Source organism: Lentzea xerophila, from assembly GCF_051094245.1.
Lineage (GTDB): Bacteria > Actinomycetota > Actinomycetes > Mycobacteriales > Pseudonocardiaceae > Lentzea > Lentzea xerophila.
The window spans coordinates 5,395,302-5,625,295 of record NZ_CP194934.1; the positions used below are offsets into that span (position 1 = coordinate 5,395,302).

Annotated in this window: 201 protein-coding genes and 6 pseudogenes (2 of these 207 cut by a window edge); 85 read left to right on the forward strand and 122 right to left on the reverse strand. The window is 69.1% G+C overall.

The features are described 5' to 3' along the window. A protein-coding gene (locus ACRSBM_RS25815) for an FAD-dependent monooxygenase (protein WP_434446863.1) crosses the window boundary here: on the forward strand, positions 1 to 588 show its 3' portion. 645 nt of this gene lie to the left of the window's left edge; only the last 588 of its 1,233 coding nucleotides appear in the window; its start codon lies beyond the left edge, outside the window; its stop codon occupies positions 586 to 588. Between the two features lie 389 nt (positions 589 to 977). Here ACRSBM_RS25815 and ACRSBM_RS25820 read toward each other — a convergent pair whose 3' ends face one another. Then, entirely contained in the window at positions 978 to 2,567 is a 1,590-nt protein-coding gene (locus ACRSBM_RS25820) for an MFS transporter (RefSeq protein WP_434446865.1), read from the reverse strand. A gap of 77 nt (positions 2,568 to 2,644) precedes the next feature. Next, complete coding sequence (locus tag ACRSBM_RS25825; RefSeq protein ID WP_434446867.1) at positions 2,645 to 3,646, reverse strand: NAD(P)/FAD-dependent oxidoreductase; 1,002 nt, start codon at positions 3,644 to 3,646, stop codon at positions 2,645 to 2,647. A gap of 99 nt (positions 3,647 to 3,745) precedes the next feature. Between ACRSBM_RS25825 and ACRSBM_RS25830 the strand changes: the two genes are divergently transcribed. Next, on the forward strand, positions 3,746 to 4,327 hold the full coding sequence (locus ACRSBM_RS25830) for a helix-turn-helix domain-containing protein (protein ID WP_434446869.1): 582 nt from the start codon (positions 3,746 to 3,748) through the stop codon (positions 4,325 to 4,327). A 143-nt stretch (positions 4,328 to 4,470) separates the two neighbouring features. Here ACRSBM_RS25830 and ACRSBM_RS25835 read toward each other — a convergent pair whose 3' ends face one another. From ACRSBM_RS25835 to ACRSBM_RS25860, 6 genes and pseudogenes are all read right to left on the reverse strand, one after another. Further along, a complete protein-coding gene (locus ACRSBM_RS25835; RefSeq protein ID WP_434446871.1) occupies positions 4,471 to 7,236 on the reverse strand; it encodes a WD40 repeat domain-containing protein in 2,766 nt (921 codons plus the stop codon). Between the two features lie 222 nt (positions 7,237 to 7,458). Further along, positions 7,459 to 8,063 (reverse strand): annotated as a pseudogene (locus ACRSBM_RS25840) (cytochrome P450); the annotation flags it as partial. 67 nt (positions 8,064 to 8,130) lie between these two features. Then, a pseudogene (locus tag ACRSBM_RS25845) lies at positions 8,131 to 8,442 on the reverse strand (hypothetical protein); the annotation flags it as partial. A gap of 247 nt (positions 8,443 to 8,689) precedes the next feature. After that, positions 8,690 to 10,864: a xanthine dehydrogenase family protein molybdopterin-binding subunit gene (locus ACRSBM_RS25850; protein ID WP_434446873.1), complete on the reverse strand. Its 2,175-nt coding sequence runs from the start codon at positions 10,862 to 10,864 to the stop codon at positions 8,690 to 8,692. Next, positions 10,861 to 11,844, reverse strand: a complete 984-nt coding sequence (locus ACRSBM_RS25855; RefSeq protein ID WP_434446875.1) for an FAD binding domain-containing protein — start codon at positions 11,842 to 11,844, stop codon at positions 10,861 to 10,863. The genes ACRSBM_RS25850 and ACRSBM_RS25855 overlap by 4 nt, the downstream gene beginning before the upstream one ends. After that, entirely contained in the window at positions 11,841 to 12,449 is a 609-nt protein-coding gene (locus tag ACRSBM_RS25860; RefSeq protein WP_434446877.1) for a (2Fe-2S)-binding protein, read from the reverse strand. The genes ACRSBM_RS25855 and ACRSBM_RS25860 overlap by 4 nt, the downstream gene beginning before the upstream one ends. 108 nt (positions 12,450 to 12,557) lie before the next feature. Here ACRSBM_RS25860 and ACRSBM_RS25865 point away from each other — a divergent pair, with 108 nt between their 5' ends. Further along, entirely contained in the window at positions 12,558 to 13,247 is a 690-nt protein-coding gene (locus tag ACRSBM_RS25865) for a TetR/AcrR family transcriptional regulator (RefSeq protein WP_434446879.1), read from the forward strand. Between the two features lie 170 nt (positions 13,248 to 13,417). Here ACRSBM_RS25865 and ACRSBM_RS25870 read toward each other — a convergent pair whose 3' ends face one another. Genes ACRSBM_RS25870 through ACRSBM_RS25930 form a run of 13 tightly spaced genes read right to left on the reverse strand, consistent with a single transcriptional unit; the run spans position 13,418 to position 24,634 of the window. Then, positions 13,418 to 14,257 (reverse strand): enoyl-CoA hydratase, encoded by an 840-nt coding sequence (locus ACRSBM_RS25870; RefSeq protein ID WP_434446881.1) that lies wholly within the window; start codon positions 14,255 to 14,257, stop codon positions 13,418 to 13,420. 14 nt (positions 14,258 to 14,271) lie between these two features. Next, positions 14,272 to 15,303, reverse strand: coding sequence for an acyl-CoA dehydrogenase family protein (locus tag ACRSBM_RS25875; RefSeq protein ID WP_434446883.1), 1,032 nt, complete (start codon positions 15,301 to 15,303; stop codon positions 14,272 to 14,274). 4 nt (positions 15,304 to 15,307) lie between these two features. After that, positions 15,308 to 16,438, reverse strand: coding sequence for an acyl-CoA dehydrogenase family protein (locus ACRSBM_RS25880; RefSeq protein ID WP_434446885.1), 1,131 nt, complete (start codon positions 16,436 to 16,438; stop codon positions 15,308 to 15,310). Further along, positions 16,438 to 17,649 carry an acyl-CoA dehydrogenase family protein gene (locus ACRSBM_RS25885; protein WP_434453219.1) on the reverse strand — a complete coding sequence of 404 codons (1,212 nt, stop codon included), beginning with the start codon at positions 17,647 to 17,649 and terminating at the stop codon, positions 16,438 to 16,440. The genes ACRSBM_RS25880 and ACRSBM_RS25885 overlap by 1 nt, the downstream gene beginning before the upstream one ends. Then, positions 17,649 to 18,629 (reverse strand): NADPH:quinone oxidoreductase family protein, encoded by a 981-nt coding sequence (locus ACRSBM_RS25890; protein ID WP_434446886.1) that lies wholly within the window; start codon positions 18,627 to 18,629, stop codon positions 17,649 to 17,651. The genes ACRSBM_RS25885 and ACRSBM_RS25890 overlap by 1 nt, the downstream gene beginning before the upstream one ends. Continuing rightward, a complete protein-coding gene (locus ACRSBM_RS25895) occupies positions 18,626 to 19,408 on the reverse strand; it encodes an enoyl-CoA hydratase family protein (protein ID WP_434446887.1) in 783 nt (260 codons plus the stop codon). The genes ACRSBM_RS25890 and ACRSBM_RS25895 overlap by 4 nt, the downstream gene beginning before the upstream one ends. Beyond that, on the reverse strand, positions 19,398 to 19,820 hold the full coding sequence (locus ACRSBM_RS25900; protein ID WP_434446888.1) for a MaoC/PaaZ C-terminal domain-containing protein: 423 nt from the start codon (positions 19,818 to 19,820) through the stop codon (positions 19,398 to 19,400). The genes ACRSBM_RS25895 and ACRSBM_RS25900 overlap by 11 nt, the downstream gene beginning before the upstream one ends. Beyond that, complete coding sequence (locus tag ACRSBM_RS25905) at positions 19,817 to 20,266, reverse strand: FAS1-like dehydratase domain-containing protein (RefSeq protein ID WP_434446890.1); 450 nt, start codon at positions 20,264 to 20,266, stop codon at positions 19,817 to 19,819. The genes ACRSBM_RS25900 and ACRSBM_RS25905 overlap by 4 nt, the downstream gene beginning before the upstream one ends. A gap of 17 nt (positions 20,267 to 20,283) precedes the next feature. After that, positions 20,284 to 21,063 (reverse strand): SDR family oxidoreductase, encoded by a 780-nt coding sequence (locus ACRSBM_RS25910; protein ID WP_434446892.1) that lies wholly within the window; start codon positions 21,061 to 21,063, stop codon positions 20,284 to 20,286. After that, positions 21,056 to 21,931 carry an SDR family NAD(P)-dependent oxidoreductase gene (locus ACRSBM_RS25915; protein ID WP_434446894.1) on the reverse strand — a complete coding sequence of 292 codons (876 nt, stop codon included), beginning with the start codon at positions 21,929 to 21,931 and terminating at the stop codon, positions 21,056 to 21,058. The genes ACRSBM_RS25910 and ACRSBM_RS25915 overlap by 8 nt, the downstream gene beginning before the upstream one ends. Next, complete coding sequence (locus ACRSBM_RS25920; RefSeq protein WP_434453221.1) at positions 21,928 to 22,983, reverse strand: NAD(P)H-dependent flavin oxidoreductase; 1,056 nt, start codon at positions 22,981 to 22,983, stop codon at positions 21,928 to 21,930. The genes ACRSBM_RS25915 and ACRSBM_RS25920 overlap by 4 nt, the downstream gene beginning before the upstream one ends. 14 nt (positions 22,984 to 22,997) lie before the next feature. After that, complete coding sequence (locus ACRSBM_RS25925) at positions 22,998 to 23,774, reverse strand: CoA-transferase subunit beta (protein WP_434446896.1); 777 nt, start codon at positions 23,772 to 23,774, stop codon at positions 22,998 to 23,000. Further along, positions 23,771 to 24,634, reverse strand: coding sequence for a CoA transferase subunit A (locus ACRSBM_RS25930; RefSeq protein ID WP_434446898.1), 864 nt, complete (start codon positions 24,632 to 24,634; stop codon positions 23,771 to 23,773). The genes ACRSBM_RS25925 and ACRSBM_RS25930 overlap by 4 nt, the downstream gene beginning before the upstream one ends. Before the next feature lie 114 nt (positions 24,635 to 24,748). Between ACRSBM_RS25930 and ACRSBM_RS25935 the strand changes: the two genes are divergently transcribed. Then, positions 24,749 to 25,507, forward strand: coding sequence for an enoyl-CoA hydratase/isomerase family protein (locus tag ACRSBM_RS25935; RefSeq protein ID WP_434446900.1), 759 nt, complete (start codon positions 24,749 to 24,751; stop codon positions 25,505 to 25,507). Between the two features lie 230 nt (positions 25,508 to 25,737). On the opposite strand, the gene ACRSBM_RS25940 is transcribed toward ACRSBM_RS25935, so the two are convergent. Genes ACRSBM_RS25940 through ACRSBM_RS25950 form a run of 3 tightly spaced genes read right to left on the reverse strand, consistent with a single transcriptional unit; the run spans position 25,738 to position 27,879 of the window. Then, a complete protein-coding gene (locus tag ACRSBM_RS25940) occupies positions 25,738 to 26,541 on the reverse strand; it encodes a sugar phosphate isomerase/epimerase family protein (RefSeq protein WP_434446902.1) in 804 nt (267 codons plus the stop codon). Next, a complete protein-coding gene (locus ACRSBM_RS25945) occupies positions 26,541 to 26,675 on the reverse strand; it encodes a hypothetical protein (protein WP_434446904.1) in 135 nt (44 codons plus the stop codon). Before ACRSBM_RS25945 ends, ACRSBM_RS25940 begins: the two co-directional genes overlap by 1 nt. Next, positions 26,668 to 27,879: an ABC transporter substrate-binding protein gene (locus ACRSBM_RS25950; protein WP_434446906.1), complete on the reverse strand. Its 1,212-nt coding sequence runs from the start codon at positions 27,877 to 27,879 to the stop codon at positions 26,668 to 26,670. The genes ACRSBM_RS25945 and ACRSBM_RS25950 overlap by 8 nt, the downstream gene beginning before the upstream one ends. 239 nt (positions 27,880 to 28,118) lie before the next feature. On the opposite strand from ACRSBM_RS25950, the gene ACRSBM_RS25955 reads away from it, so the two are divergent. Next, positions 28,119 to 28,703 carry a TetR/AcrR family transcriptional regulator gene (locus ACRSBM_RS25955; protein WP_434446908.1) on the forward strand — a complete coding sequence of 195 codons (585 nt, stop codon included), beginning with the start codon at positions 28,119 to 28,121 and terminating at the stop codon, positions 28,701 to 28,703. Positions 28,704 to 28,852: 149 nt separating this feature from the next. Here the strand turns inward: ACRSBM_RS25955 and ACRSBM_RS25960 are convergent, their stop codons facing one another. Genes ACRSBM_RS25960 through ACRSBM_RS25970 form a run of 3 tightly spaced genes read right to left on the reverse strand, consistent with a single transcriptional unit; the run spans position 28,853 to position 32,227 of the window. After that, positions 28,853 to 29,575 carry an ABC transporter ATP-binding protein gene (locus tag ACRSBM_RS25960; RefSeq protein ID WP_434446911.1) on the reverse strand — a complete coding sequence of 241 codons (723 nt, stop codon included), beginning with the start codon at positions 29,573 to 29,575 and terminating at the stop codon, positions 28,853 to 28,855. Further along, on the reverse strand, positions 29,572 to 31,365 hold the full coding sequence (locus ACRSBM_RS25965) for a branched-chain amino acid ABC transporter ATP-binding protein/permease (protein ID WP_434446913.1): 1,794 nt from the start codon (positions 31,363 to 31,365) through the stop codon (positions 29,572 to 29,574). Before ACRSBM_RS25965 ends, ACRSBM_RS25960 begins: the two co-directional genes overlap by 4 nt. 4 nt (positions 31,366 to 31,369) lie before the next feature. After that, entirely contained in the window at positions 31,370 to 32,227 is an 858-nt protein-coding gene (locus ACRSBM_RS25970) for a branched-chain amino acid ABC transporter permease (protein WP_434446915.1), read from the reverse strand. Positions 32,228 to 32,347: 120 nt separating this feature from the next. Here ACRSBM_RS25970 and ACRSBM_RS25975 point away from each other — a divergent pair, with 120 nt between their 5' ends. Then, positions 32,348 to 33,385 carry a phosphotransferase family protein gene (locus ACRSBM_RS25975; protein ID WP_434446917.1) on the forward strand — a complete coding sequence of 346 codons (1,038 nt, stop codon included), beginning with the start codon at positions 32,348 to 32,350 and terminating at the stop codon, positions 33,383 to 33,385. A 152-nt stretch (positions 33,386 to 33,537) separates the two neighbouring features. Here the strand turns inward: ACRSBM_RS25975 and ACRSBM_RS25980 are convergent, their stop codons facing one another. Continuing rightward, a complete protein-coding gene (locus ACRSBM_RS25980; protein ID WP_434446919.1) occupies positions 33,538 to 34,758 on the reverse strand; it encodes an acetyl-CoA C-acetyltransferase in 1,221 nt (406 codons plus the stop codon). A 55-nt stretch (positions 34,759 to 34,813) separates the two neighbouring features. Next, complete coding sequence (locus ACRSBM_RS25985) at positions 34,814 to 36,439, reverse strand: FadD3 family acyl-CoA ligase (protein ID WP_434446921.1); 1,626 nt, start codon at positions 36,437 to 36,439, stop codon at positions 34,814 to 34,816. Positions 36,440 to 36,541: 102 nt separating this feature from the next. Between ACRSBM_RS25985 and ACRSBM_RS25990 the strand changes: the two genes are divergently transcribed. The 3 genes from ACRSBM_RS25990 to ACRSBM_RS26000 are packed head-to-tail and all read left to right on the forward strand — an operon-like array spanning position 36,542 to position 38,884. Continuing rightward, positions 36,542 to 37,696, forward strand: a complete 1,155-nt coding sequence (locus tag ACRSBM_RS25990; RefSeq protein ID WP_434446922.1) for an acetyl-CoA C-acetyltransferase — start codon at positions 36,542 to 36,544, stop codon at positions 37,694 to 37,696. Next, positions 37,693 to 38,463 carry an SDR family oxidoreductase gene (locus ACRSBM_RS25995; protein WP_434446924.1) on the forward strand — a complete coding sequence of 257 codons (771 nt, stop codon included), beginning with the start codon at positions 37,693 to 37,695 and terminating at the stop codon, positions 38,461 to 38,463. Before ACRSBM_RS25990 ends, ACRSBM_RS25995 begins: the two co-directional genes overlap by 4 nt. Beyond that, the gene (locus tag ACRSBM_RS26000) at positions 38,453 to 38,884 is read left to right on the forward strand and encodes an acyl-CoA thioesterase (protein ID WP_434446926.1); all 432 of its coding nucleotides are present in this window, start codon (positions 38,453 to 38,455) and stop codon (positions 38,882 to 38,884) included. The genes ACRSBM_RS25995 and ACRSBM_RS26000 overlap by 11 nt, the downstream gene beginning before the upstream one ends. 85 nt (positions 38,885 to 38,969) lie before the next feature. Here the strand turns inward: ACRSBM_RS26000 and ACRSBM_RS26005 are convergent, their stop codons facing one another. The 3 genes from ACRSBM_RS26005 to ACRSBM_RS26015 are packed head-to-tail and all read right to left on the reverse strand — an operon-like array spanning position 38,970 to position 42,065. Beyond that, positions 38,970 to 40,004, reverse strand: a complete 1,035-nt coding sequence (locus ACRSBM_RS26005) for an acyl-CoA dehydrogenase family protein (protein ID WP_434446928.1) — start codon at positions 40,002 to 40,004, stop codon at positions 38,970 to 38,972. Positions 40,005 to 40,013: 9 nt separating this feature from the next. Next, positions 40,014 to 41,189: an acyl-CoA dehydrogenase family protein gene (locus ACRSBM_RS26010; protein ID WP_434446930.1), complete on the reverse strand. Its 1,176-nt coding sequence runs from the start codon at positions 41,187 to 41,189 to the stop codon at positions 40,014 to 40,016. Between the two features lie 3 nt (positions 41,190 to 41,192). Further along, on the reverse strand, positions 41,193 to 42,065 hold the full coding sequence (locus tag ACRSBM_RS26015; RefSeq protein ID WP_434446932.1) for an SDR family oxidoreductase: 873 nt from the start codon (positions 42,063 to 42,065) through the stop codon (positions 41,193 to 41,195). Positions 42,066 to 42,184: 119 nt separating this feature from the next. Here ACRSBM_RS26015 and ACRSBM_RS26020 point away from each other — a divergent pair, with 119 nt between their 5' ends. From ACRSBM_RS26020 to ACRSBM_RS26040, 5 genes are read left to right on the forward strand one after another with little or no spacing between them, the layout of a single operon-like run. After that, positions 42,185 to 43,384 (forward strand): MFS transporter, encoded by a 1,200-nt coding sequence (locus ACRSBM_RS26020; protein WP_434446933.1) that lies wholly within the window; start codon positions 42,185 to 42,187, stop codon positions 43,382 to 43,384. Positions 43,385 to 43,440: 56 nt separating this feature from the next. Then, complete coding sequence (locus tag ACRSBM_RS26025) at positions 43,441 to 44,196, forward strand: SDR family NAD(P)-dependent oxidoreductase (RefSeq protein WP_434446935.1); 756 nt, start codon at positions 43,441 to 43,443, stop codon at positions 44,194 to 44,196. After that, positions 44,186 to 44,671 (forward strand): nuclear transport factor 2 family protein, encoded by a 486-nt coding sequence (locus ACRSBM_RS26030; RefSeq protein ID WP_434446937.1) that lies wholly within the window; start codon positions 44,186 to 44,188, stop codon positions 44,669 to 44,671. Before ACRSBM_RS26025 ends, ACRSBM_RS26030 begins: the two co-directional genes overlap by 11 nt. Next, positions 44,668 to 45,408, forward strand: coding sequence for an SDR family NAD(P)-dependent oxidoreductase (locus ACRSBM_RS26035; protein WP_434446939.1), 741 nt, complete (start codon positions 44,668 to 44,670; stop codon positions 45,406 to 45,408). The genes ACRSBM_RS26030 and ACRSBM_RS26035 overlap by 4 nt, the downstream gene beginning before the upstream one ends. Then, the gene (locus ACRSBM_RS26040) at positions 45,405 to 45,908 is read left to right on the forward strand and encodes a nuclear transport factor 2 family protein (RefSeq protein ID WP_434446941.1); all 504 of its coding nucleotides are present in this window, start codon (positions 45,405 to 45,407) and stop codon (positions 45,906 to 45,908) included. Before ACRSBM_RS26035 ends, ACRSBM_RS26040 begins: the two co-directional genes overlap by 4 nt. Before the next feature lie 84 nt (positions 45,909 to 45,992). Here the strand turns inward: ACRSBM_RS26040 and ACRSBM_RS26045 are convergent, their stop codons facing one another. After that, entirely contained in the window at positions 45,993 to 46,226 is a 234-nt protein-coding gene (locus tag ACRSBM_RS26045; RefSeq protein ID WP_434446943.1) for a hypothetical protein, read from the reverse strand. 3 nt (positions 46,227 to 46,229) lie between these two features. On the opposite strand from ACRSBM_RS26045, the gene ACRSBM_RS26050 reads away from it, so the two are divergent. The 5 genes from ACRSBM_RS26050 to ACRSBM_RS26070 are packed head-to-tail and all read left to right on the forward strand — an operon-like array spanning position 46,230 to position 49,716. After that, positions 46,230 to 46,460 carry a hypothetical protein gene (locus tag ACRSBM_RS26050; protein WP_434446944.1) on the forward strand — a complete coding sequence of 77 codons (231 nt, stop codon included), beginning with the start codon at positions 46,230 to 46,232 and terminating at the stop codon, positions 46,458 to 46,460. Then, on the forward strand, positions 46,457 to 47,302 hold the full coding sequence (locus tag ACRSBM_RS26055) for an SDR family NAD(P)-dependent oxidoreductase (protein WP_434446946.1): 846 nt from the start codon (positions 46,457 to 46,459) through the stop codon (positions 47,300 to 47,302). Before ACRSBM_RS26050 ends, ACRSBM_RS26055 begins: the two co-directional genes overlap by 4 nt. 3 nt (positions 47,303 to 47,305) lie before the next feature. Continuing rightward, positions 47,306 to 48,331 (forward strand): LLM class flavin-dependent oxidoreductase, encoded by a 1,026-nt coding sequence (locus ACRSBM_RS26060; RefSeq protein ID WP_434446948.1) that lies wholly within the window; start codon positions 47,306 to 47,308, stop codon positions 48,329 to 48,331. Positions 48,332 to 48,352: 21 nt separating this feature from the next. Further along, positions 48,353 to 49,222 carry an LLM class F420-dependent oxidoreductase gene (locus ACRSBM_RS26065; RefSeq protein WP_434446950.1) on the forward strand — a complete coding sequence of 290 codons (870 nt, stop codon included), beginning with the start codon at positions 48,353 to 48,355 and terminating at the stop codon, positions 49,220 to 49,222. 59 nt (positions 49,223 to 49,281) lie between these two features. Beyond that, positions 49,282 to 49,716, forward strand: a complete 435-nt coding sequence (locus ACRSBM_RS26070; RefSeq protein ID WP_434446952.1) for a nuclear transport factor 2 family protein — start codon at positions 49,282 to 49,284, stop codon at positions 49,714 to 49,716. A 14-nt stretch (positions 49,717 to 49,730) separates the two neighbouring features. Here ACRSBM_RS26070 and ACRSBM_RS26075 read toward each other — a convergent pair whose 3' ends face one another. Genes ACRSBM_RS26075 through ACRSBM_RS26085 form a run of 3 tightly spaced genes read right to left on the reverse strand, consistent with a single transcriptional unit; the run spans position 49,731 to position 51,873 of the window. Further along, positions 49,731 to 50,561 carry an SDR family NAD(P)-dependent oxidoreductase gene (locus ACRSBM_RS26075; RefSeq protein ID WP_434446954.1) on the reverse strand — a complete coding sequence of 277 codons (831 nt, stop codon included), beginning with the start codon at positions 50,559 to 50,561 and terminating at the stop codon, positions 49,731 to 49,733. After that, positions 50,558 to 50,992, reverse strand: coding sequence for a nuclear transport factor 2 family protein (locus tag ACRSBM_RS26080; RefSeq protein WP_434446956.1), 435 nt, complete (start codon positions 50,990 to 50,992; stop codon positions 50,558 to 50,560). The genes ACRSBM_RS26075 and ACRSBM_RS26080 overlap by 4 nt, the downstream gene beginning before the upstream one ends. Further along, a complete protein-coding gene (locus tag ACRSBM_RS26085) occupies positions 50,989 to 51,873 on the reverse strand; it encodes an LLM class F420-dependent oxidoreductase (RefSeq protein ID WP_434446958.1) in 885 nt (294 codons plus the stop codon). Before ACRSBM_RS26085 ends, ACRSBM_RS26080 begins: the two co-directional genes overlap by 4 nt. 396 nt (positions 51,874 to 52,269) lie before the next feature. Here ACRSBM_RS26085 and ACRSBM_RS26090 point away from each other — a divergent pair, with 396 nt between their 5' ends. The 4 genes from ACRSBM_RS26090 (at position 52,270) to ACRSBM_RS26105 (ending at position 60,036) form a co-directional block, all read left to right on the forward strand. Beyond that, positions 52,270 to 52,875: a YiiX/YebB-like N1pC/P60 family cysteine hydrolase gene (locus ACRSBM_RS26090; RefSeq protein ID WP_434446960.1), complete on the forward strand. Its 606-nt coding sequence runs from the start codon at positions 52,270 to 52,272 to the stop codon at positions 52,873 to 52,875. Between the two features lie 155 nt (positions 52,876 to 53,030). After that, entirely contained in the window at positions 53,031 to 54,173 is a 1,143-nt protein-coding gene (locus ACRSBM_RS26095) for a hypothetical protein (protein ID WP_434446962.1), read from the forward strand. A gap of 572 nt (positions 54,174 to 54,745) precedes the next feature. After that, positions 54,746 to 57,997 (forward strand): S8 family serine peptidase, encoded by a 3,252-nt coding sequence (locus ACRSBM_RS26100; protein ID WP_434446964.1) that lies wholly within the window; start codon positions 54,746 to 54,748, stop codon positions 57,995 to 57,997. A 239-nt stretch (positions 57,998 to 58,236) separates the two neighbouring features. Then, positions 58,237 to 60,036: a LamG-like jellyroll fold domain-containing protein gene (locus ACRSBM_RS26105; protein ID WP_434446966.1), complete on the forward strand. Its 1,800-nt coding sequence runs from the start codon at positions 58,237 to 58,239 to the stop codon at positions 60,034 to 60,036. A gap of 222 nt (positions 60,037 to 60,258) precedes the next feature. Here the strand turns inward: ACRSBM_RS26105 and ACRSBM_RS26110 are convergent, their stop codons facing one another. Together ACRSBM_RS26110 and ACRSBM_RS26115 are read right to left on the reverse strand one after the other, a co-directional pair. Next, positions 60,259 to 61,464 carry a cytochrome P450 gene (locus ACRSBM_RS26110; RefSeq protein WP_434446968.1) on the reverse strand — a complete coding sequence of 402 codons (1,206 nt, stop codon included), beginning with the start codon at positions 61,462 to 61,464 and terminating at the stop codon, positions 60,259 to 60,261. Beyond that, positions 61,461 to 62,429: a ketopantoate reductase family protein gene (locus ACRSBM_RS26115; RefSeq protein ID WP_434446970.1), complete on the reverse strand. Its 969-nt coding sequence runs from the start codon at positions 62,427 to 62,429 to the stop codon at positions 61,461 to 61,463. The genes ACRSBM_RS26110 and ACRSBM_RS26115 overlap by 4 nt, the downstream gene beginning before the upstream one ends. Positions 62,430 to 62,519: 90 nt before the next feature. On the opposite strand from ACRSBM_RS26115, the gene ACRSBM_RS26120 reads away from it, so the two are divergent. Then, a complete protein-coding gene (locus ACRSBM_RS26120) occupies positions 62,520 to 63,089 on the forward strand; it encodes a TetR/AcrR family transcriptional regulator (protein ID WP_434446972.1) in 570 nt (189 codons plus the stop codon). A gap of 563 nt (positions 63,090 to 63,652) precedes the next feature. On the opposite strand, the gene ACRSBM_RS26125 is transcribed toward ACRSBM_RS26120, so the two are convergent. The 6 genes from ACRSBM_RS26125 to ACRSBM_RS26150 all read right to left on the reverse strand — a co-directional run bounded on the left by ACRSBM_RS26125 (position 63,653) and on the right by ACRSBM_RS26150 (position 69,148). Then, positions 63,653 to 64,186 (reverse strand): TIGR02611 family protein, encoded by a 534-nt coding sequence (locus tag ACRSBM_RS26125; protein WP_434446974.1) that lies wholly within the window; start codon positions 64,184 to 64,186, stop codon positions 63,653 to 63,655. A gap of 89 nt (positions 64,187 to 64,275) precedes the next feature. Beyond that, on the reverse strand, positions 64,276 to 65,739 hold the full coding sequence (locus ACRSBM_RS26130) for an MFS transporter (protein ID WP_434446976.1): 1,464 nt from the start codon (positions 65,737 to 65,739) through the stop codon (positions 64,276 to 64,278). A gap of 4 nt (positions 65,740 to 65,743) precedes the next feature. Beyond that, positions 65,744 to 66,463: a DUF3159 domain-containing protein gene (locus ACRSBM_RS26135; RefSeq protein ID WP_434446978.1), complete on the reverse strand. Its 720-nt coding sequence runs from the start codon at positions 66,461 to 66,463 to the stop codon at positions 65,744 to 65,746. A gap of 44 nt (positions 66,464 to 66,507) precedes the next feature. Next, positions 66,508 to 67,761: an NAD(P)/FAD-dependent oxidoreductase gene (locus ACRSBM_RS26140; protein ID WP_434446980.1), complete on the reverse strand. Its 1,254-nt coding sequence runs from the start codon at positions 67,759 to 67,761 to the stop codon at positions 66,508 to 66,510. Beyond that, a complete protein-coding gene (locus ACRSBM_RS26145) occupies positions 67,758 to 67,949 on the reverse strand; it encodes a ferredoxin (RefSeq protein ID WP_434446981.1) in 192 nt (63 codons plus the stop codon). The genes ACRSBM_RS26140 and ACRSBM_RS26145 overlap by 4 nt, the downstream gene beginning before the upstream one ends. Beyond that, positions 67,946 to 69,148: a cytochrome P450 gene (locus tag ACRSBM_RS26150; protein ID WP_434446983.1), complete on the reverse strand. Its 1,203-nt coding sequence runs from the start codon at positions 69,146 to 69,148 to the stop codon at positions 67,946 to 67,948. Before ACRSBM_RS26150 ends, ACRSBM_RS26145 begins: the two co-directional genes overlap by 4 nt. 353 nt (positions 69,149 to 69,501) lie before the next feature. Between ACRSBM_RS26150 and ACRSBM_RS26155 the strand changes: the two genes are divergently transcribed. From ACRSBM_RS26155 to ACRSBM_RS26165, 3 genes are all read left to right on the forward strand, one after another. Further along, positions 69,502 to 70,023, forward strand: coding sequence for a MarR family winged helix-turn-helix transcriptional regulator (locus ACRSBM_RS26155; protein ID WP_434446985.1), 522 nt, complete (start codon positions 69,502 to 69,504; stop codon positions 70,021 to 70,023). Between the two features lie 730 nt (positions 70,024 to 70,753). Continuing rightward, a complete protein-coding gene (locus ACRSBM_RS26160; RefSeq protein ID WP_434446987.1) occupies positions 70,754 to 71,704 on the forward strand; it encodes an arabinan endo-1,5-alpha-L-arabinosidase in 951 nt (316 codons plus the stop codon). A 44-nt stretch (positions 71,705 to 71,748) separates the two neighbouring features. Then, positions 71,749 to 73,245 (forward strand): family 43 glycosylhydrolase, encoded by a 1,497-nt coding sequence (locus ACRSBM_RS26165; RefSeq protein ID WP_434446989.1) that lies wholly within the window; start codon positions 71,749 to 71,751, stop codon positions 73,243 to 73,245. 125 nt (positions 73,246 to 73,370) lie between these two features. On the opposite strand, the gene ACRSBM_RS26170 is transcribed toward ACRSBM_RS26165, so the two are convergent. Beyond that, a complete protein-coding gene (locus ACRSBM_RS26170) occupies positions 73,371 to 74,756 on the reverse strand; it encodes a carbohydrate-binding protein (RefSeq protein WP_434446990.1) in 1,386 nt (461 codons plus the stop codon). A gap of 544 nt (positions 74,757 to 75,300) precedes the next feature. Between ACRSBM_RS26170 and ACRSBM_RS26175 the strand changes: the two genes are divergently transcribed. Next, positions 75,301 to 76,965 (forward strand): RICIN domain-containing protein, encoded by a 1,665-nt coding sequence (locus ACRSBM_RS26175; RefSeq protein WP_434446992.1) that lies wholly within the window; start codon positions 75,301 to 75,303, stop codon positions 76,963 to 76,965. Positions 76,966 to 77,504: 539 nt separating this feature from the next. Here the strand turns inward: ACRSBM_RS26175 and ACRSBM_RS26180 are convergent. Next, positions 77,505 to 78,710, reverse strand: a complete 1,206-nt coding sequence (locus ACRSBM_RS26180; protein WP_434446994.1) for a peptidoglycan DD-metalloendopeptidase family protein — start codon at positions 78,708 to 78,710, stop codon at positions 77,505 to 77,507. Positions 78,711 to 78,936: 226 nt separating this feature from the next. Here ACRSBM_RS26180 and ACRSBM_RS26185 point away from each other — a divergent pair, with 226 nt between their 5' ends. Together ACRSBM_RS26185 and ACRSBM_RS26190 are read left to right on the forward strand one after the other, a co-directional pair. After that, a complete protein-coding gene (locus ACRSBM_RS26185; protein ID WP_434446995.1) occupies positions 78,937 to 79,878 on the forward strand; it encodes a hypothetical protein in 942 nt (313 codons plus the stop codon). Positions 79,879 to 80,166: 288 nt separating this feature from the next. Next, positions 80,167 to 80,727, forward strand: coding sequence for a carboxymuconolactone decarboxylase family protein (locus ACRSBM_RS26190; protein ID WP_434446997.1), 561 nt, complete (start codon positions 80,167 to 80,169; stop codon positions 80,725 to 80,727). Between the two features lie 102 nt (positions 80,728 to 80,829). Here the strand turns inward: ACRSBM_RS26190 and ACRSBM_RS26195 are convergent, their stop codons facing one another. The 6 genes from ACRSBM_RS26195 to ACRSBM_RS26220 are packed head-to-tail and all read right to left on the reverse strand — an operon-like array spanning position 80,830 to position 86,549. Next, positions 80,830 to 82,212, reverse strand: a complete 1,383-nt coding sequence (locus ACRSBM_RS26195; RefSeq protein WP_434446999.1) for an aldehyde dehydrogenase family protein — start codon at positions 82,210 to 82,212, stop codon at positions 80,830 to 80,832. After that, positions 82,209 to 82,799: a thiamine pyrophosphate-dependent enzyme gene (locus tag ACRSBM_RS26200; protein ID WP_434447001.1), complete on the reverse strand. Its 591-nt coding sequence runs from the start codon at positions 82,797 to 82,799 to the stop codon at positions 82,209 to 82,211. Before ACRSBM_RS26200 ends, ACRSBM_RS26195 begins: the two co-directional genes overlap by 4 nt. Then, entirely contained in the window at positions 82,799 to 83,332 is a 534-nt protein-coding gene (locus tag ACRSBM_RS26205) for a thiamine pyrophosphate-binding protein (RefSeq protein ID WP_434447003.1), read from the reverse strand. Before ACRSBM_RS26205 ends, ACRSBM_RS26200 begins: the two co-directional genes overlap by 1 nt. A gap of 11 nt (positions 83,333 to 83,343) precedes the next feature. Continuing rightward, a complete protein-coding gene (locus ACRSBM_RS26210) occupies positions 83,344 to 83,724 on the reverse strand; it encodes a RidA family protein (protein ID WP_434447005.1) in 381 nt (126 codons plus the stop codon). 12 nt (positions 83,725 to 83,736) lie between these two features. Beyond that, on the reverse strand, positions 83,737 to 85,290 hold the full coding sequence (locus ACRSBM_RS26215; protein WP_434447007.1) for an MFS transporter: 1,554 nt from the start codon (positions 85,288 to 85,290) through the stop codon (positions 83,737 to 83,739). After that, a complete protein-coding gene (locus tag ACRSBM_RS26220) occupies positions 85,290 to 86,549 on the reverse strand; it encodes an amidohydrolase family protein (RefSeq protein WP_434447009.1) in 1,260 nt (419 codons plus the stop codon). Before ACRSBM_RS26220 ends, ACRSBM_RS26215 begins: the two co-directional genes overlap by 1 nt. Before the next feature lie 202 nt (positions 86,550 to 86,751). Between ACRSBM_RS26220 and ACRSBM_RS26225 the strand changes: the two genes are divergently transcribed. Beyond that, positions 86,752 to 87,606 (forward strand): enoyl-CoA hydratase/isomerase family protein, encoded by an 855-nt coding sequence (locus ACRSBM_RS26225; protein WP_434447011.1) that lies wholly within the window; start codon positions 86,752 to 86,754, stop codon positions 87,604 to 87,606. 6 nt (positions 87,607 to 87,612) lie between these two features. On the opposite strand, the gene ACRSBM_RS26230 is transcribed toward ACRSBM_RS26225, so the two are convergent. Next, positions 87,613 to 88,242, reverse strand: a complete 630-nt coding sequence (locus ACRSBM_RS26230; protein WP_434453223.1) for a TetR/AcrR family transcriptional regulator — start codon at positions 88,240 to 88,242, stop codon at positions 87,613 to 87,615. A gap of 46 nt (positions 88,243 to 88,288) precedes the next feature. Here ACRSBM_RS26230 and ACRSBM_RS26235 point away from each other — a divergent pair, with 46 nt between their 5' ends. Further along, positions 88,289 to 89,005, forward strand: a complete 717-nt coding sequence (locus tag ACRSBM_RS26235) for a hypothetical protein (RefSeq protein WP_434453520.1) — start codon at positions 88,289 to 88,291, stop codon at positions 89,003 to 89,005. A gap of 3 nt (positions 89,006 to 89,008) precedes the next feature. Here ACRSBM_RS26235 and ACRSBM_RS26240 read toward each other — a convergent pair whose 3' ends face one another. From ACRSBM_RS26240 to ACRSBM_RS26265, 6 genes are all read right to left on the reverse strand, one after another. Then, positions 89,009 to 90,028 (reverse strand): Lrp/AsnC family transcriptional regulator, encoded by a 1,020-nt coding sequence (locus ACRSBM_RS26240; RefSeq protein ID WP_434447013.1) that lies wholly within the window; start codon positions 90,026 to 90,028, stop codon positions 89,009 to 89,011. Positions 90,029 to 90,142: 114 nt separating this feature from the next. Further along, the gene (locus ACRSBM_RS26245) at positions 90,143 to 91,096 is read right to left on the reverse strand and encodes a pyridoxal-phosphate dependent enzyme (protein ID WP_434447015.1); all 954 of its coding nucleotides are present in this window, start codon (positions 91,094 to 91,096) and stop codon (positions 90,143 to 90,145) included. A gap of 237 nt (positions 91,097 to 91,333) precedes the next feature. Then, a complete protein-coding gene (locus ACRSBM_RS26250; RefSeq protein ID WP_434447017.1) occupies positions 91,334 to 92,956 on the reverse strand; it encodes an NAD-dependent epimerase/dehydratase family protein in 1,623 nt (540 codons plus the stop codon). Between the two features lie 55 nt (positions 92,957 to 93,011). Continuing rightward, entirely contained in the window at positions 93,012 to 93,239 is a 228-nt protein-coding gene (locus ACRSBM_RS26255; protein WP_434447018.1) for a hypothetical protein, read from the reverse strand. Between the two features lie 51 nt (positions 93,240 to 93,290). Further along, positions 93,291 to 93,914 (reverse strand): NADPH-dependent F420 reductase, encoded by a 624-nt coding sequence (locus ACRSBM_RS26260; protein WP_434447020.1) that lies wholly within the window; start codon positions 93,912 to 93,914, stop codon positions 93,291 to 93,293. Positions 93,915 to 93,983: 69 nt separating this feature from the next. After that, positions 93,984 to 94,718, reverse strand: coding sequence for an SDR family NAD(P)-dependent oxidoreductase (locus ACRSBM_RS26265; protein ID WP_434447022.1), 735 nt, complete (start codon positions 94,716 to 94,718; stop codon positions 93,984 to 93,986). A 220-nt stretch (positions 94,719 to 94,938) separates the two neighbouring features. Between ACRSBM_RS26265 and ACRSBM_RS26270 the strand changes: the two genes are divergently transcribed. Together ACRSBM_RS26270 and ACRSBM_RS26275 are read left to right on the forward strand one after the other, a co-directional pair. After that, positions 94,939 to 95,115, forward strand: coding sequence for a helix-turn-helix domain-containing protein (locus ACRSBM_RS26270; protein WP_434447024.1), 177 nt, complete (start codon positions 94,939 to 94,941; stop codon positions 95,113 to 95,115). Further along, positions 95,112 to 95,855 carry a LysR family substrate-binding domain-containing protein gene (locus ACRSBM_RS26275; protein WP_434447026.1) on the forward strand — a complete coding sequence of 248 codons (744 nt, stop codon included), beginning with the start codon at positions 95,112 to 95,114 and terminating at the stop codon, positions 95,853 to 95,855. Before ACRSBM_RS26270 ends, ACRSBM_RS26275 begins: the two co-directional genes overlap by 4 nt. Before the next feature lie 1,242 nt (positions 95,856 to 97,097). On the opposite strand, the gene ACRSBM_RS26280 is transcribed toward ACRSBM_RS26275, so the two are convergent. From ACRSBM_RS26280 to ACRSBM_RS26300, 5 genes are all read right to left on the reverse strand, one after another. Continuing rightward, the gene (locus ACRSBM_RS26280) at positions 97,098 to 97,742 is read right to left on the reverse strand and encodes a DUF1775 domain-containing protein (RefSeq protein ID WP_434447028.1); all 645 of its coding nucleotides are present in this window, start codon (positions 97,740 to 97,742) and stop codon (positions 97,098 to 97,100) included. 58 nt (positions 97,743 to 97,800) lie between these two features. After that, complete coding sequence (locus ACRSBM_RS26285) at positions 97,801 to 99,330, reverse strand: beta-propeller fold lactonase family protein (protein ID WP_434447030.1); 1,530 nt, start codon at positions 99,328 to 99,330, stop codon at positions 97,801 to 97,803. A 336-nt stretch (positions 99,331 to 99,666) separates the two neighbouring features. Further along, complete coding sequence (locus ACRSBM_RS26290; protein WP_434447032.1) at positions 99,667 to 100,284, reverse strand: hypothetical protein; 618 nt, start codon at positions 100,282 to 100,284, stop codon at positions 99,667 to 99,669. After that, entirely contained in the window at positions 100,281 to 100,826 is a 546-nt protein-coding gene (locus ACRSBM_RS26295; protein ID WP_434447034.1) for a sigma-70 family RNA polymerase sigma factor, read from the reverse strand. Before ACRSBM_RS26295 ends, ACRSBM_RS26290 begins: the two co-directional genes overlap by 4 nt. A 590-nt stretch (positions 100,827 to 101,416) precedes the next feature. After that, complete coding sequence (locus tag ACRSBM_RS26300) at positions 101,417 to 102,331, reverse strand: alpha/beta hydrolase (protein WP_434447036.1); 915 nt, start codon at positions 102,329 to 102,331, stop codon at positions 101,417 to 101,419. Positions 102,332 to 102,435: 104 nt separating this feature from the next. On the opposite strand from ACRSBM_RS26300, the gene ACRSBM_RS26305 reads away from it, so the two are divergent. The 6 genes from ACRSBM_RS26305 to ACRSBM_RS26330 all read left to right on the forward strand — a co-directional run bounded on the left by ACRSBM_RS26305 (position 102,436) and on the right by ACRSBM_RS26330 (position 107,343). Then, entirely contained in the window at positions 102,436 to 102,852 is a 417-nt protein-coding gene (locus ACRSBM_RS26305; protein ID WP_434447038.1) for a MarR family winged helix-turn-helix transcriptional regulator, read from the forward strand. Positions 102,853 to 103,399: 547 nt separating this feature from the next. Continuing rightward, positions 103,400 to 104,155 carry a hypothetical protein gene (locus tag ACRSBM_RS26310; protein ID WP_434447040.1) on the forward strand — a complete coding sequence of 252 codons (756 nt, stop codon included), beginning with the start codon at positions 103,400 to 103,402 and terminating at the stop codon, positions 104,153 to 104,155. A gap of 419 nt (positions 104,156 to 104,574) precedes the next feature. Beyond that, positions 104,575 to 104,781 (forward strand): hypothetical protein, encoded by a 207-nt coding sequence (locus ACRSBM_RS26315; RefSeq protein ID WP_434447042.1) that lies wholly within the window; start codon positions 104,575 to 104,577, stop codon positions 104,779 to 104,781. Positions 104,782 to 105,252: 471 nt separating this feature from the next. Then, positions 105,253 to 105,828 carry a hypothetical protein gene (locus tag ACRSBM_RS26320; RefSeq protein ID WP_434447044.1) on the forward strand — a complete coding sequence of 192 codons (576 nt, stop codon included), beginning with the start codon at positions 105,253 to 105,255 and terminating at the stop codon, positions 105,826 to 105,828. Between the two features lie 10 nt (positions 105,829 to 105,838). After that, the gene (locus ACRSBM_RS26325; RefSeq protein ID WP_434447046.1) at positions 105,839 to 106,543 is read left to right on the forward strand and encodes a hypothetical protein; all 705 of its coding nucleotides are present in this window, start codon (positions 105,839 to 105,841) and stop codon (positions 106,541 to 106,543) included. A gap of 311 nt (positions 106,544 to 106,854) precedes the next feature. Continuing rightward, on the forward strand, positions 106,855 to 107,343 hold the full coding sequence (locus ACRSBM_RS26330; RefSeq protein WP_434447048.1) for an allene oxide cyclase barrel-like domain-containing protein: 489 nt from the start codon (positions 106,855 to 106,857) through the stop codon (positions 107,341 to 107,343). Here the strand turns inward: ACRSBM_RS26330 and ACRSBM_RS26335 are convergent. Then, the gene (locus ACRSBM_RS26335; RefSeq protein WP_434447050.1) at positions 107,333 to 108,397 is read right to left on the reverse strand and encodes an ABC transporter substrate-binding protein; all 1,065 of its coding nucleotides are present in this window, start codon (positions 108,395 to 108,397) and stop codon (positions 107,333 to 107,335) included. The two genes, ACRSBM_RS26330 and ACRSBM_RS26335, sit on opposite strands and share 11 nt — an antisense overlap. A 1,002-nt stretch (positions 108,398 to 109,399) precedes the next feature. On the opposite strand from ACRSBM_RS26335, the gene ACRSBM_RS26340 reads away from it, so the two are divergent. Beyond that, a complete protein-coding gene (locus ACRSBM_RS26340; RefSeq protein WP_434447052.1) occupies positions 109,400 to 110,623 on the forward strand; it encodes a putative adhesin in 1,224 nt (407 codons plus the stop codon). 396 nt (positions 110,624 to 111,019) lie between these two features. Next, positions 111,020 to 111,412 carry a hypothetical protein gene (locus ACRSBM_RS26345; protein ID WP_434447054.1) on the forward strand — a complete coding sequence of 131 codons (393 nt, stop codon included), beginning with the start codon at positions 111,020 to 111,022 and terminating at the stop codon, positions 111,410 to 111,412. A 493-nt stretch (positions 111,413 to 111,905) separates the two neighbouring features. Here ACRSBM_RS26345 and ACRSBM_RS26350 read toward each other — a convergent pair whose 3' ends face one another. From ACRSBM_RS26350 to ACRSBM_RS26370, 5 genes are all read right to left on the reverse strand, one after another. Further along, positions 111,906 to 113,036 carry a hypothetical protein gene (locus ACRSBM_RS26350; protein ID WP_434447055.1) on the reverse strand — a complete coding sequence of 377 codons (1,131 nt, stop codon included), beginning with the start codon at positions 113,034 to 113,036 and terminating at the stop codon, positions 111,906 to 111,908. A gap of 468 nt (positions 113,037 to 113,504) precedes the next feature. Beyond that, the gene (locus ACRSBM_RS26355) at positions 113,505 to 114,395 is read right to left on the reverse strand and encodes a hypothetical protein (RefSeq protein ID WP_434447057.1); all 891 of its coding nucleotides are present in this window, start codon (positions 114,393 to 114,395) and stop codon (positions 113,505 to 113,507) included. Between the two features lie 192 nt (positions 114,396 to 114,587). Continuing rightward, complete coding sequence (locus tag ACRSBM_RS26360) at positions 114,588 to 115,043, reverse strand: hypothetical protein (RefSeq protein WP_434447059.1); 456 nt, start codon at positions 115,041 to 115,043, stop codon at positions 114,588 to 114,590. A gap of 453 nt (positions 115,044 to 115,496) precedes the next feature. Then, positions 115,497 to 116,723: an SGNH/GDSL hydrolase family protein gene (locus tag ACRSBM_RS26365; RefSeq protein ID WP_434447061.1), complete on the reverse strand. Its 1,227-nt coding sequence runs from the start codon at positions 116,721 to 116,723 to the stop codon at positions 115,497 to 115,499. 631 nt (positions 116,724 to 117,354) lie between these two features. Beyond that, positions 117,355 to 117,669, reverse strand: a complete 315-nt coding sequence (locus ACRSBM_RS26370; protein ID WP_434447063.1) for a hypothetical protein — start codon at positions 117,667 to 117,669, stop codon at positions 117,355 to 117,357. A gap of 10 nt (positions 117,670 to 117,679) precedes the next feature. On the opposite strand from ACRSBM_RS26370, the gene ACRSBM_RS26375 reads away from it, so the two are divergent. After that, entirely contained in the window at positions 117,680 to 118,759 is a 1,080-nt protein-coding gene (locus ACRSBM_RS26375) for a putative glycoside hydrolase (protein WP_434447065.1), read from the forward strand. A gap of 505 nt (positions 118,760 to 119,264) precedes the next feature. After that, on the forward strand, positions 119,265 to 119,552 hold the full coding sequence (locus tag ACRSBM_RS26380; RefSeq protein ID WP_434453225.1) for a hypothetical protein: 288 nt from the start codon (positions 119,265 to 119,267) through the stop codon (positions 119,550 to 119,552). A gap of 368 nt (positions 119,553 to 119,920) precedes the next feature. Here ACRSBM_RS26380 and ACRSBM_RS26385 read toward each other — a convergent pair whose 3' ends face one another. Beyond that, complete coding sequence (locus ACRSBM_RS26385; protein WP_434447067.1) at positions 119,921 to 120,766, reverse strand: hypothetical protein; 846 nt, start codon at positions 120,764 to 120,766, stop codon at positions 119,921 to 119,923. 90 nt (positions 120,767 to 120,856) lie between these two features. Then, complete coding sequence (locus ACRSBM_RS26390; RefSeq protein WP_434447069.1) at positions 120,857 to 121,972, reverse strand: hypothetical protein; 1,116 nt, start codon at positions 121,970 to 121,972, stop codon at positions 120,857 to 120,859. Between the two features lie 194 nt (positions 121,973 to 122,166). Here ACRSBM_RS26390 and ACRSBM_RS26395 point away from each other — a divergent pair, with 194 nt between their 5' ends. After that, positions 122,167 to 123,072, forward strand: a complete 906-nt coding sequence (locus tag ACRSBM_RS26395; RefSeq protein WP_434447070.1) for a hypothetical protein — start codon at positions 122,167 to 122,169, stop codon at positions 123,070 to 123,072. A gap of 435 nt (positions 123,073 to 123,507) precedes the next feature. On the opposite strand, the gene ACRSBM_RS26400 is transcribed toward ACRSBM_RS26395, so the two are convergent. Continuing rightward, positions 123,508 to 124,074 carry a hypothetical protein gene (locus tag ACRSBM_RS26400; protein ID WP_434447071.1) on the reverse strand — a complete coding sequence of 189 codons (567 nt, stop codon included), beginning with the start codon at positions 124,072 to 124,074 and terminating at the stop codon, positions 123,508 to 123,510. Between the two features lie 705 nt (positions 124,075 to 124,779). Next, positions 124,780 to 124,958: pseudogene (locus tag ACRSBM_RS26405) on the reverse strand (flavodoxin-dependent (E)-4-hydroxy-3-methylbut-2-enyl-diphosphate synthase); the annotation flags it as partial. A gap of 365 nt (positions 124,959 to 125,323) precedes the next feature. On the opposite strand from ACRSBM_RS26405, the gene ACRSBM_RS26410 reads away from it, so the two are divergent. Genes ACRSBM_RS26410 through ACRSBM_RS26420 form a run of 3 tightly spaced genes read left to right on the forward strand, consistent with a single transcriptional unit; the run spans position 125,324 to position 129,538 of the window. After that, on the forward strand, positions 125,324 to 126,694 hold the full coding sequence (locus ACRSBM_RS26410; RefSeq protein WP_434447073.1) for a cytochrome P450: 1,371 nt from the start codon (positions 125,324 to 125,326) through the stop codon (positions 126,692 to 126,694). Continuing rightward, complete coding sequence (locus tag ACRSBM_RS26415; protein ID WP_434447075.1) at positions 126,691 to 128,655, forward strand: hypothetical protein; 1,965 nt, start codon at positions 126,691 to 126,693, stop codon at positions 128,653 to 128,655. The genes ACRSBM_RS26410 and ACRSBM_RS26415 overlap by 4 nt, the downstream gene beginning before the upstream one ends. Before the next feature lies 1 nt (position 128,656). Further along, positions 128,657 to 129,538 carry a phytoene/squalene synthase family protein gene (locus ACRSBM_RS26420; RefSeq protein WP_434447077.1) on the forward strand — a complete coding sequence of 294 codons (882 nt, stop codon included), beginning with the start codon at positions 128,657 to 128,659 and terminating at the stop codon, positions 129,536 to 129,538. Here ACRSBM_RS26420 and ACRSBM_RS26425 read toward each other — a convergent pair. From ACRSBM_RS26425 to hpnE, 4 genes and pseudogenes are all read right to left on the reverse strand, one after another. Next, positions 129,515 to 129,721, reverse strand: a complete 207-nt coding sequence (locus tag ACRSBM_RS26425) for a hypothetical protein (RefSeq protein ID WP_434447079.1) — start codon at positions 129,719 to 129,721, stop codon at positions 129,515 to 129,517. The two genes, ACRSBM_RS26420 and ACRSBM_RS26425, sit on opposite strands and share 24 nt — an antisense overlap. 26 nt (positions 129,722 to 129,747) lie before the next feature. After that, positions 129,748 to 130,176, reverse strand: a pseudogene (locus ACRSBM_RS26430) (hypothetical protein); the annotation flags it as partial. Further along, the gene (locus ACRSBM_RS26435) at positions 130,092 to 131,117 is read right to left on the reverse strand and encodes a polyprenyl synthetase family protein (protein ID WP_434447080.1); all 1,026 of its coding nucleotides are present in this window, start codon (positions 131,115 to 131,117) and stop codon (positions 130,092 to 130,094) included. The gene ACRSBM_RS26435 and the pseudogene ACRSBM_RS26430, both read right to left, overlap by 85 nt. Continuing rightward, positions 131,114 to 132,463 carry a hydroxysqualene dehydroxylase HpnE gene (hpnE, locus tag ACRSBM_RS26440; RefSeq protein WP_434447082.1) on the reverse strand — a complete coding sequence of 450 codons (1,350 nt, stop codon included), beginning with the start codon at positions 132,461 to 132,463 and terminating at the stop codon, positions 131,114 to 131,116. Before hpnE ends, ACRSBM_RS26435 begins: the two co-directional genes overlap by 4 nt. Positions 132,464 to 132,860: 397 nt before the next feature. On the opposite strand from hpnE, the gene ACRSBM_RS26445 reads away from it, so the two are divergent. Next, positions 132,861 to 133,712, forward strand: a complete 852-nt coding sequence (locus ACRSBM_RS26445) for a carotenoid biosynthesis protein (protein ID WP_434447084.1) — start codon at positions 132,861 to 132,863, stop codon at positions 133,710 to 133,712. A 27-nt stretch (positions 133,713 to 133,739) separates the two neighbouring features. Here ACRSBM_RS26445 and ACRSBM_RS26450 read toward each other — a convergent pair whose 3' ends face one another. Next, positions 133,740 to 135,740 (reverse strand): putative adhesin, encoded by a 2,001-nt coding sequence (locus ACRSBM_RS26450; RefSeq protein WP_434447085.1) that lies wholly within the window; start codon positions 135,738 to 135,740, stop codon positions 133,740 to 133,742. Between the two features lie 315 nt (positions 135,741 to 136,055). Here ACRSBM_RS26450 and ACRSBM_RS26455 point away from each other — a divergent pair, with 315 nt between their 5' ends. The 5 genes from ACRSBM_RS26455 to ACRSBM_RS26475 all read left to right on the forward strand — a co-directional run bounded on the left by ACRSBM_RS26455 (position 136,056) and on the right by ACRSBM_RS26475 (position 140,051). Then, positions 136,056 to 137,120, forward strand: a complete 1,065-nt coding sequence (locus ACRSBM_RS26455) for a type III polyketide synthase (protein WP_434447087.1) — start codon at positions 136,056 to 136,058, stop codon at positions 137,118 to 137,120. Further along, complete coding sequence (locus ACRSBM_RS26460; protein WP_434447089.1) at positions 137,107 to 138,042, forward strand: aldo/keto reductase; 936 nt, start codon at positions 137,107 to 137,109, stop codon at positions 138,040 to 138,042. Before ACRSBM_RS26455 ends, ACRSBM_RS26460 begins: the two co-directional genes overlap by 14 nt. A 4-nt stretch (positions 138,043 to 138,046) precedes the next feature. Then, on the forward strand, positions 138,047 to 138,436 hold the full coding sequence (locus ACRSBM_RS26465; RefSeq protein ID WP_434447091.1) for a nuclear transport factor 2 family protein: 390 nt from the start codon (positions 138,047 to 138,049) through the stop codon (positions 138,434 to 138,436). 488 nt (positions 138,437 to 138,924) lie between these two features. Next, positions 138,925 to 139,227 (forward strand): hypothetical protein, encoded by a 303-nt coding sequence (locus ACRSBM_RS26470; protein WP_434447093.1) that lies wholly within the window; start codon positions 138,925 to 138,927, stop codon positions 139,225 to 139,227. A 284-nt stretch (positions 139,228 to 139,511) separates the two neighbouring features. Next, a complete protein-coding gene (locus tag ACRSBM_RS26475; protein WP_434447095.1) occupies positions 139,512 to 140,051 on the forward strand; it encodes a DUF4334 domain-containing protein in 540 nt (179 codons plus the stop codon). 18 nt (positions 140,052 to 140,069) lie between these two features. Here the strand turns inward: ACRSBM_RS26475 and ACRSBM_RS26480 are convergent, their stop codons facing one another. Continuing rightward, complete coding sequence (locus ACRSBM_RS26480) at positions 140,070 to 141,182, reverse strand: hypothetical protein (protein WP_434447097.1); 1,113 nt, start codon at positions 141,180 to 141,182, stop codon at positions 140,070 to 140,072. 289 nt (positions 141,183 to 141,471) lie between these two features. Here ACRSBM_RS26480 and ACRSBM_RS26485 point away from each other — a divergent pair, with 289 nt between their 5' ends. From ACRSBM_RS26485 to ACRSBM_RS26510, 6 genes are all read left to right on the forward strand, one after another. Next, on the forward strand, positions 141,472 to 143,469 hold the full coding sequence (locus tag ACRSBM_RS26485) for a hypothetical protein (RefSeq protein WP_434447099.1): 1,998 nt from the start codon (positions 141,472 to 141,474) through the stop codon (positions 143,467 to 143,469). Beyond that, positions 143,466 to 145,304 (forward strand): putative adhesin, encoded by a 1,839-nt coding sequence (locus ACRSBM_RS26490; protein ID WP_434447101.1) that lies wholly within the window; start codon positions 143,466 to 143,468, stop codon positions 145,302 to 145,304. Before ACRSBM_RS26485 ends, ACRSBM_RS26490 begins: the two co-directional genes overlap by 4 nt. Positions 145,305 to 145,365: 61 nt before the next feature. After that, on the forward strand, positions 145,366 to 145,740 hold the full coding sequence (locus ACRSBM_RS26495; protein WP_434447103.1) for a DUF6506 family protein: 375 nt from the start codon (positions 145,366 to 145,368) through the stop codon (positions 145,738 to 145,740). 89 nt (positions 145,741 to 145,829) lie between these two features. Further along, positions 145,830 to 146,021, forward strand: coding sequence for a hypothetical protein (locus tag ACRSBM_RS26500; protein ID WP_434447105.1), 192 nt, complete (start codon positions 145,830 to 145,832; stop codon positions 146,019 to 146,021). 176 nt (positions 146,022 to 146,197) lie between these two features. Then, positions 146,198 to 146,542: an SsgA family sporulation/cell division regulator gene (locus ACRSBM_RS26505; RefSeq protein ID WP_434447106.1), complete on the forward strand. Its 345-nt coding sequence runs from the start codon at positions 146,198 to 146,200 to the stop codon at positions 146,540 to 146,542. Between the two features lie 127 nt (positions 146,543 to 146,669). Next, positions 146,670 to 147,233 (forward strand): helix-turn-helix domain-containing protein, encoded by a 564-nt coding sequence (locus ACRSBM_RS26510; protein WP_434447108.1) that lies wholly within the window; start codon positions 146,670 to 146,672, stop codon positions 147,231 to 147,233. Positions 147,234 to 147,246: 13 nt separating this feature from the next. Here ACRSBM_RS26510 and hpnC read toward each other — a convergent pair whose 3' ends face one another. After that, complete coding sequence (hpnC, locus tag ACRSBM_RS26515) at positions 147,247 to 148,077, reverse strand: squalene synthase HpnC (protein ID WP_434447110.1); 831 nt, start codon at positions 148,075 to 148,077, stop codon at positions 147,247 to 147,249. Positions 148,078 to 148,278: 201 nt separating this feature from the next. Here hpnC and ACRSBM_RS26520 point away from each other — a divergent pair, with 201 nt between their 5' ends. Together ACRSBM_RS26520 and ACRSBM_RS26525 are read left to right on the forward strand one after the other, a co-directional pair. Then, on the forward strand, positions 148,279 to 149,490 hold the full coding sequence (locus ACRSBM_RS26520; RefSeq protein ID WP_434447112.1) for a PI-PLC domain-containing protein: 1,212 nt from the start codon (positions 148,279 to 148,281) through the stop codon (positions 149,488 to 149,490). Positions 149,491 to 149,794: 304 nt separating this feature from the next. Then, positions 149,795 to 151,048, forward strand: a complete 1,254-nt coding sequence (locus ACRSBM_RS26525; RefSeq protein WP_434447114.1) for an FAD-dependent monooxygenase — start codon at positions 149,795 to 149,797, stop codon at positions 151,046 to 151,048. Between the two features lie 454 nt (positions 151,049 to 151,502). Here ACRSBM_RS26525 and ACRSBM_RS26530 read toward each other — a convergent pair whose 3' ends face one another. The 4 genes from ACRSBM_RS26530 to ACRSBM_RS26545 form a co-directional block, all read right to left on the reverse strand. Then, on the reverse strand, positions 151,503 to 152,192 hold the full coding sequence (locus tag ACRSBM_RS26530; protein ID WP_434447116.1) for a hypothetical protein: 690 nt from the start codon (positions 152,190 to 152,192) through the stop codon (positions 151,503 to 151,505). Positions 152,193 to 152,391: 199 nt separating this feature from the next. Beyond that, the gene (locus tag ACRSBM_RS26535) at positions 152,392 to 152,856 is read right to left on the reverse strand and encodes a MaoC family dehydratase (protein ID WP_434447118.1); all 465 of its coding nucleotides are present in this window, start codon (positions 152,854 to 152,856) and stop codon (positions 152,392 to 152,394) included. Beyond that, a complete protein-coding gene (locus tag ACRSBM_RS26540; RefSeq protein ID WP_434447120.1) occupies positions 152,843 to 153,949 on the reverse strand; it encodes a type III polyketide synthase in 1,107 nt (368 codons plus the stop codon). The genes ACRSBM_RS26535 and ACRSBM_RS26540 overlap by 14 nt, the downstream gene beginning before the upstream one ends. A 377-nt stretch (positions 153,950 to 154,326) precedes the next feature. Beyond that, positions 154,327 to 155,490 (reverse strand): RING finger domain-containing protein, encoded by a 1,164-nt coding sequence (locus tag ACRSBM_RS26545; protein ID WP_434447122.1) that lies wholly within the window; start codon positions 155,488 to 155,490, stop codon positions 154,327 to 154,329. Positions 155,491 to 155,749: 259 nt separating this feature from the next. Between ACRSBM_RS26545 and ACRSBM_RS26550 the strand changes: the two genes are divergently transcribed. Next, positions 155,750 to 157,102 carry an MFS transporter gene (locus ACRSBM_RS26550; RefSeq protein WP_434447124.1) on the forward strand — a complete coding sequence of 451 codons (1,353 nt, stop codon included), beginning with the start codon at positions 155,750 to 155,752 and terminating at the stop codon, positions 157,100 to 157,102. A 1-nt stretch (position 157,103) separates the two neighbouring features. Here ACRSBM_RS26550 and ACRSBM_RS26555 read toward each other — a convergent pair whose 3' ends face one another. Further along, positions 157,104 to 157,232 carry a hypothetical protein gene (locus ACRSBM_RS26555; protein ID WP_434447126.1) on the reverse strand — a complete coding sequence of 43 codons (129 nt, stop codon included), beginning with the start codon at positions 157,230 to 157,232 and terminating at the stop codon, positions 157,104 to 157,106. Positions 157,233 to 157,477: 245 nt separating this feature from the next. Here ACRSBM_RS26555 and ACRSBM_RS26560 point away from each other — a divergent pair, with 245 nt between their 5' ends. The 3 genes from ACRSBM_RS26560 (at position 157,478) to ACRSBM_RS26570 (ending at position 160,533) form a co-directional block, all read left to right on the forward strand. Continuing rightward, the gene (locus ACRSBM_RS26560) at positions 157,478 to 158,176 is read left to right on the forward strand and encodes a hypothetical protein (protein WP_434447128.1); all 699 of its coding nucleotides are present in this window, start codon (positions 157,478 to 157,480) and stop codon (positions 158,174 to 158,176) included. Positions 158,177 to 158,220: 44 nt separating this feature from the next. Continuing rightward, positions 158,221 to 159,039: a hypothetical protein gene (locus tag ACRSBM_RS26565; protein WP_434447130.1), complete on the forward strand. Its 819-nt coding sequence runs from the start codon at positions 158,221 to 158,223 to the stop codon at positions 159,037 to 159,039. Positions 159,040 to 159,177: 138 nt separating this feature from the next. Next, on the forward strand, positions 159,178 to 160,533 hold the full coding sequence (locus ACRSBM_RS26570; protein ID WP_434447132.1) for a hypothetical protein: 1,356 nt from the start codon (positions 159,178 to 159,180) through the stop codon (positions 160,531 to 160,533). Here the strand turns inward: ACRSBM_RS26570 and ACRSBM_RS26575 are convergent. The 6 genes from ACRSBM_RS26575 to ACRSBM_RS26600 all read right to left on the reverse strand — a co-directional run bounded on the left by ACRSBM_RS26575 (position 160,514) and on the right by ACRSBM_RS26600 (position 167,460). Then, positions 160,514 to 161,851: a hypothetical protein gene (locus ACRSBM_RS26575; protein ID WP_434447134.1), complete on the reverse strand. Its 1,338-nt coding sequence runs from the start codon at positions 161,849 to 161,851 to the stop codon at positions 160,514 to 160,516. The genes ACRSBM_RS26570 and ACRSBM_RS26575 overlap by 20 nt on opposite strands. A gap of 125 nt (positions 161,852 to 161,976) precedes the next feature. Further along, positions 161,977 to 162,915, reverse strand: a complete 939-nt coding sequence (locus ACRSBM_RS26580; protein ID WP_434447136.1) for a hypothetical protein — start codon at positions 162,913 to 162,915, stop codon at positions 161,977 to 161,979. A 111-nt stretch (positions 162,916 to 163,026) separates the two neighbouring features. Then, entirely contained in the window at positions 163,027 to 163,836 is an 810-nt protein-coding gene (locus tag ACRSBM_RS26585) for a hypothetical protein (protein ID WP_434447138.1), read from the reverse strand. Between the two features lies 1 nt (position 163,837). Continuing rightward, positions 163,838 to 164,770 carry an ABC transporter ATP-binding protein gene (locus ACRSBM_RS26590; protein ID WP_434447139.1) on the reverse strand — a complete coding sequence of 311 codons (933 nt, stop codon included), beginning with the start codon at positions 164,768 to 164,770 and terminating at the stop codon, positions 163,838 to 163,840. A gap of 29 nt (positions 164,771 to 164,799) precedes the next feature. Further along, positions 164,800 to 166,335 (reverse strand): alpha/beta hydrolase, encoded by a 1,536-nt coding sequence (locus ACRSBM_RS26595; protein ID WP_434447141.1) that lies wholly within the window; start codon positions 166,333 to 166,335, stop codon positions 164,800 to 164,802. 111 nt (positions 166,336 to 166,446) lie between these two features. Continuing rightward, positions 166,447 to 167,460 (reverse strand): hypothetical protein, encoded by a 1,014-nt coding sequence (locus ACRSBM_RS26600; protein ID WP_434447143.1) that lies wholly within the window; start codon positions 167,458 to 167,460, stop codon positions 166,447 to 166,449. Between the two features lie 380 nt (positions 167,461 to 167,840). Between ACRSBM_RS26600 and ACRSBM_RS26605 the strand changes: the two genes are divergently transcribed. Continuing rightward, positions 167,841 to 168,218 (forward strand): DUF4232 domain-containing protein, encoded by a 378-nt coding sequence (locus ACRSBM_RS26605; RefSeq protein ID WP_434447145.1) that lies wholly within the window; start codon positions 167,841 to 167,843, stop codon positions 168,216 to 168,218. A gap of 150 nt (positions 168,219 to 168,368) precedes the next feature. Further along, the gene (locus ACRSBM_RS26610; protein WP_434447147.1) at positions 168,369 to 173,651 is read left to right on the forward strand and encodes a hypothetical protein; all 5,283 of its coding nucleotides are present in this window, start codon (positions 168,369 to 168,371) and stop codon (positions 173,649 to 173,651) included. A 297-nt stretch (positions 173,652 to 173,948) separates the two neighbouring features. Here the strand turns inward: ACRSBM_RS26610 and ACRSBM_RS26615 are convergent, their stop codons facing one another. Further along, on the reverse strand, positions 173,949 to 174,614 hold the full coding sequence (locus ACRSBM_RS26615) for a carbonic anhydrase (RefSeq protein ID WP_434447149.1): 666 nt from the start codon (positions 174,612 to 174,614) through the stop codon (positions 173,949 to 173,951). 318 nt (positions 174,615 to 174,932) lie between these two features. Here ACRSBM_RS26615 and ACRSBM_RS26620 point away from each other — a divergent pair, with 318 nt between their 5' ends. The 4 genes and pseudogenes from ACRSBM_RS26620 to ACRSBM_RS26635 all read left to right on the forward strand — a co-directional run bounded on the left by ACRSBM_RS26620 (position 174,933) and on the right by ACRSBM_RS26635 (position 177,416). Next, on the forward strand, positions 174,933 to 175,415 hold the full coding sequence (locus ACRSBM_RS26620; RefSeq protein ID WP_434447151.1) for a hypothetical protein: 483 nt from the start codon (positions 174,933 to 174,935) through the stop codon (positions 175,413 to 175,415). An 80-nt stretch (positions 175,416 to 175,495) separates the two neighbouring features. Further along, the gene (locus ACRSBM_RS26625; RefSeq protein WP_434447152.1) at positions 175,496 to 176,425 is read left to right on the forward strand and encodes a hypothetical protein; all 930 of its coding nucleotides are present in this window, start codon (positions 175,496 to 175,498) and stop codon (positions 176,423 to 176,425) included. A gap of 34 nt (positions 176,426 to 176,459) precedes the next feature. Continuing rightward, positions 176,460 to 176,627, forward strand: a pseudogene (locus ACRSBM_RS26630) (RING finger domain-containing protein); the annotation flags it as partial. 111 nt (positions 176,628 to 176,738) lie between these two features. Then, a complete protein-coding gene (locus ACRSBM_RS26635; RefSeq protein WP_434453522.1) occupies positions 176,739 to 177,416 on the forward strand; it encodes a hypothetical protein in 678 nt (225 codons plus the stop codon). 36 nt (positions 177,417 to 177,452) lie between these two features. Here ACRSBM_RS26635 and ACRSBM_RS26640 read toward each other — a convergent pair whose 3' ends face one another. The 20 genes from ACRSBM_RS26640 to ACRSBM_RS26735 all read right to left on the reverse strand — a co-directional run bounded on the left by ACRSBM_RS26640 (position 177,453) and on the right by ACRSBM_RS26735 (position 196,401). After that, a complete protein-coding gene (locus ACRSBM_RS26640; RefSeq protein WP_434447154.1) occupies positions 177,453 to 177,818 on the reverse strand; it encodes a hypothetical protein in 366 nt (121 codons plus the stop codon). Between the two features lie 92 nt (positions 177,819 to 177,910). Further along, positions 177,911 to 180,301 (reverse strand): NADase-type glycan-binding domain-containing protein, encoded by a 2,391-nt coding sequence (locus ACRSBM_RS26645; protein ID WP_434447156.1) that lies wholly within the window; start codon positions 180,299 to 180,301, stop codon positions 177,911 to 177,913. Next, positions 180,298 to 180,840, reverse strand: coding sequence for a phage tail protein (locus ACRSBM_RS26650; protein WP_434447158.1), 543 nt, complete (start codon positions 180,838 to 180,840; stop codon positions 180,298 to 180,300). The genes ACRSBM_RS26645 and ACRSBM_RS26650 overlap by 4 nt, the downstream gene beginning before the upstream one ends. Continuing rightward, complete coding sequence (locus ACRSBM_RS26655; protein ID WP_434447160.1) at positions 180,837 to 182,789, reverse strand: putative baseplate assembly protein; 1,953 nt, start codon at positions 182,787 to 182,789, stop codon at positions 180,837 to 180,839. The genes ACRSBM_RS26650 and ACRSBM_RS26655 overlap by 4 nt, the downstream gene beginning before the upstream one ends. A 16-nt stretch (positions 182,790 to 182,805) precedes the next feature. Next, a complete protein-coding gene (locus tag ACRSBM_RS26660; protein WP_434447162.1) occupies positions 182,806 to 183,225 on the reverse strand; it encodes a GPW/gp25 family protein in 420 nt (139 codons plus the stop codon). A gap of 9 nt (positions 183,226 to 183,234) precedes the next feature. Further along, positions 183,235 to 185,142, reverse strand: coding sequence for a phage baseplate assembly protein V (locus ACRSBM_RS26665; protein ID WP_434447164.1), 1,908 nt, complete (start codon positions 185,140 to 185,142; stop codon positions 183,235 to 183,237). A 1-nt stretch (position 185,143) separates the two neighbouring features. Further along, on the reverse strand, positions 185,144 to 185,986 hold the full coding sequence (locus tag ACRSBM_RS26670; RefSeq protein ID WP_434447166.1) for a hypothetical protein: 843 nt from the start codon (positions 185,984 to 185,986) through the stop codon (positions 185,144 to 185,146). Between the two features lie 8 nt (positions 185,987 to 185,994). After that, on the reverse strand, positions 185,995 to 186,459 hold the full coding sequence (locus tag ACRSBM_RS26675) for a phage tail protein (protein WP_434447168.1): 465 nt from the start codon (positions 186,457 to 186,459) through the stop codon (positions 185,995 to 185,997). Between the two features lie 23 nt (positions 186,460 to 186,482). Then, on the reverse strand, positions 186,483 to 186,962 hold the full coding sequence (locus ACRSBM_RS26680) for a phage tail protein (protein WP_434447170.1): 480 nt from the start codon (positions 186,960 to 186,962) through the stop codon (positions 186,483 to 186,485). A 7-nt stretch (positions 186,963 to 186,969) separates the two neighbouring features. Continuing rightward, positions 186,970 to 190,083 carry an eCIS core domain-containing protein gene (locus tag ACRSBM_RS26685; RefSeq protein WP_434447172.1) on the reverse strand — a complete coding sequence of 1,038 codons (3,114 nt, stop codon included), beginning with the start codon at positions 190,081 to 190,083 and terminating at the stop codon, positions 186,970 to 186,972. 3 nt (positions 190,084 to 190,086) lie between these two features. Further along, complete coding sequence (locus tag ACRSBM_RS26690) at positions 190,087 to 190,257, reverse strand: hypothetical protein (protein ID WP_434447174.1); 171 nt, start codon at positions 190,255 to 190,257, stop codon at positions 190,087 to 190,089. Continuing rightward, the gene (locus tag ACRSBM_RS26695; protein WP_434447176.1) at positions 190,254 to 190,655 is read right to left on the reverse strand and encodes a phage tail assembly protein; all 402 of its coding nucleotides are present in this window, start codon (positions 190,653 to 190,655) and stop codon (positions 190,254 to 190,256) included. Before ACRSBM_RS26695 ends, ACRSBM_RS26690 begins: the two co-directional genes overlap by 4 nt. Next, entirely contained in the window at positions 190,652 to 191,146 is a 495-nt protein-coding gene (locus ACRSBM_RS26700) for a phage tail protein (RefSeq protein WP_434447178.1), read from the reverse strand. The genes ACRSBM_RS26695 and ACRSBM_RS26700 overlap by 4 nt, the downstream gene beginning before the upstream one ends. Positions 191,147 to 191,180: 34 nt before the next feature. Continuing rightward, positions 191,181 to 192,728: a phage tail sheath family protein gene (locus ACRSBM_RS26705; protein ID WP_434447180.1), complete on the reverse strand. Its 1,548-nt coding sequence runs from the start codon at positions 192,726 to 192,728 to the stop codon at positions 191,181 to 191,183. A gap of 160 nt (positions 192,729 to 192,888) precedes the next feature. After that, on the reverse strand, positions 192,889 to 193,554 hold the full coding sequence (locus ACRSBM_RS26710) for a Pvc16 family protein (protein WP_434447182.1): 666 nt from the start codon (positions 193,552 to 193,554) through the stop codon (positions 192,889 to 192,891). A 67-nt stretch (positions 193,555 to 193,621) separates the two neighbouring features. Beyond that, positions 193,622 to 194,239, reverse strand: coding sequence for a helix-turn-helix transcriptional regulator (locus ACRSBM_RS26715; RefSeq protein ID WP_434447184.1), 618 nt, complete (start codon positions 194,237 to 194,239; stop codon positions 193,622 to 193,624). Positions 194,240 to 194,387: 148 nt separating this feature from the next. Beyond that, complete coding sequence (locus ACRSBM_RS26720; protein ID WP_434447186.1) at positions 194,388 to 194,780, reverse strand: PAAR domain-containing protein; 393 nt, start codon at positions 194,778 to 194,780, stop codon at positions 194,388 to 194,390. Between the two features lie 87 nt (positions 194,781 to 194,867). Beyond that, complete coding sequence (locus ACRSBM_RS26725) at positions 194,868 to 195,050, reverse strand: hypothetical protein (protein ID WP_434447188.1); 183 nt, start codon at positions 195,048 to 195,050, stop codon at positions 194,868 to 194,870. A gap of 75 nt (positions 195,051 to 195,125) precedes the next feature. Continuing rightward, positions 195,126 to 195,380: a hypothetical protein gene (locus tag ACRSBM_RS26730; RefSeq protein WP_434447190.1), complete on the reverse strand. Its 255-nt coding sequence runs from the start codon at positions 195,378 to 195,380 to the stop codon at positions 195,126 to 195,128. Between the two features lie 172 nt (positions 195,381 to 195,552). Next, the gene (locus ACRSBM_RS26735) at positions 195,553 to 196,401 is read right to left on the reverse strand and encodes a hypothetical protein (RefSeq protein ID WP_434447192.1); all 849 of its coding nucleotides are present in this window, start codon (positions 196,399 to 196,401) and stop codon (positions 195,553 to 195,555) included. A gap of 163 nt (positions 196,402 to 196,564) precedes the next feature. Here ACRSBM_RS26735 and ACRSBM_RS26740 point away from each other — a divergent pair, with 163 nt between their 5' ends. Both ACRSBM_RS26740 and ACRSBM_RS26745 read left to right on the forward strand, forming a co-directional pair. Beyond that, the gene (locus ACRSBM_RS26740) at positions 196,565 to 197,290 is read left to right on the forward strand and encodes a hypothetical protein (protein WP_434447194.1); all 726 of its coding nucleotides are present in this window, start codon (positions 196,565 to 196,567) and stop codon (positions 197,288 to 197,290) included. A 146-nt stretch (positions 197,291 to 197,436) separates the two neighbouring features. Then, a complete protein-coding gene (locus tag ACRSBM_RS26745) occupies positions 197,437 to 198,360 on the forward strand; it encodes a hypothetical protein (RefSeq protein WP_434447195.1) in 924 nt (307 codons plus the stop codon). Between the two features lie 17 nt (positions 198,361 to 198,377). Here ACRSBM_RS26745 and ACRSBM_RS26750 read toward each other — a convergent pair whose 3' ends face one another. The 3 genes from ACRSBM_RS26750 to ACRSBM_RS26760 form a co-directional block, all read right to left on the reverse strand. After that, on the reverse strand, positions 198,378 to 199,940 hold the full coding sequence (locus ACRSBM_RS26750) for a M4 family metallopeptidase (protein WP_434447197.1): 1,563 nt from the start codon (positions 199,938 to 199,940) through the stop codon (positions 198,378 to 198,380). A 148-nt stretch (positions 199,941 to 200,088) separates the two neighbouring features. Continuing rightward, positions 200,089 to 201,351, reverse strand: coding sequence for a COG1470 family protein (locus ACRSBM_RS26755; protein WP_434447199.1), 1,263 nt, complete (start codon positions 201,349 to 201,351; stop codon positions 200,089 to 200,091). 149 nt (positions 201,352 to 201,500) lie between these two features. Next, the gene (locus ACRSBM_RS26760; RefSeq protein WP_434447201.1) at positions 201,501 to 202,811 is read right to left on the reverse strand and encodes a hypothetical protein; all 1,311 of its coding nucleotides are present in this window, start codon (positions 202,809 to 202,811) and stop codon (positions 201,501 to 201,503) included. A gap of 273 nt (positions 202,812 to 203,084) precedes the next feature. Between ACRSBM_RS26760 and ACRSBM_RS26765 the strand changes: the two genes are divergently transcribed. From ACRSBM_RS26765 to ACRSBM_RS26775, 3 genes are all read left to right on the forward strand, one after another. Beyond that, complete coding sequence (locus ACRSBM_RS26765) at positions 203,085 to 203,732, forward strand: class E sortase (RefSeq protein ID WP_434447203.1); 648 nt, start codon at positions 203,085 to 203,087, stop codon at positions 203,730 to 203,732. 1 nt (position 203,733) lies between these two features. After that, positions 203,734 to 203,889, forward strand: a complete 156-nt coding sequence (locus ACRSBM_RS26770) for a hypothetical protein (RefSeq protein WP_434447205.1) — start codon at positions 203,734 to 203,736, stop codon at positions 203,887 to 203,889. A 201-nt stretch (positions 203,890 to 204,090) separates the two neighbouring features. Continuing rightward, a complete protein-coding gene (locus tag ACRSBM_RS26775) occupies positions 204,091 to 204,714 on the forward strand; it encodes a hypothetical protein (protein ID WP_434447207.1) in 624 nt (207 codons plus the stop codon). A gap of 47 nt (positions 204,715 to 204,761) precedes the next feature. Here ACRSBM_RS26775 and ACRSBM_RS26780 read toward each other — a convergent pair whose 3' ends face one another. Next, a complete protein-coding gene (locus tag ACRSBM_RS26780) occupies positions 204,762 to 206,297 on the reverse strand; it encodes an alpha/beta fold hydrolase (RefSeq protein WP_434447208.1) in 1,536 nt (511 codons plus the stop codon). Between the two features lie 525 nt (positions 206,298 to 206,822). Between ACRSBM_RS26780 and ACRSBM_RS26785 the strand changes: the two genes are divergently transcribed. The 4 genes from ACRSBM_RS26785 to ACRSBM_RS26800 all read left to right on the forward strand — a co-directional run bounded on the left by ACRSBM_RS26785 (position 206,823) and on the right by ACRSBM_RS26800 (position 210,554). After that, on the forward strand, positions 206,823 to 207,698 hold the full coding sequence (locus ACRSBM_RS26785; protein WP_434447211.1) for a glycosyltransferase family 8 protein: 876 nt from the start codon (positions 206,823 to 206,825) through the stop codon (positions 207,696 to 207,698). A 43-nt stretch (positions 207,699 to 207,741) separates the two neighbouring features. Then, complete coding sequence (locus tag ACRSBM_RS26790; protein WP_434447213.1) at positions 207,742 to 208,155, forward strand: SsgA family sporulation/cell division regulator; 414 nt, start codon at positions 207,742 to 207,744, stop codon at positions 208,153 to 208,155. 266 nt (positions 208,156 to 208,421) lie between these two features. Beyond that, positions 208,422 to 209,168 (forward strand): hypothetical protein, encoded by a 747-nt coding sequence (locus ACRSBM_RS26795; protein WP_434447214.1) that lies wholly within the window; start codon positions 208,422 to 208,424, stop codon positions 209,166 to 209,168. 99 nt (positions 209,169 to 209,267) lie between these two features. Beyond that, complete coding sequence (locus tag ACRSBM_RS26800; protein WP_434447216.1) at positions 209,268 to 210,554, forward strand: lytic murein transglycosylase; 1,287 nt, start codon at positions 209,268 to 209,270, stop codon at positions 210,552 to 210,554. A 178-nt stretch (positions 210,555 to 210,732) separates the two neighbouring features. Here the strand turns inward: ACRSBM_RS26800 and ACRSBM_RS26805 are convergent, their stop codons facing one another. Both ACRSBM_RS26805 and ACRSBM_RS26810 read right to left on the reverse strand, forming a co-directional pair. Then, positions 210,733 to 212,937 (reverse strand): MMPL family transporter, encoded by a 2,205-nt coding sequence (locus tag ACRSBM_RS26805; protein ID WP_434447218.1) that lies wholly within the window; start codon positions 212,935 to 212,937, stop codon positions 210,733 to 210,735. A gap of 271 nt (positions 212,938 to 213,208) precedes the next feature. Further along, complete coding sequence (locus ACRSBM_RS26810; RefSeq protein ID WP_434447220.1) at positions 213,209 to 213,925, reverse strand: S1 family peptidase; 717 nt, start codon at positions 213,923 to 213,925, stop codon at positions 213,209 to 213,211. 659 nt (positions 213,926 to 214,584) lie between these two features. Here ACRSBM_RS26810 and ACRSBM_RS26815 point away from each other — a divergent pair. Further along, entirely contained in the window at positions 214,585 to 224,493 is a 9,909-nt protein-coding gene (locus tag ACRSBM_RS26815; protein ID WP_434447222.1) for a DUF7507 domain-containing protein, read from the forward strand. Positions 224,494 to 224,683: 190 nt separating this feature from the next. After that, positions 224,684 to 226,615 carry a hypothetical protein gene (locus ACRSBM_RS26820; protein WP_434447224.1) on the forward strand — a complete coding sequence of 644 codons (1,932 nt, stop codon included), beginning with the start codon at positions 224,684 to 224,686 and terminating at the stop codon, positions 226,613 to 226,615. Positions 226,616 to 226,623: 8 nt separating this feature from the next. Here the strand turns inward: ACRSBM_RS26820 and ACRSBM_RS26825 are convergent, their stop codons facing one another. Continuing rightward, positions 226,624 to 227,064, reverse strand: coding sequence for a hypothetical protein (locus ACRSBM_RS26825; RefSeq protein WP_434447226.1), 441 nt, complete (start codon positions 227,062 to 227,064; stop codon positions 226,624 to 226,626). A gap of 104 nt (positions 227,065 to 227,168) precedes the next feature. Here ACRSBM_RS26825 and ACRSBM_RS26830 point away from each other — a divergent pair, with 104 nt between their 5' ends. Beyond that, positions 227,169 to 227,762 (forward strand): GNAT family N-acetyltransferase, encoded by a 594-nt coding sequence (locus tag ACRSBM_RS26830; RefSeq protein ID WP_434447228.1) that lies wholly within the window; start codon positions 227,169 to 227,171, stop codon positions 227,760 to 227,762. Positions 227,763 to 228,070: 308 nt separating this feature from the next. Here ACRSBM_RS26830 and ACRSBM_RS26835 read toward each other — a convergent pair whose 3' ends face one another. Continuing rightward, positions 228,071 to 228,745: a hypothetical protein gene (locus ACRSBM_RS26835; RefSeq protein WP_434453524.1), complete on the reverse strand. Its 675-nt coding sequence runs from the start codon at positions 228,743 to 228,745 to the stop codon at positions 228,071 to 228,073. A gap of 51 nt (positions 228,746 to 228,796) precedes the next feature. After that, a pseudogene (locus tag ACRSBM_RS26840) lies at positions 228,797 to 228,931 on the reverse strand (RING finger domain-containing protein); the annotation flags it as partial. A gap of 228 nt (positions 228,932 to 229,159) precedes the next feature. Between ACRSBM_RS26840 and ACRSBM_RS26845 the strand changes: the two are divergent. Next, on the forward strand, positions 229,160 to 229,994 hold the 5' portion of the coding sequence (locus tag ACRSBM_RS26845) for a putative adhesin (RefSeq protein WP_434447230.1). It continues 758 nt past the right edge of the window; the window shows 835 of its 1,593 coding nt (coding positions 1-835); it begins with the start codon at positions 229,160 to 229,162; its stop codon lies off the right edge, out of view.

The window sequence follows — 229,994 nt, forward strand, 5'->3', positions numbered from 1 at the left end:
GCCAAGCGTGCGGTGTGGGTGTTCGGCATGGCTGATCGCGCGCCCTGCGCGTGGGTCACCTACCGCACCAAAGACGTCAAGAACCAGTTCACCGGGTCGCCGGTCGAGCGGCTGCGTTCGGTCTTCGCCGGCATGGACGACCCCGTGGTGCGCCACGTCCTGGACTCCATGGAAGAGGCCCCCGAGTACGTGTTCGACTCGATCCACCAGGTGAAGATGCCGCGTTGGCGCACGCGGCGGATCGCACTGGTGGGCGACGCGGCGTGGTGCATGAACACCTACTCGGCCATGGGCTCCTCGTCGTCGCTGCGCGGCGGCGCCGCACTGGGCGCGGCTCTGCGGCAGCACCCCGACGACCTCGACGCCGGCCTGGACGCCTGGGAGACCGGCCTGCGTCCCTACATCACCAAGCAGCAGAACTCCGCACGGCAGAAGCAGCAGAGGTTCGTCCCGTCCAGCCGGCGGATGGAGGTGGTGCGCTGGGCCGTCCTCGGTCTGGCCCGCAGGATCGTCGACCGCATGCTGGCGGCGAAGGCGAAGGCCGCCATCGCGTCGCCCGCTTCGGCCTCGTCCGGCACGACGGGGTGACGAGCGGTGTCCACATCGGACGGTAGAGGCCCGCCATGACCAGGCGGGGCGCCGCGGACCTCGTCGTGGCGGCGAGACCCGCGCCCTCGTGCAGCACAGCTGCTGTCCCAGCCGCCCGACGGCCTCGGTGGTCTGCGCGTCCAGCGACTCGCAGACCACCGTGACGTCCATGTCGCGTTTGACCATCAATCCCAGGGCTGAACCGCCGACGCGGACCGGGTCACCAATTCAGCCAGTTCGGCCAATCTCAGATCGTGCGCCACCGCATCGGCCTCAGCCCGCAGAGCAGCCTGCCGCCGGAACAGTTCATCGGTATTCGCCACGCGGACAGGGCAGGACACCGTCCGTTCCGACAAATTGCCATCCACGGAGTTCGAGCGCGGCAGCTGTCACAGGACTGATTCGACCCGGCTCGAGCTGACAGCGGTCTCGGCGTCGTCCGCCGCGGAGCGCACCCGGTTCTTCGGGCCTCGCAGGGCGAGGTAGACGAACAGCACCACCATGACGGCCGCGCCGGCCCACATGGCCTGCTGCCATCCATCCACAAAGGACTCACGGGCGGCCTGGACGACCTGTGCCGCATGCGAACCCGCGCTGCCCGCGACCTCGACGGCGTTGGCGACGCCTTCCCTGGCGACATCCGCGGCCTCCTGGGGGACACCGGACAGCCTGCCGTCGATCGAGCCGCGGTAGCCGGCGGACAGGAGCGCGCCCAGCAGGGCGATACCCAGGGCGGTGCCGAACTCGCGGGTGATGTCGTTGAGCGCGGACGCGACACCCTGCTTGTCCCGCGGCAACGAGCCGGTGATGGCCTCGGTGGACGGCGTCATCGACAGGCCCATGCCGAGGCCCATGGCGACCAGGCCCGGCAGGATCGACAGGTAGCCGCCCTCGACCGAGACGAACAGCCCCATGAACGCCAGTCCCACGCCGGCCAGCGCGACGCCGGTGGTCATGGTCGCGTGGGAGCCGATGCGCTCGGCCAGTCTGGCCGCGAGGCCGGAGGTCAGCATCATCGAGATCGCCATGGGCATCAGTGCCGCCGTCGACGCCAGTCCCGACCACCCGAGCACGGCCTGGAAGAACGGGAACAGCACCACGCCGATGCCCGCCTGGACGCCGAACACCACGAGCAACGTGAGCGAGCCGCCCGCCAGGCCGCGCTCGCGGAACAGACGCACGTCCAGCAGGGAGGCGTCGCGGCGGCGCAGCTCCCAGACCACGAAACCGATGCCGGCGACGAGGCCGACGGCGAGGCTGATCAACGCCTCGGGGGCGGTCCAGCCGCGTTCGGGCCCCTCCTGCAGCGCGTAGATGAGGCCGACGACGGCGACGGTCGAGAGCAGCGCGCCGACGGTGTCGAAGGGGTGGGCCGAGCGCTCGCGGGAGTTGGGCACCGACTTCACCGTCGTCACGAACGCCACGACGATCAGCACGATCGGGAGCGCGAACAGCCAGCGCCAGTCGGCGATGTCGACCAGGACCGCGGAGAGGAACATGCCCAGGATGCCGCCGCCTCCCGCCACGGCCGTCCACACGCCGATGGCTTTGCCGCGCCGTTCCTCGGGGAAGGTGGAGGTGATGACGGCCAGGGTGATCGGCATGATGATCGCGGCGCCGACACCGCCGATCGCGCGGGCAGCGATCATGACCTCGGCGGTCGGCGCCAGTGCCGCCACCACGTTCGCGATGCCGAACAACGTGAGCCCGGCGGTCAGCATGGGCTTGCGGCCCAGGCGGTCACCGAGGGCGCCGAGCGGCAGCAGCAGCGCGGCCAGGGTCAGCGTGTAGACGTTGATGATCCAGAGAACCGTGCCGAGCGACGCCCCGAACTCGACGGCCATGTGGGTCTGCGCGACGTTGAGGCCCGAGACCGAGGCGATGACGGCCATCAACGAGATCGACACGGAGATGAGGATCGTGCGCAGCTGACGTGCGTCCGGTGTGGCAGCCCCCTGTGCGGACTGGGTGGTGGTCATCGGTTCCTCTCAGAAGGCATGGGAGATCACGGCGCCGGGCGGGGCCCGGCGCCGGAAGTGGTTGGGGGAAAAGAGGGTCAGCCGGTGGCGACGCGGTTCAGCGCCGCATCGGTGTCGGCCGTGGCGAGCAGTGAGTTGATGTGCGCGGCGGCCAGGGCACCGGCCGCGGCGGAGGCGCCGACCTGGGCGGACAGGTCGGCGGCGTTGCCGGCCACCCACACGCCGGGTACCTCGGTCGTGCCGGCCTGCGCGGAGACGAAGCAGCGGCCCATGTTGTTGGGCAGCTCCTCCATCGGCAGCTTCAGCCCGTCCAGTCCGTCGGTGCGGGCCTCCATCCGGGTGGCGACCGCGAGAACGCTCCTGGCGACGACCGAACCGTCGGCCAGGCGCAGGCCGGCGACGCTGCCGTCGTCGGTCGCCAGTACCTTTTCCACCGCGGTGTCGACGATGCGAATACCCCTGGCGGCGAAGCGTTCGCGGGTGTTCTCGTCGAGCTCGGTGCCGCGGGTGAAGTAGACGAGGTCGTCGCTCAACTGCCGGAACAGCAGGGCGTGGTGGACGGACGCGGGGCCGGTGGCGAGGACGCCGATGGCCTCGTCCCGCACCTCCCACCCGTGGCAGTACGGGCAGTGCACGACACCGTGGCCCCAGTGCCCGGCGAGCCCCGGCACGTCGGGCAGCACGTCCCGCAGACCGGTGGCCACCAGGAGCCTGCGCGCCGTGATGGTCCTGTCGTCGGCCAGGGTGACGGTGAAGCGCAGGTCGCCGTCGTCCGACGCCTCAGCGGGCTCCGCCGCGGTCACCTCACCGAAGACGACCTTGCTGCCGTAGTGGCGCACCTGCTCGCGGCCGCGGTCCAGGATCTCGGCGGGCGGCATACCGTCGAGCACGATGAAACCGTGCATGGCGTCGGCCGGTGCGTTGCGTGGTTGGCCGCTGTCGACCACGACGACGGAGCGGCGAGAGCGGGCGAGCATCAGCGCACCGTTCAGGCCGGCGGCTCCCCCGCCGATCACCACAACGTCCACGGTCTCACCGGTCAGTGCGTCGCTCGCGTACGCGGAGGTCTGTGCAGACATCTCGGCGCGTCCTTTCTGTCGTGCGTGGCCCGAGCCGTTCCGGGACCATCTGAGAACGATGGTAGGCAGGTTTTGCCGAGTTGGCATATCATCTTGCCTATGACGCAAGAAGAAGGTGCGCTGGACGGCCTCGTGCGCAAGCGGATCCGGGCGCTGCGGGTCGCACAGGGCCTGTCCCTGGAGGAACTGGCCAAGCGAGTCCACCTGGGACAGTCCTCGCTGAGCCGCATCGAGAACGGCCAGCGCCGCCTGGCACTGGACCAGCTCGTCGCACTGGCCCGCGCCCTGGACACCACCCTCGACCAGCTCGTCGAGAACGCGGCGGACGACGTCGTCATCAGCCCGATGAACCACGGCCCCGACAACCTGAGCTGGCCGATGAAGGGCGACCCGGCGATGAGCGTCATGCGCCGGCGGCTGACCGAGCCACCGCCGGACAACCCCGCCAAGATGCGCGCCCATCCCGGCAGGGAGTGGCTCGTCGTGCTGTCCGGCACCGCGACGCTGTTGCTCGGCGACCGCCGCTTCCGCGTCGAGACCAATCGTGCCGCCGAGTTCCCGACCATGATGCCGCATGCCATCGGCGCGGAGGGCCGCCCGTGCGACATCATGTTCATCTACGACCGGGACGCCCGTCGCGGACATCGCGAGAACGACGATCCCGAGGACAACGGCTCATAGCGGCACCACTGGCCTCGCGGAAACCGTTGGCGCACATGAACTGGCCGTCGGTGAAGCCGAAGTAGGCGGCGAGCTCTGCCGCCACCGACGAAATCCGAGTTCGACTCAAGTGGTTGCCCGGTGCGCAAACCGCCGGAGTGCGTTCAGTGAAGGCGTTCGTGGGTGTCCAAGTCCCAGAAATGCAGTCCGTTGCCGCTGTCACCCGAAGCGACGACGGTGCGTCCGGCGACAGCGGCGGTGGCCACGCAGGTCACGAACGCGTTGTGCCCGGCGAATTCCTCGCTGCCGGACCCGCCGGTGTCGAACGGGTTCATGACCGAGACCCAGTCCTCCGCCGCGACGAGCACGACAGTGCCACCGACGGAGCGGGCGACGGTTGCGTGCTGACTCCATCCACGTTTCTGCCGGTGCCGGGCGAGCACCGTGCGGGTGGCGATGTCGATCACCTGGACGTCGGCGGCCTCCTCCGGGAGGTAGCCCTGGCCGGCGTCGATGCCGTGGATGGCCGCGAGCCGGCCGTCCAGCATCGCGAGGGTGCCCACCGTGCACTCTTCGGGCACCGGCATGGGCTCGTACAACGGCGTGCCGGCGGCGACGTCCCACAGGGTCAGCACAGGACTGTCGTCGGCGGCGGCGATCGTCAGGGCAATCAGGCGCCCGTTCAGCACGCCGATGTCAGCGCGGCGGACCATGTCGGCGCCGGTGTGCAGTCCGGCATAGGGGCGGCCGGTCGCGGCATCCCAGCACCGGAAGACTCCGTCCCTGGTCGCGACTCCCACCACGATGCGGCCGTCCAGCTCGGCTGTGCCGATCCCGGCGATCCCGTTCCGCAGCCGCGCCAGCGGTTCGCTGCGAAGGGCGCCGGCGTGCCGGCGCAACACGACACCGCTCTCGTCGCCGGTGAGGAGCGTGTCGCCGGCGAACGCGACGTGCGTGACCGCCGCGGCGTGGTCGGTGAGCGCCGGGCCGAGTGGCCGCCCGGTGGCGGCATCCCACAGTCGCACGGTCCGGTCCGCGGCACCGGAAACGAACACCGGCCTGCCCTCCCACCGGCCGGCGGCGACGCTGTGGACGGCGGCGCTGTGCCCGTTGTCCGCCGGGGCCGCGCGCAGCCGCCACATGCGCGGCGGGCCGTTCTGCGCATGGGATACGACGACCGGTTCGCCGTTCCACTCGGTGACGTGCACGGCGGCGATGTAGTCGCCGTGGCCGCTCCACGGTCCGCCGACGCACTGCCCGGTGGCGGCGTCCCAGACCCGCACGGTGTGGTCCCAGCTGCCCGAGGCCACGACGGCACGGCCGTCCGCAGTACCGAGGGTCAGTGCCGTCAGCGCCCCGGTGTGACCGGCCAACGGCGGCACGACGGCCGCGCCGGTGGCGGGGTCGAACACGTGCACCAGCTCGTCCTTGCCGCCCGCGGCGGCGATCACCGGACGGTCGCCGATCCGGCCGGTGGCCATCTGCAGGACGGTCTGCTGGAGCCCCCGGTACGGCCGGCCCAGCGGCTCGCCGGTGGCGGCGTCCCAGAACCAGACCGCGCGGCCGATCGCCGCGGCCACCGCCGTGCGGCCGCCGATCTCGGTGAACGCCACGGTTTCCGGCTGGAGATCGCCGGCCGGCTCCAGCGAGATCTCGGCGACCGGCGCGCCGGCAGCGGGATCCCAGACACTGAGGCCGCCCCGGTCGGCGAGGAGGGCGACCACCATCCGGCCGTCCAGTTCGCCGGTCGCGAACCCGGTGATCCCGCCGGTGGACCGGTCCAGCCGGGCCACCGGAACGCCGGCCGCGACGTCCCACCAGCGCATGGGTCGCCCGCTCAGGAGGACGAGGGCGCGACCCGCGTCGTCCGTGCCGCCGATGACGCGACCCACCGGCCCGCCGTAGAACGGACTGCCGAACTCCTGTCCCGTCCGCACGTCGAACAGGCGGAGGTCTCCGTCAGAGCCGCCGATGGCGACCGTGGGACGACCGTCGACCATGCCGGTCGCTGTGCGCCACACCCCACCGCCGACCAGCGAAGTGCGCCGCATTCCCTCCGCTGACCACACCCACAGATCGGCCGCACTGCCGGAGACCGTGACCGCGAAGAACCCGTCGTCGAGGCTGCTCAGCTCCAGCCCCGCCCAGTCACCGCCGTACCCGGCGAAACAGTCCGGCAGCACCTCGCGCCCGGCGATCGGATCCCACAGCATCAACGAGCCGGACTTCCCCGATCGGCCGACGAGCAGCAGCGGCCGCCCGTCCACCAACGCCAAGCTGATCCCCCGGACGTCGTCGCCGGGCGGAACCGTCGGCAGCTCGACGCCAGCGGTCACGTCCCACAGCGAGACCTTGGTGTCGGCGTGGGAGTCGAGGAACGCGACGAGCAGCCGCCCGTCGTGTTCGACCGCCGACAGCCGGTAGACGCTCATGCAGAAGTCGCACGGCAGCGGATGCCCGAACGGTTCGCCGGTCAGCACGTCGTACAGCCGCAGCGAGCGGGCCGACTCCTCCGCCACCAGGAGCAGGCGGCCCTGGAAGGTCACCAGGTGCCGGCCGCGGAGGCGGGCGTGGCGTCCGACCAGCGCGCCGGTCTCCACGTCCCAGATCGCCAGCCCCGAACCCGTGGTGATCACCACCGGCCGGCCGCCGGCCATGGCGAGGGTCAGCGACCTGGTCTGCTGCTCCTCCCGGATCGGTACGCCGACCGGCGAGCCCGTGACCGCGTCGCGGACGACGACGGTTTTGCGCTGCGGGCCCAGCGTCGCCAGCAGGCGGCCGGCACCGAGCGCCAGCACCTCGTGCCGCTCGTAGCGCAGCAACGAGCGATCCGGCAGCACCGTGCCGGTGTCCAGGTCGACCGCTCTCACCAGACCGGAGTCGCGGCCCGAGGCCGGCAGCACCAGCACCGTGCGTCCCTCGACCGTCACCACCGCGGCGCCCGGTGTCCGGTCGATCGGACCTCGAAGGACGAGATGCGGTGCGGTGGCGGGATCTTCGGCCCACCCGGATTCCGTCGAGGGTGGCGTCAGGGCGTCCATTGGTCGTCAGGGGCGCGGTGTCCCGAAGGATCCCGGTTCCCCTCCCCCTTTCGATCCGTGCGGGCGGCTTACCGACGATCTTCCAACGAGTGACGGCCGGGAAGATTCCCATCACGTCTCGTCCCAGCTGACCGGCAGCTCGTACAGGCCGAAGATCCTGGCGTCGTTCTTGAACGGCAGCTCGTCGACGGGTGCGGCCAGGCGGGGCCCCGGCACTCGCCGGAACAGGGTGTCGAACACGATCCGCGACTCCAGCCGGGCGAGATTCTGCCCCAGGCACTGGTGGACACCGAAGCCGAACGCGATGTGCCGGCGGGCGTAGCGCTCGATGTCGAACCGGTCGCCGTCGGCGAAGACCGCCGGGTCACGGTTGGCTGCCTGGTTCAGCACGATGACCCCCTCCCCCGCGCGGATGAGCCTCCCGCCGATCTCGACATTGCTGGTCGCCTCCCTGGCCAGGGAGAAGTCGCGATCGTGAAGCACCGCAGCAGTTCCTCCACGGCCGGCAGGGTCTTGCCGGGATCGGCGCGGACGGCGGCGAGCTGGCCGGGATTCTCCAGCAGCGTCATCACGCCGAGGGAGATCATGTCGGCGGTCGTCTCGTGCCCGGCGATCAGGAGCAACATGGCGAGGGCGACCACGTCGTCCACATCGGACTGTTCGAGCTGACGGCTGATCAGGTCGTCGCCGGGGCCGGCGGCCTTGCGGGTGACGAGTGCGGTGCCACGCCGACCCCGGCGTGGCCCACGCGGTGGCCATCTGCGCCAGCCGGGTGTAGGTGGTCGTGACGCTCGCTTCGTTGTCGAACCCGAGGTCGGTGAACACGCTCGTCCGGGTGCCTGGCCCTGCCAGCTTCGCCCGGTTGCCGGTGACCGTGCGGTCCAGGGCCGCGAGCTTGCTCCTGAAGGCCGGGTCGGCGAGGTCGATGCTCCTCCTCCCGGTGAGGAGGTCGACCCACCGCCTGCGCAGCGCCGCGAAGTCCGTGGCGGCGGTCGCGGGCAAGATCCCGATCGTCTGACTGACGACCGCCGCCAGGCCGAGGATGCCCGCACCTCTCAGCACGGCGCGACGGGAATGAGCACTGTTGCCGGCCATCGACACTCCTTCCGGGTCGGAGGCGGTCAGCGAAGTGCGTCCGCACGCGATGAATCAAGCAGGATTGCCGGACGGACTGTCGCACCACGCCTGCTGAACGGCGTAGACGGCGCCTCACGCCGAGCGCCGCGGCCGGGAACCTCCACGGCCCCGCCGGTGGAGCAGTCGATCCAGCGGACCACGTCCGTGGCCCGGCAGGCGAGAACGGGTGTCGTCCAGCGCGGATCTTCGAGCGACACGCCCTCCTCTACAGCAGCTTGTCCTGCGTGATGGGCAGATCTCGGACGCGCCGGCCGGTGGCGTGGTAGATCGCGTTGCCGATGGCGGCGGGTACGCCCGTGATCGGCGTCTCGCCGAAGCCACGTGCGCCCAGCGCGGTGCTTCCGGGATCGGCTTCGTCGACGAACAGCGCTTCCAGCACGGGAGGCGCGTCCGCGCACACCGGCACCAGGTAGGTCGACAGGTTGGGGTTGACCACCCTGCCGGTGTTCCGGTCGTAGACGGTGTGCTCCATCAACGCGTGGCCGATTCCCCAGGTGACGCCGCCGAGCACCTGCCCGCGCGCGGTGCGGCGGTTCATCACCCTGCCGCAGTCGTGGGCAGTGACCACCCGCGTCACCCGGACCGATCCCAGTCGCGCGTGGACACGGACTTCCGCGAACACCACGCCGTAGGACAGGCCTGGGAGGTTCGGCCCGCTGCCCGTCGCCTCGACCGGCTCACCGGCCCTGCTCACCACAGCGCGGTAGCTGTCCCGGCGTTGCTGGTTGCGGGTGTGGATCAGGTGACCGTGCCTGGTTTCGACCTCGTCCGCCGGGACGCCGAACAACGGGGATCGCTCGTCGGCCACAGCGAGCCGCACCACCGCGTCCCGTGCGGCACTGGCTGCTCGGTCCACCGGGCCGCTGACGCTGGCGATCGTGGCCGAAGCGGCCGACAGACCGGCGGCGGGCAGCGCTGTGTCACCGATGTGCGCCTGGATGACCTCCAGTGGAACGCCCATGGCGTCGGCGACGATCTGGCTGATGATCGTGTAGGTGCCGGTGCCGATGTCCTGGGTGCCTATGCGTAGCACGACCTTGCCGTCGAGACCGACCGTGACCGAGGCAGTGGACGGCATGGCGCCGAAGGTGTGCATCTCGGTGGCCATCCCCCACCCGACGTACTCGTCGCCGTCCTTCGTCGCGCCCGGCCTGCGCTTGCGCTGCGACCAGCCGAACGCCTGGGAGGCCATGTCGTAGCACCTGAGCAGGTGTTTGCTACCGAACCGCTGACCGGTCTCCTGGTTGAACCCGGTGTGGTTGCGCCGGCGCAGTTCCAGTGGGTCCATGTCCAGTGCCCAGCTGAGTTCGTCAAGAACGGTCTCCAGTCCGAAGTGGGCTGTCATCTCCGGCGAGCGCATGTAGCTGGATGTGGCGACGTCGAGCCGCACACCCTCCTGCCTGATGTGCAGATTCGGGCAGTCGTAGAGGAAACGGGCCGTTTCGCTGGTGTTGAAGATCGACTCTTCGGTGTTGCTCAACTGAGCGGTCGTCGTGTCGAGGATGGCGGTCAGCTTCCCCTCGCGGGTGGCACCGAGCCGAAGGTGCTGACGGAACTCCGAACGGTGACCTGCCATCGTGTACATCTGGGCGCGACTGAGCACCAGCCGGACCGGGCGGCGCAGAATCCGCGCCGCCGCGGCGTTGACGATGGTGTGTGACCAGGTGGGTCCCTTCGCACCGAAGCCGCCGCCCAGATACGGGGCCACCACCCTGACGTTCTCGACCGGCAGCCCGAAGACGGTGGCGATCGTCGCCTTGGTGAAGTTCACGCCCTGCGTCGTCTCGTGCAGCGTCAACCGGTCGCCGTCCCACTGCGCCGTGGTGGCGTGCGGCTCGATCGGGTTGTGATGCCGGGTGGCGCTCGAGTAGCGCGCTTCCACGCGGACCTCCGCCCGTGCCAGCGCCGTTGTCGCGTCACCCCGCTTGAACTCGTTGGGACGGTTGCGGAACGGTGGTGGCAGGTACGGTGGCGCGGCCGCGTCGTCGATCACCACTCGTGGCCTCTCCGCGCGGTAGCGGACGGCTACCAGGGTGGCTGCCTCGTGCGCCTGCTCGACCGTGTGCGCGACCACGATCGCCACGGGCTGGCCGACGTGGTGGATCGCCGTGCCCTGCAACGGAATGAACGCCTTGGGATAGGGGAACGGCGGCACGGTCAGCCGCGGCATGTCGCGATGCGTCAGCACGGCGACCACACCCGGATGAGCCAGAGCGGCCGACGTGTCGATGTCCGTCACCTCGCCCTTCGCCACCTCGCTGGTGACCAGGAACCCGTGCAGGGCACCGGGAACCGGGTCGTCCGCCGGATACCGGGCGGCACCGGTCACCTTGGCCCTGCCGTCGACCCGCGCGACCGGGCGCCCCACCAGACCCGTCATCGAAGACCTCCCAGATCGAGCACCAACTCAGCCAGCGCACGCTGCACCAGTTCGACCTTGAACTCGTTGTCCTGTCTCGGCACGGCCTCACGCACGAGCACGCGACCGGCCTGTTCGACCCTCTCCACCGTCAGGTTCTTCCCCCGCAGTTCCGCTTCGGCCTCGGCGGAACGCCAGGGCTTGGTCGCGATCCCGCCGAACGCCAGCCTGATGTCGCGCACGAAGTGCCCGCGCAGATCCAGGGCGGCCGCGACCGAGACCACGGCGAACTCGAACGTGGCGCGGTCGCGCAACTTGAGATACCGCGACCTCGTCGCGGCCGGGTGCCGCGGCACCTCGACCGCGGTGATGAGCTCCGCCGGCCGCAGAGATGTCTCGATCTGAGGCGTGTCGCCGGGAAGGCGGTAGAACTCACCGACCGGAATCCGGCGCGCGCCACCTGGTCCGAGCACGTGGACCGACGCGTCCAGCGCCGTCAGAGCCACCGCGAGGTCGGACGGGTGGGTGGCGATGCAACTCTCGCTACCGCCCAGGACCGCGTGCCCTCGGTTCCACCCCTGCAAGGCGGAGCACCCGCTGCCGGGCACGCGCTTGTTGCACGCCGACCCGATGTCGCGGAAGTAGCCGCACCTCGTGCGCTGCAACAGGTTCCCGCCGATCGTGGCCATGTTGCGCACCTGCGGTGACGCGGATGCCAGCAGTGCCTCCGCGAGCACGGGGAAACGAGCGCGGACCGCGGGGTGTTCGGCCACCTGTCGCATCCTGGCCAGCCCGCCGATGCGCAGGCCGCTCGCGGACTCGGTGACGCGGGCCAGGTCGAGCTGGTTGACGTCGATCAGCTGCTGGTGGTGCTGCACCCCGTCCTTCATCAGGTTCAGCAGATCGGTGCCACCCGCGATGAACGCCGCTCCGGGCGTCCGGTCAGCGAGGCGGACAGCGTCGGCGGAGTCACGTGCCGAGGCATAGCCGAAGGACCTCACCGCCGCACCTCCCGTGCCGCGTCGGCCACGGCGGCGACGATGTTCTGGTAGCAGGCGCAACGACAGATGTTGCCGCTCATCCACTGCCGGATCTCTTCGTCCGACCCGGTGTGGCCTTCCCGGATGCACGCGACCGCGGACATGATCTGTCCGGACGTGCAACCACCGCACTGGAACGCGTCGCGGCGGATGAACGCCTCCTGCACGGGATGGAGGCGGTCGCCGTCGGCAAGTCCCTCGACAGTCGTGATGGCGCTGCCCTGACGCATCACCGCGAGCGTCAGGCAGGACTTGATTCGCTCCCCGTCGACGAGAACCGTGCACGCGCCGCACTCCCCGCGGTCGCAGCCCTTCTTCGTACCGGTCAGCCCCAGACGCTCACGGAGCGCGTCCAGCAGCGTGACCCTCGGCTCGACCGTGACGGCGTGCTTGCGCCCGTTGACCGACAGCGTGATCTCCATGGCCTCCGCCACGTCCCCGGCCGCCGTCGGCGCGGCCGCGACTGCGGGCGCGGGCACGAGTGTGGCGCCGGCGGCTGCCACAGCCGTGGACTTCAACACGGTCCGGCGGGTGTGGGTCGTCGCGGGGTGAGGTGACTCGGGCACCGCTCCTCCTCGATCAGATCGATGTAACACCGATACAGAAATTCGGATAACGGCACTACCCTAGCCCGCCGCTCTAACGCCGACAAGCCCGAGATGTAACATCGCTATATGGCGACTTCGACGCGAGAGCACATCCTCGAGGTGACGGCAACGCTGCTCAGCGACGTCGGGGCCGCAGCGGTGTCCGTTCGTGACGTGTGCCAGGCCGCCGGCGTCACGGCACCAACGCTGTACCACCACTTCGGAGACAAACAGGGCCTACTGGAAGCGGTTGCCGCACAAGGCTTCAAGCGCTACCTCGCCACCAAACAGAGCCACGGGCCGTCGGCTGATCCGCTGGCCGACCTCCGGGCAGGATGGGACCGGCACGTCGAGTTCGGCCTGACGCACCCGGCGTTCTACCAGCTCATGTACGGCGCCACCGGCAGCCGCTCGCACGCCGCCGAGCAACAGGGACTGCGGATCCTGCACGCCATGCTGGTTCGCCTCGCGGAGCAGGGACGCCTGTCCATGACACCCGACGAAGCGGTTCCGGTCATTCACGCCGCGTGCGTCGGAACGACGTTGACGCTGCTGTCCGACCCCGACAGCCCCGCACACCGAGGACTGTCGGAACGAGTGCGTGAAGCCATCTTCGCCGCGGTCATCACGCACCAGCACTCCGACGACGATCCGGCCACGACGCTGTCGGCGCAGGCAGGCACCTTGCTCGCGACGCTCGCCGGTCAGCACGACCTGGCCCTGTCACCGGGCGAGCGGCTTCTGCTCACGGAGTTGCTCGCCCGGTGGACCCGATGACCCCCACGCCACCGGCGAGTCGCACCCGCAGCAGTTGATCGGGCCGCGCGGCGGGATGGGATGATGTTGTCGCCGGCGTAAGCCGCAGGCGATCAGTGATCGCCTGCGGCTTCCACCTGTCCTTCGGCGCGGTGCAGCACGCAGGAACGAAGGATCTACGAGCACGGGTTTCAGCGTGCGGAATCCCTCATCGACCTGGCGGTGTGACCGGCCAGCGAGTCCGCGCCCACCTCCGCGTTGTGCGCGTGCGCCGCGTGGTGCAGGCCGAACACCGAGTCCATCCCGGCACGCAAGCCCATCAGGTCCTCGGACTGGTTGACCGCCTTCTTGGTCAGCGCCAGCCCCAGTCTGGGCATCCGGGCGATGGACTCGGCCAGAGCGTTCGTCGCCGTCACCAGGTCGGCCCTCGGCACGACCCGGTTCACCATGCCCAGCGCCAGGGCCCGGTCGGCGTCGAAGCGCTCGCCCGTGAACAGGAACTCCTTGGCGAACCTGGCGCCCATCACCCACGGGTGGGCGAAGTACTCGACGCCGGGGATGCCCATGCGCACCACCGGGTCGGCGAAGAACGCGTCGTCGGCGGCCACGATCAGGTCGCAGCACCACGCCAGCATCAGGCCACCCGCCACGCACGCGCCCTGAACCATCGCGATCGTCGGCTTCGGCAGTTCGCGCCATCGCCTGCACATGCCGAGGTACACCTCGGACTCCCGCGCGAACCGGCTGTCCACGCCCTGCTTGTCCACGTGGTCCCACCAGAGTCCGGCCCGGCGGTCGAACGTGGTGTCCACGTCCCGGCCCGGACTGCCGATGTCGTGCCCCGCGGAGAAATGATCACCCGCTCCCGCCAGCACGATCACCTTCACGGCGTCGTCGGCCGCGGCCCGGTAGAACGCGTCGTCGAGCGCGTAGGTCATCGCCGAGTTCTGGGCGTTGCGGTACTGCGGCCGGTTCATCGTGACGATGGCGATCGCGTCACGGACCTCGTAGGTCACGACTTCGGTGCTCACCCTGGCTCCTCGTCTCAACTCGCGGGTGTTCCGGTGAGGGGCAGGCCGAGGTCTCGCGCGACGACGGCGCGATGCCACGCCGCCGAGCCCCAGTCGGCGGCCAGCGCCCACGCCCGCTTCACGTACAGGTGGAGGTCGTACTCGGTGGTGTAGGCGATCGCACCGTGGCACTGGATCGTCGCCCGTGTCACCTCGCGTGCGGCGTCGGAGGCCAGCGCCTTCGCCATCGACACGTCCCGCACCCGGTCCGGGTCTCTCGACGCGAGCGAGAAACCCGCCTGTGCCACGGCGGGCGCGGCGAACTCGATGCGCAGCAGGGCGTCCGCCAGCTGGTGCTTGACCGCCTGGAAGCTGCCGATGGGTGCGCCGAACTGCCTGCGCTGGCCGACGTACTCGACAGTCATCTCCAGCATCCGCCGGGACAGCCCGATCAGCTGCGCGGACGCGCCCAGCACGCCGCGCAGCCAGGCCAGTTCGACGACGGCCGGGTCGTCCACGACGAACAGCTCGGTTTCGCCGGCGATCCGCCGGAGGTCCGCCGCCGGGTCCACCGCGTCGACGGGCTCTCGGGACGCACCCGCCAGGTCGAGCACGCGGATCGGCCCTGCACCGCCGAAACCACCGTGCAGCAGCAGGTTCGGTCGTGAGCCGAACCGGACGACGCCGTCGAACGTCACCGCACACGTCGTCTTCCCGGCCACGACGTCGGCCACCAGGTCCGAACCCAACGGCCCCGAGTGCGTCCGCCCGGCGGACTCCAGCACCGCGGGCGCGAACGCGACCGTGTCCACCAACGGCAGCGGGACCGCCGCCCACCCGCACTCCGTCATCAGCGCCACCAGGTGGTTCTCGTCCAGCCCCAGTCCCCCGGTGTCCTCGGACACCAGCAGGCCGGTGGTGCCGAGGTCGACCAGACCGCGGTGCAGGGCAGCCAGGGGGTCGGAGCCGGGCGCGGACCGGACCACCGCGGGCGAGCACAGCTCCGCCAGCAGATCGTGGACGACGGTACGCAGGTCGGACTGGTCGGCGGTCATCGCGAAGCGCACAGGGTCACCTCCTCGGCAGGCCGAGCACCCGCTCAGCGATGATGTTGCGCTGGATCTCGTTGGTGCCCGCGTAGATCGGGCCGGCCAGCGCGAACTGGAAGCCCCGGCTCCACGGGTTGTCGGTCTGTGCCGCAGGTCCCAGGAGGTCGAGGGCCGTCTCGTGCAGCATGATGTCCAACTCGGACCAGAACACCTTGTTCAGGCTCGACCGTGCCCCTGGTGCGCGACCCTCCACGAGGTCCGTGACCTGCGCGAGGGTGAACAACCGATACGCCTGCGCCTTCATCCACACGTCGGCGACCCGGTCCGACACCACGTCGGTCGCGCCTGCCCTGGCCAGGTCCACCAGCCGGTCCGCCGCCTGGAGGAACCGGCCGGGCGAGCGGAGCGTCAGACCGCGTTCCGACCCTGTGGTGGCCATCGCCACCTGCCACCCCTCGCCCACGGCACCGAGAACGGCACTGTCGGGCACGAACACGTCGTCGAAGAACACCTCGGCGAAGCCCTCGTCGCCGTCGAGCCTCTCGAAGCCGCGCACGGTCACGCCCGGCGCGTCCAGCGGCACCAGGAAGTACGTCAGCCCGCGATGCCGTTCGGCGGCCGGGTCGGAGCGGAACAGGCCGAACAGGTGGGTGCAGAACGCGCCGCGGGTCGTCCAGGTCTTCTGACCGCTCAGCCGCCACCCGCCTGCCTCGTCATCCCGCTTGGCGCGGCTGCGGATGGCCGCCAGGTCGCTGCCGGCGCCCGGTTCCGACCAGCCCTGGCACCACAGGTCCTCGGCGGCGGCCATGCGGGGCAGCAGGGTGTCGCGCTGCTCCGGGGTACCGAACTCGAACAGGGTCGGCGCGAGCAGGAAGATCCCGTTCTGGGTGACCCGCTGGGGAGCGCCCGCCCGGTAGTACTCCTCCTCGAAGATCAGCCACTCCCACAGCGACGCGTCACGGCCGCCGTACGCCTCCGGCCAGGACACCACCGACCAACGGGCGGCGAACAGCGCGCGTTCCCACTCCAGATGTGCCGCGAACCCCTCCCGGGTATCGCCCGACGGCAACGGCCGGGCGGGCACGTGCGCCGCGAGCCACTCGCGGGCCTCCGCGCGGAAAGCCTGTTCGGAGTCGGTCCACGTCAGATCCATCACGCGCTCCTGTTCCGGTGCCTGCGCAGTTCCTGACGGGCGACGGTCCGGATGTGCACCTCGTCCGGTCCGTCCGCTATGCCCAGGATCCTGGCGCTGGCCCACATGCGGGCGATCGGGAAGTCCTCGGTGACACCGCCGCCGCCGTGCGCCTGGATCGCCCTGTCCAGCACGAAGCGGGCCACCCGCGGCGCGACGACCTTGATCGCGGCGATCTCGGTGGCCGCGTCCTTCGCGCCGACCTCGTCGACCAGCCACGCGGTCTTGAGCACCAGCAGGCGCGCCTGCTCGATCGCCATGCGCGACTCGGCGATCCACGTCCGGATCACGCCCTGGTCGGACAACGGCCCCCCGAACGCCGTCCGTGCCGTCGTGCGCCGCGTCATCGACTCCAGACCGCGCTCGGCCATGCCGAGAGTGCGCATCGCGTGGTGCACCCGGCCCGGCCCGAGTCTGGCCTGGGCGATGGCGAACCCGTCGCCCTCGCCGCCGAGCAGGTTGGCGACCGGCACCCGCACGCCGGTGAACGTGATCTCGCAGTGCCCGTGCTGGTCGTGGTAGCCGAAGATGGGCAACGACCGGACGATCCGCACGCCCGGCGCGTCCGCGGGCACCAACACCATCGACTGCTGACGGTGCGCCGGCGCCGACGGGTCGACCCGGCCCATCACGACCAGCAGTGCGCACCGCGGATCGGCGGCGCCGGTCGTCCACCACTTGTGGCCGTCGATGACGTACTCGTCACCGTCGCGGACGATGGTGGTGGCGATGTTGCGAGCGTCAGATGACGCCACGGCGGGTTCCGTCATCGAGAAACCGGAGCGGATTCGCCCGTCCAGCAGTGGTTCCAGCCACTGCTCGCGCTGCTCGGCGGTCCCGAACAGGTGCAACAGCTCCATGTTCCCGGTGTCCGGCGCGGAGCAGTTCAACGCCTCCGGCGCGATGTACGGCGACCGGCCGGTGACCTCGGCCAGGTAGGCGTACTCCAAAGTGGACAGACCGGAGACGGCGGGCAGGAACAGGTTCCACAGCCCCAGTTCCCGGGCCTTCGTCTTCAGCTTTTCCACCACCGGCGGCAGCACGTGGCTGCGCGGCCCGGTGGCCTCCAGCTGGGCGGCGTAGACCGGTTCGGCCGGGTACACGTGCTCGTCCATGAAAGCACCGAGCACCTCGAGCAGCTCCCGCACTCGCGAGCTCGGACCGAGATCCATCATCGGGCTTCCCCCGTCCGCAGGACGATCTTGCCGAGCGCGCCCCGGTTCATCACCACGTCGAGCGCGGTGGCGGCGTCGGACAGCGCGTAGGCCAGGCCGACGTGGGGCCGCAGCAGCCCGGCGGAGTACCACTCCAGCAGCCGGGCCATGTTCGCCGCGTTGTCCCGCGGGTGGCGCTCCGCCCACTTGCCCCACAGCACGCCGAGCAGCGAGCCTTCCTTGAGCAGCAGGCGGTTCATCCCGACTTTCGGGATCTCGCCGGAGGCGTAGCCGACGGTCAGGTAGCGCCCGCCCCAGGCCAGCGCGCGGACCGCCGCTTCGGCCGGTGCGCCGCCGACCGGGTCGTACACGACGTCGACGCCACCGGTGATCTCCGCCAGCCGTCCGGCGAGGTCACCCGTCGAGTAGTCGATCAGCTCGTGGGCACCGTGCTCGGCGCACAGGTCCAGCTTCGCCGGACTGGACGCCGCCGCGATCACCCTGGCGCCGAGCGCCGCACCGATCTGCACGGCGGTCAGCCCCACCCCGCCCGCCGCGCCCAGCACCAGCAGGGTTTCCCCCGCGCGGAGCCCGGCCCGGTCCACCAGTCCGTGGTACGAGGTGCCGTAGACCACGGGGAAGGCGGCGGCGTGTGCGAAGTCCATGTCGTCCGGGATGGGGTGCGCCCGCTCCGCGGCGACCACGACCTGCTCGGCGTAGCCGCCCAGGCCGCAGAACACCGCGACCCGCGTGCCCGGCGTGATGCCCGTGACGCCCGCACCGGCTTCCCGCACGACACCCGCCGCCTCACAGCCAGGGGTGAACGGGAGCTCCGGCTTGCTTTGGTAGGTGCCCGCGACGATCAGGCCGTCGGGGAAGTTCACCCCGGCCGCGTGCACGTCCACCAGCACCTGGCCCGGCCCGGCGGTCAGGTCGGGCACGTCGGCCACGACCAGGTTCTCCGGGCCGCCCAGGGCGCGGCACAGCATCGTCCTCATCGCGCGTCCGGCTGGCCGAACTGGTCCCGGACGCGGTCAGCGACCCCGGACAGGTTCAGCTCGAAGGTGAAACCCTGCTCGAACCGGTAGCTCCGGTTGACGTCCCACGGATCGATCCCGTTGAGCGACTCCTTCGCCATCCGGATCACCGCGGGGTCCTTCGCGGCGATCGACCGGGCGAGCTCGAACGCGGTTTCCCGGAGCGCGGCGCGTGGCACGACCGAGTGCACCGACCCGTGGGCGTGCAGCTCGGCGGCGGTCGCGGTGGCCGACGTGTAGACCATCGCCCGCATCTTGTGCTGCGGCACGAGCCGGGACAGGTGCGTGGCCGCACCGAGCGCGCCCCGGTCCACCTCGGGCAGGCCGAAGGTGGCGTCGTCGGCCGCGACGATCACGTCCGCGTTGCCGACCAGGCCGATCCCGCCGCCCAGGCAGAACCCGTGCACCGCCGCGATCACCGGCACCGGGCACTCGTACACGGCCTTGAAAGCCGCGTGGCAGCCCCGATTCGCGCCGATCAACGCGCTGAACCCCTCGTCGCGCTGCATCTCCTTGATGTCGACGCCCGCGTTGAAGCCGCGCCCTTGCGCCCGGAGGACGACGACACGCACCGCGGGGTTCGCACCGGCGGTCACCAGCGCCTCGGCCAGAGCGAACCAGCCCTCCACCGGCAGCGCGTTCACCGGCGGGTTGTCCATCACGATCTCGGCCACGCCGTCGTCGTGCGTGGTGAGCGTGACGATGTCCGGCTCCAGCGGCGGGAACTGCTCAATCGGCATGGGGCTCTTCCTCCTGGTCCGGCACGACGAAGGTCGACCACGCGGTGACCACCGGGTCACCGTTCTGGCGTGAGCAGGTCAGTTCGACGTCGACCCGGCGTTCGCCGTCCTCGGCGTACTCGCGCACCACGTGGCCGGTGCAGGAGAGCACGTCGCCCGGCCACACCTGCGCGCGGAACCGGATGCGGAAACCGCGTACGTTCTCCGGGCCCAGCCAGGCCGTCGCGTAGGAGCCGAGCAGCCCCGCCTGCCACATGCCGACCGAGAACGGTGCCGGGAACCCGGCCGCTTTGGCGAACTCCTCGTCGTGGTGGATCGGGTTCATGTCGCCGGAGGCGCCCTGGTAACGCACGAAGTCGGTGCGGGTGACCGGGCCGACCAGCCACGGCTCCGGCGCGACGGGAACGGTCATGACTCCTCCGCCGGCGGCCGGGCGGTCTCGACCCCGGTCATCGTGGCTCGCGCGACCAGGCGGCCGGACTCGTCGCGGAAATCGGTGTGCATCACCGCGAAGGTCATCTCGCCGCCGCGCCTGCCCTGCTTGGTGAAGACCTCGCCGATGCGGGACAGACAGGTCAGCCTGGTGCCCGCGCGCGGGGGCGGCCCGAAGAAGACGTACTCCTGCTCGGCGTGCAGACCGCGCTGCTGGTCGAGCTCCACCGCCGGCCACGGGTTCGATTCGCCGGTCTGCCAGAAGAACGTCGTGGTGAGGAACGTCGGCTGGACCACCGGGTCCTCACGCTCGAGGTAGTATGGGTCGGTGCTGCCGGTGGCGATGGCGAACTCGCGGATCTTGCCCCGTTCCACGTCCATCCGGAACGGTTCGCCCTCGGTACCGGCGGCGGCTGGGTTGGCCATCCTCGGCTCTCCTCGGATCAGGGGTGCTGGCTGCTGACGGACACGACCTCGCCCGTCATGTAGGACGAGTACTCACTGGCGAGGAAGACGATGACGTTGGCGACCTCCCACGGTTGCGCGGCCCGCCCGAACGCCTCGCGGGCGGCCAGCGTGGCCAGCAGATCGTCGCTCGTCACCTTGGCCAGGTGGGGATGGACGGCGATGCTCGGCGACACCGCGTTGATGCGGACCCCGTGCGGTGCCACGTCCATGGCCGCGCACCGGGTCAGGGCCATCACGCCCGCCTTCGCCGCCGCGTAGTGCGCCTGGCCGGCCTGCGCCCTCCACCCGATGACCGACGCGTTGTTGACGATGACGCCACTTCCGGCAGGCACCATGTGCCGCAACGCCGACCGAGTCGCCTTGAACGTGGCGGTCAGGGTCACCCCCAGCACCGAGTCCCACTGCTCGTCGGTCATGTCGACGACACTGGCCGTGCCACCCAGTCCCGCGTTGTTCACCAGGACGTCCAGCGAGCCGTGCTCGGCGACCACGGCGTCCATCAGGTCGTCCAGCTGCCGCTGGTCGGTGACGTCGCACGGCACCGCCAGCGGCCGGACGCCGGTCAGCTCACCGAGCTTGTCGGCCGCTTCGCCGAGGCGTCGCTCATGCCGATCGCTGATCACGACCTTGGCACCCTCCTCGGCGGCCCGCCGTGCCGTGGCATAGCCGATGCCGGTGCCCGCCGCCGCCGTCACCAGGACCGATTTGCCTGCCAGGAGGTCGTGTGCGGGACCGGCCCAGTTCTCGTCAGACACGGGTGCGCAGCTCCTCGTCCAGTTCGGCGACCGTCCAGCGGTCGCGCTTGTCCACGGTCCAGCCGTAGCTCCACCCGGTGAACTGCCGGATCTCGCCGCCCTTGACGTAGAAGACCTGGCCATTGGCCGGGCAGGCCTCGGTGAGCAGCCACGCGACCAGCGGCGGGACGTTGCCGGGGTGGTAGACGTCGAAGGCGCCGGGGTCCTCGGGCGCGGCGAGCAACTCGCCGATGCCCGGCACGTCCTGGGTCATCCGGGTGCGGGCGACCGGTGTCAGAGCGTTGATCCGCACCCCGTAGCGGGCCAGTTCCTGCGCCAGAATCAGGGTCAGCGCGGCGATGCCCGCCTTGGCCGCGCCGTAGTTGGTCTGGCCGACGGCACCGACCAGGCCGGAAGTCGACGACACGTTGACCACCGAGGCAGCGGGCTGCCTGCCTGCCTTCGACTCGTCGCGCCAGTACCGCGCGAACACCTGGCTGGGGGCGAAGGTGGCCCCGAGCTGGCCACGGACCACCACGTTCCAGTCATCCTCGGACATGTTCACGAACATCCGGTCGCGCAGGATGCCCGCGTTGTTGACCAGCCCGTGCACGGCGCCGAACGTGGAGCGCGCCAGCTCCAGCAGCTCCACCGCGCCGGCGACGGTCGCGATGTCGGCGGTGTGGGCCACGGCCGTGCCGCCGGACGCGGTGATCTCGTCCGCCACGGCCTGGGCGACCGACGGGTCGCCGTTGCGCCCATCCGCGTCCACACCGGTGTCGTTGACGACGACGCTGGCGCCTTCGCGGGCGGCGAGCAGCGCGTATTCGCGGCCGATGCCCCGGCCCGCGCCGGTGATCACCACGACTCGATCGGCTAGTGAGGTCACCTTGGCTCCTCGTCTTTCAGGAGACGCAGGACATCGGCCGCCTGCGTCATGATCCGGTCGATCAGCTCGGCGCACGCCGGCAGGTCGTCGATCAGGCCGACCACCTGACCCGTGGCCATCACGCCGACGTCGACCTGGCCTTCCAGCAACGCGGCCCGGTAGAGCATCGGCGCGTTGGCCGCCATGACGACCTGGCTCCAGCTGAGGTCGCGGCTCTTCCGCATCGTCAGCCCCTCGCGCACCAGGTCGGCCCACGAGGTGCCGGAGACCTTGCGGAACGCGACGGCGTTGCGGGCGGCACGCAGCAGCCTGCCGGGCGCCGAGGCGCGTTCCAGCCGGTCGACGGTGCCTGCCCGGAGCACGCGTTGCGGCACGCCGTCGACCTCGTTGGTCAGCACGGTGTCGGTGACCGACTTGGACAGGTAGAACTCCTTGACCCGCTGGGCCACCGGGGACTCCGCGGTGAGCATGAACCGGGTCCCCATCGCGATGCCCGCCGCGCCATAAGCCAGCGCCGCCACCAGCCCGCGGCCGTCGAAGAACCCGCCCGCGCCGATCACCGGGATGTCCACCGCGTCCACCACCTGCGGCAGCAGCAGGCTGGTCGGCACCCCGCCGGTGTGCCCACCCCCCTCACCGCCCTGCACGATGACCGCGTCGGCGCCCCAGCCGGCGACCTTCTCCGCGTGCCGGCGCGCACCGATCGAGGACACCACCACCAGGCCCGCGTCCTTGCACTTCGCGATCAGGTCCTGGCGCGGGGCGAGGGCGAACGAGACGACCTTGACCCCCGCGCTGATCAGCAGGTCCAGCCGGCGGTCCACGTCCGGCTGGTCCGCACGGACGTTCACCCCGAACGGCTGGTCCGTGCCCGCCCGCACGGCGTCGACGGCGGTGACCAACTCGTCGTAGGACAGCAGGCCCGCCGACAGGATGCCCAGCCCGCCCGCGTTGGCGGTGGCCGTGGTCAGCGCGGCGTCCGACACGTAGCCCATCCCGGTCTGCACGATCGGGTAGCGCACGCCGAACAGGTCGCAGGCCTTGGTGTGCAGCGCGGACATCGAGCTCACCCCGCCACTTCGCGGTTCCGCGACCCGGTGGGGTCGATGAGCTCACGGATCAGCCGCAGCTCCGCCGCATCAGGTTCCCGGCTGGTCGGCACGTCGGCGTCCACGGTGAGGTGGCAGCCGGTGGCGGCGACGACCTGGTCCACCGTCACGCCGGGGTGCACCGAGACCAGCCGCAGCCTCCCGTCCTGGCCGAAGTCCAGTACCGCGAGGTCGGTGACGATCCGGCGCAGGTCGTGGAACCGCTGGGCGCCGTGTCCCGCCCGCGCCGCCCGGTCGTTGCCGACGCCCGCGACCATGTCCACCTCGGGCACGAAGACCCGGGTCGAGTGCCGGGGCACCCAGTAGCTGGTCGGGTGGCTGACCGAGTTGCCTGGCGCGCCGCGCACGCCCAGCAGCTGCACCTTGGGCTTGCGGTAGTCGCCGATCGCGGAGATGTTGGTGTTGCCGTAGCCGTCGACCTGCGACGGGATCATCATCACGTGCCGTTTGCCGTGCCAGACCAGGTCGAAGATCGTCCGGAACGGCACCCACGCCTCGACCTCGCCGCCCGCAGGCGAACCGACCGGCCAGGTGCCGCGCACCAGCTGCGACTCACCGTCGGAGATCAGCAGGTCGGGCGAGAAGGTGTGCCGGGCCAGCCGGACACCGATCTGCGGGATCGTGCCGAACGCGCTGGCGAGCAGCTCGCCGTTGTCGCGAAACACGTCCGCGCAGGCCGCGACGCACACTTCGGCGCGGGTCACGACCGTCGGGTCGATCTGTGCGGTGGTCATGCCGGCACCTCCTGGCGACGGGCCTCGACCGCCGACTGCCAATCCGATTCGCTTCCGTCGAGGTAGCGCTCGGAGAACTGCCGCCAGCTCTCCGGATCGGCCGCGGCGGCCACGTACTCCCGCTGGAAGCCCTCGTCGCGCTCGTAGTCGGGGACGCAGGAGGTGAACCGCGCGCCGCCCGGCGCCTCGACCACGCCGGTCACCAGCAGCCTGCTGATCCGGAGCGTGGCCGGGTGCGCGGTGGCGGTCAGCTCCGCCGTCGGCACGATCTTCTCGCAGGACACGAACGCCTGCTCCGCCGCCATGCAGTACAGGTCGTCGAAGTACGGGTCGGGCCCGAGGAACTGGGCGTTGCCGTGCATGTCCGCGCGGTTCATGTGCACCAGCGCCGCGTCGAGGTGCAGCGCGGGCATCGCCAGGGTCTCGTCACCGCCGTACGGGTCGGCGACCGTGCGCAGGTCCGGGTTGTGCGTCATCACGTCCGATCCCAGGCCGGCCCTGGTGGGAAGGAACGGGAGGTTGAGGCCCGCGGCGTACAGCCCCCACTGCAACATGCCCTCGTCGTACTCGGCGACCTCGATGCGGCCGGCCTGCCGCGCGGCCCGAAAGTGCGGGTCGAGCGCGATCGAGTCCAGTGAGACGAACCCGAACACCACCTTGCGCACCTTGCCCGCCGCGCACAGCAGCCCCACGTCCGGGCCGCCGTAGCTGACCACGGTCAGGTCGCGCAGGTCCGACCGGAGAATCTCGCGAACCAAGGACATCGGCTTGCGTCGCGAGCCCCACCCGCCGATCCCGATGGTCATCCCGGACCTCAGCCGGGCCACCACCTCGGCCCCTGTCATCCGTTTGTCGGCCATTTGCACCCCCGCGTTCTCATCCGCTTGGTAGCAAGCGCTTGGTTGGTTACCGTACCAGGCACGGCAACCCCGTCAAGGTCGTCGTTTGGGGCGCGGATCACAGGAGGACACCGAATGACGGTGCAGGAGCAACGCAGTGGCGCGGTCGCCGTGCTGACCATCGATCGCCCGGAGGTGCGCAACGCGCTGGACCAGCGGACTCTGCTCGATCTGCACGCCCGGCTCCTCGCGTGCGGCGAGGACCGCACGGTGCGGGCCGTCGTGCTCACCGCGACCGGCGACCGGGCGTTCAGCGCCGGGCTCGACCTCAAAGACCTGGTGCGCAACGGCGTCCCGGACGCGTCACGAAGCCCGGTCAACCTGCTGCGGGACGGATACGCCAAGCCGGTGGTCGGGGCCGTCAACGGCGCGGCGGTCGGTGGCGGCTTCGAACTCGCGCTGGCCTGCGACCTGCTGGTGGCCGCCGAGCACGCGGTGTTCGCGCTGCCCGAGGTCAGCCGCGGCATCGTGGCCTCGGAGGGCGGCACCGACCTGCCGCTACGGCTGCCGGTGGCGGTCGCCCTGGAACTCGGCCTGACCGGCGAACCGCTGACCGCGGCGGACGCGCTCCGGCTGGGCCTGGTCAACCGGGTGACGGCGGGCGCCGACGTACTGCCGGCCGCACTGGCGCTGGCCGAACGCATCGCCTGCCACTCCCCCGCCGCCGTCGCGGCGACCAAGCGGCTGATGCGCCGGGCATCATGCCCCGATCCCGCGGTGCTGCGCGCGGAGAACCTCCGGGCCACCGCCGAACTGCTGAACGGTCCGGACGCCGCCGAGGGCGCGGCGGCGTTCCTGGAGAAACGCCCGCCACGCTGGACCGATCCCGCCTGACGGACCAGTGCGACGGCGGGCGACCATGCCTGCGCCCCGGCGCTCACCTCGTGTCGGGAACGGGGTGATGGCCGGGGCGGGAACACTCGGGCTCGGGTCTACGCGGCACGCGGGTCCACGTGTGCGACCCGATCAGCCCACCCGGCTCAGCGGCCCAGCCGCGCGGCGGCCCAGGTCGGGCAGCGGCCCAGGTCGGGCAGCGACCCACCCCGCTCAGCAGCCCACCCGGCTCAGCGGCCCAGCCGGGCGGCGGTCCACGCGACGGCGCGGGTCAGGGCGCCCTCGGCTCCCTCCGCCTCGATCGCCGGGCCGGTGAGCTCGATGTCGACCGTGCCGCGGTAGCCCGCCGCCAGCACGTCGGCCAGCAGATCCGCCATCGGCAGGTCGCCGTCACCCGGCACCCAGCGGTTCGGGAAGGTCAGGGTGCCGACGCGGAAGTCGCTCACCTGGACCAGCCGGATGCGGTCCACCTCGGCCCTCAACGTCTGCGGCAGGCCCCCTTCCTGCCAGCAGCAGTACAGGTCGACGCACAGCCCCACGTCGAGCCGCCGGGCCAGCTCGGCCGCGTCCCGGACGGTGTGCGCGAAACTCAGGTCGCACCGCACCGGCAGCGTGTTCTCCAGCGCCAGCGCGACACCCGCCGCGCCCGCTCGCTCCGCCACCGGCGTCATCCGGCCCACGAACCGGTCGGCAGCCTCCTCCCACGTCAGGTCACCGGACGGGCCGACGGTGAGGTAGACCGTCGGTACGCCGAGCCGGGCCGCGAAGTCGACCGCGGCGGTCAGCCGCTCCACCTGGCTCGCCCAGCCGGACTCGTCGCGGGGATCCGCGGTGAACGCGTGCACCAGGTACTCGACGCCGACACCGGCACGCGCGATCTCGTCGGCCGCCGCCTGCCGGCCGAGGGCGGCGACCTTCGCGGCCGCCAGCCCGGCCGCGTCCGTCCCGGTGCGCGCGTACATCGCCAGTTCCTCGGGCAGGGACCAGGTCGTCGCGGCCATCCCGCTCACGCAGATCCGGTTGTCGTGCCGCATCACGCCGCGCCCTCCGATCGGACGCGGCACGAACCCGCGAGCCGCCGACCGGCAACGCCCGGCTCGAACGACAACGCCGTGCGCACCACCTGACCGGCGCCGGCCGCACCGCGGTCCGGCAGGGCGTCACGCACCGTACCGACCGTCCCGCAGCACGGACACCGGCACGATCGCCACCGCCGTCGGGTCGGCCGCCGGGCCGTGCGACTTCGCGGTGAAGGTGTAGCTCGACAGCGCCCACAGCCCTGTCGTCGCCGGCGTCAGCGTCTCCAGGTAGGCGGACTGCGCCTTGACGTCGGTGACCGTGCCCGTCTCCTCGGCCGCCTTGGCGGCCAGCATGATCGCGTCGTACGCGAAGTACGCGTTGAGCGGGAGCGTGATCTCCTGCTCCGCCTTCAGCGCCGCCAGCATGGTTTCCAACGCCTCGGGATTCGCGTGCCGTGCGCCTTGGACCGCACCGGCGAGGACGTGCAGGTGGACGTTGGTCGTCGCCGGGGTGCCCACCAGGCCGTCCGGCGCGGCTCGGTTGAGCAACGAGGTGACGGCGGCGGTCGAGTCGGCGACCAGCGGCACGTCGGTCCAGCCGATCTTGTTCCGGCTTTCCAGGACGTAGCCCACCGACGCGCCCGCGCCCTGCATGAACAGGATGTCGGGAGCGCCCGCGCGCAGCCGTTCCAGCTGCGCCGTCACGTCCAGGTCCTCGGGCGTGTAGGTCTCCTCACCGGACAGCGTCAGCCCGGCGGCGGCGAGAGCCTCGCGGGTCGCCTCGACGGTTGCCTGGGCGAAGGCGTCCTTGCCCGCGATGATCGCGACCTTCCGCGCGCCCTTCCCCTTGGCGTAGTCCGCGAACGACGTCGCCCAGGAGGCAGGGATCGGCGGGGTCTTGAACAGGTACGGGAACTTCTCCGGGTCGTCCAGCGCGGACGCGCTGGCCTGCTGGACCGAGAACACCTCGGCCTCGGTGATGACGGGGGCCATCGGCAGCGCTTCGGCGCTGGTGTTGCCCGGCAGCACCAGGTTCGGCTTGGGACCCGAGTTCAGCCGGGCCTGCAGCTTGGTCACCGCGGTGGTCGGGTCACCGCCGTCGTCGATGACCTCCAGCTCGACGGTTCGCCCGAGGATGCCGCCGCGCTCGTTGAGCACCGCGACCGCCGCCTTCGCGGCGTGCGCCGCCGCCTGGGCGTTGACCGCGGCAGGCCCGGCCTGGTTCAGGCCGACCAGCTGAACGATGCGGTAGACGTCGTCGCCTGCCGCGTTGCCACCCTCACCGGTGTCCGGGCTGCAGGCGGTCGCCAACACCGCGGCAGCCGCCAGAAGTCCACCCACTCGCTTCCGCACGGCGTGTCTCCCTCGCTCCGGCTCGCCACTCCACGTAGCAAGCGCTTGGTCGGCACCGTAGGCGGGCGTCCTTGACAGGTCAAGCATCCGATGCGCACCCGTGACCCAACCGGCAGACTTCGGGGTGACCCAACCGGCGCAAAGTTGTCCGGACCACGGACGGGCTCCTCGCCGCCGTGATATAACAAGCGCTTGATTGGCGTAGCCGGCCTACGCGACTGGCCCCGGAAAGGGACGACATGACAGCGACACCGGATCGTCGCGCAATCATCCTCCAGCACGCGGCAGACCTCTTCGCCACCAAGGGGATCGTGGCAACGACGGTGCGTGAGATCGCCGACGCGGTCGGGATCCTCTCCGGGAGCCTCTACCACCACTTCAAGTCCAAGGACGAGATGGTGATCGCCATCGTCACCGGCTACGTGGACGATCTGAACGTCCGGTACGAGGAGATCATGGCCGCGGGCATCGACCCGCGCGCCCAGTTGGCAGAGCTCATCCGCGGTTCGCTGGCGGTCATCGAGGAACACCCGCACGCCACCGAGATCTACCAGAACAGCGGCGCGTACCTGGCCTCGCTGGAGGGCTACGACCACATCAGGGGTACCGCGAGCACCATCCAGAAGACGTGGATCGAGGTGCTCGAGGCGGGCGCCGAGTCCGGCGCCTTCCGCTCGGACATCCCGCCACGGGTCCTGTACCGCCTGCTGCGCGACTCGCTCTGGTTGTCGGTCCGCTGGTTCAAGCCGACCGACCAGTACTCGATGAAGCGGTTCGCGGACGATTTCGTCTCCCTGTTCCTGAGCGGCCTCGTCCCGCGCTGAGACCGCCCGGAACCGATCACGGGTCGCAGAGGACAGCCGAGGCTCGGCCGGAACATCCGGCCGAGCCTCGGCTCATCTCCCCACCCGGTCAGCTGGTCACCCGTGGTCCGGCGGCTCCGGAACCCACCCGCCGGCCACGGTCACCACGGTCAGACGCCGACCCGGCCGAAGTAGGCCGAGATGAGCGCGTCGGCCTCCACCTCGCTCGCCGGGCGGTCCATGACCACCCGGCCGACCTCGAGGACCGTCACCCGGTCGGCGACCTCCAGCGCCGCGGCGACCGCCTGTTCGACGAGCAGGACGCCGATGCCGGTCTCCTTCAGCTTGACCACGGCGGCCATCACCTCGGCGACGATCGACGGCGCCAGCCCGCCGGACGGCTCGTCCAGCATGAGCAGCGAGGGTTTGGCCATCAGCGCCTGGCCGATCGCCAGCATCTGCTGCTGACCACCGGACAGCTGGCCCGAGGCGGCGTGCCTGCGGTCGGCCAGGATCGGGAACATCTCGTACACCGGGTCCAGCTCGGCACGGAGCTTCCGCTTGCCGAGCCCGCGGGTGTAGCCGCCGAGGAGCAGGTTCTCCTCGATCGTGCGGCGGCGGAAGATCCGCTTGCCCTCCTGGACGAAGGCGATCCCGGCGGCGACCCGCCTGTGCGCGGCGACGCCGGTGATGTCGCGGCCCTGGAAGGCGACGGAGCCCGAGTCGGCCCTGTTCACCCCGGCGATCGCCCGCAACGTGGTGGTCTTGCCCGCCCCGTTGCGCCCGAGCAGGACGGTGACCTCTCCGGCTCGCACGCGCAGCGACACGTCCCACACAGCGCGGATGTCGCCGTATCCGGTGGCCAGCCCACCGACCTCCAGCAAGGTGCTCACTGTTCGGCCTCCTGCATGACACCCAGGTACTCCGACAGCACCCTGGGGTGGTTCTCGATCTCCTCCGGTGTGCCGGACGCGACCAGTTCACCGCGGGCCAGCACCTGGATGGTGTCGGCCAGGTCCAGCACCAGCCGGAAGTTGTGCTCGACCAGGATCACCGTCGCCCCGGCCGCTCGAACCGCCCGGATCAGCTCGGCCAGCCGGGCCACTTCGTCCTCGTCCAGCCCGGACGCGATCTCGTCCAGCAGGAGCACCCGCGGCCGGGAGACCAGGGAGCGCGCCACCTCGAGCAGTCGCCGCGTGCCCAGCGGCAGCGAGGCCGCCTCCACGTCGGCCAGGTGATTTAGCCCGACCGTCCGCAGTACTGCGGTCACCTCCGCCTGGTCTTCCGCCGCCGCCCTCCGGTACCGGGGCAGCCGCAGGATCGACGTCGACATCCCGACGTACCGGTGCGTGTACGCGCCGGCCGCCACCGCGTCCCGGACGGAGATGTGCGCGGGGAACAAGGGCGTCTGGAACGTGCGCGCCACACCTGCCCTGGCCACCCGGTGTGTCGGCCAGCCGGTGATGTCCTGGTCCCCGGCCCGGATGACCCCGACGTCGGTCCGGTAGTAGCCGCAGATCATGTTCAGCAGAGTGGTCTTGCCCGATCCGTTGGGGCCGATCAGGGCGGTGATCCGCCCCGGTTCGGCGGTCAGGCTGACCCCGCCGAGCGCCTGGACTCCGCCGAACCGCTTGCCCAGGCCCTCCACCGACAGGCGCGCGCCGGGCAGTTCGGCCACCCGCACGTCCGCTTGCGCGCGGTCCGGCACGACGGCGGGCGGCGCGGTGAACCTGGCGACCGCCCATCGGATCGCCCGGTTGGCCAGCCCGGCGAGCCCGTTCGCCACCAGTGTGCCCGCGATGATCAGGAAAACGCCGTACACGATCTGCGCGTACTGCTCGAAATCGGTCGAGCGCAACGGTCCGTACTGCATCACCGCCGCACCGACCAATGGCCCGTAGATGCTCTTCGCACCGCCGAGGATCGACGCCGCCAGCACCGTGACCGCCATCGTGAAGCCGAACGTGTGCGGCGAGAGGTACTTGTCGGCGAAGGCGAACAGCACGCCCGCGATTCCGGCCGGGATCGCGCTGACCGCGTACGCCGTCAGCTTGAGGCGGTAGACGGGGATGCCCAGCGAGGCCGCGAGCACCGGGCTCTCCCTCAGCACCTGGAAGGCGACGCCGTGCCGCGACGTGATCAGGTTCCGCATCACCGCGAACCAGCCGACGGTGATCACCGCGACGACCACGTAGAGGTCGACGTTGTCCAGTTCCACCCCGAACAGCCGGGGCTTGGGGATGCCGACCATGCCGACCGCGCCCCCGGTGTAGTGCTCGAGGAGGTCGATGAACTGCGGCACCAGCAACACCAGGAAGAACGACGTCATGGCCAGCGACCAGCCCCCGAGCCGCAGGCCCGGCACACCCGAGACCAGGCCGACCACGAGCGCGGCCACGGCACCGATCACGAGCAGCACGGCGAGGTCGTTGACGAGGTTGATGGCCAGGTACCCGGCGAGGTAGGCGCCGGTCGCGTACATCGCGGTCTGTCCCAGTGCCAGTTCGCCCGCGTAGCCGAAACTCAGGTTCAGCCCGCTGGCCACCAGCGCCAGGATGCAGGTCAGCAGCAACAGTCGCCGGGTGTCGGCGTCGATGCCCAGCCAGGGCGCGACGATCAGCAGTGCGCCGAACACCAGTGGCAGCAGCCACGACGGAGTCGTGCGCAGGATTCGCAGCGGCATCGCGCTAGACCGCCCTTTCCCTGGTCGTGCCGAACAGCCCGGCCGGTTTGAGCATCAGGATCGAGATCAGCACCACGAACACCGCGATGGTCGGGAACTCACTGCCGAGCCAGCGCCCCGACAGCGACTCCACCAGCCCGACCACGAACCCCCCGACCACCGCACCGGACAGGCTGCCGAACCCGCCGATGGCGACCGCGACGAAACCCTTGAGGGCCAGGGCCGCACCGAGCGTGGCCACCGCGAAGGTCTTGGGGCCGACCAGCGGCCCGGTGAGACCGGCCAGCACGCCGGTGAAGACGAACGCGCCGAGGGCCAGCTTCCGCACATCGATGCCACGCAACAGGGCGGCCTCCCGGTCCTCGGCCATGGCGAGCATCGCCAGGCCGACGAGCGATCGCCTGCTGTAGAGGATCAGCGCGCCGGCGACCAGGAGGACGACGACGATGAGGGCCAGTTCCACCACGCTCACCCGGCCGCCGAACACCGTCCACGTCGCGTCCGAGAGCACGGACGGCACCTTCAGCACCTGGTCGCCCCAGATGAGCCGGGTGACGCCGTCGAGCAGGGTGGCCATGCCGAGGGTGGTGACCAGGTGCGCGTGGGTGCCCTTGACCGGGCGGATCGCGATCAGCTCCTCGACCAGTGCGACGAGCCCGACCACGACCACCGCGATCAGGACGATCAGCCACACCGGCAGCTCGGCGACGACCAGGCCCCAGTAGGTCACGAAGATCGCGGACATCATCAGCTGCGCATGCGCGAAGTTGAACGTCGTGTAGGCGATGAAGACCAGGTTGTATCCGATGGCCACCAAGGCGTAGACCGCCCCGATCGACAGACCCGACCAGACCGATGTCACCGCGGCCCTCCCTCCTCGCGCTGCGTTGCCTTGCGTGGGTGGCACTGTAGCCGACCAACCAAGCGCTTGGTAGCGTAACTTTGTGCGAGGTTTCGACCACGACCATCCCTGGAGTCACCGATGGGCCTGACCGACCAGACCGCGCTGGGCATCACCGCAGCTGTGGCAGAGCGGCTGGCCGCCGCGCTGCCGGAGCTGCGCCTGCCCGTCAGTTACACCCGGCTCACCGGCGGGCGTTCCAACCTGACGTTCCTGGTCACGGACGCCCACGGTAATCGATGGGTGCTGCGCAGGCCCCCGCTCGGCGACTTCCCGGCGACCGCGCACGACGTGCTGCGCGAGGCCCGGCTGCTCCAGGCCGTCGCGTCGGGCGTACCGGTCCCGGCCGTGCTCGCGGTGTGTGACGACCTGTCGGTGACCGGGGCGCCGTTCATCGTGCTGGAGTACCTGGACGGCTTGGTGCTGCGCGACCCGGACGGAGCGCGGACGGCGCTGCCGGAGGCGGACCGGGCCGCGGTCGGCCCCGCGTTGATCGACGCGATGGCGGGCCTGCACTCGATCGACCCGGCCGGGCTCGGCCTGGGTGCGCTGGCCGGGCGACGCGACCACCTGGCCCGCCAGCTGCGCCGCTGGCACGAGAACTGGCGCCGCACGGCCACCCGGCCGCTGCCCGACCTGGAACGCGCGCACGCCCGGCTGGCCGGCCGGGTGCCCGAGCAGACGCGCACCGCGATCGTGCACGGCGACTTCCGCCTGGACAACTGCGTTCTCGGCCGGGACGGGCGCGTGCTCGGCATCCTGGACTGGGAGCTCACCACCGTCGGCGACCCGCTGACCGACCTCGGCCAGTTCCTGGTCTACTGGGCCGAACCGGATGACGAGCACACCGCGCTGCACGCGCCGCCGACGTCGGTTCCCGGTTTCGGCACGCGCGACGAACTGTGCGCGCGCTACTTCGACCGGCTCGGCGTCAAGCCGGTGCCGATGGACTACCACCTGGCGTTCAACTGGTGGAAGACCGCGTGCATCGTGGAGAACGTCCACACGAGGATGGCCGCCGGGGCGATGGGCTCGACCGACCGGACCCCGGAGTCGTTCGCCGAACAGGCGGCGGGCCTGGCGGCGCGGGCGTGGCAGGCTGCCGCACGCCTGCGATGACGACAGCGCCTCGGAACCGCGACCGGTTCCGAGGCACACCGCGGAGCGTAGGAAAGACCGGCACGTGTGCCGGCACCGCGCTGGGAAGCGGTAACCCGCGCGATCCGCGCGCGGCGTGGAGGGAATCTCCGCCCTGGAGGCCGGAGAGGAGGTCAAGACAGCCGCTCGACCACCATGGCCATCCCCTGACCACCCGCCGTGCACATGGCCACCAACCCGAACTGGCCGTCCCGGAACCGCAGCCCGTTGAGCAGTGTCGTGGTCAGCCGGGCCCCGGTCTGCCCGAACGGGTGCCCCAGCGCGATCGCCCCGCCGTGCACGTTGACCCGCTCGATGTCGAGCTTGAGGTCCTCCACGGTGGGCAGCACCTGCGCGGCGAACGCCTCGTTGATCTCCACCAGGTCCAGGTCGCCCACCGTCATCCCCGCCGCGGCCAAGGCCCGCCGGGATGCCTCGACCGGTCCGAGGCCCATGATCTCCGGAGAGATCGCCGAAACTCCGGTGGACACGATGCGTCCCAACGGTGTGACGCCCAGTTCCGCGGCTTTCCCGTCGGACAGCACGACCAGGGCCGCCGCGCCGTCGTTGAGTCCGCAGCAGTTGCCCGCCGTCACGGTGCCGTCCGGCCGGAACGCGGGCTTCAGGCCGGCCAGGGACGCCGCGGTGACCCCGGCCCGCGGCCCGTCGTCGGCCGCCACGACCGTCCCGTCCGGGGTGGTCACCGGGGTGATGTCCAGCGCAAAGAACCCGTCCGCGATGGCCTGCTGCGCGCGCTGCTGGCTCAACGCGGCGAACTCGTCCTGCGCCCGCCTGCTCACTCCGCGCACCTGGGCCACGTTCTCCGCGGTCTGCCCCATGGCGAGGTACACGTCCGGCACCTGACCGGTGGAACGCGGGTCGGTCCACGCCGGCACGCCGTCACCGGTCCGGCTCTCGCTGCGCGCTGCCGCCGCGTCGAACATCGGGTTGCGTGTTCCGGGCATGCCGTCCGCCTTGCCCTGGGCGAACCGCGACACCGCCTCGGCGCCGGCCGAGATCAACGCGTCCGCCTCACCGGCCCTGATCGCGTGCAACGCCATCCGGCTGGTCTGGAGGCTGGACGCGCAGTAGCGCTGGACGGTGGTGCCCGGCACGTCGTCGAGTCCGAGCGCCACGGCGACGACCCGCGCCATCCCGTAGCCCTGCTCGCCGGCGGGCTGCGCGACACCGATCATCAGGTCGTCCACGGTGTGCGGGTCGAGTTGCGGCACCTGGTCGAGCGCGGCGCGGACCATCGCGGCCGCGAGGTCGTCGGCGCGCATCCCGGTCAGAGTTCCCTTGAAGGCGCGTCCGATCGGCGAACGGACGGCGGCGGCGATCACGGCTTCGGGCATCGAAGCTCCTCGGTGCTGGGGAGTGGGGTGGAACCGGCTCGGCGACGACGCGCGCTCAGCGGCGGCCGCCGAGCCGGAATTTCTGGACCTTGCCGCTGGCCGTCCGCGGCAGCTCGCCGACGAACGTGATCTGGCGTGGCACCTTGAAGTTGGCCATCGTCCGCCGGCAGTGCGCGATGAGTTCCTCCGCCGTGGGCGCGGCGTCCGCGCGGGGCACGACGAACGCGTGCCCCACTTCGCCCAGCCGGGCGTCGGGGATGCCCACCACGGCGACCTCGGCCACGTCGGGGTGTTCACCGAGCAGCCGCTCGATCTCGGCCGGGTACGCGTTGAACCCGCCGACCACGAACATGTCCTTGAGCCGGTCGGTGATCCGCAGGTAGCCGTCGGCGTCCAGCCAGCCGATGTCGCCCGTGTGCAGCCAGCCGTCCGCGTCGATGGCGGCGGCGGTGGCCTCCGGGTCCTCGAAGTAGCCGAGCATCACGTTGTGGCCGCGGACGACGACCTCGCCCTCCTCGCCGGGCGGCAACGGCACGCCCCCGCTGTCGACCACGGCGACCTCGGAGCCCGGAATGGCCTTGCCGCAACTGGTCGACAGTCGCTCCAGGTCCGCGTCCGGCGGGCACACGGTGGCCGTGCCGCAGGTCTCGGTGAGCCCGTAGGCGGTGATCACCTCCCGGAAGCCCAGCGTCTCGCGCATGCTCCTCAGCAACGGCACCGGGACGACGGTCGCGCCCGTGACCGCCAGCCGCACCGAGGTGAGGTCGTAGTCGGCGAGCCGGGGGTGCGCCAGGATCGACGAGTAGACGGTCGGTGCCCCGGGGAAGACGGTGATCCGCTCGCGCTGCACCAGGGTCAGGGCGGCGTCCACGTCGAACACCGCCAGCGGCACCATGGTGGCCCGGCGGATCAGACAGGCCAGGATGCCGGCCCGGTACCCGAAGCTGTGGAAGAACGGGTTGATCAGCAGGTAGCGGTCGCCCGGTCGCAGACCGCACATGTCGCTCCACGCCTCGTCCACGAGGAGGTCGCTCTGGTGGGTCACCATGGCGCCCTTCGGGTAACCGGTGGTGCCCGAGGTGAAGAGGATGTCGGCCACGTCGCCGGGCCGGATCGCGGCGATCCGGCGGTCGACCTCGGACTCCGGCACCTGCCCGGCGCCGGCCAGGAACGCGTCGAGGGTCAACGCGGTCCCGTCGTCGGTGTCGTCCAGGGTGACCACGGTGTGCAGGTGTGGCAGCGCGGGCACGGGCCGCCGGCCGGTGGGCTCCTCCGGGCTGCTGTCACGCAGCATCGCCAGGTAGTCGTGCCCGAGGAAGCCGTCGGCGACGACCAGCACGCTCGCCCGCACCTTCGCCAGGGCGAACCGGGCCTCCTCGCCTCGGAAGCGCGTGTTGACCGGGACCAGGACGCCGCCGGCCGCCAGGATGCCCAGAGCGGCGACGACCCAGTTCGCCGAGTTCGGCGCCCAGACCGCCGCGCGGTCGCCCGGTTGGAGCCCGCGGGCGATCACGGCCCGCGCGAACCGGGTGACGGAAGCGTCCAGGCCGGCGAAGCTCAGCCGCACGCTGCCGTCGACCACGGCGTCCACGTCCGGTGCCTCCGCCGCCGCCGAACGCAGGCACGCCGGGATGGTGGTCAGGTGGCCGGTGTCCGTGCCCCCGGTGTTCGCTTGCGACACGCACGCCTCCCAAGGCTTCGGCAGATGGTTCTGCCAATCCTAGCGACCCAACCAAGCGCTTGCTAGACTGAGTTGATCCCGTCGTTCAGGAGGATGCTCCCCATGGCCGAGGCCTATCTCGTCGAGGCGGTACGCACACCCGTGACCAGACGTGGCGGCGCGCTCGCCCACGTACACCCCGCAGACCTGGGCGCACACGTGCTCGCCGGCCTGATGCAGCGGTCGGGCGTCGACCCCGCCGCGGTGGACGACGTGGTGATGGGCTGCGTCGACACCATCGGCCCGCAGGCGGGCTGCATCGCACGTACCTCGTGGCTCGCCGCCGGGCTGCCCGACCACGTGCCCGGCGTGACGGTCGACCGGCAGTGCGGTTCGTCCCAGCAGGCGGTGCACTTCGCCGCGCAGGCCGTGCTGAGCGGCACGGCGGACGTCGTGGTGGCGGCAGGCGCGCAGAACATGAGCGCCATCCCGATCTCGGCGGCGATGACCGCCGGACAGCAGTTCGGCTTCCCCGACCCGTTCACCGGGTCAGCGGGCTGGCAGCGGCGGTACGGCAACGCCGAGATCTCCCAGTTCCGTTCGGCGGAGATGATCGCGAGCAAGTGGCACACCTCCCGCGAGGCCATGGAGGCGTTCGCGCTGCGCAGCCACCAGCGCGCCGTCGAGGCCGTCGGCGCCGGGTGGTTCGACCAGGAGATCCTGCCGCTGGGTGAGGCCACCGCCGACAGCTGCCCGCGGCCGGACACCTCGGCCGAGAAGATGGCCGCGCTGGCGCCACTGGAGGAGGGCGGCAGCATCACCGCGGCCATGGCCAGTCAGATCAGCGACGGCGCGGCGGCGTTGCTGGTGATGTCCGAGCAGGCCGTGCGCGACCACGGTGTGACGCCGCGGGCACGTATCCACCACCTGTCGGTGTCGGCGGCGGACCCGGTGTGGATGCTCACCGCGCCGATCCCGGCGACCGCCCGCGCACTGGCCAGGACCGGGCTCACCATCGACGACATCGACCTCGTGGAGATCAACGAGGCGTTCGCGCCGGTGGTCATGGCGTGGCTGGCCGAGACCGGGGCCGATCCGGCTCGGGTCAACGCCGGCGGCGGCGCGATCGCGCTCGGGCACCCGCTCGGCGCGACCGGGGCCCGGCTGATGACGACGCTCCTGCACTCGCTGGAGCGGACCGGCGGCCGGTTCGGGTTGCAGACGATGTGCGAAGGCGGCGGGCAGGCCAACGTGACGATCATCGAGCGCCTCGGATGACCGGGACGCAGCAGGGCCGGGTCGTCATCGTCACCGGCGGCACCCGTGGCATCGGCGCGGTGATCGCGCGGCGGTTCCTGGAAGAGGGCGCGGACGTGGTGGTGTGCGGACGGTCCGAGACGGCGGAGCCACCCACCGGGGGCGGTCGTTCCGCGGTCTTCGTCCAGGCGGACATCCGCCGGCCGGAGGAGGCGGAACGGGTGGTGCGGACGGCGGTCGACCGGTTCGGGCGCCTGGACGTGCTGGTGAACAACGCGGGCGGCGCGCCGCCCGCGGACAGCGCGACCGTCTCGCCCCGGTTCGTCGCCGCGGTCGTCACCCTGAACCTGCTCGCGCCGTTCTACCTGGCCCAGCCCGCCAACGCGGTGATGAAGGAGCAACCGGACGGCGGGCTGATCATCAACATCGGCAGCGTGGCCGGGCGCAACCCCTCGCCCGAGGCCGCCGCCTACTCGGCGGCCAAGGCCGGACTGACCGTGCTGACCCGCGCACTCGCCATGGACTTCGCGCCGCGGGTACGGGTGAACCAGGTGACCGTCGGGCTCGTGCAGACCGAGCTGTCGCACCTGAGCTACGGCGACGAGGCCGGCCAGGAACGGGTCGCCGCCACCGTTCCGCTGGGACGGATGGCGACCCCCGCCGACATCGCCGCCGCGTGCCTGCTGCTCGCCTCGCCCGGCGCCGGGTACGTCAACGGCGCCGAGCTGCTGGTCGACGGCGGGGGCGAGTTCCCGTCGCGCTACCTGGCGGCCCGGCGTGACGACTGAGCGGTTCCGGGAGGTCCACCACCTCGAACTGCGACTGAGCTACGCGGACTGCGACCCGGCGCGAATCCTGTACTTCGCGGCATGGTTCCCGTGGATGGAACGCGTGCACACGGAGTGGCTGTACCTCAACGACCTGCGCCAGGACACCCTGGACGAGCGGTACGGGTTCCGGACGATCACCCGTGCCGCCGAGTGCGAGTACCTGGCTCCGGCGAGCCTGTTCCAGCGCGTCCGGATCGGGCTGGGCGTGGCCCACCTGGGCCGTACCTCGTTCCGCTGGGACCTGCGCATGACGCGCCTCGACGACGGGGGGCTGGTGGCGCGCGGCTCGATGACCCTGGTGACCATCGGCACCGGCGGCTCACCGGTGCCGGTGCCCGAGCCGCTGCGATCGCTGGTGGCACAAGCCCTGCCGCGGTAGTGCGTTCGCCGGGGAACGAGACCGATGAAGGGCGCTTTCCTCCACCTGATGACGTGGAGGAAAGCGCCCTTCATCGCAACCTCTTTCAGAGGCCGATCAGCGTGGCGACCCGCGCGCGGAGCTCGGCACCGGAGCCCAGCAGCAGCTGGTTCGCCTTGCCGCGCTTGAGATAGAGGTGCGCGTCGTGTTCGAAGGTGAAGCCGATGCCGCCGTGCAGTTGCACCGACTCGGCCGCGACCGCCATCAACGCGTCGGCGCAGACCGCCTTGGCCAGCGGTGCCACGACGGTCAGCTCGCCAGAGCCCGCGGCCGCGGCGCGGACCGCGTACCAGGCCGTCGAGGTCGCGCCCGCCACGGTCACGGACAGGTCGGCGCAGCGGTGCTTCAGCGCCTGGAACGTGCCCAGCGGCTTCCCGAACTGGGTTCGGATCTTGAGGTAGTCCACGGTCAGGTCGAGGCAGGCCGAGGCCGCCGCGGCGGATTCGGCTGCCAGCGCGGTGAGGACGAGGTCGGTGAGGAGGTCCACGACCGGCCGGCCGGCGCCGAGAAGTGTGCCCGGGGTCCGGTCGAGGACGACCGTGGCGAGGGCCCGGGTGTGGTCCAGCGCGGTGCGGCGGTGACCGGTGGGCTGGTCGACCGCGTAGAGGCGCTGATCCTCGGTGACCACCAGCAGCACGTCGGTGTCCACGCCGTGGATGACGTGGTCGACGGTGCCGGTGAGATGGTCGCGGCCGGCGGCCACGGGGTGGGCGGCGATCGAGACCGACGTGCCGTCCGCGGCGATCCGCGTCAGCAGGCGGTCGGCTTCGGGCGTTCGGCAGGTGTCCAGGACGGCGGCGGCGACCAGCGTGGTGAGGAGTGGCCCTGGCACCAGCCGGCGGCCGAACTCCTCCAGCACCACGGCGGCGTCGGTGAAGTCCAGTCCCATGCCGCCGCACCGCTCCGGGACCAGGAGCGCGGTCAGGCCCAGCTCTCCCGTGACACGGCGCCACAGCGCCGGGTCGAACCCCGGTTCCGAGTGGATGGCCGCACGGACGTCGGAGTGCTTGTCCAGGAAGCCGGCCACGGTACGACGCATCTCGCGCTGTTCGGTGTCGCGCATGGTGGTGACGTTGCTCATCGCGGTTCCCTACCGGGGCAGGCCGAGGACGCGCTCGGCGATGATGTTGCGCTGCACCTCGTTGGTGCCGCCGTAGATGGTGTCCGCACGGGTGTAGAGGAACAGGCGCTGCGCGTCGGTCAGCTCGTAGGGCCCGCCCTCGGCGACGAGGGCGGACTGGCCGGCCGCGTCCACCGCGAGCTCACCCAGGTCGCGGTGCCAGTTCGACCACTGCAGCTTGGAGATCGAGGCCTCGGGGCCGGAGATGCCGTCACCCGCCGAGGTCAGGGTGCGCAGGGCGGTGAAGCGCATCACCTGGAGCCCGATCCACGCGTCGGCGACGCGGGCACGGAGGATGGGATCCGCCAGGGCCCCGTTCGCGCGGGCGGCCTCGACGACGGCGTCCAGCTCACGCTCGAACCCGATCTGCTGACCGAGGGTCGCGACGCCCCGTTCGAACCCGAGGGTCGCCATCGCCACCCGCCAGCCGTCGCCTTCCGCGCCGACCAGGTTCTCCACCCCGGTCACGGCACCGTCGAAGAACACCTCGTTGAACTCGGCGGTGCCGGTCAACTGGGTGATCGGCCGGACCTTGACCCCCGGCTGGTCCATGGGCACCAGCAGGTACGACAGGCCGCTGTGGCGAGTCGACTCCGGATCGGTGCGAACGACCGCGAAACACCAGTCGGCGATGTGCGCGAGGGACGTCCAGACCTTCTGGCCGGTGATCTCGTACTGGTCGCCGCGCCGCACCGCGCGGGCGCGGACGCCGGCCAGGTCGGAGCCGGCGCCGGGTTCCGAGTAGCCCTGGCACCACAGGACCTCGCCGCTGAGAATGCCGGGCAGGAAGCGGCGCCGCTGGTCCGGGGTACCGAACGCGAGCAACGTCGGCCCGACGAGCTGCTCGCTCATGTGGCCGAGCCTGCCGGGAGCGCCCGCCCTGGCGCACTCCTCGTGGAAGATGACCTGGCGGATCAGTGACAGCGCCCGGCCGCCCTCGCTCACCGGCCACCCGAGGCCGATCCAGCCGCCCGCGCCCAGCCGCCGCTCCCACTCCCTGCGCCGGTCGATCGCCTCGTGTTCGCTGCCAGGGCCACCGGTGCCCACGACGTCCGCGAACTCGCCGGTGAGGTGCTCTGTCAGCCAGCAGCGCACCTCGGCGCGGAACGCCTCGTCCTCCGGGGTCAAGCCCAGGTCGAAGGTCATCCGTCACGCACCGTAGACCGGCGCGGGCGGTTCGGCTTCGGCGACTAGGCCGGCGATCACGGGCCCGAGCTCCGCGGCGTCCCAGCGACGGTCGCGCACTTCGGCTCGGCCGTGCCGCCACCCGTCGGCCAGCGACACCTCGCCGCCCGCGATCTCGAACACCCGGCCGCTGACGTCGGCCTGATCGCTGCCGAGCCACGCGACGAGCGGCGAGACGTTGGCCGGGTCCATGGCATCGAACCCCTCGGCCGGTTTGGCCATCGCGTCGGCGAACACCACCTCGGTCATCGGCGTGCGTGCCGACGGCGCGATGGCGTTGACCAGGACGCCGTAGCGGGCGAACTCCACCGCGGCGATCTGGGTCAGCACGGCGATCCCGGCCTTGGCCGCCGCGTAGTTGCCCTGGCCGACGCTGCCCATCAGGCCCGCGCCCGACGAGGTGTTGACCACCCGCGCGGCGATCGGCTCGCCCGCCTTGGCCCGGTCGCGCCAGTAGGCCGCGGCGTGCCGCATGGGCGCGAAGTGGCCCTTGAGATCGACCCGCAGGACCTGGTCCCACTCCTCTTCCGACATGGTCACGAGCATCCGGTCACGGTTGATCCCGGCGTTGTTGACCAGGGTGTCCAGCCGTCCATAAGTCCGCACGGCCGTGCGGACGAGCTCCTCCGCGTACGTCCAGTCCGCCACGTCGCCGACGTGGGCCAGCGCCTCGTGCCCGGCCTCCCGCAACTCGGCCGCCAGCTGTTCCACCGCCGGGCCCACGTCGTTGAGCACCAGCCTGGCGCCCTGGCGGGCGAACTCCAGCGCGTGGGCGCGGCCGAGCCCCTGTCCCGCGCCGGTGACGATCACCGACCGTCCGGCGCACATCCCGGTCATTCCCAGCCACCTCACAACGTCGTCGTCGATCTCAGACAACCACACGCCACATTGCCACGCAAGCAAGCGCTTGGTAGAGATGGTCACCTTGATCGCACCGACGGAAGACCGGGCACCGGATGGACATGTTCCGCGCGATGCAGCACCCGCCGTTCCGCTTGCTGTGGAGTTCCGTGCTCCTGGTCCAGATGGGCTACTGGTTCACCACGATCGCGTTCCAGTGGGAGGTCGCTCACCGCACCGGCAACGACTCGACCGCACTGGGCGTGCTCTACTTCGCCGCTTTCGCGCCCTACCTGCTGTTCTCACTGCCCGCCGGCGCCCTCGCGGACAGCCGGGACCGGCGCACCCTGTTGCTGACCGCGCTGAGCTGCTCGATCGCCCTCGCCGCGGTGTGCGTCGTCCTGTCGTTCCTCGACGCGATGTCGATGTGGACCGTGCTGCCCCTGACGTTCCTGGCGGGCTGCGTGGTCACCGTGGTGTCGCCCGCCAACCAGGCACTGCCCGCGAACGCGGTGCCGGCCGCCGACCTGGGCAGCGCCGTGCCCCTGCAGTCGATGGGCCTGAACCTCGCCCGGATCGCCGGACCGGCGCTGGCCGGACCGGTGCTGCTGCTCTCCGGGTCGACGGCGGCCTTCGGCGTGTACGCGCTGACCTGCGTCGGTGCCACCCTGCTGGCGTCAAGGCTGCGCGTGCGGCGCGTTCCGCTGCCCGACCTGCGGGAGAGCACCCTGCGGCGAGTCATGGCGGGCATCACACACGCCCGAGCCCGGCCGCCCGCGATGATCGCCCTGGCCGTGGTCGCGGTGACCTCGGTGTTCGGGTCGGCGTTCCAGTCCCAGCTTCCGGTGCTGGGCGCACGGGTCGCCGCGGACGGCGACGCGGCGTTCCTGGCACTGGTGGTGACCGGCGGAGTCGGCTCACTGCTCGGCGTCATCACCGTGGCACGCCGCCGCCGGCCGATCACCCTCGCGTCCTCCGCGAGGCAGTTGGCGGTGCTCGGCATCACCGTGGGGACGCTGGGCACGGTGCACTGGTTCCCGTTGATGATGCTGCTTCTCGGCCTGGCGGGCGGGCTGACGTTCTCGATCATGACGTCGATCAACACGATGCTCCAGCACGTGGTGGAGGACGGCCAGCGGGGACGCGTGCTCAGCCTGTACTTCCTGTGCTGGGGCGGTCTGCTGCCGTTCGGCGGCCTCGGCATCGGCTCGCTGATCGACGCGGTGGGGGCCGGGTTCGCGTTCGCCGCCGCGGGCGCGGTGGCCGCGGTGGCGGGCGTCGCGATCGCGTGGCGCGACGGGAGGCGCGACCTTTGACGCAGGCGTATCAGGCCCCTAACATCCAACCAAGCGCTTGTTCAACTGGAGGTGGCGTGGACTTCGCGACACGGACGGGCATGGCCGTCGTGACCGGCGGAACCGGCGGGTTGGGCGCGGCGATCTGCCGCCTGTTCGCGGAGCGGGGCTCGGCGGTCGCGCTCACCTACCGCGCCAACCGCGCGGCAGCGGACGCACTGGTCGCCGATCTGACCAGACTGGGCGTGGACGCCCGAGCCGAGCAGGCCGACCTCTCCGACGCGGCGCGGACCGCGGCCGTCCTGCAGGGGTTCGGTGAGATCCACACCGTCGTGCACGCGGCTGGTCCCCACATCCCGATGGTGCACCTGTCCACAGTGTCGCCCGACAGGTACGCGGCCCAGCTCGACCAGGAAGCCGCCGCCTTCTTCAACGTCGTCCACGCGACACTGCCCGCGTTGCGCCGGTCCGGCGGCAACGTGGTCGCGGTGACGACGGCGGCCACCACCCGTTACCCGGTCCGCGACGGGCTCTCCAGCGGCACCAAGGCCGCGGTCGAGGCCCTGGTACGCGCGTTCGCCGCCGAGGAGGGCCGGTACGGCGTGCGGTTCAACAGCGTCGGCCCGGGCATGCTCACCGACGGCATGGCCGAACGGCTGATCAGCTCCGGCGAACTGGACGAGCGGGCGCTGGCCATCACCCGGGCCAACATCCCGTTGCGCCGGTTCGGCGCCGCGGCCGACATCGCCGAGGCGGTCGCCTTCCTGGCCTCGGACCGGGCCGGGTTCATCACCGGGCAGAAGCTCGACGTGGACGGCGGCTATGGAGTCTGACGTGCGCCGGCTGCTGGTCGAACACGAGATCAGCAGAACGTTGCTGCGCTACTGCCGTGGCGTCGACGGGATGGACGAAGCCCTGGTGCGCAGCGCGTTTCACCCGGACGCGTCGATCCGCATGGGCGGCTTCGACGGCGGCGTGGACGAGTTCGTCGCCTTCCTGTGGAAGGTGATCAGCCGCCGCACCATGACCATGCACTACCTGACCAACACCTCGGTCGGCTTCGGCCCGGCCGGCGCGGACGTGGAGTCCTACGGCATCGCTGTTCAGGGTGGCGTGGGAACGCCGCCCAAGGGAAACGTGCTCACCGGGTTCCGCCACCTCGACCGGTTCACCGAGCGCGACGGCCGGTGGCTGGTCACCGAGCGCACCGCCCGCACGGAGTGGAACAGGGCCGACCACCTGTCGGGGCCATGGTCCCTGCCGGACGGTGTCCAGCCGAGCATCAGGCACCAAGAAGGAGCGCGATGAACGCCAGTCCACAGTTCGGTTTCAGCCCCGGCGACGTCGTGGTGGTCACCGGCGCGGCCAGCGGGATCGGGCGGGCCACCGCACGCCAGGCAGCCGGGGCAGGCCTGACCGTCGCGGCCTGGGACCTCGACGGGGAAGGCGCCGCCGCCACCGTCACGGAGATCACCGAGGCCGGCGGGACGGCGCTGGCCGTGACCGCCGACGTCAGCGTGGCCGACCAGGTGGACGAGGGGTTCGCGCGCAGCCGTGAGCTGGGGACCGTCCGCTACCTGGTCAACAACGCGGGTCCGTCGTCGGCCGTCGAGCTGGACTTCGACGAGGCGCTGCGGATCTCGGTCGGCAGCATGCGGCGGATGGTCGGGACGTTCCTCTCCCCCGCGCCCGCCGGCGCGGCGGTGGTGAACATCGCCTCGGTGGCGGGCAACGTGATCGGCACCGCGTCCGACTGGTACTGCGCGAGCAAGTCCGCCGTCGCCGGGTACACGAGGCACCTCGCCGCGTACCGGAGCCACGAGGTACGGGCCAACTCGGTCGCGCCGGGCATGACCGACACGCCCCGGCTGGCCGGTTTCGCGGCGAGCGAGGTCGGGCAGCGGGCGCTGGAGCGCGTTCCCCTGCACCGGATGGGCACGCCGGAGGAGATCGGCTGGGCGGTGCTGTTCCTGTTGTCCCCCTTGGCTTCCTACGTGAACGGCGTGTTCCTGCCGGTCGACGGCGGCTGGACGGTCACCCAGTGACGCGGCCGGACCACGACCTGATTCGTGAAGTGGTGTCGCGGTACTGCCGCGGCGTCGACCGGCTGGACCTCGATCTGGTGCGGTCGGCGTACCACTCCGGCGCGATCGACCACCACACCGGGTTCGACGGGACCGTGGACGAGTACCTGACGTGGGTCGGCGCGGCGTTGCGCCGGCTCTCGGGAACCATGCACACCATCGGCAACCACCTGGCCGAGGTGTCCGGCGACGTCGCGGTCAGCGAGACCTACGGCACCGCCGCGCACTGGGGTGAGCCCGCCGACGATCCCCGCCGCAACTTCACCACCGGGTTCCGGTACGTCGACCTGATGACGCGGGAGGCAGGCCGGTGGGCGATCCGCGAGCGCTGGGCCGTGCGCGAGTGGACCCGGTCGGACGCCGGACGGCTGATCGCCAAGGAGGGCGCCGGGCCGTCCGGAGCCCGTGACCGCACCGATCCGCTGTACCTGGCGCAGGACATCGCCCGCCGCCTCGAGTAGGACGCGCCGGGCGGCCGCGCGCGGCACCGCGTCAGGCTTGCCGCGCGCAGCACCGCGCCAACCCGGCCCGCACCCGGCACCACGTCAGGTCCGGAATCGACGGCCCGCGTTGTCCCGCACCACAACCGCACGGTCGAGCCCGCTACGGGCCGCCGCGGCAGCGAGGTTGCCGGCGGTCACCCGGACCGGCCCCGCGCCCAGGTGCGCCAGTCCCTCCTCGGCCACGGCGTCGGCGTCGTCGGCGTCCGCCAGGCTGAGTCCCGCGCGCCGCATCGCCGGGGTGTCGGTCAGGCCGAGCACGAGCTCGAGCACGTCCACGCCGTGGGGCTGGAGCTCGAGCCACAACCCTTCCGCGAAGATGCGGCCGAACGCCTTGGCGGCGGCATAGACACCGATCCCAGCGTGCTGTTCGACGAACTGTCCGTGACCGGACGGCAGGAGTCCGTGGACGGTCGCAAGATCTACTCGGCCGGGACCATCAGCGCGGGCGGCAGCCTGGCCGTGTCCGCCGAAGGACTGTTCGTCCGGCCGCGCGAGGAGTCCGGCCGATGAGCACGCTGGCCGGCCAGGGCGCGTTGGTCACCGGCGGTGCGGGCGGCTTCGGCGCTGCGTGCGCCCGAGCCTTGGCCGCCGATGGTGCGGCGGTGGTGTTGTTCGGACGCACGGAGTCCGCGCTGCGTGCGACGGCCGAACGGATCACCGGCGAACTGCCGGACGCGCCCGAGGTGCGCTGGGTCGCGGGCGATGCCGAGTCCGAAGAGGACGTCCGGGAGGCCGTGGCCGTCGCCGACGGGACCCCGTTGCGCATCGCGGTCGCCACGGTCGGTGGCAGCACGGTCGCACCGGTCATGGCGCTCGACCAGCGGACCCTCGAACACGACCTCCGGCGGAACGTGGTGAGCGCGCTGCACGTGATCCGGCACGGCGCGGCCGCGATGGCGCGGCACGGTGGCGGGTCGATCGTGTGCACCTCCTCCAGCGCGGGCGGCTGCTCGTTCCCCTTCCTGCCGTCCTACTCGGTCGCCAAGGCGGCGCTGGAAGCACTGGTCCGGGTGTCCGCCGACGAGTTGGGCGCGCTCGGTGTCCGGGTCAACGCGGTCCGCCCCGGACTGGTGCCGACCACCGCGGCGAAGCCCGGACTGCTGGTCGCCGACGCGGAGCAGCGAGCCGTCGTGCTGCGGGAGAAGCCGCTGGCGCGGGTCGGCACGGTGGAGGACATCGCGGCGGCGGTGCGCCACCTGGCCGGGCCGGAGTCCGCCTGGACGACCGGCGTGGCGTTGCCGGTGGAGGGTGGCTCGCACCTGCGGCGCGCGCCGAGCCTGGAGAAGCTGGCCCGTTCCGTCCTCGGTGACGAGGCCGTCGACCGGGCCCTCACCGGCCTGCTGCCGGGGTGAGCCGTGGAACTCGTCACCACGCTGCCCGCGGACACGAACCTGGCCGACGTGCGGCAGGCCGTCCACCGCATAGAACGTCTCGGCTTCGACACCGTGCACATCCCGGAAACGGTGCACGACTCGCTGGCGGTCGCGCTGCTGGCGGTGGAGCACAGCAGCCGGTTGACCGTGCGCACCAGCATGACCCTGGCGTTCCCCCGCAGTCCGATGATCACCGCCTACGCGGCCTGGGACCTCACCCGGTTCTCCGGCGGCCGGTTCCAGCTCGGCCTGGCCACCCAGGTGCGGGGCAACATCGTCGGGCGGTTCTCGGTGCCGTGGTCCGCGCCCGCGGAGCGGCTCGCCGACTACGTCCGTGCGCTGCGCGCGATCTTCCACTCCTTCGAACACTCGACGCCGTTGTCCCACGACGGCAGCCACTACCGGTTCGACCGGCTGCAGCCGTACTTCAACCCCGGCCCGTCCGGGGTGACGGCGCCCGAGATCTGGACCGGTGGGGTGAACCGGCGGGTGTGCGAGGTGGCGGGCGCCGTGGCGGACGGGTTCGTCACCCATGCCACCAACTCGCACCCGGCCTACCTCGACGCGGAGATCCTGCCCGCCCTGACCGCCGGGGCAGCCGGGCGGGACCGTGCGCCGAAGGTCGTCGTGGTCTCCAAGTGCGTGCTCGGCGTGGACGAGGCGGCACTGGTGGCGGCCCGTGACGTGGCCCGTGCGGAGATGGCGTTCCTCTACTCCACGCCCGCCTACCGGCCGACGCTGGCGTTGCTCGGACACGAGCAGTTCGGTGAGCGACTGAGCGCATTGGTGCGCGATAGCCGCTGGACCGACCTGCCCGCGGTGCTCACCGACCGTGCGCTGACCGATCTGGTGCCTCACGGCTCCTATGCCGAACTGCCGGGCGTCCTCGCCGACTGGTACGGCGGCCGGTGCCACGGCCTGGCGATCGGACTGCCGCCCGACCAGCGGCACGACGACGCGTTCGCCCGGATGCTCGGCGACGTGCGCGAGATACCGACGGCCGGCTGACCCGGCACGAAAGGACACCTCATGCGGTTCGGACTGCTCAGCCCGATCGTCATCCGCCTGCCCGGCGCGCACTCACCGTGGGAGGCCGATGGCGGTCCGGAGGACCTCGTCGCGATCGCCGAGCACGCTGACGCGCTCGGATACCACCACATGACGTGCAGCGAGCACGTCGGCGTGCCGCGCGAGGTCGCTGAGACCCGCGGCGGTACGTACTGGAACCCGTTGGCCACACTGGCTTTCCTGGCCGCACGGACCCGGCGGTTGCGGCTGGCGACCAACGTGCTGGTGCTGGGTTACCACCATCCGCTGGAGATCGCCAAGGCGTCCGGGACGCTGGACCGGCTCAGCGGCGGCCGGGTCGTCCTCGGGATGGGCGTCGGCACGCTGGAGGAGGAGTTCGCCCTGCTCGGTGCGAACTTCGAGGACCGCGGATCGCGTGCCGACGACGCCCTGCGCGCACTGCGCGCGGCGTGGGCCACGCCGGTCCCCGACTACGACGGACCGCACTTCTCGTTCCACGACTTCGTGGTCGACCCGCATGCCGTCCAGCCGCACGTCCCGGTGTGGATCGGCGGGCGCACCCGGCGGTCGCTGCGCCGCGCCGTGGAACTGGGCGACGGCTGGATGCCGTTCGGACTGAGCGGCGACGAGATGGCGTCCCTGCTGAGCGGGTTCGACCTGCCCGACGACTTCCAGGTGGTGCTGCAGCCTGCCGCGCTGGACCCGCTCGGCGATCCGGACGGCACCAGGCGCCGAGTCGACGCGGCCGCGAAAGCGGGCGCGACCCTGGTGAACGCCAAGTTCGAAGCGCGCGACCGGAACCACTACCTGGACCAGATGACCGCGTTCACGCGGCTCTACCCCGACGCTTGGCCGAAGGAGTCCCATTGACCGACATCAACGACCGTCTCGCAATCCTTGAACAGCGACTCAACGACGCGGAGGATCGGTTGGCACTGCTCCAGATCGTCGCCGCCTACGGTCCCGCGGTCGACAGCGGCTCGGCCGGGGTCACCGCCGGGATGTGGACGGAGGACGGCGTCTACGACACGTTCCCGGTGGTGCTGAAGGGTCGTGCGGCGATCTCGGACATGGTCACGGGCGAACGCCATCAGGGCCTGATCCACTCCGGGGCCGCGCACCTGGTCGGCATCCCGCACATCCGGCTGGACGGCGACCGAGCGGTGGTGACGACCTATTCGCAACTGGTGCTGCGCAACGCCGACACGGACGGCTACCGGATCTGGCGCACCGGCGTGAACCGCTGGGAGTTCACCCGGACCGCCGACGGCTGGCAGGTGGTGAACCGGGTCAACCGGCAGCTGGACGGGACGCCGGAAGGCCGTGACCTGATCGCGGCGGCGGTCGATCCCGCCCAGCGCTGACCCGGTCGGCCGGGTCAGGCCTCGTTGGGCAGGTTCGTCCAGCCCTTGCGGTCGGCCCGGCCGTACCAACCGGACGCGGCCAGCGTGCCGCCGTCGACCGGGATGGTGTGGCCGGTGACGAACCGCGCGTCGTCGGAGGCGAGGAACTCCACGACGGCCGCGTAGTCGTCCGGCCGACCGAACCGGCCGAGCGGCACCCAGCTGCGGACCAGCTCCGGGTCACGGCCCTTGAGCATGAGCTCCGCCGGGGTCTGCGGGGTGTCGGCCAGGTCGGGCGCGATCGCGTTGACCCGGACGCCGTGCTGCGCCACGTCCACCGCGAGGCTCTTCGTGAACGCGATCACGCCGGCGTTGAAGGCGGCGTACGCGGCCGCGTACGGGATGCCGCGGAACGCCTCGACGGTCGAGTTGTTGATCACCACGCCGGATTTCCTCGCCACCATCGACGGCAGCAGCGCGTGGCACATGCGCAACACGTGCAGCAGGTTCAGCTCGTAGAGCAGCTGCCACTGGTCCTCGGTGCTGTGCAGGAAGGTGCGGGCCGCCGGGCGGAAGTCGCCGACGTTGTTGACCAGCACGTCCACCCGGCCGTCCGCCACCGCCAGCGCCGTGTCGCGGACGTTGGTGACGACGTCGGGATGGCGAATGTCGCCGACCACGGTGACGCACCCACCACCTGCCGCGACGATGTCGGCGTGGGTCGCCCGGGCCGCCTCGGCGTCGATGTCGTTGAGCACGACGTGCGCGCCCGCCCTGGCCAGCCGCCTGCTGATGCCTCCGCCGATCCCCAGCGCACCGCCGGTGACCACCGCGACCTGGCCGGACAACTTTCCGCCGCCGTTCACCGCTCCCTCATTCCGCGCACCGGGCGCGTCTCGATCCACTGGACGTCCACCGAGCGCCGGCCGAACAGCCAGCGCCCGGACTCGCGGCGGTAACTGTCCTGGTAGCGCAGGTGCCAGACGAGGTTCCCGCGTTCACCGACGTGGTTGGCCACGCAGGTGACGGTGCCGGTGGCGTCCGGCTCGATCACGTGGCCGACGATCGCGTGCAGGGTGATGGGGAACGTGATCAGCACGTCCAACGCCGCTCGGATCTCCTCGCGCCCGGTGAGCACCCGCACCGGGGCGAGGTCGCCGGGCGGGTCCGGCAGGCACAACCGGCCGTCCTCGGTGAACAGGCCGGCCACGTCACCGAACCGCCGCTGGTCGACGTACAGGGCGTACCGCGCGACCAGGTCGGCGATGCCCAGCCGATCACGTTCGCCGACCGTCACGGCACCAGCCCGAGCCGGTCGGCGCAGGCGGACAGCTCGTCCTTGACCCGCGCCAGATCCGCTGTAGGGCTCGCGGTCAACAGGACGCGGTTCGCGCCGAGCTCTCCGAGCCGCCCGGCCTTCTCGGTGGTCACCTTGCCCAGTGAATGGCCGAGGGTGAGCTCCAGCCGCCCGGGGTCGCGCCCCGCCTTCTCGGCTTCCTCCCGCATCAGGTCGACCAGCGCACGGAGGTCGGCTCCAGCCACACCGAGGGGCTGGAGCCCGTCACCGCGCCGCCCCGCACGCCGGGCCGCGGCCCGCGAGTGCCCGCCGATGTGGATCGGAACACCACGCGGAGCGACGGGTTTCGGGTAGCTCATGGCGTGGTCGAACTGGAAGAACTCACCGTGGTACGCGGCGCCGGACGGTCCGGTGTCCGCCCACAGGGCGCGCATGACGTCGATCTGCTCGTCGGCACGGCGGCCCCTGCTCGCGAAGTCCACCCCGCACGCCTCGATCTCCTCCTTCATCCAGCCCATCCCGACGCAGAGCCGCAACCGCCCACCGGACAGGGCGTCCACGGTCGCCGCCCGCTTCGCCAGCACGACCGGGTGGTGGTTGGGCAGCACGAGCACGCCGGTCGCCAGGCCGATCCGCGTCGTCCGCCCGGCCAGGAACGCGAGCAGATCGAGCGGGTCGGGGATCGGGCAGTCGTCGTCCAGGTCCATCCGCCCCGAGCCGGCGTACGGGTAGGTGCTCGAGTACGCGCTGATCACCACGGCGTGCTCGACCACGACGATGGACTCGAACCCGCAGTCCTCGGCGTGCCGGGCGAACTCGCCCATCCATTCCGGTTCGGCGGTGACCCTCGCGCCGACCGGCGCTAGCACGGCGAACTCCATACCCACCCCTCCACCATCAAGCAAGCATTTGCTTGGTCAGTGACCGTAACACCCGCTCGCTCGGTGCGGCAATCCCCGCTCCCACTGGACGCCCCGCTGCCACGCCGGCAGGTTCGCCGCCACACGTCCAGGCGTTCATTCCAGACCGGCAGTACGAACGTTCGCGAGAAATCGTGCGATGACTGCCCTCGGCGCCAGACGGGGCCCATGTCAGGTGAACGCCCGACATTGGAGGGTGACCGGGCGGCTTAATGTCACCGTCGTAAACGGACTGGGGGTTCCAGGACGAGAGGGGTCTGATCGCGACCATCCATGTGGTCACGATCAGAGGATTTGTGCGCTGCGCGCCTTTTCCTTGGGTTCACTGTCCGCCGGTTACGAAGTGGAGTAACACACATGCCCAGAATCGGGCGAATTCTCGCCTCGTCCATGGCGGCCACCGTGGTGGCAGGAACGGCAATGGCGAGCCTGCTCGTCGCGCCCGCCCAGGCCGCGGAGACGGACCCGTCGAGCACGGTCGGTATCGCTTCCTCCGACGACGGCGCCTGCACGACGAAGAAGACGGTCGGGAACGGGAGGAACAAGGGGGACATCTTCCACTCCTACGCCAAGACCACCGTGTTCAAGCACAACCACGTCGGCATCTACTACACGACGAAGACGATCGTGGAAGCACCTGGCTCGGGCCAGAAGAGCAGGTCCGTCACGGCGTCCACGCTCAAAAAGTGCGGCCCCATCTACAAGATGTACGTCGACACCAAGCAGGCCAACCGCGACAAGGCAGCCAACCACGCCTACAACAACTTCCGCGGCCTGCCGTACGACTCGAACTTCGTCGACAACAAGGACAACAGCAACGGGAAGCTGAACTGCTCCGAGCTGGTGTGGAAGGCGTACAAGCACGGCGCCAAGATCGACCTGGACAGCAACGGCGGCGAAGGCGTCTACCCCGACAACATCAAGGACCACAAGAGCACCGTGGTCTACGCGACCATCAAGTAACGACGTTCGACGAGCGGTGCGGCCTGCCGGGTGCGGGCCGCACCGCCCGCCGCCTGAGAGGATCCGGCCCGGTGCGCCTTCACGGACTCGTTGCGCTCGCTGCCTGCGCAATCATGGCCGTGACGGCCTGCACGGCGCCAGACGGCGCAGCGGAGGTGAACATCGCCGATCCCGCTGTGGTGAAGCTCGGCGACACCGCCGTCGCGTTCTACCTCAGCCCGGACACCTCCGTCGACAAACCGACGGAAGAGCGGCCCGCCTATCTGGTTCTGGTGCGGGCGGACGGCAGCACCCGGCTGATCGAGACCAGCGGCATGACCGAGCCGCACATCGCGTGGTCGGACGCAGGGCTGTTCTTCAGCGACGACACCCGCGACTACATCCTCGGCAAGGACGGCCTGGCCCGCTTCGAGAACAAGAAGGCAGGGCATCAGCAGTCGGCTTTCGCGCTGCCTGACGACAAGGGTTTCATCGCGGTCTACAACGAAGGCTTCTCCGAATCCGGCTACACCAACCAGGTAGCCGTCACCACTTCGGCCGGTTCCCAGCTCCACCAGGTCGAAGGAAACTACTTCATGAACGCGCTGTGCGGCGGCGTCCTCAACGGAATCGCCACTGATGGCGGAGCTCATTTCGCGGGCTCGGCCAAGATTCCCGGCATGCGCTCGAAGGTCGATCCCGGTGCACAGCCGGAACTGCTTTCCCAGCTGTACCCGGCAACCGGAGGACGCGAAAAGGTCCTCGCCTGGCGGGGAGTCTTCAACGCGGGAGACCACAACCGCCACGTGCCATGCCACGACGGTGTGGTCGCGTTCCTCTCCGACTACGCCGACGCCGACGGCAAGCCCCACATGACCATCGTGTCGTGGGACACCAGCAACGGCGAATACACCGAACAGCGCCTCGTCGACGTCCAGAAAAGGCCCATCGCCGAGGAACTGATCGACCCCGAGACGTTCTCCCAGAAGTCCTACGACGCACGGGCGGTCCGAGGTGGTCACCTCGAATGGCTCGCCGCCGACGGCCGGATCATGAGCACCGAAATCGCCTCCGGAATCACCGAACCGCGGTTCGACACCGGGTTCGTCTCGGGCAGCGACTCGTCCAGCCAGGCGATCTTCACGGACCGGTCGATACACCTGATCCAGGAGACGTTCGACGGCAGGACACCCATCAGGATCAAGAAGTTCGACCGCGCCACCGGAAACCTCGTCACCGAGATCGCCGTGCCCGGCCTGGCGGAACAGCTCGGCATCGAGTTCAACGTGCGGGGCACGGCCGTTCCGCCCACCGCCTGACCCGGCAGCGCGCTACACCCGGCGCCTCGGCGATGCCGAGGCCTTGGTTGGGCGCAAGCCCCGCTACGAAAAAAGGGACGGCCCACCACGGGAAGCACGCCTGGTCCCATTATTCTGCGATCGAATCAGACGGCTCTGGGTAACCGTTTCGGCCGCACGCATCCGACATCAGCACAGCCTCGGTCTCAGTCCGCGATCTCGCCAACCTCCGCCACGAGCCCGTCAAAGACGGGAAGCTTTCCACGTCGGATCGGCTTCACGCAAGGGGCCAGGCCAAAGACTGTGGTAGTACCGCAATGACGACCAGCTTTTACTGCGGGCGTACCGGAAAAAGAAGAGTGACCATCGACGCGGGTGTCGACTACCCGTTACTCTACCGCTGCGACTCCTCACCGAAAGTAATCACCGTCGTGTCCCCACTTCCCCGAAACTGGCGCTGACCATCTTCACGTTGTCCCCTTTCGCCGCCACCCCGCGCCGGGATGAACGAAGCGCTGCACGACGGCGCCCGGGCCAATTCCAGCGGTACCGCCTATCGAGAGGCAGGGTGAACGATGCCGAGCGGGAAACGAATGAGAATTCCGGTCATCGCGGGGATCGTCGGCGTACTCGCGGCGACTGTCGTCCCGGTTGGCCATGCCACCGATCCGGCGGCCGCTTCCGGCGCGGCTCACGCGGTCACCCTCATCACGGGCGACCGGGTGGTCGTCGACGCGAACGGGTTGCCGTCGGTGCGGCCGGGGCCAGGCCGGGAGGGGATGGCGTTCTCCACCACCCGCCATGACGGCCACTTGACGGTCATGCCTGCCGACGCGATTCAGCTGGTGGCCAGTGGCCGAGTGGATCCCCGGCTGTTCGACGTGACCGCGTTGCTCGGCTTCAGCTACGACGACGCGCATCGGGACACCCTTCCGCTGATCATCACCCAGCCCGACGACGAAGCCCTACCTCGTGTGGCGGGCACGTCGGTGGTCCGCGACCTGCCGAGCATCAACGGGACGGCGATGCTCGGCGGCAAAAGCGACGCGACCGCGCTGTGGGAAGCCCTGACCGACGGCTCCGGCACGCGGACGACCGCAGCGGGCGTCGACAAGATCTGGCTGGACGGCCTCCGCAGAACAACGCTCGACCGCAGCACGGCTCAGATCGGCGCGCCCGCCGCCTGGAATGCCGGCCATACCGGCAAGGGCGTCAAGATCGCGATCCTGGACACCGGCGTCGACCAGACCCACCCCGACCTCGCCGACCGGGAAATCGCCGAGAAGAACTTCTCCGACGCCCCGGACAACATCGACCGGTACGGCCACGGCACGCACGTGGCGTCGATCGCCGCCGGGACCGGAGCCAGGTCCGGCGGCAAGTATCGCGGTGTGGCCCACGAGGGATCCCTGCTCGACGGCAAAGTACTCAACGACAACGGCTCCGGTCAGGAGTCCTGGATCGTCGCCGGCATGCAGTGGGCCGCCGAACAGGGTGCCGCCATCGTGAACCTGAGCCTGGGCGCCCAGGACACTCCGGGAACGGATCCCCTGGAACAAGCGGTCGACACGCTGTCTCGGCAGCACGGGACGCTGTTCGTCATCGCCGCCGGAAACACCGGCACCGACGGGTCGATCAGCTCGCCGGGCAGCGCGGACGCGGCGCTGACCGTCGGCGCCGTCGACCGCTCCGACGGCCTGGCGCCGTTCTCCAGCCGCGGACCTCGCCTGAGCGACGGCGCCATCAAGCCGGACATCACCGCGCCCGGCGTCGGAATCGCGGCTGCGCTGCACTCGGCCGGCACCATTGGTCAACCCGTCGAGCCCGGCTACGTCGCGTTGTCCGGCACGTCCATGGCGACTCCCCACGTCGCCGGGGCCGCTGCTCTGCTCGCCCAGCAGCATCCCGACTGGACCGGCGCACGGCTCAAGGCCGCTCTCACCGGATCCGCGAAACCCGGCCCCGGACTGACTCCGTTCGCGCAGGGTTCCGGCCGCGTCGAACTGCCCGCGGCGATCACCGGCACCGTGTACACCGAGCCCACCGGTCTCGGCTATGGGATCGTGCCCTGGCCGCACGACGATGACCGGCCGATAACGAAGTCCCTTACCTACCACAACAGTGGCGACGCCGCCGCCACTCTGGACTTGACCGTCGAGGGCATCGGACCCGACGGCAAGCCCGCCGACGGCGTGTTCTCCGTCAGCGAGAAGCAGATCACCGTGCCCGCCGGCGGGACCGCGAAGGTCAACGTCGTCGCCGACACGTCCGCCGGCACCCTGGACGGCATCTACAGCGGCGCTGTCCTCGCCACCGCGGGTGCGTCCTCGACCAGGGTCCCGGTCGCCGTCGACCGGGAGAAGGAGACCTACGACCTGAAGATCACCTTCCTGGACGAGGGCGGCAAGCCCACTTCGGCCTACGTCGCGAAACTACTCGGTCTGGATGACAACTCGCTCGTCAAGTTGCCCTACGCGGAAGACGGCAGCATCGAGCTCCGCCTGCCCAAGGGGCGCTACGCGCTGGACAACCTCGTCGCCGGACAGGGCCGACTGCACCTGGTGGCGTATCCGAACCTGGAGTTGACGAAGAACACCACGATCACCGTCGACACGCGGACCACGAAGCCCATCAGCGTCACCCCGCCTGGTCCGGCGACATTTCTCATGGCCGACGTCGGGTACTCACTGCGGACGGCGACCGGTCGCTTGAGCTCGACGATCCTGGTCCTGGCCGGGGGAAATCCGAGCCAGGCGTCGCTCGGCCATCTCGGCCCGCCCTCGCCGCCGGAAACCCTGACAGGTATCGCGAACACGGCGTGGACCGCCCCTGAGGACGCGTTCTACGGGCTCGCCTGGTTCCCTGAGAGCGTGGTACCCGCCGGCTTCACGAGAAAGGTGGCCAAGAAGGAACTGGCCACGGTCCACGCGCGGTTCGGCGCACCCGTGCCGGGCCGGTTCGGCTGGCGATCACAGATCCCGATGACCACCGACGGTACGTTCCTCTCGCCCGGCTCGGGACGGGAGGTGCCGCTGCCCGGCGCCGCGACCGAGTACGTCAACACCGACGGGGTTCGCTGGGCAGGAGTTCTGACACAGTGGAGCAGCAAACCCCATACCTACCCCTCCGACATGACGTTCAACGGCCCGCTGAGGACTTATCGTGCCGGGCGCGAGTACTCGGAGCGGTTCAACCACGGCGTGTTCGGGCCGGCGTTTCCGCCGTTGGGCAAGAACACCTGGGCGGACCGGCGGGGCAACGTCCTGGAAGTGTTCCTCCCGCTCTTCGGCGACTCGGCCGGCAACGGCGGGCTCCCCGGCGTCGGCGCAGGGAGCATCAAGCTGTATCGCGGTGAGAAACTGATCGGTGAATCGTCGGAACAGCTCGGATACGGTTTGTTCCGGCTGCCTCCGGAGAAGAGCGAGTACCGGATGACGACGTCCGTGTCCCGTCCGGCGGTGCTCGACGTGTCCACTGTGGTCACTGCGGAGTGGACGTTCCGCTCCGGTCACGTGGCCGGAGCCGAGTCGAAGGAGATCCCCCTGTGTGCCATCCGGTTCACACCCGAACTGGACGACACCACCAGCGCTCCCGCCGGCAGGCCGTTCCGCATCCCCGTCGCACTCCAGTGCAGCGACGGCAGCCGGCAAAGAGCACGCGATCTGACCGTCGACGTCTCCTACGACGAAGGTAAGACGTGGCGGCCTGCCGACGTCCGGGCGAACAGGACAGTCAAGGTCGACCACCCCGCCGACGCCACCTCCGTGTCACTGCGCGCTTCGGCCGCCGACGGACGTGGCAACACCATCCGCCACACCATCATTCGCGCCTACAAGCTCGCCTGACGGGTCGTGCGTGGCGATTCTTCTGCTGACCCGGTTCTACCGAACGCCACGTCGTTGATCATGCTGCGCGGTGCGTCCGCGCAGCATGATCGCGGGTAGGCCGGGCGCTGTCCGCGTAGCGGAGAGAGCGCTCCCGCAACGTTCAACTGGAATGCGGACGTTGTTCCCGTGGCCGTCAACGTCCCGTCCCGCCTGGCTCGGCATGCTGCCCCCAATCGAGGACCGAAGGGCAGGACGACATGGCCGAGCAGTCGGAGATCGGACGTCGAACGTTGCTGCAGGCCGCCTTCGCGGCACCGGCCGCGGGCGCGCTGCTCGGCCAGGGGACGGCCTCCGCCGCACCGGCCGACAGCGGTGCGCGGTTCACGATCGCCGTCCTGCCCGACACGCAGTACCTGCTCGACGAAGGCGGCTCGGACCCGGAGCCGGTGCGGGAGGCGTTGCGCAGCCTGGTGCGGAAGCGGCGTGAGGCGAACATCGTGTTCATGGCGCACCTGGGTGACGTCACGGAGCACGGCACCGAGGCGGAGATGCGGATCGCCGATGCGGTCTTCGACTCGGTCGGCGGCCGGCTGGACTACAGCGTGCTCGCCGGCAACCATGACGTGCGAGGCGACGACCAGCGCGGGCCCACGCCGTACTCGCGGACGTTCGGGGCGGAGCGGTTCGCGAGGATGAAGACGTTCGGCGGCCTCGCACCCGGCGGCTACAACAGCTTCCACGTCATCGACGCGGGCGGGCGGAAGTGGTTGCTGCTCGCGCTGGACTGGCGGGTGTCGGCCCAGGGAATCCAGTGGGCGCAAGGGATCCTGGACCAGCACCGGACCCTGCCCACCATCCTCACCACGCACGACCTCGTGGCGGGCAGCCCGCACGCGGAGCTGTCGGCGCACGGACAACACCTGTGGGACAACCTGATCCGGCGCAATGACCAGATCTTCCTCACGCTGAACGGGCACTACTGGCCGTCGGGACGCGTGACGCTCACCAACGACCACGGCAATCCCGTGCACCTGCACATCACCAACTACCAGGAGCGCTACTACGGCGGCGCCGGAATGGTGCGGTTCTACTCGTTCGACCTGGCACGAAACGTGATCGACGTCGAGACGTTCTCGCCGTGGCTGCTGAACCGGCGCGGCACCGTGCCGGAAGCCGAGACGGCGGAGCTCAGCGGTGCGATCGACAGGTTCACCGTCGAGATCGACTTCCGCAACCGGTTCGCCGGTTTCGCACCGCCGGTCGTGCCCCCGCCACGCCCCGCACGCGCGGTGCTGGTGAGGAACACGTTGGCGTACTGGAGGTTCGACGCCGAAGGCCTGCCGAACGCGCGCGAGGGCGCCCTCCCCGCCGGCACGGTCGCCCGTGACCTCACGGGCAACGGCAACGACCTCACCGCGCACCACCTGAACGGCACCGATGTGCTGACGTGGTCGCGCGACCACCACGACGCCCAGCCCGCGCACGCCAGCCTGTCCTTCGCCGGCGGCAAGAACCCCGACCGCTGCGCGATCCTGCGCACCTCGACCAGCGCGCCCCTCAACAGCGCGAAGTTCGAGTCCGGTTACACCATCGAGACGTTCCTCAAGCTCCCCAACCCCTTCGAGGGCGACCACGCGTTCATGGGCGTCCTGAGCTGGGAGGGCCGCGCCGGTGACGCGGGCAAGCACAGCGGCTGGTCGGACGACGAACCGACGTGCAGCCTGAACGTGTCCGGTGAACGGTTCCTGCAGTTCGTCGTCTACCCCGTACCCGGCGACGCCGACCCCACGTCGTGGAGCCACGCCATCCCAATCGGACGGTGGACCCACGTCGCGGTGGTCAACGACGGCCGCCGCACCACCATGTACGTCGACGGCGCCAAGATCGCCCGCAACGCGGCCGAGGAGTCCAGGGGCATCACGACGCAGGGCAAGCCGTTCGTCATCGGCGCGACCCAGTTCGCCCTGCGGTACGGGCACGGTTTCTACGGTTCGATCGGCGACACCCGCATCGTGGGCCGCGCACTGCGCCCGAGCGAGTTCCTGACCGGGCGGTAGCGCTGGGACGGCGTACACCTCGCCGGCCGTCAGCCGTCCGGGTCGCGCACCACACTGATGTCGTCCCGGCTGGCGAACGTGCCGGTGCCCGGCGTGCACCAGCGAGCGGCCCGGTTGACGCGACCGGTCCACCTGGGCTCATAGCCGCGTGCGTGGCACCGGTCCGCTGTCCGCGACGATCTTCCTGACCCCCTCCTCTGAGGCGGGATGGCAGTACGTCCGCTACCAGGTCACCGGAAGCTGGTACAGGCCATAGACGTTCGCGTCATCCTTGAACGGCAGCTCGTCGATGTCCATCGCCAGCTCCAGCGTGGGGACGCGGCGGAACAGCGTGTCGAACACGATCTGCAGCTCCATCCGAGCCAGGTTCTGGCCCAGGCACTGGTGCGGCCCGAAGCCGAACGCGACGTGGTTGCGTGCGCCGCGCGCGATGTCGAGCTCGTCCGGGTTCTCGAACGCCCGTGGGTCCCGGTTGGCCGAATAACCGAGCGCCAGCACTCCTTCGCCGGCGCGGATCAGCTGCCCGCCGACCTCGATGTCCTCGACGCACAGCCGGGCCGTCGCCACGTCGACGATCGTGAAGTACCGCAGCATCTCCTCGACCGCGTTGCGCGTGGTGCCCGGGTCTGCCTTGATCATCGCGAGCTGCGCCGGGTTGCGCAGGAACGCCACGGTCGACAGCGAGATCATGTTCGCCGTCGTCTCGTGGCCGGCCACGAGCAGCAGGAAACCCATGCCGGCCAGTGCAGTCCGCCGGTAGGTGCCGTCCGCGCGCAGCTTGACGATCTGCCGCCCGAGCAGGTCGTCCGGCGGGTTCTCTTCCTTCTCCGCGATGAGGTCGGCCATGTAGCCCTGGATGGCCCTCATGGCCGCCCACCGCTCCTCGGGCGGCGTCGACTGCTTGATCACCTTCACCGTGTGTTCCTGGAAGAACTCATGGTCGGCGTACGGCACACCCAGCATCTCGCAGATCACCAGTGACGGGACCGGCAGCGACAGCGCGTCCACCAGGTCACCGGGCCGCGGCCCGGCCAGCAGCGCGTCGATCCGCCCGTCGACGATCTCCTGGATCCGCGGCCGCAGCGCCTCCAACCGCCGCACCGTGAACTCGCCGAGCACGGCCCTGCGCGCCGGCCCGTGCTCGGGTGCGTCCATCTCGATCAGCGTGCGCTCGTCGTCCGGCCGCCGGGACGCCGCCTCGCCCCTGACCAGCTGCGGGAAGTCCGGGTGCTGCCGGTCGGCGCTGAACCGCCGGTCGCTCAGCACGGTTCGCACGTCTTCGTGGCGGCTGACCGCCCAGGCCCACCCGCCGCCGGGCAGACGAACCCGCGAGACCGGCTCCTCCTCGCGGATCTCTTCGTACGCCGGCGGCGGCGCGAACGGGCACGTACGGGCCATCGGGAACTCGTGCTTCTCAGTGGTAGTCATGACTTTCCTTCCACGACGTCACGGGCGAAGTTCGGTTCCGCCGCTGCCAGTCGCGGTACCGAGACGCCCAACCGTCGTGCTTCGGCCAGGACGTCCCGGCAGACCGCACGCGGCTCCTCGGCGTCGGGGTCGGAGTGCGCCGCGAAATTCACGCGCGCGGGCGCGACATGAGCAGTGAGCCAGGCGAGCACGGGGGCCATCAGCCAGGCGGGCACCCGGAACAGCAGCAGACCTCCCTGGTGCCGTCGCAGGTCGAGGCCGCGTGCCTGCAGGAGCGGCAGCAGCTCGCGGCCAGCCAGCAGCCCCTCGCGCAGGTCGCCCGTCGCCCCGGCCAGCTCTGACAGGGAACCCAGCCGCAGGGCCTGCGAGAACAGGCCGGCATCCGACACGAAATGGACCCACAGCCAGCCGCGGAAGTCAGGCTGCTCCCTGATCCGGAGCCCGGCCTCGCGAAACACCTGGCGCACGGCCCGCTCCCGGTCGGTCAGAGGCTGGCCGAGGGTGCCGAAGATGACCGACGGAAACAGCGCCCCACGGAGCACGCCGTCCGCGCCGAAACCCCCACCGGCGTGGGGAAAGCCCCAGGCGACCTGCTCGACGGGGAGTGCGCCGATCGCGTCCAGCGGCTCGGTCCAGATGTTGCCGAAGACCAGCACCGTGGCCTGGCCGACACGCGGCGCCAGGAAGGCCGTCGCCTCCGCGAGGCGGTGGTGCGGCACGCTGAGCACGATCAGGTCGAAGTCGTGGTCCGGCTCCAGCGCCTCGCGGTAGCGCACCGGCCACGTCTCGACGACGCGCTGCCTCCACACCCGGCGCCGCGTGTCGAACACGTCGAGGTCCACCGCGTCTCCGTACGTCGCCGCGCGACCCGGCCGGACGTAGAACTCGACTTCATGCCCCGCCGATTGCAGGACCCAGCCGTAGAAGGTGGCGATCACGCCTCGGCCGAACATCAGGATCTTCACGCTGCACCTCGTGGGGTACGATCGATCTGGAGATCATCTCCACTTTCAAAATATGGAGGTTATCTCCATTTGTCAACGCGAGGTACGTGCATGACCGCCGACAAGCCGCTGCGGGCCGACGCCCAACGCAACCGCGATCTCCTGATCGCCAAGGCACGAGAGGTCTTCGACGCCGGCGACTTCTTCGACCTGCGCTTCGATGACTTCGCCCGCCTGGCCGGCGTGGGCACCGGCACGCTGTACCGCCACTTCCCCACCCGGGAGGCACTGGCCGCGGCGGTCTACCACGACGAAGTAGCCGCGCTGTGCGACCGCGCCCGCCAGCTACAGGGCACGCTGCCCGCGGCGGAGGCTTTGGCGACCTTCCTGCGCGGCATGGTCGACCACATAGATGCCCACCAGGGCCTGGCCCGGACGCTGGCCACGCTCATGGCCGATCACTCGGGCACCCTCGCCGAGGACAGCCAGGCGCTGGAGCAGGCTGTCGCCGACCTGGTGGCCGCCGCCGCGCGGGACGGCGCCGTTCGCGACGACGTGGATTCCGGTGCCGTGATGATGGCGCTGCACGGCATCGGCGCGGCCCATGACCGCCCCCGCTGGCGGGCCGAGGCCGACGATCTCATCACCCTCGTGCTGGACGGGCTGCGCCGCCCGCTATGACGAGGTGCACCACGAGCTCGCCTGCCGCGAGCGAAGGATCCGGTCAGGGGTACGGCGGCGACGATGTGGTCCGGGGTGGTCACCCTTGAGCTGGTTCGCCTCGCGGACAAGTCCGTTGCGCAGCACTGCTTCGGGAACGCCGTCCGTCATGGGCTGCGCCCCAGAAGCGTCGCTGACAGCGGCAGGTCGCGGCCACATTGCCGCTGACCTCGTCGACGTGCCGCAGCACGGCCAGGCGCCGGCGAGCACGCCTGGCCAGGTCCTTCTCACGCCATATCCGCTCAGCCATTGGGCTTCCTCCACCCCTGGGGCCTGCCGCGCCCCGGAGAATGAGCGGGCCGCTGCGTCGCGAAGTGCTCGGCGAGAGGCATGCCATGTGAGAGCCACACCCAACCGCGCGGTGGGCAGCCGATGAGAGAGCGCCCCGCCGAACACCTCGACCGGGGCCTGGCCGGGCACCGATCGTGCCACCAGTAAACAAGTAGCCGACGAGCGGACGACTGCACAGCGTCATTCGGCGCGTGAGAGTCCGCGGCGGAAGGCACCATGCTCGGGTCGGAGCGTCAACCGAACAGCGGGCTCTGCAACCAGGCCCAGTCGGTCAGCCCGACCTGGCCGGCCACGAGCCACAGGCCACCCATCAGCCACAGAGTCACCCCGAGGACGATGGCGGTGACGACGAGCACCACGAACTGGACCAGGCGGTTCTGCCGACGGACCCAGGCGGTCCAGCCGTCGTAGTGCCGGCGCGCGTAGCGCAGGAGCCGGTGGGCCCAGACGAATTCGGTGGCGAGGATTACCAGGCCGGCGAACACGATGAGCCAGCCGGGGCCGGGGTAGGGAATGGCGAGTACTCCGAGCCCGAGAACGGCGAACCCGACCACGGTGACGCAGACCTGCCAGGCTCGGCGCAGCGTGGGACGGTCCTCGATCCGGATGCGGATCGCACGCAGATGACCTTTGACGAGGGCAAGGTGGGTTCGGGCGCCGCCAAGGGGCCGGCGTCTGCGGGGCCGGCTCGCGGCGCCGTCGTCGATCGCCTCCGGGGCGGTGGGCCGAGTCGGAGACGAGGTCGGGGAAGTGGGGGCCTGCTCCATGGAGGTCCTGTCCGATGCTGGTGGAGAGGAAGCCCGTCCGGGCCGGGGCGCCGGCTGCTGCCTCACCGACGGCGGGCGGGATCCGCCGGCTAGGGAGTGGGGCTCGGCTCGTGCCGCAGCACGGCAGTCGGTGTGGCGAGCGGGAGGTCGGCCGTCGTGGCCGGGCGGCGACGAGGGATGAAGGCGGCAACGGCAAGGGCGAGCAGCGCCGCCGACGCGCCGGCCAGCAGGACGGTGGTGAACGCGGCCGGGTCCGGGACGGCACGCCCGTTCACCGTCGTGGTCCCGGCGGCCAGGAGCAGCCCGGTCACCGCGCCGGCGGTGGAGGTGCCCAACGACCGGCAGAGGTTGTTCAGGCCGTTGGCCGCCGCGGTCTGACCGGCGGGGACCGCGTCCATGACCAGCGAGGGCATTGCCCCGTAGGCGAGTCCGATGCCGGATCCGACAAGGGCGGTGCAGACGAGCAACTGCCAGAGCTGGGCGTGCCACAGCGCCGCGAAGCCGTAGCTGCACGCGAGGACCAGGGCACCGGACATGAGCGTCACCTTCGGTCCGAAGTGGACGGTCATCCTGGCCGACACCGGCGACATGGCGATCATGCACACTCCGCCCGGCGCCTGCAGGAGGCCGGCGACGAGCATCGACTCGCCGAACCCGTACCCCGTCGTCGTGGGCGCCTGCAGGAGCTGGGTGAACACCAGCGAGTTGGTCAGCATGGCGAAGCCGAAGACCAGCGAAGCGGTGTTGGTGAGCAGGACCTGCGGCCGGCGGCTCACCCGCAGGTCGATGAGCGGCTGCGGTGTGCGCAGCTCCCACACGCCGAACAGCACCAGCAGCGTGGCCGCGCCCGCGAACGACCCGAGGGTGAGGCCGCCGGTCCATCCCCAGGTACCGCCCTGGGAGACAGCCAGGAAGAGGCAGACCAGCGCGCCCGAGAGCAGCAGCGCCCCCAGCGGGTCGAACCGGCCGCCCCGCGACCGCGACGCACGGGGCACGACGAGCAGGACGAGAACACCCGCCGCGGTGGCCAGTCCGCCCGCGGCCCAGAACAGGACCCGCCAGTCGGTGTACTGCGCGAGCAACGCCGACAGCGGGATTCCCAGCGAGGCACCGACGCCGAGTGACGTGCTCATCACCGATGTCGCGGAGGCCAGCCGGCGCGGCGGCAGGTGGTCGCGGAGCAGGCTGATGCCCAGGGACACCACACCCGCGGCGGTGCCCTGCAGAGCGCGACCGGCGACGAACCAGCCCCATGAGGCGCTGAGCGCCGTCACCGCGGAACCCATGACCAGCAACGAGAGGCACCACAGCAGAACGCGCCGCTTGCCCCACATGTCGGCGAGCCGGCCGGCGATCGGGATGGACACCGCCCCCACGATCAACGTGGTCGTCACGGCCCACGAGGCGTTGCCGGGGGTCGTGTGCAGCAGCGCCGGTAGGTGCGGGAGCAAGGGGATGACGAAGGTCTGCTGCAACGACACCGTGATCCCCGCGAAGGCGAGCACGGCGATGAGCGTCCTCGGTGGCGGAGTCATGGGTTCCGGCTGGTTCACGGGGTCACTCCGCCGGCTTGTGGCTGGTGTTCCCCACGCCTCCGCCGGCGTCCGCGTGCTTCGGGAGGAACCGCTTGGTGCTGCGGCGGAAGGCCCACACGATGACGATCACGACGAGCGCCGACAGCGGCGTGCCCATCGCGATGCGGGCGACACCGAGCGCGCTGGTGTTGTCGTTGAGGTAGAGCCACTGCTGGAGGGCGAACCGGGCACCCAGCACGGTGGCGGCGGCGAGAGTGGCGATGGTGTGCGCACGAAGGACCGCCCGATCGGTCCGCCACCGGTGTTTGCGGCCGTGCACGAAGTTCCAGATGACGCCGGTGACCGGCCGGCGGAGCAGCACCGAGCCGAGGGTGATCACGAAACCCGCCAGGTAGGCCCAGATCCCCACCGCGAAGTAGTTCTTCGCCGACCCGGTCAGTGCCACGATCCCGGCGGCGATCGCGACGCCGGCCAGGCTGCCGGCGGCCGAGATCCAGCGCTCACCGCGCACGAGCCGGAACACCATCAGTCCCGCCCCCGTCAGCAGGGCGACGGTGAGCGTCACCGGTAAGGGGAGGAAGAGGTTCGCCGTCACGAACACGACCACGGGGACAGCGGAGTAGATGAAGCCCATCCGCGTGCCCATGCGGGCGAGCATCGCCTCTTCTCGGGTGGGACCCGCGTCGGAGGGTGAGGTCGTGTGGTCGTCGTCCATCGTGTCGTGTTGCCGCAGCTTGGTCATGGCTGTCTCGTCCTTTCCAGCGGTAGGCCGGAGTTGGCGGGAGTTCAGGAAGTGGTGGTGGCGGCGCGCGTGGGCGCCGACGTCCGGGCGAACGCGATGGCTTCGTCGAAGCGGGCGCGTTGGGCGATGAGCCGGCGGTACTTCATGACGTGGCGGTGCCCGTTCAGGGTCAGCACCCCGGTCAGCCGGTCACCCTCGCGGTACAGCGCGACGAAGTGGTCGCCGGCCGGGTCGCCCGAGACGATCTCGAGACCGTCTTCTGTCGGGACACCGGCGAACTGGATGCGCGAGCCGTACCAGTCCGACCAGAAGTACGGGACCGTCGAGTAGGGCTGGAGGTCTTCCGGTGACACCGCGTTGCGCGCGGCGCGCGCCCCCTGCTCGGCGGCGGCGGACCAGTGCTCCACCCGCATCGAGCGGTCGAACAGGAGGTTGTGCCAGCGGGCGACGTCCCCCGCGGCGTAGATGCCGGGGGCGCCGGCACGGAGGAACTCGTCGCAGACCACGCCGTCGTCGACGAGCAGTCCGCCGCCGGCGAGCCAGTCCGTGCGGGGAACCGCCCCGATCCCGACGACGACCAGATCGGCGCCGATCACGGTGCCGTCGGTGAGGCGGACGCCCTCGACCCGGTCGGTGCCCTCCACCGCGGCCACGGCCTCTCCGCAGAGCAGCACGGTGCCGTTGCGAGTGTGCAGCGACGACAGCGCGGTACCGAGGTCGGGGCCGACGGAGCGGACCAGCGGGGTCGGGAGCGCCTCCACGATCGTCGCCGGCGAACCACGCTGCCGGGCGGCCGAGGCGACCTCGGACCCGATGAACCCGGCCCCCACGACAACGGTGCGAGCACCCTCGTCCAGAGCATGGCGAACCGCGCGTGCGTCGTCGAGCGTCCGCAGGACGTGCACACCTGCCAAGCCTTCTGTGCCGGGCAGGCCACGGGCCGCGGCGCCGGTGGCGATGACCAGCGCGTCGTAGGCCACCTCCGCACCGCCGGCGTGCACGACCTGGGCGTCCGGATCGAGTCCGGTGGCCGGGGTGCCGAGCAGGAGTTCCACGTTCAGCTCGTCGACGAGCTCCGCACGGGTGCGGAAGGTCACCGGATCGGTCGGGCCCGCCGGGGCCAGCAACTGCTTCGACAGCGGCGGCCGGTCGTAAGGGAGGTGCGACTCGTCGCCGATCAGGGTGACGCGGCCGGCGAATCCGGCTTTGCGCGCGGCCTCGACCGCACGCAGACCCGCGAGCGAGGCGCCGACGACCACGAGCGAGCGGGGTTCCGTGTGGCCCGTCGGGGCGTTCACGGTTCCAGCCTCAGCGCCAGGGCCGGGCAGCCCTCGACGGCCTCGGTCACCTCGTCCAGGGCGCCTTCGGGCACCTCGGCCGACAACACGACCAGTTCACCGTTGTCGTCCACCTCGAACACGGTGGGCGCGAAGGACTCGCAGATTCCGATGCCGGTGCACCTGGCCCGGTCCAGGACGATCCTCATCGGACACCGGCCTTCTCGTTCACGGCACCCAGGCGGACGTGCATGGTCCGGACGCCGGGCACCATGGTCGAGCGCATCCGCAGCACCTCACCGGTGAGCTCGACGCGGTCGAAGCGGGCGAGGAACTCCTCGAAGAACACGCGGGCCTCGAGCCGGGCCAGTGACAGGCCCAGGCACGCGTGCTCGCCGGTGCCGAAGGCCAGGTGCGGGTTGGGCCGGCGGGTGATGTCGAACCGCTCGGCGGTGTCGCCGAAGACGTCCTCGTCGCGGTTGGCGGCGCCGTAGAGCAGCACGACCGCCTGTCCCTTCTTGATGGTCTTGCCGCGCAGTTCGACGTCCTCGGTGGCCCAGCGGGTCATGTGCGTGACCGGGGAGACGTAGCGCAGCATCTCCTCGACCGCGGAGGAGATCAGGCTCGGGTCGCCGACGAGCATCCGCAGCTGCCCGGGGTGGTTGATCAGCGCGATGGTGCCCAACGCGATCAGGTTGCGCGTGGTCTCGTTGCCGGCGACGAGCAGCAGGTGCAGGAACGACATGAGCTCGTCGTGGGACAGGCTCTCGCCGTCGACCTCGGCATCCATGAGGATCGAGATGAGGTCGTTGGTGCGGCGCTGCTCCCGCAGTTCGATCAGCTGGCGGAAGTAGGTGGTCAGTGCCCCGAACGCCTCCTGCGAGCTCAACGTGATGCCGGGGTCGGCAGAGCCGACGGAGGCGTCGGACCAGGCGCGGAACTGCTCCCAGTCCTCGGCCGGTGCCCCGAGCAGGTCGGCGATGATGCGGACGGGGACCTTCGCGACGAGCCCCTCGGCGTACTCCAGTTCGACGCCCGCCTCCGCGGAGTCGAGCACACCGCGCACGATCGCGCGGACGTCGGGCTCCATCGCGTTGATGTGCCTCGGGGTGAAGCCCTTCGAGATCAGCTTGCGCAAAGCGTTGTGCCGCGGTGGATCGGTCGTGATCAGCATCGGGCGCGGGTCGGCCGCCCGAGGCTTGCCGTCGGGCATCAGCACCCCCTTCGCCGACGAGAACAGGTGCGGCCGCGAGCCGATGAACTTGATGTCCTCGTAGCGGGTGATCCCCCAGAACCCGCCGTTGGCGCTGGTCCAGTGCACCGGCGAGTTGTGGCGCAGGTCCCGGTAGGCCGGTGCCGGATCACCGATGTAGAAGTCCGGCAGGTGCAGCGGGTAGTTCGGTTCCACGCGCGGTTCCCTTCAGAGGTGATGTGGAGTGGCGACGCGCTCCGGCATGGTCGTCAGGAGCTTCGGCCGCCGTTCAGATAGGATGCACAGTACACATATACTATGCGGTCGTCTACACGTATCTCGGCAGTGGTTCCGGTGCTACCGCTCAAGTCGGCCAAGTGCCAGGACAGGCGCTCGCGTACATTGCTTTAGGCAGCGGTGTACACGTGAATCCGCATCGGGCGGTGCAGCGTGGACCGCGCGACCTCTCCGCCAGCTCGACGATTGGACGCGGTGACGCCGGCATGACGACCCACGGTGACGCAGGTGCTTCGACCCCTCCTTCGACGGGCCGGGAAGGACGCGGGCCGATGACGCGCCAGACGCTCGAGAACCGGGTCTTCGACGCGATGGCGTTGCTCACGCGGACGACGGAGGACTTCTTCGAGCGGACCGCCGGCGGCATCTCGGCCGGGCTGCGCCGCGGCACCGCCTCGCCGCTGTTCGTACTGCACCGCACCGGACCGCTGCGGGTGTCGCAGCTGGCCGAGGAGCTCGGCCTCGACCGCACGACGGTGACACGCCACCTCGACGACCTGGAGTCCCGCGGCCTGGTGACCCGGCAGCCCGACGAGCGGGACCGGCGCGCGATGGTGGCGAGCCTGACCCCGGCGGCCCAGGACTTCCTCGACGACATGAGGGTGCGCAACAGGGCGCTGATCCGGCGCATCTGCGCCGACTGGACGCGCGAGGAGCGGGCGGTGTTCGGGCGGCTGCTGCCGCGCTTCGCCACCGAGGGCGAGAAGGTGTTCGGCAGCGCGGCGATGCCGGGAACCGGGGCGCCTCAAGGCCGTTCGCGTGGGACCGACCGGGGTCCGGTCGAACGGGCGTGAAGCGCGAGGCCGAGACCAAGCTGGTCTGAGTTGGGCTGGACGAACCGTCGTGGTCGCGCCGGCCGTCCAGGTAGCCGGTGGCGCAGTCGACGAGCTGGGGTTCGGGTCGATCACCCCCAGGTGAGGAGATGCGCGACAAGCGGATCAGGGGTGCAGGCACGGTCTGGACCGTGCTCGTTTCGCTGTGATGACACTGTCCGCTCAGTCGTCGGAGCATCTGAACACCTCACTCGCGGCATGAGCGGGTATGGGCTGTCGGCCTGCGAGGGCTCGCCCCGGATCACTGTTAGCGCTAACGTAATCCGTGTCGCCAGATTCGCGTCACCTCGGATTGATCACAAAGAACAGCAGCTCAACGCGTTTTCGAAGCGACCATGGTCGAACACATCGATAGCACACTTCCTGTTAGCGATAACAGAAAGCCTTGTCGGCTGCGCCTGTCGTCGTTATCGTGCGGAGAGCGCTTTCGGTGATGTAGCCCGGAACACGACCGGTGGTCCACTCCGATTCCCGCTCGCGAGGAGGCGAGGCATGGGCTCACGCACGCAGACGCCCTTCCGGGCGGCCGACGTCCTGGCACCGCACAGATCACCACTCCGGCACCGGACGTTCTGCCACTCGCGCTGACACTGCTCCACACCCCACCAGCCGACGCGTCCACCGCGGATCGGCAACACACCCGCGCCGCCGCAACCACTCGCCAGAAGTCGAGGACATCGTGGTCTCATCGATGAAACGCGTTTTGACACCGCTGCTGGCCTTAGTCGTCACCATCGCGGTGGCACCGTCCGCGTCGGCGGCCTACCCCGCCCCGGGCCGAGTCACCGGTGACATCGGCGTGCACGACCCGAGCGCCGTCAAGCGCTCGGACGGCAGCTACCTGATCGCGCACACCGGCAACGGAATCGCGCTCAAGACCTCCACCGACCGCATCGCGTTCCGCAACGCCGGCGCCGCCTTCCCCGGCGGCACGCCGTGGGCCAACACCTACACGGCGAACAGCCGCAACCTCTGGGCGCCGGACATCTCCTACCGCAACGGCCAGTACTGGATGTACTACTCGGCCTCGACGTTCGGCTCCAACCGCTCGGCCATCTTCCTGGCCACCAGCCCCAGCGGCAACTCCGGCACGTGGGCCAACCGCGGCCTGGTCATCGAGTCGCGCACCAGCGACAACTACAACGCCATCGACCCCGACCTCGTCGTCGACGACCAGGGCCGCTGGTGGCTGAGCTTCGGCTCCTTCTGGTCCGGCATCAAGATGATCGCGCTCAACCCGTCGAGCGGCCTGCGCTCCGACTCCACGATCCGCGCCATCGCCGGCCGCAACGGCGGCGCCATCGAGGCACCGAACATCGTCAAGCGCGGCAACCATTACTACCTCTTCGTCTCGTTCGACCGCTGCTGCCAGGGCGCCGCCAGCACCTACCGCGTCATGGTCGGCCGCTCCACCAGCGTCGCCGGCCCCTACGTCGACCGCAACGGCACAACGCTGACCTCCGGCGGCGGCACCGAGATCCTCGCCGGCCAGGGCGGCATCCACGGCACCGGGCACCAGGACGTGCTGGCGGACAGCGACAGCGACGTGCTGATCTACCACTACTACGCGGACAACGGCGCGTCCCTGCTCGGCATCAACCTGCTGGCGATCGACTCCGCCGGCTGGCCCTACGTCCACTGACGCATGTGCCTGACACCCATGCAGCGCCTCGCAGGGAGAAGAGCATGATCTCGATCGCCAGCCGTCGTGGACGACGGCGGACCACCCTCGTCCTGGCCACCACCACCGCGTTGCTCGGCGGGATCACCTCCGCCCTGCCACCGGCGGTGTCGGCGGCCACAGTGGACACCAACGCGTCGTACGTACTGGTCAACCGCAACAGTGGCAAAGCTTTGGACGTCTACGAACTCGCCACCAACGATGGCGCCCGGATCTCGCAGTACGCGCGCAACGACGGGGCGTGGCAGCAGTGGCAGTTCATCGACTCCGGCGGCGGCTACTACCGGCTCAAGTCCAAGCACAGCAACAAAGTCCTCCAGATCTCGGGCAGCTCGACAGCCGACGCCGCCGACCTGGTGCAGTGGACCGACAGCAACGCGACCAGTCAGCAGTTCCGGCTCGCGGACTCGTCCGGCGGGTACGTGCGGCTGCTCAACCGCAACAGCGGCAAGGCCGTCGAGACCTACGAGTGGTCCATCGCCGACGGCGCGCGGGTCGTGCAGTGGCCCGACACCGGCGGCGCGAACCAGCAGTGGCAACTGGTGAAGCTGGGCGCGCCGGCGGCGGGAACGTTCACCAACCCGATCAAGCGCAACGGCCCGGACCCCTGGCTGCAGTACCACAACGGGTACTACTACCTGGCTACGACGACGTGGAACTCCACGATCACCATGCGCCGATCTCGCATCCTCGCCGGGCTGTCGAGCGCAACCGACCAGGTGATCTTCAACCTGTCCGGCCGCCCGAACGGATGCTGCAACATGTGGGCGCCGGAGTTCCACCTCCTCAACGGCCGCTGGTACCTCTACTACGTCGCCGGACAGAACGTGCCGGACTACAACCCCACCCAACGGCTGCACGTGCTGGAGTCCTCCGGCACCGATCCCATGGGGCCCTACAGCTTCAAGGCCGACCTGGGCAACACCTGGGAGCTGGACCCGAGCATCCTCCAGCACGGCGGCAAGCTGTACCTGATGGGCAGCGCGATGGACGGCACCCAGTCGTTGACCATCACCCCGATGTCGAACCCCTACACGCTCAGCGGCGCGCGGCGCACGATCAGCCAGCCGACGCTGTCCTGGGAGCGGCAGACCGGTGCCGTCAACGAGGGCGCTGAGCCGTTGTACCGCAACGGGAAGGCGATGATCGTGTACTCGGCCAGTGCGTGCTGGGGTCCGGACTACAAGCTGGGACTGCTCACGCTCACCGGGTCCGACCCGCTCAACCGGTCGCACTGGACGAAGTCGCCGAACCCGGTGTTCCAGCGCAACGATGGCAACGGCGTGTTCGCCCCTGGCCACAACGGGTTCTTCAAGTCACCCGACGGCACCGAGGACTGGATCGTCTACCACGCCAACGACAGCGCCGCCGGCGGCTGCGACATGAACCGTTCGACGCGTGCTCAGAAGTTCACCTGGAACTCCGACGGCACGCCGAACTTCGGCACCCCGGTCCGCCTCGGCACGCGGCTCGCCGCCCCGTCCGGCGAACCCGCGGCCTGACCGACCACCCCTCCGATGGCCGGCGGCCCTCGCCGCCGGCCATCCCGTTCGCTCCCGATCGATGGCGTTCGTGCTGAGCGCGGTGAACCCGTTCTTCTCGATCTCCGCGCTGATGGGGTGACCCTTCAGAGCTTGCCGACGCCCGCGCCGGCCGTGACGGACGACTTGACGCTGCCGACGTTCTCCGCGGTGTAGCTGTACGGGATGGGCGCGACGGTGCCGTTCGTCTCGCACGGACCAGAGTTCGTGAGCGAGTTGTTGCGTGCCACCAGCCGGCCGGGATCGGAGTCGGCGTACCCGCTCGCGGACCAGCACGCCTGCTGCACGTTCTCGAAGACGTTGCCTTCGACGAGCAGACCGGCGTCCATCAGGGACGCGATCGCGTACGAGGCGGAGTTGTTGTTGACGTTGGTGTAGTAGTTGTTGAAGACGTGGACCGTTTCGCCGAAGCGCACTCGCGGGCTTCGCTCGAAGGTCCGGTCGAACCAGTTGTGGTGGTAGGTGACCCGCAGATGGCCGCGGTCCTCACCGGCGTTGCTGTCGGAGTGGCCGACCAGCGAGGTCTTCCAGTGGTTGCGGACGACGTTCCACGACACGGTGATGTAGTCGGCGCCGTGGGTGATGTCGAGCATGCCGTCGTAGTAGTCGGGGTCGTTCTCGATGGTGCTGGACATCGTGTTGTGGTCGATCCAGATGTGCGTGGCGTTCTCGATCTGGATCGCGTCGTTGCCGCGCACGCCGCGGATGTTCATGTTCTGGATGATCACGTTGGCGGGCTTCATGTCCTCGATGTTGAGGGTGGTGCCGGAGATGCCGGAGCTCGCGCCGACGCCGCGGATCGTCTTGCCGGCGGTGATCTCGACGGTGCCCGAGCCGCTCAGCATGCCGTTGACCAGGATCGTCTTGGCGCCGCTGGACTGCGCCTGGGTCCGGAAGTCGGCGAACGTGCTCACGGTGACCGTGGTGCCGCCCGCGCCACCGGTCGTGCCACCGGCCTCGGCGGCCCAGCCGACGAGCCCGCCAGGTGGTTGCGGAGTGGTGCCACCGGCCTCGAAGTCGAGGTGGTCGACGTTGGGCAGGCCGTTCGCCGTGGTCGGGTTCAACCGGATGGTGTTGGTACCCGCGTTCACCTGGACAGTCAGAGTCTTGGTCACCCAGCTCGACCACGCCCCGGTGCCCTCGAACGACGGCGTCTGCACCGTGGAACCGTTCACGACGAGGTCGGCCGGTCGGGCGGTGGTGGTGCCGTTGGCGAACCGGACGCCCAGCGTCGCCGTGCCGGATGTCGCCGCGTTCACCGTGAACTGGGCGTAGCCGCTGGTGGAGTTGGACCCGTTGCAGAATCCCGTGCCCGAGAAACCGGACCAGTTGGAATCGATCGTGCCGGAGCAGACCGCCGGTGAGGCCTCCGCCTCATATCGCGCAGGCGCGGCCTGCGCGGTCGACGACGCCGCCGCGACCAGTGCGCCTCCCAGCAGGCCAACACACGCAATCAGGGTTTTCACGCGCATGGTAAGTCTCCGTGATCTACTCGTCGCGAAACAGGTTGGGACGCGATCCGGGAGCGCTCACCGGCACATTAACGCGACGTTTCTGAAAACCGCAACGCTCAACTCGCGGAAACCTCAAAGATTCACGCTGGTGAACCGGTGGGAATAGCTGGATCAAGCAGCTCGCAGGCCAGCGCTTCCGCAGACCAAAGGCCCACGAGACAGGCTGAGGTTCACAAGCGTGACCAGGCGGTGCCAGACTCTGTTCACAAGTATGACCCTCCAGCCTTTATCGAACGACACCGGTGATCAATTCGAATGGCGATGACCTGGACATTCGACTTGTTCGACCTGGAGCACGGTGGCGCGACACAAATTCATCGTTGACCTGGCTGCGGAAAACCTCATAGCATCCGCCAGGAAATCGGTTTCAACCGCCCGGATTTCGACAGCTTCCGCCGCCACGGAAGAGGTCCGGCCGGACCTCTTTTCCCTTGAGGCGTTGAGGAGTGAAGTCGTCATGGGCACACCGGAGCATTCTGCGCGCTCGGCGAGAAAGCGGGGCGTGCGCAGTGGACTCGTCTCGGGAGGCGCGGTCGTCGCGTTGGTCACCACGCTCGCGGTGTGGCCCAGCATCGCCGCGCCCGCGAACGCCGCGATCGGCGCGGGCACGTACTCGGTGAGGAACGGCGGCAGCGGGCAGTGCCTCGACGCGGGCGCGAGTCCGTCCAGTGGCACGCAGCTCCGGCAGGAAGCGTGCGCCGGCCAGGAGTGGGTGCTGGCAGAGGTCGGCGGCGGGTTCCGGATCAGCGCGGGTGGACTGTGCGTCGGCGTGCGGGACGCGTCGACCAGTGCGGGCAAGCCGATCCAGCTGGAGGCGTGCAGCGGCGCCGCGAGCCAGGTGTGGGCGCTGACCGCGAGCGGCGGCAACTACCGCCTGGTCAACGCCAACGGCGGCAAGTGCATGAACGTCAAGGACAACGCCACGACGGCAGGAGCGTTGGTGCAGACCAACTCCTGCGACGGCGCGGCCACCAAGCAGTGGACGCTCGCGCCGGCCGGCGGTGGACCGACGAGCACGACGACTTCTACCACCACCACGACCACCACCGGCCCAACCACGACCACCACCGGCATGCCGCCCGCCGACGCGCTGTACGTCTCGCCGACCGGCCGTGACGGCGCGAGCGGGTCGATCTCGGATCCGACGACACTGACGTCCGCCCTCCCCCGCGTAGCCGCGGGCGGCACGATCTTCCTGCGTGGCGGCACCTACAGCTTCTCGCAGACGGTGACGATCCCGCAGACCAACAACGGCACGTCCAGCGCCCGCAAGAAGCTGATGGCCTACCAGGGCGAGAAGCCTGTGCTGAACTTCTCGGCGCAGTCCGAGGACCCGGCCAACCGCGGTCTGGCCGTGAACGGCTCGTACTGGCACGTCTACGGCGTCACCGTAGAACGGGCCGGTGACAACGGCATCTTCGTCGGCGGCAGCAACAACATCTTCGAACGAACCATCACCCGCTTCAACCGCGACACCGGCCTGCAGCTCTCCCGGATGCTGTCCAGTACGCCGAAGGACCAGTGGCCGGCCAACAACCTGATCCTCAGCGCGGAGTCACACGACAACGCCGACTCCGACGGTGAAGACGCCGACGGCTTCGCCGCGAAGCTGACCTCGGGGCCGGGCAATGTGTTCCGCTATTCGGTGGCGCACAACAACATCGACGACGGCTGGGACCTCTACACCAAGTCCGGCACGGGCGCCATCGGCGCGGTCACGATCGAGGACTCCCTGGCGTACGAGAACGGCACGCTGAGCAACGGCGGCCAGGCGGGAGCCGGTGACCGCAACGGCTTCAAGCTCGGCGGCGAGGACATCGCCGTACCGCACGTCATCCGCCGCACCATCGCGTTCGACAACGGCAAGCACGGCTTCACCTACAACCGCAACCCCGGCACCATGACCGTGTCGAACAACCTCAGCATCGACAACGATCAGCGCAACTTCTCCTTCGACGCCGGCACCTCCGTATTCCGGAGCAACACCTCCTGCCGCAGCAGTAGCGGCACCAACGACAAGACCGTGGGCAACGCCGACAGCACCAACCAGTTCTGGACGGGTACCAACGGTTCCCGCTGCGCCGGCTACACGGGCGCGCTCGGCTGGTCCTTCGCCACCGACGGCAGACTCCTCGTCACCCTCGGCGGCAAGCCCGTCGCGCTCTGACCGAACCACCGCCGCCACTTCGAGCCGGGCCGGGTCGGCACGTCAGCCGTGCCGGCCCGGCCCGGCCTCCTCCGCGAACGGGCAAGCCCGGCGGCGACGGCGCTCGCCTACCTCGGAGCGTACGAAGTGATCGGGACGAATGGGAGCGCTGCCGACAGCAGCAGGCCGACGAACAGTGGGGACAGAAGGGGGAGGGCGAGCAGCTTCCCTGGATCGTGTCCGACGAGTTGTGGGGGCGGAGCGAGCCGCTGCTAGGGCCGGTATCGAAGTCCCGTTCGATGAGAGTCGCGCCTGAGGTGGTTTCTGGTGGTGCGGCCGGACGGCCCGCATACCGGTGTTGTATGTGGGCCGTCCGGCCGTGCCGCCAGGGGCCGCCTCAGGCCCGGCTATCGCGGACATGGACTTCGATACAGGCCCTAGTTCTTGGTCAGCGGTTGCGGGGTACGAGTTCCAGGCGGCGTACTCCAGAGAAGCAGGCCGAGATTCGTCTCGGCCTGCTTCTCTGCTTTGAGACTTGTCCTCATTCACCGTTTGCGGGATCAGCAGCTCGGAGCAACCGGGTCGTTCGAGCCGGTGTCGACGAAACCGTCGCTGATCCACATGCCGTCTTCGAGCCGGTTCCACAGATCGGTGCGGCCCCAGACACCCTCGACGGCCTCACCGCGGCTGGTGCACGCGATGGACACCACCGCGCCGTCCGCGACCGTGCCCTCGACCGAGTAGCTCAGGCCGGGGCCGGACCGCAGGTTCACCGTGCTGTTCGGACCCGCGTCGACCGTGCCGGTGGGCAGCGTCGTACCACCACCGCCGTAGTTAGTGATCCGGCCGCCGACGGACACGCGCGTGCTGCCGCGTTGCGCATAGCCGGCGTACGCCCGCGAGCCTTCGTAGAACGTCCAGCCGCCGATCGTCATCCCGTTGACGCTCATGTGGGTGTTGCCGCGCAGCAACGAGAAGTGCACGTGCGCGCCACTGCTCGAACCGCCGCACGGCAGTTCGTTGCCGATGTTGCCGAGGTACGTGCCGGTGCGCACGGCGCTGCCGTCGGCGAGCGTCGTCAGGTTGTACATGTGGTAGTAGGTGGTGCTGTAACCGTTGTCGTGCACGACTTTCACGAGTGCACTACGGCCGACGATGCAGCTCTTGTAGACGCGGCCGTTGCCGGCGGACAAGACTCGGCCGTCGCCGCCGTTGAAGTCGATGGAACTGAACGGCCGGCTGTTGCCGCTGTTGCCGTGCGGACCGCCGCCCATCCACCACGCCACGTTCACCGGCCACGGCAGACCGAGGCCGGTGGGCGCGAGCGCCTGCGCGCGGTTGTTCTGGTTGGCCGCGAACGTGCGCTTCTCACCGTCGCTGAGCACGCCGGACGGCGCCTGGGCTGCGAGAGCGGAGAATCCGGCGGTACCGTCGAGCTCGACCCGCCACGCGGACCGTTCCTTGCGGGCCAGGAACAACGCCATGTGCGGTGCCCCGTGCTCCTGGCCATCGGCCATCGGGATGGTGGTGCTGCCGAACACCCACGCACCGGACCTGCGGGTCGGCTCGAACAGCGGTTCACGCAAGGTCTGCGTGTCCCACTGCCGCTTCAGCGCGTCGCCGTGCTGCTGGAGCATGGTGGCGCGAACGGTCGTGGCGAGGTCGGTCTCGGCGGCCGTCGCGGACGGCGCGGCCAGCACCGCCGCACCGGTCGCGAGAGCGGAGAGAAGCGCGGCGAATCGGCGCGCGGACAACGGACGGGACATGTGCCCTCCAGCGGAAATCGGCACAGTGCAGGGATTCGGCGGCTCTTGCAGGGGCCGCCGCGCCGATGACATACCGGTGGTCCGACGCGGTCAAGGTCGCCTCCGGCGGACGTTCACAACTGTGGAAGGCGCCCCCAATACTGTGAAGGGATACTCACCCTCGTCAGTCATATCGGACCCGAACAGCCTTCTAAACTGTTTCTTCCACAGTGGAGGGGGTGGGCCGGTGGTTCTTCCGCCCGACGTCGACCACGAGGTCGACGTGCTGCTGCACGCCGGTCCGTTCCACGCCGCGTTGCACGCGGCCCTCAAGCGCAGCGGCCTCACCCTGGAACGCCTGCGCGACCGCCTGGATCGCCGGGGCATCCACGTCAGCCTGTCCACGCTGAGCTACTGGCGTCTGGGCCGCAGCCGTCCCGAACGCGCCGACTCGCTGCGCGCGGTCCAGGCCATCGAGACCATCCTCGGCCTGCCGCGGCACTCGCTGGAAGCCCTGCTCGGGCCGCCGCGCCCGCGTGGCAGGTGGGTGACGAAGCAGCAACAGCCGCGGCGTTATGGGCGGATGCTGGAACCCGCGCAGTCGCTGGCGGAGATCGTGGAGGCGCTGGTCGGTCCGTCCGACAGCGACCTGCGCCTGTGGTCGCAGGACGACGCGGCCACAGTGGACCGGCACGGCACGCTCCGCTCGGTCCACACCAGACAGGTGCTGCGCGCGGTGGCCGGGCACCCCGACCGCTACCTGGCCGTGTACTGCGCGGACGACGGCACGCCACCGGACGCGCTGGGCGCGGAGGCCGTGCGCAACTGCCGGCTGGGACGCGTGCGCAGGCACCCCGGGGCTCCGGTGATCGCCGCGGAACTGCTGTTCGACCACACCTTGCGCGCGGGCCAGACCCACCTGCTGGAGTACCGCTTCACCATCGCGGAGACAGGGGCGGTGGCCGACGACTACCGGCGTGCGTTCCGCTATCCCGTGGGCGCGTACGTGATGAGCGTGCAGTTCACCGAGCCCCGTCTCCCGGTCCGTTGCTACACACTCGCGCAGCCCGGCGTGGACGCGGCGCTGGTGCGCGGCGACGAACTCGCGCTTGCGCCGGGCCGAGTGCTGCACATGACGGCGAAGGACGTCCAGCCGGGCGTGCTCGGCATCGGCTGGGACTGGTCCTAGGGATGGCTCCTGCCGGAGCGGTTTCAAGCCCAGTCAGGTGACCGCCCCAGCGCCGCTCACCGTGTCCAGTATGAGAACGCTCCGGCTCACGTGCGACACCCAGACGTAGCCACACCAGTTCAACAGCTCGACCGCACGACCTTGCCGCGGAACACCTGCTGACGCGGCACTCGACGCAGCAATTCGTGCAGATCTCGTTTGATAGCAGCGGAAATCGTGCATTGTCCGGCGTACGGGCCGCACCTGGCACAGGCTGTTCTTCTCGGATCATCCATGTCAGGAGGAGAAGTGAGGCTTTCCCCGATCGCACCAGGTGCCCTGTCGCACGAACAGCGGGAGCTCGACGAGGCCGCGCGGCGGATCATGGGCGATCAGGTGCCGTTCACCGCGCAGGACGAGAACGGCGCGCTCGTCGGGCCGTTCCCGGTGTTGCTGCGCTTCCCGCACCTGGCCAGGCCGCTGCTCGAATGGTTCACCGCCAACGGCAACGTCCTCGGGCCCCGCGTGCGCGAGGTCGCGATCCTCACCACCGGATCGCGGTACGGGGCGGTGTACGAGCTGTACTCCCACAGTCGGGTTGCCTCGGCGGTCGGTATCCCGCGGAACGTCGTGGCTGCTTTGGTCGCGGGGCAGCGGCCATCCGGTCTGCTGCCGGAGGAAGAGGTCGCGCACGACGTGGCAGCAGCGCTGTACGCGGGCTCCCCCATGCCCGGTGCGCTGTACCGCGCCGCGATCGACTGCTTCGGTGACGAGGGCACCGCGGAACTCGTGTTCCTGATCGCGCAGTACGCCGGCATCTGCCTCGTGCTCAACGCCTACGACGTGCCGCTCCCCGCCGACGCGGAGTAGCAGTCCCGCGGGCGGGCATCACGAGTTGAGGCCGAGGACCCGTTGCGAGCGGCCGTGGCTGCGCGCAACGGGTCCTCTCCTCGGGCAAACACCTTTGCGCCGTCAGGCTTTGCCGGCCCGGATGCGCATGGCCTGCAGGTTGGCCAGCTCGTGCACGCCCCACCTGCCGAGCTCGCGACCGTAGCCGCTGGCCTTGACCCCGCCGGTCGGGAGGCGGGGATCGGTCGCGGACAGCATGTTCACGAACACGGCGCCTGTCTGGAGCCGCCGGCCGACCGCGGTGGCGCGCTCGGCGTCCGCGCTCCAGACGCTGCTGCTCAACCCGTAACGGGACGAGTTGGCGATCGCGATCAGTTCCTCTTCCCCGGCGCACACCGTCAGTGCGCCGAGCGGGCCGAAGGTCTCGTCGGAGAGGATGGTCGAGTCCTCGCTGCCGACCTCGACGATGGACGGCGCGAACCACACGCCGCGGCCGGTGTCGGGCGCCGGGGCTTCAGCCAGGATTCGGCCGCCGGCCTCCAAGGCCTGGTCGCGCTGTTCGCGCAACGTATCCCTCAAGTCCGCCCTGGCGATCGGCCCGATGGAGAACCGCTCATCGGTCGGGTCTCCGACGTCCAGCGCGGCGACGTGCGGGATCAGCGCGTCGACGAACTCGTCGCGCACCGCGCGGTGGACCAGGATCCGCTTGGCGGCGACACAACTCTGGCCGTTGTTGAGAAACCGCGACCGAACCGCGGCCGCGGCGGCATCGGCGATGTTCGCGTCCTGGAGCACGATGAACGGATCGGACCCGCCCAGTTCGAGCACGCACTTCTTCACCGCGGCGCCGGCACGAGCGGCGACGAGAGCGCCGACCCGGTCGCTGCCGGTGAAGGTCACGGCGGCCACGCGCGGGTCCGCGATGACGTTCGACGCGGTCGCGCCGTCGAGGACGAGCGTCTGCAGAACACCCGCACCGAAGGCCTGCCGGAAGGCCTCCTCGATCGCCACCGCGTTCCCGGTGACCGAGTCCGCGTGTTTCACCACGACGGTGTTGCCCGCGACGATGGCCGGCAGCATCGCTCGGATCACCTGCCACCACGGGTAGTTCCACGGGAGAATCCCGAACACCACCCCCAGCGGCAGCACCCGCACCATCGCGGTGTCGCCGTCGAGGGCGAAGGTCTCGGCCTCGAGGATGCCCGGCAGCTCCGCGGCGTAGTAGCGGCACGTCGTGACGCACTTGTCGATCTCCGCTCGCGCCTGCAGGATCGGCTTGCCCATCTCCTGGGTGATCAGCCGCGCGAGCTCCTCCCGCCGCTGGGTCAGGACGATGCCCAGCGCTTCGACGGCGGCGACCCGGTCCTCGACCTCGGAGGAGCTCCACCGTGAGGCCGCCGCGGTGGCGAGGACGAGATCGATGCGGTCCGGTGACGCGTACGGGTGGAAGGCGAGCCGGTCGCCGGTCGCCGGGTTCACCGTGGTGACGCCGGCTGTGGTGATCACGCGTTCACCTCCGCGACCAGGTGCTCTTCCCTGAGCCACCGCGCGAAGCGGTCGCGGAGGGAGACGGGATCGAGCAGGAGCTTCGCCGTGTCGGGCGCGTTGCCCGGCTCGATCCGCACGTGGAGGAAGGCAGGCTCTTCGACGTTGAGCAGCTCCGTGAACGTCACCCGCAGACCGTCGGCGGTGTCCGTCGAGCGCGTCGTCCAGCCCGATGCCGCCGCGAGGGCTTCGAGGTCGATGCGCGAGGAATAGGTGGGCAGCCCTCCTGTCGAGCCGTAGACCCCGTTGTCGAGCAGCACGAGAAGCAGGTTGGCGGGAGCGAGGTAGCCACCGGTCGGCAGGACGTTGGGGTTCATCAGCAGCGAGCCGTCGCCCTCGATGCCGATGACCTTCGGCCGGTCCGGGGCCAGGCCGAGGGCGAGGCCCGTCGCGACGGAGCCGACCAGCCCCATCGCGTCGAGCAGGTAGAAGTGGTTGTCGCCGTCCCGCACGGCCGCCAGCTCCCGGCTCGTGGCCGCGCACGTGACGACCACCGGGTGGCGGCAGGAGACCTCCGCGAGCACGGCGAGTGCCTCGATGCGTTTCATCACGCCACCATCCCGTCGGTGTTCCAGAAGGAGCCGAGGACCACCACTGGCCGGTTGGTCATGACCGCGTGCACGCCGGCCTCGCGCACCGTGTCATGCCAGTCTTCGGTGCTGTTGCGGCGGTCCAGCTCGTACACGGGCACGCCGACCGCCCGCAGCACGGCGGGAACGGGCTGGCTGATCGAGTGGATCATGGAGTTGTACTCCCCCAGTCCCCCACGCGCGTTGGCGAAGATCAGCAGGGGCAGGTGGTAGGACATCGGGAACGTCGCCAGAGCGGTCAGCGCGTTGCCGAAACCGTTGTCCTGCATGACGATGGCGCCCAGTGCGCCGGTGAGCGCGAAGGCGCCCATGACGCCGACGGCTTCCTCTTCCCGCGACAGCGGGGTCACTCGGGGCGAGATCCCGTCTGCGCCGCCGTCGGTGGCGGCCAGAGCCTTGATGACGGGGGCCACGGTGACCGACGGGATGTACCCGACCTTCACCGCGTTCGCCGCCCAGATGCCGTCGGCGACGGCTTTCGCGTAGGTCATTCGCAGGTCCTTCACGTGCCGTCCCGGACACCGATGGCGTCGATTTCGATGCGGGCGCCGTAGGGAAGCTCGGCGACCGCGATGCAGGTGCGCGCGGGCAACGGGTGCGGGAGCGCGTCCTCGTAGATGGCGTCCATCTCGTTGCGGTCCGCCATCGACGTGAGGTAGACGGTGATCTTCACCAGGCTCCGCAGGTCGAGACCGACGGCTCCGAGCCTGGTGTGCAGGTTGGCGAAAGCCTGCCTGGTCTCTTCGGCGATGCCTCCTTCGACGATCCGGCCGTCGGCGATTCCGAGCTGTCCCGCGACGAAGACGAGACCGGTCTCGGTTTCACGCACTGGCGTGTAAGGGTGTCTGGCCTGTCCGGGATGTGCCGGCGCTACCTGACTCATGAGGGACTCCTGTCAGAGGTGGCTGACGGGCGCGCTGACGGTGACATGACCGCGCATCCGCCGGACCAGGAAGAACGTGGGAATGATGGCCAGAGCGAAAACCACTCCTGCCACGGCGATGTAGCTGTGCACGCCCAGAGAGGAGTTGACCGACTCGCCGTTGTGCGTGATCCGGGTGGCGCCGAGGACGGCCGATCCGATGAAGTTCATCGTCACGGATCCGATGGCGATCATGACCATCACGAGGCTGGAGACGGTGCCCTGGCGCTCCGGCGGTGCGAGCACGGACGCGAGGTTGAACCCGGACGTGACCATCGATCCGGCGGTCATGCTCAGCATGAACGACGACAGCACGGCCAGCGGCAGGCTCCCCGCTCCGGCCACGAGCATGATGGACGTCGCGAGCAGACCGAGCAGCACGCCGGCCCCCAGACTCCAGACCGGTCCCACCCTGGCCGAGATCGTGCCGGCCGCCACGCCACCGAGCATGATCCCGAGCGAGGGGACGCCGAACATCAGGCCGAGGGCGGCGGGGGCGGCGATGCCGTACCCCAGGCCTTCGCCGGGGGAGACCTCGATGAGCATGCTGAAGAGCTGGAGCATGCTTTGGTAGGCACCGGTTCCCATGATGACGACCAGCAGCCCCAGTCCGAGGACAGCCGAGATCCCGCGGACGTCGACGATCGGCTGCGGCTTGAGGCTCAGCACGCGGTACCAGTAGGTCAGCGCGACGGCGCCCACCACGAGCACGACGAGGGAGATCGGGCTGAGCCAGCCGAAGACCTGGCCGAGGCTGATGTAGACCAGGACACCGGCGAGACCGAGGCCCAGCACGAGGGCGCCCTTGACGTCGACCGTTCCCGGCGCGGTCCTGCGGCTCTCCGGGATGACCAACCGGACCAGAAGTGCCGCCAGGCAGGCGAAAACCGCCGAGATCACGAACACGATCCGCCAGCCGAACGCGTGGAGGGCGGGTTCGAGGATGAACGGGGTGATGACGCCGAAGACGGCCGAGCCGGAGGTCACGAACCCGGTGACCACCATGGCGAACTTCGGTGCGCAGATGTCGCGGATGAGCGCCACCGTGAGGAACAGCGCCGCGACGGCGGCACCCTGGAGGAGACGACCGAACACGAAGACCGCGATGTTCGGTGCGATCAGGCACACCAGGCCACCCGCGCCCGCGACGAGCAGCGTGATCACCAGGACCTTGCGCTTGCCGTTGATGTCGGCGCTCTTGCCGAGCAGGGGCGCCCACATCGCTCCCGCGAGCATCGCGCTGGAGCCGATCCAGGCGAACTGGTTGGTGTGGAAGGCTTCGCCCAGCTGTGGGAGGACGAAGGTCGGTGACGCGAGCACGCTGTCGACCATGACGTTGACCATCATCAGGATCGCGACGTAACCGATGACCCGGCGGGTCCACCCGTGGTGGAGGTACCCCTCGGCCTCCTCGGTCCCGACCTGCATTGCGGAGCCGGTCTCGGAGTCCGCTGCCGGCGCGGGCCTGCGCCTGATGGTCTTCGAGAGGGTGTTCTTCTTGTCACGAAGCGCACGCAGTAGTGACATCAGGAAGTCCTAGGGTCGGCGGGCACGATGTTCTTGCGGATCACGCCCTGCTGTGCGACCAGGAGGATGTTCTCCGGCTTCGTGAGACAGGTGATGTCCCGCAACGGGTCCTGAGCGCTCAGCACAAGATCCGCCCGGTAGCCGGGCCGCAGGGAGCCGAGCGTGCCTCCGACGCCGAGCAGCCGCGCGCTGGTCGACGTGGCCGCCTTGATCGCGTCCATCGGTGACATCCCGAGCTCGACGAGGCACCGGAGCTCGAAGGCGTTCTGGGCGTGCGGGGTGATCCCGGCGTCCGTTCCCGCCGCGATGTCCACCTTCCGGCTGATCGCCTCGGCGATGTTCTCCTTGGCCCGTTCGTTCCAGCGCAGTTTCTTCTCGTACCGCCACGGGGCGGTTTTCGCCGGGTCGAGCGGCTGGAACACCGTCGACAACGTCGGCACCAGGAAGGCACCTCTCTCACCGAGCAGGTCGCACCCTTCGTCGTCGATGCCGAAGCCGTGCTCGACCGACCTCACGCCACCGCGGATCGCGGCCAGGACACCGGCGCGTCCCTGAGCGTGCGCGGCCACCGGCCGTCCACCCCGGCGCCTGCCCTCGTCGACGACCGCCGCGATCTCGGCGTCGAGCAGGTCCTCGTCGTCGGGGTCGTCGTGAGCGCTGCTGATGCCGCCGCTGGTGCAGATCTTGATGACGTCCGCGCCCGAGCGCATCATCCGCCTCGCGGCCGTCCGCACGGCGGTGACGTCGTCGGCCAGCACGCAGTAGTCGAAGTCCAGGTCCTTGCCGCTGGGCATGGTCGCGTCGGCGTGACCACCGGTGTGGCTGATGATGCCCACCGAGGTCTGCAGCCGCGGACCGGGCAGGAGCCCCGCGCCCACCGCGTCGCGGTAGCCCGCGGGGAGTCCGCCGAGGTCCCGCGCGGACGTGATGCCGGCTTCCAGGGTCAGCCGCAGTCGTTCCGCCGTCTGCACCATGCCGACCACGGGGTCGAGGAGGAACGCGGTCTCCACGAGCGACCTGGTGGACGCGAACCCGAAGTGCGTGTGGCAGTCGAAGAGGCCGGGCAGCAACGTCCCGCCCCGGCCGTCGACGGTCCGGACGTCTCTGCCCGGCGCCGGGGCCCCGGCGGCCGGTCCGGCGTAGACGATCCTTCCGTCGGCGCCCGCGTCCAGCACGGCGTCGTCCACGACTTCCGCACCGGTCCCGTCGATCAGCCGGACGTCGTGCACGCGAAGAGCCGCCTTCTCGCTGAGCTCCACTCCATCCCACCTTGCCCTCTCTTGCCTTCTCGTCTTGAGCGAGACCGTAAGGCGACCTCACAGGATCACTGCGGGAGTGCATGAATCAGGCAATGCAGAGGGTCTTCGCGCATGAAATCCACACTACTAACTTCCAAGTTGAAAACCACACTGAGACGTGTAGTTTTGGTGGCCTCACCCGAGATCACCTGGAGGCACGACCATGACGTTCAACCCGGCCGATCACTGGAACGGCTACCTGGCACCCCGCGGCCTCGAGGAGTACTCGGCCACCTATGCGGATTTCTTCCAGTTGAAGCGCGAGGACGGCATCCTCGAAATCCGGCTGCACACCGACGGGGGCCCGTACGCCCACACGCACGCCGCCCACAACGCGTGGCCGCGTTTCTGGCAGGAGGTCGGCAACGACCCCGAGAACCAGGTGCTGATCATCACCGGCACCGGCGACAGGTGGATGACCGGAGATCCCCGCGGCATGAACCCCAAGCCGGCCTCCGACCTGGAACCCGATCACATCCAGCAGCGGATGTACGACGGCTGGAAGCTGATCGAGAGTTTCGTCAACAGCATCGACGTCCCCACGATCGCCGCCGTGAACGGGCCCGGTGTGCACACGGAGTTCGCAACGATGAGCGACGTCACGTTCGCCGCGCCGGACGCCGACTTCATGGACCCCCACTTCTGGCTGGGATCGCCTCCCGGAGACGGCCAGGCGATGGCGCTGCAGTCACTGATCGGCCCCAAGCGCGCGGCGTACTACATCTACGCGGCGAAGTCGATTCCGGCCGACACGGCGCTCGAGTGGGGCATCATCAACGACGTCCTGCCGCGTGAGGAGCTCCTCGGTCGTGCCTGGGACCTGGCGCGGTTCATCATGAAGCGCCCGCGGTACACCAGGTGGGCCACCCACAACATCCTGTCGCGGCACTGGAAGAAGACGGTCGCCGAGGACTTCGGCTTCCACATGGCGCACCAGATGCTCGCCAATGTGGCCAGCAAGTCCGTCGTACCGAATCCCGAACTGGTCGCCGACTCCGAGGCCAGGAAGATGTTCTGACCCGTTCTAGCCGTAGGCCCGCAGGAAGACGTCCACTCCGTCGGAAACGACCTTCTGGAGCTCCGGCGAGCCGGCCGTTCTTCCTCGAACCAGGTCCTCCAGGACCAGACCGATCGTCAAAGCCGTGAAGTGGCGAGCGGCAACTGCCGGATCGGCGGCGTGAATCCGTCCTGTTCCGGCGAAATCGGCGAAGCGTTCCGAGAGCATCCGTTCGGCGAGATCGCGCTTGGACTCCGGTAACCCGGGGCGCGCCCCACGACGGGAATCCAGCACCCTGAACCTCGCATACCGGGAGGACTTCAGGGTCTGACCGGCGATGCGGCTGCCGAAACTGACGAGTTCATCCCGAAGACCGGACCTCCCGGCCAGCTCTTCGTCGATCGCCGCACGCACGGCATCGGTCAACGCGTCACTCACGCGCTCCAGCACCCTCGAGAAGATTTCTTCTTTGTCCCCGAAGTGGTCGTACACAGTTCGCTTGGACACCTGGGCATGGGCCGCGATCTCCTCCACGCTGACGGCGTCGTAGCCCCCTTCGACGAACAAGATCTCCGCCGCGTCGAGAATCGCGGCCCTTTTGCCCTCGGACCGCTGCCTGCGCCCCGGTGTCTGCGTACTGGCGTCGACTCTCGGCACGAGCTCACTATAACGGCGCGGCCTTTCACAAGGAGTTCTTCGAACCATGACCACCGGCCAGACCTGGATCACGGTCAAGGCAACGCCATCGGCACCGATGACCGACTCACACCGGCTGTCCGGTGAAGCACTTGCGGCATGGGTGCGAAATCATGTCTCGACCTGGCCCGCTCCCATTCCGATCGGCGCGGAGGAGCCTCGGACCGCGCCTGGGCTGTTCGTTTTCTCCTCGGACGGACCCGATATCCGGTACGCGCTGGAGGCGCACACGGACGGCTCGTCCGTTCTTCGGCTACCGGTGGGTGGATTGCGGCGAAATCCGGCTGACGGCGAAACCGTCCTGGCGATCGGCGAGGGCGCGGTCGCCTGGATCTCGATCGCCGCGGTGCGGTTGGCATCCGCGTATGCCGAACACCTGGGTTGCCGTGGAGAACTGTCGATCGAGGTGAGCCTCGGAGAAAGCACCGCGACGAACAGCGTTCCGCACGAGATCTGGAACCGCGGGCCCCAGGGTTTTCACCCAGTGGGCACCCGCGTTCACTCCGTGCGCCCCTGCGGAGCGAGGATCTCCCTCGCTGAGAGCGGTTCGGCGAGCTTGCCGTCGCTCGTCCGGCCGCTCCTGATCGAACTGCTCGGCCAGTTCGGCCTCACCGGCTCCCGGCACATCGACGTCGACGGCGTCGTCCGGCGCCGCAACTTCACCGGCCACGACGACCGGGTCCTGGCGTGGGTCACGGCGATCGGCGCGGCGTCCCGGCCCTGATCCTCACGAGGGAACGTCCGCGTCGTCGTGGAGCAGCGGAACCGATCGCACCGAGCGGCCCTCGGCGTCGAGGATCCGGCCGAGCAGCTTGACCAGCCGCAGGACGACCGACCGGTCCCTGATCCGCAGGGCCGGCAACGCGTGGCTCATCTTGCTTTCCAGCTCGTGCACTTCCGCCGTGGAGTGGAGCCACGCGTCGATGACGACGTTGTGCGGCCCGGCGACGATGCTGCACGCCCGCACACCGGGAAGCCCACGAAGCCGCCCTTCCGCGGCGTCCAGTTCGTGCGCGTCAATGGAGCCGTAGTAGGTCACGGCGACCGCCCGACCGGACAGATGCTGCGAGGTGTCGCACCGGAAGATGACCAGTCCGGCGCTCTCCAGCCTCGCCAGGCGGCGCCGGACGGTCACGGCACCCAGGCCCACATATTCGCTCAGCCGCTCGAGTGACATCCGGCCGTCGAGGGTCAACGCGCGCAACAACCGGTGATCGGCCGGTTCCAGCACGCCGTCGTGCTCGCCGCGCGCCGTGCCGTACGTGCGGAGTTGGCGCTGCTGTTCGGGATCGAGTGCACCTTCTCGCCACCTGCTGGCTTCGAAGGCCGACCGGGTCGTAATGTACCCGCGCACTCTCTCGACCCCCGGTGTGCGGCCGATGCGGTCGGACAGGTAGCCGGACAGCGCGGCGAGCTCCGGCACCTGCACCAGCACCTGCAGGTCGCGGGCACCGGAGGTCAGTTTCACGGTGGCCGCCTCCACGTCGTCGGCGAGTGCTTCGGCGACGGCCCCCGCCTCGCCGGGAGCGCAGTTGATCTCCACCAGGGCACAGGCCGGAGTCGCGTTGCCCGCGGGATGAGCGGTCACCCAGACGACGCCCGCCGCCTGCATGCGCGACCAGCGCCTGCTGATCGTCGCCGCGTTGACCCCCATGACGGGCGCCAGGTCACGCCAGCTCACGCGCGGCGCCGACCTCACCGCGTCCACGATCGCGATGTCGAGTTCGTCGAACTCCGCGTCTTTCACGGACCGAAGCATCCTTTCGTGCGGCCAGGACGTGCTTCCGGAGGAATTCGTGCACGGTATCGCGTCCGGAGTGCCGCTGGCGCCGACCGGCCCGTCCGCCGGCGACGCCTCCGCTCACCCGGAGAGTTCGCCGAACCGGCTCACGTCGACGTTCCCGCCCGAGAGGACGAGCCCGACGCGGGCGGGCAACGGGTGGACAGCGGACGAGATGAGCGCCGCCAGCGCACTCGCCCCGCTGGGCTCGAGGACGAGCTTGAGGCGTTCGAAGGCGAACCGCATGGCTTCGCGGATCTGGTCGTCCGTGACCACGACCACGCCGTCGACGAGACGCCGGTTGATGGAGAAGGTGAGCTCACCGGGCGTCGCCGCGGCTTGCCCGTCCGCGATCGTCCGCGGCACCTCGATGGCGACGCGGTGTCCCGCTTCGAGAGACCGCTTCGTGTCGTCGCCGGCCGCCGGCTCGACGCCCACGACGCGCGTGCCGCCGGCCCGGCGGTCCGCGGCAGCGAGCGCGCAACCCGCAATCAGGCCTCCTCCCCCGACAGGCACCACCAGGAGGCCGAGCTCGCCGACCTCCTCGAAGAGTTCGAGGGCGGTGGTGCCCTGTCCCGCGATCACGTCCGGGTGGTCGTAGGGCGGGATGAGGGTCATGTCCCGGTCGGCGGCCACCGTCGCGGCCAGAAGCTCGCGGTCGTCGCCGTAGCGGTCGAATCTGATCACCTCGGCCCCGTAGCCGACCGTCGCAGCCACCTTGGAACGGGGTGCGTCGTGCGGCATGAGCACGACGGCGGGCACACCCAGCTCACGGGCTGCCAGGGCGACGGCCTGGCCGTGGTTGCCCGAGGAGTGGGTCAGCAGGCCCCTTTTCACGCTCTCGGGCGGCAACCGCGACGCCGCGTTGAAAGCACCCCGGAACTTGAACGCCCCACCACGCTGGAAGTTCTCGCACTTGAGGAACACCTCCGCGCCGACCAGATCGTCCAAGGTGCTCGACCGGAGCACGGGAGTGCGGTGCGCGACGCCGGCGAGCCGGGCGGCGGCCGATCGCACGTCGATGTCGACATTCATGCCCAGACCCTAGAAGTCAGTGCAGCACCACCCCGCGCACTGCACCAATCCGTCATCGAAGCACCATCTCCGTGCACGAAAAGTGGGGTCGCCCCGTTCTGACGGACAAGGTCGATGAGGTGTGATCACGCTACCTGATCGACTGCTTGGTGTCGGGTGGCTTCGCAGGCAGCACTGCCCTTGCGGCCGACTGTCCCGGTCATGTGCCGGACTGATTCGCGTTGGGATCCCTGCCGGTCAGCCGGCGGGGAAGTAGTGGCCGTTGTCCAGATCGGCGAGGAGGCTGGGCCGGCCGGGTTCCCAGCTGAGGGTCCGGCGGGTGATGAGGTTGGACGCCGGGTAGCTCCGCGTGGCTACGTTCGTGAGGAACCCGAAATATCCCGGCAGCATCAGTTCGTCCAGGGGCACGCTCACGGCGGGCAGACCCAGGCGGCCGCCGATGGCCTCGGCGATCTCGCGGAACGGAATGCCTCCGTCCTGAACCGCGTGCCGGTAGTTGCCGGCAGGGCCCTTCTCCAGCGCCATGCGGAACAAGGCGGCCCCATCGCGGACGTGCACGGCGTTCCACAGGTTCGCGCCGTCTCCGGGGTAACCGGCGAAGCCCTTCTCCTTCGCCAGGGCGATCAGCGCGGGGAGGAAGCCGGCACGATCGGTCGTGCTGTGCGCGATATTGGCAATGCGCACGACCGAGGACCGCACTCCCCGCCCGGCGAGGTCGATGACGGCGGTCTCCACGACGTTACGAGCCCGCAGGGTGCCCTTGTGCTCATCACCGACGGGAAGGGCCGGGTCCTCCTCGGTGGCCGGCCGGCCCAGGTCCCGCCCGGTCCCGGGCGAGCCGATGCTCCCCGCCGCGACCAACGGCTTCCCGGTTCCCGCGAGCGCCTCGCCGTACGCGAGCACGATCGGGATCTCCGCGGCGGCCACGGCGTCGATCCCGCCGGACGGAAGCAGGTCTTGCCTGTGCGCGACGTGGATGACGCCGTCCGAGCCGGCCGCCGCCTCCTTGAGTCCGTCAAGGTCCTGGAGGTCGCCGCGGCGGACCTTCGCGCCGAGCGCGGAGAGCGCCGCCGCGGCTGTGTCCGACCGGGCCAGACCGGTGACCTCGTGTCCGGCGGCGACGAGGTCGGGAATGATGTACGAACCGGCATGGCCGGTCCCGCCAGTGACGAAGACGCGCACGCGACTGCTCCCTGTGAGTGATGCGGCGGAAGGACTGGTGGTGCGGGGTGCGCTCAGGCGGGGAAGTCGACGCCGAGGGCGACGTCGAAGGTTCCCGCGCCGTGGCGGGCCAGGCCCATCAGCAGCGGCCCGACCCCCTTCCAGCCAGCGAGCCATCTCGAGGCCGCCGACGTCGAGGGGACGCAGTCCGAGGCTCTCGATGAACACCGACACGCTCGCCTTGGCGCCCGCGTCATCTCCGGCGAAGAACACGTCCAGCGGACGCTCCTGGACCAGGACGTGGCCGAAGACGGTGTTGAACGCCTTCACGACGTGCGCGCTCGCCGGAGCCGCCTTGGCGACCTCCTGCGCACCGGACGTGCCCTCAGGAGTGAGCAGCCCGGTGGCGTCGGCGTTGAAGGTGTTGGAGATGTCGATGATGATCTTGCCGGCCAGTGCGTCGCCGTACCGGACGACGACCGGCACAGCGCCGGCGTACGGCACGGCGAGGACGACGATGTCGCCCACCGGGACCGTGCCGAAGGTCCCCGCCGTGGCCCCGGCACCGAGTTCGGCGGCCAGGCCCTCGGCCTTGGCCCGGTCGCGGCCGACGAGTTCGACGGAGTTGCCGCCCGCGACCGCGCGTGCGGCGATGGCGTGGGCCATGCCCCCGAGGCCGATGAAGCTGATGCTGCTCATGGTGAGTGCTCTCTTCCTTGGGTGGTCGTTCCTCAGGTGGCCGTCGCTTCGGGGGTCACAACCGGCCGGTGCGCTCGATCACCCGGCGGGCGAAGTCGAGCAGGTGGTCGAGGCTGGTGAACATCGCGAAGGCATCGAAGTACGCCTCATCGACACCGGACTCGGCGTACCGCCGCAACCGGTCCGCGACCGAGTCGGCGGACGTGCCCGGCTCGAGGTGAGCCTCCTCAGGCGAAATTTTTCGCCACTGTTGATTTCCGACATCCGCGAGTCGGTGATCCACCAATCCGCCCGAGCGCACAGCGCTCTGCTCGCGACTGCTCAGCCCCAGGGGTCAGCCCTTGAATTCGTTGACGCCCAGGGCGAAGTTCCCGTGGCCGACTCCGTTGTTTGCGAGGCCTACCGTCAGCACACCCGCTCCTTCCAGCCAGTGCGCCATCTTCAGGCCGCCGACGTCCAGCGGGCGCAGTCCGAGGCTCTCGATGAACGCCGCCACGTCCGCCTTGGCCCGCGGGTTGTCGCCGGCGAGGAAGACGTCGGGCCGGCCCTCCGCCAGGACGTCACGGAAGATGGTGTTGAAGGCCTTGAACACGCTGGCGCCGGCCGGGGCGATCTCGGCGACCTCCTGCGCGATCGATGTCGGCCCGCTGTGGGCCAGTCCGTCGAACGTGGCGTTGAAGGGGTTGCTGATGTCGACGATGATCTTGCCCGCGAGGGCGTCTCCGTACTCGGCAACGGTCGAAACGACACCGGCGTACAACATGGCCGTGATGACGATGTCCCCGGCCGGGACGGCGCCCCACTTACCTGCCGTGGTGCCGCCGCCCAGAATCCCGGCCAGGGCATCGGCCTTGGACTGATCGCGTGCCATGATCTCGACGGTATTGCCGCCCGCTACCGCGAGCGTGCCGATCGTGCGGGCCATGTTCCCCGCACCGATGAAGGTGATGCTGCTCAAGAGCTGTGCCTCTTTCTGTTCCCGAGGGGCCTGTTCTTCAGGCGCCGCACTGACTCGTTCGTGTGTGGTTCAGATGGCGGTCGTGCCGCCGTCGGCGACCAGTTCCAGGCCGTTGACGTAACTGGAGTCGTCGGAGGCGAGGAACAAGGCGACGGTGGCGATCTCTTCGGGACGGCCCATCGTTCCGCGGGGGATGAGGGACTCGAATGCGGCTTTGGTCGCCTCGTCGAACAGTTCTTCCTGTTTGGCGGTGGCGACCTGGCCGGGGGTCAGGACGTTGACCCGGATCTTGCGGTCGCGCAGTTCGTTGAGCCAGACGCGGGTCCAGGCCTGCTGGACGGCTTTGCTTCCCGCGTAGAGGCTCCAGCCGGGGAAGGCGCCGAGGGAGGCGTTGGATCCGGTCATGAGGATCGAGCCGTTGTCGTTGATCAGTGGCAGTGCCTTCTGCACGGTGAACAGGGTGCCGCGCGCGTTGAGGCAGAAGGCGCGGTGGAACTGCTCCTCGGTGATCTCGCCGAGGACGGCGGGTTCGCCCATCCCGGCGCTGGCCCACAGCACGTCGATCGAGCCCTTCTCCCGCTTCACGGTGTCGTACAAGCGGTCCAGGTCATCCAGATCGGACGCGTCACCCTGGACAGCGGTGACATTGCGGCCGATCAGCTTGACGGCGTCGTCCAGCGCTTCCTGCCGCCGGGCCTGGATGAAGACGTGCGCTCCTTCCTCGACGAACAGCTTGGCACCGGCCAGTGCCATGCCGGTGGATCCACCGGTGATCACCGCTACCTTGCCATCGAGCTTTCCCACGGTCGCACCTTTGAATTGATGGGTTTCGGAAACAGGAACGGAAGAGGCCCAGTTCTTGATGTGCTCATCCCGGTTTTGGGCTCTGCTCTAAAATACCGATCCGGAATTCTTTTACCGAGTTCTCTCGGCCTCACGAACGATGCCATCGGCCTGAGCGGACATCCAAGACCTGTTTCAGCCGTGGTGATACCTTCGAGGCATTGCCGGACCGGGAGGCCCCATGGATCTGGATCTGCGTAAGCTGCGCTACTTCGTCGCCGTCGCCGTCGCCGACAGGCTGCACTTCGGCCGCGCCGCCGATGAGCTGCACATCGCGCAGCCGGCGCTCAGCCGGCAGATCCGCGCGCTCGAACAGGATCTCGGTGCCCCCTGTTCACCAGGGACAGCCACGGAGTGACACTGACTGTCGCGGGCCGGCAACTGCTGGACGACGCCGGTCCGCTGCTCGCCTCCGCGCACGCGGTCCGGCGCCGGGTGTCCGTGGCAGGACGCGCCGGCCGGCGGCTGGTGGTCGGCTTCCGGGCCGGCATCCCGGTCATCCCGGCGACGCGAGTGTTCGAGGCCCGGCATCCGGACGTGGTCGTGGACGTGCAGCGAATGGAATGGGACGACCAGGCCCCGATGCTGGTCGACGGCCGCGTCGACGTCGGCTATGTGCGGTTGCCCATCGACGAGGCCGGCCTGCGCCTGACTCCGCTCTACACCGAGCCCCTCATGGTGGTGCTGCCCGCCGATCACCGGCTGGCCGGCAAGGATGAGGTCATCGAGGCCGAGCTGGCCGGTGAGCCGCTGATCTGGCACGCCGACGCGAGCACGCAGCCCACCAGGCGCCCGCACCCCGCCTCCGGGCTCCGGGTGCGCGGGGTGGAGGAGAAGCTCGAGCACGTCGCGGCCGGCCGTGGCATCTCGTTCGTGGGGCGTTCGGAGACCGTGTTCTTCTCACGTCCGGACATCAGCTACGTGCCCGTCCCGGACCTGGCGCCCGACCAGATATTCGTCGCAATGGCGGCGTCGCGCACCTCACCGCTGGCCGACGACTTCTTCGCCGCGGCTCAGGCGACGGCCGAGATCACGGCAGAATGCGGTAATTACGAAATGTGGCAGCGTGCGGCCGACACCGCTGCAAAGCGCGGTTGAGCAGTTCGGCTGACAACAACCGGATCCGACCTCCAGTACCCGCAAGCGAGAAAGCCCGCTGACCTGGGCTTCCACCCAAAGTCAGCGGGCCGGTTCAAACCGTCGGGACGACACGATTCGAACCTGTTACCCCCCTTGCCCCCAGCTACGAGTTCACGATCATCCGACCTGCGGAAAACACGACATTCCGCACAGTTGGACGCAGTCGATGATTGATCAAGTACGTTGACCGCCATTGGCGGCAGGCGCGAAGATCCACTCCTTCTCGGAGCCACCGAGCACCCGAACCCTTGACACCCCATGCCGTTCAGTGCAGTTGGGCGCCGTTGCGCGATCTTCAACTCCCTGCCGTGAGGTCGGTACATCGTCTCCGGCGAAAGTGCAGGACTGAACCAGCAGGGTGCGCACCACCATCGGCATCGCCCGCGAGGTGCCCTACGTCGCTTCGGCGAGTCGCCGCCTGCCCGGTGTTCATGCCCGTGCGGCCATCTCTCGAGGCTGCGACACCCGACCGTGCGTCAGGAATCTCGACACAAGGTGCCGCGCAAACATGTGATTGTCAACTGGTCGGCCGAAACGAATCATGTCTCCTATTGAGTGCCGCCTTCAGGATCCGGAGCGGAGTTGCCAGCGTGCACCGGCGGCACTCGATGCACGACTTGCCCAGGAGGCTCAGCTGACTCGACCGGTCGGACACACCGAGTGAGCACTCCTACGACCGAATGCCGCAACGGCGCATGGTTGCCAATAGAGACACATTTTGTAACGCTCGACTTGGTTACAGTAGCGGCCCTGGCGCCGCACGGCCGGAGCAAGTCTCTACGAACACCGCGTCGTACGCGGAGACCCGCGAAGCGACAACCGCACCGCATTCCGCAACCCGGCAGAGGACTGCGTAACCGATCAGTCTCCATCGCTCGAGGGATGGTCTTTCGGTGGCTAGCGCGCCTGCCCCGACCCTTCCTGAACCCGAGGTACGTGTCCGCATGGTCCGCCGCTTCCGACGTACCGCCGAAATAGATCCGGCCGGCCACCTCACCGGCCAGCCCGACAAGCAGCACTGCGGCGCCAGCCGGAAAGAGCGTGTGGCGGCCGAGTACCTTGAGCAGACCAGCCTTCTGGACGCCGACACCCTCTTCGAGCGGGAGCCGCGGGTACTGACCGAACGACTCCATGACAAACGGCGAGTGGTGACGACGGCCAGAAACCGTCGCCACCACTCACGAGCGCTGTTTGATCTCCTCAGCTCGCTTTGCGGCGGGTTCGCAGTATCACGCCCAGTGCGGTGAGAACGGCGACAGCGGCCACACCACTCAGCACCCAGGTCAACCACGCGTTGCCGCCCGCTGCCGCGCCGGCAACCTCAGGCCCTGACGCCCCCGCCGACGGCTGCGCGGCCTGGGCCTGCTTCTCCGCGGCAGCCGCTGCCGCATCCAGAACGAGTACGGCGGCAGGGAACTCCGGCTCCTTGGCGCCGGTCTCCGGTTCGTTCCACTTCACCACGGTCCCGTCCGAATAGGTTTGGACCACGTCGAAGCTCAGGCTGGGCTTCGCGGGCAGGGGTCCCACCCCCAGCTCGAAGTACCGGCTTTCGTCGGGCTTGATCTCCTTGCCCGCTTCCGCCGTCCAGACGACATGGGTGACGTTGTCCTGGCCACTCTGGTTCTGCGTGTGCGTCCATCCCCCGACCGTCGGAAACGACGTGGCGACGACGTCTTTCGGCAAGGCGACGTCCACACGGACCGTGGTGACCGACGCCAGTTCCGAAGGAACACGGAACTTGAGGATCGCCGCCTGCCCCGCTACCGCACCGTCAGAGAAGACCTTGACGTGCGCGGATGCCGTGCCCGCCAACGCCAGCATCGTGGCGACGAGCGCGCCCAGCACGGTTGTCGCCGCACGGGCCCCGGTCCGAGCAGAGAGTTCCCTGGTCTTCATGTCACCCTCAGCAGCAGTCGCAGTAGAGGAGGTCTGCCGTGTCGACGCGACCGTCAGGAACATCGGAACCGCCGGCGCCGCCACCCGAGCCGTGGTGCGAGGACTTGCTCGTCGCCAGCGCGAGGGTCTGCTGGGTCGCCTTGCCCTGCGACTCGATCGCGATGCGCTGCCCGCGGAAGTCGGCGAACGCCAGCACCTGGGGCGCGGAACCCGAGGCGTCGGTGGTGAACGAGACGATCGGGGTCCGGTGTCCCCAGCGATCCACGGAGAACGCCTGATAGGTGTTGGACGGCTCCAGGTCACGAGCCTGCATCTGGATCATGTCGAGCCCACTGACCCTCCTGACGGTGGCCTCCAGGACCCGGCCCTTGTTCTCGGGGCGCATGGGGTCGCCCGGCCTGCCGTCGGGAAGAACGGTGTCCACGTTCCGGGGAGTGCCACCAAGTCCCTGCTTGCCGAGGCCCGGCGCCGATCCCGCGGGAGCCGCGTCCGGAACGTAGACCAGGGCCTGCGGCTCCTGGCCCACTCCGATGGTGGCGGTCACCTTGTTGGTGGCGGTGTCGATGACGTCGACCTTGTCGGACTTCTCCAGACCGACGTACACCCTGGTGCTGTCACCACTGGCCCAGACGCCGTGCGGCGCGTGCCCGTTGTTGCGGATCTCGGTGACCACCTCGGGGACGCCGCTCGCGGTGCGGCGATACACGACGGTCTTGTCGAGCCCACCGACGGTCAAGTACGCGAACGAGCCCTTTGCGGTGTCGGCGAACGCGGGGTGGTTGGTGTCCGGCCCCGTGCTGAGCACCGTGGTGACCCTGCGGTCGACCAGGTCGACCACACTGATCTTGCCGAAAGCCTTGTGCGACGCCCACAGTTCCTTGCCGTCCGGCGAGATGGCCTGATCTGAGGAGAAGGTGCTGCCGAGACCGGTGATGCGGTCGACGACCTTGCGTGACGCGACGTTGATTACGGTGATCTCGGCCAGCTTGATGTGGTTGACGTAGGCGAGCTTGCCGTCCGGGCTCAGCAGCACCTTCGACGGCCCCGCCCCCACCGGCAGGTTGGCGAGCACGCCGCCGCGCTCGGCGTCGGAGATCGTGACCGTGTCACGGCCACGGTTGGCCACCCAGAACTCCTTGCCGTCCGCGGTGAAAGTGCCTTCGTGCGCGGCACGGCCGACGTCGGTCTGGTTGAGCACCTTGTTGGTGGCGGTGTCGATCACGGTCACGGTGTTGCTGGTGACGCTGACGACGCCGAGCCGCTTGTGATCGCGGGTGTAGGCCAGCCCGTGCACGCCTGTGTTGTCCAGGTACTGCGGGCTGAGGGCGGCACCCAGCCGCTGGGCGCCGAGGGCGATCGTACCCAGGGTGCTGTTCGTGGACGGATCGATCACCGTCACCGTGTTCGAGGTCTGGTCGGCGGTGTAGACGCGATCTCGACCCGAAATGGGAATGGGAGCCTGCTTACCGCTGTCCGTTGTGGCGGCGGTCGTCGACGGGCCGGCGGCCTGCATCGGCTCGACCTTGGCGAAGGCCACCGCCCCGAAGGTCGCGGCACCCAGACACAGGAAACCAGCGGCCACACCTGCCACATGCCGAGAAGAAAGCACGAAAGATCCTCCATCACGGGAGAATTGGGCGCACTCCGGCCACGAAAGCGACATTGCCGTGTTCCCGGCCGGTTGTTCACCATGCGCGTTGACGCGAGGGATACGCACCCAGGGGGAGGCAGTGTCCAAAGGAGAACGTGTGGCCCACGCCACACTCAGTGCTCGCGCTGTTCGAACGCGCTCGGCTCTTCGTTGGACAACCGGGACACCAAGCCGCCGAAGTGTCGCGATGCGTCAGCCTGGTCGTGCCATCGGGAAGTGCGCTCAGCCCTTCGGAGCCACCGGCAACCGCGCGACCTGACGACCGTCCGCGTCGCGCACCAGGAGCGCGGTGATGGAATCACGAGTCATCGCCGTGACCATGTACGCCCGGATAGGCCCCGGACCTTCGGCGCGCACGCTGCCCGCAGACACGCTCCGCCCCTCGGGCCCGACCGTCACCAGGTGGTAGGTCTCACCGTGCCGCAGACCATTGAGCATGATCGGCACCTCGGTGCCCCATGGCTGCGACACCATCAGACCGTCGCGCTCCAGTGCGATCTGCTGACCCGGCGAGGAGCCGGACACCATCACGACACTTCCCACCGCCCCGGCCATCACCAGCACCAGGGCGGCCGCGGCGAGCACGAGCCGCCGGGCCCTCCGTGTTCCCCTCACGGCCTTCAGTTCGGCGTCGATCCGGGTGCCGAGCTCCGGAGAGGGGGCCGGTGGCCGGTGACCCTCGGCATAGGCGAAGGTCGCCACGACCTCCCTGATCTCGGTGACCGCTCGCGCGCACTCCGAGCAGGAGGCGATGTGGAAGGACAGCTCGGCGGTCAGCGGACGCCCGAGCATCACCAGCTCCGCGGCCTCACCGCGGGCCTGCAGGCAGCGTTCGTTCATCGCACGAGTCCCCCGTTCTCCTCCAGGATCAAACGGAGCGCACGGATGCCGTAATAGAGCCTGCTCCTCGCGGTGGATGCCGGAATGGCGTGTTCGGCAGCGTAGTCGGCACAGGTGCGGCCTTCCACGTGTACGGCCAGGACGATGTCACGATGGGGATCGCTGAGTTTGTGCATCGCCTCGTCGAGCTGGATCCCCACCAACAGGCGATCGAAAGGGTCGTCCGTTCGCTGCGTCGACTCCGCGTCGGTGGGCACGGGACGGCTCGCGCGCCGCCGCGTCGCGTCGATCACGAGATTTCGCGTGATACCGAACAACCACGTCCGCAGACTGCCGTGTTCGGGGTCGAAACGCCCGCTCGCGCGCCAGGCCCGCACGAACGTCTCCTGCACCACGTCCTCGGCCAGGTGGCGGTCGTCAAGCGCGTTGAAGGCGAAGCCGAACAGCTGCCCGCCATACCGCGCGTACGCCTGCCGGACGTCGCCCTCGCTGCGAATGGACTCGGCGAGGACGGCGCCGTCCTTGGACCGTCGTACCCACACCGCGCACACCTCGTCTCTTCGTATGCCGGGGTTACGCACGCCGGCCGCGAAGTGTTGAAATGGACACTGACCTCCACTGTGCTCCTCACCACAGGGTGGAGCATCCGTACGTCGATCAGGCGAGGGCGGTGACTGCCGTGGGCATCGGCTGGCTGGTCACCCACGGCCTTGGCACCTTCTTCGGTCGGGTCACCGACCGGATCCTCGCCGAGCACAGGCTGTCCGTGCGCCCGGCTTACCGATCGAGCGCGCGACCGAGGATGTGGATGTTGCGCACCACCGTTGCCTCACCTCGTTCGTGGAGAGCGATGAGAGGTCGATATGGCGTCGCTGGTGCGTGGCGAGGACGCGCCCGGAGCTCCAGCTCCCATCCGTCGTGTCGAGATCCGTGGTAGGGCAACGAGCGGAACCCGGTGGTCGGGTCAAGTCCGGCGCTCACCACTTCGGGGTCGAGCGCCTCGAGCCACGGTGCACCGGTCACGGTGGGCACGTGGTGCTCCAACGACAGCGACCGCGTGGCGGCAGTAGCGTTCCAGATCGGACTCCCAGTCCGCACTCGGTACTTGGAAGGCGATGCTCGTCGTGATCGCCTACAGGTTGTCCGAGTAGAAGTCAGCGAGTCGATCGACGGCAGCGTCGACGTACTCGGGTTCGTCGTACATCTCGTAGTGACCGGCGCCCTCGATCACCATGAGATCGACCGGGTTGGGTGCCAGTTTCCAGAGCTGCATGCCGTTCTCGTAGGAGCCGGTGTTGCCGATGCGTCCCGCCAGAATGACCTGCAGCGGCTGCGTCATCAGCTGATCCACCAGGTGAAACGCATCGTAACCCAGGAGCAACGAGTCGCTACGGGAAAGGCGGCGGTTCGTCGAGTGTTCGTTCCTGCCCCGTTCCGTGCGGTAGAACGTGATCGCCTGGGTCGTGTCGATATCGGTCAGCCCGGCCGCGACCGCATCATCCAAGGTGTCGGGCAGCCAGTTCACGCGGCTCAGCTCACCGGCGCGGGTTTCCTCAGCGCGCGCGCCGGCCAAGGCGTCGAGCGCGGTCACCGGGCCCTCCGGCTGGAAGCTGCGGAACGCCGAGCCGATGTTGCTCGCAACGACCGTGCCGACCGCCCTGATGCGGTGGTCCGTGCGGGCGGTGTGCACCGCGTAGCCGCCGCCGGCGCAGATGCCGAGGACGCCGATGCGCTCCGGGTCGATGCCGGGGATCGTGCTGAGCGCGTCGATCGCGTAGGAGATGTCCTCACCCCGGCGGTACGGGTCCTCGAGGTCACGAGGCTCGCCACCACTTCGCCCCTGGTAGGCGGGGTCGAACACCAGCGCCGCGATGCCCCGGGCGGCGAGCCGGGACGCGTAGTTCGCGCCGATCTGCTCCTTCACGCTGCTGCCGGGCGTGGAGAGCACCACCGCGCGGAGCGGCACGGACGCATCGATGTCGTCGGGCAGGTGAAGGTCGGCCACGAGCTCGATCGGCCCGCGCGGGATCGTGATGTGTCGGAGCATCCGATGGCACCTCTCGCGTATGTTGTTCGAGAGCCAGCCAGTACAAACCGTTCATTAGTACAAGACTGAACTAGTTCCAAACTGTACCACTCGGAGGGGCTTGCATGTCGGCTGACGCCGCCCAGCTGTGGACGCTGAACCATCGTCTGCTGACCGTCGTGATGGACGCCTGCAGCGCCGAGCTGGCCGCACTCGGACTCGAGACGAAGGAGTTCTTCGTGCTCGCCGAGGTGGCCGCGTCGCCGTACCCCGCCGAGCTGGCGACGACGCTGATGATCCCCAAGGCGAGCGTGACGGTCTACGTACGCAGCCTCGTCGCAAAGGGGTTCATGCGACGCGAGATCGACGACGCGGACCTGCGCCGGCACCGGCTCGCGCTGACCGCCGAGGGCGAGGCGGCGCGGGACCGCGCACTGGCAGCGCTCGCGACCGAGTTCGACCGCAGACTAGCGAGGATCGCGCCTCGCGATCGGACCGAGCTGCAGCGGATCCTCCTGGCCCTGCTCGAGCCTGCGCAATAGCTCTCCCCGCTCCACCAGGTGTTCATCGTTCCGCCGAAACCGGTGGCGATGAACGCTCCCCAGCCGAACGCGACCAGCAGAAGGGAGACGGGAACGCGGCGGAACCGTTGCATGCAATGCGCCAGTCCGAGCGCGTAGACGGTCGTCGGAACGCACGCCACAACTGCCACCACCCAAACCGCCGGCTTGGTGATGAGCGGGATGACCGGCAGGGTTTGGATGACGAAAGGGGCGAGGAGTACCACCGCCAGCACGCGGCGGTATCGGCGAGCAAGAACGTCTCGTCGCCGACCGCGCCGCAGATGCACCACCGCGATCGCGGACAACGCCACCAGCAACAGCCAGCAGGGCGGAAATGACAAGTACGTGAGCACGAGCATGAACTTGGCGAGTGCTTCCAGGTTGGTGTCGTTCTCCAGCCGGCGTGGCAGAAGGACGGTGAGCAGGAACGTCAGGGCGACCACGCAGTGCAGCGCGAGCACAATCAGCAACGCGCGCCGCCCCCGGCCCAGGGCCTCCTGTGCCTCCTCTGGCGTGGTCTCGTCGCGTGCGAACGCCCGCAGCAGGTCTCACCTTCGACGGGCCACCGACCTGCGGCGGTGAGGCGGTGCACCCGAACGAGGTGTGCGTGGACTTCTCCGGCCGCCGCTATGCCGTCGACTACGAGACCATGCTCGAGGCGCAGAAGGAGTCGGTCGGGATCACGGCGCTGTGGCGCGCGGGCATCCCGGGGATGCTCGGCGCGGTCGCTCTGGCCCTCGCCGTCTGGCGCCGCATCTCGTCCGAGCAGACGATGACGACGCGGGATGCGTTCCTGAACGTGCTGGCGTTCGTCACCGTGCCGTTGCTCGTGGTCGCTGCAGTGCTGCAACTACTCGGCGCACGGCTTGGGTGGACGTGGGCCTCTCCGGTGGGCATTCCCGGCCTGTCCCAGGGGGCGCTGACCGCGATCGTGACACTCGCGATCACGTTGTACGTGCCGTTCGCCTGGAGCGACGAACGTCCATCGGCTGAGGCACCGGCCCAACCGCTCCACGAACGGGAAGCGGAGTACGAGCGGGTCCGCGCACTGGAGCGGGCCGCCGAAGCCGAACGCCAGCACGCGAAAGCTGCGAAGCAACGCGAGAAAGCCGAGCAGCGGGAAGCGCGTGAACCGAGCGCGAGGCCAAACGGGAGGCGTCACGCCGGTCACGGCAGAACCTCAGCGACCCGACCAGCGACCTGTGGATCGATCGCCGGGCACAGATCAGCCCCGAGCCCGCATCGAACGCCCAAGTGCTGCCGCACCGAATCATCGGCCTGACCGGGCTGGCCACCATGCTCGCAGCGCTGTGAGCGACAGCTGGTGGGCGTGCGGACTCGGCATAGGCGGCCTGGTGCTGGTGTCGTCCCGGCCGGCAAGCAGGCCGCCGACCGTGAACACCGCAATGCTGTGGGGCACCGCCGCAGCGCTCGGGTTCGGCGTCGCGATGACCCAGCTCCTGCCCGTTCAGCCATTGAGCTGGACCTCGCTGCTCACCGCGGCCGTGCTGGGCTACGGCTCGTACTACAAGATGCTGAGCGTCAGCTACGCTGCGGAAACACCCAGGCTCAGTCACATCTGGTGGCACCTGTCCAGCGTGCTCCTCGTGCCTACGGCGGTGCTGCTGGCACTCAGCGCGACGATCAGCGGCACAGTCGAGGCCGTGGTAGCCCCAGGTCGCTGCGGGAGGCGCACTGCTGGTGGCCTTCCCGTTCCGCGAGAACTTCCCGACGCGGTGGCAGGCTTTCCGGCGCGCGTTGCTCGGCCTGTTCCTCGTGGCCGGCGTGGTGATCGCAGTGCTCGATGCCACCTCGGCGGCCTGGATCTTCGGTGGTGTCGTGGGACTGGGGACTGTGGTGAGTGCGGTGTTGCGACCCAAGACGAAAGCTGCTGTACCGGTCGCCTGAATCAGCCTCGCTGCTCGACCTCAAGGGCCAGCGGCACACGACCTCAGGTGCCCGAGCGTCAACTGATATGCAGGCGGCGCACGCTTGGAACGCTGGTGTCACGACACCGTCCAGATACGGCGTCGACAACAATCGACCCCTACGACGACCACGCGGCCGAGCCCTCCGAGCAGGTGCCGGTCATCCACTTCGGACACTGAATGGAATGTCGTCGCCGCTCCACCAATCCGGCTGACCCGAACAAGCCGGTCGAAGTCCGGGGCAACGGCCCACGTTCAGGTGACGAACACCAGCCAGCCCGTCACCGTCACGCTCGCGAATCCCTTGGGCGGCAACACGGAACGTGACAGCCTCACCCACTCGGTGTTCACGACCGGGTGTTCGCGACTACAACTATTGTTTGGATCTCAATGATGCCGTACTCCTGGCTTTGCACGTCGGCACTCCGCCACGTCAAACGGGAGGTCAGTCATGGGCCAAGGTGTGACCACAGTCGTCAAGATTCTCGCGCCGATCGCGTTGGAGGCGCTTGCGAAAGCAGCGGAAGCCTTGCTCGCCGGCGCCGCCTACGCCGACAAGAGAGCGGCAGCTCCAGCGGCAGCAGCAGGTGATGACGACGGCAGCATCATCACCACTGACACGTGGCAATACTGCGAAACCAACTTCGCATCCCAGTACGGCTACTACTACGAAGGTCTGCGGTCGCAGCCGACGACCGGTGACCTGCCCATCGCCGCGGCCGAGGACATCATCGTCTGGGACAAGAACAACGGAGTCTCCGACATCACGACGTACCTGCAGACCGTGTTCAAGGACTCCATCGCGCCGTCGGACTCGATCGAGCTGTCGCAGAACCTCGGTCAGGTGTTCACCTCCCGGTTCAAGGAGGAGTCGCTGGAGTGGACGCCGTTCTCGAAGCGCTACAACTTCCCCGACGGCCTGATCGTCGACTGCTACATGGTCACAGCCGCCGCGCACGACGTGGAGAACAACCCTGCCGGCGTGGCGAGCTACTGCTTCGTCGCGTACAACCACCGCGCCAAGTAGGCGGGCGACGATGCCGCTCATCTACCGCGGAATCCTGCTCGACCAGAACACGAACCTGCCGGTGACCGGTGACGCTGTCGGTGATCAGCTCGGCGTCCGCGACGACGACGTCGTGACGTTTCTCTACAACAACGTTCCCTGGGTCTCGCCGACCAACGCCGGGACCGCACAGGGGACTTCCGTGTCGCCGGGAACCGGGTGCAACCTGCCCGCCCACCGGCGGCCCAAGGGTCCGCCGTGGAACGGAACCAACAACAAGCCGGCGCTGAGGGTGTGGCAGCTCAACACGGCCGCGCTCATCCCCAACGAGCTGCAATACGTCGCGGACCCGCTCGACCTGACACACGGGTTCCTTTCGCCTGCCGGGCAGATGCCGCTACAGGAGTACCGCGACTACGTGCATTCCACCGCGAACCTGTGGACGATCGCGGCTACGCCCGCTCAAGCGTGCGTGACTGCGGAAGGAGCGCCGGTGAACGTCGAGGAACGGGCCGCGCTGATGGACGCCACAGCGTCCGGCGGCGACGTCGAGAACCTCGTGGCGGAGCTCAAGTCCGCCAACGCTGCCGGGACGGGCCGCGCCGCCCTGATAGCCGAGCTGACCGCGGGCGTCGACCGCGCCGAGGATGACGATGCGGCCGAGGTGCTGCGCACGGTCCTCGACCGGGTCACCGGTTTCTGCGGTGCCCACGCCCGGATCGACCTGACGGACTAGCGGTGTGAAGTGCCGGACCGCCTCGTGCCGATCGTACTGGGCGTTCCGGCACCCAGCCACGCCGCGAAGACCGCATGGTCCGCCGGGAGTCCACAGTGGATCTGCTGTGCGGTCCGTGCGGGTGAACCCGACCGAGCCCGTCGCCGATGTCACTGTGGTTTGCCGGGAGCCTCGGCTCTGGTGCCGCACGGAACGTGCCCAAGTGGACGGTCCGTCCTTCGTCGGTGGCTACGCTTTCGGTCGATGACCGCTACAGCATCGGGGAAATAGCGTCGGAGGCACGATTCGTATCTGACGCGGAGGTGTGTGTGATGTCGGTTCAGCCGTGGCTCGCGGTGGTCGCGCTCGCAGGGGCTCTCGTGGGCGCCGACCATGTCGCCCGTCAGCAGGACAGGGCCAGCACGGTGGAGGTGACTGCCAAACGGGGGCTGATGTCGGCGCCCGCGAACATCGCGGTGGGCGGAGGGTTCGTCGCCGGCGGTGAGCTGCTGGACGGCCAGGGCCGCGCCAAGGTCGGCGACGGGTTCTCCCACTGCGGCGTGGTCGCAGTGTCGTTGGCGATACCACCGGAGGTGACGGCGCACTGCACGTCCGTCTTCCGCCTGACCGACGGTGAGCTGCACCTGTCCGGGATGCGCACCTACAAGTCGATCGCCACCGGCTTCGGTGACGCGAACCTGGCGATCACCGGTGGCACCGGCGCGTACGCCAACGCCCGCGGCGAGGGCAAAGCCACCCGCTTGAACCCGACGGACAGGCAGGACGTGACCTACAGGTTCACCTTCACGATCACGGACTGAGCAGCAGTTCCCCGCCGACCGGCACGGCCGGAACGCGGCGGTTGTCCACGACCACCAGTTCCGGCCGGGCTCCGGTGCGCCACTGCCCACCGGCCAGCGGGATCGTCGCCACGCCCGGGGTAGGACCGGCGCTCCAGTCGAGCACACCGGCCAGGGTCGGCAGGCGGGTGCCGGCCAGCACCCGTGCGACGTCCGCGCGGGAGTCCGAAATGGTCACCGCGTGGCAGACCACCTCCATCAGGGCGTGGGCCACCCCGAGCGGTTGCAGCCACGGCGCGCCGGTCGCCGCCTCATAGTCCGCGGCCAAGTCGTGGGGCGTGCGGTCCAGCGTGCCCTGATGGGCGTGCCGCGGTGTCCAGTACACGATCGTGGCTACCCGGTCGAGGCCGTGCCGGGCCACGCTGAACGGGTAGGTCAGCCAGCGAGAGCAGGTGACCAACCGCGGCCGGACCCTGTCGACGGCTGCCACGAGATCGCTCGCGGTCGCGGCCGACGTCACCACCTCCACGCCTGCCAGGTCGGGCAGCTCACCGCTGTGCTCCCGGTAAGGCAGGTCTGTCAGCCGGTGCCCGCGCGATTCGGCGACCGGCCGGAACCAGCGCCGCAGGGCCCGGCCCTGCGTGCCGTCGTTCCACAGGCAACCGACGGTGCGGGCCGGGCCCAGGTGGTCCCACAGGTCGGCGAACGCGGTCGCGATGTCGTCCAGGCCCCAGCTGAAGTGGAACGCCCATCCGGGCCGGTGGCCGGCGTCGAACACCTCGGCGGTGAACACCTGCCACGGCAGTGTCGTGGACACGCAGGGCACCTCGCGTTCGGTGCAGGCACGCGCGACCGCGGGCAACGTCTCCGTGCCGCCCAGCGTCACCACAGCGCTGACGCCCGCGTCAGCCAGCGACAACGCGGCGGCACGAGCCCCCTCGGCGGTGGACGCGCTGTCACGCACCAGCACGTCGACGGGCCACGGCAGGGCGCGGGCGACGAAGTCCAGTGGGACGCCCAGCGGAGCGAGCCTTCCGGTCGCCGCGAGGACGATCCCGATCAGCGGTCGTAACACCGTCGCACGGTATCGACGACCGTGCACCACGATTGGGCGAACCCCTCCTTGGTTACCGAGAAGGTCCCGAGAGGACGTGATCAACAGGTTGGAGCGCGGGCCGGAATCAGCACCACCCTCGACATCGAGGACATGAAGCCCGCCAACGTGATCATCCAGAAGCTTCGGTGCAGCTTGCACTTGACAAGCAGCATGACCACCGAGCGGCAGCGCCTCGTTCAGTCCGACACCCATCGACACGACAGCCGGCACTGGCGCAAACGAACGGTGCCCACCTGTGGCGGGCGCGGCGGGGTCGTCGTGATGTTGCTTGTAAAGATCTTCAAGCGTCAGGGCCCGTGGGCGGTCCTACGACGCCGTCCTGGATCCGCGGGGCGGCCAAGGTGGCCTGCGCAGTCCGTGGGGTTTCGTCGCCAGTCACGTACTTGAACGCTACCAGGACATTTCGCTCGACTGCCATCGAGCACGAGAGCGTCACAGTCGCCTGGAGTCCTGAGTGGACGGAGCACGTCGACGCGGGACGAACTGCTGCCCGTGCGGCTGCCCTTGAGGGCCGAAGGTCTCGTTGCGACAGGACGATAGGGGGTATGACGTTGATGGTGTTCAGCGGGGAGAACCTTCTCGGTACTGCCCAACCGCCAAGAGACTGGAGGTGGAGTTCGACAATGCCGGGTTCGTGGGAGAAGAGTCGTGCGTCCACCAAGACATTTGGGCTGGCTGCGATCTCTGGCGCCAACCACTGGAACCGCGACGGCCGGCACACAGAGTGCGCGACGGTCCGCGTACCACTCGGCTCCGCCGATCCTCGTGACACACCATCCACATCCGCGGTCAAGGCGTGTGACCAAGCCGCGGCCAGACAGAAGACATTCGTGGCCGACGAGTCGTCCGCCGACCAGACGAGCGTAGCAACGAGAACCTGGGCAGGTGGGCGCTGCCAGACGAGCTCCTCCTTCCACATTGGACTGGGAGGGCTCTGACTGCGATGTACGGGGTGTGCAGATGAGCGGAAAGTGGTTCTTGGTCGGACATGGCACGATGCTCGCTGAGGGTCCTGTGTCCGTCCCTCCTGGCATGAGCGTGCACTTCTACGCTCCACCGGGGCATTCGCTGCCGTTCACGGTCGTCCAAGCGACCTTGGCCACCAGCGGGTTGGAGGGTTCGCTGTGGTCGGCGCCTTCGACCGGCCACTGTCCCAACGTGCTGCTCACGGCGTGGAGCGCCGAGGAGATCAGGGTCGCGAGGAATGCGGTCCCTCACGGTGTCCGCGCTGTCTTCGTGGGTGACAGCGGTTATTCGGTCCCCGCAAACGGATTGCCGTTGTGCGGCCGGCCCCAGGACTGCGCGGAAGACATGCGGCACAGCTGCGGCGGCTGGCTCGACCTGCTGGGCGCCGCCTCGGAGCTGCACGTACTCAGTTGCCTCACTCCGCTGGGCTCTGCTGTCGCGCCCACGCAATGGAGGCTTGCGAACGAGCTCGCGGTCGAGGAGGAGGACACGCTCTTCGCGTTCCTGTCAGCGGAGGTGGACAAGTTCGCGCGGCTCAGTCCGGATCAGCGGGAAGAACTGTGGGAGTCGTGGCCGGACGGAACCAGAGCGTTCATGCTGACCGACGGCGACATGTGGTCGTGGTACACGGCACGTATCGCGCGTGAGGTGCTTGCGTCGAGGGGCGAGTTCGGACTACTTCAGCACAGGTCCACGCTGCCTCCCAAGGACCGCCTGTCCCTGGAGGAGCACGCCGACCTGACCGCGGCACTGCTGAACGCCGAACTGTGGTTCGACAAATGGGACCAACGGATCTGGCTACCGGAGGACGCCGCCGCGGTGCTGGGCGCGCTCGACGCACGTGACCACCAGGAGCTCGCCGCGGTATGGCCGGAGTTGATGCACACGCTGGAAGCGTGGCAGGCGGAGTACCCCAACGGCCTGACCGACGATCACGTACAGCGGCTGGCGCGGGAGCACAACAGTCAGGTGATGGCCACCATCTCGACAGACTGTGAACTGGCCTGTGCCTACGGTCCGGACGTCGTCGTGCTCGCACCCGAGTTGCTCGAAGACCTTCCGGACGACGCCCCGCACTGGCAGCTGTCGCTCAGCCGCGCGATCAGTTACTGGCCGGTGCAGGATGCCCAGCTCGTGGTGAGAACGACCTCCTCGGGGATGGAGATCAGCGGTAGCGCGGCACGGTTCCTCCACGCTCCCGGCACAGAACCCGGCTGAACCTGGTCACGGTGCCGCCGCTGCCCGTGCTCAACGGTGACCGGGCGAGCTCGACCGGTAGGAGGCGATCAACCTTCCGGCCGAGCGCGCCAGGGCGGTCCGCCCACGGTGACCATCACGCACGCCGAGAACATGACCGTTGTGTTCCAGCTCTGCCGACGGCTGGACGGCGCTGAGTGCTAGGTGGTGAACGGATGTCGTCCCCTGCGTGCGATGCGCAGATGCCGGCGCGTCGTACGACTTCGGCACGGCGGAGGTGCGCTACCTCGGGCGGCGCCCACAACTACTTCTCCGCGTCCGCGTAAGCGCTCAACGAGTCAGCTGTGAAGTCCATGAGAGAACGGAACGACCATCCCGGCTGGGCGGTCGCACAGGAGCGGAACTGGAGTGATCACTATGAAGAAGCTCGTGAAAGTCCTCATCGGAACCATCGCGGTCTGCGGCGCCACCGCCTTTCTCGCGCCGTTGGCGTCTGCGGCGCCGGTCGGTCCTCACGGGGAGCCGATGATCTGCGAAGGCCATGGAGTGTGCAGGTTCGACCTCGATCAGGGTTTCCAGGTGATCCCGGCCCCCCAGGTCCTCCATCCGAGCGACCTGGTCCAGCCGGAGCGGCTGCAGAATCCGACACCGATCTCATCGACCGAGGCGACCTGGGAGCAGATCGGTCGCTGGCTCACCCACCTGGAACGGGCGGCCGCTAACAACGAGGACCCGATGCTCCTCGACGATTTCCTCCGCAGGGAAGCCGTGCTCCACACCATCGAAGAAGCACTACTGTTCGCCTTCTGACCACAGGGAAACGCCGATCGGATCGCCGTCGCGGGTCCAGTGCTGTCGCTGGACCCGCGGTTGTGTCTGCTGGGCGACACGCCACAGGTCGACGGGATGTCTTTCGTGTCGTGTTACGTGCACAGATGTCCGGCAGGTGCAGCTCCGCACCGCGGAGCTGGGCGGTACGACGGTTGGCGGCACTGCGGACGACGGTGCGCGGTGGTGGCTTCGACCATGCCGTTTCCGAGTCGCTCCGGGGAACGTGGCATCGGTCGTGGACGCCAAGCGGACCATCTGCTCGATAGGACCGAATTCTCCCGCCGCTGTCCGCTTCGCGTACTTCGCCGACGGTCCGGATGCGCTGATCTCACATCCCTCGGATCAACGAGAGCATGTGTCCTTGCGTGAGGCGGTCTACGCCGTCACGTCGTGGAGGGCCCGGCCGTGCAGCCGGGACGTCGGGGGCAAGGGCAACCTCCGCGATGACAACAGCGGCCGGGTGCGCAGATGTTCACATCCGGTTCAGCTCCGACAGTTCGAGGTCGTGACGGATGGCGGCGACCTGGCCCAGCACGTAGGCGCTCTCCTCCCGGATCATCGCGCACATCAGGGTGAGGTCGTCCATCACCGAGATGAGCTGAGCGACCTCCATCCGGTCGATCGCGGCGAGCACGTCTCCCGACAGGGTCCTGGCCTCCTCCAGTGACCAGTGGTCGAGTCGTTGCTGCAGAGTCGACCAGTGCCTCGCGATGGTCTCGTTCGTCCGGGTGATCGTCGCAGCGAACTCGAACCACTGTGTCTGCTGTCCCAGCACGTTCTGCACCGGGCCGAGATCCGGCACCACGAGCTCGACGCAGGGCGTCGCTTCGAGCAACTCGCTCGCGCTGCGCAGGGAGTCACTCGTCGCCGCTTGCAGCTCGGCGCACGCGGCCATCATGGCGTCCAGGTTCGCCCGGCTCGACTGCCAGTGTTCGGCGGGGGCGAGCAGGGCCGCGAGAAACCGGTTCACCACGTCGGCGCGATCGGCACAGATCGCGAACAGGTGGAGGGTGATCCCGTCAAACCGCACGATCGCCGTACCCGACTGACCGGGCGTGAGTTCGCCGCCATCCTCGACCAGCACCCTGATCTCGCGGAGCTCGTCGTGATAGGCCTCCACGAGCTGGGTGACCCTGCAGCCGGTCTCAGGCATGAACCACCTGTCCCCGTACGCGGCGGAGAGCCGGCCGTCGTCCAGCACCGGCAGCGCCAGCACCACAGAACTGAAGGAGGTGTCCTCGAACGCCTGCCAGTCCTCCCCAGGGTAGCGGTGGTAGGCGCGCGAACGGTCGGCATCGAACGAGCGGGTGAGCAACTCGGGGTCGATCTGGAGCTCCTCCAGGCGTCGGCGATCCAGATCGGCCCGGCAGAAGGGGCAGTTCACCCCGGCTGGAAGCAGGCCCCACTCGCCCTCGTCGTCGCCCGCCGTCGGCACCGGTGTCGGCACGCACGAATGGCGCAGCAGGTTCTCCAGACATGACAGACAGATCTGCGTGCCGCACGTGGTGTCCGGCTGAACGGGCCGATGGGCACCGCTGTCGTACTCGCCGGCGCAGATGAGGCACGTGGAGTCCTCGGCGGTGGGGTTTCCCATGGACGTCATCTGATCTCCCTTCACACAACGCGATCGGCACCGGTTGGCGTTGTCGTCGTGATGTCGTCGAACCTCTCCGGCCGCATCCCAGCAAACGGCAACCAAAGCGCGGCGCCCACGGACGGCAGGACCGATTTGCGCGCCCGCGACATTGCACGTCAGGGCAAACGCTCGCGGCGCCTGGCATCGGAGGTTTCCGTCCTCCTCCGGTCTTGGCGGGCCGACACCGCCCGCCGCGGCGCCCTCTCTCGGTGTCAGCGTTGATCAGCCTTGGCCTCCGGCTCGTCCGGCTCGGCTTGGACCAGGTCCCGGATCGGGATCGCCATCCGCACGGCTGTGATCAGGCCGGTGGAGCGTTTACATGGGACGAACGCGGACGACGAAACTGCGGGAACTCGTTCTGGCGCACCGCTGGGAGCCACCCCGCGCCGTCGGCAGGGCGGCTCCGAACCGGTGTACCGGCTCCGTCACCCGCGATCAGCTCAGGACGAGTTCCTGCAACTGGGCAACATAGAGCGTGCCACCCTGGTCATAGAGCGAGGTGAAGTCGACCCGGTACTTGCCGTCGTGGGACGAGGTCTTCGGCAACGGGAGCACGTACGAGCCGCGTTCCGGTCGAACCAGGTTCCCAGCCGACGCGATCGGCTCCCACGTGCCGTCCGGTAGTGCCTTCGACACCGTCACCGCCTTGGGGAAGCCGAAGTCCATGTCCGACCGCGGCCACAACTCGAGGCGCGAGACCGAGTCGAGTCGCGTGTGGACGGTCAGGGACTCGGTGCGGTCGTGCTGTCCGTAGTCACTGCTCCAGCCATACCTGCCGGTCCCGTGCGTGGTCACACCGTCGTGCAGGTTGCCCAGCGCCATCAAGGTGCCCCATTCGACCGATGAGCTCGCGGTCACCGACTTGATGCCGAGTGCCGAGACCCATGAGCGAGTGACGGACACGTAACCGTCGAGCCACGAAAGCAGATGCTTCCGGGCGTCATCCGCATCCTTGCGGAGGTTCTGCCCGTGGCTGAGCAGACAGACCGGGGCGTTCGCCACGACGCATTTCGCGGCCCCCTCGATCCTCAGCGCGGCCTCGAACACCGACGACACGATGGACGCGACATCTTCTCTCATGGACAGGTACAACGCAGAATCACGACACTTATGAATGTCACCGCGGACGTCCGGCGCCAGCTTCTCCGCTTTGCTGTCGATGCGCCACGCAAGACCCTGCAAGTCCCGCACCAGGTAGTAGACAGCAGAGTGATCTACGCCCCCAGCCAGGGCAGCACGCAGCCGCTCCTCCGCGTGCAGCAATCCTTGCCACATGCCGGCGCATGCCGCCACGTCATCCGTTGCCTTCGACGTCGTCTCCGCCAACGCCGCAGAGGCGCCCCCGGTGGCCGCGCCCACTATCATGCCGATCGTCAGGGCGAGCGCGCCGGCAGACTTCCTGAAGTTCATCCTCTTCCTTCGTTCGAGTTCGGTGTCACGAGTGGACAGGTGGGGCCGGCACCCTGGTGGAGCCATCGCGGCCACCTTCCTCAGGTGCCGGCTCGTACCGCGTGCGTGCTACCAGCGGGTACGAACTGCGCAGAAGTCCTCGATGGGTGCCTCACCGTCCGGCGACTCGACATCCATCAACCCCGTGACCAAGATCCCCCCGTTGGGGCACAGCCTGTTCGCCGGAGCCCGGCGCAGACCGGCGGGCAGCTCGTCCGCCAACTCGTCCGGCTGTACCGCCTGCTCGACGGGCTGCTGCACGGCCTTGGCGGACGGTTCCGCCGCCGCCGGCCCGTACTCAGGCTTGTAGTCGGACTTGGAGTCGTTGTTCTCGGGCTCGGCGAGGAAATCCTCCTCGGCCGCGTACACATCGCCGCCCCATAGCGACTCGTACTCGGCGTGGTAGCCGTCCCCGTAGCCCTGCTCTGGTGCCGCGAGGGCCGAAGACGTCCCGAGAACGGAGCCCAGTCCGAGCGCGATCATTCCGCTGGCGGCGATGGTGAGAACGCGCGTGCGAAGCCTCATCATGTTCTTCCTTTCGTCGTGGTGCGCCCTCGGCACCCACCCACTGCACAAGCGAGCCGCGGCCTCATTACGCCCATCACAGGAACCGGCGAAAACTCTCTCGACCAGAACTCCCCGACGCGGACAGCTCACAGCGGCAAGCGGAAGTGGGCGCTACCGGTTCGGTGTCGCGGCGGCCCCGGCGCCATGCCTTCATCGAGGTGGCGCGACAGGTCTGACAGAAGCCGTTGACAGCGTGGGTCTCTGCCCAGAGGAGGCCCGTGGCCGCGCGGACGTGCAGCGAGCTGCGCGCCGACCTGGAGAACAAGTGCGGGGAGTCGCTGAGGGGGTGGAAGCGGTTCGTGAAGCGCTTCAGCAGTCACGTCAAGCGCTGGGGTGAGCGCGAACTCGGATCGCGTGTGAACGCGGAAGACCCCGTGAGAGCGAGATCTCACGGGGTCGAACCTGACTCCGTCAGAGGGTACCGAGGTCCACCGCGTCGGCCATCGCCTGGTATCCGGCGTCGTTCGGATGGAGGTGGTCGCCGCTGTCATACATGGGCAGCAGCGCTTCAGGATCAGCCGTGTTCCTCAACGCCTGATCGAAGTCCACTACCGCGTCGAACTCGCCGGATGCCCGGATCCAGTCGTTCACCGCCTGCCGCACCGATTCCCCGTAGGCGTTGAAGTAGGGCGCTCCCTTGAACGGCAGCAGCGTGCCACCGATGATCCGGATGCCGCGTGCGCGTGCCTGACCGATCATGTTCTGGTAGCCGGCGATCAGGTCGCTCGCCGTCACGCGAGTGGGCGTGACGGCGCAGCCGATCGTGTTGAGCTCGCCCAGCCCGATGTCGTTGATGCCTTGCAACAGGATCACCGAGCGAACATCGGGAAGGTCGAGCGCGTCGTGCGCGAACCGGGTGAGCCCGCTTGTGCCGAAGCAGTCGTTGAGCATCCGGTTCCCGCCCAAGCCTGCGTTCACCACACCACGCGGCCAAGTCAGCCGCTCGGCAAGCGCGTCCGGGTACCTGTTGTTCGCGTTGATGGTGGAGCCGGTGCCTTCGGTGATCGAGTCGCCGAAGGCCACCACGACGCTGTCGTGCTGCGGTGTGGCATCGATGATCTCCACGCCGGACACGTAGTAGGAGGACCACGATGCCTCGGTGAACGCGGTGGCGTCGGTGTCCGCGAGGTGGTCACCGGCGGCGCGGTAGCTCATCGTGTTGGCGAACAGGTGGTTCGTCGCCGGTCCGGTCGGCCCGGCGAAGTAGGTCGACACGGTCAGGGCCTGCAACCTCGGAACCCACAGCGGTACCGGGTCGCTCACCACCTCACCGCCGACCGGCACGACGACCGAGTCGTTCCCCGCGAAGGTGAGCCGGTGGACGGTGTTCGGAGTCACCGCCGCTCCCGTCGCCGCGAAAGCGACAGTCGCACCCGTCATCTGCAGTGATGCCGTGCCGTGCGCGTTGGAGAAGCGGACGCGCGCACCCAACCCGCCCGTGCCGGCTCGCACCACCTGCCGGAGCGTATGGTTGTCGAAGCCTTGCGGCGCCCAGCTCCAGAACAGCGACGACGGCGGGTGCAGCGGCGTCGTCCACGCCGCCGACCACGGCAGGTGCCAAGCCGCGCCGGCCGAGGACACCGCCGTGAACGCGACGACCATGACTGCGGTCGTGACCGCTGCCACGAGCTTCCTCATCCGAGTCCTCCTGTCGTGCGACGGCCTGGCCCCGTTCGAGGCGAGGCACGACGTGCAGATCCGAGCGCGTGGACATGCTTATGCGACGTCGACGGAATTAGCTCGAACAGAGGCACGGGGCGACAGCCGTCATATCGCCGGACCGCGTCCGACTGGATGTCGAGATACCTCGTGAGGTCGTCCGGGATCTGCGTTCCACACGTGGACGAGGTGTGATTCGGGCGCACCCGCGTCCCAGCCGATCTGCGTTGTCAGCGCTTCCAGGTCAGCGGTACGCCCAGGAGCGTTGTGCGACCTGGCAACGACCACCAGGCAGCGTCACGTTTCCTTCCCGATCGAGACACCTTTAGTAGTCAGGCCGCCCAAACGGGTATCACCCTGAGGCATTAGCTGATTCGCCCTCCCTACATAGCGTCACCTCCACGGCGAGTTGGCCCCTCACTCCGCGACGTGGGTCGTGTGCTCGCCCGACTCTCCCGGAGGACGTCATGCCGCTGGAGCCGATGAACCCGCACGCACCAACGCGCACCCGCCCGTTCGCACGCAAACTCGTCATCGCCCCGCTGGTCACCATGATCGCCGGGATGGCTGTCGTCTCCGGGATCAGCCCGGCTGGGCGAGGTGGTGGAGCTCAGAGCGCGAGCATGCTCCCACCGGGGTACGAGCAGGGTGCGGAAGTCCGCCTGGCCGCCGACGTCAGCACGCGAACGATCACCATCAGGCTCGGGCCGAGCCGGACGATCACGATCCCGATCAGGTCCGGCACGACGACAACGACGACGTCCCGGCAGACGACCACGACGACCACCGCGAGACCGACGACGACCAGGCCTACGACGACCACGACCCCGCCACCGACGACGACCACGTCGACGACGACGACGACCACGTCACCACCCTCCAGCGGCTTCGCGCCCACCGCGCAGTCGTTCTGGTTGCATCTCAACAGCACTCCGGTGACCGACGCGCAACTCACGGCGGAAGCGCGCCGACGCGCCTACATCGTTCTCAATGCCTGGGAGAGCGCCCTGATTCCGAAGCTCAAGGCCGCCAACCCTCGCGTGCAGGTGTTCGTCTACAAGGACCTCTCGTCGACCCGCAGTTACGCCTGCCGCAACGGAGTCGACGACGCACAGTTGCCGGCCGGCATCGGGTACTGCGACGCCGACCGGAACCACCCGGAGTGGTTCATGCTCAGCCCAGGCGGACAGCGCCTCCAGTACAGTGGCTACTCAGGACACTGGCAGATGGACATCGGCAACGTCGCCTACCAGAACGCCTGGATCGACAGTGTCATCTCGGCCAGCAAGGCGTCCGGGTTCGACGGAGTACTGATGGACAACGCGTTGTTCTCCTGCGAGACCTATCATGACGGTGTCTGCCCGGCGAAGTACCCCAGCGACGAGTCGTTCCAGAACGCCTACAAGGCGATGTTCGCGAACGCCAGGTCCAAGTTCGCGTCGGCCGGTCTGAAGACGGTGGCGAACCTCGCGAACGCACGACTGTTCGCTGGGGCGTGGAGCGCGTACACGGAGAACCTCGACGGCGCCTTCGACGAGTGGTGGCTCACCTTCAGCGACACCAACCTGTTGCCGGAGTACGACCAGGGGTGGAGCAGGCAGCTCGCCGAGATCGCGGCGAACGAGGCTCGCGGCAAGATCACTTGGGTTCAGCCCCACTTCACCGATACCGCGCAAGGCGCTTTCCGATACGCGTTCGCGAGCTTCTTGATGGTGAACGGTTCGCGCAGCGCCTTCGCACCGATCGCGCGGACGGACGGGTACGGAGATCCCTCACCCTGGCGCGCCGAGTACGACTGGCACCTCGGCACGCCTTCCGGGTCCTATCGATCCATCGGGACCAACCTCTTCCGACGGGACTACACCTGTGGCGTGGTACTGGTGAACGCCAATCCGACGGGCTCGAACGCCGTGGCAGTCGCGCTCGGCGGCACCTACACGGCCGAGACGGGCCGGTCGGTCACGTCGGTGTCGCTCGCAGGCACATCAGGGTCCATCCTGCGCCGCGCCTGCTGATCTCGGTGGGCGAGTATCCGCGGCCGGCGGGTACTCGCCCACCCCGGTGCCACACGGAACCAGCCGAACCACATCGCCGGCGTTCCTGGTCCGGAGCCGTGTGCACGTTCCCGGTTCGCCGCCCACGTCCAGGCAACTGGCGATCTCTCCACAGGGGCTGGCCTGGGCAGCTGACGCCGGTCGCCAGGGCCATGAGCCCTGTCACCTGCGTCCACCTCGCTACCACGGCTCGCCCCTACGACAGTCCGGCCGTACCTGAGCGAGGCGACCGTCCGCCTTCTGCACCGAGTTCACGCCGGCTCGCGGAACCCAGGCCCCCGCCGGGCGGCGACGCGGTCGTCGCGCGACGAGGCCCCGCGCACTCTGACGCCTGTCGATCCGCCATTTTCACGCCCGGAAGTGCAGCCGGAAAGGGACGGCGGGTGCGGTCCCGCGTCATCACGCCGCACGAGAGCGGTCATGTCATCGACGATGCGAAGCAGCACGTCATCACGAGGTGATCAACATGACGGATTGGCCGTACACCACCACACACCGAGCGCTCGCTCTGCTGAGAGCGGTCTCCGCAGGGCGAGTGGAGATGACCTGCAGCGCCGAACCGGACGCGTTCCTGGACGACCTCGCATGGTGTGATCAGCAGATCGCTCACCACCTCGCCCACGCGGCGCTGATGGAGCCCGCTCGACAAGGCCGTGTCGGCATGCGCGTGCCCGCCCGGCTCACAGCCAAAGGCATGATCCACTTGGCCCTGCATACGAGCGCTTCCGCCCCGACGACGAACGCGACCTCGTAAGCGCACCAGCATCCATCGGGCACGAGGGCGCAAGGCGGAGGCTTTCGCGCGAGGATCAATCGCTTGGAGTTCCGTGCGTCGTCGAGCAGGTACTCAGCTCAGAAGAGGCAAGTGTCATGGGATGAGGCTTCGACCGCCCCGAACCATCGGCGGAGTGAGACGGGAGAAGCCGGTGCCCGGCCAACCGGCACCACGACACGACCGTTGCCGTTGACGCGGTCCTCCCCGCTCCGATCATGCCGCAGTCCGTGCTCCGGGGGCGCCGGGCCGAAGCAGCGTCGCCAGATTCGATCCGCGCTTCGGGCGCGGGAGCTTCACTCACCTTCGCGGCGCCGCACCACCAGCGCACTCAGTCGAACAGGAACCCGTCAAACACGCCGCGGCCGCACTCTGCTCTTCGTCACCTCGCCGTGAACGAAGCGCGCCTTGAGTATCTCGGCCCAGTCGACCGTGACCTGATAGTGCTGATGCACCCAGATCGCGGCGTACCGCAGCGCTTCGGCCTGTGCCGCCGCCCAGGCGCTGACGACGGGGACGTTCCAGGGAGGAGCAGCCGGTCCCGTCCCGCCATGCAGGACCGCGCGCAGGCTCGTGGCCGCGGTGTCGAACAGGTCGCGGGCAGCATCCCGCTCCTCAATGAAGTTCTGCCATTCCTCGTGTGAGGCGAACGACGTCGTCTGTACCTGGTTCCACAGCACGACGGCCTTCTGCACGGCCGACTGGAACCGTTGTACGTCCTCCAGTGCCCGCGCCAGGACCTCGACTCGCCGCAGTGGCTCAAGCATCTGGGCCACGTCGTCCGCGTGCATGTCGAACTGCTCGCTGCTCAGCTTCACCGCAATCACTCGATCGACGTCATCGGGCCAGCGCAGCGATCCGAAGCCGTCGACCGTGTCGAGCTCGGTCGCCTGCTCCTCGGCCGCCTCGCCGAGCTGACTGACGACGTCGCCGATGTTCTCGGCGAGCAGGGTCAGCACCTCGATCTGCCGCTTGATCTCCTCGTGCGTCCTGCCGATGAGCTTCCGCTGTTCCTCCGCAAGCGCGATCAGCTCACCGATCTCGCGCTCGGTCAGCTCCTTGCGCTGGGTCTGCGCGGCGAGGTGGTCGTAGTTCTGCTGGATCGCCGAGACCCACTCCGCGAGCCGGCCGCCGTCGACCTGGGTCGGGATCCGGACCTGGTCTGTGCCCGGAGGTGTCTGCATCGGAGCGCTCATGGGTTCGGCTGTGTCCTCGGGTTCGACGTGGACTGTCATCCGAGGCTGGCAGCAGCGTGTGCGGCTCCGCTTGTCCGTTGGGGCAGTGATTCAGGCACGGGTGAGCTCGGACAGCCCCAGGTTCCGGCGGATGACCGCGACCGCAGCCATCACGTAAGTGCTTTCCTGCAGTATCAACGCGCACTTGCCGGTGGCGTCTTCCATGATCGAGATGAGCTCGTCCACCTGCAGCCGGGTGATCTCCCGCAGCATCTGTTCCGCGAGGCCCTTCGCCTCGTCGAGTGACCAGTCGTCCAGGAGCGCCTGCACGGTCGCCCACTGCTCTGTCAACGCATCGTTCACCTGGGTGATCCGCGCGGCAGTGCCGAACCATCGCGTCGTGTCGCCGAGTACCCGCTGTGCCGCACCGAGATCGGGCACGGTGAGCTCTACGCACGGTGTCGCTTCCAACAGCTCGCTCGCGGTGCTCAGGGTGGCCTCGGTGGCCTCTGCCACCGCCAGGCAGGCGGCTCGCATCGCCTCCAGGTTCATCAGGCACCCCTGCCAGAAGCCGCCGGTCGGGGGCAACGCCGCCAGGAACCGGCCGGCCACGTCGGCGCGATCGGCACAGATCACGAACAGGTGCGACGTGAGCCCGTCGAAGGCGGTGATCGCCTCACCCGCCCGGACAGGGCTGGGCTCTCCCGTCGCCGCCACGGCCGAGCGGATGTCGCCGAGTTCGGCGTTGTAGGCGGTGACCAGCTCGACGACAGCGCCACCGGTGCCGGGCATGAACCAACTGTCCTGATGGGCCACGGCCAGCAGGCCGACGTCGAGCACCGGCAACGCCGACACCGCAGAACCGAACGAGCTGTCGTCGTACGGCTGCCAGTCCTGTCCCTCGTACCGGTAGTGGGCCTGGGAGCGGTCGACACCGAACGCGAGGTCGAGCAGCGCGGGTTCGACCGGGAACTGCGCCAGCCGGGAGCGGTCGAGCACCGTCCTGCAGAACGGGCAGTTCGGCGGGGCCGGGAGTCGCCCCCACTCGACCTCGGCGTCCCCGGCCGTGGTCACGGCCGTGGGTACGCAGGACTGTCGCAACAGGTTCCTCAGGCACAACAGGCAGATCCGGTTGCCGCACGTTATGTCGAGCGGCACGGGACGGCGGGCGTCGTCGTCGTAAGCCTCAACACAGATCGGGCAGGTGGTGTCCTCCACGGAGGTCATGTTTCCCCCGGCCCTTCTTCTCGCCCGCGGCGCACCGCGGCTCCTCTGTTCACCTCGCCAGGTAACCGCAGCTCTGACGCAAGGTCCCAGAGCCACCTGGACAGACATGTCTGCCCGCGAGGCTGCACGTCCCGGCAGCCGCCCGCGAACCGACTTCCGAACCACCGGCACGGCGGCTGAGCGAGGCAGCGCGAATGGACCTCGCGGTTGCCCTCATGGTCATCACGCTGGCTCACCGCGAGTCGGATGCTGGTGCCGTGCCCGACAGCGACGACGGCCTTTCCGATTCCGATTCCGACGACGCGGTCGTCGCCCTGACCGCCACCTCCGACATCGACGGTGGGCGACTCGCGAACCTTGTCACGGCCTACCAGCAGATGCTCGAGGAGTTCACGGATCTCGCGGAGGCTCACGCCGACATCGAGGAACCGCGCTCCCCCGGCACCGTCGACTTCCTGATCGACGCTCTCGGCGAAATGCGCCGCTTGCTGCAGGACATCGAGATCGCGGCCGCCATCCAGTCGAGGGCCGTAGAGCTCGGCCGTCGCGCCAGGCCGGAAACCTTCCGCGCCGCGGAGGCACTTCAGGTCAACGCCGACAGGTTGCTGGACGTCGACGACGGCGGCAGGCTCACGTGGCCGCACGACTGGAGCGAGATGTCCGCCGTCGAGCTCAGCACCGACCGGATCGACAGCCACTTCGAACACCTCGTCGCCATCTTTGAGATTCTGCGTGGTGTGCCTGGACTTGAGCACGTACATGTGGTCGTTCGCCAGTACCAGGCTGATGTCCAGCGCGCTGTCACCGAGTGGAACCGGTGGCGCGACCGACCGGTTCCGGGGCCGGCCGAAGCGCTCGCCCTGCTGCAGGCGCGCGAGGACTGCCACAAAGTGCTGACCACCGCGGCAGACGTCCTCCTGGGCGCCGCGGACTCCCACCTGATTCCGCAGGCGCTGATCGCGGTGAGCGAGTGGACGTACGGGCGCATGGCCGCACTCGACCAGTTGTCAGCGCAGCGTCACACGGAATTCGCGTGGAACGCCGAGCGGCAGCGTGAGCTGGCGACGGGTCGGCCGTTGCGACTGCAGCTCGCCGGGTGAGCGAGGCACCGAGATCGGCAAGCGCTCACGAGCCGGGCTCAGCCCAGGGCCTTCATCTGTTCCCTTGATCCGCGACCGACCTGAGTCAGGACTGCGGACGTGACCGTTCGTCGTCACCTCCGCCTTCGTCCTCACCCACCACAGGATGCACTGGGGTGCTGGTCGCGACCTGACAGCTGCCGGCCGCTCGCACGAGCCGGTGACCGCAACGTGATGGTGCATCTTGGGCCTGACGACTCCGGAGAGATCGAGGTCCACTTCGCCGACAACCAAGATCGGCGATGTCAGCACCCCGCTGTGAGGAGCGTGGTGGCTCGACTTGGACACCGAGCTGACGAACCTCGCGTCGGCGAACGAGTGACCGGTTCCGGAACTGCCTCGTGCACTCGCGATGCTCACCCGAACGCGTGCACACTCGACTCGACTCGACTCGGGTCATCCGGGCAGCCGGGGCATGCGGGATCGGGGCGGCTTGGGCTCCTCCTCGGGCGCTCGCGACAGGGCTGGGATCGAAACGTTGTAGGTGCGGTTCAGGATTTCCAGACGCTTTCGATACGGAAAGTTCTGCAGATCCGACATCAGCTGTGTGGCTTTGCCTGCCAAGCCCATTATTTCCGCGACCCGGACGAATGCTGCAGCCTGCGTGTCCCACAGCTCGGGCTGAGGCTCGACGTCAGTCCAGCAGGTGCGGACGAACTGAGCGAAGAAGTACTCCGCCCATTCCTCCTCCGTCGTCTGGTAGAGGCTGTCCAGCAAGTCGTCCGGAGTGATGCCGGCTTCTTTGACCAGGTCGAATATCACGGTCACGAGGCGGAGGTGCTTACCCCCCTCGAAGTTCTCGAGATCACGGAGGACGAACTCTTCCAACGAGCCGTCGTGGACTTCCTGATTCCGATGTTCCTCGAGCACGGCAGCCAGTTCATGCAGCAGCCTTATCGCGGCGTCGGCAGGCAGTTGTGCCCTGATCAGCAACATCTCGCACAGCCAGTCGATACTGTCCACGGACACACCCCTTCGATACCGGCACATCACGCGAGCGGGCCCTGCGGTCCCGCCTCCTCCAGCTTCGGGCCGGCGGTGACGAACAAACCTGGACGAACGGCCCCTTCCGAAAGCCGTCGGTCACGCACGAGCCCAGCACTCAACGCGTGACCGACGGGAGTTCCCTCTTCCCTGCCGGTCCCCACCTCCCGGCGAGACATCGCCGGTCACAGCGTCGATCAGTTGTCCGGCGCGGCGAACACCTCGTCACGCGGCAGGACTCCACGATCCCCGACGTCGCAGTCCGCACGGCGAAACGGGCGGGTAGTGCGAAGGGTGCGACATCGGCACTTCTGGTCTCCCGAAGAGGCATCTGTGCAACCGTCATGCAGCTACCGCGACTCTGTCGACGTGTGGGCTCGAAGCATGCTGACCGTTGCCGCCGGGACGTGCCCGACGTAGGCCCGGCGTGACGCCTTTACCGGTGAGGTGCAGCCTGGTGATCGACTAGAGGCCTGGAAGCGCCCGATCTTCAACAACGGCGCGCTCCACGTGCTAAAGGACGCGGACGCGGCACAGCGACGCACCCTCACGTCGCCTCCACATGCGCCGTGAGGCGGGTACTGCCTGATTCGCGAGAGCTCCGGGCTCACGGTGGCCGAATCCATGGTTCCGCAGGGGGCGCCTGGTCCCAGGAGTGACCGCAGGACGGGCCTCAGCAGTCTGTCAGGTCGTCTTCGTCTGCTCGACCAGCCGCAGTGCTTCCTCGGCGAACGTCTCGGCGATCAGATGCTCCGGCACGGTCCTCACCACCTTGCCCCGCACGAGATCTGTCCCTTTCCGTTGCGGGACGCGACGCCGAGATCCGCCTCGCGCGCCTCACCGGGGCCGTTGACCACGCACCCATCACAGCCACGTGGTCTACCGGGAGTGCCTGCGGGGCGCGAGAGCCGCAGCCGGCACATCCGGCGTGCCCGGCGCGACTGCGGTCATCGGCAAGTCACCCGCATTTCCACGTTCGGGTTCTTCTTCTGTGGCGCCATATACGCCGAATCGAGGACATCGCATCTCTCTCGAAGGGGCCAGGGCCCTGAGGCCCTGACTCTCCGTGCGCGAACTGGGCTGCCCATTCGGCTGCCTCGAGTGACACCACCGTCTCAACATCGCGAGTCCATTCTGGACACGCCGCCGGGGACCGGCGGGGCCCGGCTGTTCGCGGCTGGACTGGCCGAGCCGGAACCGATCACCGCCGAGACCCCCGGGAGGTCACTTGAGGCAGCACGAGAGCCGGTCGTCACCCTCCGGTCCCCGCGGGACGCCTGTCATCGGCAACCTGCGCGAGTACCGGAGGGACCTGCTGGGCTTCCTGCGGCGCTGTGCACGGGACCACGGCGACTTCGTGCCAGTGCGGGCTTTCACCAAACGCGGTTTCCTGGTCTTCGACCCGGAGCTCGTGGCGGAGGTGTTCACCGCGCGGCATCACGACTTCCGCAAGGTGTTCATCCTGACCGACAACCGCCTGTTCCTCGGCAACGGCCTGCTGACGAGCGAAGGTGGCTCCTGGCGCCACAATCGCAGACTCGTCCAGCCCTCGTTCAGCCCGGCGCGCATCGCGGACTACAGCACGGTGATGATCGAGGAGGCGGTCGCTCTCGCCGCCACCTGGCGCGCGGGCGGTGTCCGCGACGTGCAGCGGGACATGATGCGGTTGACCCTCAGCGTGGTGGTGCGCTGTCTGTTCGGGTCCTCTCCGGACTTCGACCACGACCGGGCCGGACGCGCGCTGGACGTGGTGCAAACGCGTCTCGCGGAGCGGACCACCGCTCTCGTGCCATTGCCGGACTCAGCCTGGACACCCCGCAACCTCCCGCTACGACGAGCATTGCGCGCACTCGACGAACTGGTGGTCGGCATCATCCGCGAACGTCGCGCGTCGGGTGCGCTCGGAGACGACATGCTGTCGGTGTTGTTGCGTGTGGACGACACCGGCGTCCGCCTCGACGACCGTCAGGTGCGGGACGAGGTGATGACCATGTTCTTCGCGGGCCACGAGACCACGGCACTCGCCTTGTCCTGGTCGTGGTACCTACTGTCCCAGCACCCCGACGCGCTCGCACGGCTGCGCACGGAGCTGCACGACGAACTCGGTGGCGCACCGCCGACGTTCGAACATCTGCCGCGACTGCGCTTCGCCGCCAACGTCGTCAAGGAGTCGTTGCGCCTCTATCCGCCGATCTACGCCTTCGGCAGGGATGCGGTCCGCGACACGACGATCGGTGGCCATCACGTGCCCTCCGGAGCGAGCGTCCTCGTCGCTCCCTGGGTGACGCATCATGACCCACGGTTGTTCCACGACCCGGAAGCGTTCCTGCCACAGCGCTGGAACGCCGAGTTCGAGCGAACCATGCCGAAGTTCGCCTACTTCCCGTTCGGCGGCGGGGCGCGGATGTGTCTGGGCAGGTCGTTCGCGATGGCGGAGGCCGTGCTCGTGCTCGCCACCTTGGCCGGATCGTTCACCCCTGAGTACCAGGGCGACGGCGCACCGGCGCTGTGGCCGACCTTCACCCTTCGTGCCCGTGACGGTCTGCCGATGACCTTCCGCTGTCTTGACCGCGCCGGCGACGAGGTGCCGGGACCATGACGAGAAACCGGACGGCCACACCTCTGGACCACCTCTGCGCACTCCAGCACGAGGACGGTCGCTGGGAGGCGGAGATGGTGTGGAACAGCGGTCTGCTCGCCCAGTACGTCATCAGCTGCCGCGTCGCGGGTCCGTGGCCGATGCCGGACTCCGATGTCCGGGCGGCGCGGCGCTACTTCGAAGTCACCCGCCTGCCGGACGGGTCATGGCCGGTGCATTCCGAAGGCGGAAGCAGCGTGACGGGTACCGTGCTCGCCTACGTCGCCCTGCGCCTGCTGGGCGTCGGCCCGGACGACGCGATCGCCGGCAGCGCCCGGGACTGGCTGAGGCGAGATCCCGACCGGGTGCTCCACATGCCGACCTCGGCGCGGATCTGGCTCGCGGTGGTGGGACTTTACGAGTACGAGGGCATCGTGCCCGCGCTGCCGGAACTGCTGACCGCTCCCCGATGGTTCCCGCTGCATCCAGCCCGCTTCGCCTGCCACCTCCGTCAGGTCTATGTGGGAATGGCGTGGCTGTACGGGATGCGGGCCCGGTTCGACCTTGATGTGCTGACCGGGCAGCTGCGCGCCGAGCTGTACGACCGTCCCTACCGGACGCTCGACTTCCGTTCGGCACGGTTCCGGCTGGCAGCTCCCGAGGTCTGCGCTCCTCCGCGGTTCCTCGCCCGCCTCGCCCAACGGGTGTTCTCGTGGTATGACCGACGACCGATCGCCGCTCTGCGCCAGGCCGGTCTGCGTCGCTGTGCCGAGTTCGCCGACGCCGACGCCGAGGCGAGCGCGGGGATGGCGCTCAGCGTGGTGCAGGGGCTTCTCGCACATCTCGGCAGAGCCGCTTCTGGACGGCCCGCCGCGGAGCTGCACGCACGGTTCCGGGCGTTCGACCGGTGGCGGTGGCTTGACGACGACGAGGGCCTGCGCATCGTCGGTGCCCGCTCGTCCTCCTGGGACACCGCCTTCGCGCTGCGCGCGTGCGCCTCGACAGAGACGACTCCGGCATCGCGGGCAGCGGTGGCTCGCGCTCACACCTGGCTCGCCGGTCAGCAGATCAGCCGCGAGCTTCCGGAGCAGGCCCGGACCGGTCGCGATCCTGCGGTCGGCGGGTGGTGCTTCTCCGAGGCCGCGCACGGCTGGCCCGTCGCGGACTGCACCGCGGAGGCCCTGTCCGCGCTGCTCGTCATCCGTGAGCACCCGGAACTGTCCGCTGTCACCGAACCGGTGCCGCTGAGGGCTCAGGTCCGAGCGGTTGACTTCATTCTCAGCAGGCAGAACCGGGACGGAGGGTTCGGCACCTACGAACGAGCCAGAGCACCAGAGGTACTGGAGCACCTGAACATGGCGGAGATGTTCGTGAACTGCGTGACCGATCACTCCTACGTGGAATGCACCGGCTCCTGCATCGCGGCGCTGGCCCGCTTCCGGCGCGCCCACCCAGGACAGCGCAGGGCACTGGTGGACCGCGCCATCCGCGGCGGTGTCGAGTACCTCCGCAAGCAGCAGCGGTCTGACGGCAGCTATCCCGCCGGATGGGGAATCGCCTTCACCTACGGCACGTTCTTCGCCGTCGAGGGCCTGGTGACCGCCGGTGTCAGCACCTCGGATCCCGCCGTCGCGAGAGCCGTGGCCTGGCTGCTGAGCGTGCAGCTCCCTGGCGGAGGCTGGGGGGAACACCATTCGAGCGTCCTGTCTGGTGAGTACACCGCGCTGCCACATGCCCACGCGGTCATGACCGCGTGGGCGGTCCTCGCTCTCTTGGCGGGCGGGCTGCCGGAGGAGCACCCCGCGGTGCGCAAGGGCCGCGACGTCCTGCTCGCGCTCCGCGCCGCTCACCTGGGCCCTGGTTGGCCTCAGCAGGCGTGCAGCGGCATCTTCTACGGCTCTGCCGTGCTCGACTACCGGCTCTACAAAGGCGTCTTCCCGGTCTGGGCACTGGGTTCGCACAGCGTTGAACGAGGTGAGTGAGATGGGCGCACCGACCCGCCACCGGATCACCGACGTCGACGGCGCGTACCTGTACTGCGTCGACGTGACTCGCAAACGTGCGAAGAACTTCTGGCATGGCATCAAGCTGCTGGACCCTGACCGCCGACGGGCGCTCTGCGCCGTTTACGCGTTCTCCCGGGTGGTCGACGACATCGCGGACAGCACACTGGACGCGGCTGTCCGCACCCAGGCGCTCACAGCGCTGCGCAGGCAGCTCGACCACCCTGACGACGACGAGGTGCCCGAACTGCTGGCCCTGCACCACGCAGCACGCCGCTATCCTGTTCCGCTGCAAGCGTTTCACGAACTGCTCGACGGGTGTGAAGCGGACCTGCGTGGCCAGACGTACGCGACGATGGACGAACTGGTGGTCTACTGCCGGCAGGTCGCGGGATCGATCGGCAGGCTCACGCTCGGTGTCTTCGGCACGAGCGACATGACGGAGGCCTCGCGCCACGCCGACGCGCTCGGTGTCGGGCTGCAGCTCACCAACATCCTTCGCGACGTGGTGGAGGACCGGCGTTCCGGACGCGTCTACCTGCCGGCCGCGGAGCTGGAGCGCTGCTCGGTGACGCTGGACCTGGGTCAGGACGGCGAGCTCTCCGACGCCCCCGAGGACCTCGAACTGCTCGTGGGTTCGCTCGCCTGCACCGCGTTGCGCTGGTACCGCGACGGAACACGCCTGCTGCCGCTGCTCGACCGGCGCGCGGCTGCGTGCTGCGGTGCGCTGGTCGGTGTGTACGCCGCACTGCTGCACAGCATCGCCGCCGATCCGCTCGCTGTCACCCGCGGACGCGTGTCGCTGCCCGGATGGCGGAAGGCGTCTGTGGTGGTTCGTTCACTGCTGCGCCCGTGGCCGTGAGGGCCGTCGCGCAGGCGGCGTGGCGTCGGTCGCACGCCTGCGGTACCGGATGCGGCACGGCGCCGACGGCGTCTGGATGGAGCCGTTGACTACCGGTCTCGGTGGCAGCCCGACCAGCTCGGCGTCGTAGCGTTCGAGCAACACGGAGACGACAACCGCCATCTCCAGCTTGGCGAAGTGCATGCCGAGACACTGGTGCACACCATGGCCCGGGCCTCGCTGTGCACCTTCGTGACCAACGGGCAGGTTGCGTCGACCACGCGCAGCTCTCGCCGCGCGGCATCTGCCCGCACAGCCGGGGAGACACCATGGGCGGAGAACACCACGGTGCTCCCGCACGGCACCTCGTCGAGCTCGTCGACGAAGATCGCACCTTTCGCTTCGAGATCGCGTACCACGTGCAGGTTGTGCACGATCTGCTTGCGCACGTACAGCGGTGCTCCGTGCTGTTCGAGCAGCCGTTCGACGATCTCGATCGCCCGCTCCACGCCCGCGCAGAACGCCTGTGGTTGAGCCAGCAGGAGCCGCCGGGGTCTCCGCTCGTCCGTGCCGGTCACCACGTCCTCCTCGTCGTGAAGGCCGCGAGCTGCAGGAGGTGATCGCGGACGGCCGCCGGCGCGTCGAGCCCCTCTACGCATCGCCGTGCGGCGATGACCTGCCGGTCTGCTTCGTCTCGCGCCCAGTCGTAGCCCCCGGTCAGGCGCACGAGCTCCGCGACGCGCCGCAACAGGCGCTCATCGAGCACCGGCGTGTTCAGGTAGAGCCGCGTGAGCTCGTCCACCTCGACGCCGGTCCCGCGGAGCGCGGCGACGACGGGCAGTGACTTCTTGCGGGCTCTCAGATCCGCGAGCACGGGCTTTCCCGTCACCTCGGGTTCGCCCCAGATTCCCAGCAGGTCGTCCACGAGCTGGAACGCGAGGCCCAGGTGCTCCCCGAACTCCGCAAGCCCGAGCACGAGGTCGTGATCAGCCCCGACGAGCTCAGCACCGATCGACGCGGCGCAGGACAGCAGAGCGGCGGTCTTGCCCGCGGCCATGTCCAGGCATTCGTCGAGAGTCACGTCGTCGCGTCGCTCGAAACTGAGGTCGTCCGCCTGACCTGTGATCAGCCTCTGGGTGGCCGTCATGAGCGATACCGCCGCGGATCCGGTCCACTCCTCTGGCGCGTCGAGCAGTGTCGACACCGAGGCGACCAGGAGGCCGTCACCTGCGAGGATCGCGGCGGCAGTGCCGAAGACGGTCCATGCGGTGGGCCGGTGTCTGCGTTCGGTGTCGCCGTCCATGATGTCGTCGTGCAACAGCGAGAAGTTGTGCACGAACTCGACGGCGACGGCGGCAGGCACCCCCCGGTCGGGCGCCGCGCCGGCGGCCTGGGCCGACAGCAGTGCGAGTGCCGGACGCAGAGCCTTTCCACCAGAGCCCGACGCGGGGACGCCATCGGCGTCGATCCATCCGAAGTGGTACTCCACGACCCTGCGTACGGCAGGGCTCAGCTTCGCGGTGGCCGCCCGCATTGCGGGCGCAACGGTGGCACGCGCAGCTGTCAGGGCGACAGGGACCGCACTGGTGTGGGTGCTCATCTGACCACCGCCGCGTCGACGCGGGCGGCGAGCACCCTCAGTGCCGCCTCGGCGGCCTCGTACCCACTGCGCACCGCGCCCTCCATGGTGTCGGGCCAGCCCGTGTCAGTCCACGCTCCGGCCAGCAGAAGCCCAGGACGTCCGGTCACAGTCGCCGCCCGGCCCTGGCGACTGCCGGGCCGCTGGCAGAACGTCGCCCGCCGCTCCCTGGTGACGAAGAAGTCGAGCAACCCCGCCGTGCGGGAAGCGGGGAAGAGTGCGTGCAAGGCGGGTACCAGCGTCGCGCGCAACGTCGCGGTGTCCAGGTCGACGACGGACTCCGCAGCGGACAGGGACGCCGCGAGGTACTGCCGGTCATCGCCGGCACCGGCGATCGCGGTCCGGTCGAACACCCATTGCAGCGGCGATCCGACGGCGGCGACGAAGGTCGGTGCGCCGACCACGCGGTCGAGCACGAAGTGCGCGTTGATGATCGGCGTGTGTCCCAGTCGCGCGACCGCGTCCGGCTGTGCCAGAGCTCCTTCGGGCAGTACGCGCAACGCCTGGTCGTGAGGGACCGCCACCACCACCGCGTCGGCAGGCAGCACGCCTTCCCGGAGGTGCACTCGCCAGGAGCCCTCGTGCCACCGGATGCCCTGCACGCGTGCGCGCAGGTGCACCTTCGCCCCCAGGCCGGACAACGTGTGCCGCGCGGGTTCGGCGTGCAGCCGGTCGAGTGGCACGAGCGGCAGGCCGATGTCCGCGGCGCCGGCGGTGGTCAGCAGAGCGCGTTGGAACACCTGGGTCGCTGACAACAAGGACGCGTCGTCACAGCGGGCGTTGAGCGCCGCGACCACAAGTAGGTCCCACAGCGACTCGATCGCACCGGCGCTCTGGCCATGTGCACGCAGCCATGAACCGAAGCTGGTGTCGTCGAGCTCTGGGTCGTGTTGCGACAGGCGCCGCAGCCGTGCCAAAGCCACACCTGCGCGGAGCCGCTCCCGCGGGGTGAGGCCCGGATAGCCCGCCATGCTCGTGGTCAGGTGCAGCGGAGCGGGCAACCACCGGGATCGCCGCAGCCTGGCGTGCCTGCCCGCGACGACGACGGGAATCTCGAAGCGGTCCTGGAGCTTCACCAACGGCGATGCACTGATACGCGCGAGAAAGTCGCGGTACGCCGTGTAGCACCGCAGGAACACGTGCTGCCCGTTGTCGACGTCAAGCCCTCCCCTGCGGAAGGAGTGCGTGGCGCCGCCGAGGCGGGACCGTCCTTCCAGGACGGTGACCCGACAACCGTTGCCCGCCAGACGGACGGCAGCGGCGAGCCCTGCGAGACCACCACCCACGACCACCACTTGCCCCGTCACCCCCTCACCGCCGTGCCTGTGAGATCCACTGTGGTGTCCAGGGTTCGTGACGAGCGGGATCTGTCCGAGAGCGCGGGAACATCCGGCGGCACCTCAGGTGCAGAGCCGCTCACGAGGCACCTCCTCCGTTGACACCGCAACAGAAGACATTGTGTGAAGGGACCGCCCCAGGGTCCCAGGACCCAACGCGGTCAGGCTTGTCCGCAAGAGGCAGAGCGTGTGCACACCAGGGCATCGGTGAGGGAGGTGCCGTCTCCCGCCGGGCGCGGAACTGTCCGCGGACCTGTCGGCCCGCACGCTCAGATGCCCCCGGACATCGCAGAACTGCCCGTTGGGGAAACGACCTCGGCTTCCGGCACGGCGACGATCGCAAGACGAGTTGGAAGGAGAACGTCCGATGCCCGCTTCCCAGCGCTCCGGCAGGATGCTGTGGGTCGCCACCGCCGCCGTCTTCGCCGGCCTGCTCCTCGCGGCTTTCGTCCCCGGCGTCCGGCTGCCGCTGGTCGTGGCGCAGGTCGGCTTCGCGCTCTGGCACGGCGCGCAGCGCTACGGGTGGCGCGCCATCGGCGTGTTCACCACAGCCTGCCTGCTGGTCAGCAACGTTATGGAGAACCTCAGCATCGAGACCGGATTCCCGTTCGGCCACTACCACTACACCGCCGCGGGGAAGATCTTCGAGGTCCCCTGGTTCATCGGCCCCGCCTACCTGGCCACCGGCTACCTCGCCTGGGTGGCGGGAACCGTTCTGCTCGGTGACGTGCACCGCGACTCACCCTGGCCGGTCACCGTCGGCACCCCGGTCGTCGGAGCGTTCGCCATGACAGCGTGGGACCTCGCCATGGACCCCGCCACGTCGACGATCCACCACACCTGGATCTGGGAGCGCGGCGGCGGGTTCTTCGGCGTACCTCTCGTCAACTTCCTGGGCTGGACCTTGACCGTCTACCTGTTCATGCAGATCTTCGCGCTGTACCTGCGCGGCCGCGGTCAGCAGCCGATCGCAGGGCCGCAACACGACACCACGAGCGACTTGCAGGCGGTGCTGCTCTACGCGGCGACGACCATCTACTACTTCGTGAAGTCTTCCACTGGCGAGCGCACGACCGTGACCGACGCGGCCGGTGCGACCTGGCGCACGGGAGACATCTACGTGACGTCGGTCCTGCTCACCATTTACGGAATGGTGTTCATCACCGTCCTCGCCCTGTTGCGCATCGCCCGGCGCGTCACGTCCGGCACGAGCCCGTGACGCCCTTCCGGTCCACAGTGGACCGGATCAGTCTGCCGCCGGCACCGCGACCAGGAGTAGCCGGTCAGCCAGTTCGAAGCCTTCGCGAACCGCCCTGGTCATCGCCGCGGGCACCAGTTCGAGTTCGGTCACGACGAGCCCGACCACGGTGGGAACGACCTCCGTCCAGCGCAGGCACGCGTCGGCGAGCTCCGCCATCGGCTCCGCCAGGTCGGCATCCGCGTTCAACGCGAGGCAGACGCGGGTCCAGGCCGTCCGTAGTTCCGCGATCACCTGGCCGGTCTGTTCGCTCACCGCGACCAGGTGGTCGCTGAGCAGAAATCCCGCCGTCATCGTCAACGACATCTCCGTCACGAGCGAGACCGGCAACCGGAGGAGCTCGTCCGGCGCTCCCTGCTGCCATCCCCGGCACGCCCTGGCCAGAGCATCCGTCGCCCATGCCGCCTCGGACCACCACGCCCTGATCACAGCGAGCGCCTCGGCCGACCACGAGCCGAGCGCCTCGGCGAGCTTGGTCCGCGACGCGAGCTCGTCCTCGACCGCAGTCACCGCGCGCCGCAACGTCGCCGCGGTCCACGGGCCTGAGGTCAGTGCGTTCAGCTCATGCACCTGGCGCAGGACGGACGCGTTCACCGCGCGCAGCAGGTGATCTTCGTGGAAGGAGTCCAGGCCTTCGGTGACCGCGGCGGCCGGCGGCAGGTCAGCCTCCGGCTTCGCACGCCGGAGCATCATCCGGAGGTACCAGCCGTGGGTCTGCGCCGCCTGCCCGCTCAGAACCCAGCGCCCGCCGGGTTCGTGCACGGCCGTGAGACTCGATCGCGCTCCCCCGTGGCGCCGGACGTGCCGCCGCAACGCGCCGCCCGTACCCGTCTCGAATCCGTTCGCGTCGCGCTCCACCACGATCACGGCGGGGGCGAGCACGACCCGTTCGCCGACCTCCACGCAACTGGTCACGTCACCCGGCTCGGTCGCGGCGAGAACGGCCGCGTTGTGCTCGTCGAGCAGTCGCGCGGCCCGGTGTTCGGTCAGGCCTTCCGGGAACAACCCGCTCCATCCGGCCATCCGGAGCGCGATGTCGGGCTGGGTCTGGTCCACGCCGGTCCGGTCGAGCGGGTCGAGGGCCGCCCATGCCGCAGCGGCCTGCTCTGGACGAGCGCTCGCGGGATCCGACCAGCGCTCCACCCACGCCGTGGCCTCGTCCGCCGCCCGGACCAGGTCCGGGTCCTGCCGGCAGCAGGCGCGTTCGTCCTGACCGAGAGTGTCGAGGTACGCGCGGAGGCTCATCGCCCCGGCGTCGTGCAGCACGGTGCGAGCACCGCGCAGCACGGCCCATTCGTCGACCGGTCGCGTCGACCGCAGGATCGCCTGTGTGGCGGAGGGCAGGGAGTCGAACAGGTTCTCCTTCTCCCGCCAGGACAGTGCCTCGAACCGGGTGATCAACTCGTGCACGTCCTCGAGCAGGCTCACCCTGGCAGGAAGCCGCCAGGACAGGAGCGCCTGCCGCCATCGGGACCGGTTGGCCGCCCGGTCACGACCGGTGCGGACCGTGTGTCCGGCATCGTCGTCCTGCGCGATGCACGCCACGACGTGCAGAACGGTCCCCCACGACCGCATGACGTCGAGCCAGCCGCCGCAGTCGTGCCGCCGCGACGATCGGCAGGCCGAAGGCGTCTCGCACAGGGCGAGACCGCCTGAGGGCACCGGGATGCTCGGATCGCCCGCGAACAAGACGGCCGTGGTGGAAGCCGCGCTCTCCATCACCTGCCGCTCCGCGTCGGAGAGCCGGCTGATCACCACGTTGCGGCACCGGGATCCCCAGCCGGTCCTGCCGACCGACCACATCGGAGCGGTCCAGCCTCCGGAGTTGATCGCGGCGACACCGAGCGTCATCGGGAGCTTCCTTCGCTTCTCCGCGTAGAAGTGCACCCGCACACCCGCCGGGACGTAAACGTGCTCGTGGAGCTGAATGCCGTGGCCCACCACGAACAGATCGTTCCCGACGGTGGTCGCGAGCCTGCTCGATCGCATGCCCCACAAGATCATGAGACCGTCGCGCCTCCCGTTCACCATCGGGCAACGAGACGTGCAGAACACGCCTCATCGGGCAGCCACCGATGCGGTGGTCAGGAGTGCCTCGGGCACCGGCCGACACGCGACGCGGGCTCCGCTTCGTCCCGAAGCTCTGCCCGTCCGGTCCTTTTGTGCGCGCAGCCGACCCATCTGGGCCTGCGGGCCCTGTCGGCCCGCAACACAGGTGAGGTGGGCTTGCGGCATTCCACTCCTCTCTGGACGGAGCGCTCCATGCCAGTCCTGTGCAGACCAGCTGTCGGTGTCCCGGAAAACGTGATCACTCTCGAAGAGACACTCCGGCTGGCGCGGAAGCTGCACCACGGCCATGAGCAGCTTCCGCTGGCACTGCGACTCATCGAGAACACCGGTGTGCTCACCCGCCACCTGGTGCGCCCCATCGACGAGACCCTGCGGCATCCCGGGTGGGAGGAGCGCAACCGCGTGCACATGCACGAGGCGCGGATGCGGGTGCCGGGCGTGGTGAACCGGGCGCTGGCCAACGCCGAGCTCAGTCCCGGCGAGATCGACGCGATCATCTACGTGTCCTGCACCGGGTTCTCGATGCCGTCGATGACGGCGTGGATGATCAACGAGCTCGGTTTCCGGATGGACACCCGGCAGCTGCCGATCGCCCAGCTCGGATGCGCGGCGGGCGGGGCCGCGATCAGCCGCGCACATGACGACTGCGTGGCGCATCCTGGCTCCAACGTGCTGATCGTGGCCTGCGAGTTCTGCTCGCTGTGCTATCAGCCGGCGGACCTCGAGGTGGGCAATCTGCTGTCCAACGGTCTGTTCGGTGACGCCGTGGCTGCCGCGGTGATGCGCTCCGACGGCGGTGTCGGGGTACGCGTCGACGCCACCGCCTCGCGGCTCGTCCCGAAGACCGAGGACTGGATCTCCTACGCGATCAAGGACACGGGCTACCACTTCCGCCTGGACCGTCGTGTCCCCGGCACCATGGAGCAACTCGCGCCCGTCCTGCACGAAGTGGCCGCAGGGCACTCATGGCCTGCTGACGACCTCGACTTCTACGTCATCCACGCCGGAGGTCCTCGAATCCTGAGCGACCTCTCGCACTTCCTCGGTGTGGACCAGCGGAAGTTCGCGCGCAGCCGTGAAACGTTGACGGAGTACGGCAACATCGCGTCAGCTGTCGTGCTCGACGCGTTGCGACGCACGTTCGAGGCCGGGGAGGCGAAAGCGGGCGATCGTGGCCTCATCGCCGGGTTCGGCCCCGGCATCACCGCCGAGGTCTCCCTCGGAACCTGGATCTCCGGCACGCCGCAAGGTAGCGGCTTCGCAGCTGAACTGGAAGGAGTCGTTCATGACGGCAGCTGAGACTCACGTCGAACCGGTCTTCGAGATCGGCGGCGAGCTGCGGATCAACCGCGTGGGTTACGGCGCCATGCACCTGACGGGCTTCGGCATGTGGGGTGAGCCCGACGATCCGGACAACGCTGTGGCCGTGCTGCGCCGTGCAGTCGAGCTCGGCGTCAACTTCATCGACACCGCCGACTCGTATGGCCCCGCGGTGAACGAACAGATCATCCGCCGGGCGCTGCACCCGTACCCGGAGGGCCTGGTGATCAGCACCAAGGGCGGGATGCTGCGGCGGGGACCCGACGACTGGACCAAACAGGACGCGCTCTACATCAAGCCGCTGGGAAAGCCCGAGTACCTTCGCCAGCAGCTGGAGCTCAGCCTGCGCAACCTCGGTGTCGACTGCATCGACCTCTACCAGCTGCACAGCATCGATCCGTCGATACCGTTGGCGGAGCAGGTCGGCGCCTTGCTGGACTTCCAGCGCGAGGGCAAGGTGCGCCACATCGGTTTGTCCGGCCAGCCCGGCGTCACGGCCGAGCAGCTGGCCGAGGCCCAGCGGTACGGAGCGGTCGCGTCGCTGGAAAGCGCCTACAACATCGTCGACCGCACCGAAGAGGCGATGCTCAGACTCGCCGAACGGCAGAACATCGCGTTCGTGCCGTACTTCCCGCTGGGCCACGGCGGCCTGGTCGGTCCGGGAAGCGCACTGGCTCCGCTCGCCGCGGAGTTCGGCGCCACCCCGTCACAGCTGGCGCTCGCCTGGCTCCTGCACCGATCTCGAACGACGATCCTGATCCCGGGGACCGCGAACCTCCGGCACCTCGAGGAGAACGTCCGGGCTGCGGAACTCTCTTTCACCGAGCAGGAGATGACACACATCACCGCCGCGGTGGACGCGTTGGGGCTGTCCACTCTGCGGCCTGGCGAAGGGAACTAGGACAATGACCGCACACCCGAACGTCGAGTTGCTGCGAGGGATCTACGCCGACCTCACGACCACGGGCAAGTACTGTGCGGAGGACGTGGTACTGCACCCCGCGACCCGATCGGTCGACGCCTCCGCCGCGGATGTGGTCGGACGAGACGCTGTCCAGGCATGGGAGGAAGGCCTCGTCAAGGCCACATCGGACACCATCGTCATGGACGTGCAGACGATCGTGGCCAACGACGCCTTCGGTGCGGTGCTCGGCACGCTCAAGGCGTCGTTCGGAGACACCGATTTCTCCGGCTCCTTCTGCGGCCTCTGGCGGTTCCGGGACGGTCTCGTCGTGGAGCACTGGGAGAACATCTACGATCCCGCGCTCCTGCACTCGGTGATCGCCGATGCCTGATCCGCTCCGGTGCCGACGGAGGCGGTGACAGCTCTGGCGGTACCGGGCAGGTCACCGGCACCGACGCAAGGGTGATGTTCGTCCCGCTGCTGGGCAGCGGTCGAACGGCAGTGCTCCGCACGGCGCCGATCGGGTTCTGTCGTCGTGCTGACCACCAGCCGCCATGGCCTGTGTGGCCTGGTCGTCGATCCCGATGCGACCGGGCTGGCTCTGGAGAAGCTGCGCGCGTTGTTGGCGACGTTGCCGCTGCCGGCGGGACGGCTGTGCCGTGCACGTCAACGGCCCGTCCAATGTGGTCTACCACCAGGACGCACTCGACCGCGTGTCGTGCTGTCATCGCCGGGTGGCGACCTCGCCGAGCCCGGTCAGTCCGGCCGGGAGAGGCAGCGCTGCCTGGCCAGCTGCCCTTCGACACCCTCCGATTCCCGTGCGGCAACAGGAAAATTCTCGATCTACGGCAGTTGCGGTCCTGTGAGGAGGCGGTGCGGATGTTCCCGGTCGAGGAAGAGCTTCTGTGGGCGGTGGTCATCGGTGTGCTCTGCTGGCTGGTCTTCCACTTGCTGGCGTTGGGCAGGTTCAGGTCACCGGCTCCGCCCTGGCAGGCCGGTCTCGCGGCCGCCGTCGCCTCATTCGCCGCAGGCATCGTGGTGGGCCTCGCCAGTGACGAATCGTCCACATTCGCCTGGTCGGTGTTCAGCATCCGCGCCATCGCGGTCGGTGTGGCGATCACACTGGTGGAGCTCGTGCACAAGCGGAAGAGCCTGCCGCCCGGTTCCGGCAGGACTACCTGATCACCGGCAGGACCGCGGCCGCCTCTGCGCCGAAGGCCCCTTCGGCTTCCCGGCGGGGCGGCCACGGCAACGCCACCGGCACGGTCGCCCGGCAAGGACCCGGGCTGTGGTGGTGTTCGGACCAGTCGTGACTGCGGCGTTGCGAACGCGTCGTGTGCGTGCAGTGCCGTGCGGGACGAACGAAGTCGGCATCGCTCCTCCGCAGCGCGGTGGTGCGGCGGCACTGCTTCCGGCACCCTGGATCAGTGGTTGTCCGGCGGGGAACTGAAGCGGCGGAGGAATCGATGGCCCATGACCACACGGACGGGCTCTCCCGGCTCGCGGCAGGTTGTACGACAGAAGAGGCGTTCGCACTGTTCGACGTGCTCGCTCCCGTGCGCGCCGCGGAGATGACCGGACGATGGCGGGGTTCCGAGCTGCCCACCGGGCATCCGCTCGACGGGCTGCTCACGGCGTCGGGCTGGTACGGCAAGCAGTTCGACGACCCGGAGTCCGTGCACCCGTTGCTCTTCTCCCGGGGTGACGACGTGTTCGCGGCTGAGCCGCGCAGGCTGCGCTTCGGGCTGACCGGTCGTGTCCCGCTGCGTCTGGTGCGCGCGGGACGGGCCGCCCTCAGGTTCCTCGAACCGGTGCTGCGCACCAGCAAGCCCCGTGCGCGACTACGCGACCTGGACTACCGCGGCACGACCAGCGCCGCGATGATCTACGACCACCTCCCTGTCATCGACGTGTTCCGCCGCGTCGACGAGCACACGCTGCTCGGTGTCGTGGACATGCGGGGGCTCGCCGGCCCGTACTTCTTCGTGCTGCGCCGGCAGGGATGAGCCGGATCGCCGCGTCGCTCACCCCACGTGTGCCGCAAGCCCCTGCACCGGACCGAGCCCCAGCACCGTGCGTGCGGCACCGACATGGTCGAGGAGATACTTGTTCTCCTCTGTCAGGAGTTCGGCCCATGCGTCGACGTTGCGGACTTCCTCCGGGACGCACAACGCCGTGATGTGGTCGAGGTCTGACAGCGCGTCCAGTGCCCACGTCTGTGCGGGCGCCGTGGCCCACTCGCTGCCGACGCCTCTCAGTCTCGACCAGATCGGCTCGATCGCCGCGTGCACCTTCACCAGGTCCTCGACCAGTGCGAACCACAACGAGTGCACGCCCAGCAGGTCCAGCCACGGCAGCAGGTCGGGCACTTCCAGCTGCGGACGCCTGATCCCGCTTCCGGCACCAGCGGTGACGAGGTCGAAGCAGGCATCCGTCATGCGCTCGCACAGCGCCCGTACGGCAGGTATGTCCTCTGTGAACACGTCTGCCGCATCACTGAGCGACGCGTTGGTCAACACGGCAAGAACAGTGGCGCGCGCCGCACAGGGCAGCATGATCCGGGCGGTCACGTCGTCGAAGTCGACGATATGACCGGCGATGCTCTCGGGTGGAAGGCTTGACGCGCGCAGTGCGCCGCGGACGGCTGACAGCAACGCGTTGTACTCCGTGACGGCCTTGCCGAGGCTGCTGTTCACGGCGGGCATGAAGGTGGTGTCGGAGAGGGTTCCGCGTGTTCTCGCCGGATCGAGGACGGGCAACAGCGCGACCTCGCCCGCGAACGGATCGTCCGCGAACCCCTGCCACTGCTCGCCCGCGTAGCGGTAGTAGTACGTGCTCCGGTTGAGCGCGAACGCGACGTCGAGCACGTCATCCGGCACGGCGATGCTCTCCAGCCACGGCCTGCTCAGAGGAGCGCGGCAGAACGGACAGCTCACACTTGCGGGAAGCTGGCCCCACTCGAAGTCATCAGCGCTCGCGGTGCTGATGACCGTCGGTTCACAGGAATGCCGCACGAGATTTTCGACGCAGTCGCTGCACATCCTCCCCGCGCAACGGGAGTCGTGCGGCGGCAACGAACCTGAGGCCGGCACCTCAGTGCACACCGAGCACATCCCGCCCTCGTCCGGTGCGGTCACCGCACAACCTCCTCGCAGATCCGAGCACGAGGCACTGAACACCTCGCACCGGTTCTACGATCCGGCGCCCCCGCCGCACAACCGGGAGAACTCCCGGTTGGCTGCCGCACCACCGAACAGATTCGGGTTCACCGCACAAAATGCTCCGCTCGCGGCACATCTCGATGCCCGTGCCGGGCGCAGGTCTGCACGAATGTCGGCACTCACCGCCGTGTCACGCCGACGGCGGCTGCACTTCCATCGCGGTAGGCCCATCCACAGGCCACGCGAACCAACTGGAGTCGTCACGATGCGCCACCCGAGCGTCCACCTGTCCGGCCACGGCATCTCCCTGCCGTCGGAGCAGGTCTTCGTTCCTCCGCACCAGTCGGTTCACTTCTACGCGCCGCTGGGTCATCGCCTCGCGGCTCCGGCCGCGCTCGGTGCCCTGCTCGCGGGCGCGGGTCCCGTCTGGTCGGCCCGCGGTTCAGCAGAAGGCACGGTCACCTGCGCGAACGTCGCGCTCTCACCGATGAACGACCGCGAGGTCGTGACGGACGTCGGTGCCGCAGGGGACGCGGTGAACCTCGTGCACGCCGGCGATCCCCGCTTCCCCTTGGTCAACGACGCGCTCACCCTGTGCGAGAACCCGTCGGGTTGTCTCGCCGACGGACACCATGCTTGCGGTGGCTGGCTCGACCACTTCGCCGACGTCGCCGACATCCACGTGATCACCTGCCTCGGCATCGGCGAGAACCGGCCCCCGAGCTACGCGCTCACCCCGTTCGACACCGACGACGAGGTGATGACGGGCGACACCTACGTCAGTCGTCACGACGCCGCGGTGCAGGACTTCCTCGCGCTGCCCGAGGACGAACGAGCCCGGCTCTGGCCGGGGCTGCCCACCGGAACCCGATCGCTGCTGATGACCAACCGTACCGTCGAGCGTTGGTTCGTCCTGCACAGTGCGCGTGAGCACCACAGGCGGCACGGGGACTTCGCATTCGCCCGGTACACCGACGCGCAGCCACACGCCGACCAGGTACTCCTCAGCCAGGACCACGAGCTGGGTCAGGTCCTGGACCGGGTGCACGGATGGCTCGGGAACTGGCTGTGCGGCACGCGGCTGCACGTCGACGCGGCCGAGGAGATGGCGAACCTCGACGAGCGCGATCGGGCAGCGCTGACCGGCTGGCCCGCCGTCGCGAAGATCGTCGAGTTCATCGAGGAAGGTGTCGCGCTCTGGCCGGACGGCATCTCCCCGCAGGACGAGTCGGCGGCGATCTTCGAGCACAACCGGCGGGCTTTGTCCGCCGTCACGTCCGGCTTCGTGGACTGCCTGATCGGCGACGACGACCTGCTGATCGCGCCACCGGAACTCGGGCCGCTCTCCTCCCTCGACGAGGTCAGGGCGCGGCAGACCGACCTCGTGCTGCACCGGTTGACCTCCGACTGGAACTTCCTGCGCGCGGCGATCCGTGTGCGGGCGGCAGCCGGCGGCGTCCTCGTGCTGAGCGGGGAGCCGGTGCGGGTGCACCGCGAGCGGTGGGCGGATCTGGCAGCGGAACTGCCCCATCTGGCGTTCGAGGCTCCTGTGCCGAGCACTGAGGTGACCACCACGGGGTCAGGCCTCATCGATGTCTCGGCGTGGCCGAGCCTCGACTCCTCCGGGCCCGTGCACGCCGCGACCGACGCGGTACTCGCGGCGGTCGCCAGGTACAACGCGATCGCCGCCGGCGACGGTGCCGAAGATCGCGTGGAGTGGTTGAGCGCGGTGCTGGCGGCGCTGTGGCAACGCCGTGAAGCGACCGAACGCCTTCGCGCGGCAATCGCGGCCGTGCGCGAGCAGAGAAGAGCGATCTCCGACTGGTTCGACGCGGTCGTGTGGGCGCAGGGGTTCGCCAGTGCCGCCGCGGCCGGTTCCGCGGACGTGGACTGGCATGCCGCACGGGATGTCGTCCTGCCCGCGCTGCCCGAGTTGACCTGGGGTGAGAGCGAACTGCTGGAAGCGGCGCGCCCGTTGCAGGACACCGCCGCCCACCTGGCGATCGCGTGGGCGGACGTACGACACGCCGCGACCGAGCCGGAGCCGCCGGTCGCGCGTCTTCAGCAGGCAGCCTGGGACCTGCACGAGCTGCTGGACACGGCGAACGAAGCCCTGACCCAGTTGTCCGCGCGGGTGGAAGCGCTGGACGCGTGGGCGGACGTCGTGTTCGCCGACCACATCGAGCTGACCGAGCACGTCGCCGGCCTGTTCACCGAGTCGGCGTCCTCCCCGATCGGACACGAAGTCGAGGTGGCGGGATGACCGGCAGACGTGTGTTCGTCATGGGGCACGGCAGCAGTGACCCGGCGGTGCGAATCGTCGTGCCCCGCGGCCTGCTGGTGCACTTCTACGCGGATGAAGGTCACTTCCTGACAGGCACGGTCGCCCTCGCGGCCATGGTCACCTCAGGACAGTACGGATCCAGCTGGTCCGTGGCGTCCGCGATGGACGGTCCGCTCGCGACTTGCTCGAACGTGCTCCTGGGACGCCTTGCGGACGCCGAGCACGCCACTGTGCTCGCCGCGCTTCCCGCGGGCACCGACGCCGTTCTCGTCGGCGACGAGAGGTACCCGCTCGACGGGAAGTCTCTCCCGCTTTGCCGCACACCGGACGAGTGCGCCGACCAGGGCGTGCACCGCTGCGGAGGCTGGTTCGACCACTTCGCGTCCGAGCGGGAGCTTCACGTCGTCTGTTGTCTCGGCCGGAACGAGCAGACCGCGGCGCCTTCGACGCGCCTCACCGCCGAAGAGGCCTCGGCGGGGCTGACGCGCGCGGAGAGCCTGGACGGCCAGCTGATCACGTCGGCCTTCAGGTTCCTCGGACTGCCTCCTGACGAGCAGGACACGCAGTGGCGCGCCTGGCCGGAAGGCGTGCGGGCCACCTTGATCACGGCGAACAAGCACGTTCACGCCTGGTGGGTGCGCAGGTCCGCGCGCGACGTGCTCGAGCGGGAGGGCCGGTTCGCGTTGTACTCGTACTGGCGGGGACAGCCCCCGCTCGACCAGAAGCTCATCAGGGCGGACGCCGTCCTCATGGCTCAGCTGGAGTCCGCACACCACTGGGAAGCAGGGTGGGCAACAGGAACCATGCTCCCGGAGAACGCCTCAGCCGAGCTGGCGAAGCTGGACGAGCGCGACAGGTCGGCGTTGAGCACGTCTCGTCCCAGCCTGCACAGATGGCTGACCAGGTGGGCGGCCATGCTGCCGCAGGGCATGACCGGTTCCGCGCTCCTGACCGCTGTCGCCGGGTGCACGGCGGAACGCCTGCGCGAAGTTCGCGAGCCGGTGATCTTGGACTGCGCGGTCCACGAGGACCTGGTCGTCGTCGATCCCCAGCGTCTCGTCGTGATCGCGGACCCGTTCGGCTTCGAGCAGGGCCCGGAAGGTCCGCTCAGCCGCGCCATCTCGGCCTGGCAGGTGGTACCCCGCGGCGTCACCGTGTCGGCCGCTCCTGATGGTGTCCCGGTGCTCACGCCGCACGGACCGCTGGACGGGCACGCCTGCTGGGCCCGACTCGTCGACGCGGGCGTGGCGAGGCTCCGGCGACCGGTGGAAGTACTCGTTCTCGACGGCACCAGCACGGTGCACGATCAGTTCGTGCTCGGGGAACACAACGCGGTGCTGAGGCAGGCACTCGATCTGGTCAATCAGGTGGTGCTCCGCGGGCAGCACGACCCGTCGTCGCTGGCGACCGCGGTGGCACACGCCCGGCAAGCGTTGGCCGCGCGCGCCGAGCAGGTGCGCCGAGCGGCCGGCTTCGACTTCGCCGGATGCGTCGAGGTGCTGGGTTCCTGGTCCGGCGGTACCGGGCAGCCGACGACGGAGTTGGAAGTCCTGTGGGAGCTCGCTCACGTCGTGGAGTCCACCGACCTGCTCGGTGAGGTGAACGCACTCGCGGCCACCGTCACCGCGGCGGTCGACGCCGAGCATGCCGGTGAGATCTCCGAGACGCTGCGGGCCGCAGTGCGTGATCAGGCTGACGTGCTCGTGCAGCGGCTGCTGACCCTGTCGCGCTGGTTGCAACGTGCCCACGACGACAACGACACCATCGAGTACCAGCTCACGATGACGGCGGCTTCCGCGGTCTCGCAGTGGTGATCACCTGCGCACACCATGTTGTGCCCCATGGGGAAAAAGCTGAGCGATCACCGTGTACAGCGTGATCGGCAGAGCGGAGGAGGACGAAGTGGCACTGCGCAACTGGGCATACATCTATCTCTCGCCGGGTTTCAGCCCGGAACAGAACACGGTCTCCACCGAGTCGAGTGGATGCCGGTTCACCGCGATCGGTCTCGACTTCGCCGACAAGGAGCGCGTCGTCGACATCGTGCACCGCCTCGTGACCGAGAGCGGTGTGCAGATGGTCGAGCTGTGCGGCGGGTTCGGTCCTTTGTGGATCGCCAGGGTCAGCGAGGCGATCGGCGGCGCGGTGCCGGTCGGGAGTGTCGCGTACGGCCCGGAGGCACGTCAGCCGATGCTCGAGCTGCTCGCCGACGAGCAGAGCACGAGCCTTCCGCACACGGATGTCCGGTGACACTCACGCGCCACCGGACACCGCCCTCGGAGGATGTCCGGCTCGAACATCCTCCCGGCCAACTTCCGTGCCACCTTGTGCGTTCGGTGATGACCCCGAATTTGTACTTCGGCGTGATCATCCGCCACAACCGGGAGAACTCCTGGTTCCGCGTCCGCGGAATCGTGGCGTATGCCCCTCCGGCCGCCGCACTGACGCTCGCCTCCAGGCGTCGCCTGGCACCGTCGAACGGTGCGGCGGGAGCACCACACCCGTTCGCGCGGCCTGGAGGGGACCGGTGATGACCTCTGCACCAGTTCCCAGCTCGTGGCGATGATCGCGTGACGAACAGCGGTCTCGCTTGTGCCACCTGAGGCAGGACGAACCAGGCGCTGAAAGGCAGTGAGGCGATGAGGTGTAAGACGTTGCACATGTCGATGACGTGGGACTGATCTGCTCAGAGGGTGCCGTTCACCCGATGCCGGTGGACCTGTACTACGACACCTCGGACCCGTACGCGCTAGGTGTTGTGTTCCAGCAGGAGCACGGCCAACTGCGGTGGATCTTCTCCCGGGAACTGCTCGCGGACGGCCTCCCCGGCGCCGCGGGCGAAGGCGACGTTCGCCTGGGCCTGTCGGACGCGAACCTGCTCACGATGATGATCGAACTGTCCTCACCGAACGGCGCGGCGAGTTTCGAGGCCTCGGCTTTCGGGCTCGCCCAGTTCGTCGACAGGACTTTCGACCTGGTGCCCGCGGGACGCGAGGCTCAGTGGCTGGACTTCGACGGACAGCTCGCCGAACTCATGTCGGCTGCCGACTGACGCCGAGCCCGCGGGTGGAGCGTGCCCCGGCGGCTGCGCGAAAGGACACAGGACGTTTCGCCACGTAAGCGCTGCCACGAGAAACGATCTGCCGGATGTGAAACCCAACCCGGTCCAGGTTCATGTCATGTCGCCCGACGTCCTCATGCGCTGGGGTGTGACCAGCCTGCTCGCTCACCATCCCCAGTACGAGCTGGTAGCGGTGTCCACATCGCCGGCCGCTCTCGCGAACACCCGAGCGGAAGTGGTCGTCGCCGGTGGCGCTTTGTCCCCGGCCGAGATCTGGGAGATCCTGCAGGACACTGGAGCATCGCTGGTACTGATCGCCGACACCGCGGCTGTGAATGACGTGATCGCGCTGCCATTGCCGCGTGTGCACGTCATCTCTCACGCCGAGCTCGACGAGCAGACCTTCCTCCGCGCGCTCACGTTCGGCAAGAACGCGAGCGTTCCCCAGCCGTGCTGGGCGGCCGAGAGGTTGTCCAGCAGGGAAACCGAGGTAATGCGCTGCATCGCGCTCGGCCTGCGCAACGGGGAGATCGCCTCGTCACTCGGCCTCAGCGAGAAGACGGTGAAGAACCACGTCAACCGCATCTACGCCAAGCTTCAGGTCAGCACGAGAACACAGGCCGTGGTGCGCTGGCTCGGCGGAGCCGCGCGGTCGGCCATTCCCCTGCAACGAACGAGCTGATCTCCCGCGCCGGTCAGACCAACGCTCGGACGAACTCCGCGGCGACGCGGTGCCGTGCCGGGCGGACCTGTCTGCCGAGCACGTCGAAGTTCGAGGCCCTCAGGGCTGCCGTCGTGGCCCGGCCACCAGCGAGGAACCCCGCGACCGCGATTCTCGCCCACCCGTCCAACACACGGACCAACGGCGCTCCGCGATCGAACAGCACCTCCGCGCGGAGGGTCTCGAAATGCACCAGGCGGCGCAAAGCCGGCGATGTGCGAGTAGCCGCCAGATCGACGTCCGGACAACCGAACCGCCTCATGTCCTCACGCGGCAGGTAGACACGGCCCGCCGCATGGTCCTCGCCCACGTCCTGCAGGTGCTCGACCAGCTGCAGTGCCGTGCAGATCGCATCGGACATCCCGAGAAGTCCTGGGCCGGCCTTCCCGAACAAGCGAAGTACCAGCTCCCCCACCGGGTTGGCGGACAACGCGCAGTAGCGCTGGAGCTGCGCGTAAGTCTCGTACCGCCGCACCAGCTGATCTCGCCGGTTCGCCTCCAGCAGGCGCAGGAACACCTCAGCCGGGATGGCGTGTGCACGCACCACGGGAACCGCCTCGCGCAAGCACGCCACCGTCGTCACGCCACGGCACATCGACCGGATCTGATCGCTCGCGGCGTCGAGGTGCGTCAACCGGTCACCGGGAGCTGCGTCGCCGAGCTCGTCGATCCAGCGTGCGACGCCGTACAGGGCCAGCAGGTCCCGGCGCAGCCGACGCGGCAACCCCTTCAGCGCAACAGGGAAGTTCTCGCGTCCCGCACGCAGGCGCAACGCGGCCGGCGACATGTCCAGCACAGTGTTCATCGCGGCACTCCCATCCTTCTCCGCTCAGCTGACCGCGACGGCGGCCGAGCGCCAAGAGCCCTGGGACCCAGCCACAGGGGCAATCCGCGCCATTCTCGCCGGTCCGGAGTGGACAGGACAGTTCAGGCAGATGCCCTAACTGTTGACCGTGAACCATCTTCGGCCGTTTCGGAGGCAATGGACGTCCGCGACCCTGGCCGGGTGCGACTTTCAGCCGTGCTCGTGTTGATGTTCATCGCGCTGGTCCCGGTGGCCCCCGCTCAGGCGGCCCCCGCGGGCGTGTACTACCTGCAGGGCGCAGGAACCGGGCTGCATCTCGCCCAGACCGGTGCTTCGGTCGCCCTGCACCGTCCCGAAGGCGATCTGGATCACCAGCAGTGGTCCGTACGGGCTGGGAAGTTCGAGAACACCGACTCCCCCGGATCGTGCCTGAGCCGGTCACTCACCATGGTGCCATGCAGCACCAACGACACCACTTGGGAACTCAACTCCGCAGGCGACCAGTGGGAGATACCCGGGCTGTCCGTCGGCGGTGAGACCCGCTGGTACCTCACGCCGATCTCGTCTCCGCGACTGCCGATGCCTGCCGACCCGCGTCTCGACCAGGTCACCTTCCTGACTGCCCACAACGCCTACGCCAACGGGGTGGACGGGGACTTCGCCGCGCCCTTCGTCAACCTCGCGAGGAACCAGACGCGCGGAATCGTGCGCCAGCTCGCGGACGGTGTACGCGGCTTCATGCTCGACATCCACCAGACTCCGCAGGGCGCGATGCTCTGCCACGGTGGATGCGACTGGGTGCCGCGGCCCGTCGCACTGCGGACCGACCTCCAACGCGTGGTGGACTTCCTGCGGGCCAACCCTTCGGAGATCGTCACCGTGTTCCTGCAGGACGGCGTGTCCGCGCCCGTGCTCGGGGCGGAGCTCGCTCAGGTCAGCGGTCTCTCGGCGGTGCTGTTCCGCCCCGATCACGCCGGGGTGAAGGAGAACGGCTGGCCGACCCTCTCGCAGATGCGTGCGTCCGGCAAACGCTTGCTGATCTTCACCGACCACCATCCTGCCGACGGACGTGACGCCTACGGCGTGATGTACCAACGGGAGTGGACTGTGGAGAACTACTGGTCCATGGGGCCTGGCATCGGCACTTCGGACTGGGCCTGCTACTCGCGGTGGGACGAGCGTCCGCTGACCGCCACCGGCCGGTTCCAGCCGTTGTTCGTGATGAACCACTTCCGGGACATCCCGTTCCCCATCACCATCCACAACGACAACAGCAAGCTCACCCGGCGCGCCGAGCAGTTCTGCCAGCCCGCCGCCAGGAAGAAGCCCAGTTACCTGGCAGTCGACATGTACCACCTCGGCAACGCCGCGGCGGCCGTGGCGACGCTCAACACCTACACCTACCGACCCTAGTCATGGGCCTCACAGGTGATCGCCAACGCGACGACAATGCCCGTTCTGACTGGGAACCCCGCGTTGACGAACGTGATCCACATCGGGCGCCGGCTGCGGGGGCGGCCGGCGTCGTCCTCCACGCCCAGAGCTTCGTCCGTCCCGTCCCACCAAGCCGAGCGCCGCGCCCGCGCACCCAGGTCCTGCGGGAGGCTGGACGCACCTCCGCACCGAGCGTTGCCCCAAAGGCTCTGCCGCGCGGGCACTCCACAGCGCGTCCCCTGCACGAGGCTGAGCAACCAAACGAACAGCGGAGGTGAGGATCATGCGGGTGAACCGGGCACTCGTCGTGGGAGCTGGAATCGGCGGTCTCGCGGCGGCAACAGCACTGTCTCGTGCTGGTGCTGCCGTAGACGTCGTGGAGATCAAACCAGACGGCAACGTGGTCGGAATCGGCATCAACCAACCAGGCAACTCGCTGCGCGCGTTGAACGCACTCGGCGTACTGGACGATGTTCTGAATGCGGGTTTCACCTTCGACGGCAATGATTTCCGCGACTGGCACGACAACGAGATCCTTCGCGTCCCGTCATCCCTGGGAGACGACAGGGTTCCGGCGAACTGCGCACTCACGCGCGCAGATCTCGCCGAAATCCTGCGGCGTGCAGCCGTGAGCGCGGAAGCCCACATCCGTTACGGCGTGACAGTGGAAGACATCGAAGACGGCCCGGAAAGCGCGGTTGTGTCCTTCACCGATGGTCGTCAGGAGACCTACGACCTGGTGGCCGCGTTCGACGGGGCACGTTCATCCGTGCGCCGCCGACTCTTCGGCACCGAGTTCGACCCCGTGTTCACGGGGTGCTCGGTGTGGCGGCTGCAGCTGCCGCGGCCGCCTGAGATCGTGCGTACGACGGTGTACCAGGGAGATCGTGTCAAGGGCGGGCTCATCCCGTTGTCCGAACGACTGATGTACCTGCTCGTCGTGACCCAGGAACCGGGCAACCCGCATTACGCCTCGGAGAACTTCGGCGACCTTCTGGTCGAGCGCATGCACGGCTTCAAAGGGCCGCTCGGCGTCATCCGCGACAACATCACCGGTCCCGAAGGCATCATCTACAGCCCGCTGGTGGAGTGCTGTCTGCCGGCACCGTGGCACCGCGGCCGGGTGATCGTACTTGGTGACGCGGCACACACCACGGTCCCGCACCTCACCCAGGGTGCCGCGATGGCGCTCGAGGACGCGATCGTGCTCGCCGACGAAGTCTCGATGGACCGGCCACTGGACGACTCCCTCACCGCGGTGGCCGAGGTGCGCGGCCCCAGGGTCGGGCTGGTGAACGCGGTGTCGCGGGCGATCCTCGACCAGGAGATGTCCATCACCGCAGACTTGCTGCCCCTTGCGTGCCAACGCATGCGGGAGGAAATGCCCGGCCAGGTCGCGCATGTTGAAAGCGTCCTCAACGCATCATTCCGGTCACCGCACGCAGCAACCGCTGAACCTGCTTCACCACGAGAAAATGGTCTTCACGACGAATTATCCGGCGCAATTGACACTGGGAGAACGAACTCCAACCCGTAACCAAACATCGACGGCGAGCGCCTGCTCATCGCGCAACACGTTGGCGACATCCCCAGTTGCTGCCCCTGCTCGGCGGCATACGTCTCCATGATGGCCGGTAGGACCGTCCACGACTGCGACCAGCCGCGGTGATCCCGGCCAGCGCACTCGCTTCCCTGGAACGGCAGATGTTACGCCGACGAGGCGTCACGTTCGTCAGCCAGCACCCATCGAGCAGATTGCCCGCCGCACGGCAAGGACCCGGCGGGACGCGACTGGTCGAACTTGGGCTGACTTCTCTCTTCCAGATCGCGGCCTCGGTCTACCAGCGCCGCAGGTCGACCTGACGAGACGGTGCGACGCACCCCAAGACACTCAATTACGTCGACAAGCTCAACGGCGATTTGCACTCAAGCCTCGACGGCTCGTTCGTCCGCGAAGAACAGCACGCGAATGCCCAGTCGGCCACAGTCCGTCAGAGCAATCGAGATCTCGAATCCGATGACCGCCTGACCGGTGCGAGCGCGCTCACCAGCAACGCCACTCCCGCGACCATGATCGACGTGGAGTATCTGCCTGGCATCAAAGAGTAGATGACAAACATCATCGGCATCAGCAGTGCGGCCAGCAACGACAATGCCCGTCCCAACACCGGGTCGCCCAGCACCAATGCGGCAACCCGCATCCCGAGCACCCCAACCGCGATAACAGCCCAGCTACTCAACGAAGCCGTATAAGCAAGAAGGTTCAGCGCGAACACCCCCAGAAACCACCACATGAGCCTGCGCCCGGATGGCGTTGGAGCACCCCTGTTGAACCCAGTACACAAGAACACGAACGATGCGGCGAGCGGCAGCTGGAACGCGAACCAGACCGGCGCCACACCCTCCGACGGCAGCCACAACCAAGCCAGCCCCAGCGCAGCACCTGCCACCACCTTGGCCGGAAAAAATTTTCCGTACACCAACAGGACAAGCGCGATGATGATACACACATAAGGCAAGGAGGACGGCTGAACCGCCCAGAGGAAGGACTGGTCGTCAGGCTGAACCCATAGCATGCCGAACACTGTGGCCCCGAGAAGCCAGATCGCCGACAGAAGACCCAGCAGACCAACAGCCCGCGCGACGTCGCCGCGCCACACCTCACGAAATTCGAAAGTCATGGCAAAAGCACAGCACGGCGTAGCACCATTGCTATTGCCTTATGAGGCACCGGCACGTGCACAGCAAACCGAAACGAGTGACTGAAACGCAGCGCGAAGCCTGCGGGCCTCTCAGCCACCGACAGGTCCTCTGATACGCGGACCTGAACCGCGGCAGGTGGGGATTCGTCGGTCGGATCCCCACCATCGCGGGGCGCGTTCACCCCTCGATGAACCCGCGCTTGGGCACCACGAGCTTGCGCCGGAACGCCATGATGAGCGTTCCCTCGTGGTTGTGCCCCCGCGTCTCGACCTCCACCAGGCCGCGTTCGGGCCGGTTGGGAACGTCCTCCATCGCGTGCACCTCACTCTGCGCGTACAGCGTGTCCCCGTGCCGCAGAGGTGCGAAGTGCTCGATCCGGTCGAAGCCCCGATGGGTGATGGCCCGTCCGGCCACGTCGGCCTCCGACAGTCCCAGCAGCAGCGAGAAGATGTAGCTGCCCACCACCAGCGGTACCTGGTACCGCGTCGCGGTCTCGGCGTAGTGCGCGTCCAGGTGCAGCGGATGCCGCACCATCGTGAGCAACGAGAACAGGTGATGGTCGTACTCCGTCACGGTCTTGCCCGGCCAGTGGTCGTAGACGGCTCCGAGGGCGAACTCCTCGAAATACCTACCGAAGCCCAACGGAGATCTCCTTCCGCGCGGGAACGGCGGCGGGCCGCGGACCGGTGTGCGACACCCACGTGCCGAGCGCGAGTTCCATCGTGATGCCGGGACCGAACCCGGCGATCAGACCAGGCCGACCGGGCGCCGGCTGGTCCTCGTAGAAGCGCAGGAAGACGTCGAAAACCGCGGCGGACGCCACATTTCCTTTGCTCTCCAGGGTGTTCCAACTCTCTTGCAGCTGGCCGAGCGGCACTCCACCATGCGTGTGCAGTGCTTCGAGCACTCGGGGACCTCCGGTGTGGATCGCGTAGAAGTCCAGCGACGTCAGCTCCTCACCGTTGGCGTGCACGAAGCGCCTGAGCTCCGGCATCACCTCCCGCATGGTGCCCGGCACCCCCTTGTTCAGCCGGAAGTGGAACCCGGTGTGCCGGACTTCGTAGCTGATCCAGTCCTGGGTGCCGGGGATGATGTACGAACCCTGTGCTTCGAGCCGCATCCCCGTGCCCAGGTCGTCGCCCCGCACCACCGACGCGGCCACGGCATCCCCGAACAGGCCGTTGGACAACAGGTTTCCGACCTCGAGATCGTCAGGCTGGTAACACAGAGAGCAGAACTCGCACGCGATGACGAGCACGTTGCCACCCGAGTGCGTGGCGCAGAAGTCAGCCGCGCGGTTGATCGACGCCGCACCGGCCGCGCAGCCCAGCTGGGCGATCGGCAGTTGCGTGGTGGTGGGCCGGCAGCCGAGCTCCTCGATCAGCCAGGCCGTCATCGACGGCATCATGAACCCGGTGCACGAGACGAAGATGACAGCGTCGAGATCCACGGCATCGAGTCGCGCGTTGACCAGCGCGGTGCGGGCCACCGCCGGCACGCGTTTCTTCGCTTCCTCCTCGAAGATCTTGTTTCGGTGGGTGAAGCCGGTGTGCCGCAAGGTCTCCTCGATCGGTCTCACGAGATGACGCTGCGCCACGCCGGCGTTCTCGATGAGGCGCAGCGCGAGCCCCAGCTTCGGGTGGTCGGCGTGCAGGCTGCGGGCGAGAGCGAGCGTGTCCTCCTGGGTGATCACGTGTTCGGGCAACCCGATCGCGGGTTTACAGAGCAAGGCCACCTGGCACCTCCGGGAAGGGGATCGATGTCGCTGGGACCGTAGCCGCCACCCGAAGTCCTTCTGCTGCACGGAAAGGCAGCGTCGTGCCTGCCCGAACCGGCGTCTCGGGAGGGCTGTCCCGCCTGTTCCCCCACCGGTCCTGTGAGCTGGGGCTCTGCCCGATCGTGTGCTATTCCAGTGGTGCTGCCACCGCTTCGCGACCACACCGCCGACAGCTGAACCACACGAATGGACGAGTTCCGGTGCACCGTCCAACACCGGCAGATTGTCGCGTGGCCACAGTGTCCACAACGCGGCAACACGACGAACGAAGTCCTTGCCCTGTCGAGCGTTCATGTCGAACCGGCAACGTAGTTCTTCCTGCGCGAGTCACTCTCTCATGCACCAGCTGACGTACCAGGTGGCGCAGCGAATCCATCCATCATGGAGTGCAACTGCTCCCGGACGCGGGCGATTTCACCCCGAGCTCGCGCTTCGGTGTTGCCAACGATGACCAGCTTCTCATCCACCTCGGCAAGGGCGCTCGCGACGAGGCCTGGCAGCAGTTCCACCTGGTCCAGCAGCGCGGCGGTGTGGGAACCATCGTCGCGCCGCCGGTTCCCACACCATTCCTCCAGGGCCGCCCGCAGCTTCCAGACCGCGTGGTACGCGCCGTCAAGCCGGCACACACCGAGCACATCGCGGTAGTTCACGTCGAGCGCGGCGATGCCGTCCCGGAGATGCTCCAGCGTGGTCATCAGGGAATGCCGGCTCCAGAAGTCGGCGACCCCCGCGATGAACCTCTCCGGCTCCGACCGCCGTTCCGGGTGGTCAGCGCAAACCGCGGTCACCCTCGCACAGAGCTCACGGCAGTTCTGCACCTCCGCGGCGGTATCGAGTGCGCGAGCGAACGAGCGGTCCGACTGCTCCGCGCAGACCTCGACCGCGTCCCGCAAGGCCGCGAGCCGCCTCTCCCTGTCGCCACGTCCCGGCGCAGCGCTCTCCGCGTTGTACCGCAACACCAGCCGTCGAAGTTCCGCGCACGCCTCGACGTCGTGCACGGAGATCATCGAGGTCGCGATCGCGTCCCCCAGGCCGGGATCGTCCAGGTACAGCTTGATCTCCTCGACCAGACCCGGAGGAAACGCACGCGAGTCGAGGTCCGCACGGCAGTACGGGCAGGACAGCGGAGCGCCCTTCTTCGCCGCCCGCGCAAGCCATCCGGCGATGCACGAGGCGTGGTAGGCGTGTCCGCACTTGGCCAGGACGGTCACCGGCGTCCTGGTGCGCAGCAGCAGTTCCTCGCAGCACGCGGAGCACTCCAGCTCCAGCAGGTGCCGCAACCGCGGCAACAACGCCTCGTGTTCGGCGGGAGCGACCTGGCAGGCGGCGTCCACCTCGTGCAGAACGACATCGACCAGCCTGCCGAAGTCGTCGCTCGCGAACTCGCCGTAGGACCACAGGTTGTTCATCCAGTCCGCGGCCGACAGCACGGTCGCTCCTCGCGTCCCGTCGAAGTGCTGCCGCAACAACGGAGACTCGTCGAAGTCGATGATCTTCACGGCAGTCACTATCGATCAGACACGTGTGTGCCGACCAGACCGTCGAGGAAGCACTGAAGGGCAGACCTGTGCTCTGCCCACAGGCGTGCGGGCAACCGCTTGCTGCCCGCATCGGTGCCTCCCTGGCCCTCTCGGACGACGGTGCCGGCAGCGCTAGGGTCCGAGTCGTCGGTCTGACTCCGGGCACCAGGTGTCTTCGCGCAGCCGCCGGCCACACCGTGAGACCGGCAACCAGTCCCGCATCCGGAACAGGACGTCAATGATCACCCGTCGGCACCGTGCGACCGCGCTGCTGGTCGCCGCCTGCTTCTTCATGGAGCAGCTCGACGGGACGATCATCTCCGCCGCCTCGCCGGTGCTGGGTCCCGCGCTGGGCGTCTCCCCCGCGTCGGTCGGGCTGCTGGTCGCTGTCTATCTCCTGGCCCTCGTGGTGCTGATTCCCCTCAGCGGCTGGCTCGGCACACGATGGGGCACCAGGAAGGCCTTCGTCACCGCCATCGCTGTTTTCACCGCGGCCTCGCTCGGTTGCGCCGTCAGCACGGCGTTCGGTCAGTTGATCGTTCTTCGGGTGGTGCAGGGCGCGGCGGGCGCGATGATGGTGCCGGTGGGCTTGCTGATCGTGCTCGGTACGGCGGAGAAGCCCGACATCCCCCGGCTGCTCTCCTATGTCGTGTGGCCTGGCCTCACCGCGCCGGTCCTGGCGCCGGTGCTCGGAGGGGCGATCGCCACGTACTGGAGCTGGCGCTGGATCTTCCTGGTCAACGTGCCGGTCGGCCTGGTCGCAGTGCTGCTGGCCTGGCGACTGATCGCCCCGGCACCGGGCCGAGGCACGGTGCCGCCGCTCGACCTCATCGGTGCTGTGCTCACCGCCACCGGCCTGGGCGCCCTGGTCACCGCGGGACACCTCATCGGCCACGGCTGGGTCCTGCCGGCAGTGGTGGCCGCGGCGGGCGTGGCGATGCTGGTAGCCGCCGTGCGGCACCTGCTGCGGTCCCCTCACCCGCTGGTCGAGCTCCGGACCCTGCGCACGCGGACGTTCCGCGTCGCCGTTCTCGGCAGCCTGCTCTTCGGTGCCGCGGTCGCCTCGGTGCCGTTCCTGCTGCCGCTGGTGTTCGGCGCGGAGTTCGGCTGGAGCCCAGCCCGAGCCGGCGCGGTCGTGCTGTTCGTGTTCGCGGGCAACATAGCGATCAAGCCGACGACCACCCGCCTCATCAACCACGTCGCGTTCCGCTGGTTGATCGGCGGCTCGGCGGTCTGCCTCACGGCCACGGTCGTCTTCTTCGCACTGATCACACCGGCGACACCCCTGCCGGTCATCATGGCGATCGCATTCGTCAGCGGATGTGCCCGCTCCGTCGGCCTCACCGCCTATTCGACGCTCGCGTTCGCCGACGCGCCTCCCGCACAGATGCAGCACTGCAACACGGTGCTGGCGATGGCTCAACAGATGTCCGGGGTGCTGGGGATCTCCGTGAGCGCCGCGACGTTCGAGCTCGGTAGCTCCGTCGCGTTCGGTGTGATGGCGGCCGCGGGCATGGGGGCGGCGTTGCACGCCGTGCGGCTGGACCAGGCGGCGGGCAGAGCCGTGCGCACGCCCGCCCCAGCTGGCTGACTCAACGCACGACGACGCTCTGTTGCTGCTCCTGGACGGCACCGGCAGTGGCGACCGGTGGCACCGGCAGGCCGCCGGTGATCGCGGAACCGAACATCGTGGCCACCAGTCGCATCGTGTCCGCGTCCATGGTCCTCACTCCTCCGCGTCGTCTTCGTGGACATCACAGGCGGGCGCCGCGGTCATTACGCGATCCGTCGACTTCTTCGCAGCCGGCTCTCAGGCCCACCGGACCGACGCGGGCAGTCTGATTGCCTCAACTCCTTCCCGTTCATTCATGCGCGAGGCGCGGCGCCCTCATGACCATGGCGGACACACAGCACGAAGTGTTGGCACGCAACGCCGCCGGTCCGGTGGCGACAGGAGGACCTTCCGATGACGTCGTTCGACCAAGTTCTGGTGAACTGGCCCTTCGAAATGGGCTGGCCGGCGGACTACCGGCGGTTCTGGTTGCAGACGATCTGCTCGGCCGCAGCACACACCGCCTGCTCGGATGCCCACGGCTGGGCGTCGTTCACCGAACTGCTGTGTCAGGAGGCCGCGACAGCAGGCCTGTCGTCGGCCGTGGTCGCGGAGTTCACCGGCTATCTGTCCGATGTCTACGGGGAGGTCGTCCCGGAGCACGACCCCGGCTCCGAACCACATCCGGAGGCTGCAGGGCCCGATCCCGGTGTGCTGCCTCAACTTCTCGGCTACCTGCGCGACTCAATGACTCTGCCGCACCTCCTCGGCATGCACGAGGCGTACACGGCCTCCGTCGACCACGGCGACGACAGGCCGAAGGCCGGTGCGGAGCAGGCATGGGCGCGGCTGCTCGAAGTGGACGGACGCTGGGACGACACGACCCACTCCTGGCCACAGTTCCGTGAGCTCTTCACCAGGACGGCTATCGCGCTCGGTGTCGGTGACCAGGCCAGGGAGCTGACGGACCAGTTGCACCTGCTCGAGAGCGACCAGGAGCGCCTGGCCGTCCTCGACCACCTCCGCGACACCGTCACCTACCGGGGGACCATGTCCGGCATCGCCGCCGAACGGATCGAGCAGCCCGGCCTTCACCAGATCAATCCCCAGTAGCAGCGGCAGCAGCCCGGCACACACCGAAGATCGGAGAAGCACCCGTGTCAGGTCCAGAGGAGTTGCACCGGATCACACTGCTCGACACGCTCGCCGACGGGGCGGACGGCTTCGTGGACGACGCCCTGCAGACAGCACTGCGGGAACTCGATTCGGCGGCGCAGTACATCGCCGCGGTCCACCAGAACGTCGCCGGCGCCGCCGACGAGTCCGGATCGTACTCGGCATTCCAACGTCAGTTGATCACTACCTCGTTCCGGCAGGCCTACGACAGGTACCTGGAGATCAGCGCGGACACGTACCAGGACGCCGCGCAGAAGTACCAGAACCTCTCCCGGGACGCGGGCGGCAAGCGGGAGGTGCTGACGAGGTTCCTCAGCGTGACGCACCAGCTGACGAACGAACTGCTCAACGCGAACATCCGCGCGAGCAGGAACAAGCCCGTCGCCACTGAGGACTTCGAAAGCCTGGACGGTGAACTTAGGGAACTGATGAAGGAGCTGATGCCCGCGGGTGTGGTCGACCACCAACTCGGCGGAACCATCTTCCAGGTCCTGAACGACGCCAAGACGAAAGTTCTGGAAGCTGCGGAAGCCCGTCCGGGAGAGGAGGAGGACGAACGGTTCAAATCCGAGCCTGGCGTGCGAGCAGCCGCACCCTACGACACCGTTGACCTGTGCCCTCACTTCATCGGAATCGCCCAGACCATGGCGCAGCTGGCGAACAAGATCGATTCCCTGCCCGAGGGATATCTCCAGACGGTGGGGTCCTATGCCAAGGCGTACCACGACGTCGCCGAGGGAATCGCGCGGAACCGGGAAAGGCTCTCCGTGATGGCGTCGGTGTACGGCCTGTCCGCGTGAACCAGGGAGACATTCCGTCGAACCCGACGCACGGTGTCGGCACGCGATGGTGCACCGACAGCTGCCTCATCGTGCCGGACAGTGCAGCGCCTCGGGCGCAGCATGACTGCGTAGCCGGGTGCGCACCAGGAGGTACGAATGGTCACTTCCGAACGTGATGTGATCGACACGAGCGGCTTGCGGTCGATCGCGGACCCCTTCGGCACGGACCTGCTCGACAGATGTGTCCGAGTCCCCGGCCTCCATCGTCTGCTGGAGTACTTCAACGACCTGCGAACCGCCTACCTCGCCTGCATCGACTACCACGATGACGTCCTGATGCATGAGCGCCGGCAAGTCCTGGCGGAGGTCACGGCGGTGACGATCGCGCTCGCGTCCTTCCAGCGGGTGTCCCTGCCACTGAGTGCCTCCGTTCAGGCGGTGGACGAACTGGCGAGCCGCATCAACGACGCGGTCCTCGCTCGCGACCTCGTGGACCCAGCGCTGGCAGAGGACCTGCACACCCACGTCGAGGAGGCGAAGAAGCTCCTGTCCGGGATCGCGGCCGCACCGGCGAGCGTCGGCGCCGTGCGTCAGCTCGAGGCGATCGACCAGCAGGTCGGCGCTTTCGCGCAGTACTACCAGTACCACCTCGCGTCGGACCAGGGCGCACGCACGCAGACCACCGGCTGGGCGTTGCAGACCTGGACCGCCGACTGGCCCGGCCTGGACCTGAGGCTGACCGAGGCGCGCAGGACGATCCGGGTGCTCCTCGAAGAGGCGAAGAACTGGTACACGTCCTACTTCGACTTCACCACGCGGATGGAGGAGGGCGAGCTGCCCGCGGCCACCGGCCTTCCCGCGGACGCCGTCGGTGACACTTCCGGTGTCCCGGCACTGACCACCTACCGCCAGAACCTGCTGAGCTGGCGGCGGCAATCCGGGTACTGCCTCACCACGATGTCCGACGTCCTCGAGCAGGCGCACGTCCTGTGGGAAGAGGACGCGCGGACACGTCGGGACTCGGTCAGGCAGACCAGGCAGTTCCTGAGCGCGTCACGGGACAGCCGCAAGCACCTCTTGTCCTTCCTCCAGCGCCTCACCGTGAGGCCGCACTACTACATCGGCCTCGACGAGGCGGGTGCTCACCTGTCCGTGATCGAGGACGCCCTGACGGATCTCGACACGATTCCGGCGCTGGACACGGCGACGAAAACCCATTTCAAGCAATTCTTCGCAACGGCGAAAACCGTGTTGAGTATGATCTTTGAAGCACAAAGCCGAGATCTCAGCTCCGAGTTCACCAGCACGGACGCCGCTGTCAAGTCCGGAAAGGTCATCGTGGAGACCGCCACCGCCGCGGTCCACGCACACGGTTCCTTCGTGCAGAAGGTCGAACGGATCCTGAACCACGTCGAGGCCGACCAGGCGAGCAGTGTGGATTTCGTCACCGATGTCCGGCAACGGATGGAATCGCTCACAGAGGCCGGCACGATCATGATCGGTTGGTCGTGAGCACGGAGCGCAGCACGTTCCAGCGGTGAGACAGGTCGCCGTGCACACCCGCCGTCTCGCCGAACCAGGTCACCCAGGCTGCCAGCTCGCTCTCGGGCACCTGGTGCTGCCGCGCGATGGCGCAGAGATCGTCCCCGGTGGCGAGCAGACCGACTACCCGGCACATGCCCGCGTCACCACCGCTGAGCACCCGGCCGACGACATCGGAGAGCCTGGCCGCCTGCCTCCTGCTTACCTCATCCCGCAACGCCGGCAGATCGGACACCACGGACTCCCTGAGCGCACGCAGGTACGAGCGCCTGTTGCCCTTCCTGATCCCGAGGCGCCGTACGATCGACTCGATCTCACGACCGATGAGATCCGATGGCGCACCGAGGCTGAAGCTGAGCTCCGTGGTGTCGGGCCACCTTTTCGAGCTGGCCGCGACTGCCTCGACCACGTGCCACTGCCATTCGGTCAGAGTGCGGAGTACCCCTTCTGGACCGGCCTGCGGCTGTGCGGCCTCCGGCTCGGCGTACCGCGTCGAGTCATCGGCGGGCGTCTGGACGACCTGCCCTCTGCCTCCGCGGGCCGGATGCGGGCGAGGCGTCGCGTCGGCGAAGGCCGCGAAGACCGGCTGCATCATCTGCCAGCGCTGCGACAGGTCACCAGGTAGTCCGAGCTCATCGGCGAAACGGCCGATCCAGGCCTCCAAGTGTTGCCGCTGCACCGCGTTGTCCCTCGACAACGTGCCGATGTCCCAGCCTGAACCCAACAGCCGCACCACGTCCCGGTCCGGCCGGTCCGATCGGCGCAGGAGCTGGTCGGCGGCTGCGGCGATCCGCGCGGACAGGTCGTTGCGCGCCACCACCCGGAGCGATTCGTACGCGTCCTCGACAGCGGCCCGCGGGTCCGGGGAGAGCTCACGCACCCAGGTCGCCGCCATGTCAGCCGTGACGCCGCACTGGTCCGACAGAGAGGTGAGCAGCGTTGAGAGCGGAACACCGAGGACGGCGGCATCGCTGATGTGGGCCAGTACCTCGGGAGGTGGTGGCCCGAGGACGAGACCGCTGCCGAGGTCGAGAAGGTCCGATGTGGACTGTTCTGTGCCGGTGAAGCGCAGTAGTGCGACCACCTCGGGCGGCGTCGACGCACCGCACCGGGCAGCGATGTCGCACAGCCCTCGGGCCACGTCGTCGTGGCTGACGCCGTTGAGGTGGGCGATGGTCGCACAGACGAGGTCGAACGCCTCGCTGTCGTCGAGCTCGGGCCGGTCGGCGATCCACAACGCGGCGGCCGACCACCAGTCGTCGGACAGGTCGGGCACCGGCGCGGACATCGGCGGGTCGGCTCCCTTCGCACAGGCACGCTGCGACACGCACCAACTCGCTCATCGTGTCATCGCGTCAGCCATGACGAGAGGTGCGCCGGGGCAGTCGCGCGGGCAACGACCGGCACAGCGGTTCACTGCGGACGCCGGGAAGTGGATGAGCCTTCTTCTGGAGGACGCAGCATCCGGTGAGGCTGCGGGGCCCCCTGTGCGACGAACGCGGCCACCCGCTCGTCGTCGGTCAGCGGGAGGAGCCTGACGACAAGCTCGTCCGCCCGCTGCCCCAGCCCGAAATTCCGTGCCGCGACCCGGAACCTCTCCACGAAGGAATCCCAGTTCTCCGATCCTCGCAACCAGGTGCCGTGGTCGGTCATCAACTGCTTCCAGCGGTACACCGTCAGCGGGTCGTCGGGTTCATCGGGCATTCCAGGTGGGGAGGGACGGCCGGCCTCGGCGCTGAACCGGGCGAAGCGCAGGGCGCCCTGCGCTTCGAGCTCGGCGACCCGCTGGTCGTCGTCCAGGACAGTCAGCCGCAGGAGGAGGTTGTTCGCCTTCCCACTGAGGCCGCGACGGTGGGCCTCGGCGAGGAACCGCGCCGCGAACGCATCCCAGGTCTCCACTCCTCCGCGCCACATGCCGTGCTCCCGCATCAACGCTTCCCAGTCGTGCGCGAGCTGCAAGGTGCGCCGATCCGTCTCCTCCACCGCGAGGTGGCGCCCGTCCTCACCCGCCTCGGCCGCCATCGTCGACCGTGTGATCTCGAGCAGTTGCAGCACGGTGCCCGGATCCGCGAGCTCGTCGGCGAACGAGACCTCCTGGGCATCGGGGACGAAGCCGTCGGTGCGCACACCGTTCGACTCCATGTGCAGCTCGAACCCCTCGGCTAACGCACGATGCAGGCCACAGGCGGCCAGCTTCGTCTCCAGGAGGATGTAGAACCGGCTCAGCCCGGCGTCGCGCTCCGGCTGCCAGGCGATCGCCGCATCGTTGAGCGCCGCGTACCAGAGCTGCACCCGCTCATCGGACCAGTTCTGCCGCAAGGGGAACTCGAGTACCAGTTCCAGATCTCTCATTTGGGTTTCCTCCACAGCTTCCGAGGCAACTGCCGCCATCGTCCTCCCGCGGTCCCGCTCCGACGCGAACAGGAGGGCAACGCCGCGGGCAGCCGGTTCCCGCCCGGAAGGTCAGACGTCCCTTCGCACCAGCAACACGGCGGCGACGGCGAGCGGAACCGCCACGTAGAGGAGGAGGACCACCAGAGCCCCCGCGCCGGGCAGGTGGTTGTCGCCCAGCTGGACCTCCTTCACCGCCGCTGTCACGTGGTTCCACCCGTAGCGAGCGATCACATCCGTCACCTTCTGACCGAACAGGCCCAGCAGGATGGGCAGCACGACGATGACGCCGATCGTGGAGGTGACGGCGGCGGCGGTGTTGCGGAGAATCGCGCCAAAGGCGATTCCCATGAGCCCGATCGCGGTGGCCTCGCCCACGGTCGCGGCCAGCAGACGCACCGTCGCGCCTTCGCCCAGCGCGGCCACCCCCGCGCCCTCGGGCAGCACCATCTGTCCGATGTAGACGGTCAGGAGAACGCCGACCACCATCACGAGCGTGTTGACGGCGGTGAACATGACCACTTTGCCGAAAAGCACGGGAAGACGGCGCGGCACCGCGATGTACGACCATCTGATCATGCCGGTCGCGTGGTCGTTCGCGTACACGGACACTCCCAGCGCGGCGATGAACAGAGTCGTGATCACCATTCCGGACACGGTGAGGTCCGTCCGGTCCAACGCCGACATCTTCGCCAGTTCGTCGTCCTTCGCCGTCGCCGTGACGGCCACCCCGATGCCCACCTGCGCCACCAGCGCGAGCAGGTAGATCACCCAGGTCGACCGCACGGTCGTGAACTTGATCAGTTCCGAGCGGACGATCGAGGACAACCGGACCGGTTTTTCCGTTGCGGCGCCGACGGTCTCCGTCACACCGGTGCTCATGTCAGCTCTCCTCGCCCGGCGATTGGACCGCCGTCGCGCCCACGTACTCGTTGTTGTCCTTGCTCGCCCTCATGTAGGCCTCTTCCAACGACGCGCGCACCGGTGTGAGCTCGTGCACGGCCGCACCAGCGGCGAGCGCGCGGTCACCGATCTCCGCTGTGCTCAAGCCGTCGACTCGCACCGTCTCAGCGTCTTCGTCGGTGACGACCACTCCGTCACCCACCAGGACACGCCGGAGCACGTCGAGATGGGGGCTGCGCACGATCGCGCTGCGCCGGGAGGCACTCGAGATGAACTCGTCGATCGGCGCGTCGGCGACGAGCTTGCCCTTGCCGATCACCACGAGGTGGTCGGCGGTCACCGCCACCTCGCTCATCAGGTGCGAGGAGATGAGCACGGCCCGGCCCTGGGCTGCCAGGCTCTTGAGCAAATTGCGCAGCCAGAGCACACCGTCCGGGTCCAGCCCGTTCACGGGCTCGTCGAGCAGCAGCGTGCCGGGGTCGGCCAGCAGGGCGCTGGCGATGCCGAGCCGCTGTCCCATCCCGAGCGAGAACCCTCCCGCTCGCTTGCGCGCCACTTTGCCCAGACCGACCAGCTCGATCATTTCGTCGACCCTGCGGTTGGACACGCCCGAGATCGCGGCCAGCGCCCGCAGGTGGTCGCGCGCCGACCGGCCGGTGTGGACGGACTTCGCGTCGAGCAGCGCGCCGACGTGGCGCGGTGGGCAGGTGAGCTGGTTCGCCGGCTTCCCGTCGATGCGGATGTGGCCGCTGGTGGGACGGTCCAGCCCGACGATCGCGCGCATCGTGGTCGACTTGCCCGCCCCGTTGGGACCGAGGAACCCGGTGATGGAGCCCTGCCGGACGGTGAACGAAAGTGTGTCCACGGCCTGTTTGTCGCCGTAGCGCTTGCTGAGTTCGACTACCTCGATCATGGTCGCGCATGCCTCCTCAAGTGTTGGGACTAGCCGCAGGTGACGTCCGCACTCGGCAGCTTCAGGTCGACGAGGTACTCGATGGCCGCGTTGTCCACGCATTCGCGTCCCATGGAGAGGAATGCGCCGTGACCCTCACCTTCGACGGTGACCAGCCGCGCGCCCAGTCGCTGAGCGAGCTTCACGCCGTTCTCGTGCGGCGTGGCGGGATCACCGGTCACGGAGACCACCATCATGGTCGGCACGTCCTTGAACGCCGTGTCGGAAGTGAGCGTCACCGGCCCCGGCCACGCGCTGCAGATGTCCGGCACGGCTGGGCTTTCGAGACCTGGATCCAGGAACGGGGCGGCTTCGGAGGCGGCGCGAGCGACGCGGGTCAGTTCCGCCCGATCGGTCTGGCGCTCGTAGTCGAGGCAGTTCACCGCCGTCAGCAGCAGCTGTGAGTTGTTGTAGCGGCCGGCAGCATCTCTGCCGAGGTAACCGTCCGCGAGTGCCAGCAAGTCCTGGCCGTCACCGTTGCGCAACTGGTCGATCGCCTGCGCGAGCGCCGGCCAGGACTGTTCGCTGTAGAGAGCCGCGATGACGGCCGTGACCGCGTCGGTGTACGACAGCTTCCGATCGCCCACTGGCAGAGGGTTGGTGAGCAGCGGGCGTGCGAGCCGCTGGAAGTCCGCGGTGGCGTCCGCCCCGAGCGGACACGCTCCTTGTTGTGCACAGGCTTGAGCGAACGCCTCGAACGCCTCTTGGAACCCGCGGTACTGGCCGATCTTCATGTCGGCGTGGCTCGCGCTCTTGTCGACGGCGCCGTCGAGCACCATGGCCCTGACCTTGGTGGGAAACGCACGGGCGTACTCGCTGCCGATCAGCGTGCCGTACGAGTAACCCAGGTAGGTGAGCTTGTCGTCGCCCAGCGCACCCCGCAGGATGTCGAGGTCCTTGACCACCTCTCGCGTGCCGAGGTTCGCCAGCGCGGTCTTGCCGTACTGGGTGTTGGCGATGCAAGCGTCCAGCTCGTCCCGGATGTCCTTCTCCGCCGCCTGGACACCACGTTCGGACGTGTCCAGGTGCAGCACCAGGCGGTCCTGGTCCCGCTTGGTGTCGCTCTCGCACCGCACAGTCGGCTCGCTCTGCCCCACTCCACGGGGGTCGAATCCGACGAAGTCGAAGCGCTGCCCCAGTTCGGTGGCCGCGACGGCGGATGCCAAGCCTGCCGCCGCCTCCACGCCGGAGCCTCCAGGGCCGCCAGGGTTGACGAAGAGGCTGCCGATGCGTTTGCCCGGGTCCAGGGCCCGGTGCCTGAGCAGGGCCAGCTTGATCTTCTTCGCGCCGGGGTCGGCGTAGTCGAGTGGTACTTCCACCTTCGCGCAGTCGATCCCCTGCTGCTGCTCGTAGAGCTCCTGGAGCTCCGGTCTCGACGCGAAGCCGCCGCAGTCCGACCACGAGACCTTTTGCTGGTAGAACACATCAAGGGAGTCGTTCTTGCGGCCGGCGTCGCCCCGATCGCCCGACGTGCACGCCGAAGCCATCACCAGAGCCACCAGGGGGACGGTCAATTTCGTACGCATGCCACGAAGGATGCGGGACATGAGGAGATCCGGACGACGTCACAACAGGCTTCCCCGTCGGCCATGTCCCTGCCCTTCGGTGAGGTGCGCGGGGGAAGTACCGGCCGGACATCACCCCTGAGCGCTCGCGTCGACGAACGCCCCCGGCGCGGCCGCGTTGAGCACCCTGCCGAAGGGAGACCAGCCGGCGCCGAACACGTGGCCGTCCGACACCGCGTCGTGCACCGTGCCGTCCTGCCCGATCACCGTGGTCCGCGTCCCCTCCAGGTCCTTCGCGATGTCGACCGACGCCGGTGACACACCATCAGGCAGCGCGACGCGGACGAAGTCGCTCCACGAATCCGGAGTCGCGCCGCAATGCCACAGCTGTCCGGACGCGATCACCATGAAATGCACCGAGTCTCCAGTCGCCACAGCGGAGACGTCGGTCACCGCGCCGGGCTCACCGCACTGCCACTTGATGGGGTAGAACGGCGCCCACGCACGAGAGCCGGCCGGCCTCGACGACTGGTACACGTTGCCGTCCTCGGTCACGGCGAACATCGACACGTGCCCCTGCGAGGTCGTGATCGCGAGCTTGTGCACCGCGCCACGCCAGCCGACGTCGTTGTTGAGGGAGCGCAACGGCGACCAGGAACCATCGCGATACCTGGTCGTGTGCACGACGTGGTGACCACCTGCCACCGTGGCCACGACCTCGAGGTCGCCGTGCTCGTCGATCGCCGAGGCGACCGCGCCGAACCGCGTGCCGGGGCTCGGAGCGGGCATGGCGGCGCCGCCGCTCTCGGACGCCACCGCACCGAACCCGGACCAGACCTGGTTCTGGCGCAGCAGGTGCATCAGCCTGCCGTCCCTGGTGACCGCCATCAGGTGTAGCGCGTCGCCGTCACGTGCCGACGACACGGATGCGACGTCCACCCACGTGCGGGCCTGCTCCTGCACGTACCCGTACCGCTGCCACACTCCGTCGACCAGTCTCGTGTGGAAGACGGCACCCCACTCCGTCACCTGGAACTTGTCCAGCGTGCGCTGGGGAGTGGAGTCGGCATGCGCGGCGATGGGCAACGTGACCAGCATGGCGGCCACCGCGCACACGGCCGCTCCGAGCAACCTGCGAATGTTCATGACGACCTCGCCGAGGTGTGGGGAGTTGGCATCTGTTGCGGGTGACACACCGAGACAGCCGGATGCTTACGCGTCCACCCGTTGGCGTTGCACGGAGAACTGCCCTCATGCACTTCGGTTCAACCTGAGACCTTCGGTCCACTGTGGAAATGAACATGACACGATTGTTCCTCGCGCTGACCGGAACCGGCCTGATCCTCGTGACCGCGGCTTGCGGGTCAGGTGGCACCACCAACTCGTCGCCGACGTCGTCGAGCACGATCGCACCGAGCTCTTCTTCTTCGTCTCCTTCTTCGTCTTCTTCCGCAGCGGCGACTTCGCACGCGGCCGCGCCTGGAGAGCCCGCCGCCTGCACATCCGTCGAAGCCTCTCTCGGCCCCATGAGCGACGAGATCGAACGAGCACCGGAGGACTACTTCTCGACGTTGCAACTGGAGTTCCGCAACACCGGTGCGGCGGAGTGCACTCTCTTCGGCTATCCCGGGGTGTCGTTCGGCGGTGAGGACGGCCGCACCTTCGACCCGCCGCGATCCGGTGCCGCGCACAACGCGGTCCGCCTCGCGCCTGGTGCGACTGCCCACAGCAGCCTCCGCGTCCACACGGGCGACCAGGCCACCGGCTGGCACGTGAAGACGATCTCGGTCACCCCGCCGAACACCACGAGCACGAAGCAGTTCGTCTGGAAGGCGAATGCGCTGATGCAGTACGGGTACACGATTTCGGGGGAGACGGTCATCGGTCCGGTCACCGCGAAATGACCTCGGTCCTCGAAGGCAGAACGTGAAGCCCTCCTCGTTGCCCGTCGGGGCACTCACCTCAGCACAGTCCTGCGTGGACGTCAGCGCGCGTAATCCAGTGCGCGGCAGCGAGTCAGGTGCTCAGGGGAGCAGCAGTGGCGAGGAGGCTCGATGTCCGGATTTCCGTCGCGACGTCCCAGGCGGGTGTTCCCGTCGGTGTGGCGCCTGTCCGCGCTCACGACGGCCGCGTTGCTGATCCTCGTCGCCGGAGTCGGGCCGGGGGCGGGCTCCTCGCCGGTCGCGCTCGCCCAGCCGGACCACGTGGTGCTGACAGCGACCGTCGTGACCGGATTCCCCGCGCCGGCGCCGACCGGCAACGGATACCTCGTCGACTACGAGGTCACGGTCCACAACCCCGGTGCGGACACCGCGTCCTACTCGCTGCAGCAGGTGCTGCGCTTCGCTCCGGGCACCACAGTCACCTCCGCCACCGCGGCAGGGCCTTCGGTCGATCCGTCGTGGAACGGCACGACGAACACGACGCTGGCCGGTCCGGACACGCCGATCTCAGGGCACGCGACCCACTCGTTCCGCCTGTCGGTCACCGCTTCGGTATCCGGATCGATCACCGAAGAGGACCGCGCGTGTCCCGCCTCGCTGACGGGCTCAGGAGGATTCAGCACCTATTCCTCGCTGGCAGCGTCCACCGGCGATCCGGCCGTCGTCTCCGCCTGCGCTCCCCTGTCCCCCGTCATCGCGCAGGTCACCGGTGCCTCGACCGAGTCCGGCGGCGAGGTCTCCGTGACCTACGACGTCACGATCACCAACGACTCGGGCGCTCCGTCGACCTACGACCTGGGCGACACCCTGACGGCCGGAGCGGGAATCACCGCCGTGTCCGCCGAGGTGCTGCGGGCACCACCGGGCGCCGCCAACGCCGCGTGGACCGGTTCCACCGTGACGAGGCTCGCCACCGCGACCCCGCTCGCGGCCGGTACCAGGCACCGCTGGACGATCCTGGTCCGCTCCGCGGTCGACCCGGGCGATGCCACCAGCCCGCACTGCGCCTCCGGCGGCGGAATGCGCAACGCGGCCACGCTGATCTCCGCGGGGACCGCCTACCAGGCGGAGGTCTGCTACTCGCCCGCACTCGTCCGAGTGCGCAAGTCCATCGCGCCCGGCACGCCACGGCGCAACGCCGACGGCACTTACACGGTCGAGTACGACATCGTGGTCGAGAACACCGGCGGTGACCGAACCCGGTACGACCTCTCGACCGCTTTCGGATTCGGGCAGGGCATCAGCTCGTCCGGTCCGTCCGCGGCAGGGCCACTGCCGGTTTCAGCCACGTGGAACGGCACCACCGACACGGCGATGGCGACCGGGGCCGAGATCGCCGCGGGCGAGTCTCACACATGGCGCCTGAGCGCCACCGCGACGGTCGGAGCCGGGACGACAGCGCAGTCCCTCACCTGCGACCCCGCCGGGAACCTACCGAGTGGTCTGCTGGCCACCACGACCGCCACCGCCACCGGTGTGCACGTCGCACACGCCTGCGCCGCACTGCCCACCGCCGGCATCACGAAGGTGGTCTCGCCCGGTTCCCCGGTCGCGAACGGGGACGGCAGCTACACCATCGGCTACGACGTGACGATCACCAACACAGGCAGCACCGAAGGCACCTACGACCTGACCGACGAGCTGCGGTTCGGTGCGGGCATCTTCGCGTCCGGCGGCCAGATCACCGGTCCCGTGCCCGTCAACCCCGGCTGGGACGGCACCACCAACACGACCGTCGCCACCGGCGTCGGCATTCCCGCCGGAGCGACGCACACCTGGCGCGGCACCGGACGAGCGGCGGTCGCCCCGGGCACGTCCCCCTCCGGCTTGATCTGTGCTGCGGACGGGACCTCACCCGGAGGTCTCCTGAACGTCGCCAGCACCACGATGAACGGTGTCACCACGCAGAGCCACGCGTGTGCGGGCCTGCCGTTGCTGACCATCGCCAAGACCGTCTCCTCCGGAAGTCCCGTCGCGAACGGCGACGGCAGCTACACCGTCGGCTACGACGTGACGATCACCAACACAGGCAGCGGATTCGGCAGCTACGACCTCTTCGACGAGCTCCGGTTCGGCGCGGGCATCTCGGCGTCCGGTGGGCAGATCTCCGGTCCCGCCTCCGTCAACCCCGGCTGGGACGGCACCACTAACACCACCGTCGCCACCGGCGTCGGCATTCCCGCCGGAGCGACGCACACCTGGCACGGCACCGGCCGGGTCTCAGTCAACCCCGGAGCCGACCCGGCCGCACTCGCCTGCGCGCCCGACGGCACGACGCCGGGTGGACTGCTCAACCGGGTCACGGCCAGGTCGAACGGACAGGAGCTCATCGCCCACGCCTGTGCAAGCATGCCGTTGCTGACCATCGCGAAGGTCGTGTCGCCCGGCTTCCCCCGCGAGAACGGCAACGGCACGCACGCCATCGCCTACGACATCACCATCACCAACACCGGAGCGACCACGACGGCGTACGACCTCGCCGACGAGCTGCGGTACGGCTCCGGCATCACCGCCACCGGTCTCACCGTCACCGGCCCCCAGTCGGCGAACGCGAACTGGAACGGCACCACCCAGACCGCTCTGGCGGACGGGGTGGGAATCGACCCCGGCGGCGACCACTCCTGGCACATCGAGGGCACGGTGACCGTCGCAGGCGGCGTCGAGCCTTCCGCTCTGACCTGCAACCCCGACGGTCTCAGTGCCGGCGGGTTGCTCAACCAGGCCGTCACGACCGGCAACGGCGGCAGCCTCGACGCACGTGCCTGCGCGAGCCTGGCGCACGTCACCGCCACGAAGTCGCTCCGGCAGGGATACCCTCGCGCGAACGGCGACGGCACGTTCTCCGTCCAGTACGAGATCACCGTGACCAACCCCGGCGGCAACACCACGACCTACGACCTCGCCGACGAGCTCCGGTTCGGTTCCGGCATCACCGCGTCGGGGCTCCGGGTCACCGCGCCGCCCGGCGTCACCTCCGACCCCGAGTGGAACGGGACAGTCCACACCGGACTCGCCACGGCCGTCGCGATCCCCGGCGGCGCGACCCACGCCTGGCTGGTCGAGGCGACCGCCACGGCGGCTCCTGGCATCGCGACGTCCGCGTTGTCCTGTTCCACCGACGGTTCGACTCCCGGCGGCCTGCTCAACCTGGCGACGACGACCGCGAACGGCCTGCCCGTGCGAACCCACGCGTGTGCCGGTCTGCCGCAGATCGTCAGCGCGAAGACCGTCGCCGAGGGATTCCCCAAGGAGAACGGTGACGGCACCTACACCGTCGCCTATGACGTCACCGTCACCAACACAGGGGGCGGCGCCGGCACCTATACCCTCGACGACACCTTCCAGTTCGGTTCGGGCCTCACTGCGAGCGGCGCCTCGGCGAGCGGTCCGGCCACGCCGTCCGGTTCGTGGAACGGCACGACGGACACGAGAGTGATCGCCGATCTCGTCATCGCGGGGGGAGGAACGCACACCTGGCGACTGACCGCGCTGGTGACCCCGGACGGGATCACCAGCGCCTCGGTCACCTGTGATCCGGCCGGCGCCGCTCCGGGCGGGCTCCGCAACGTCGCCACGACCGCCGCGAACGGCGCCGCGACGCCGGTGCACGCGTGTGCGGGCCTTCCGCTCCTGTCCACCAGCAAGGTCGTCGGTGACGGCTTCCCCAAGGAGAACGGCGACGGCACCTACACCATCGCCTACGACATCTTCGTCACGAACAACGGTGACGGACCTGGCATCTACTCGCTCGACGACACCTTCCGGTTCGGCAGCGGGCTGACCGCGACGGGCCCGGCCGTGACGCCTCCGCCCGGTGTCGCAGCCGCACCGTCGTGGAACGGCGGCACCGACTCGACACTGGCCACCGCGGTCACCGTTCCCGCGCGTGAAACGCACCGGTGGCGCGTGACCACCCCGGTCACCGTCGGAGCCGGCATCTCGCCGGCGAGCCTCGCCTGTGCGGAGGACGGCACCACGCCGGGTGGTTTGCTCAACGTGGTCAAGACGACCGCGAACGGCCGCACAACGACCGAAGACGCCTGCTCCGCGCTCGCCGACGTCGTCATCACCAAGGAGGTCGCGGACGGATACCCGCGCCGAGACCGGAACGGGCTCGCCGTGGCGTACCGGATCACGGTCGTCAACTCGGGCGCCGCGGCGTCGTCGTACGAACTGACGGACTCGTTGAGGTTCGGTGCGGGCATCACCGCGGGTACACCGGTCGTCACGGCGCCCAGCGGAGCCAGCCCGAACCCGTCGTGGAACGGCACGACGACGACGGCACTCGGCCAGGTCGCCGCGATCGAACCGGGAGTGACCCACACGTGGACCGTGGAGCTGCCCGTCTCCGGGTCCGGCACAGCACCGGTCGCGTCCCTGCGATGCCCGGCCGCGGGATCAACGTCGGCAGGAGCGCTCAACAACGCCGCCGGACTGGTCGTCGACGGCGTCACGACCACCGAGACGGCGTGCGCGGGACTGCCGCGGCTCGAACTGGTGAAGACCGCCGACGTGCCGACCGTCTCCCCCGGCGGCAAGGTGGCGTACAAGATCACCGCCACCAACATCGGCGGCGCCGACCAGCCTGGCGCGTCCCTCACCGACGACCTGACAGACGTACTGAAGCAGGCGGCGTTCGCCAACGACGCTCGGTCCGACATCGGCACGGTGGCCTACGACGCCACGGCGGCGCGGTTGACGTGGAAGGGTGACCTCGCAGCCGGCAAGACGGCGACGGTCACCTACAGCGTGACCGCGAACGACCTCCAGGACGACGGACACGCACTGCACAACACGATCGCGAGCCCTGCGGACAGCAACTGCGCCACGCCGGGCGACACCCGGTGCGAAGTAACGGTCGCGGTCGCACGCCTCGACGTCAGCAAGATCGCCGACAGCGATGTCGTCCAGGCCGGTGGCAAGGTGACCTACACGCTGCTGATACAGAACTCCGGAGGCGTCGCCTACGGCCCGGAGAAGCCGGCCGTGCTCACCGACGACATGACCGGAGTGCTCGACGACGCCGCGTACAACTCGGACGCGAAGGCCGATTCCGGTCCGGCGCCGACCGTGACCGGGTCGACGCTCATGTGGAGCGGCCCGCTGGCCGTCGGCCAGACCATCAGCATCACCTACAGCGTGACGGCGGCGAACCCGTCGCGAGGCGACGGTGTGCTGGACAACGGCGTCACGGCGGCGGACAGCAACTGCGCCGCGGGATGCCACACCAAGGTGACGGTCGGCAGCAGCCCGGCTCCGCCGTCCACCGATCCCGGTGGCCACGCCGGTCTGCCGAAGACCGGCCCCGCTTTGCTCGGTGTCACCGCCATCGCGGTGACCCTGCTCGTGACAGGTGCGGTCCTGCTCGTCGCGGTGCGCCGCAGGCAGGAGTGAGACGAGGCGCGGGGTCATGGCACGAGCACCGTCCGAACAGGTCCCAAGATCGCCGTGGCAACTGCTCCTGTTTGCTCCCGTGAGGCACGTTCCGGCCGAGGTGGACCAACGTAAGCGCCCGGTAGGCCAGGGCGGTCGTGATCGCCAGTGTCATCGGGAAGAAGGCGTCAGCTCGCGGGCCCCGAGCGGGCCGGGCGCCTGGGGCCGTTCCCGATGACGGCTCGGCCCCGGCACCTCATGACTCCGGTGCGGGAGTCGCCATCTGGTGCGAACAGTCATCTGCGATGAAGCTCCGCGTCACTCGTACAGCTTGACCTCAGCGGTCGCGAGGTCGTACCAGGCTGTGCGCACCTCGGCGCGCCCGGCGGCGATCGCGGCCGCCACGACGGGGTTGCCGGTGATCGCGTCGGCGACGTGCCGGAGGTGCAACTTCAGCGCGTCGGCGTACACGTCTGTACCGCCTTCGGCGATCGCCCGCCTGGCCGCGGGCTCGATGTCCGCGACGAGGAGGCCCAGCTCGCCACCGGGTGCGGAGGACTTGCCGGTGGCCACGTCGACCGCGGCCTTCACCGCACCGCAGGAGCTGTGCCCGAGCACCAGGATCAGCGACACTCCCAGCGCGCTGACCCCGAACTCGATCGTCCCCGTCACCGCACCGCACAGCACGTTGCCCGCCGTGCGGGTGACGAACAGGTCCGAGAAGCTCTGGTCGAAAATCGCCTCTGGAGGCACCCTCGAGTCCGCGCATCCGACGACGTGTGCGAACGGCCGCTGGCCGTTCACGTGGGTGCGGATGTCGGTCAACGTGTGCGGCTGGGTCATCCCGTCCCGCACGAGGCGCTTGTTGCCGGCGATCAGCACCTCCAGCGCCGCACGCGGAGAGTCCGGTGGAGTGGCGGGTGGTTCACTCGTCGTCCCACCACCTCCGCCCGCGTTGGAGGCGGCGCACGCCGACAACGTCAACGCACCTCCCAGCACAGCACCGCCGAGTACCGCGCGCCGGGATAAACCCGGCCCGCCGAGCTCACCTACGGCCATCGGGCCTCCTTCAGTGCGCGAGGACTCGTTGATTCTGCGGCGCGCCGACACGGGTACCGGTGCACGAACAGGCGACCCGTGCGGACAACCGGCATGACCGGTCTTTGCGCGGTCCGGTGGACGTTGCTGCCCGCACGGATGCCCTTCCGCCCCGGCGGCGCTTTCTCGTCGACGCGACGATCGGCAGAACGCCGGTGTTGTCCGGCTCCGGCTGTGAAAGCACCGAGACGGACGGAGAGATCCTTGCGCGAGGACAGAACGCCACGTCAGCTCGAGCACAGGCGAGCAGCACTGGAGCACGTTGTCGCCCATGCCACCGCGTTGCGAACCGTGTTGCACGATCTGCGCCGCTCGGCACTGGACACAGCCGCATTCGACGTGGCTACGAGCACGTACGAATTCCACCGCGCGCAGCTGACGCAGTGGATCTACGGCAAAGCGGTGCACGAGTACTACGAGGACGACTACAACGCGCAGTTCCACCTCTGCATCGGGCTGGAGTACGCCGAGCGCGGTTCAGCTCTCATCGACGAACTAAGGGAACTGGCGCGGAGTCTGGCCGACGCGCAGCACGAGGCGGCGCAGGACGCCGACTCCGTGGAGCTGTCGTACCTGCGGATCGACAGCCTCGGTGACCACAACGTCCTCTTCGACGAGGTGGAGGTGGTGCTGCGACGGTTCGACGACTACTGCCTCGCCACCGAGCTGCTCAACGAGGGCGACTGACGCTCCGGCACTTCCGGGCAACCCCGAGACTTCCCGTTCGACCGCAGCGGCACGGACTCCGGGCGTCCTAGCCTCGAACCGTGTCGTCCCCCATGGTCGAGTCAACCGCATGCCGGATGTGCGGTCAGGACTGCGCGGAGTTCGGCGGCCTGACGAACACCGGCTGCAACTGCGCGGCACCGTTGTGCTCGGGATGCGTCACCGCCGCTTTGGTGAACGCCTGCACGCCGGTTCCCGATCGCGTCCGCAGCACCGAGCGCTACGCGGTCGGGCTGCTGCCGTCCGGCGCTCAGTGCCCCGCGTGCCGCGCGGACGTCGATCTGACCCCGGTTGCCGACCTGCCCGCCTTCGCGGAGCTGGTTCAGCTCGCGAGCACGGTGGACCGGCACTGCTTCTACGTCAGCAACGGTGACGGGTGGCTGCCACTGACGAACTTCCAGTTGTCCCTGCTGCACGCGCCCAGGCTGGACACCGGTGCCGCACGACACCTGCTGGATGAAGTGACATTGTTGCCGCGCATCAGCAATGAGCTCCGCGGGTGCCTCGATGCCTACCACTCGGAGATCGGCTACGACAACGTTCTGCGGGGCAACGCGGACGTGGAGGCGCACGTCCGCGCGGTGCTCGAAGTCGCGCGGCGCGATCTCGCGATCGCCGGCTCGATGTTGCGCGCGCTGATCGGCGCGGCGGAGCAGCCGGACGACAAGCTGGTCGTCTGCCCGGACCTGAGCGCGTACCGCGACGAGATCGCCGGCTCATGGTGGAACCTGGCCGACGCGACGGCCGCCCTCAACGAGGAACACCGGCGCTGGCTCACCGATCCGGAAGCCGATCGTTCCGAGGAAGAACGCGCACTGCGCGCCACGATGTTCACCCAGCTCGCCGAGCCGTTGACGGCGTACGTGCAGCACTGGCTCGCCTGGGCCCGCCATGCCCTTCAGGAGGCTGGACGTCTCGAACTGCTCGTCGACAAGGCCAGGATCGCGCTCGGCTTCAAGGAAATCGGCTGACGCAAGGCCACTGCGACCGAGAAGGGAGTAACCGTTGGAGCACGACGACCGGCCCTTCGACGCGATAGTCGTCTGCACCGTTTGCTGCGAGGACCTCGCGGCATCCGAACTCGCCGCATCCTCGACGGCGCGCACATTGCCTTGTGGGCACGGCTTCCACCGTCAGTGCGTACAACAGTGGTTGCAGGAACACGGCACCTGCCCGAACTGCAGGCGGAGTGCGGCGCCCGATCCCCCGCAGCCGGCGCGGTTCGGTCCCTCGGACGCACCCACCCTGCATTCCGCACCCCCGCGGGACCATCCGTACACATCGGTGATCACTGCCTCGGCAGCACAGATCGTCGCCTGCTCGTCGGCTCTCACCGCGGCGCTGGCGGGCAGCTCTCCGGCTCCCGCCGAGATCGCCGCTGCCGCGATCGAGCTCCACGACGCCGTGCGGCACCGTGAAGACCTGCTCGTCAACGCAATGGCGCCGTTGCTCACCACGCCGACCGCCGCGTTGATGGAATGGCGGGACGCGTTCGACGACGTGTGGCCGTTGGTCGTCCAGCTCAGCTCGAACACAGCGGAGGAGATCGAGGCCACTCCGCACGCCCTCGCGCCGGTGCTCGAATACTGCGACGGTCTGAGTGGCCGCACCGAACGTGCCGTCGTGCAGCTCGACCACGTGCTCGTGGCGGCACGCACACCGGACATGCTCGCTGCGGCGAAGTACACGGCTTGGTTCTTGAACGAGGCCGTGCCCTACCTCACCGATCTCCGCTGGACGTTGCCGCCCGATGTCCCGGTGGAACGCGATTGGGAGGATTTCGTCGCGGTGCTGCACGAGCACGGCACCGCGTTCGACACCCACCTGCACGCCGTGCTGGAAGTGGTGACCTCGACCAGCGGCTGGTACGAGGCCGCCCGCCGGGACAACGCGCGTGCCGCCGAGTACGCCGCGGCGGCGTTCAGGTGGGCAGAGCTCGGTACCACTTCGGGCGCCGGGTGAGGTGCTGCCTTCGCAGGGCGGCCTGAGCACTGCGGCTCAGCAGTCCGGTCCCGCCGGCTCGATGACGAAGAGACCGGCGGTGTGCGCGCGGTGCACGGCGGCGCGGTACTCGGACGGGACCATCAGCACGTCGTCGACATAGAACAACCCCAGGGCGACTGGATCGACCTCAGTCTGTACAGCGTTGCGGCACAACAACTCCATGAGGGCATCACAGCGTTCGGCGTGCGTCGCCCGCACCCAGTCGTCCGGATGGGCCAGCGGCGAACCCGCCTGCACGAGCAACTGCCCGAGCAGCACAGTCCACTCCGGACCGAAACTCTCCGTCATGAGCCGGTCGAGCTCTTCCCCGCGGTGATCCTGTCCGTGCAGCCCGCCGTAGCCCGGCTCGCAGTCCCGCACAGCTCCTCCTCACCCGACCGGACGACCTCGCGGTCACGCTATTGCGCCGCGGACCGCCCGTTCCTGCCCGAAAGGGCACTCGGGTGGCCGCATCAGTCGCGGACGAAGAACTCGAACTCCGAAACGGCGAGCTGCGTGCCGCCGACGGCGCTGTACATCTCCGTGACGTGGATCTCGACCGACTTCGCGCCCTGGCCGTTCTCCAGACTGAGGGTCTGCGGGTTGGGCGTGTCTTCGAGCGTGACGTCCTCCGTCTGCCCGGTGGAGTAGACGAGATGCAGCACCCTCGGCCGGTTCAACTTGACGAAGTCCGTCTTGTCACCGGAGTGCACGATGACCTTGGCGAGGTTCTCCGCGGTGTCGAAGCTGATGACCACCAACGACTCCTTGCTCAGCGGCGCCGCCCAGTACGTGTCGAGGTAGCCGTCGAAGGCCGCGGTCGCGGGATGGCCGGGCTCCTCGCCGTTCGGTGCGCCGATCGCCGTGGGGTGCACCGGGTCGTAACGAGGGAAGAGCTGGCGCTCAACGTAGTCGCGCGCGCCGTACACCCGCCGGTCCACTCCCTCGTGCACATAGGGGACCGTCGTGTACACCAGCATCGCCGCCACGCCGAGGAAGCCCAGCACCACGCGGACCCGTCCCAGAACTTTGCCCCGGCGTTCCTTCGAGCCGGGTGCTCCGTCCCTGCCCGGCCTCGTGCCCACCGGGTGTGTCCTGGGCTTGCGCCACACCAGCAGACGCCGCCACCACCGCGGGCGGACCACCTCCGCCTCGCTCAGCGAATGACCGCAGCGCGAGCAGAACTTCCGGGAGCTCGTGTTCGGCTCGCCGCACTCGCCGCAGATGAGGTCGCCCACCTGCCTGCGCCGCGTCGGCCGTTCCGGCACGGCCGGGCGCGGCTTGCGTTGCACGGGCTCCTGCGGCAGCACCGCCGCCGGCTCATCCGGCACGTCTACGGGTTTGCCAATCAGCGTGGGCACGTTCTGCCGTACAGATGCGGGCAGCGGAGTGGCTATGGGCACCGGCACCACAAGCGACGCCACCTCCTCCAAGAACGCCTCGTCGTCCTCATCAGCCTTCCTGTGCCGGGCCCTGTGCCCGGGACCACGGGCCATCGCCGCCAGCGGCGCGTCGGGAGGCGGGGTCTCCCGCACCGGCGGCGAGGGCGGTGCGAGCTTGCGCCCGTTCCGCGCTCCGGCGGCGGGCAGCGCGGTACCCGGCGTGCCGTCCAGGTCCTCCAGCAGGCCCGCCGCGAGGTCACCGGACAAGTGCTCGAAGTCGTCCGCGTCCGCCGGAGCACGCAGCGGGTCACCGCCGCGGGGCGCGGTATCCGCCAGCCCTGGCAACGGTGGAAGGCCGGACGGCGGCGCCGTCTCGACGGCGTGGTCGTCGAGCGTGCTGGTAGCAGCACCGCCCTTGCCCACACTGGGCGGGACCGGCAGATCAGCCGGCCTGCCCGGAGTCTTGTCAGGCAGCGCGGGAACGTCGCCGGATGCGAACTCGTCGGCCTGCGGCCGGCCACGCGGGTTCTGTGCGCCGAAGTCAGGCAGTGCATTGGCCTTGCGCTCACCCAAGCCAGGCAACTCCGGCAAGCCCGGCAGACCACGCGGCTTGCGCTCACCCACCCCAGGCAACTCCGGCAAGCCCGGCAGACCGCTCTGCTTGCGGTCACCCGCCTCCGGCATGTTCGCCCCGCGACCCACGCCAAAACCCGGCAGGTCCGGCAAGCTCGGCAACTCCGGCAAGCCACTCGGCTTGCGCTCACGCACGCCCGGCAACTCCGCCACTCCAGCGGACCTGCGCCCATCACCAGACGGCAACTCAGGGAACTCCGGCAGGTCCGGCGAACCAGCCGGCTTGCGCTCACCCGCCCCCGGCAAGCCCGGCAAGCCCGGCAGGCCACGCGGCTTGCGTTCACCCACCCCGGGCAACTCCGGCAGGCCCGGCAGACCGGGCAGGCCACTCGGCTTACGCTCACCCGCCCCCGGCAACTCCGGCAGGCCCGGCAGACCGGCCAGGCCACTCGGCTTACGCTCACCCGCCCCCGGCAAGCCCGGCAAGCCCGGCAGACCGGGCAGACCACTCGGCTTACGCTCACCCGCCCCCGGCAAACCCGGCAAGCCCGGCAGACCACTCGGCCTGCCCTCACCCACCCCGCCGGACTTGCGGTCACCGCCCACACCGGGCCTGGCACCGGCGCTCAGTCCGGCAAGTCCACCGAGGCCGCGCCCACCCAGCCCTCCCGGTGCGGGCGACTCCATCGGCGGCAACCTCCGGCTCCCCATCAGCATCTTGCTGACGCGGTCGATCAGCCCGAGCTTCGGCTCCGCTTCCTCCTCCTCCGCCGGCTCCTCCCGCTCGTCGTCCGGAGCGGCCTGCTCGACCTCCACCTCCTTGCCCGTCCACTCCAGAAAGCTGCCACAGGAGCCGCAGAACGCATCGGTGGAAGCGTTGTGGAAGCCACACTTCCGGCAGAGGATCATCGCGGCCTCACCTTCAGCGTGTGGGGAACGTGCACCGGCTTGTTCAGCGCGATGACGTTGTCCACGTCGGCGAGCGGCACGCGGGCCGGGTCGTCGACACTGATGTCCACCAGCAGGTGCGGCGGCTCGACGTGGTGCGCGCCGCGGCTCGGCACGGCCGAGACGATGATCCGGACCCTGTCGTGGAGCATGACATCGCCGCCGGTCATCAGCTCCAGCCATTCCCGCAGGCCGGTCATCGTGCACCGCGACGCGTACAGCCGCGGCGCCGCTTCGATGAGTGCTCGCATCCGAGCAGGCGGCACGGTCGCCATCAGGCGCAGACCAAGCCACGAGCCGAGCCACGGCAGGAAGTCTTCCGGGGTGGTGCCCGGATCGAGGTAGGCGCTCAGGCAGTCCAGCACGCCGACCGCGGGTGCCAGCACCTCGTCGAGCCCAGCGGTGAAGCGCGGGGCGAACGAGTCCTCCTGGAAGACCGCCGGCAGGTAGGACGAGATCGGGAAGGGGCTGACAGCACCGTCAGTCGTGCCTCTGCTCATGGCACCTCCACCCGTACCTGGTGCTCGTACGAGAAGACGAGGCTGTGCGGTTCCAGTTCGAGCTTTGACGTCGACCCGCCGCGTTCGCCCGTGACGGGGTTCGCGCCGAACAGCTGGACGTCCTCGACCAGCGCCACGCCGGGAACCGCCTGCAGTGCGGCATACACCTGTCCCTGGTGCACGGGTCTGCCGAACGGCCAGCCCTTGCCGTCCGTACCTCCCGTCACGGGGTTGAGCAGCGAGTACAACGCGTTCAACGCGTTCTCCTGCACACGGTCCGCGTTCGCGTCCGGCGTGCCGATGATCCGGGCCACCACTGTGACACCGCGATAAGTCGGAGGCTCCAGCGCGATGCTCGTGCCGATGACCCTGACCTCGTTCAGCCGGTCCGCGAGACGCTGGGTGATCGAGGTGGGCGGCAGGAGGTCCTCGAGCCGCACCCTGCCCCGGTCCGCCGACACCGACGGCACAAGCAGAATTCGGATCGGTCCGTACGAGCCTTCCACGGGATCGGGTGGCAGGCACCGGATCCGGGCGAGTTCGGGCGCCGTCTCGGCGCAGATGACCTCGTAGTCCTCGGCTGTCACCGCACGGCTCCTGGTGCGCAGTACCATGGGACCGCGCAGCTTCGCCTGCTCCAGTGACTCACCGTCGACGCCGCCACGTGCCGGGTACCGGTTCTCCACCGAGTCCACGAACGGAATGGACGTCTTCAACGTCGAGATCGCGCCGGCGCGGACGTTCCCGCGCACGCCCCCGCCTGTGTAGTACCTGCGAATCCTGACCTGAGCGTTTCGTGCCGGAACAGCACCGTACTGCCGCAGCGTGCCGTCCTGCTCCCGCACGACCGGGCCGAACGAGACCACGCCGGACACGGCGTCGAGGTGGAAGTGCCGGTCGTCCGGCGCGCTCTCGGCGAACGACCCGACCATGGACCAGCGCTGCCATCCGTCCTCACCGCTCACCTCGACCACGACCTCGTCGAGGTCCGGCAGCACCGGAGTGCGGCTCACCGGGAACGACTGACCTGGTACGCCTTCCGACTCACCCAGGACCTCGTGCTCCACCAGCTCGGCGTGCTGGGCCTCGACCGTGCCACCGACCGTCGACGCGGTGATGCCGGAGATGACCGGTGTGGCGCTGTAGGCGGGCTGACCGGCCCGTACGGGCGCGACGACGGCCCTGAGCCATCCCGCCCGCTGCTCACCCATGATCTCGGTCTGGTGGCTCGCAGGCACGTGCAGCACGACGACGCCCTCGCGGTTGAGGCCACCGGTCTCGTCGGTGGAGACCTCGCACGGTTCCCAGGAGGACCCGGTCCAGGCTTCCCAGGAGAGCGGGGGGTGCGTCGGGTCCACTCCGACGCCCTCGATGCGGCACGAGATCGTCAGCTGGACGGCGCACCGCGGCACGGCTTCCGGCAGCCCGATCAGCAACGCGTCATCCGGTTGTGGCACGGGTGAGAAGGCGGCGAAGGACTGCCGCCTGCGCAGTTCGTCGAGATGCTCGACGTAGGTGGACGCGTCGCTCGCACACGTCTTCACACTCGTCACCCTGCTCGGCACGATCGCCAGGGACTCGGTGGTGGTGAACAGAACCGACTCGACCGTCTCCGTCCGGCCGGTCGCCACGCGCGTGCCCGCGGTGACCTGGACGACGGCGCTGGCGGGCGCGGCGAGCCAGAACGTCACCGGTACCCGTGCGGCGGTCGGCGGGATCAACCGCACACCGACCAGTTCCAGGAACTTGACGTAGAGCCGGTCCGGCACCCGGTTGAGCCGGTACAGCAGCTGGTCGGTCATGAAGGCGAACGTCTCGATCAGCGTCACTCCCGGGTCGGACACGTTGTGGTCCGTCCACTCCGGACAGCGCTTCATCACGAGCCGTTTGGCGTCGTCGACCAGGTCCTGGAACCGCCGGTCGTCCAGGTTCGGCACGGGAAGTGTCATCGCGGGAGGCTCCTCGTCAGTAGTCCGTGCCGTCATCGGGAATGGTGTAGAAGGGGAAGACGAGGTTGCGGTGGTCGTTGGATTCCTTCACGACGTACTCGACGTCGATGTAGACGAGGGTCTGCCGGTACCTGTCGGGCCGCACGAGCACGTCGACGACGTCGACCCGCGGCTCCCAGCGCAACAGCGACTGCCGGACTTCGGCGGTCAGCGCGGTGACCATCTCGCCGTCGACGTTGCTGAAGACGAAGTCCCGCAGCCTGCATCCGAAGTCCGGCCGCATGGGCCGCTCTCCGGGGTAGGTCTGCAGGACCAGGGCCATGGCCTGCTCGACGCTCTGCTCGCCGCCGACGAGCGCGATCCGCCCGTTGACGTCGACGCCCATCGGAAACGCCCACCTCTTGCCGATGAACCCGCCGGCCGTGCCTGTGCTCACGACTTCCCCTCAGTTCAGCTCGATGGTCGCGCCCTTGATCTTCACCGGACCGTCGCTCTGGATGGTGACGGCACCCTGCGCCTTCACCCCGAAGCTGCTGCCGGCGTCGATCTCGACCGAACCGCCCTCGCCACCCGCGATGTGCACCGCACCACCTCGACCGGCCGCGATGTTGACCTTTCCCCCGTCGCCACAGGTGATGTTGATCGTGCCCTGCTCGCTCTTGCTGCCAGGCGGTCGCGGGGCGCAGGACAGCGTCAGCGTTCCCGCGATCTGGTCGATGACGAGGGCGATGTCATCGCCCGTGGTGCCGAGGGTGATCTTCGAGGTGGTGGGTGGTGAGGTGTCCGGTGGCGGCAGCACGTCGTCCTGGAACACCAACCTGTTGCCCGCCGGGGTCGCGAAGCCCCTGGCGACCACGGAACTGGTCTGCCCGTTCTTCTTCAGCACCTCGGTGCCGAGCTCGAACTTCGAGCGCTGGTTCACGAGACCGCCGACCACGTAGGGCCTCCGCGGATCCCCCTGCTCGAACGCCAGCAGCACCTCGTCCCCGACCTCGGGCAGGAAGATCGCGCCGGACCGGGCACCCGCTCCGAATTGGACGGTGCGAGCCCACCCCGTCTCGTAGTCGGCGGACAGCCACGGCAGAGCGACCTTCACGCGGCGCAACGCGGCGGGATCGGCCGTGTTGGTCACGATGCCGCACACGACCCCGTCGATTCGCGATGCCGGTACCGCACGCCGGCCATCCACCAGTCCCAGCAACGACCTTTCATGTCCTCCCGTGACTTCGAATTCCGTGAAGTAGCCGCCGTCGTCGTCACAGAAGACGTGCCTTGTCGAGGTGATGCGCCAGGTGCCGGCGAACTGGTCCGGTACGCCGCTGATCGTCACGGGTGCACCGGGTAGCAGTGCCGCGTTGCCGAACGACCGGCCCTCGGCCTCGGCGAAGGTGCTGGCGTAGTGCTTCGCGAACGCCTTCGCCGTTCCCTCCGCGGCACGGCTGATCGACGCACCGGTTCCCAGTGGACGCCCGACCACGGCATACGCGTCAGGCCGCGCCACCGGACCGAGGTCCGAGGAGGCCTGGGGCTCGGTGGCGGGTGTGCCGGACCCCGCCGGCCGCAGGCTCGCGGCCACGTCCGCGGGCGTGAACTCGCCGAGCCGAGCCGTGGTGGTGGCGACCGGAGCGGTCTCCACCACCACCTTGCCCTGCTGCGGGTCCCAGACGCGCACCTCGACCTCGGCGGCCAGGTTCGCGCCGGTGATCCGCGGCAGGAACGACAACAGGTCGTTGCGGAAGATCAGTTCCGGAGGAGCGTCAGCGCCCGGCGGGTTCTCCTCCGCCTCACGGAAGTACAGCTCGCCCTCGGCGACGCCGAGGTCGAACCCGATCTCGTCCGCCCGCTCGCGCAGGAACTCCCAGTCCGTCTGCGCGATCTGCCCGATGTGGTCGTGGGTGATGCCCGACTCGTCGATCCGGCCGACCGGGACCCCTGCCGACGACGCGATCTGCCGGACGATGTCGGAGTCGGTGAGGTTGACGAACGTGCGGGTGCGGCGGGCGCGCTGCAACCGATGCGACTTCTCGTACCCGCGGATCACCGTGTACGCCATCGTGTGCGCACAGACCGCTTCCAGCGCTGTGACCTCGCCGTCGATGAGGGTCGCGCCGCGTTCCCCGTCGAGCACGCGGATCGGGCTGCCGATCGTCACACCGAGTTCGGAGAGGATGTCACCGGTCTGGTCGAGGAACGTCAGTTCGACCATGTCCGGCCGATGCAGGTTGTTGTCCACCAACACCTTCAGCAGCATGTCCTGCAACCGGTCGGTCAACGCCGCACGGCCGCGACCGAGCTGCACCTGCGCGCGCACGTTCGCGGTGACGGGTACCTTCGAACCGGCGTTCTCGGGCATGTCAGCGCCCCTTGCCGAACTCGTCGGGGTTGGGGGCGTAGACGGTGCGGCCGGGACGCACGCGCAGCGGGTCGTCGATGCCGTTCGAGTCGGCGAGGTCCCGCCACCGCGCGGGCGTGCCGTACCGGTCCAGCGCGATGCGTTGCAGGTTCTCGCCTTCCAGCACGAGGTGGCTGGAGCGGCCCGGCAGGCCACCGGAGGTGGGGTTGGTGGCCATCGTGCCGTAGAAGCTCGGCTGTTCCTTGAGGGTGACGGACACCTTGGCCTGCAAGGGTTCTCCCATGGCGCTGAACCGCGTGAACGTGGCGTGCACGTGTTCGATGAACCCGTCGTAGGAGATGCCGGTACCTTCCGGGCCCCAGCTCAGCGTCACGAGCGGTTGGTTGTTCACCAGCTTCTGGTAGTAGGCGGTTCGTCCTTGCTTCAGAGCGCCCTGGTACTTCTGCTCCGCGGTGGTGGCGCGCCGGCCTGCCGCGACGCGTGCCCCGAGCGAGCCACCGAGTCCCGCCCAGTTCAGCAGCTGGTCCACCCTCCGCTTGGTGGTCGGGCCGATGAAGATCAGGTTGTCGAGGGTGATCGTCGGTGGGTCCGCCTTGAGGAAACTCCGGATCGTCGCGCCTGCGGGTTTCGCCCCGGTCATCATCGAGTTGCCGTGTGAACGGCTCTCGCACCGTCTGCTCACCTGCATGGTCTGAGGGTTGAAGTCGAACGTCACGGTCCCGGTGTTGTCGCCGTCGACGCACAGGATCTCGGCCGGCCACTGCGTGGCGAGCGATTTGTAGTCGCCTCCCGGCTCGGTCGCCGGGGCGACGCCACCACCCGGTGGCAGTGAGGGTGTCGTCATCGTCGCTCCTACAGGAATCCTTCGTGCGCCAGGCGCAGCGTCTCGATCGCGAAGTCGGTGCCGTTGGCGGAAAGCTCCGGTCCCTGCCACTCCTGCGGATAGACACCGCGCAGGGTCCACCTGGCCACCACCGTCTTGGCGGTGTTGTCGAACAGGTCGATCTGAGCGGTACCGCCCCGGTAGGTCTGGTCGCCCTGCAACCACACCCGCACGGACTGGCGCAACCACTGCTGCACCACGGCCGACTGGTCCTTCTCCATCACCCGCCGCAGCGTGATGGAGGAGTACTTCAGCGCCTTCGGCAACAACCTCACGGAGTCGTAGAGACCACCGCTGGCGACCGCCTCGCTCTCGAACGTCACGCCGAGACCCGAGCACCCGGCCCAGTTGCCGAGGCTGATGCCGTCCACGGTCACCTCGAACCGCATCGCCATGCCCAGGGTCGGCTTGATGCCGAGCAACTGGTTCGCCATGTCACTCCTCCTCTGGATGGCGTTCAGGACTTGCGCTGGTCACCGAGGAATCCCTCGTGGACGAGCTCCAGCGTCTCCAGCGCGACGCCGCTGCCGGAAGCCTGGAAACCGACGATCGACCACCGGCACGGGATGATGTGGTTGAGCTCCCACGTGACGAGCGGCTCGGACGAGCCGCTGTGCGGATCGAGCAACGCGACCGAGCCGCTGAACCCCGCCGTGTCGAACGACGTGGCCGTCAGCCAGTGCTTCACCACGTCCGACTCGGCGCAGGCCGCGCGTTCGAGCTTCACGTTCGAGTAGCGGGTCCTGCCCGGCAGGTACCAGCGGTGGTTGCCCGCGTCTCCCGCCCGGTACTCGGCCAGGTCCCACTGCACCGACAGACCGTCCACCTTGGCCCACATCCCGAGGTCGTACTGGCGGGACGCCGCGTCGATGACGACGTTGAACTGGTTGAGGACGGCCGCACGAGCCTTCTCGGTGCCGGCGTACTGCTTCGTCATACCCGCGTCACCGCCCGTCCGCCAGCCTGCCCGCCCGCTCGCGGTCGAGGATCAGCTCGTGCCGCAACCGGGACCGCAGGCGTGAGTACATGCGCTCGGCGAGCGCGTTGACCGCCTTGTCGTCGAGCGAGTCCACCGCCAGGTCGTCGCGCGCCGGCGGTCCCGCAGGCCGCTCCTGCACCGGCAGCGGGCCGGGGCCGGCGACTGCGGTCCCCACCGCGGAACCTGGACCGGCACCCCTGGTTCCTTCCACCTGGTCGCGCAGCTCGGCGAGTTGCCGCTGCAGCTCTGCCAGCTCGACCGAACGTTCCTGGTGGTCCGATCCGAGGTACTGCTCGTCCTCGTCGATCTGGTCGGCTCCGAAGCGCCTGTTCACCATCGTCTCGAGCAACAGATTCAGTTCTCCCTGGAAGTCCGCCTCGGTGTCCATCCGGCGCGGGTCGCCGATCTCGTCGATCCGGCGACGCAGGTCCTCCGCGGTCGCGCCTCGCGATGGCGACGGCGTCGTGAGCGGGACCAGCGGCACACTCGGCGCGGACCGCCGCAAGTCGGTGAGCACGTGAGCGGGGTACGCCAACGCTGGCGCAGCCGGGACGATCCCGGCCGGTGACGTCAGACCGGACATGTCCACTCCTGGTCTCGACGCCTCCGGCTGCGGGGAGCTCCGCAGGACGGTGGGCAGTGCCGTGACGACCGGTGCCTGCGAGGGGACGTCCAGCCCGAGTCGCTCCCGCCAGTCAGCGGGCAGGGCTGCCCGAGCCGGCTGCGCCGGCCGCACCGGGGCCGTGTCCAGACCGAGCCACGCCCGCCATCCGGCGGGTGGCGCCGCCTGCGGTGCGGGCATCGCCAGCGCAACGCCGGTTCCCGGTAGCTCACGCGCGCCGGCAGCCGGCGCGTCCGGTGTGGACGGTCGGCTGTCTCCTGCGGACGGTTCGTCCAGACCAAGCCATCTCCGCCACCCGGCGGGCGGCGCCGATGACGTCACACCCGCCGTCGCACCGGTGCCACCGCTCGGCGGCTCCGGAGAACTCGACACCGCAGGGGTGCCGGACGGCACCTGCCCGCCCGCGCGCTGCGCCAGCGCGGGGTCGGCTCGGGGACGCCAGTCGCGCACGACGGACAGCGGCGCGGGGGAAGCCGCGCTTCCACCCGACTTGCGCACCACGCTCCGGACCGCGGCGTTCTCCAGCCTGGACTTGCGTTCGTGGTAGCCCGCGCCGAGGAACTCCTCCTCGTCCGCCTCGTCCAGCAAAAGCCCGTAACGCCGGTACTGCATCACCGCGAGTGCCAGGCGCAGCTCGCCCTCGTAGTCGTCGGCGGTCTCCATTTGCCGCAGGGCGCCGATTTCGTCACGCTCCCTGGCGAAGTCCACATCGGACGCGGCGAGCTCGGCCAGCTGCCGCCCGCCGGCCTCACGCTGGTGGAGCTCGTGCGCCGCTCTCGCCCTGGCGCGCAGCGCCGCGTCCGGAACGACCAGCTTGGTCAGTCCCGACGACGGGATCTCGGCTGCCCGGTTGTGCCGTTCGAGCTCTTCCTGCTCGAAGTCCTCGTAGGTCTTCTGCGGCGCGCGGTCACCGAAAGCGAACTGGACACGCTCGCCGGTCAGAGGCCGAAGCGGCACGACCTCACGCCGGAGAGGAGCATCATGCGGAGCTGAGACCTGGGCGGTGTCGTAACGCAGCTCCGCGGCCCTGGCCTCTTCCTCCCACCGGTGGATGTCACCGTCGGTATCCGCGGACACCGACGGTGCGTGCGCCTGTTGCACCACGTGCGTCAGCTCGTGAGCCAGTAGTGCACGTGCCGCCGGCAGCGTGAGGTCACCCACTTCGGACGGCAGGTACACCTCACCGCCCCTGGTGAAGGCGCGGGCGCCGTACCGCTTCGCGACGACCGACACCTCCGGTCCTCTGTGGATCACCACGTGTGAGAGGTCGACACCGTGACGCCGTCGGAAGTCCTCGACGATGTCGGGTGGCACCACGTCGCCCTGCCCGGCGTCGCCGGACCTCCAGGGCCTCTCGCCCCGTTGTGGCGGAGTGGCAGCGTCGTCCTCGGACTGGTTCGCACCCCCGCCGTCCGGCCGGGAGGGATGGGACAGGTCTGCCGTTGCCGAAGCCGAACGGCGCACACGTACCCGTTCCTCCTCACGGGCCGGGGTGAGGTCGACGCGGGGGCGGTGGGTCATGGGCTCACGACCGGCTGTCCCTCGGGAGGGGCGCAGCACCGGAAGTGTGAGAACGCTTCGCGCCGGGATCCGCACGTGCTCGGGTACCGGCGCCGCGCGGTAGAAGGCGCCCACAGGTCCATCGGTGGGTGCCGAAGCGGGAACACCGGCGGCCACCGGTTGCCCGGCTGCCGGCTCGGCGAGGTGTGCGACGGTGTCCCCGCCACCGTCGAACAGGTCCTCCTCGTCGGCACCTTCCTCGTCGAACGGCGGCACGAAAGGGGTGCCACCAGGGCGCGACATGGGTTGTCCCAGGCCAACACGCCTGCGCCGCATCGTCTCGGGCCGGGTGACGTCCGTGCGCACGGCCGGTGCCTGAGGTTGCCACGAATCGAGCACCACCGGGGCCGCGTCCGACTCGTACAGCTCCCTGGACACACGGGGAAAGTCGTCGCCGTCCTCCTCGATCTCGTCCACGAACGGGGCAAGCCACTCCGGGACACCGGTCAGGTCCCGCACCTTGCGATAGACGGTGCGCGGCTCACCGACGTAGGCGGCGGCGGCGTGGGAGAGCACGGGATGCTCGGCCACGTTCTCGATCACGGCCGCACGCCGCAGCGGACGCTCCGGTAGCGTCTCCGGCGGAACCTCGGGTTCCGCCCAGCTCTTCTCGTCGTCCACTTGCGACACAGCCGGATCCGTGAGGGCGCCCAGCGGTCGCACAAGTCCCTCGATCACACCGCGCGGCGCCTTCTCCCTCGGAGCCTGAACGTGCCGCAGGGGCAACGGAGTCCGCAGCACAGTCACCATCGGACGGTTCAGCAGGCGGAACGGAGCCGTCGCGGGCGACAACACCGGCAGCACCCGCCAGGTGGGGTAGGCGGGCACCGGTCGTGGCGTCACCGCACGCCGTGCCGGACTCTTCTTCCCGCGCTTGCGCGACCACGGCCACCGCATGCCCTACCTCCCCTCTTCGTCCGTGCCGTTGATCTTCCGGTGTATGCCGTTCAGCTCCTTGATCACCTGAACGCGTGCCGGGTGCTCGAGTTCGAGGATGGCGTCGAGTGGCCAGTGCAGGTAGTACGCGACGTACACGGCCTCTTCCCACAGCCGCTCGGCCGTGTACGTCAAGATCCCCCCGACGCATCACCGGACAGGTCCACCGCGAACTCGTGACCGCATGACGGGCAGGCGACGGCCGCCTCCGCGTGCCCCTCGGCGTTGATCCGCCGGTAGAGGTCCTGGAGGAACGAGAGGTCGGAGGCGAACATCCGCTCGATGACCTCTTCGTCGACGCTGTCCAGGCTGCCGAGTCGCACCACAGTGCGTTGCAGCAGCAGAACGCTGAGGTACGCGGGATTCTGCCGCACCCTGGGGTCGCCCTGCGGTGTCAGCTCGTCGCGAGCCGTGGCGAGCCGCATGACGCCCTCGCGGTGGACACGTCCATCCTTGTCGACGTATCCCCTGGGTAGAACGAACGGGAACTCGGTACGCAGGTTCGGCACCGGGCTGGGCTGTGAACCCGTCACGACAACGGCTGCCTGGTGATTTCTTCACACACAATGGTGATGCTCTCCATCAGCACCTCGCTCGCGCCCGCACGCATGCCGTTGACCTCGAGCTTCGACGGCCATGCCTCGTGCAGCAGGTACTCCGCCACCTTGTCACCCGCCGCGTCCCACATCTCCAGCACGACGTCGCAGCGAGCACCCTTCATGTTGCCCTTCAGGACCATGTCGTGCCAGGTCCAGATCGCGAGGTTGCGTGTCTTACCCCGCTTGAGGGTGACCGTCGGCGGCTTGCCCTTGCCCGGCAACTTCTGGAACTGGAGCCCTTGGGAGCCTGCCGACGCCACGTAGTCGACTGCCTCGACCTCGGTCGTGATGCCCGCCAGCTCGCTGAACATCCCGATTTGCGGCACCGCCGGCACGCTGAGCGTGAACCGGTTCGCGGTGATCGCCCGCTCTTCGCCGGCGACACCCTGCGCGGTAGCCGCGGCCATCATTGCCCAAGACGACATTGATTCTACCTCCTGTTAGATCTCAAGAGCGCCGTTATTCCTGGACGCCGGATCCTTCGCTGTACTGCGAAATCCGGAAGACCACGAACTCCGCGGGCTTCACCGGTGCGATACCGATCTCGACGTTGAGGTAGCCCTGGTCCCTCGACTCCGGCGGGTTGTTCTCCGCGTCGCACTTGACGTAGAACGACTCCTCCGGAGTCGAGCCGAACAGCGCACCGGATCGCCACACCGTCCGCAGGAACACGTTGATCGTTCGGCGCACCGCGTCCCAGAGCTTCTGGTCGTTGGGCTCGAACACGACCCAGTTCGTGCCGAGCAGGATCGACTCCTCGATGTAGTTGAAGAGCCTGCGCACGTTGAGGTAGCGCCATTCCGGGTCGCTGGTGAGCGTGCGCGCGCCCCACACCCTGATGCCCTGTCCGGGAAACGCCCTGATGCAGTTCACCGCGATGGGGTTGAGCTGGTCCTGCTCGCCTCTGGTGATGTTGCGCTCCAACGAGATCACCCCGCGAAGGACCTCGTTAGCGGGCGCCTTGTGCACGCCCCGCTCGGCGTCGTTGCGCCCCCACACCCCCGCCATGTACCCGCTGGGCGGAGCGAGAATCGGCTTGCCGCTCGCCGGGTCCATGATCTTGATCCACGGCCAGTACAGCGCCGCGTACTTGGAGTCGTAGCCCGCGGTCTCCTGCCGCCACGTCTTGATCTGCTGTGCGTTCAAGCCCGGCGGCGGGTCGAGCACGGCCATCCGGTCGCCCATCAGTTCGCAGTGCGCGATCATGGCCAGTTGCACGGCCTTCAGGCCGTCGTCGTCGATCGCGCCTTGCTGGTACGCCGCCATCAGGTCCGGCACGCAGAGCATGGTGACCTCGTCGATGGCCTCGAGGCCGGCGAATCCCGTGCGGTCGGAGACATCGCCGACGTACTCGTCAGCGCTGACCACGGCGTCGGTGGTGTTCTCCTCCGCGGGGCTCAGGCTCAGGGTGCCCGTGTCCGGCCGCTTGGCCAGCGGCGACCACTTGGTCTCCTCCAAGGAGATGAGCTTCGACTTCTCCTGCACCGCGGTGACGACGTTGTTGGTACCGCGGTGCAGGCTGACGTTGTCGTAGGTCTCCTTGACGCGGCCGTCCTTCTTGACGAGGAGCTTGAAGTTGTCCTCACCGGGGTCCGACGCCTGCGCCACCTCGACGGTGATCTCGCCGGCCCTGCCGGGGGCCTCGATCGCCTTGATCCGCAGTGCCGCCTTGACCTCGTCGCTGCCCGTCCCGTCACCCGCGGTCAGCTCGGCCGTCGCCGAAGGAAGCTCGCGCTGGGCGAGGTCGGACCCGATCCGCACGACGTAGGCGGAGCCTCCGCCGTTGAGGAAGTACCCGTACACGGAGTGCGCCAGGTAGGAGCCCTCGATGAAGCCACCGAACTCCTGCGTGAACTGCGTCCAGTTGGTGACGAGCGTGGGCTCGTGGAACGAGCCCTTCTCGGCGAGACCGACGAACGCGGCCACCGCGGTGCCGACGCCCTGGATGGGCTTCGACCCCGAGGAGACCTCCTCGACGTACACACCGGGAGACAGGTAGTTCGGCATCGCAACTCCCACGATTCTGAAGATTGGCAAGTCCAGGATGCGTCCGGCCCGACATCGCTCGCCCGCACTGCGGGGCGCTGGGAAGGGCACCCGCCGTGCCCGAACGGGCATCGGCAGAAGTCGCCGTGAGTGCTTGTGGTCGCCTGGTGACCGCGGGCACTCACGGCTGCGGCGTCTCGTCGGTCCCGGCGCCGGCCTGGATCCGCCGGACCCTGCGGCGCCACACCCCTGCTGGCGACGTCGCGTCGAGTGACTCCAGCGGCGCGGCATCGCCGTCGCGCCCGGACACCGAGAGCACCACCGACTCCGGCGCACGTGCGAGCTCGGGCTCGTCCGCGAGTGGCGGGCGTGCCAGTACGTCGAGCAGGACGCAACCGCGAACGCGCACACCCCACGACGCCCACACCCAGCTGTAGCGCGATCCAGCACCCGCTGCGAACCTGATGCGCACACCGCGTTCACGCACCGAGCCCACGAGTGCCTCGCCGGGCACGTGCTCGGGAAAGGCCACCAGCAAGGTCCCGAGCGTGCGATGTTCCTCGGCGCGGTCCACGCCCCACACCGACAGCAGGTAGGTGAAGGCGAACTGCGGGCGGTCAGCCTGTCTGGCGACGACGGTGCCGTCGCGGTCGCGACGTTCGACCCACGGCTGCGCGGAGACACCGTCGGCGTCCTCGCAGACGTCCAGCAGTGCGGCGCTCACCAGCGGACTACCAGGAGCATCGACCTCCCAGGAGGACTGCGGCGCATCGAAGGTGACCGCGGTGCCTTCCGGCAGGGCGGTCACCATCAGCCCGGCGAGCGTCGCGTCGACGTCGTGGATCACTCGATCATCATGAGACGGGCACGGCAGCGCCGCCGTGCCCGGGAAGGCGTCTGGGAGGGCAGAGGTTTCACAGCAGCCCCGCACGCATGGCATAGGCCACGGCGTGCGTGCGGTTTCGCAACTGGAACCTGTTGGTGACGTCTCGCAACACGTTCTTGATCGTGCGCTCCGAGTAGTTCAGCTCGTCGGCGATCTCCCTCGTGTCAAGGCCGTTCGCCACCAGTCGCAGCACGTGCACCTCACGCTCCCGCAATCCGGCTCCCACGGTGCGCGGGTCCTCCTGGGTGCGCTGCAGCCGCGACACCTGTGCGAGGAAACGCGACAGCAGGTCGGGAGGCAGGGCGGCCTGACCCCGGTGCGCCTGGTGCACGATCCTCGCGAGCTTCGCCTGACCGGCGTCCTGCCACCAGACCAGCGAGCACACTCCGAGCTCCACCGCGGTCAGCATGTCCGTGTCGGCGAGCTCGTTGACCACCAGCACGGTCCGCCGCACCTCCTGCGCCCACAGTTCACGCAGCACAGCGACGAGCCGGTCGTCCAGCTGGTGGCCCACCACCACCCCGACGAGATCGCTTTCGCCGGGCGAGTCCACGAGGTGGATGCCCTCCTCGTACCGCAGGGCGGCCCGCACCCCCAGCACCGACAGCTCATCCGCGCCCTTGACCAGCACCGCAACCCGACGCACAACCGCTCCTCGTCCGGGACCTACGTCCTCACTCCGACCAGTCCCATTCGACACCTCACGGCAGTGGTCCAGACCCGCCAACCGGTGCTGACGTGGACGGTTCCGGCAAGCCGTTCGGACTGTCCGACCGGAACGAGCAGGTGTCCGATCAGCCCATGAGGACGGTTCCGGCCGCCTGCACCGTGCCGACCGGCAGCGGGACGGGGTCGTTGCACGTCTGGGCCGCGTCTCCGGCCCTGGCAGCCGGTTTGCCACCGATGAGGACCCGGCTCGGCGTGGGCAGGATCTCGGCCCGGTTGGTGGGCTGGTTCTGGAACTGGCCGCTCGGTGCGACGTGCACCGGAGTGTTCTGCGCGGTGCTGCCCGAGGTGGCGGCGGGCTTGCCCTCGATCAGCACCGTCGCGCAACAGCCGTCGTTGATCACGCCGGTGAACGGGAACACCATCGGAGTCGGTACGGGACCGCCGGGAGACGGCACCATCACGACATGGGTGTCCTGTCCCGTCACCTGATCACCGAGCTTGGCCGCAGGACTTCCCATCACGACTCCTTCCCCGCATGGTCGACGGTAAGCCGGACATCACGCGCCCTGACGACCGTTCGCGCATCGTTCGGTACAGACCCGCCGTCACGCCGGGCGATCCGCGGCCTCCGGCGCGTCCACATCGGAGCCGGTCGTGGCTTCGAGCCGCGTGAAGAGCTCCGCCTCGTCCAGCCATCCGTCGACCTTGCGCGACGCGGCTCGCAGTTTCGTCACCACGAACGCGCCGAACCCTGCCGTACCCAGCGCCGCAGCCCAGATCACTCCCACCACGACCACCTCCTGGCCTGCTGACCCCGTCTCAATAGGGGCCTTATGCGCGCGACCGGCCCCTGTGCTCACTGTTCACCCGATCGGCGGAATCGAGTCGTGACTCACGAGATAGCGCGCTGTGGCGAGCACGAAGCTGACGAGATCGCGTCGCGGGCCACCGCCGGACCTCAGCCGCTGCAGCGTCATGGCGAACGCCCTGGCCGCGAGATCGCGGGCCTCGTCCTCCGTGTTCGTGAGCTGTCTGACGAACCGCTCGACATCAGGGAGGTGGCGACGACGCAACTCGTCGAACGCGGTCAGCCGGCCCGCCCGGACCGCGTTCAGCAACTCCTCGTCACCGTCCGCACCAGAAGGCCATCGGGGTCCGGGGGAAGGAACCACAGCCGACCTCCCGCGACGACTCGATCTCGGCACGCTAGCAACGATTCCGCCGTCGAACCGTCCACACGGGACCCGTTCACCCGACCGTGCGCCCACGTCCGCGGACGGTCGATCGAGTTCAGCGCAACCTGCTGTGGCGCACGTCGAGATCGACCACGCTCGCCGTGAGCTCCTCGATGTCCTGCCACAGTGAGTCGGCGAAGTCGGCCGCCCACTCGTCCACCTGTTCCAGGCACCCCAGCGTGTAGTCCGCCCACCCGACCAGGCGCGGCACGGTCCACTGCGGACCGTTCGCCGTGGTCGCTCCGGCGAGCAGCACCGACAGGCTCTCCAGCGCGACGTCGAGCACGTCGGTCACGGCCTCCCTGTCCTCGAGCGCCTCCTGCCACTCCGCCTCGGTCCCGCTCCGCACGGCGGGCCAGCGGTTCCAGATGCCCACCGCGGTGTGCAGCGTCGTTTGGAAACGCGAGAGGTCCTCGATGGACGCGGCGATGATCGGCACGTGGCTCAGGGGTTCCAGCGCCAGGTAGAGCTCATCTATGTGCTCGCCGACCTCGGTGACGTCGAGTTCTGTCAACCCCGTCCACGTCTCTCCGGCGTCGGTTCGCACGTGGACGTCGTGACCGCTGCGGGCCCATGAGGCCCGAACACGGTCGATCTCCGCCTCGAAGTCGAGGAAGAGTCCCTCCACCCTGCTCACCCCGAGCCTGCTGGTCAACGGGGCCAGCAGGAGTGACTGCGCGCGAACTTCCGCCCTGATCCTGGCGAGCAGCGACCGTTGCCCCTCGAGCACCGCGACGAGTTCCGGCCACGCGCCCGGCGGCACACCCGCACCGCCGTACCGCAGCGAGAGCTGCCTGCGCGTCCGCTCGAAGGAGCGCATGAGGTCGGCGAGCACTCCTCCGTCCAGTTCGACCGGGAGGTCGGCGAACACGTCCGCCTGGGACTCGATCTCGTTCTTCGGCACCTCGCTACGGTGCGGGGTCGGATCACCACGGTTCGTGCCCGTCCGGGCAGTCACCGGGTCACTGCGGCACATCCCGCCGAGTGCACATCAGGACGTGGCCCGGCACGGTCTGCGGGCGTGACCCTGCTCCACACCGGTTCGCACCACTGTCCCAGGGGGAAGCATGAAACTCGACGATGGCCTCCTCATCGCCGAAATCGATCGGGGCGCCCTGCGCCGCCGGGTTCAGGAGTTCAACAGCGGACCCACCGTCCCGTCCGGAACGCTGCTGAACGACATCGAGGCGTGGACCAGCAGGCAGGCCGACGCGATCGCCGCTCTGCCAAGAGCGGTCTACTACGCACAACAGGTCGAGCACGCGCTCGACGCCCAGGTCAGGAACGTGTTCGCGGTTGCCGGGCACGCCGATGCCATCGCGTTCGCGGACTACGCCCGCGCGCGGTTCGGGCTGCCCGAGCTGCTGCAGGGCCTGTCGGACCTGCTCCACATGTTCGACACGGTGCTCGCCCCACTGTCCGGAATGGACCAGGTGGTGATCCTCCGCGCGAGGTTCGCCGGAGTGCACGAGGTCGTGTCGCACTACGGCGAACTGTGGACGCTGCTGGTCGACGGTTCACTCAGCGCCGACGCGGTGAACGGCGTGCTGGCGCAGGAGCTCGAGTCTCCGCCCGGAGCCAGCGTGGCCGCCATCGCCGAGCGCCTGGGCTGGATCTGGCGGGAGCTGTCGGCTCTGGTCCGCGAAGCGGCCGTGGAGATGCACGACCTCGCGGTGTGGCTGGGCAAGCGGGCGGACGGCTACCCCTCGCTGCTCAAGCAGATCGACCGGTGCCGCCAGGCGGACCTCATGCCGCGGCGGTCACGCACCTACAGTGTGCTGCGGCCTTTCTGACCGGACGCGGTGGAAGGCGGAAGAGGCAGTCGCGTCTGCCCTTCCCGTTGCCCCCTGCTCCGGGGATGCCACCCGCGCCGGTGGCATGGTCGATCTGGAAGCGCCCTTTCGCGCGCACCCGGTCAGGGACCTGAAGGAGCCGGCGCATGTCCACCTCAACCGACCACCTGTCCCTGTTCATGGCGCAGATCCAGGCGTCCAGAGACGAGGCGTACTCCTGGTTCCTGGTGTTGTGCGCCACGGCGCAGAGAGCCGCGGAGGCTTCTCCTGACCTGTCCTGGGGCACCTTCACCGAGGCACTCTCCCTGCAGGTCCAGGACGGGGTTCTGAGCCCGGACCAGGCAGCCCGGTTCCGCGACTTCGCCGTCGGGTACCAGGTAGACCGGGAGCTGCCCGCGGATCTCGCGACGACCTCACCAGATCAGCTGCTCGCCGCGTACGACACGTTCACCTCTCCGACCGGCCAGTCCTACAACGAGGACGACTTCATCCGTCTCGTCCAGCGCGTCGGGGCGGACTGGGACCGCGACGGGGCGTCGTGGGTGGGATTTCGCACCTACCTGCTCAACGAGGCCAACGACCTCGGACTCTCCGTTCCGGTGAGGCACCTGCTGGAGATCCTCGACCAGGCCTCGGACCAGACGCGCGAGGAGATCTTCCTCGCCTACGGTGTCCAGTTCCCACCACGGCGCGTGCACCGCCCGGCCGTCCCGGCGCCGAAGACCACCCAGGCCGCGAGCCCGCGTCGCGGAGGACTGGACGTGCTGGCGACGTGGCAGGCCGAGGTGCTCGAGGTGCAGTACGAGCTCTCCGAGTTCATCGCCGCGATCCCGGTTCCCGGTCTGGAGTTCTTCGTCCACGGGGTCATCGGGCTGACCGGTGGGCACGATCAGCACAAGCGGGTCAGCGCCGAACTGGCTCGGGACATGACCCGGTGGGGCACCTTGTTCGCGGGTGCCCGGATGAACGGGGAACACGCGGTCCGCCGAGTCTGGGACGAAGCGGAGCGCATCACCCGCAAGTACTTCGAGGAGAACTCCAAACCGGCGAGGATTCTGCGGGGGCGCTGACCATCCCTCGCGCACCCTCACTGCCCGGCGGGGTCGTCCAGCGCGGTCGCCGTGATCACCGCGGCCACCTCGTCGCAGTCCTCCCAGTCGACTCCCGCCACCCTGTGGTTGACCGCGACACCGCAGGACAGCTCCAGCGCGTTCGCCACGTCGGCGAACGTCGCGGCAGGCGTCAGGTAGTTCTGGGCACCCCACCAGATCTGGGCCGCACGCGAGAACCCCAGGCCCTCGACGCGCACCCCGCGCAGCTCTCCCCCGTCGGTCAGCAGCTGGGCGGCCTTCGCCAGCACGCCGGCGTTGACGTGCGGATCCGCGCTGTCCTTACGCCACAGGGGGTCACCCACGCTCGCCGGTTGCGGTGTCGTCGACCGCGAGGGCTCTGCCATGTCGCGCACGGCCGCGGTCACCGGGTCGACCAGGAGCCACCGGCCGCCGCCCCGCACACCCTCCGGACCGGACCCCAGCGCGGCGAAGTGCCCGAACACGTCCGCGAACCCTTCCGCCACCTCGCGCGCCCGTGGCGAGACGGGCTTGCCCACCAGACGTTCGAAGACCGCGTGGGCGACCTCGTGCCCCACCACCACGTCGTCCACCGTGTCGCCGAACACCAGCTGCTCCCCGTTCCAGAAGGAAGGGCAGGGGCCCGTGGCGCAGGTCCGCACGACTCCCCTCACCGCGGTACCGCGGCCGTCGCCGTGGTCCGCACCGATGAGTCCGTCGAGGTCGGCGCGCAGGAACCGCGAATAGAAGTCCTGCGCCGCACGAAGATGCTCGTCCACCTCGACCGTGGAGCCGTTCGGGGAGAGCACGTCCGAGGTGGTGGCGGAGGCTCCGCACCGCAGTGGTTCCGCCGCGTCCGCGGAGGCTTCACACACCACGGGCACGGCCAGGCCGGGCACGCCGGCCCGGACGTCGAGCACCTCGCCGGTGCTCGCGTGGAGCAGCACCACCCACCGTTCCGCCGGCCCTGGGCCCCTGACCTCCATCCGATAAGCGGGAACGGCGACGTCCTTGTTTCCCGTGACGGGCCGTGTCACGTGCCACACGCGCTCCGGCGCGGAGGCAGCCAGGCCGGTGGGTGGTGTGGGGCCGGCCGCCGGCACGGCGGCGACGGCAGCCGCCCGTAGTGCAGGTTCCTGTGCCACCCCCTCGGCGAACGCCCCCTGGCGGGAAAGCACGACGTGGCCGACGGCACCGACGAACCTGCCTGCCCTGTCGTACACCTGCACGACCTCGGAGCCCTCGACCGCCGCCCCGTCGAAGACCTGGCGTGCCCTGACGACCACTCCCGCGCCACCGTCGCGCACGGAGGTCAGCTCGAGCGCGCCGAACGGTCTGCCGAACTCCTGGCGCAACCGGCCCAGATTGCGCTGGGCGGTGTTCCGCACGTCAGCCGCGTCCCGTGCGTCCTGGTGCGGCTCGGCGGTCACGGCGATGACCTGACCGGCTCCGTCGCGCAGCACGAGGCCGGGTTTGCCGGTGAACACGTGTGACGAACCCGCGGTGACCACAGAGACGACGAGGGCACTCAGCGCGACCAGCCACCACGACTTCCGCACCACCGCGTGCCACGTCGCCATCCGAGCCTCCTGCGCACCGATGATGTGGCTCCAGACTCCACCGCGACCGCTCCGGGGAGAAGTGCCCATCAACAGAACTGCTCATCCGGCTTCCCCCACGACAGCCAGGTCGTCCCGAGTGGACAGACCCGGCGGGCAGCCGGTGCGGCTAACGCACCTGGCCGTTGAAGTAGACCGATGTTCCGCATCTGGTGTCGCCGGCGTTGTCGCATCTGACGCTCACGACCACCCGCTGACCGGGCCGGAACACGATGGGCTGCGCGAACGTCCGGTTCATGTCCTTGAAGTTGGCCAGTCCGAACTGCATCAACACGTTCGCGTCCCGCTTGATCAGAAGCGTTCCGAGGTCACCGTTGGGATTCTCGATGATGATGTCGGACACGTACAACGTCTTGCCTGCCGGTGGCGTGTAAGGGAAGTCGACGTACTTCGGCCCCGGCTGTGGGTCCGCGACGATGCGGAAGTCCGTCGGCTCGGGAGAGCTCGACGTCGGCTGCCCCGGCACCGCGCCACCGCTGGGCGCTCCGGACGACGACGATCCGGCGGCGCTGGACGGACCCGCGCTCGACGACGGGTTCGACGACGACGAACCGCTCGACGGCCCGCTCGACGGCCCGCTCGAGGACGAGTTCGCCACGACACTCGGCGCACCGGCCTGAGCGGTCGACACCACTTTCGGCTTCAGCACCGTCATCAGCATCGCCGCGATGACGACAGCACCCGCCACCGCGAGTCCCATGGCGGCGAAAAGCCCTTTGGGCACCAGTTGCTGTTGCACGTAGGTGGCCGATGCCTTGACCGGCGTTCCGTGTGAAGGTGTCACGTCGACGTCGAACTTGTGCGTCTTGTCCGGGCCGCGGAAGAACCGCTTCCACGGGCGCACGACCGTCTTCACCAGGACCGTGCGTCCTGGTGGGATGTCCACCTGGTGGCGGTGGAAGCTGATGCCGACCTCGTCGGCCGGGTCGATCCCTCGCAGCGCTACGAAGGCCATGCCGTTGCCCAGGTTGTCCACGGCGAGGCGCGTACGTCCCCGGCGGCGTCCTGATGCCTTCGGCGGCGCGAACTCCGCGGCGAGCTCGTGGAACTCCAGCACATCCACGACCCCTTCGTCGACGACCGTGTTCTCGGTGTCCTCCATGGGCATCACCCGAAGTGCGAAGTACACCTCCTCCGCCGGCACCGCGCTCTCCCGCGGGGGCGCGAACTCGATGCGCGCCGTCGCCTCCTGGTCCGGCATCAGGTTCACCGAGGACGGTTCGACCGTCGCCCACGACGCGGCGCCGCCCAGCACGTCGAGAACGAACTGGTCGACGACCGCGCCGTTGTTGCGGATCGTCACGTCGATGCCGGCCTTCTCGCCGGGAACGACCGACACGACCTGGTCGCTCATCGACACCGAAGCACCCATGAACCCTCGTCTTCCCGATCGTGCCGGTCCACCCTCCCGCCAGTCACGATAACGACGGGCCTGTCCGGCGAACGTGCCCGTTCGCGCAGTTCAGAGCCCACAGCACCGGGCACATGTCTTGCACCGGAGTCACCACCGCGCTTGCGGTCCTAAGCGACCACCGCGCACACCGCGGCCCGCAACTGCCTCGCCACCGCGTCGGTGTCGCTCTCCGTGGAGCGGATCACCTCGTCCACCCGCGCGGCAAGCTCACGTGCTGACCGTTCCGCGGCACTGAGCCAGGGCACGGCCGCCGCGCACACCGCGACGACGCTGCCCGGTTCCGGCTGGTCCACAAGGCACCGCTGGGCAGATGCGACCGCGCGGACGCACGCCTCCACGTTCCGGCGGAGCGATCGGACCTCGGGTCCCGCGCACCTCAGGAGCGGTGTCCAGGATGGACAGTCGTCTGCGGGCATCGTGGCCGGAAGGCGCAGCTTCGGATGCGCGGACTGTCCGGTGAGCACGAGCTCGCACGCTCCGGCTACGGCTCGCAGCTCCGCGAGCCAAGGTTCCAGCCACTCGTACACCGACCGTGCGGCGTTGCGCACATCGTCGACTGCGAGGTGCCTGAGCTCGACCAGCTCGACAGCGGCGGCGAGCAGTCCACGTGCGGAACGCAGACTGGGCCGTTCGTCCGCGACGTGCCGGTTCAGGCGGACGAGCACGGTCCGCAGCGCGTCGTCCAGCTCAGGCGCGACGGGACACTCCGCGGGCAGGACCCGGCTCATGTCCACCGTCCACGCCGCCGATCGGCAACGGACCGACACCCACGGCGCGAACGCCGTCAGATGCAGGTCGAGGGCCTCGGCGAGTCCCGCGCTCCCGGACCGGACGTCGATCCAGCGGGCAGCGGGCTCGTCCTCGTCCCTCCATACCCCGACCTCGTCCAGCGAGTGCGGCGTTCCCCGGATGTACCGCAGCAGCTCTCCGTCCCGCCCGGCCCGCAGCCGCCACGGATTCAGCACGGCCGCGTGCGCCGTCACGGCGACAGTCATCCGTTCGCCGTCGTCGCACCACCCGAGCTGCACGAGATTGTGCTCGTGGAGCTGCCTGCGCACGCCCTCGCCGAGCAGGCCCGAATGACGCGCACGCTCGCCTGAGGGCCGGCACCGCTGCTCCGCGGCGCCGTCGCGTGCGCCGGAGTGCGCGGCACGCCGGCCGAGCGCGTCCCCGGCCGGAGCCGCGGACCACGCCGGACCGCCGCCCTGCGCGGCGGGTTCAGCCGTCTCACACAGCAGGTGGATCTCACGGCGGTCACTGAGCAGGTCCAGCCAGCCGCCGCAGTCGTGCGCGCTGGTCGTCGTGCACCACGCCGGTCTCTCGCACAGCCGCTTCGAAGTGTGCCGTCCGGCCGCCGTCCGCAGAACCACGTTCGGGCACCGGTCGCCCGGTCCGAACACCGTCGCTGAACGATCCACGTGCAAGTGGACCGCGACCCCTGGTGGAACCGGGACCGCCGTCCCCCGCCCGGCAGCGCTGTCGCCGCACAGGAACACCCTGTCACCCATCTCAGACCTCTCCAGGTTTCGACGAACCTAAGGCGTCACGTCCCGGATCCGTCTGCCCTTTAGGGCATTGATCCGTACCTACCTCGTCCTTTTCGCGGCGGTCGCTCCGGAAGCGGACGCCGCGCGTAATCGCCTCCCCCGCCCTCGGTCTTGCATTGCAGCCGTGCGGAGAGAGGTGTCCTGATGGTTTCCGGTCGCACCGCGGTGCGGACGGCGGGCGAGCTCGCGCTCACCGCAGGTCTGCTACTGCTGTTGTTCGTCGCGTGGGAGACGTGGGGCAAGGCCGCGCTCTACCAGAACGCCCAGAACGTGCTCGAGCAGCGGATCGACGCGGACTGGAGACGGGACGACGCGCCGCCGCCCTCCATCGAGCCCGCTGTCGGCGAGCCGATCAACCGGCTGCACGTGCCACGTCTGGGGCTGACTCTCGTAGTAGTCGAGGGGATCGCCCTCGACGCGCTGGCCAACGGACCCGGCCGCTACCCGGCCAGCCAGCTGCCGGGGCAGGTCGGGAACTTCGCTGTCGCCGGGCACCGTTCACCCGGCATCTTCTGGAACCTCGACCAGCTGGCACCGGACGACGCGCTGGTGGTCGAGACCCGAGACCGGTGGTTCGTCTACCGGGTGTCCGAGCAGAAGGTCGTGCTGCCGACCGCGATCGACGAGGTGGCGCCGGTGCCGGGCGACCCGGACGCCACGCCGGCCACAGCGATGATCACTCTGACGACCTGTCATCCGAAGTGGGACAACTACCAGCGGCTCGTCGTCCACGGCACGCTCGCGTCCACATCGGACAAGCGTGCCGGGCGTCCCGCGGAACTGGGAGGGTGACGTGTACACATGGATCTGGCGGGCACTTCCCGGCAGCGTGGTGGTGCGGGCTCTGCTCTGCGCCGCGCTGGTCGTGGGCGTGCTCGCGCTGCTCTGGTTCTGGGGCTTTCCCCTGATCGACCGGCTCCTGCCGTTCGACGACGTCACAGTCTCCTGACACACCCCGGCAGGAAGTGCCATCGGCAGGCCATGTCCGATCGGTGGACCCATCCGCCGCCACGACCTGCCGAACGTCCACTGCGAACGGATGTGCGGACGATGATCCCCTGTGTGGCCGATCACGGGGCGCGCGTTGCGCTCCCGACGCCGGATCATCGGTGCGCATCGCCGCAAAGACGCGGCAGACAGGAGGCGACGCGTGAGGCTGCGCACCGACCTGGTGACCACCGAGCTGGACGACGGGGCTCTGGTGAGGCGCATCGAGGACTACAACCGCACGTGGGACGGACCAGGATCGTTGGTGCTCAACGAGATCGAGCGCGTCGCCAGCAGCCAGGCCGGCGCTCTGCGCGCGTTGCCGGGCTCGGCCGGCACGGCCAGGTTCGTCGCCGGGGCGCTGGCCTGGCAGGCCGAGCACGTCTTCGGTGAACAGGGCGGAGCCGCTCTACGCGCGGAGGACGTGTTGGTCCCGCTGGTAGAACTGGTCGACGACTTCGATCACGTCCTCGCCCCGCTGCGAGGGGTCCGGCGGCTCGCACTCGCCCGCGGGCGGCTGCTCACGGCCCGCCAGGTGCTCTCGTTGTCCGTCGAACGCAGGACGAAGAACTCAGCCGACGAGGTACCGCCGCACCGCTACCGCGAACTGTGGCTCATCCTCGCCCGGTTCGTGCACAACGTCGCCGTGGAGTTGCAGGAGATCGCCGACTGGGCGCTGCAACACACCCGCGGTTACGCCGAACTGCTGGCGGAGATCGGCAAACTTCGCTGGCTCATGTACGGGCCGTTCGGCACACGAGCGCGCGGGCCGTTCACCGCGGTGTGAACGGAACCGGCCGACGGACTCGCTGTCCGTCGGCTGGTCCGCGGGGATCACGGGAAGGCTGGCTGGTTGGGTTGGTAGACGGTGGTCGTGTCCGGCGACTGCAGGTCGACCAGGTACCGGGTCACGGCCGCTCCTACGGACGCGCTCCGACCGAGCGACAAGTGGCCGAGCGAGTTGACGCTCATCAGCTTCGAGTTACCGAGCCAGGCAGCCATCCGCTGGCCGAAGGTGTACCGCGTGGCGGGATCGAAGTAGTTGCTGATCACGACGATCGGGTTCGCAGTCTGCTTGTGCCACGGTCCGGCGTACCTGTGGAACAGCGGCCCCGGCCAGGTGGCACAGGTCAGCAGTGCCTGACTGGCCTGCCAGCGGCCGAACGTGGGCGACTCGTGGTCCCAGAGGCCCATCACGATCGGGTACAACTGCGGGATGCGCAGGAACGGCTTGTCGGTGCAGTCCACGCCGTAGAACGCATCGTTGCCCGTGTAAGGCGCGTCGAACTGGCCCCTCGTGCTGGTGCCGAGCTGGGTGAACGCATCCACCTGCGCCGGGTCGGACGACGGTGCCGCCGACCGTGACGCCGCCTGCGACGGCAGTGACTGGTAGATGAGCTGGAAGCCGAAGGTGAGCAAGGGGAACGCCGCGGGGTCGTACAGCGAGCTCGAGACGGAGTTGAGGAGCATCTCGTAGGTGAACAGGACCCCGTTGGGCAGCAGCACCGGTGCCTCGCGCAACGCGGCGCTCAGCTCGTCGTACCTGGCCTGGGTGTTGCCACTGAAGTAGCAGCGCGATCCGGCGGCGTCACACTGTGCGAGCAGCTCACGCAGGGAGATTTCGAACCCCTGAGCTCGCTGACGGTCGTATTCCGTGCCGTTGGTCGTGCGCAGTGCCGGATCCACGGCGCCGTCCAGCACCAATGCCCGCACCTTGTTCGGATACAGGTTCGCGTAGGTGGCGCCGAGGAGTGTCCCGTAGGACATACCGACGTAATTCAGGTGGTCGTCGCCGACCCCCTTGCGCAACAACTCCAGATCACGCGCCACGTCCTCCGTCGACATGTGGTGCAGCAGCGGACCGGCGTTCTGGGCGCATGCGGCCGTGTAGTCCGCGGACGCCTGCATCGTGGCACTGACCTCGGCCGCGGTCAGGGGCACCGAGCGCCTTCGCGACGCCACCTCCGCCGCCTCCTCCGCGGTCTGGAAGCAGCGCAGCGGCGAGCTCGACCCCACCCCGCGCGGGTCGAAGCCGATGATGTCGAACCTCGACAGGACCTCGGGAGACAGGTAGCGACCGGCGATCGCCGCGTACACCAGGCCCGACGCGCTAGGGCCTCCCGGGTTCATGAACAAGGAGCCGATCTTGTTGCTCTGATCGGTCGCCGCACGGCGCATCATCACGATGCCGATGGTGCTGCCCTGCGGCTGGGAGTGGTCCAGCGGAACCTGCTGCGTGGCACAGGTGACGTTCGGCCGCTCCGCGACCGGGACCTGAGCCAGCAGGTCCGCCGAGCAGGTGGCCCATTCGACCGGGACGACGCTCTGCTGCTGTTCGGCGAATGCCGGCGCGGTTCCTGACACCACCACTGTGGCAGCGAAACAAGCGCCCAGCATTCTTCGAACTCTGGTTTTTGTTTTCATTCACGGGATTCCAGCAGCCGGGGCCAGACCGGAAAACATGCATTCGGGTGACAGCAGTAAGTGTTCCCTATCGGGCAGACAAGAAGGCAAAGAAGAGTAAACAACCGCAATACCGCTACCGGCTGGAACGCGAATACGCGGAGAAGGTCCTGTCGAGCGCATGTCACCGATCCGCGCGTCCGCTACGGCCGGCATTTCCACACTCGACGAACTGGTTCGCGGCTTCTACGCGACCGTGGCCGCGCCGAGAAGGTCATGGCGCACGCGCTCGCATCGCTGCTCTGCGACTGCTGACCTGCCAGTGCGGGGCTGGCCGCGTCCGCCGCGGCGAGGAGTTCGTGCCGCACTGGTGGTGCCGGACAGGCACGTTCAGCCGGTCCTCCTGCCCGGTCCGCTGCCCGTTCGGCTTCTCAGCGGTGCACTTCGAGCGGCTTCCATGGAACCGCGCCTACCGCTGTGGAGGTCAGGTACATGTCGATGAACGCGAGCTACGCCTGGGTGACGCTGCTGACGAAGCCGTCCTACCTGGACGGAGTGCGCACGTTGTGGAAATCCCTGCGCGCGGTCGGATCGGTCCATCCGCTGGTGGTCATGACCACTGCGAATCTCGACCATTCCGCCGTCGCCGCGTTGAGAGCCGATGGCTGTCGACTCATGGAAGTCCAGCCGGTGACGCCGGCCGACCATCAGGTGACCCGCTACGCCGCGGACCGGTTCGCGGAGGTGTGGACCAAGCTCAGGGTCTTCGAGCTGACCCAGTACGAGAGGGTGGCCTACCTCGACGCGGACATGGTGGTCCTGAAGAACCCCGACGGCCTCTTCGACACGTCGCTGCAACGCGGGCACGCGATCGCCGCCTGCCCCGCCTGCACGTGCAACCCGAACCGGATAGGCACCTACCCGGCGAGCTGGACGCCCGACACCTGCGCGTACAGCCATCCCGATGTCGCCGCACACTACTTCAACGCGGGCATGCTGGTGCTCAAGCCCGATGTCGGGACAGCGGTGCGGTTGCACGAGCGGCTGGCAGTCGAGCGGGACCTCACCAGGTTCGCCTTCGCCGAACAAGACCTGCTCAACGAGCACTTCGCGGGGCGGTGGACCCAGCTGCCGTACGTGTTCAACGCTCTCAAGACACTGCCCCAGGCCCACCCGGACATGTGGCACCTCGATGACGTGCGCATCCTCCACTACATCCAGGAGAAGCCGTGGGAGGTCGACATGAGCGCACTCACCGAGACACACCCCTACGCGGCGCTGTACCAGAAGTGGTGGGAGGCGCGAGCAGCCGAACCTCGGCGAACTGATCCCGCCCAAGCGCGTAATGGACACACGCCACAGCGGTGAGTCCGGCAACGATCGGATGCCCAACAGGAAGGTCGTGCCCGTGATGGAAACCTTCACCATCAACCATTCCACTGTCTTCGAGCTGCTCGACGGCGTGGACGCGCGACGGGACATTCCCGTCGACCTGTCCTATGACGCGAGGGTTCCCTATGCTGTGTCGGTCGTGTTCAGCAGCAACAGGGGCCCCGTGCGCTGGCTCATCGCTCGCGACGTGCTCGTCGATGGCCTGCTGCGTCAGTCCGGCGAAGGCGACTTCACCGTGGGTCCTCTGCACGGCGACGGTCTGAAGGTATGGATACGCCTGTCCACTCCCACGGGCTCCGCGAAGTTCGAAGCATCGTCACTCGCCGTCGCGTCCTTCCTGGACAGCACTTTCGCACTCGTCCCGCTGGGCGAGGAGGACATGAGCGACGCGGTGGACGAAGCGGTGAGACAGATGCTGTCCGGTGTGGACTGAGGACAGCAGTCTGAGCATTGGGACGGTACGACTGCACCATCGGGCAACGTCGCGCGGTCGTTCGTCACTAGGGTCGTGAGTCGTCAGCTCGCGCCAGGCCTTCCGGCGTCTGAGAGGTGATCCGATCAAGAGCCGGCGGGTACTCGCGGGACGCTCGGAGTCACCGCGTCCGCCAGCGACTTGGCGACTCTGGACCCGAGCGAGACCAACACAGGCCGTTCCCCGCGCACAGGCACTCGACCGCGCCGCACCGATCGGAACGAACGATGTCGCAACCCCAATCGAGGTTCGCCCCAGTCACCTTCGCGGACCTGGGTGCCGCCGCGAACATCACCATGAACTCCGCGGTCCCGTTGCTGCTGAGGATCGGCGGAGCCGTCGTCGACTACTTCGGTGGGGCCAAGCTGAGCTTCCCGACGGTGGAGCTCGGCGACGGCACCCTGCATCCGGGCATCATGTCGGCGGAGGAGATCGACGCAGCCCGCAGCGCGGCGCCCGACGTCTACTCGTGCCAGTTCGTGATGTCCAGCCGATACACGTTCTCCGGGTACCTGCCGCTGGCCTCCGGCCAGGTCGTGCGGTTCCGTCCCGACGGCCGGATCTCCTCCAGCATCCCGGTCGAGCTGTCCTTTGAAAGGCCACGCGGCGCCAACGCGGTCATGAACCTCCGGGTGCGCCGCGGCGCGCAACCGCCACAGCTCGCCTACGGCACGGAAGTGCGGCTCGTCGTCGAGGTCGCGGTCGGACGCGACGCGGAGCCGGGCAGCGCCTACGCGGAGATCACGTTCGACTGGACCGAGACGAGCAGGACCTCCATCACGCAGCCGCTCGCCCGGTTGCGGGTCTACGGCAACGGAAAAGTGGTGGCGGACGACAACTTCCGGTTCGCCGTCGGCGGCGAGCAGACCGCGGAGGTCATCGACGGACTGTCCGGACAGGCGCACCTGAACCGGGTCCGGGAGCAACTGCTCGCCGAGTTCCTGGATCTCGGCGGCGGGGTTGATCTGACCTGAACGTCCGGCTCTTGAGCTCGCAAGCGTAATCCGGGAGCGGTCGAGCGGTCGAGTTGCTGAGCGGACCAACACCGCCATCTACGACGAGGAGCAGTGGGCATGACGCAAACCGCGTCGCAAGGCGAACACCAGGCACCGATGAAGCGCGTGTCAACTCCGGTGAAGGTGGTGACCGTCGCTTTCCTCGCGATGACGGCGGTCGTTGGCACGCTCGCGGCGGCACGCGACGCGCAGGACGCCGTGCCACAGTCGCTGAGAACCGTTCCGGATTCACTGCGTTTGCACGCTCCGGATCAGGCCGCGATGCTGATGGGTGGTTCGTACGCCTCGACCCCCGAGCAGTCCGGGGCGAGCCGGCCTGTGCCGGCTCAGGTGGTGGAGTCGGCGGGCTCGCCCGCGGCCGTGGCGACGGTGATGGCGGTCAACGGCATCCCGGAGACGGCGTTGAAGGCCTACCAGAACGCCGCGGACGTGATGGGACGCGAGCAACCGGGTTGTGGCCTGCACTGGTCGTTGCTGGCGGGCATCGGCCAGGTCGAGTCGGGGCACGGCCGGGGCAAGTACCTCGCGGACGGCACCGTGGCGCAGCAGATCCTCGGGCCGCCGCTGGACGGCAGCCCCGGTGTGGCGCGGATCGTCGACGCGAACGGCAACTACGTCCGCGCCACCGGTCCCATGCAGTTCCTGCCGACCTCGTGGACACCGGTCGCCTCGGACGGCAACGGCGACGGTAAAAAGGACATCAACAACATGTACGACGCCGCGCTCGGTGCGGCGAAGTACCTGTGCCGCGGCGGTGGTGACCTCCGCCAGACCGGGCCTCTGCGTGCGGCCGTCTTCCGCTACAACAACTCGAACGCCTATGTGGACCTGGTGCTGGCGCTCGCGGCGTCCTATCGCGGAGGGGAGCCGGTGCGGGCCCCCGAGTCGATCCTGCCCGCTCCGCTGCCCGCCACCGAAGCGCCGATACCCGCGCGGCCGGAGGCGACCACCACGCCGGAACCGCAACCACACGTGAGCACCACGCCGGAACCACAGCCGGAGCAGACCACCACGCCGGCACCACCGAGCGAGGAGTCCTCCGCCCCGCCCTCGTCGGCCTCCGGCGGACTCCACTCGTCCCCGGTGGTCGAACCGCCTGTCACGAGCGGCCCGCCTCCGCTCACCATCTCCCCCTCCGCGAGTACACAGCCATCGGCCTCGGTAGAAGCGGGGACGCCGTCCGCGACCACGCTGCCGGCCTGCGAGGAGACGCCGGCAGAGGAGTCCGTCGACGGCAAGCCGGGCCTCCTGGAACCGGCAGGTGCCGTGGTGGACCTCGTGCAGTCGATCCTGCCGGACGCAGCGACGCCGCAGGACACAACGCGCTCCTGTTCCCCCAGGTAGTTCCCGGTCGCACGGTCGAGGCCCCCGCCCAGCCCGGGCGGGGGCCTCGACCGTCTCAGCGCCACCGCCCGGTTCGGCGGGTGCCGACCATGGAGGGTGCGGCCGGCGGTGAACCACACGCGACAAGAGCAGGGGCCACTGTCCATGCTGGACAGTGGCCCCTGCTGGTGGGCGTGAACTACCTCGCAGCCGGTTCCGCAACCTCCTCGTTCTGGCCCGCTTCGGTCTCCACAGCGTCCCTGTCGTCCGGCGCACCGCCGGACGACGGTCTGGAGGTGAACGCGAGCAGACCGGGAATGAGGAGCAGTGCGACGACCGTTGCCGTCAGCAGGATCCCGACGGTGACCGCGATGCCGATCTGGACGAGCAGGCTCACCCCGGACAGGAGCAGCGAGGCGAACGTTCCCGCGAGGATCAGCGCCGCGGCCAGCACGGACCCCGCCGAGCCGCGCACAGCGTCCCGGATCGCGTCACGGCCGGCAGCACCCGCGGCGTGTTCCTCGCGCACTCTTGCCGCGACGAGGAGCGCGTAGTCGCTGCCGATCGCCAGCACGAACAGGTAGGCCATCGTGGGGACGAGGTAGTTGACCCCGCCGTCGCCGAACCACCGGACGAGCAGGCTGGTCGCGCCGAGCGTGGCGGCGAAGCCGGCGAGCACGGCCGCGGTCATGACCACCGCCGTCAGCAAGCGCCGCAGCAGCAACGTCAGCACGAGCACGATGAGGGCTCCGGCGATCGGGAACTCGAGCCGAAGGTCCCGCTGGTCGACGTGGCGGATGTCCCCGAGTGCCGACGACTGCCCTCCGACGAGCGCTTCCACCCGTACACCCGCGACCTCGCGGACCTTGGCGCGCAACGTGCCGTCCGGCCCTGCGAGGTCCAGTGCCGCAGCGGACGCGGGCGACACGTCGAGCACCGCGTCGACACGCGTGACCTTGGCGTCGTTCGACCGCACCGGCTGCTCGACAGCCGCGACGTGCGGCATGCCGCGCAACGTGTTCACGACGGCGGAGATTCGGCCCGCGGACAGTGCGGTGCCGTCGGTGGTGCGCAGGTACACCGAGACCGGATTCAGGGTTCCGGCCGGGTACCCGGTGGTGAGCTGGTTGTACGCGGTCACGCCGGGTGCGTCCGGAGGCAGTTCGCCGACCTGGTCGTAGTCGAGGCGCAGCGTCGTGAGGCCGGCCGCCAGCGCCGCGAGGAGCACGACGGAGGCCGCGACGACCCGGACGGGGCGGGCCGAGACGAGAGTGCTGATCCGGCCCGGCTCCGCGGGCGCACCGGGAGCCGTGTGCGGCCTGCTCGGCCAGAACACCGCCGGGCCCAGAGCCGTCACCATCGCGGGTGCGAGGGTGAGCGCCGCGAGCACCATCACCACCACACCGATGGCCAGTCCGGCACCGAGTGTGCGGAACACCGAAAGCGACGCTACGAGCAGTGTGAGGAAGGCACAGGTCACAGCACCTCCGGCCGACGCGATCACCTCGCCGATGCGCCGCACCGCCGCGACGACGGCCTCGGGCCCGTGGACGCCGGAGCGCAGTTCGTCGCGGTACCGGAAGAGCAGGAACAACACGTAGTCGGTACCGATCCCGAAGAGCACGACGATCAGCAGCGTGAGCAGCTGCGGCGGCACCGTGAACCCGGCCACCGTCGCGATCGTGCTGATGGCCCCCCTCGCGACGACGAACACGATTCCGATCGCGATCAGCGGCACCGCGGGTGCCACGACGCTGCGGAACGCGATCACCATCAACAGCACCACAAGCGCGAGCGTGATCAGGCCGACGAGCCGTTCGGCGCGGTTGACGGAGGCGGTGAAGTCGGCGCTCATCGCGGCCTGACCGGTCACGCCCGCGACAAGGCCGGTGCCGGTCGCTTTGGCCTGTGCCGCGGCGCGGACGGCAGCCACCGCGTCGCCGGCCTCACGCGACGCGGCCTCGCCGGAGGTGAGCAGTACCGAGGTGACGGCCGCCTTCCTGTTCTGCGACACGGCCTGCGGGCTGGTCGTCACCGACTTCACCCCGGCCGGTCTCGCCGCGTCGACGGCACGGCTGATCGAGTCGACCTGGCCGACGTCGGCGTTGTTGAGCGCGCCACCGTCAGCTCTGGTGAACACGAGCTGCACCGCCTGGTCACGGCTGAACGCCGCACCCGCGAGGTCGGCCGCGCGGGCGGACTCGCTGCCGGCCACCCTCGGTGCGGCCGCCCCGGCGTCCACAACGGACGAGTAGGCGGGCGCGAAGAGGTAGGCGACTGCCGCGAGCACCGCCCAGAACGCCATGACGAACCATCGGTACCGCACGACGACCCGTCCGATCCTGCCGAACACACCCGCTCGTCCGTGGGCGCGGCCGGCGGTTGCTGAGGCTGCAGAGCTCATTCGACTCCCCTTCCAGCGGGCCCGTGGACACGGCTGAGTTCAGTGCTGCCACAGGCGTCCGTGCAGGGGACATGAGTCCCTCGGACGGCACTCCTTACGCGTGTGCCATGGAGTTCGTTGCCCACGTGGATGCCCGCGCAGGCAACAGTGTCCGGATCAGACGATCGCGCCCGTGGGACGTCCCCCGTGACGCTCGGCACCGACCGGATCGCGGTTCCGGCACCGCTGGGGGCGGTTCGGCGAGCCACCGACCGGACGCCCCCGAGCGCCGTCAGCCTTCGCCGATCACAGACCTGATCCACTCCCGCTGCTGAGCGATCTCTCCACCGCTGGAGAGTGACACCCGATCGCCGTAGGCGAGGACCGCGACAAGCACCTGCACACCGTCCGGCCGCGTCAGCACGACTGGGCCACCCGAGTCACCACCGGCCGGCACGCCGTGCACCGACTCGATGCAGATGTCCGGGCCCCCTGGCACGCTGAAGTGGTTCTCGACGCACCGCTGGTCTCCCATCGGCAGGATCCGCATCTCGGCCTGACGCAGCACGTCTGACTGGCAACTGCCCTCATCGCCGCAAGTGGCGCCCCACCCGTAGACGGTGACCGGCGCACCCACCGGGTCGTCGCCGGGGTCGGCGAGGCGCAGCACCGGAACGTTCATGGCAGGTACCTCGATCAACATCATGTCGGTGTGCGGATTTCCCCTCCTGGTGCCGGGAATCGGCCGGATCTCCCTGCCCAGCCGCTGATCGAGGTTGCCCACCCGGAAGCTCAGCTCCGAGTCGTCGAACCCCCTGAAGCAGTGGTCGGCGCCCAGGATCCAGTTCGGCGCCACCGCCGTAGCCGTGCAGAAGGGCTCGCCGTTCACGAGCATCCGCACGGCCCACGGTCCATAGGTGCTCACCGTTCCTCCGATCACCGCCTGCGCGGGGGTGGCGAGTCCTACGAGCACGGCCAGCGACACGAGCGCCGCCAAGAACTTCTTCATCACTTTCTCCTCTCGTGCCGGTATGACGGCGCAAACGACGTCCCGTTCTGCCGGATGGAGGTGTCCTGTCCGTTCGGGCAAGGGTCCTGCGTGCCGGGGCATGCCGTTGCCCGGTCGGCCGCGCGTCCGGCGGGGGCGGTGCCACCATCCGGCCGCCGGGGGACCACACACGCCGCCACGACGAGACCCGTGACCACCTGACCCCCACCGGTACTCCGCATCCCGCTCGGTGCCACCCCCGCCGAGACCCGCGTGGCCTACCGGGCTCTCCGCGTACCCCGAACGCGATCGGCGGGGCGTCACCGTCCTCGGCGTACCTGGTCGCTCATGATGTGCGCTCCGTGTTGGCGTGATCTGCCTCGGGGTCACACTTCGGAACCTGCCCGTCCGGGCAACTGATCGCGCAGGAGCGAAAACGCCGCTGCGGCCGGGCGCGACCGGCCGAGGAACCTCCGGCGACGGGTTGACCTCGCTCTTCGTCCTTAGTGGCCGATCGCGCGGAGACGCCGCGACGGTGCCCTGCAGGGCAGTCGCGGAAGAAGCCGCCACGTGTGCGTAATCCAGCTCACCCGCACAGATCTGGAGTGGTGTCCGACCGATCGGCCGGGTGTTCCGTACGCCCGCGCTCGTCCCGCGAGCGCAGGCACTGGAGGAGTGCGATGAGAGCGACGCAGAGCACCGGGGGACGGGTGCGGAGAAGGGGACGCGGGCTGGCGGCCAAGTCCTTGTTCACGAGCCTGCTCCTCCTGGCGGGCAGCGTGATGGTCGCCCCGGTGGCGAACGCCGCGCCCGAGCTGATCATCACCAAGGCGGTCGAGGAGTCCTCGGCGCCGAGCGGTGGTCCGATCACCTACAAGATCGGTGTGTCCTGTTCCTCGGCGTTGCCCGGCGAGTCGTGTGAGGGCGCGGTCGTCCGCGACCTCCTGCCCGCCATCACCGACATCGACGGCAACAACCGCCGGGCGGGTTACGTGTACAGCCTGGGCGCGGGCACCAACGGCACGGGCGAGTCCATCAGCGACGGCGGCCAGGTCGTCGGCGAAGAGGTCGTGTGGGCGATGGGTCCCGGCTTCGACGCGGGTGTCACCGCCCAGTTGACGCTCGTCGTGTCGACTCCCGCCGGTGTCACCCCGGACGGCTGGGTGCTGAGGAACCAGGCCCGTGCCGAGTTGGGCGCCCAGGTGGTTGCCAGTAACCAGGTGGAGACCACGATCCGCGCCACCGCCGCGATCAAAGCGGAGAAGACGGGACCCGCTCAGGTCCTCGCGGGTGGCAACGCGACGTACCAGGTGCGGGCGTGCTTCGCACCCCAGTCCGACCCGAACTACGGACCGCTCGACATCTTCAACGCCACGCTGGTCGACACCATCCCGGCCGGCTCTGTCGTCGTCGCGGCGGACGGTGGGGTCGTGTCGGGCAACCAGGTGACGTGGAACCTCGGACGCATGTCCGTGGCCGCCCTGCAGCCGACCGGAGGCTGCATCACACGCACGCTGACGCTGAACTTCCCGGTCGAGAACTTCCCCCCGAACGGTCCTCCGGCCGTGAACACCGTCCAGGCGAGCGGTGAGACCTCGACCGGTCAACCGCTGCCGCCGTCCACGGCGTCCGTGAGCACCGGCATCACCGGTGACGCGACCGTTTCCGGCTACCTCAGCAAGACCCCGACCGACCGCTCGGTCGCGGCCGGCGAGAGCACGTTCTGGTACTACGGCGTCGTCAACGACGGCACCGGCACGCTCAGCACCGTGCGGGTGGAGGACTTGATCGACTCCAACCTCGAGACCGTCTACTTCGCCCCTGGCCACTGGCCCGGCAACGCGACCTTGCAGATCTATTACGACACCAACACCGCCGGGACCAACCTTCTGGTGCCAGGAGGCCCGTTCGCTTCCGGAGCCCCCGACGTGCAGGTCTCCAGCTTGAACCTGCCCGCGGGCACCGCCATCACAGGTGTGCGGTACGAGTGGAGCGGCGTGATCGAGGCCGGCTGGGCGGTGAGCTACGCCGGCATCGAGACGAGGCTGCGCGATCCCGGCTGGGACGGTGCGCCGTTGAGCAACAACGAGCAGGTGCGCAACTGCCTCACCGGCGTCGTCGTCGGTTCGAACGGGCAGCAGGCCCAGCTCGCCGAGCACTGCGACGAGGTCACCTACCTGGAGAACCCGGCGCGCGCCTACGTGAACACCGTGGCGACCGGCGTTCCCGGTGGACAGCACACCGGCACCCTCGGTGGCCGCTTCGACTTCACCACGACCGCGGGCGTGGGCAACGACTCCCTGTCCCCGCTGGCGGAGCCCGTCGTGACCGTGCTGCTGCCCGCCGGCTTCTCCCTCGAGGGCGGTTACACCTTCAACGCCGGCACGAGCGGACTCCCGGCGCCGGCGAACTTCGAGGTCGAGCCGTCGTTCGGTGGCACGACGCTGCTGAGGTGGACCTGGCCCGCGGGCACGTCCGCGCCTCCGGGCAGCACGTGGTCCCTCGACTACGACGTGCGCGTCGGCCCCAGCGTCACCCCCGGCACGTTCCCGTTCGACTCGACGATCTCTCCCGGCGTGACGCAGGAGCAGACCATCGGGTTCCAATGCTCGTCGCAGGCTCCGGTGAACTCGCGCGACGACGTCGACAGCGGCGACCGCGACGGCGACGGGCTCAACAACGACCCCATCTGCTTCCACCAGGAGTCGCTGAACGTCGTGGCGACGACGAACCTGTCCTCGGTCAAGGAGGTCAAGGGGCAGCTGAACGCGGAGTTCGGCACCTCCGGCCAGACCTATCCCGGTGGCCAGGTCGACTACCGCGTGACGATCAGCAACAGCACCGCCACGACGTTCGAGGCGGGCACCCAGGTGATCGACATCCTGCCCAGGGTCGGTGACACCGAGGTGATCGGTGAGTCGCCGGACGCCAGGGGATCCGAGTTCGACGTACAGCTGATCGGCGAGATCACCGGTGCCGGTGCGACCATCGAGTACAGCACGTCGGCCAACCCGTGCCGTCCGGAGATGGGCGGTCCCAGCACGAACTGCGACGCACCTAACTGGTCTCCGTGGTCGGCGGTCGTGGCGGACCCGACGTCGGTGAAGTCGGTGCGGTTCACCTTCACCGACCAGCTCGCGCCCGGCTCGTCGCTGTCGTTCAGCTGGCCGATGCGCGCCGAGACCGGCGCGGTGCCCGGCGAGACGGCCTACAACTCGTTCGCCTTCCGCGCCACGCCGGTCGGGGGTGCCCCGCTGCCTCCCGCCGAGCCGGTCCGCGTGCCGGTGACCGTGCAGCCGCTGCCGCCTCTCGGGCTCGTGGGTGACTTCGTCTGGGACGACACCGACGGCGACGGTGTTCAAGACGCCGGTGAAGGCGGTGTCGGCGGTGTGAGGGTCCAGCTCTGGACGCCCGGCGCCGACGGGATCGTGGGCACAGCGGACGACCAGATGGCTCCGAACGGGGAGACGTTCACCGACGCCGGTGATTCGAACCCCGCGAACCGGGGGCGTTACCTGTTCAGCGCGCTGCCGGCGGGCGACTACTACGTGAAGTTCTTCCCCCCGGCGGATCGGTTGCTGTCGCCGCAGAACCAGACTGACGACGGGAACGACTCGGACGGCGGACCCCTGAACGAGGGGGCGAGCATCACCGACGTCTTCACCCTCGACCAGGCCGAACAGGACCTCACCTGGGACCTGGGCCTGGCGCCGGCCACGCCGTCGATCGACATCGAGAAGGCCGTCAACAACGACGACGCCGACGTGGCGCCGGGGCCCCAGATCGTCGAGGGCAGCCAGGTCACCTGGACCTACGTGGTGACCAACACCGGCAACGTGGCGCTGCAGAACGTCACCGTGACCGACGACCGGATCGGCGCGATCACGTGTCCGCAGAGCACTCTGGCCGTCGGGCAGTCGATGACCTGCACCGCGACCGGCACGGCGACGCTCGGCCAGTACGTGAACACCGGCACCGTCACCGGCAACCCGGTGACGGGTGGCAACCCCGTGACGGACACGGACCCGGCCCACTACTTCGGTGTGGAGCCGGCGGCTCCGTCGATCGACATCGAGAAGGCCGTGAACGGTGACGACGCCGACAACCCGACCGGACCGCTGGTGCCGGTGGGCGGTGAGGTCACCTGGACCTACGTGGTGACCAACACCGGCAACACCAACCTGGTGAACGTCAATGTCACCGACGACAAGATCGGTGCCATCACCTGCCCGCAGGGCAGTCTGGCCGTAGGCGCGTCGATGACGTGCACCGCGACCGGAACGGCGCAGACCGGTCAGTACGTCAACACCGGTTTGGTGGTGGGCACGCCCGCGGACGGCAACGGCACGCCCATCCCCGGTCAGCCGGACGTGACCGACAGCGACCCCGCGCACTACTTCGGTGTCAACGCTTCGGTCGACATTGAGAAGGCGACCAACGGCCAGGACGCGGACACGCCGACCGGACCGCAGATCACCGAGGGCGGCCAGGTGACGTGGACCTACGTCGTCACCAACACCGGCAACACCAACCTCGTCAACCTCACCGTCACCGACAGCGTCGAAGGCGCGATCACGTGTCCTCAAGGGACACTGGCTCCGGGTGCGTCGATGACCTGCACCCTGACCGGCACGGCGCAGCTGGGCCAGTACGCCAACAACAGCACCGTCGAGGGCACACCCGCGGACGGCAACAACACGCCGATCCCCGGCCTGCCGAACGTGACCGACAGCGACCCGTCGCACTACCTCGGTGTCGCGGGCCCCGCGCCCGCGATCGACATCGAGAAGGCGACCAACGGCCAGGACGCCGACAACCCGACCGGACCGCTGGTGCCGGTGGGCGGTGAGGTCACCTGGACCTACGTGGTGACCAACACCGGCAACACCAACCTGGTCAACGTCGCGGTCGCCGACGACCGCGAAGGTGCTATCACCTGTCCACAAGGGACGCTCGCACCCGGTGCCTCGATGACCTGCACCCTGACCGGAACGGCCGAGGCAGGGCAGTACGCCAACAACAGCACGGTCGTGGGCACGCCGGCGGACGGGAGCGGCACGCCGCTTCCGGGGCTGCCGAACGTGACGGATTCGGATCCGTCGCACTACTTCGGTGTCAACGCTTCGGTCGACATCGAGAAGGCGACGAACGGCCAGGACGCGGACACGCCGACCGGACCGCAGATCACCGTGGGCGGTGAGGTGACGTGGACCTACGTCGTCACCAACACCGGCAACACCAACCTGGTGAACCTCGCGGTCAGTGACAGCGTCGAGGGTGCGATCACGTGTCCGCAGGGCACGCTCGCTCCAGGTGCGTCGATGACCTGCACCCTGACCGGCACGGCGCAGCTGGGCCAGTACGCCAACAACAGCACGGTCGAGGGCACACCCGCGGACGGCAACAACACGCCGATCCCCGGCCTGCCGAACGTGACCGACGCCGATCCGTCGCACTACCTCGGTGTCGAAGCGGCGGTCCCGTCGATCGACATCGAGAAGGCGACCAACGGCCAGGACGCCGACAACCCGACCGGCCCGTTCGTGCCGGTGGGTGGTCAGGTGACCTGGACCTACGTGGTGACCAACACCGGCAACACCAACCTGGTCAACGTCGCGGTCACCGACGACCGCGAAGGCGCCATCACCTGTCCACAAGGGACGCTCGCACCCGGTGCGTCCATGACCTGCACCCTGACCGGGACAGCCGTTGAAGGTCAGTACGCCAACAACAGCGCGGTCGTGGGCACGCCCGCGGACGGCAACGGGACACCGATCCCCGGCGCGGCGGACGTGACCGACACCGACCCGTCGCACTACTTCGGTGTGCGCGCCTCGGTGGACATCGAGAAGGCGACCAACGGCCAGGACGCGGACGCACCGGCGGGGCCCGACATCCCCACCGGTGACCAGGTGACGTGGACGTACGTTGTGACGAACACGGGCAACACCACCCTGGTGAACCTGGCGGTCACCGATGACCGTGAGGGGGCGATCACGTGTCCTCAGGGCACGTTGGCGCCGGGCGCGTCGATGACCTGCACCCGGACCGGGACGGCGGTCGAAGGGCAGTACGCGAACATCGGCTCGGTGGTGGGTACGCCGGCTGACGCGGGTGGCACGCCGATTGCGGGTCTGCCGAACGTGACCGACACCGACCCGTCGCACTACTTCGGTGTGGAGGTCAACAACCCGCCCGGTCCGCCGTCGGTCGACATCGAGAAGGCGACCAACGGTGAGGACGCCGACGACCCGACCGGACCGCTGGTGCCGGTGGGTGGCCAGGTGACCTGGACCTACGTGGTGACGAACACCGGCTTCACCCACCTGATCAACGTCGCGGTCACCGACGACCGCGAGGGCGCGATCACGTGTCCGCAAGGAACGCTGGCTCCGGGTGCGTCGATGACCTGCACCCTGACCGGGACAGCCGAGGCTGGGCAGTACGCCAACAACAGCACGGTCGTGGGCACACCCGCGAACGAGGCCGGTGAGCCGTACCCCGGTGTGCCGAACGTGACCGACGCCGACCCGTCGCACTACTTCGGTGTCAACGCTTCGGTCGACATCGAGAAGGCGACCAACGGCCAGGACGCGGACACGCCGACCGGACCGCAGATCACGGAGGGCGGTGAGGTGACGTGGACCTACGTGGTCACCAACACCGGTAACACCAACCTGGTGAACGTCGCGGTCACCGACGACCGCGAGGGTGCGATCACGTGTCCTCAAGGGACACTGGCTCCGGGTGCGTCGATGACCTGCACCCTGACCGGCACAGCACAGCTGGGCCAGTACGCCAACAACGGCGCGGTCGTGGGTACGCCCGCGAACGCGGGTGGCACGCCCATTCCGGGTCTGCCGAACGTGACCGACAGCGACCCGTCGCACTACTTCGGTGTCGCGGGCCCCGCGCCCGCGATCGACATCGAGAAGGCGACCAACGGCGCCGACGCCGATCTGCCGACCGGCCCGTTCGTGCCGGTGGGTGGCCAGGTGACGTGGACCTACGTGGTGACCAACACCGGTAACACCAACCTGGTCGACGTCACGGTCACCGACGACCGCGAAGGTGCGATCACGTGTCCGCAAGGCACGCTCGCACCCGGTGCCTCGATGACCTGCACCCTGACCGGCACAGCCGAGGCAGGGCAGTACGCCAACGTCGGTTCCGTGCAGGGCACGCCCGCGGACGGCAACGGAACGCCGATCCCCGGTCTGCCGAACGTGACCGACAGCGACCCGTCGCACTACTTCGGCGCACAGCCCTCGGTCGACATCGAGAAGGCCGTGAACGGTGACGACGCCGACACGCCGACGGGGCCGCAGGTCCCGGTGGGCTCGACCGTGACCTGGACCTACGTGGTCACCAACACCGGCAACACGGCCCTGACCAACGTCACGGTCGCCGACGACGTCGAGGGCGCGATCACGTGTCCGCAAGGCACGCTCGCATCCGGTGCGTCGATGACCTGCACCCTGACCGGGACGGCTCAGGCCGGCCAGTACGTGAACACGGGTTCGGTCGTGGGCACGCCCGCGGACGGGAACGGCACGCCGATCCCCGGTCTGCCGAACGTGACCGACACCGACCCGGCGCACTACTTCGGTGGCGCGGGTGGCATCGACATCGAGAAGGCGACCAACGGTCAGGACGCGGACAGCCCGACCGGGCCGTTCGTGCCGGTCGGCTCGACGGTCACGTGGACCTACGTGGTGACGAACACCGGCAACACCAACCTGGTGAACGTCGCCGTGACCGACAACGTCGAGGGCGCCATCACCTGCCCGCAAGGCACGCTGGCTCCGGGTGCGTCGATGACGTGCACCCTGACCGGCACAGCCGAGGCAGGGCAGTACGCCAACAACGGCACGGTCGTGGGCACGCCGGCGGACGGGAGCGGCACGCCGATCCCAGGTGCCGAGGACGTAACGGACTCGGACCCCTCGCACTACTTCGGCGCACAGCCCTCGGTCGACATCGAGAAAGCCGTGAACGGTGACGACGCCGACAACCCGACCGGGCCGTTCGTGCCGGTGGGTGGTCAGGTGACGTGGACCTACGTGGTGACGAACACCGGCAACACCAACCTGGTGAACGTCACGGTCACCGACGACAAGATCGGCGCCATCACCTGCCCGCAGGGCTCACTGGCTCCGAACGCGTCGATGACCTGCACCGCCACCGGTTCGGCCACGGAAGGCCAGTACGCCAACACCGGCACGGTGCTCGGTACACCTGCCGACGGTGGCGGCACGCCGATCGAGGGCATGCAGCCGGTGACCGACTCCGACATGGCGCACCACTTCGGCAGCACCAGCGCCATCGACATCGAGAAGGCCACCAACGGTGAGGACGCGGACAGCCCGACCGGGCCGTTCGTGCCGGTCGGCTCGACGGTCACGTGGACCTACGTGGTCACCAACACCGGCAACACCAACCTGGTCGACGTCACGGTCACCGACGACCGCGAAGGTGCGATCACGTGTCCGCAAGGCACGCTCGCACCCGGTGCCTCGATGACCTGCACCCTGACCGGCACAGCCGAGGCAGGGCAGTACGCCAACGTCGGTTCCGTGCAGGGCACGCCCGCGGACGGCAACGGAACGCCGATCCCCGGTCTGCCGAACGTGACCGACAGCGACCCGTCGCACTACTTCGGCGCACAGCCCTCGGTCGACATCGAGAAGGCCGTGAACGGACAGGACGCCGACGAGGCGCCGGGACCGTTCGTGCCACAGGGCTCGACGGTGACGTGGACGTACGTGGTGACGAACACCGGCAACACCAACCTGGTGAACGTCACGGTCACCGACGACAAGATCGGCGCCATCACCTGCCCGCAGGGCACGCTGGCACCGACCGCGTCGATGACCTGCACCGCGACGGGCACCGCCGTCGGGGGTGACTACGTGAACCTCGGATCGGTCGCCGGCACGCCGGCCGACGGCAACGGAACGCCGATCCAGGGCATGCAGCCGGTGACGGACTCCGACCCCGCGCACTACTTCGGGGCCGTGCCGTCGATCGACATCGAGAAGGCGGTCAACGGTGAGGACGCGGACACCCCGACGGGCCCGTTCGTGCCCAAGGACGGCGAGGTGACGTGGACCTACGTGGTCACCAACACCGGCAACACGCCGCTCGCCGACGTGCAGGTCACCGACGACAAGGAAGGCGCCATCACCTGCCCGAAGACGACGCTGGCCGTCGGTGAGTCCATGACCTGCACCGCGACGGGCACCGCCGCACCAGGCCAGTACGACAACACCGGCACCGTGGTCGGCACCCCGGTCGACGGCAGCGGTGCACCTGTTCCCGGCGCGTCGCCTGTCACCGACAGCGACAAGGCCCACCACTTCGGCGCGGAGCCCTCGATCGACATCGAGAAGTTCGTGAACGAGGAGGACGCCGACGAAGCGCCAGGACCGTTCATCCCGGAGAACGGCGACGTCACCTGGACCTACGTGGTGACGAACACCGGCAACACGCCGCTCGCCGACGTGGCGGTCACTGACGACAAGGAAGGCGCCATCACCTGCCCGAAGACGACGCTGGCCGTCGGTGAGTCCATGACCTGCACCGCGACGGGCACCGCCGCACCAGGCCAGTACGACAACACCGGCACCGTGGTCGGCACCCCGGTCGACGGCAGCGGTGCACCTGTTCCCGGCGCGTCGCCTGTCACCGACAGCGACAAGGCCCACCACTTCGGCGCGAAGTCCTCGATCGACATCGAGAAGTTCGTCAACGAGGAGGACGCCGACGAAGCGCCAGGACCGTTCATCCCGGAGAACGGCGACGTCACCTGGACCTACAAGGTGACGAACACCGGCAACACCGACCTGAGCGGTGTGGTCGTCAAGGACGACAAGGAAGGAGACATCACCTGCCCGAAGACCGATCTCGCCGTCGGTGAGTCGATGACCTGCACGCTCACCGGCAAGGCGGTGGCAGGCGCGTACAAGAACACCGGCTCGGTCACGGGCAACCCCGTCGACGACGGCGGCCAGCCGATCCCCGGCGCGACGCCGGTCACCGACACCGATGACGCGAACTACTTCGGTGCGACCCCTGGTGTCAAGATCGTGAAGAAGACCAACGGCGACGACGCGAACACCGCGCCCGGGCCACAGGTCATCCAGGGTTCGTCGGTCACCTGGACCTACGAGGTGACCAACACCGGCAACGTCCCGCTGACCACGATCAAGATCATGGACGACGTGGAGGGCGAGATCAGCTGTCCGGACGCACCGCGGGTGCTGGCACCGGGGACGAGCATGACCTGCACCAAGAAGGGCACCGCGGTGCTCGGCCAGTACAAGAACACGGCAACGGTCACCGGAGTTCCGTCCACTTCGGACGGTACGCCGATCGAGGGTCTGACCCCGGTGAGCGCCACCGACCCGTCGCACTACCTGGGTCAGGCACCGCCGCTGCCGTACACGCCGGGTGGTTCGCCGAAGCCCGGACAGCTCGCGCTGACCGGTCCCCCGCTGCCGTTGCCCGGTCTGGCTCTCACGGGTGTTCTGCTGGCACTCGTCGGAGCGGCCGCGCTGACCCTGGTGGCACGACGCCGCAAGGGATAGCGGTAGCGCACAGGTGATCGGGAGCGGGCCGACGCTCCGTCCGCTCCCGATCACGTGACGTGCGGCCCGTCCAGGACTCGAAGTCCTGGACGGGCCATGTCGCTGTGCACCCGCGCGTGCACGAAGGTGCTCGTCTCCCCCAGTGGACAGCTGTTGTGGTGACAGCGGAGCAGTCGGCGGAAGGGATGGCATGGGCGACCTGTTCGTCGTGGGGCACGGGAGGTTGCTCGACGGTGAGGTGTTCCTCCCCGCGGGCCGGCGAATCCACTTCTACGCGCGCAAGCACACCGGATTGCCGCTGACACTCGCTGTCGCGGTGGTGAACTCCGCGGGTGGGACCGGTCCTTTGTGGTCAGCAGGTTCCGCTCGGCACTCCGCGCGGTGCCGCAACGTCCTGGTGAGCCCGCTGGGTGATCACGAACGGATGGTGCTGAGCAGCGCGTCCTGCTCGGTCCCGGTGATCTGCGTGGGTGACTCGGCGGTTCCTGTGCGCGCCATCGGTCTACGGCTCTGCGAGACCCCGTCGGCCTGCACGGCCGCGCGGGCGCACGCGTGCGGTGGCTGGCTCGACGTGCTCGCCGGACGAGCGGACGACCTGCACTTCGTCACCTGCCTGCTGCACAATGACGACGACGTCTCGCGGGCGACCCAGCACACCGGCCGGGAGGAGAGGGAGCGGCTGCGCGGGTGGCGCGGCGTGCTGCCGTCAGCGCTCCGGCCAGATCCCGGACGTCGCACTGGCGAGCTCAAGGCCGAGCTCGACTGGATGGCCTCCAGGTTCGCCAGGCTGCCGTTCGCGGCGCAGGAGAAGCTGTTCGACTCCTGGGCGACCGAGGACGGCCACCCCACGGCCACTCAGGCGATGATGCTCGGCCACGACGTGGTCGAGCAGTGGGCTGCGGTGCGCGGTGCGCGGTCAGTGCTCGCCGAAGCAGGGATGTTCAGCCTGACCGCCTACCTCACCACGCTCGACCAGCGGGAGCAGGCGGTCTGCCGACGGGACCCCAGCGTGCGGCACGCCGTCGACAAGGCGAACCGGTGGTTGAACCACTGGACCGACCCCCGGCACGCGCATCCGGAGAAGGCAGCCGAGGCGTGGCGCGAGCTCGACCAGGCCGACCGGATCGGCCTCGCCCACGCCGAGCCCGCGCTGGCGAGCCGGATGGCGATGTGGACAGCCGACTTCCCCTCCGGCATGACGCCGCGGCGAGCCGCACAGCTAGTCGACGAGCACAACCTGAGTGTGCTCGCGGCAGCACCGCTCGGCGTCGCGCTGCCCGCCGCGCTGATCGGTGAGGCGGTCGTCCTCGCGCCCTCCTCCATCGCCACCGAGCACGACGAGTCGGGGTTCGAGACCGGCACCGGCGGCGCCTTGCGCAGGTACGTCCGTTCCCTGCGTCAGGGTGACACCGAGCTCACCCCGGTCGACGCCGGCGCCGGGCTGGTGCTCGCCGGCGCGGTCAGCGGGCCCACGGCCGAATACGTGCGCCGGCTCGCCGCATCAGCCTGGCCGGATATCGCGCACACAGTGGCCCATCACGACCTGCGCACCGTGCACGACATGTGGGTGCTGCGCTCAGTGAACAGCGACGTGCTGGACGCCGTCGCCAAGCTGAACCGCGCACTGGCCGTCGCGGCGCCGCCGGAAGAGGTGAACCTCGCCCTCGCGGCGGCGGAGGAGGCGCTCGACGCCCGCGATACGTTCGCCGACACCCTGAGCCGCTGGTCCAGCACGGTCATCGACGACGTGACGGCCTGGTGGGACCGGGCGATGAACTTCGTGCTCACCGCGCAGGAGACTGGGCGGATCGACCTGGCTGGGCTGCCGGAAGCGACGCTGAGGTTGACGACCGCGTTCCTGCTGAGCGATGGCGCCGCACAGGCGGTCGAGCGCGCCGACCTTCTCACTGAGGACCTGCACGATGCGTGGCACCGGGTGGCGACCACGCCGGACGCCACGACCACCGCGGACGCCCACTCGGCACTGCGGGAATGGTGCGAGGTGGTACCTGGGGCGGTCGCGCTGGCGCTGACGGAGCTCCGGCGGACACCGGACGACCTGGCGACCGCAGCACACGACACGGCGACGCTCATGGGCAGACTCCGCGAGGTGCGCTCGTGAACCGGTCCTCACTTCCCCCCGTGCGAGACCACCACGTCACGCAGCCGGTTTGCGAGCTGAGACAGGTCCGCCAGATCCTGGTCCGTCCGGCCGAGGTGGGCGAGCACGACCGGCCGCAACCGCGTGGCCTCGGCGATCGCCTCGCCGTGCGTGTTGACCGCGTCCAGCAACCGTGCCAGGCGCAGGACCTCCTCACCGAACGCCGCGAACAGGTACGCCTCGTCGTGGGAGAGCCCTGGATCGGCGCCCGCTCCCGCGACGGTCTCGGCGAGCACCGCCAGTGCCTGGCGCCCGGCCGCGTGCCCATTCCTGAAGAGGGTTTCCTGGGCCTCGCCAAGCCCTTCCGCCACCGCGGCGTGCATCTGCGCGACGGCGTCACGCACCTGCTGGGTCCAGAACGCGAGGAGCTCGGCGCGGCCACCGCGACCGTCCACACGGGCCTGTTCCATCCGGCTTCTCCTCTCGCCGACGTCATGATCGACACCACCCAACGCCGCCACCCGTCCCGGTCGCGTGCCCGATCGGGCACTCACGTGGGCACAGGAGGGAACCATTGACCACCTGGACGATTCGCCATGCGCGTCAGGACGACCTCGTGGTGGCCGAGCTGCAACGCGGATCGGCACCAGGCCTGGTCGATCGCGTGTTCGGCTCCGACGCGGTCCGGTTCCTCCAACGGGACTTCCTGCGAGGAGGCGGGGTGTACGGCTACCGCAACCAGATCGTCGCGACGACGGGAGGAGGCGACGTCGTGGCGAGCTGCACCGCCTACCGGGGCCGCGACTTCCGGCGGCTCAGCGCCATCACGACGACGACCGTGCTCCAGCACTACCGTCTCGCGGCGCCGGGAGTGCTGCGGCGGTTGCTGGTCCTGTCCGCCGCGTTCGCCCCGCCCGCGCCCGACGGACTGCTGCTCGCGAACTTCTGCACCGCACGGAAGTTCCGCGGCGGAGGTGCCGGCACGGCACTGCTGGAGCACCTGTTGTCCTCGGCTGCCGGCATCGGAGCACGGTCGGCGGAGCTCGACGTGTCCACTGAGAACACTGCCGCCGAGCGCTGGTACACGCGCCTCGGTTTCGAACTCGTCGGCGAACGGCGGCATGCGCTGGGAGCGGACGGGTTTCGCAGGATGCGGCGGACGCTCTGACCAATCAGGAGTTCTCCTGGTTGTCGCGACCCGAACAGCTCGCGTAGAAATTCACCGTCATCATCCGGCAGGCACAGGGCGTCGCCGACAGGTGATGACCGGGTCGTGTCGCCGTCAGCAGGGGACGACGACAAGACGGGTGTCCGGCAGTGCCCCAGCACTGCCGGACACCTCTACCGCGACGCGGTTCCGGCCGACAGGGGCCACCGGAAAGTGCGTCCAGCGTGATTCTCGCCATTCGGAGATCAACGCGGACACCGCCATCAGAGCGCCCTGGGCTCGGCGGCCACCAGGCTTCTGCCTGGTTCTCAGTTGCAGAGTTGGCCAGTGATCAGCTGACCGCGCAGCACGTGGTTGTCCTCGGCAGCCCCGGCGAAATGGCCGAGCTCGGCCTCCAACGTGGAACGCACGGCCGAGAGAACGGCCCCCAGCCTCGCGCACGCGTTCGCCATCGCGTCACCGGGATCGGAGAGAAGTGCCGGCGAGCCCGGTGCGCGAGCAGCCTCCACGGTCGACCACACGTGGATGAGCAGCCCCACTTCACGCCGCAGGGGCGCGAGGTCGTCAGACAGTCGCGGCACGGTCTGACGGTGAGCCTCCAGCCCCGCACACAGCTCCTCCAGCACCGCGAGATCGCGGGAGTTGGGTGGCCACAGCGGCACCATGCTCCCGGTACGTGCGGCCGCGGGTGCGCGGCGCCATCGGACGCTCGCCTCGCACAGGTCGTCCACCTGGCGCGTGACGCCCATGCACAGCGCGGAAACCTGAAGGCGGATCGCCTCGATCGCATCGGCCCTGGCGGCGAGCGCGGCGAGCACCAGCCCTGCCGCGGTACCCAGATCCGGCGGCGTGCCGTTCGCGGACAGCGCAGCGAGGTGATAACCGAAGGCGGTGTCGAGGACGCCGGAGTTGGCAGCTGCCAGTCGGTGTCCTGGGTCGTGCAACGTCGGAATGAGCTCGTGCACGTTCCGAAGCACGGGCACGTGCACACCTCGCACCCACAGCGCGTGAGGAGATTGGTGGCAGGAGGGGCAGGTAAAGCCGCGAGGCCCCGACACCAGCACCCAGTCGCGCAGGCACCGCACGCAGAAAGTGTGTCGGCACGACAACCGCGCTGCTGTGTCGGCGGCGTGCCGCTCAAAGCAGATGGCGCACTGGTTGACCGACATCAGAGCACACCTCCGGACGAACTGGTCCTGCCTCACCTGCGCCTAGGACCCCTCGGCCCGGCCGCCGTTACGGACGCGCCGCGGAGATCCACGTCACAATCCGATCAAGGCCAGCGCTTGATCCGTGCACCGAGGAAGGGCCGCGGGGGCAACCGCGGCGCGACTCGGGAGGTGCACGGTCTGTCCTGTCCGGAAATCAGGTTGCCGGAGACTCGGAAGGATGCGCACATGGTCGGGGGCAGGCTGTTCCTGGTGGGGCACGGGCGCGGTGTCGTCAACGAGCCGGTGCTCGTGCCTCCGGGCATGACCGTGCACTTCTACGCCCCGGAAGGCGAACTGCTGTCCACCATGATCGTCCACGCCACACTGGCCACGGCAGGCCGGGAAGGATCCCTGTGGTCGGCGGGTCCGTCCGGCACGCCCTGCCCCAACGTCTGGCTCCAGAGGTGGGCTGACGACGAGATCGCCAGGGCGTTGACGACGCTTCCCGGCGAGGTGGACGCCGTGTTCGTCGGGGACGGCCGCTATCCGATGCCTGCCGCCGGTCTACCGTTGTGCCGTCAGCCACAGCACTGCTCGAGCGCCGGACGGCACCGTTGCGGCGGATGGCTGGACCTCCTCGGTGACAGCACCGAGCTCCACGTCCTCGCCTGCCTCGCCGCTGACGACTCCGAGCACGCGCGCCTGCACGTCACCACCGCCGCTGACGCCGCCGCGCACCCGGACGACACGCTGCACGCCGAGCTCAGTGCCGAGGTCGACTTGTTCATGGCACTCGAGCCCGCTCAACGGGAACAGCGGTGGAGCTCGTGGCCCGCGGGCACCAGGACGATGATGCTCAGCTTCGTCGACATGCACGAGTGGCACGCCGTGCGCTCAGCGCACCGCGTGCTGGCGGAGGACGGTGAGTTCGCGCTGGAGCGCTACGCCCGGCGGCTCCCCGCGCAAGAACGCAAGCTGCTGGACGCGGATCGGCGGATCGCGCCGGCGCGCGAACGGGTACGCGCGTGGCTCGGCCATTGGCACGAAGGGTTGTGGCTCGCCGACGACGCGGCGGAGGTGC

Excerpts from the sequence above, each read along its gene's own strand:
- ACRSBM_RS25820 (WP_434446865.1), bottom strand. The coding sequence starts at position 2,567 with ATGACCACCACCCAGTCCGCACAGGGGGCTGCCACACCGGACGCACGT.
- ACRSBM_RS25825 (WP_434446867.1), bottom strand. The coding sequence starts at position 3,646 with ATGTCTGCACAGACCTCCGCGTACGCGAGCGACGCACTGACCGGTGAG.
- ACRSBM_RS25830 (WP_434446869.1), top strand. The coding sequence starts at position 3,746 with ATGACGCAAGAAGAAGGTGCGCTGGACGGCCTCGTGCGCAAGCGGATC.
- ACRSBM_RS25850 (WP_434446873.1), bottom strand. The coding sequence starts at position 10,864 with ATGACGGGTCTGGTGGGGCGCCCGGTCGCGCGGGTCGACGGCAGGGCC.
- ACRSBM_RS25865 (WP_434446879.1), top strand. The coding sequence starts at position 12,558 with ATGGCGACTTCGACGCGAGAGCACATCCTCGAGGTGACGGCAACGCTG.
- ACRSBM_RS25880 (WP_434446885.1), bottom strand. The coding sequence starts at position 16,438 with ATGGATCTGACGTGGACCGACTCCGAACAGGCTTTCCGCGCGGAGGCC.
- ACRSBM_RS25885 (WP_434453219.1), bottom strand. The coding sequence starts at position 17,649 with ATGGATCTCGGTCCGAGCTCGCGAGTGCGGGAGCTGCTCGAGGTGCTC.
- ACRSBM_RS25890 (WP_434446886.1), bottom strand. The coding sequence starts at position 18,629 with ATGAGGACGATGCTGTGCCGCGCCCTGGGCGGCCCGGAGAACCTGGTC.
- ACRSBM_RS25895 (WP_434446887.1), bottom strand. The coding sequence starts at position 19,408 with ATGCCGATTGAGCAGTTCCCGCCGCTGGAGCCGGACATCGTCACGCTC.
- ACRSBM_RS25900 (WP_434446888.1), bottom strand. The coding sequence starts at position 19,820 with ATGACCGTTCCCGTCGCGCCGGAGCCGTGGCTGGTCGGCCCGGTCACC.
- ACRSBM_RS25905 (WP_434446890.1), bottom strand. The coding sequence starts at position 20,266 with ATGGCCAACCCAGCCGCCGCCGGTACCGAGGGCGAACCGTTCCGGATG.
- ACRSBM_RS25925 (WP_434446896.1), bottom strand. The coding sequence starts at position 23,774 with ATGACCACCGCACAGATCGACCCGACGGTCGTGACCCGCGCCGAAGTG.
- ACRSBM_RS25930 (WP_434446898.1), bottom strand. The coding sequence starts at position 24,634 with ATGGCCGACAAACGGATGACAGGGGCCGAGGTGGTGGCCCGGCTGAGG.
- ACRSBM_RS25935 (WP_434446900.1), top strand. The coding sequence starts at position 24,749 with ATGACGGTGCAGGAGCAACGCAGTGGCGCGGTCGCCGTGCTGACCATC.
- ACRSBM_RS25940 (WP_434446902.1), bottom strand. The coding sequence starts at position 26,541 with ATGCGGCACGACAACCGGATCTGCGTGAGCGGGATGGCCGCGACGACC.
- ACRSBM_RS25955 (WP_434446908.1), top strand. The coding sequence starts at position 28,119 with ATGACAGCGACACCGGATCGTCGCGCAATCATCCTCCAGCACGCGGCA.
- ACRSBM_RS25965 (WP_434446913.1), bottom strand. The coding sequence starts at position 31,365 with ATGCCGCTGCGAATCCTGCGCACGACTCCGTCGTGGCTGCTGCCACTG.
- ACRSBM_RS25975 (WP_434446917.1), top strand. The coding sequence starts at position 32,348 with ATGGGCCTGACCGACCAGACCGCGCTGGGCATCACCGCAGCTGTGGCA.
- ACRSBM_RS25980 (WP_434446919.1), bottom strand. The coding sequence starts at position 34,758 with ATGCCCGAAGCCGTGATCGCCGCCGCCGTCCGTTCGCCGATCGGACGC.
- ACRSBM_RS25990 (WP_434446922.1), top strand. The coding sequence starts at position 36,542 with ATGGCCGAGGCCTATCTCGTCGAGGCGGTACGCACACCCGTGACCAGA.
- ACRSBM_RS25995 (WP_434446924.1), top strand. The coding sequence starts at position 37,693 with ATGACCGGGACGCAGCAGGGCCGGGTCGTCATCGTCACCGGCGGCACC.
- ACRSBM_RS26005 (WP_434446928.1), bottom strand. The coding sequence starts at position 40,004 with ATGAGCAACGTCACCACCATGCGCGACACCGAACAGCGCGAGATGCGT.
- ACRSBM_RS26010 (WP_434446930.1), bottom strand. The coding sequence starts at position 41,189 with ATGACCTTCGACCTGGGCTTGACCCCGGAGGACGAGGCGTTCCGCGCC.
- ACRSBM_RS26015 (WP_434446932.1), bottom strand. The coding sequence starts at position 42,065 with ATGACCGGGATGTGCGCCGGACGGTCGGTGATCGTCACCGGCGCGGGA.
- ACRSBM_RS26020 (WP_434446933.1), top strand. The coding sequence starts at position 42,185 with ATGGACATGTTCCGCGCGATGCAGCACCCGCCGTTCCGCTTGCTGTGG.
- ACRSBM_RS26030 (WP_434446937.1), top strand. The coding sequence starts at position 44,186 with ATGGAGTCTGACGTGCGCCGGCTGCTGGTCGAACACGAGATCAGCAGA.
- ACRSBM_RS26035 (WP_434446939.1), top strand. The coding sequence starts at position 44,668 with ATGAACGCCAGTCCACAGTTCGGTTTCAGCCCCGGCGACGTCGTGGTG.
- ACRSBM_RS26055 (WP_434446946.1), top strand. The coding sequence starts at position 46,457 with ATGAGCACGCTGGCCGGCCAGGGCGCGTTGGTCACCGGCGGTGCGGGC.
- ACRSBM_RS26065 (WP_434446950.1), top strand. The coding sequence starts at position 48,353 with ATGCGGTTCGGACTGCTCAGCCCGATCGTCATCCGCCTGCCCGGCGCG.
- ACRSBM_RS26085 (WP_434446958.1), bottom strand. The coding sequence starts at position 51,873 with ATGGAGTTCGCCGTGCTAGCGCCGGTCGGCGCGAGGGTCACCGCCGAA.
- ACRSBM_RS26090 (WP_434446960.1), top strand. The coding sequence starts at position 52,270 with ATGCCCAGAATCGGGCGAATTCTCGCCTCGTCCATGGCGGCCACCGTG.
- ACRSBM_RS26100 (WP_434446964.1), top strand. The coding sequence starts at position 54,746 with ATGAGAATTCCGGTCATCGCGGGGATCGTCGGCGTACTCGCGGCGACT.
- ACRSBM_RS26105 (WP_434446966.1), top strand. The coding sequence starts at position 58,237 with ATGGCCGAGCAGTCGGAGATCGGACGTCGAACGTTGCTGCAGGCCGCC.
- ACRSBM_RS26110 (WP_434446968.1), bottom strand. The coding sequence starts at position 61,464 with ATGACTACCACTGAGAAGCACGAGTTCCCGATGGCCCGTACGTGCCCG.
- ACRSBM_RS26120 (WP_434446972.1), top strand. The coding sequence starts at position 62,520 with ATGACCGCCGACAAGCCGCTGCGGGCCGACGCCCAACGCAACCGCGAT.
- ACRSBM_RS26125 (WP_434446974.1), bottom strand. The coding sequence starts at position 64,186 with ATGGAGCAGGCCCCCACTTCCCCGACCTCGTCTCCGACTCGGCCCACC.
- ACRSBM_RS26135 (WP_434446978.1), bottom strand. The coding sequence starts at position 66,463 with ATGACCAAGCTGCGGCAACACGACACGATGGACGACGACCACACGACC.
- ACRSBM_RS26145 (WP_434446981.1), bottom strand. The coding sequence starts at position 67,949 with ATGAGGATCGTCCTGGACCGGGCCAGGTGCACCGGCATCGGAATCTGC.
- ACRSBM_RS26155 (WP_434446985.1), top strand. The coding sequence starts at position 69,502 with ATGACGCGCCAGACGCTCGAGAACCGGGTCTTCGACGCGATGGCGTTG.
- ACRSBM_RS26160 (WP_434446987.1), top strand. The coding sequence starts at position 70,754 with ATGAAACGCGTTTTGACACCGCTGCTGGCCTTAGTCGTCACCATCGCG.
- ACRSBM_RS26165 (WP_434446989.1), top strand. The coding sequence starts at position 71,749 with ATGATCTCGATCGCCAGCCGTCGTGGACGACGGCGGACCACCCTCGTC.
- ACRSBM_RS26170 (WP_434446990.1), bottom strand. The coding sequence starts at position 74,756 with ATGCGCGTGAAAACCCTGATTGCGTGTGTTGGCCTGCTGGGAGGCGCA.
- ACRSBM_RS26180 (WP_434446994.1), bottom strand. The coding sequence starts at position 78,710 with ATGTCCCGTCCGTTGTCCGCGCGCCGATTCGCCGCGCTTCTCTCCGCT.
- ACRSBM_RS26200 (WP_434447001.1), bottom strand. The coding sequence starts at position 82,799 with ATGAAACGCATCGAGGCACTCGCCGTGCTCGCGGAGGTCTCCTGCCGC.
- ACRSBM_RS26205 (WP_434447003.1), bottom strand. The coding sequence starts at position 83,332 with ATGACCTACGCGAAAGCCGTCGCCGACGGCATCTGGGCGGCGAACGCG.
- ACRSBM_RS26210 (WP_434447005.1), bottom strand. The coding sequence starts at position 83,724 with ATGAGTCAGGTAGCGCCGGCACATCCCGGACAGGCCAGACACCCTTAC.
- ACRSBM_RS26215 (WP_434447007.1), bottom strand. The coding sequence starts at position 85,290 with ATGTCACTACTGCGTGCGCTTCGTGACAAGAAGAACACCCTCTCGAAG.
- ACRSBM_RS26225 (WP_434447011.1), top strand. The coding sequence starts at position 86,752 with ATGACGTTCAACCCGGCCGATCACTGGAACGGCTACCTGGCACCCCGC.
- ACRSBM_RS26235 (WP_434453520.1), top strand. The coding sequence starts at position 88,289 with ATGACCACCGGCCAGACCTGGATCACGGTCAAGGCAACGCCATCGGCA.
- ACRSBM_RS26245 (WP_434447015.1), bottom strand. The coding sequence starts at position 91,096 with ATGAATGTCGACATCGACGTGCGATCGGCCGCCGCCCGGCTCGCCGGC.
- ACRSBM_RS26250 (WP_434447017.1), bottom strand. The coding sequence starts at position 92,956 with ATGAGCAGCATCAGCTTCATCGGCCTCGGGGGCATGGCCCACGCCATC.
- ACRSBM_RS26270 (WP_434447024.1), top strand. The coding sequence starts at position 94,939 with ATGGATCTGGATCTGCGTAAGCTGCGCTACTTCGTCGCCGTCGCCGTC.
- ACRSBM_RS26290 (WP_434447032.1), bottom strand. The coding sequence starts at position 100,284 with ATGAACGAACGCTGCCTGCAGGCCCGCGGTGAGGCCGCGGAGCTGGTG.
- ACRSBM_RS26300 (WP_434447036.1), bottom strand. The coding sequence starts at position 102,331 with ATGCTCCGACACATCACGATCCCGCGCGGGCCGATCGAGCTCGTGGCC.
- ACRSBM_RS26305 (WP_434447038.1), top strand. The coding sequence starts at position 102,436 with ATGTCGGCTGACGCCGCCCAGCTGTGGACGCTGAACCATCGTCTGCTG.
- ACRSBM_RS26320 (WP_434447044.1), top strand. The coding sequence starts at position 105,253 with ATGGGCCAAGGTGTGACCACAGTCGTCAAGATTCTCGCGCCGATCGCG.
- ACRSBM_RS26325 (WP_434447046.1), top strand. The coding sequence starts at position 105,839 with ATGCCGCTCATCTACCGCGGAATCCTGCTCGACCAGAACACGAACCTG.
- ACRSBM_RS26330 (WP_434447048.1), top strand. The coding sequence starts at position 106,855 with ATGTCGGTTCAGCCGTGGCTCGCGGTGGTCGCGCTCGCAGGGGCTCTC.
- ACRSBM_RS26340 (WP_434447052.1), top strand. The coding sequence starts at position 109,400 with ATGAGCGGAAAGTGGTTCTTGGTCGGACATGGCACGATGCTCGCTGAG.
- ACRSBM_RS26345 (WP_434447054.1), top strand. The coding sequence starts at position 111,020 with ATGAAGAAGCTCGTGAAAGTCCTCATCGGAACCATCGCGGTCTGCGGC.
- ACRSBM_RS26350 (WP_434447055.1), bottom strand. The coding sequence starts at position 113,036 with ATGACGTCCATGGGAAACCCCACCGCCGAGGACTCCACGTGCCTCATC.
- ACRSBM_RS26360 (WP_434447059.1), bottom strand. The coding sequence starts at position 115,043 with ATGAGGCTTCGCACGCGCGTTCTCACCATCGCCGCCAGCGGAATGATC.
- ACRSBM_RS26365 (WP_434447061.1), bottom strand. The coding sequence starts at position 116,723 with ATGAGGAAGCTCGTGGCAGCGGTCACGACCGCAGTCATGGTCGTCGCG.
- ACRSBM_RS26380 (WP_434453225.1), top strand. The coding sequence starts at position 119,265 with ATGACGGATTGGCCGTACACCACCACACACCGAGCGCTCGCTCTGCTG.
- ACRSBM_RS26385 (WP_434447067.1), bottom strand. The coding sequence starts at position 120,766 with ATGAGCGCTCCGATGCAGACACCTCCGGGCACAGACCAGGTCCGGATC.
- ACRSBM_RS26390 (WP_434447069.1), bottom strand. The coding sequence starts at position 121,972 with ATGACCTCCGTGGAGGACACCACCTGCCCGATCTGTGTTGAGGCTTAC.
- ACRSBM_RS26395 (WP_434447070.1), top strand. The coding sequence starts at position 122,167 with ATGGACCTCGCGGTTGCCCTCATGGTCATCACGCTGGCTCACCGCGAG.
- ACRSBM_RS26415 (WP_434447075.1), top strand. The coding sequence starts at position 126,691 with ATGACGAGAAACCGGACGGCCACACCTCTGGACCACCTCTGCGCACTC.
- ACRSBM_RS26420 (WP_434447077.1), top strand. The coding sequence starts at position 128,657 with ATGGGCGCACCGACCCGCCACCGGATCACCGACGTCGACGGCGCGTAC.
- ACRSBM_RS26425 (WP_434447079.1), bottom strand. The coding sequence starts at position 129,721 with ATGCACTTCGCCAAGCTGGAGATGGCGGTTGTCGTCTCCGTGTTGCTC.
- ACRSBM_RS26435 (WP_434447080.1), bottom strand. The coding sequence starts at position 131,117 with ATGAGCACCCACACCAGTGCGGTCCCTGTCGCCCTGACAGCTGCGCGT.
- ACRSBM_RS26445 (WP_434447084.1), top strand. The coding sequence starts at position 132,861 with ATGCCCGCTTCCCAGCGCTCCGGCAGGATGCTGTGGGTCGCCACCGCC.
- ACRSBM_RS26450 (WP_434447085.1), bottom strand. The coding sequence starts at position 135,740 with ATGCGATCGAGCAGGCTCGCGACCACCGTCGGGAACGATCTGTTCGTG.
- ACRSBM_RS26460 (WP_434447089.1), top strand. The coding sequence starts at position 137,107 with ATGACGGCAGCTGAGACTCACGTCGAACCGGTCTTCGAGATCGGCGGC.
- ACRSBM_RS26465 (WP_434447091.1), top strand. The coding sequence starts at position 138,047 with ATGACCGCACACCCGAACGTCGAGTTGCTGCGAGGGATCTACGCCGAC.
- ACRSBM_RS26470 (WP_434447093.1), top strand. The coding sequence starts at position 138,925 with ATGTTCCCGGTCGAGGAAGAGCTTCTGTGGGCGGTGGTCATCGGTGTG.
- ACRSBM_RS26475 (WP_434447095.1), top strand. The coding sequence starts at position 139,512 with ATGGCCCATGACCACACGGACGGGCTCTCCCGGCTCGCGGCAGGTTGT.
- ACRSBM_RS26485 (WP_434447099.1), top strand. The coding sequence starts at position 141,472 with ATGCGCCACCCGAGCGTCCACCTGTCCGGCCACGGCATCTCCCTGCCG.
- ACRSBM_RS26490 (WP_434447101.1), top strand. The coding sequence starts at position 143,466 with ATGACCGGCAGACGTGTGTTCGTCATGGGGCACGGCAGCAGTGACCCG.
- ACRSBM_RS26500 (WP_434447105.1), top strand. The coding sequence starts at position 145,830 with ATGACCCCGAATTTGTACTTCGGCGTGATCATCCGCCACAACCGGGAG.
- ACRSBM_RS26505 (WP_434447106.1), top strand. The coding sequence starts at position 146,198 with ATGCCGGTGGACCTGTACTACGACACCTCGGACCCGTACGCGCTAGGT.
- ACRSBM_RS26510 (WP_434447108.1), top strand. The coding sequence starts at position 146,670 with ATGTCGCCCGACGTCCTCATGCGCTGGGGTGTGACCAGCCTGCTCGCT.
- hpnC (WP_434447110.1), bottom strand. The coding sequence starts at position 148,077 with ATGAACACTGTGCTGGACATGTCGCCGGCCGCGTTGCGCCTGCGTGCG.
- ACRSBM_RS26525 (WP_434447114.1), top strand. The coding sequence starts at position 149,795 with ATGCGGGTGAACCGGGCACTCGTCGTGGGAGCTGGAATCGGCGGTCTC.
- ACRSBM_RS26530 (WP_434447116.1), bottom strand. The coding sequence starts at position 152,192 with ATGACTTTCGAATTTCGTGAGGTGTGGCGCGGCGACGTCGCGCGGGCT.
- ACRSBM_RS26550 (WP_434447124.1), top strand. The coding sequence starts at position 155,750 with ATGATCACCCGTCGGCACCGTGCGACCGCGCTGCTGGTCGCCGCCTGC.
- ACRSBM_RS26555 (WP_434447126.1), bottom strand. The coding sequence starts at position 157,232 with ATGGACGCGGACACGATGCGACTGGTGGCCACGATGTTCGGTTCCGCG.
- ACRSBM_RS26560 (WP_434447128.1), top strand. The coding sequence starts at position 157,478 with ATGACGTCGTTCGACCAAGTTCTGGTGAACTGGCCCTTCGAAATGGGC.
- ACRSBM_RS26570 (WP_434447132.1), top strand. The coding sequence starts at position 159,178 with ATGGTCACTTCCGAACGTGATGTGATCGACACGAGCGGCTTGCGGTCG.
- ACRSBM_RS26575 (WP_434447134.1), bottom strand. The coding sequence starts at position 161,851 with ATGTCCGCGCCGGTGCCCGACCTGTCCGACGACTGGTGGTCGGCCGCC.
- ACRSBM_RS26580 (WP_434447136.1), bottom strand. The coding sequence starts at position 162,915 with ATGAGAGATCTGGAACTGGTACTCGAGTTCCCCTTGCGGCAGAACTGG.
- ACRSBM_RS26585 (WP_434447138.1), bottom strand. The coding sequence starts at position 163,836 with ATGAGCACCGGTGTGACGGAGACCGTCGGCGCCGCAACGGAAAAACCG.
- ACRSBM_RS26590 (WP_434447139.1), bottom strand. The coding sequence starts at position 164,770 with ATGATCGAGGTAGTCGAACTCAGCAAGCGCTACGGCGACAAACAGGCC.
- ACRSBM_RS26595 (WP_434447141.1), bottom strand. The coding sequence starts at position 166,335 with ATGCGTACGAAATTGACCGTCCCCCTGGTGGCTCTGGTGATGGCTTCG.
- ACRSBM_RS26600 (WP_434447143.1), bottom strand. The coding sequence starts at position 167,460 with ATGAACATTCGCAGGTTGCTCGGAGCGGCCGTGTGCGCGGTGGCCGCC.
- ACRSBM_RS26605 (WP_434447145.1), top strand. The coding sequence starts at position 167,841 with ATGAGCGACGAGATCGAACGAGCACCGGAGGACTACTTCTCGACGTTG.
- ACRSBM_RS26610 (WP_434447147.1), top strand. The coding sequence starts at position 168,369 with ATGTCCGGATTTCCGTCGCGACGTCCCAGGCGGGTGTTCCCGTCGGTG.
- ACRSBM_RS26645 (WP_434447156.1), bottom strand. The coding sequence starts at position 180,301 with ATGATCCTCTGCCGGAAGTGTGGCTTCCACAACGCTTCCACCGATGCG.
- ACRSBM_RS26650 (WP_434447158.1), bottom strand. The coding sequence starts at position 180,840 with ATGAGCAGAGGCACGACTGACGGTGCTGTCAGCCCCTTCCCGATCTCG.
- ACRSBM_RS26655 (WP_434447160.1), bottom strand. The coding sequence starts at position 182,789 with ATGACACTTCCCGTGCCGAACCTGGACGACCGGCGGTTCCAGGACCTG.
- ACRSBM_RS26665 (WP_434447164.1), bottom strand. The coding sequence starts at position 185,142 with ATGCCCGAGAACGCCGGTTCGAAGGTACCCGTCACCGCGAACGTGCGC.
- ACRSBM_RS26670 (WP_434447166.1), bottom strand. The coding sequence starts at position 185,986 with ATGACGACACCCTCACTGCCACCGGGTGGTGGCGTCGCCCCGGCGACC.
- ACRSBM_RS26675 (WP_434447168.1), bottom strand. The coding sequence starts at position 186,459 with ATGGCGAACCAGTTGCTCGGCATCAAGCCGACCCTGGGCATGGCGATG.
- ACRSBM_RS26680 (WP_434447170.1), bottom strand. The coding sequence starts at position 186,962 with ATGACGAAGCAGTACGCCGGCACCGAGAAGGCTCGTGCGGCCGTCCTC.
- ACRSBM_RS26685 (WP_434447172.1), bottom strand. The coding sequence starts at position 190,083 with ATGCGGTGGCCGTGGTCGCGCAAGCGCGGGAAGAAGAGTCCGGCACGG.
- ACRSBM_RS26700 (WP_434447178.1), bottom strand. The coding sequence starts at position 191,146 with ATGTCGTCTTGGGCAATGATGGCCGCGGCTACCGCGCAGGGTGTCGCC.
- ACRSBM_RS26705 (WP_434447180.1), bottom strand. The coding sequence starts at position 192,728 with ATGCCGAACTACCTGTCTCCCGGTGTGTACGTCGAGGAGGTCTCCTCG.
- ACRSBM_RS26720 (WP_434447186.1), bottom strand. The coding sequence starts at position 194,780 with ATGGGAAGTCCTGCGGCCAAGCTCGGTGATCAGGTGACGGGACAGGAC.
- ACRSBM_RS26740 (WP_434447194.1), top strand. The coding sequence starts at position 196,565 with ATGAAACTCGACGATGGCCTCCTCATCGCCGAAATCGATCGGGGCGCC.
- ACRSBM_RS26745 (WP_434447195.1), top strand. The coding sequence starts at position 197,437 with ATGTCCACCTCAACCGACCACCTGTCCCTGTTCATGGCGCAGATCCAG.
- ACRSBM_RS26750 (WP_434447197.1), bottom strand. The coding sequence starts at position 199,940 with ATGGCGACGTGGCACGCGGTGGTGCGGAAGTCGTGGTGGCTGGTCGCG.
- ACRSBM_RS26755 (WP_434447199.1), bottom strand. The coding sequence starts at position 201,351 with ATGGGTGCTTCGGTGTCGATGAGCGACCAGGTCGTGTCGGTCGTTCCC.
- ACRSBM_RS26765 (WP_434447203.1), top strand. The coding sequence starts at position 203,085 with ATGGTTTCCGGTCGCACCGCGGTGCGGACGGCGGGCGAGCTCGCGCTC.
- ACRSBM_RS26785 (WP_434447211.1), top strand. The coding sequence starts at position 206,823 with ATGTCGATGAACGCGAGCTACGCCTGGGTGACGCTGCTGACGAAGCCG.
- ACRSBM_RS26790 (WP_434447213.1), top strand. The coding sequence starts at position 207,742 with ATGGAAACCTTCACCATCAACCATTCCACTGTCTTCGAGCTGCTCGAC.
- ACRSBM_RS26795 (WP_434447214.1), top strand. The coding sequence starts at position 208,422 with ATGTCGCAACCCCAATCGAGGTTCGCCCCAGTCACCTTCGCGGACCTG.
- ACRSBM_RS26800 (WP_434447216.1), top strand. The coding sequence starts at position 209,268 with ATGACGCAAACCGCGTCGCAAGGCGAACACCAGGCACCGATGAAGCGC.
- ACRSBM_RS26805 (WP_434447218.1), bottom strand. The coding sequence starts at position 212,937 with ATGAGCTCTGCAGCCTCAGCAACCGCCGGCCGCGCCCACGGACGAGCG.
- ACRSBM_RS26810 (WP_434447220.1), bottom strand. The coding sequence starts at position 213,925 with ATGAAGAAGTTCTTGGCGGCGCTCGTGTCGCTGGCCGTGCTCGTAGGA.
- ACRSBM_RS26815 (WP_434447222.1), top strand. The coding sequence starts at position 214,585 with ATGAGAGCGACGCAGAGCACCGGGGGACGGGTGCGGAGAAGGGGACGC.
- ACRSBM_RS26820 (WP_434447224.1), top strand. The coding sequence starts at position 224,684 with ATGGGCGACCTGTTCGTCGTGGGGCACGGGAGGTTGCTCGACGGTGAG.
- ACRSBM_RS26825 (WP_434447226.1), bottom strand. The coding sequence starts at position 227,064 with ATGGAACAGGCCCGTGTGGACGGTCGCGGTGGCCGCGCCGAGCTCCTC.